The 230,686-nt window shown below is 60.3% G+C and carries 198 protein-coding genes, 1 tRNA gene, 1 other RNA gene and 1 riboswitch (1 of these 201 running past the window's edge); of the genes, 96 read left to right on the top strand and 104 right to left on the bottom strand.

Annotated elements, in window-relative coordinates:
* Window positions 1-121: 121 nt before the first annotated feature.
* Both ectB and ectA read right to left on the bottom strand, forming a co-directional pair.
* Window positions 122-1,459, bottom strand: coding sequence for a diaminobutyrate--2-oxoglutarate transaminase (gene ectB / locus BUC36_RS07400; RefSeq protein ID WP_073273216.1), 1,338 nt, complete (start codon window positions 1,457-1,459; stop codon window positions 122-124).
* Window positions 1,460-1,515: 56 nt separating this feature from the next.
* Window positions 1,516-2,025: a diaminobutyrate acetyltransferase gene (ectA, locus tag BUC36_RS07405; RefSeq protein ID WP_073274687.1), complete on the bottom strand. Its 510-nt coding sequence runs from the start codon at window positions 2,023-2,025 to the stop codon at window positions 1,516-1,518.
* Window positions 2,026-2,526: 501 nt separating this feature from the next.
* Between ectA and BUC36_RS07410 the strand changes: the two genes are divergently transcribed.
* The 4 genes from BUC36_RS07410 to BUC36_RS07425 all read left to right on the top strand — a co-directional run bounded on the left by BUC36_RS07410 (window position 2,527) and on the right by BUC36_RS07425 (window position 10,133).
* Window positions 2,527-3,048, top strand: a complete 522-nt coding sequence (locus tag BUC36_RS07410; protein WP_073273218.1) for a MarR family winged helix-turn-helix transcriptional regulator — start codon at window positions 2,527-2,529, stop codon at window positions 3,046-3,048.
* Between the two features lie 482 nt (window positions 3,049-3,530).
* The gene (locus tag BUC36_RS07415; RefSeq protein WP_234994917.1) at window positions 3,531-4,517 is read left to right on the top strand and encodes an FHA domain-containing protein; all 987 of its coding nucleotides are present in this window, start codon (window positions 3,531-3,533) and stop codon (window positions 4,515-4,517) included.
* 102 nt (window positions 4,518-4,619) lie between these two features.
* Window positions 4,620-7,214: a serine/threonine-protein kinase gene (locus BUC36_RS07420; RefSeq protein ID WP_073273223.1), complete on the top strand. Its 2,595-nt coding sequence runs from the start codon at window positions 4,620-4,622 to the stop codon at window positions 7,212-7,214.
* Between the two features lie 375 nt (window positions 7,215-7,589).
* Window positions 7,590-10,133, top strand: a complete 2,544-nt coding sequence (locus BUC36_RS07425; RefSeq protein WP_073273225.1) for a serine/threonine-protein kinase — start codon at window positions 7,590-7,592, stop codon at window positions 10,131-10,133.
* Here BUC36_RS07425 and BUC36_RS07430 read toward each other — a convergent pair whose 3' ends face one another.
* Window positions 10,134-10,613, bottom strand: coding sequence for a hypothetical protein (locus BUC36_RS07430; protein WP_073273227.1), 480 nt, complete (start codon window positions 10,611-10,613; stop codon window positions 10,134-10,136).
* Window positions 10,614-11,226: 613 nt separating this feature from the next.
* On the opposite strand from BUC36_RS07430, the gene BUC36_RS07435 reads away from it, so the two are divergent.
* From BUC36_RS07435 to BUC36_RS07460, 6 genes are all read left to right on the top strand, one after another.
* Window positions 11,227-13,008: a trans-sulfuration enzyme family protein gene (locus tag BUC36_RS07435; RefSeq protein WP_073273229.1), complete on the top strand. Its 1,782-nt coding sequence runs from the start codon at window positions 11,227-11,229 to the stop codon at window positions 13,006-13,008.
* A 244-nt stretch (window positions 13,009-13,252) separates the two neighbouring features.
* Entirely contained in the window at window positions 13,253-14,572 is a 1,320-nt protein-coding gene (locus BUC36_RS07440) for a S1C family serine protease (RefSeq protein WP_073273231.1), read from the top strand.
* Window positions 14,563-15,618, top strand: a complete 1,056-nt coding sequence (locus tag BUC36_RS07445; protein WP_073273233.1) for an FHA domain-containing protein — start codon at window positions 14,563-14,565, stop codon at window positions 15,616-15,618. Before BUC36_RS07440 ends, BUC36_RS07445 begins: the two co-directional genes overlap by 10 nt.
* Entirely contained in the window at window positions 15,615-16,706 is a 1,092-nt protein-coding gene (gene hisC / locus BUC36_RS07450) for a histidinol-phosphate transaminase (protein WP_073273236.1), read from the top strand. Before BUC36_RS07445 ends, hisC begins: the two co-directional genes overlap by 4 nt.
* A gap of 101 nt (window positions 16,707-16,807) precedes the next feature.
* Window positions 16,808-17,659, top strand: a complete 852-nt coding sequence (mepA, locus tag BUC36_RS07455; RefSeq protein WP_073273238.1) for a penicillin-insensitive murein endopeptidase — start codon at window positions 16,808-16,810, stop codon at window positions 17,657-17,659.
* A gap of 27 nt (window positions 17,660-17,686) precedes the next feature.
* Window positions 17,687-18,688, top strand: coding sequence for a D-alanine--D-alanine ligase (locus BUC36_RS07460; RefSeq protein WP_073273240.1), 1,002 nt, complete (start codon window positions 17,687-17,689; stop codon window positions 18,686-18,688).
* A 70-nt stretch (window positions 18,689-18,758) separates the two neighbouring features.
* On the opposite strand, the gene BUC36_RS07465 is transcribed toward BUC36_RS07460, so the two are convergent.
* Window positions 18,759-19,331, bottom strand: coding sequence for an HNH endonuclease (locus BUC36_RS07465; RefSeq protein WP_073273242.1), 573 nt, complete (start codon window positions 19,329-19,331; stop codon window positions 18,759-18,761).
* Window positions 19,332-20,126: 795 nt separating this feature from the next.
* On the opposite strand from BUC36_RS07465, the gene BUC36_RS07470 reads away from it, so the two are divergent.
* The 5 genes from BUC36_RS07470 to BUC36_RS07490 all read left to right on the top strand — a co-directional run bounded on the left by BUC36_RS07470 (window position 20,127) and on the right by BUC36_RS07490 (window position 26,847).
* Window positions 20,127-21,614 (top strand): DUF7133 domain-containing protein, encoded by a 1,488-nt coding sequence (locus BUC36_RS07470; RefSeq protein ID WP_073273245.1) that lies wholly within the window; start codon window positions 20,127-20,129, stop codon window positions 21,612-21,614.
* 83 nt (window positions 21,615-21,697) lie between these two features.
* Window positions 21,698-21,967: an exodeoxyribonuclease VII small subunit gene (gene xseB, locus BUC36_RS07475; protein WP_073273247.1), complete on the top strand. Its 270-nt coding sequence runs from the start codon at window positions 21,698-21,700 to the stop codon at window positions 21,965-21,967.
* A gap of 18 nt (window positions 21,968-21,985) precedes the next feature.
* Complete coding sequence (locus BUC36_RS07480) at window positions 21,986-22,879, top strand: polyprenyl synthetase family protein (protein ID WP_073273249.1); 894 nt, start codon at window positions 21,986-21,988, stop codon at window positions 22,877-22,879.
* Between the two features lie 133 nt (window positions 22,880-23,012).
* Window positions 23,013-24,926: a 1-deoxy-D-xylulose-5-phosphate synthase gene (gene dxs / locus BUC36_RS07485; protein WP_073273253.1), complete on the top strand. Its 1,914-nt coding sequence runs from the start codon at window positions 23,013-23,015 to the stop codon at window positions 24,924-24,926.
* Window positions 24,927-24,990: 64 nt separating this feature from the next.
* Window positions 24,991-26,847, top strand: coding sequence for a DUF885 domain-containing protein (locus tag BUC36_RS07490; protein WP_073273255.1), 1,857 nt, complete (start codon window positions 24,991-24,993; stop codon window positions 26,845-26,847).
* A gap of 303 nt (window positions 26,848-27,150) precedes the next feature.
* Here the strand turns inward: BUC36_RS07490 and BUC36_RS07495 are convergent, their stop codons facing one another.
* Window positions 27,151-27,621: a redoxin domain-containing protein gene (locus tag BUC36_RS07495; protein WP_073273257.1), complete on the bottom strand. Its 471-nt coding sequence runs from the start codon at window positions 27,619-27,621 to the stop codon at window positions 27,151-27,153.
* Between the two features lie 44 nt (window positions 27,622-27,665).
* Window positions 27,666-28,796, bottom strand: a complete 1,131-nt coding sequence (gene rsgA / locus BUC36_RS07500; protein ID WP_200797203.1) for a ribosome small subunit-dependent GTPase A — start codon at window positions 28,794-28,796, stop codon at window positions 27,666-27,668.
* 648 nt (window positions 28,797-29,444) lie between these two features.
* On the opposite strand from rsgA, the gene pulA reads away from it, so the two are divergent.
* A complete protein-coding gene (pulA, locus tag BUC36_RS07505) occupies window positions 29,445-32,795 on the top strand; it encodes a pullulanase-type alpha-1,6-glucosidase (protein WP_234994918.1) in 3,351 nt (1,116 codons plus the stop codon).
* Between the two features lie 507 nt (window positions 32,796-33,302).
* On the opposite strand, the gene ribA is transcribed toward pulA, so the two are convergent.
* The 13 genes from ribA to BUC36_RS07575 form a co-directional block, all read right to left on the bottom strand.
* Window positions 33,303-33,911, bottom strand: coding sequence for a GTP cyclohydrolase II (ribA, locus tag BUC36_RS07515; protein ID WP_073273264.1), 609 nt, complete (start codon window positions 33,909-33,911; stop codon window positions 33,303-33,305).
* Between the two features lie 16 nt (window positions 33,912-33,927).
* On the bottom strand, window positions 33,928-34,563 hold the full coding sequence (locus BUC36_RS07520) for a retropepsin-like aspartic protease family protein (protein WP_073273266.1): 636 nt from the start codon (window positions 34,561-34,563) through the stop codon (window positions 33,928-33,930).
* Between the two features lie 9 nt (window positions 34,564-34,572).
* On the bottom strand, window positions 34,573-35,052 hold the full coding sequence (locus BUC36_RS07525) for a phosphatidylglycerophosphatase A family protein (protein WP_073273268.1): 480 nt from the start codon (window positions 35,050-35,052) through the stop codon (window positions 34,573-34,575).
* A 13-nt stretch (window positions 35,053-35,065) separates the two neighbouring features.
* Window positions 35,066-36,016 carry a thiamine-phosphate kinase gene (gene thiL / locus BUC36_RS07530; protein WP_073273270.1) on the bottom strand — a complete coding sequence of 317 codons (951 nt, stop codon included), beginning with the start codon at window positions 36,014-36,016 and terminating at the stop codon, window positions 35,066-35,068.
* A 10-nt stretch (window positions 36,017-36,026) separates the two neighbouring features.
* Window positions 36,027-36,470: a transcription antitermination factor NusB gene (gene nusB, locus BUC36_RS07535; protein ID WP_073273272.1), complete on the bottom strand. Its 444-nt coding sequence runs from the start codon at window positions 36,468-36,470 to the stop codon at window positions 36,027-36,029.
* Window positions 36,471-36,539: 69 nt separating this feature from the next.
* Window positions 36,540-37,010 carry a 6,7-dimethyl-8-ribityllumazine synthase gene (ribH, locus tag BUC36_RS07540; RefSeq protein WP_073273274.1) on the bottom strand — a complete coding sequence of 157 codons (471 nt, stop codon included), beginning with the start codon at window positions 37,008-37,010 and terminating at the stop codon, window positions 36,540-36,542.
* A gap of 206 nt (window positions 37,011-37,216) precedes the next feature.
* On the bottom strand, window positions 37,217-38,332 hold the full coding sequence (ribBA, locus tag BUC36_RS07545) for a bifunctional 3,4-dihydroxy-2-butanone-4-phosphate synthase/GTP cyclohydrolase II (protein ID WP_073273276.1): 1,116 nt from the start codon (window positions 38,330-38,332) through the stop codon (window positions 37,217-37,219).
* A gap of 75 nt (window positions 38,333-38,407) precedes the next feature.
* Window positions 38,408-39,070 (bottom strand): riboflavin synthase, encoded by a 663-nt coding sequence (locus BUC36_RS07550; RefSeq protein ID WP_073273278.1) that lies wholly within the window; start codon window positions 39,068-39,070, stop codon window positions 38,408-38,410.
* Between the two features lie 15 nt (window positions 39,071-39,085).
* The gene (ribD, locus tag BUC36_RS07555; protein ID WP_073273281.1) at window positions 39,086-40,249 is read right to left on the bottom strand and encodes a bifunctional diaminohydroxyphosphoribosylaminopyrimidine deaminase/5-amino-6-(5-phosphoribosylamino)uracil reductase RibD; all 1,164 of its coding nucleotides are present in this window, start codon (window positions 40,247-40,249) and stop codon (window positions 39,086-39,088) included.
* Window positions 40,246-40,713 carry a transcriptional regulator NrdR gene (nrdR, locus tag BUC36_RS07560; protein WP_073273283.1) on the bottom strand — a complete coding sequence of 156 codons (468 nt, stop codon included), beginning with the start codon at window positions 40,711-40,713 and terminating at the stop codon, window positions 40,246-40,248. Before nrdR ends, ribD begins: the two co-directional genes overlap by 4 nt.
* Window positions 40,714-40,787: 74 nt before the next feature.
* Window positions 40,788-41,885, bottom strand: a complete 1,098-nt coding sequence (locus BUC36_RS07565; RefSeq protein ID WP_073273287.1) for an extracellular solute-binding protein — start codon at window positions 41,883-41,885, stop codon at window positions 40,788-40,790.
* A gap of 316 nt (window positions 41,886-42,201) precedes the next feature.
* Complete coding sequence (glyA, locus tag BUC36_RS07570; protein WP_073273292.1) at window positions 42,202-43,467, bottom strand: serine hydroxymethyltransferase; 1,266 nt, start codon at window positions 43,465-43,467, stop codon at window positions 42,202-42,204.
* A 304-nt stretch (window positions 43,468-43,771) separates the two neighbouring features.
* The gene (locus BUC36_RS07575; protein WP_073273294.1) at window positions 43,772-44,260 is read right to left on the bottom strand and encodes an outer membrane beta-barrel protein; all 489 of its coding nucleotides are present in this window, start codon (window positions 44,258-44,260) and stop codon (window positions 43,772-43,774) included.
* A gap of 280 nt (window positions 44,261-44,540) precedes the next feature.
* On the opposite strand from BUC36_RS07575, the gene BUC36_RS07580 reads away from it, so the two are divergent.
* The gene (locus BUC36_RS07580) at window positions 44,541-45,113 is read left to right on the top strand and encodes a hemerythrin domain-containing protein (protein ID WP_073273296.1); all 573 of its coding nucleotides are present in this window, start codon (window positions 44,541-44,543) and stop codon (window positions 45,111-45,113) included.
* A gap of 43 nt (window positions 45,114-45,156) precedes the next feature.
* Entirely contained in the window at window positions 45,157-45,603 is a 447-nt protein-coding gene (locus BUC36_RS07585) for a SpoIIAA family protein (protein WP_073273299.1), read from the top strand.
* A gap of 167 nt (window positions 45,604-45,770) precedes the next feature.
* Here the strand turns inward: BUC36_RS07585 and fnr are convergent, their stop codons facing one another.
* From fnr to BUC36_RS07600, 3 genes are all read right to left on the bottom strand, one after another.
* Window positions 45,771-46,502: a fumarate/nitrate reduction transcriptional regulator Fnr gene (gene fnr, locus BUC36_RS07590; RefSeq protein WP_073274693.1), complete on the bottom strand. Its 732-nt coding sequence runs from the start codon at window positions 46,500-46,502 to the stop codon at window positions 45,771-45,773.
* 108 nt (window positions 46,503-46,610) lie between these two features.
* Complete coding sequence (hemN, locus tag BUC36_RS07595) at window positions 46,611-47,993, bottom strand: oxygen-independent coproporphyrinogen III oxidase (RefSeq protein ID WP_073273302.1); 1,383 nt, start codon at window positions 47,991-47,993, stop codon at window positions 46,611-46,613.
* A gap of 118 nt (window positions 47,994-48,111) precedes the next feature.
* Window positions 48,112-48,810 carry an OmpW/AlkL family protein gene (locus tag BUC36_RS07600; RefSeq protein ID WP_073273304.1) on the bottom strand — a complete coding sequence of 233 codons (699 nt, stop codon included), beginning with the start codon at window positions 48,808-48,810 and terminating at the stop codon, window positions 48,112-48,114.
* A 39-nt stretch (window positions 48,811-48,849) separates the two neighbouring features.
* Here BUC36_RS07600 and BUC36_RS07605 point away from each other — a divergent pair, with 39 nt between their 5' ends.
* A complete protein-coding gene (locus BUC36_RS07605; protein ID WP_073273306.1) occupies window positions 48,850-49,203 on the top strand; it encodes a hypothetical protein in 354 nt (117 codons plus the stop codon).
* A 22-nt stretch (window positions 49,204-49,225) separates the two neighbouring features.
* On the opposite strand, the gene mmsB is transcribed toward BUC36_RS07605, so the two are convergent.
* Window positions 49,226-50,176, bottom strand: coding sequence for a 3-hydroxyisobutyrate dehydrogenase (mmsB, locus tag BUC36_RS07610; protein WP_268778218.1), 951 nt, complete (start codon window positions 50,174-50,176; stop codon window positions 49,226-49,228).
* Complete coding sequence (locus BUC36_RS07615) at window positions 50,169-51,284, bottom strand: enoyl-CoA hydratase/isomerase family protein (RefSeq protein ID WP_073273310.1); 1,116 nt, start codon at window positions 51,282-51,284, stop codon at window positions 50,169-50,171. The genes mmsB and BUC36_RS07615 overlap by 8 nt, the downstream gene beginning before the upstream one ends.
* Window positions 51,285-51,611: 327 nt before the next feature.
* On the opposite strand from BUC36_RS07615, the gene ettA reads away from it, so the two are divergent.
* The 3 genes from ettA (at window position 51,612) to BUC36_RS07630 (ending at window position 55,149) form a co-directional block, all read left to right on the top strand.
* Complete coding sequence (ettA, locus tag BUC36_RS07620; protein WP_073273312.1) at window positions 51,612-53,276, top strand: energy-dependent translational throttle protein EttA; 1,665 nt, start codon at window positions 51,612-51,614, stop codon at window positions 53,274-53,276.
* Between the two features lie 65 nt (window positions 53,277-53,341).
* Window positions 53,342-54,151 carry an MOSC domain-containing protein gene (locus BUC36_RS07625; RefSeq protein WP_073273314.1) on the top strand — a complete coding sequence of 270 codons (810 nt, stop codon included), beginning with the start codon at window positions 53,342-53,344 and terminating at the stop codon, window positions 54,149-54,151.
* Window positions 54,152-54,174: 23 nt separating this feature from the next.
* Window positions 54,175-55,149: a questin oxidase family protein gene (locus tag BUC36_RS07630; protein WP_073273317.1), complete on the top strand. Its 975-nt coding sequence runs from the start codon at window positions 54,175-54,177 to the stop codon at window positions 55,147-55,149.
* Window positions 55,150-55,539: 390 nt separating this feature from the next.
* On the opposite strand, the gene BUC36_RS07635 is transcribed toward BUC36_RS07630, so the two are convergent.
* Together BUC36_RS07635 and BUC36_RS07640 are read right to left on the bottom strand one after the other, a co-directional pair.
* Window positions 55,540-58,458: a TonB-dependent receptor gene (locus BUC36_RS07635; RefSeq protein ID WP_073273319.1), complete on the bottom strand. Its 2,919-nt coding sequence runs from the start codon at window positions 58,456-58,458 to the stop codon at window positions 55,540-55,542.
* A gap of 777 nt (window positions 58,459-59,235) precedes the next feature.
* Window positions 59,236-59,937 (bottom strand): glutamine amidotransferase-related protein, encoded by a 702-nt coding sequence (locus BUC36_RS07640; RefSeq protein WP_073273321.1) that lies wholly within the window; start codon window positions 59,935-59,937, stop codon window positions 59,236-59,238.
* Between the two features lie 194 nt (window positions 59,938-60,131).
* Here BUC36_RS07640 and BUC36_RS07645 point away from each other — a divergent pair, with 194 nt between their 5' ends.
* Both BUC36_RS07645 and BUC36_RS07650 read left to right on the top strand, forming a co-directional pair.
* Window positions 60,132-60,866 (top strand): OmpW/AlkL family protein, encoded by a 735-nt coding sequence (locus tag BUC36_RS07645; protein WP_073273323.1) that lies wholly within the window; start codon window positions 60,132-60,134, stop codon window positions 60,864-60,866.
* Between the two features lie 719 nt (window positions 60,867-61,585).
* Entirely contained in the window at window positions 61,586-62,554 is a 969-nt protein-coding gene (locus tag BUC36_RS07650) for an AraC family transcriptional regulator (protein ID WP_159436000.1), read from the top strand.
* A gap of 70 nt (window positions 62,555-62,624) precedes the next feature.
* On the opposite strand, the gene cobO is transcribed toward BUC36_RS07650, so the two are convergent.
* From cobO to BUC36_RS07675, 5 genes are all read right to left on the bottom strand, one after another.
* The gene (gene cobO, locus BUC36_RS07655; protein ID WP_073273327.1) at window positions 62,625-63,245 is read right to left on the bottom strand and encodes a cob(I)yrinic acid a,c-diamide adenosyltransferase; all 621 of its coding nucleotides are present in this window, start codon (window positions 63,243-63,245) and stop codon (window positions 62,625-62,627) included.
* Window positions 63,246-63,364: 119 nt separating this feature from the next.
* Window positions 63,365-65,191: a TonB-dependent receptor plug domain-containing protein gene (locus tag BUC36_RS07660; RefSeq protein ID WP_073273330.1), complete on the bottom strand. Its 1,827-nt coding sequence runs from the start codon at window positions 65,189-65,191 to the stop codon at window positions 63,365-63,367.
* Between the two features lie 295 nt (window positions 65,192-65,486).
* Window positions 65,487-65,647, bottom strand: a riboswitch (cobalamin riboswitch).
* A 199-nt stretch (window positions 65,648-65,846) separates the two neighbouring features.
* Window positions 65,847-66,620, bottom strand: a complete 774-nt coding sequence (locus BUC36_RS07665) for an ABC transporter ATP-binding protein (RefSeq protein ID WP_073273332.1) — start codon at window positions 66,618-66,620, stop codon at window positions 65,847-65,849.
* Window positions 66,617-67,612: a FecCD family ABC transporter permease gene (locus tag BUC36_RS07670; RefSeq protein ID WP_143186906.1), complete on the bottom strand. Its 996-nt coding sequence runs from the start codon at window positions 67,610-67,612 to the stop codon at window positions 66,617-66,619. The genes BUC36_RS07665 and BUC36_RS07670 overlap by 4 nt, the downstream gene beginning before the upstream one ends.
* Window positions 67,596-68,414, bottom strand: a complete 819-nt coding sequence (locus tag BUC36_RS07675; protein WP_073273336.1) for an ABC transporter substrate-binding protein — start codon at window positions 68,412-68,414, stop codon at window positions 67,596-67,598. The genes BUC36_RS07670 and BUC36_RS07675 overlap by 17 nt, the downstream gene beginning before the upstream one ends.
* A 162-nt stretch (window positions 68,415-68,576) precedes the next feature.
* Between BUC36_RS07675 and BUC36_RS07680 the strand changes: the two genes are divergently transcribed.
* Window positions 68,577-68,960, top strand: a complete 384-nt coding sequence (locus BUC36_RS07680) for a DUF6249 domain-containing protein (protein WP_073273338.1) — start codon at window positions 68,577-68,579, stop codon at window positions 68,958-68,960.
* 75 nt (window positions 68,961-69,035) lie between these two features.
* On the opposite strand, the gene radA is transcribed toward BUC36_RS07680, so the two are convergent.
* Window positions 69,036-70,436, bottom strand: coding sequence for a DNA repair protein RadA (gene radA / locus BUC36_RS07685; RefSeq protein WP_073273340.1), 1,401 nt, complete (start codon window positions 70,434-70,436; stop codon window positions 69,036-69,038).
* A gap of 305 nt (window positions 70,437-70,741) precedes the next feature.
* Here radA and BUC36_RS18765 point away from each other — a divergent pair, with 305 nt between their 5' ends.
* The 6 genes from BUC36_RS18765 (at window position 70,742) to BUC36_RS07715 (ending at window position 78,112) form a co-directional block, all read left to right on the top strand.
* Window positions 70,742-71,155, top strand: a complete 414-nt coding sequence (locus BUC36_RS18765) for a hypothetical protein (RefSeq protein ID WP_143186907.1) — start codon at window positions 70,742-70,744, stop codon at window positions 71,153-71,155.
* Window positions 71,156-71,237: 82 nt separating this feature from the next.
* Window positions 71,238-72,554: a TolC family protein gene (locus tag BUC36_RS07695; RefSeq protein WP_073273345.1), complete on the top strand. Its 1,317-nt coding sequence runs from the start codon at window positions 71,238-71,240 to the stop codon at window positions 72,552-72,554.
* On the top strand, window positions 72,551-73,936 hold the full coding sequence (locus BUC36_RS07700) for an efflux RND transporter periplasmic adaptor subunit (protein ID WP_073273347.1): 1,386 nt from the start codon (window positions 72,551-72,553) through the stop codon (window positions 73,934-73,936). Before BUC36_RS07695 ends, BUC36_RS07700 begins: the two co-directional genes overlap by 4 nt.
* Entirely contained in the window at window positions 73,933-77,076 is a 3,144-nt protein-coding gene (locus BUC36_RS07705) for an efflux RND transporter permease subunit (protein ID WP_073273349.1), read from the top strand. Before BUC36_RS07700 ends, BUC36_RS07705 begins: the two co-directional genes overlap by 4 nt.
* Window positions 77,077-77,105: 29 nt before the next feature.
* Window positions 77,106-77,723 (top strand): class I SAM-dependent methyltransferase, encoded by a 618-nt coding sequence (locus tag BUC36_RS07710; protein ID WP_073274695.1) that lies wholly within the window; start codon window positions 77,106-77,108, stop codon window positions 77,721-77,723.
* Between the two features lie 5 nt (window positions 77,724-77,728).
* Window positions 77,729-78,112, top strand: a complete 384-nt coding sequence (locus tag BUC36_RS07715) for a YkvA family protein (protein ID WP_073274697.1) — start codon at window positions 77,729-77,731, stop codon at window positions 78,110-78,112.
* Between the two features lie 14 nt (window positions 78,113-78,126).
* Here BUC36_RS07715 and BUC36_RS07720 read toward each other — a convergent pair whose 3' ends face one another.
* Both BUC36_RS07720 and ppk2 read right to left on the bottom strand, forming a co-directional pair.
* Window positions 78,127-78,690, bottom strand: a complete 564-nt coding sequence (locus tag BUC36_RS07720) for a L,D-transpeptidase (protein WP_073273351.1) — start codon at window positions 78,688-78,690, stop codon at window positions 78,127-78,129.
* 166 nt (window positions 78,691-78,856) lie between these two features.
* Window positions 78,857-79,618: a polyphosphate kinase 2 gene (ppk2, locus tag BUC36_RS07725; protein WP_073273353.1), complete on the bottom strand. Its 762-nt coding sequence runs from the start codon at window positions 79,616-79,618 to the stop codon at window positions 78,857-78,859.
* Window positions 79,619-79,949: 331 nt separating this feature from the next.
* Between ppk2 and BUC36_RS07730 the strand changes: the two genes are divergently transcribed.
* The 8 genes from BUC36_RS07730 to BUC36_RS07765 all read left to right on the top strand — a co-directional run bounded on the left by BUC36_RS07730 (window position 79,950) and on the right by BUC36_RS07765 (window position 89,952).
* A complete protein-coding gene (locus tag BUC36_RS07730; RefSeq protein WP_073273355.1) occupies window positions 79,950-80,318 on the top strand; it encodes a hypothetical protein in 369 nt (122 codons plus the stop codon).
* 202 nt (window positions 80,319-80,520) lie between these two features.
* Entirely contained in the window at window positions 80,521-83,244 is a 2,724-nt protein-coding gene (locus BUC36_RS07735) for a TonB-dependent receptor domain-containing protein (RefSeq protein ID WP_073273357.1), read from the top strand.
* Between the two features lie 101 nt (window positions 83,245-83,345).
* Complete coding sequence (locus BUC36_RS07740; RefSeq protein WP_084535703.1) at window positions 83,346-84,053, top strand: PepSY domain-containing protein; 708 nt, start codon at window positions 83,346-83,348, stop codon at window positions 84,051-84,053.
* Window positions 84,050-85,945 carry an NADH:ubiquinone reductase (Na(+)-transporting) subunit F gene (gene nqrF / locus BUC36_RS07745; protein ID WP_084535705.1) on the top strand — a complete coding sequence of 632 codons (1,896 nt, stop codon included), beginning with the start codon at window positions 84,050-84,052 and terminating at the stop codon, window positions 85,943-85,945. The genes BUC36_RS07740 and nqrF overlap by 4 nt, the downstream gene beginning before the upstream one ends.
* A 101-nt stretch (window positions 85,946-86,046) precedes the next feature.
* Entirely contained in the window at window positions 86,047-86,451 is a 405-nt protein-coding gene (locus BUC36_RS07750) for a hypothetical protein (protein ID WP_073273363.1), read from the top strand.
* A 162-nt stretch (window positions 86,452-86,613) separates the two neighbouring features.
* Window positions 86,614-87,132, top strand: a complete 519-nt coding sequence (locus BUC36_RS07755; protein ID WP_143186909.1) for a DUF411 domain-containing protein — start codon at window positions 86,614-86,616, stop codon at window positions 87,130-87,132.
* A gap of 7 nt (window positions 87,133-87,139) precedes the next feature.
* Window positions 87,140-89,137: a copper resistance system multicopper oxidase gene (locus BUC36_RS07760; protein ID WP_073273365.1), complete on the top strand. Its 1,998-nt coding sequence runs from the start codon at window positions 87,140-87,142 to the stop codon at window positions 89,135-89,137.
* An 11-nt stretch (window positions 89,138-89,148) separates the two neighbouring features.
* Window positions 89,149-89,952, top strand: coding sequence for a copper resistance protein B (locus BUC36_RS07765; protein ID WP_200797204.1), 804 nt, complete (start codon window positions 89,149-89,151; stop codon window positions 89,950-89,952).
* A 109-nt stretch (window positions 89,953-90,061) separates the two neighbouring features.
* On the opposite strand, the gene BUC36_RS07770 is transcribed toward BUC36_RS07765, so the two are convergent.
* Window positions 90,062-90,883: an oxidoreductase gene (locus BUC36_RS07770; RefSeq protein WP_073273367.1), complete on the bottom strand. Its 822-nt coding sequence runs from the start codon at window positions 90,881-90,883 to the stop codon at window positions 90,062-90,064.
* A gap of 48 nt (window positions 90,884-90,931) precedes the next feature.
* Complete coding sequence (locus BUC36_RS07775; protein ID WP_084535707.1) at window positions 90,932-91,969, bottom strand: MBL fold metallo-hydrolase; 1,038 nt, start codon at window positions 91,967-91,969, stop codon at window positions 90,932-90,934.
* A gap of 174 nt (window positions 91,970-92,143) precedes the next feature.
* Here BUC36_RS07775 and BUC36_RS07780 point away from each other — a divergent pair, with 174 nt between their 5' ends.
* Window positions 92,144-92,755, top strand: a complete 612-nt coding sequence (locus tag BUC36_RS07780) for a TetR/AcrR family transcriptional regulator (protein WP_073273371.1) — start codon at window positions 92,144-92,146, stop codon at window positions 92,753-92,755.
* A gap of 250 nt (window positions 92,756-93,005) precedes the next feature.
* Here the strand turns inward: BUC36_RS07780 and BUC36_RS07785 are convergent, their stop codons facing one another.
* The gene (locus BUC36_RS07785) at window positions 93,006-93,377 is read right to left on the bottom strand and encodes a cupredoxin domain-containing protein (protein ID WP_234994920.1); all 372 of its coding nucleotides are present in this window, start codon (window positions 93,375-93,377) and stop codon (window positions 93,006-93,008) included.
* Window positions 93,374-95,617 (bottom strand): heavy metal translocating P-type ATPase, encoded by a 2,244-nt coding sequence (locus BUC36_RS07790; RefSeq protein WP_073273373.1) that lies wholly within the window; start codon window positions 95,615-95,617, stop codon window positions 93,374-93,376. Before BUC36_RS07790 ends, BUC36_RS07785 begins: the two co-directional genes overlap by 4 nt.
* A 169-nt stretch (window positions 95,618-95,786) precedes the next feature.
* Here BUC36_RS07790 and BUC36_RS07795 point away from each other — a divergent pair, with 169 nt between their 5' ends.
* From BUC36_RS07795 to BUC36_RS07805, 3 genes are all read left to right on the top strand, one after another.
* Window positions 95,787-97,124, top strand: coding sequence for a DnaT-like ssDNA-binding domain-containing protein (locus tag BUC36_RS07795; RefSeq protein WP_073273375.1), 1,338 nt, complete (start codon window positions 95,787-95,789; stop codon window positions 97,122-97,124).
* Entirely contained in the window at window positions 97,024-97,701 is a 678-nt protein-coding gene (locus BUC36_RS07800) for a replication protein P (RefSeq protein ID WP_159436001.1), read from the top strand. Before BUC36_RS07795 ends, BUC36_RS07800 begins: the two co-directional genes overlap by 101 nt.
* A gap of 138 nt (window positions 97,702-97,839) precedes the next feature.
* Window positions 97,840-98,550 (top strand): outer membrane beta-barrel protein, encoded by a 711-nt coding sequence (locus BUC36_RS07805; RefSeq protein ID WP_073273377.1) that lies wholly within the window; start codon window positions 97,840-97,842, stop codon window positions 98,548-98,550.
* 42 nt (window positions 98,551-98,592) lie between these two features.
* Here the strand turns inward: BUC36_RS07805 and BUC36_RS07810 are convergent, their stop codons facing one another.
* Window positions 98,593-100,533, bottom strand: coding sequence for a phytase (locus tag BUC36_RS07810; protein ID WP_234994921.1), 1,941 nt, complete (start codon window positions 100,531-100,533; stop codon window positions 98,593-98,595).
* Between the two features lie 114 nt (window positions 100,534-100,647).
* Window positions 100,648-103,272, bottom strand: coding sequence for a TonB-dependent receptor (locus BUC36_RS07815; protein WP_073273381.1), 2,625 nt, complete (start codon window positions 103,270-103,272; stop codon window positions 100,648-100,650).
* Between the two features lie 184 nt (window positions 103,273-103,456).
* Here BUC36_RS07815 and BUC36_RS07820 point away from each other — a divergent pair, with 184 nt between their 5' ends.
* Together BUC36_RS07820 and pstS are read left to right on the top strand one after the other, a co-directional pair.
* The gene (locus BUC36_RS07820) at window positions 103,457-105,385 is read left to right on the top strand and encodes a PhoX family protein (protein ID WP_073273383.1); all 1,929 of its coding nucleotides are present in this window, start codon (window positions 103,457-103,459) and stop codon (window positions 105,383-105,385) included.
* 160 nt (window positions 105,386-105,545) lie between these two features.
* The gene (gene pstS / locus BUC36_RS07825) at window positions 105,546-106,619 is read left to right on the top strand and encodes a phosphate ABC transporter substrate-binding protein PstS (protein WP_073273385.1); all 1,074 of its coding nucleotides are present in this window, start codon (window positions 105,546-105,548) and stop codon (window positions 106,617-106,619) included.
* Here the strand turns inward: pstS and BUC36_RS07830 are convergent.
* On the bottom strand, window positions 106,609-108,426 hold the full coding sequence (locus BUC36_RS07830) for a sensor domain-containing diguanylate cyclase (RefSeq protein WP_073273386.1): 1,818 nt from the start codon (window positions 108,424-108,426) through the stop codon (window positions 106,609-106,611). The two genes, pstS and BUC36_RS07830, sit on opposite strands and share 11 nt — an antisense overlap.
* Window positions 108,427-108,742: 316 nt before the next feature.
* On the opposite strand from BUC36_RS07830, the gene BUC36_RS07835 reads away from it, so the two are divergent.
* The 3 genes from BUC36_RS07835 to BUC36_RS07845 are packed head-to-tail and all read left to right on the top strand — an operon-like array spanning window position 108,743 to window position 112,945.
* The gene (locus BUC36_RS07835) at window positions 108,743-109,531 is read left to right on the top strand and encodes a lipase family protein (RefSeq protein WP_073273388.1); all 789 of its coding nucleotides are present in this window, start codon (window positions 108,743-108,745) and stop codon (window positions 109,529-109,531) included.
* 25 nt (window positions 109,532-109,556) lie between these two features.
* On the top strand, window positions 109,557-111,683 hold the full coding sequence (locus tag BUC36_RS07840; protein WP_200797205.1) for a c-type cytochrome: 2,127 nt from the start codon (window positions 109,557-109,559) through the stop codon (window positions 111,681-111,683).
* Window positions 111,680-112,945, top strand: coding sequence for a catalase family protein (locus BUC36_RS07845; protein WP_143186910.1), 1,266 nt, complete (start codon window positions 111,680-111,682; stop codon window positions 112,943-112,945). The genes BUC36_RS07840 and BUC36_RS07845 overlap by 4 nt, the downstream gene beginning before the upstream one ends.
* A gap of 187 nt (window positions 112,946-113,132) precedes the next feature.
* On the opposite strand, the gene BUC36_RS07850 is transcribed toward BUC36_RS07845, so the two are convergent.
* The gene (locus BUC36_RS07850; RefSeq protein WP_073273389.1) at window positions 113,133-113,741 is read right to left on the bottom strand and encodes a MarC family protein; all 609 of its coding nucleotides are present in this window, start codon (window positions 113,739-113,741) and stop codon (window positions 113,133-113,135) included.
* A gap of 315 nt (window positions 113,742-114,056) precedes the next feature.
* On the opposite strand from BUC36_RS07850, the gene aceK reads away from it, so the two are divergent.
* Both aceK and BUC36_RS07860 read left to right on the top strand, forming a co-directional pair.
* On the top strand, window positions 114,057-115,808 hold the full coding sequence (aceK, locus tag BUC36_RS07855) for a bifunctional isocitrate dehydrogenase kinase/phosphatase (protein WP_073273391.1): 1,752 nt from the start codon (window positions 114,057-114,059) through the stop codon (window positions 115,806-115,808).
* 48 nt (window positions 115,809-115,856) lie between these two features.
* Complete coding sequence (locus tag BUC36_RS07860; protein WP_143186911.1) at window positions 115,857-116,354, top strand: hypothetical protein; 498 nt, start codon at window positions 115,857-115,859, stop codon at window positions 116,352-116,354.
* Window positions 116,355-116,376: 22 nt separating this feature from the next.
* On the opposite strand, the gene ppk1 is transcribed toward BUC36_RS07860, so the two are convergent.
* Window positions 116,377-118,431, bottom strand: coding sequence for a polyphosphate kinase 1 (gene ppk1, locus BUC36_RS07865; protein WP_073273395.1), 2,055 nt, complete (start codon window positions 118,429-118,431; stop codon window positions 116,377-116,379).
* Between the two features lie 120 nt (window positions 118,432-118,551).
* Between ppk1 and BUC36_RS07870 the strand changes: the two genes are divergently transcribed.
* The 3 genes from BUC36_RS07870 to BUC36_RS07880 all read left to right on the top strand — a co-directional run bounded on the left by BUC36_RS07870 (window position 118,552) and on the right by BUC36_RS07880 (window position 122,077).
* A complete protein-coding gene (locus BUC36_RS07870; RefSeq protein WP_234994922.1) occupies window positions 118,552-120,018 on the top strand; it encodes a Ppx/GppA phosphatase family protein in 1,467 nt (488 codons plus the stop codon).
* Between the two features lie 61 nt (window positions 120,019-120,079).
* Window positions 120,080-121,546 (top strand): protein adenylyltransferase SelO, encoded by a 1,467-nt coding sequence (locus tag BUC36_RS07875; RefSeq protein WP_073273399.1) that lies wholly within the window; start codon window positions 120,080-120,082, stop codon window positions 121,544-121,546.
* Between the two features lie 114 nt (window positions 121,547-121,660).
* A complete protein-coding gene (locus BUC36_RS07880) occupies window positions 121,661-122,077 on the top strand; it encodes a DUF2147 domain-containing protein (RefSeq protein WP_200797206.1) in 417 nt (138 codons plus the stop codon).
* A gap of 99 nt (window positions 122,078-122,176) precedes the next feature.
* Here BUC36_RS07880 and BUC36_RS07885 read toward each other — a convergent pair whose 3' ends face one another.
* The 5 genes from BUC36_RS07885 to BUC36_RS07905 form a co-directional block, all read right to left on the bottom strand.
* A complete protein-coding gene (locus BUC36_RS07885) occupies window positions 122,177-123,679 on the bottom strand; it encodes a DHA2 family efflux MFS transporter permease subunit (RefSeq protein WP_073273401.1) in 1,503 nt (500 codons plus the stop codon).
* Between the two features lie 10 nt (window positions 123,680-123,689).
* The gene (locus BUC36_RS07890; RefSeq protein ID WP_200797207.1) at window positions 123,690-124,775 is read right to left on the bottom strand and encodes an HlyD family secretion protein; all 1,086 of its coding nucleotides are present in this window, start codon (window positions 124,773-124,775) and stop codon (window positions 123,690-123,692) included.
* 1 nt (window position 124,776) lies between these two features.
* On the bottom strand, window positions 124,777-125,217 hold the full coding sequence (locus tag BUC36_RS07895) for a MarR family winged helix-turn-helix transcriptional regulator (protein WP_073273403.1): 441 nt from the start codon (window positions 125,215-125,217) through the stop codon (window positions 124,777-124,779).
* A 135-nt stretch (window positions 125,218-125,352) separates the two neighbouring features.
* Window positions 125,353-127,602 carry a DNA topoisomerase IV subunit A gene (gene parC, locus BUC36_RS07900; protein WP_073273405.1) on the bottom strand — a complete coding sequence of 750 codons (2,250 nt, stop codon included), beginning with the start codon at window positions 127,600-127,602 and terminating at the stop codon, window positions 125,353-125,355.
* Between the two features lie 81 nt (window positions 127,603-127,683).
* Entirely contained in the window at window positions 127,684-128,577 is an 894-nt protein-coding gene (locus tag BUC36_RS07905) for a LysR substrate-binding domain-containing protein (RefSeq protein WP_073273407.1), read from the bottom strand.
* 112 nt (window positions 128,578-128,689) lie between these two features.
* On the opposite strand from BUC36_RS07905, the gene BUC36_RS07910 reads away from it, so the two are divergent.
* The 4 genes from BUC36_RS07910 (at window position 128,690) to BUC36_RS07925 (ending at window position 131,344) form a co-directional block, all read left to right on the top strand.
* Complete coding sequence (locus tag BUC36_RS07910) at window positions 128,690-129,370, top strand: FMN-dependent NADH-azoreductase (protein ID WP_073273410.1); 681 nt, start codon at window positions 128,690-128,692, stop codon at window positions 129,368-129,370.
* Between the two features lie 108 nt (window positions 129,371-129,478).
* Complete coding sequence (locus BUC36_RS07915) at window positions 129,479-129,931, top strand: DUF2214 family protein (RefSeq protein ID WP_073273412.1); 453 nt, start codon at window positions 129,479-129,481, stop codon at window positions 129,929-129,931.
* Window positions 129,932-129,950: 19 nt separating this feature from the next.
* Window positions 129,951-130,541, top strand: coding sequence for an ABC transporter ATP-binding protein (locus BUC36_RS07920; RefSeq protein ID WP_268778219.1), 591 nt, complete (start codon window positions 129,951-129,953; stop codon window positions 130,539-130,541).
* Window positions 130,538-131,344, top strand: coding sequence for an ABC transporter permease (locus BUC36_RS07925; RefSeq protein ID WP_073273416.1), 807 nt, complete (start codon window positions 130,538-130,540; stop codon window positions 131,342-131,344). The genes BUC36_RS07920 and BUC36_RS07925 overlap by 4 nt, the downstream gene beginning before the upstream one ends.
* A gap of 84 nt (window positions 131,345-131,428) precedes the next feature.
* Here the strand turns inward: BUC36_RS07925 and BUC36_RS07930 are convergent, their stop codons facing one another.
* From BUC36_RS07930 to BUC36_RS07950, 4 genes are all read right to left on the bottom strand, one after another.
* The gene (locus BUC36_RS07930; RefSeq protein ID WP_073273418.1) at window positions 131,429-131,980 is read right to left on the bottom strand and encodes a YdeI/OmpD-associated family protein; all 552 of its coding nucleotides are present in this window, start codon (window positions 131,978-131,980) and stop codon (window positions 131,429-131,431) included.
* An 81-nt stretch (window positions 131,981-132,061) separates the two neighbouring features.
* Entirely contained in the window at window positions 132,062-132,394 is a 333-nt protein-coding gene (locus BUC36_RS07935) for a hypothetical protein (RefSeq protein ID WP_073273420.1), read from the bottom strand.
* Window positions 132,395-132,784: 390 nt separating this feature from the next.
* On the bottom strand, window positions 132,785-134,731 hold the full coding sequence (locus tag BUC36_RS07945; protein ID WP_073273426.1) for an aconitate hydratase: 1,947 nt from the start codon (window positions 134,729-134,731) through the stop codon (window positions 132,785-132,787).
* An 18-nt stretch (window positions 134,732-134,749) separates the two neighbouring features.
* Complete coding sequence (locus BUC36_RS07950; RefSeq protein WP_084535711.1) at window positions 134,750-139,984, bottom strand: DUF748 domain-containing protein; 5,235 nt, start codon at window positions 139,982-139,984, stop codon at window positions 134,750-134,752.
* Window positions 139,985-140,247: 263 nt separating this feature from the next.
* Here BUC36_RS07950 and selD point away from each other — a divergent pair, with 263 nt between their 5' ends.
* From selD to cobB, 3 genes are all read left to right on the top strand, one after another.
* On the top strand, window positions 140,248-142,536 hold the full coding sequence (gene selD / locus BUC36_RS07955) for a selenide, water dikinase SelD (protein WP_073273430.1): 2,289 nt from the start codon (window positions 140,248-140,250) through the stop codon (window positions 142,534-142,536).
* 132 nt (window positions 142,537-142,668) lie between these two features.
* Window positions 142,669-143,976, top strand: coding sequence for an NAD(P)/FAD-dependent oxidoreductase (locus BUC36_RS07960; RefSeq protein WP_073273432.1), 1,308 nt, complete (start codon window positions 142,669-142,671; stop codon window positions 143,974-143,976).
* 193 nt (window positions 143,977-144,169) lie between these two features.
* On the top strand, window positions 144,170-144,901 hold the full coding sequence (gene cobB, locus BUC36_RS07965; protein ID WP_073273434.1) for a Sir2 family NAD+-dependent deacetylase: 732 nt from the start codon (window positions 144,170-144,172) through the stop codon (window positions 144,899-144,901).
* On the opposite strand, the gene BUC36_RS07970 is transcribed toward cobB, so the two are convergent.
* Together BUC36_RS07970 and BUC36_RS07975 are read right to left on the bottom strand one after the other, a co-directional pair.
* Window positions 144,898-145,443, bottom strand: a complete 546-nt coding sequence (locus BUC36_RS07970; RefSeq protein WP_084535713.1) for a SixA phosphatase family protein — start codon at window positions 145,441-145,443, stop codon at window positions 144,898-144,900. The two genes, cobB and BUC36_RS07970, sit on opposite strands and share 4 nt — an antisense overlap.
* Before the next feature lie 192 nt (window positions 145,444-145,635).
* Window positions 145,636-146,109: a hypothetical protein gene (locus BUC36_RS07975; protein ID WP_073273436.1), complete on the bottom strand. Its 474-nt coding sequence runs from the start codon at window positions 146,107-146,109 to the stop codon at window positions 145,636-145,638.
* A 443-nt stretch (window positions 146,110-146,552) separates the two neighbouring features.
* Here BUC36_RS07975 and BUC36_RS07980 point away from each other — a divergent pair, with 443 nt between their 5' ends.
* A complete protein-coding gene (locus BUC36_RS07980) occupies window positions 146,553-146,999 on the top strand; it encodes a CBS domain-containing protein (protein WP_234994924.1) in 447 nt (148 codons plus the stop codon).
* A 20-nt stretch (window positions 147,000-147,019) separates the two neighbouring features.
* Here BUC36_RS07980 and BUC36_RS07985 read toward each other — a convergent pair whose 3' ends face one another.
* On the bottom strand, window positions 147,020-148,894 hold the full coding sequence (locus BUC36_RS07985) for an SLC13 family permease (RefSeq protein ID WP_073273439.1): 1,875 nt from the start codon (window positions 148,892-148,894) through the stop codon (window positions 147,020-147,022).
* A 91-nt stretch (window positions 148,895-148,985) separates the two neighbouring features.
* Here BUC36_RS07985 and mnmH point away from each other — a divergent pair, with 91 nt between their 5' ends.
* Entirely contained in the window at window positions 148,986-150,074 is a 1,089-nt protein-coding gene (mnmH, locus tag BUC36_RS07990; protein WP_073273441.1) for a tRNA 2-selenouridine(34) synthase MnmH, read from the top strand.
* Window positions 150,075-150,338: 264 nt separating this feature from the next.
* Here mnmH and BUC36_RS07995 read toward each other — a convergent pair whose 3' ends face one another.
* The 9 genes from BUC36_RS07995 to BUC36_RS08035 all read right to left on the bottom strand — a co-directional run bounded on the left by BUC36_RS07995 (window position 150,339) and on the right by BUC36_RS08035 (window position 157,160).
* Complete coding sequence (locus BUC36_RS07995) at window positions 150,339-151,268, bottom strand: SDR family oxidoreductase (protein WP_084535715.1); 930 nt, start codon at window positions 151,266-151,268, stop codon at window positions 150,339-150,341.
* A gap of 14 nt (window positions 151,269-151,282) precedes the next feature.
* Complete coding sequence (locus BUC36_RS08000) at window positions 151,283-151,660, bottom strand: VOC family protein (RefSeq protein ID WP_073273443.1); 378 nt, start codon at window positions 151,658-151,660, stop codon at window positions 151,283-151,285.
* Between the two features lie 57 nt (window positions 151,661-151,717).
* Window positions 151,718-152,086 (bottom strand): DUF2750 domain-containing protein, encoded by a 369-nt coding sequence (locus tag BUC36_RS08005; RefSeq protein WP_084535717.1) that lies wholly within the window; start codon window positions 152,084-152,086, stop codon window positions 151,718-151,720.
* Between the two features lie 120 nt (window positions 152,087-152,206).
* Window positions 152,207-153,598: a 23S rRNA (uracil(1939)-C(5))-methyltransferase RlmD gene (rlmD, locus tag BUC36_RS08010; RefSeq protein WP_073273447.1), complete on the bottom strand. Its 1,392-nt coding sequence runs from the start codon at window positions 153,596-153,598 to the stop codon at window positions 152,207-152,209.
* A gap of 165 nt (window positions 153,599-153,763) precedes the next feature.
* The gene (locus BUC36_RS08015) at window positions 153,764-154,486 is read right to left on the bottom strand and encodes a M48 family metallopeptidase (RefSeq protein WP_234994925.1); all 723 of its coding nucleotides are present in this window, start codon (window positions 154,484-154,486) and stop codon (window positions 153,764-153,766) included.
* Entirely contained in the window at window positions 154,486-154,914 is a 429-nt protein-coding gene (locus BUC36_RS08020; protein WP_073273451.1) for a hotdog fold thioesterase, read from the bottom strand. The genes BUC36_RS08015 and BUC36_RS08020 overlap by 1 nt, the downstream gene beginning before the upstream one ends.
* Before the next feature lie 48 nt (window positions 154,915-154,962).
* The gene (locus BUC36_RS08025; RefSeq protein ID WP_073273453.1) at window positions 154,963-155,532 is read right to left on the bottom strand and encodes a DUF2799 domain-containing protein; all 570 of its coding nucleotides are present in this window, start codon (window positions 155,530-155,532) and stop codon (window positions 154,963-154,965) included.
* Window positions 155,533-155,579: 47 nt separating this feature from the next.
* Entirely contained in the window at window positions 155,580-156,230 is a 651-nt protein-coding gene (locus tag BUC36_RS08030; protein ID WP_073273455.1) for an MBL fold metallo-hydrolase, read from the bottom strand.
* A gap of 36 nt (window positions 156,231-156,266) precedes the next feature.
* Window positions 156,267-157,160 (bottom strand): hypothetical protein, encoded by an 894-nt coding sequence (locus BUC36_RS08035; protein ID WP_073273457.1) that lies wholly within the window; start codon window positions 157,158-157,160, stop codon window positions 156,267-156,269.
* Between the two features lie 417 nt (window positions 157,161-157,577).
* On the opposite strand from BUC36_RS08035, the gene malT reads away from it, so the two are divergent.
* Both malT and BUC36_RS08045 read left to right on the top strand, forming a co-directional pair.
* Window positions 157,578-160,304 carry an HTH-type transcriptional regulator MalT gene (gene malT / locus BUC36_RS08040; RefSeq protein WP_073273459.1) on the top strand — a complete coding sequence of 909 codons (2,727 nt, stop codon included), beginning with the start codon at window positions 157,578-157,580 and terminating at the stop codon, window positions 160,302-160,304.
* 170 nt (window positions 160,305-160,474) lie between these two features.
* Window positions 160,475-162,130, top strand: coding sequence for an alpha-amylase family glycosyl hydrolase (locus BUC36_RS08045; protein ID WP_073273461.1), 1,656 nt, complete (start codon window positions 160,475-160,477; stop codon window positions 162,128-162,130).
* Between the two features lie 307 nt (window positions 162,131-162,437).
* On the opposite strand, the gene BUC36_RS19355 is transcribed toward BUC36_RS08045, so the two are convergent.
* The 12 genes from BUC36_RS19355 to BUC36_RS08095 form a co-directional block, all read right to left on the bottom strand.
* On the bottom strand, window positions 162,438-162,659 hold the full coding sequence (locus BUC36_RS19355) for a GDCCVxC domain-containing (seleno)protein (protein WP_073274730.1): 222 nt from the start codon (window positions 162,657-162,659) through the stop codon (window positions 162,438-162,440).
* Window positions 162,660-162,806: 147 nt separating this feature from the next.
* On the bottom strand, window positions 162,807-163,064 hold the full coding sequence (locus BUC36_RS08055; protein ID WP_234994926.1) for a DUF3185 family protein: 258 nt from the start codon (window positions 163,062-163,064) through the stop codon (window positions 162,807-162,809).
* 101 nt (window positions 163,065-163,165) lie between these two features.
* Window positions 163,166-164,110: a carbon-nitrogen hydrolase family protein gene (locus BUC36_RS08060; protein ID WP_073274732.1), complete on the bottom strand. Its 945-nt coding sequence runs from the start codon at window positions 164,108-164,110 to the stop codon at window positions 163,166-163,168.
* 143 nt (window positions 164,111-164,253) lie between these two features.
* Window positions 164,254-164,646: a hypothetical protein gene (locus tag BUC36_RS08065; RefSeq protein ID WP_073273466.1), complete on the bottom strand. Its 393-nt coding sequence runs from the start codon at window positions 164,644-164,646 to the stop codon at window positions 164,254-164,256.
* Between the two features lie 94 nt (window positions 164,647-164,740).
* Window positions 164,741-165,355 carry a LysE family translocator gene (locus BUC36_RS08070; RefSeq protein WP_073273468.1) on the bottom strand — a complete coding sequence of 205 codons (615 nt, stop codon included), beginning with the start codon at window positions 165,353-165,355 and terminating at the stop codon, window positions 164,741-164,743.
* 24 nt (window positions 165,356-165,379) lie between these two features.
* Window positions 165,380-165,988, bottom strand: coding sequence for a hypothetical protein (locus BUC36_RS18770; protein WP_143186912.1), 609 nt, complete (start codon window positions 165,986-165,988; stop codon window positions 165,380-165,382).
* A 125-nt stretch (window positions 165,989-166,113) separates the two neighbouring features.
* Window positions 166,114-166,446, bottom strand: coding sequence for a hypothetical protein (locus BUC36_RS08075; protein ID WP_073273470.1), 333 nt, complete (start codon window positions 166,444-166,446; stop codon window positions 166,114-166,116).
* A 176-nt stretch (window positions 166,447-166,622) separates the two neighbouring features.
* The gene (locus BUC36_RS19380; RefSeq protein ID WP_407661773.1) at window positions 166,623-167,501 is read right to left on the bottom strand and encodes an IS3 family transposase; all 879 of its coding nucleotides are present in this window, start codon (window positions 167,499-167,501) and stop codon (window positions 166,623-166,625) included.
* Complete coding sequence (locus BUC36_RS19205; RefSeq protein ID WP_073273473.1) at window positions 167,462-167,791, bottom strand: transposase; 330 nt, start codon at window positions 167,789-167,791, stop codon at window positions 167,462-167,464. The genes BUC36_RS19380 and BUC36_RS19205 overlap by 40 nt, the downstream gene beginning before the upstream one ends.
* Before the next feature lie 91 nt (window positions 167,792-167,882).
* Complete coding sequence (locus tag BUC36_RS18775; protein ID WP_143186913.1) at window positions 167,883-168,140, bottom strand: hypothetical protein; 258 nt, start codon at window positions 168,138-168,140, stop codon at window positions 167,883-167,885.
* Window positions 168,141-168,647: 507 nt separating this feature from the next.
* A complete protein-coding gene (locus tag BUC36_RS08090) occupies window positions 168,648-168,908 on the bottom strand; it encodes a hypothetical protein (RefSeq protein WP_073273476.1) in 261 nt (86 codons plus the stop codon).
* 511 nt (window positions 168,909-169,419) lie between these two features.
* Window positions 169,420-171,123: a phytoene desaturase family protein gene (locus tag BUC36_RS08095; RefSeq protein WP_073274736.1), complete on the bottom strand. Its 1,704-nt coding sequence runs from the start codon at window positions 171,121-171,123 to the stop codon at window positions 169,420-169,422.
* A 161-nt stretch (window positions 171,124-171,284) separates the two neighbouring features.
* Between BUC36_RS08095 and BUC36_RS08100 the strand changes: the two genes are divergently transcribed.
* Together BUC36_RS08100 and map are read left to right on the top strand one after the other, a co-directional pair.
* A complete protein-coding gene (locus BUC36_RS08100; protein WP_073273478.1) occupies window positions 171,285-171,491 on the top strand; it encodes a ParD-like family protein in 207 nt (68 codons plus the stop codon).
* Window positions 171,484-172,266, top strand: coding sequence for a type I methionyl aminopeptidase (map, locus tag BUC36_RS08105; RefSeq protein WP_073273480.1), 783 nt, complete (start codon window positions 171,484-171,486; stop codon window positions 172,264-172,266). Before BUC36_RS08100 ends, map begins: the two co-directional genes overlap by 8 nt.
* Before the next feature lie 4 nt (window positions 172,267-172,270).
* Here the strand turns inward: map and BUC36_RS08110 are convergent, their stop codons facing one another.
* The 4 genes from BUC36_RS08110 to BUC36_RS08125 form a co-directional block, all read right to left on the bottom strand.
* Window positions 172,271-172,552, bottom strand: a complete 282-nt coding sequence (locus BUC36_RS08110) for a superinfection immunity protein (RefSeq protein WP_200797208.1) — start codon at window positions 172,550-172,552, stop codon at window positions 172,271-172,273.
* A 60-nt stretch (window positions 172,553-172,612) separates the two neighbouring features.
* Complete coding sequence (locus BUC36_RS08115; protein WP_073273482.1) at window positions 172,613-173,209, bottom strand: hypothetical protein; 597 nt, start codon at window positions 173,207-173,209, stop codon at window positions 172,613-172,615.
* Entirely contained in the window at window positions 173,206-173,712 is a 507-nt protein-coding gene (locus BUC36_RS08120; RefSeq protein WP_084535872.1) for an RNA polymerase sigma factor, read from the bottom strand. Before BUC36_RS08120 ends, BUC36_RS08115 begins: the two co-directional genes overlap by 4 nt.
* Window positions 173,713-173,967: 255 nt before the next feature.
* Window positions 173,968-176,472 carry a TonB-dependent receptor gene (locus tag BUC36_RS08125; RefSeq protein WP_073273484.1) on the bottom strand — a complete coding sequence of 835 codons (2,505 nt, stop codon included), beginning with the start codon at window positions 176,470-176,472 and terminating at the stop codon, window positions 173,968-173,970.
* Between the two features lie 314 nt (window positions 176,473-176,786).
* Here BUC36_RS08125 and BUC36_RS08130 point away from each other — a divergent pair, with 314 nt between their 5' ends.
* The 3 genes from BUC36_RS08130 (at window position 176,787) to BUC36_RS08140 (ending at window position 178,915) form a co-directional block, all read left to right on the top strand.
* On the top strand, window positions 176,787-177,245 hold the full coding sequence (locus BUC36_RS08130; protein ID WP_073273486.1) for a MarR family winged helix-turn-helix transcriptional regulator: 459 nt from the start codon (window positions 176,787-176,789) through the stop codon (window positions 177,243-177,245).
* Window positions 177,246-177,413: 168 nt separating this feature from the next.
* Window positions 177,414-177,842, top strand: a complete 429-nt coding sequence (locus tag BUC36_RS08135) for an organic hydroperoxide resistance protein (protein ID WP_073273488.1) — start codon at window positions 177,414-177,416, stop codon at window positions 177,840-177,842.
* Window positions 177,843-177,895: 53 nt separating this feature from the next.
* Entirely contained in the window at window positions 177,896-178,915 is a 1,020-nt protein-coding gene (locus BUC36_RS08140) for an alpha/beta hydrolase (protein WP_073273490.1), read from the top strand.
* A 312-nt stretch (window positions 178,916-179,227) separates the two neighbouring features.
* Here the strand turns inward: BUC36_RS08140 and BUC36_RS08145 are convergent, their stop codons facing one another.
* The 3 genes from BUC36_RS08145 to hutI are packed head-to-tail and all read right to left on the bottom strand — an operon-like array spanning window position 179,228 to window position 181,662.
* A complete protein-coding gene (locus BUC36_RS08145; protein WP_143186914.1) occupies window positions 179,228-179,437 on the bottom strand; it encodes a hypothetical protein in 210 nt (69 codons plus the stop codon).
* A gap of 37 nt (window positions 179,438-179,474) precedes the next feature.
* Complete coding sequence (gene hutG, locus BUC36_RS08150; protein WP_073273494.1) at window positions 179,475-180,434, bottom strand: formimidoylglutamase; 960 nt, start codon at window positions 180,432-180,434, stop codon at window positions 179,475-179,477.
* Entirely contained in the window at window positions 180,418-181,662 is a 1,245-nt protein-coding gene (gene hutI, locus BUC36_RS08155; protein ID WP_073273496.1) for an imidazolonepropionase, read from the bottom strand. The genes hutG and hutI overlap by 17 nt, the downstream gene beginning before the upstream one ends.
* A 230-nt stretch (window positions 181,663-181,892) precedes the next feature.
* Between hutI and hutC the strand changes: the two genes are divergently transcribed.
* The 10 genes from hutC to BUC36_RS08205 all read left to right on the top strand — a co-directional run bounded on the left by hutC (window position 181,893) and on the right by BUC36_RS08205 (window position 191,842).
* Window positions 181,893-182,639, top strand: a complete 747-nt coding sequence (gene hutC / locus BUC36_RS08160; protein ID WP_073273501.1) for a histidine utilization repressor — start codon at window positions 181,893-181,895, stop codon at window positions 182,637-182,639.
* 72 nt (window positions 182,640-182,711) lie between these two features.
* The gene (gene hutU / locus BUC36_RS08165; RefSeq protein WP_073273505.1) at window positions 182,712-184,385 is read left to right on the top strand and encodes a urocanate hydratase; all 1,674 of its coding nucleotides are present in this window, start codon (window positions 182,712-182,714) and stop codon (window positions 184,383-184,385) included.
* Between the two features lie 64 nt (window positions 184,386-184,449).
* A non-coding RNA gene (locus BUC36_RS08170) (sX9 sRNA) lies at window positions 184,450-184,523 on the top strand.
* 153 nt (window positions 184,524-184,676) lie between these two features.
* A complete protein-coding gene (hutH, locus tag BUC36_RS08175) occupies window positions 184,677-186,227 on the top strand; it encodes a histidine ammonia-lyase (protein ID WP_073273507.1) in 1,551 nt (516 codons plus the stop codon).
* Between the two features lie 151 nt (window positions 186,228-186,378).
* A complete protein-coding gene (locus BUC36_RS08180; protein ID WP_073273509.1) occupies window positions 186,379-188,463 on the top strand; it encodes a S9 family peptidase in 2,085 nt (694 codons plus the stop codon).
* A 157-nt stretch (window positions 188,464-188,620) separates the two neighbouring features.
* The gene (locus BUC36_RS08185; protein WP_073273511.1) at window positions 188,621-188,920 is read left to right on the top strand and encodes a hypothetical protein; all 300 of its coding nucleotides are present in this window, start codon (window positions 188,621-188,623) and stop codon (window positions 188,918-188,920) included.
* A gap of 98 nt (window positions 188,921-189,018) precedes the next feature.
* On the top strand, window positions 189,019-189,405 hold the full coding sequence (locus BUC36_RS18585; protein ID WP_143186915.1) for a hypothetical protein: 387 nt from the start codon (window positions 189,019-189,021) through the stop codon (window positions 189,403-189,405).
* Between the two features lie 117 nt (window positions 189,406-189,522).
* Window positions 189,523-190,248 carry a hypothetical protein gene (locus BUC36_RS18780; RefSeq protein ID WP_143186916.1) on the top strand — a complete coding sequence of 242 codons (726 nt, stop codon included), beginning with the start codon at window positions 189,523-189,525 and terminating at the stop codon, window positions 190,246-190,248.
* A 147-nt stretch (window positions 190,249-190,395) separates the two neighbouring features.
* The gene (locus BUC36_RS08200; RefSeq protein ID WP_073273518.1) at window positions 190,396-191,184 is read left to right on the top strand and encodes a 3-hydroxybutyrate dehydrogenase; all 789 of its coding nucleotides are present in this window, start codon (window positions 190,396-190,398) and stop codon (window positions 191,182-191,184) included.
* 37 nt (window positions 191,185-191,221) lie between these two features.
* Window positions 191,222-191,842: a response regulator gene (locus BUC36_RS08205; protein ID WP_073273520.1), complete on the top strand. Its 621-nt coding sequence runs from the start codon at window positions 191,222-191,224 to the stop codon at window positions 191,840-191,842.
* 7 nt (window positions 191,843-191,849) lie between these two features.
* On the opposite strand, the gene BUC36_RS08210 is transcribed toward BUC36_RS08205, so the two are convergent.
* The 3 genes from BUC36_RS08210 to BUC36_RS08220 are packed head-to-tail and all read right to left on the bottom strand — an operon-like array spanning window position 191,850 to window position 197,380.
* Window positions 191,850-192,785 (bottom strand): alpha/beta hydrolase, encoded by a 936-nt coding sequence (locus BUC36_RS08210; RefSeq protein WP_073274743.1) that lies wholly within the window; start codon window positions 192,783-192,785, stop codon window positions 191,850-191,852.
* Window positions 192,772-193,977 (bottom strand): MFS transporter, encoded by a 1,206-nt coding sequence (locus BUC36_RS08215; protein ID WP_200797209.1) that lies wholly within the window; start codon window positions 193,975-193,977, stop codon window positions 192,772-192,774. The genes BUC36_RS08210 and BUC36_RS08215 overlap by 14 nt, the downstream gene beginning before the upstream one ends.
* Before the next feature lie 58 nt (window positions 193,978-194,035).
* Complete coding sequence (locus BUC36_RS08220; RefSeq protein WP_073273524.1) at window positions 194,036-197,380, bottom strand: hybrid sensor histidine kinase/response regulator; 3,345 nt, start codon at window positions 197,378-197,380, stop codon at window positions 194,036-194,038.
* Window positions 197,381-197,578: 198 nt separating this feature from the next.
* On the opposite strand from BUC36_RS08220, the gene BUC36_RS08225 reads away from it, so the two are divergent.
* Window positions 197,579-199,771, top strand: coding sequence for a TonB-dependent receptor (locus tag BUC36_RS08225; RefSeq protein WP_073273526.1), 2,193 nt, complete (start codon window positions 197,579-197,581; stop codon window positions 199,769-199,771).
* 191 nt (window positions 199,772-199,962) lie between these two features.
* Here the strand turns inward: BUC36_RS08225 and BUC36_RS08230 are convergent, their stop codons facing one another.
* Window positions 199,963-200,175 carry a hypothetical protein gene (locus BUC36_RS08230; RefSeq protein ID WP_073273528.1) on the bottom strand — a complete coding sequence of 71 codons (213 nt, stop codon included), beginning with the start codon at window positions 200,173-200,175 and terminating at the stop codon, window positions 199,963-199,965.
* Window positions 200,176-200,379: 204 nt separating this feature from the next.
* On the opposite strand from BUC36_RS08230, the gene BUC36_RS18980 reads away from it, so the two are divergent.
* A complete protein-coding gene (locus BUC36_RS18980) occupies window positions 200,380-200,556 on the top strand; it encodes a hypothetical protein (protein ID WP_159436003.1) in 177 nt (58 codons plus the stop codon).
* A gap of 34 nt (window positions 200,557-200,590) precedes the next feature.
* Here the strand turns inward: BUC36_RS18980 and pyk are convergent, their stop codons facing one another.
* Window positions 200,591-202,027 carry a pyruvate kinase gene (gene pyk / locus BUC36_RS08235; RefSeq protein WP_073274747.1) on the bottom strand — a complete coding sequence of 479 codons (1,437 nt, stop codon included), beginning with the start codon at window positions 202,025-202,027 and terminating at the stop codon, window positions 200,591-200,593.
* Between the two features lie 190 nt (window positions 202,028-202,217).
* Here pyk and BUC36_RS08240 point away from each other — a divergent pair, with 190 nt between their 5' ends.
* On the top strand, window positions 202,218-202,691 hold the full coding sequence (locus tag BUC36_RS08240; RefSeq protein ID WP_073273530.1) for an META domain-containing protein: 474 nt from the start codon (window positions 202,218-202,220) through the stop codon (window positions 202,689-202,691).
* A gap of 64 nt (window positions 202,692-202,755) precedes the next feature.
* The gene (locus BUC36_RS08245; RefSeq protein ID WP_073273532.1) at window positions 202,756-203,253 is read left to right on the top strand and encodes an META domain-containing protein; all 498 of its coding nucleotides are present in this window, start codon (window positions 202,756-202,758) and stop codon (window positions 203,251-203,253) included.
* 313 nt (window positions 203,254-203,566) lie between these two features.
* Here the strand turns inward: BUC36_RS08245 and smrA are convergent, their stop codons facing one another.
* The 6 genes from smrA to BUC36_RS08275 all read right to left on the bottom strand — a co-directional run bounded on the left by smrA (window position 203,567) and on the right by BUC36_RS08275 (window position 207,264).
* Window positions 203,567-204,166, bottom strand: coding sequence for a DNA endonuclease SmrA (smrA, locus tag BUC36_RS08250; protein ID WP_073273536.1), 600 nt, complete (start codon window positions 204,164-204,166; stop codon window positions 203,567-203,569).
* Between the two features lie 269 nt (window positions 204,167-204,435).
* A complete protein-coding gene (locus tag BUC36_RS08255; RefSeq protein WP_084535725.1) occupies window positions 204,436-205,302 on the bottom strand; it encodes an SDR family oxidoreductase in 867 nt (288 codons plus the stop codon).
* On the bottom strand, window positions 205,274-205,744 hold the full coding sequence (locus BUC36_RS08260; RefSeq protein ID WP_073273538.1) for an acyl-CoA thioesterase: 471 nt from the start codon (window positions 205,742-205,744) through the stop codon (window positions 205,274-205,276). The genes BUC36_RS08255 and BUC36_RS08260 overlap by 29 nt, the downstream gene beginning before the upstream one ends.
* Before the next feature lie 135 nt (window positions 205,745-205,879).
* Window positions 205,880-206,377 (bottom strand): protein-export chaperone SecB, encoded by a 498-nt coding sequence (gene secB, locus BUC36_RS08265; protein ID WP_073273541.1) that lies wholly within the window; start codon window positions 206,375-206,377, stop codon window positions 205,880-205,882.
* A 182-nt stretch (window positions 206,378-206,559) separates the two neighbouring features.
* Window positions 206,560-206,811, bottom strand: coding sequence for a glutaredoxin 3 (gene grxC / locus BUC36_RS08270; RefSeq protein ID WP_073273543.1), 252 nt, complete (start codon window positions 206,809-206,811; stop codon window positions 206,560-206,562).
* A 42-nt stretch (window positions 206,812-206,853) separates the two neighbouring features.
* Window positions 206,854-207,264, bottom strand: a complete 411-nt coding sequence (locus BUC36_RS08275; RefSeq protein WP_234994927.1) for a rhodanese-like domain-containing protein — start codon at window positions 207,262-207,264, stop codon at window positions 206,854-206,856.
* A 356-nt stretch (window positions 207,265-207,620) separates the two neighbouring features.
* On the opposite strand from BUC36_RS08275, the gene gpmI reads away from it, so the two are divergent.
* The 4 genes from gpmI to BUC36_RS08295 all read left to right on the top strand — a co-directional run bounded on the left by gpmI (window position 207,621) and on the right by BUC36_RS08295 (window position 212,149).
* Complete coding sequence (gpmI, locus tag BUC36_RS08280; protein WP_073273544.1) at window positions 207,621-209,171, top strand: 2,3-bisphosphoglycerate-independent phosphoglycerate mutase; 1,551 nt, start codon at window positions 207,621-207,623, stop codon at window positions 209,169-209,171.
* Entirely contained in the window at window positions 209,168-210,301 is a 1,134-nt protein-coding gene (locus BUC36_RS08285) for a murein hydrolase activator EnvC family protein (RefSeq protein WP_073273546.1), read from the top strand. The genes gpmI and BUC36_RS08285 overlap by 4 nt, the downstream gene beginning before the upstream one ends.
* A 142-nt stretch (window positions 210,302-210,443) precedes the next feature.
* Window positions 210,444-211,793: a S41 family peptidase gene (locus BUC36_RS08290; protein WP_073273548.1), complete on the top strand. Its 1,350-nt coding sequence runs from the start codon at window positions 210,444-210,446 to the stop codon at window positions 211,791-211,793.
* Window positions 211,794-211,888: 95 nt separating this feature from the next.
* Window positions 211,889-212,149 (top strand): DUF6316 family protein, encoded by a 261-nt coding sequence (locus tag BUC36_RS08295; protein WP_073273551.1) that lies wholly within the window; start codon window positions 211,889-211,891, stop codon window positions 212,147-212,149.
* Window positions 212,150-212,176: 27 nt separating this feature from the next.
* Here BUC36_RS08295 and hisF read toward each other — a convergent pair whose 3' ends face one another.
* From hisF to hisB, 4 genes are all read right to left on the bottom strand, one after another.
* On the bottom strand, window positions 212,177-212,959 hold the full coding sequence (gene hisF / locus BUC36_RS08300) for an imidazole glycerol phosphate synthase subunit HisF (protein ID WP_073273553.1): 783 nt from the start codon (window positions 212,957-212,959) through the stop codon (window positions 212,177-212,179).
* Between the two features lie 124 nt (window positions 212,960-213,083).
* On the bottom strand, window positions 213,084-213,845 hold the full coding sequence (gene hisA, locus BUC36_RS08305; RefSeq protein WP_073273555.1) for a 1-(5-phosphoribosyl)-5-[(5-phosphoribosylamino)methylideneamino]imidazole-4-carboxamide isomerase: 762 nt from the start codon (window positions 213,843-213,845) through the stop codon (window positions 213,084-213,086).
* 95 nt (window positions 213,846-213,940) lie between these two features.
* Complete coding sequence (gene hisH / locus BUC36_RS08310) at window positions 213,941-214,594, bottom strand: imidazole glycerol phosphate synthase subunit HisH (protein WP_073273557.1); 654 nt, start codon at window positions 214,592-214,594, stop codon at window positions 213,941-213,943.
* Window positions 214,594-215,181 (bottom strand): imidazoleglycerol-phosphate dehydratase HisB, encoded by a 588-nt coding sequence (gene hisB / locus BUC36_RS08315; RefSeq protein ID WP_073273559.1) that lies wholly within the window; start codon window positions 215,179-215,181, stop codon window positions 214,594-214,596. The genes hisH and hisB overlap by 1 nt, the downstream gene beginning before the upstream one ends.
* Window positions 215,182-215,264: 83 nt before the next feature.
* Here hisB and BUC36_RS08320 point away from each other — a divergent pair, with 83 nt between their 5' ends.
* The 6 genes from BUC36_RS08320 to BUC36_RS08345 all read left to right on the top strand — a co-directional run bounded on the left by BUC36_RS08320 (window position 215,265) and on the right by BUC36_RS08345 (window position 221,713).
* The gene (locus tag BUC36_RS08320; protein WP_073273561.1) at window positions 215,265-215,597 is read left to right on the top strand and encodes a hypothetical protein; all 333 of its coding nucleotides are present in this window, start codon (window positions 215,265-215,267) and stop codon (window positions 215,595-215,597) included.
* 81 nt (window positions 215,598-215,678) lie between these two features.
* A complete protein-coding gene (locus BUC36_RS08325; RefSeq protein ID WP_073273563.1) occupies window positions 215,679-217,862 on the top strand; it encodes a TonB-dependent receptor in 2,184 nt (727 codons plus the stop codon).
* A 198-nt stretch (window positions 217,863-218,060) separates the two neighbouring features.
* On the top strand, window positions 218,061-220,106 hold the full coding sequence (locus BUC36_RS08330) for an AsmA family protein (RefSeq protein WP_073273565.1): 2,046 nt from the start codon (window positions 218,061-218,063) through the stop codon (window positions 220,104-220,106).
* Window positions 220,099-221,223 (top strand): A/G-specific adenine glycosylase, encoded by a 1,125-nt coding sequence (gene mutY, locus BUC36_RS08335; RefSeq protein WP_073273567.1) that lies wholly within the window; start codon window positions 220,099-220,101, stop codon window positions 221,221-221,223. Before BUC36_RS08330 ends, mutY begins: the two co-directional genes overlap by 8 nt.
* Window positions 221,224-221,238: 15 nt before the next feature.
* A complete protein-coding gene (locus BUC36_RS08340; RefSeq protein ID WP_073273570.1) occupies window positions 221,239-221,523 on the top strand; it encodes an oxidative damage protection protein in 285 nt (94 codons plus the stop codon).
* Between the two features lie 114 nt (window positions 221,524-221,637).
* Window positions 221,638-221,713: transfer RNA gene (locus tag BUC36_RS08345), tRNA-Phe, on the top strand.
* A gap of 61 nt (window positions 221,714-221,774) precedes the next feature.
* On the opposite strand, the gene BUC36_RS18785 is transcribed toward BUC36_RS08345, so the two are convergent.
* Entirely contained in the window at window positions 221,775-222,212 is a 438-nt protein-coding gene (locus tag BUC36_RS18785; RefSeq protein WP_143186917.1) for a hypothetical protein, read from the bottom strand.
* A gap of 206 nt (window positions 222,213-222,418) precedes the next feature.
* Between BUC36_RS18785 and BUC36_RS08350 the strand changes: the two genes are divergently transcribed.
* Window positions 222,419-222,838 carry a hypothetical protein gene (locus tag BUC36_RS08350; RefSeq protein ID WP_073273572.1) on the top strand — a complete coding sequence of 140 codons (420 nt, stop codon included), beginning with the start codon at window positions 222,419-222,421 and terminating at the stop codon, window positions 222,836-222,838.
* A gap of 129 nt (window positions 222,839-222,967) precedes the next feature.
* Here the strand turns inward: BUC36_RS08350 and BUC36_RS08355 are convergent, their stop codons facing one another.
* Window positions 222,968-224,245, bottom strand: coding sequence for a metal-dependent hydrolase family protein (locus BUC36_RS08355; protein WP_073273574.1), 1,278 nt, complete (start codon window positions 224,243-224,245; stop codon window positions 222,968-222,970).
* 704 nt (window positions 224,246-224,949) lie between these two features.
* Here BUC36_RS08355 and BUC36_RS08360 point away from each other — a divergent pair.
* Complete coding sequence (locus BUC36_RS08360; protein WP_073273576.1) at window positions 224,950-225,726, top strand: LuxR C-terminal-related transcriptional regulator; 777 nt, start codon at window positions 224,950-224,952, stop codon at window positions 225,724-225,726.
* Window positions 225,727-225,946: 220 nt separating this feature from the next.
* Here the strand turns inward: BUC36_RS08360 and BUC36_RS08365 are convergent, their stop codons facing one another.
* Window positions 225,947-226,510: a DJ-1 family glyoxalase III gene (locus BUC36_RS08365; RefSeq protein WP_073273578.1), complete on the bottom strand. Its 564-nt coding sequence runs from the start codon at window positions 226,508-226,510 to the stop codon at window positions 225,947-225,949.
* Between the two features lie 157 nt (window positions 226,511-226,667).
* Between BUC36_RS08365 and BUC36_RS08370 the strand changes: the two genes are divergently transcribed.
* On the top strand, window positions 226,668-227,777 hold the full coding sequence (locus BUC36_RS08370) for an acyltransferase family protein (RefSeq protein ID WP_084535727.1): 1,110 nt from the start codon (window positions 226,668-226,670) through the stop codon (window positions 227,775-227,777).
* A 323-nt stretch (window positions 227,778-228,100) separates the two neighbouring features.
* On the opposite strand, the gene BUC36_RS08375 is transcribed toward BUC36_RS08370, so the two are convergent.
* The 3 genes from BUC36_RS08375 to BUC36_RS08385 all read right to left on the bottom strand — a co-directional run.
* The gene (locus tag BUC36_RS08375; protein ID WP_073273584.1) at window positions 228,101-229,609 is read right to left on the bottom strand and encodes a hypothetical protein; all 1,509 of its coding nucleotides are present in this window, start codon (window positions 229,607-229,609) and stop codon (window positions 228,101-228,103) included.
* A 130-nt stretch (window positions 229,610-229,739) separates the two neighbouring features.
* On the bottom strand, window positions 229,740-230,495 hold the full coding sequence (locus BUC36_RS08380) for a tyrosine-protein phosphatase (protein ID WP_073273586.1): 756 nt from the start codon (window positions 230,493-230,495) through the stop codon (window positions 229,740-229,742).
* Window positions 230,492-230,686: the end of a GumC family protein gene (locus BUC36_RS08385; RefSeq protein ID WP_073273588.1), read on the bottom strand. 2,349 nt of this gene lie beyond the right edge of the window; 195 of the gene's 2,544 nt are visible here — the last part of the coding sequence; its start codon lies beyond the right edge, outside the window — the gene reads right to left on this strand; its stop codon occupies window positions 230,492-230,494. Before BUC36_RS08385 ends, BUC36_RS08380 begins: the two co-directional genes overlap by 4 nt.

The following is a 230,686-nucleotide window of genomic DNA, read 5'->3' on the forward strand; positions in this document are numbered from 1 at the left end:
TTGCCATCCCTGGCGCTACATCTGTGACTTCGATCGGGCCCCGGCCCCGCCATCCATGGCGGGGCGCCTGCTAGCGCGCAACGCTTTGCGTTGCATGCGCGCAAGCAGGCCCCCAAAAATTTCAAGCGGCGCCGGCCAGTTCGGGTTTCGGCTCTGATGAATCGGCAGGCTCTTCGGCAAAGAAGTCGTGCTCTTCCGGCACCTCGGTACCTTTCAGTACTTTTTCCACCGCAGCCTCGACGATATCCAGCGCGCGTGTCAGGTTTTCATCGCTGATGGTCAGCGGACACAGGGTCTTCACCACGTGATCGTCGGCACCACTGGTCTCGATGACCAGACCGTGTTTGAAAGCCTCGCGGGTAATCTGCCCGGCAAGGTCGCCGCTAACGCAGTTCAGGCCGCGGAACATGCCGCGGCCGCGGGTAGTCATATTGCCGTCACCATACTTCTCGACGATTTTTTCCAGGCGCTGTTCGATGTAATCGCCCTTGCGCAGTACGTCTTTCGCGAACTTGTCGTCGCTCCAGTAATGGTCGATGGCCGCCTTGGCAGTGACGAATGCCAGGTTATTACCGCGGAAAGTGCCGTTGTGCTCTCCGGGCTTCCACTGGTCGAGCTCCGGACGCATCAGCACCACCGCAAACGGCAGGCCGTAGCCGCTCAGGGACTTGGACAGGGTAATGATATCGGGCTCGATGCCGGCCTCTTCAAAGCTGAAGTAACTGCCGGTACGGCCGCAACCCGCCTGGATATCGTCGACGATCAGCAATACGTCGTGCTTGCGACACACGGCCTGCAGGTTGCGCAGCCACTCGGCGCTGGCCGCATTGATGCCGCCCTCGCCCTGTACGGTCTCCACCAGCACCGCTGCGGGATGGTCGATACCACTGGAAGAGTCGGACAGCACCTTGTCCAGATAGGCGGTGGTATCTATGTCATCACCCAGATAGCCGTCGTAGGGCATACGGCTAATGCCGCTCATGCTGACGCCGGCCGCACCGCGGTGGTGGGAATTGCCCGTTGCAGCCAGGGCACCCATGCTGCAACCGTGGAAACCATTGGTGAACGAGATGATGTTCTCGCGGCCTTTGTACTTGCGCGCGATTTTCAGTGCCGCTTCCACCGCATTGGTGCCGGTCGGGCCGGTAAACTGCATTACGTAGTTGAGGTTGCGCGGCTTGAGTATCTTCTCATAGAAGGTCTCGAGGAATTCCCGCTTCGCCTTGGTGTGCAGGTCCAGTCCGTGCGTGATGCCATCCTGCTGGATGTACTCGAGCAGTGCCTCTTTGAAGACCGGGTTGTTGTGGCCGTAGTTCAGCGTGCCGGCGCCGGCGAGAAAGTCCAGATACTGGGTGCCGTCCTCGTCGTAGAGATGCTCGCCCTGCGCTTTGTTAAATACGCGGGGAAAAGCCCGCGCATAGCTCTGCACTTCCGATTCGATCTCGTCAAAAACTTTCATGATGTCAACCTATGCTTGATTAGTTGGCGATTCAAAAATGTGGAAAAAGGACGTCACTATCTCGCGAGAGCCGCACTCACTTGGGCGCCAGCTCTGGCGAAGGGGCCGATACGCAACAACATCTCGCTGTCATGGCGACCGCGAAAATGCCGCTCGCGATCGAACATCACCGATTCCGCACAAGCGGTCTCGAGCTTCCGGGCCACGCCGCGGAACAGCGCCCAGGAGGCATCGTTGTCAGGGGTGATAGTGGTTTCCAGGTGACGCACCCGGGTACAGGCGGGGCGGCGCAATATCTCGCAGATCATGCGCCCGGCAAGGCCGAGGCCGCGGGCCTCTTCGGCCACCGCCACCTGCCAGATAAACAGGGTGTCGGGGCGTTCCGGAATGATGTAACCGGAGACAAAGCCGGCGAGTTCACCGTCTACCTCAGCGGCGACGCTGGTGCCGGCAAAGTGGCTGGCCTGCAACAGATTGCAGTAGATGGAGTTTTCATCCAGTGGCGGGCAACGGCCGATAAGTCGGTGCACGCTGGCACCATCTTCACTGACCGGTCGGCGCAGCAGGGTCTCTCTAACCTCCCTCCCCTGCCGCGCTGGAAACTTTTCTTCCGGGGAGTCTTCCGTTTTGTTGTCCGAGCCTCCGCTCGGCCTTTGTCTACCCTCGCTATGGGCACCTGCAACGCTAGTGGCGCTCAAACCTATACCTTTAGTCATCAAATTGTTAAGTGAGATGCAAAAGATCGCAATTCGCGAACAATCTACACCTTAAAGGTCATATTTGACCTTTTAATTACAAAATTATTTACTACTCTAAACAATTTTTTGCATAGTACTCTAAATAACTGCGAAATCGCAAGGCCACCCAAGATGCAATTTGATCAAGAGGTAACCAGATCACACCCTCAGGAGGACGGAGGCGACACGCGCTCCCGCGAGAGGGACACGCGCCTCCGCGAGAGAAAAAGCGCGCAGGAGACGGCACGGCAAACGATTGACAAACGGCGGGCAACCCCTAAAGTCGGCCGCACACAGTTATCCCGCCGCGACCTGCAGAGCCTGCTATTGATGGACAAGATCGAAGAAGTACTGATAACCCTGCGCCGCCTGATCCGCGCCACGGACCTGCACTCCAAGCAGCTGGTAAAGACTGCGGGGCTGACGGCGCCACAGTTACTGCTGCTGCAGGCCATCCGCGAGAAAGGCCAGGTCACAATCGGCGCACTGGCAAAAGAGATCAGCCTCAGCCAGGCAACGGTGACCACAATCCTGGACCGGCTGGAAAAGCGCGGACTGGTATACCGGGAGCGCTCCTCGGAAGACAAACGCAAGGTGCACGCCTACCTGACCGACAAGGGCGTGGAAATCCTCCGCGACGCACCGACTCCCCTGCAGGAACATTTCGTACGCCAGTTTCGCGATCTGCGCGACTGGGAACAGTCGATGATCATTTCCTCACTGCAGCGGGTGGCACTGATGATGGATGCCGAGCATATCGACGCCTCCCCGGTACTGGACGTCGGCGACCTGGACCGCAAGGACAGCCGCCAGCTGCCACCGGGAGAAGCGGAAGAAAAGGAAGAAGACTGAGCGCGCCCCGGCACGCAAAAACAAAAAAAATCCGCACCTGCCTGCGCGCGATTGCCCAATCTATGGGCAAATTTTTTCAAGATGCTTTTGACGCCAGCGCAACTTCCCGGCGAAAATGCGCACATTCGCATTCAATCGTTGCATTCACGCCGAAGATCGGTATAAATGGTGCGGCAACACTATAGCAAGCGCCAACCATGTGGTTAGCGCTTGCTTACTCGAGACAGGGCGCAATAACAATTTCAACAGCGCCGCTATTGATGCTTTGTCGCTGGTCACGGGGCTCCGCCAGCAATGCCGACAGCATTTCTATAGCGGCGACCAAGCGTCGCCTGGCGAAATGAAAGCCTCCAATCGGCCCCACCGGTTTTCCGCTTGCGGGCATTACACTCCGCTTCCGCGCCAGCTGTCCTGATCGAGTTGTTCGCCGCCTTCGCGCAATTACCCCCAACAATACGAAGAACGGGGAAAGGGATAAAAGCATGGCTTGCTTACAGCATCCAGACAGGGATCAGCCCGTATATCTGATGGCGCACCACACCATTGGCCGCCGCCAGGGTGCGGTGGACACACGTATCACCAGCGCGGAAATCTCCGGAATCCACGCCGCCATTCAGTGGACGGGCACACACTGGAACATCCGCGACCTCAGCCGCAATGGAACCTGGGTCAACGGCCAACAGTTGGTACCCGCCAAGAACTATCCACTGCAACAGGGCGATCACATCTCCTTTGGGCGCGCAAACAATCCAGTGTGGATCGTCGAGAACCTGGATGCGCCAGAAAACCTGTTGATCGATCTGCAAACCGGCGAGGCACTCCCCCTGGAGCAGTACCACCTGCTGCCCAACGAACGGGAACCGCTGGCCAGCCTGCACTTCAGCCCGGTCACCGGCCAGTGGCTTTACGAGCTCACCGGTAACTCCAACAACAGCGATCACACCACCGCCATCAAGCACGGCGAGCGCATCGACTGCGGCCTGCACAGCTGGCAACTGTTCCTCGCCGACAATCAGGGCGCGACCAAAGAGCTCTCCCTACAGCAATTGTCGATTACCGATTTCGATTTGCGCTTTTCTGTCAGCCACCACGAAGAACACGTGCAGCTGCAACTGCGCCGCGAAGACCTGAAGCTGGACCTGCCCGCGCGCATTCACAACTATCTGCTGCTTTACCTGGCGCGGGCACGGGTGCGCGATATGCAGCAGGGCGCAGATCCGGATGCGCAGGGATGGGTTTCCATCCAGGTGGCGACCCGCGAACTGGGCATTACCGTCAACCACCTGAACACACAGATTTTCCGTGCGCGCAAACAGATCGCCGAAACCCTGCCGGATGCCATCGACACCTCCGGCCTCGTGGAGCGCCGCTCCTGGGAAATCCGCCTCGGCTGTCGCCGCTTTGAGATTTATAAGGGGTCGCAACTCGAATCCCGCGCAGGCAGGCCGGAAAAGCTGCTGACGGATTGATCGATGAAGCCACCCAAACGGAAAATGGGCGGCGCTACACATTTATTCGACGACGACTTGCCAGGATGGCGTAAGCGATAACAGGGCCACTCAGCAAGACACATGGCGTCAGAGCAACCACCTTTTTATATCGGGCGATACAAGGTAACCGGCAAGCTCGGCTCCGGCGGCATGGGTATCGTCTACCTGGCCACCGACGAGCGACTGCATCGCCGTGTGGCGATCAAGCGGCTGGTGAAAAACCCCAGCAGCAACACTGCACACCTGCGCATCCGCCAGGAGGCGCTGTTACTCGCGCAGCTCAGCCACAGCAATATCGTGCAGATTTACGACGTGGTGGAAGAGCGGGACGATGTCGCCCTGGTGATGGAGTATGTGGACGGCAGCTCCCTCACTCAGTGGCAGCGCGAGCGCACACCCAACCTGCGACAGAAAATCCTACTGCTCCGGCAGATCTGTAACGGCCTCGCCCGCGCGCACAGCATCGGCATCATTCACCGCGACCTCAAAGCGGACAACATCCTCGTTGATGACAACAATACCGCCAAGATCACGGATTTCGGTATCGCCAAGAACTGGCGTGAGGACAGCGATCTAACCCGCGAGCAACACGTCGCCGGCAGCTGGGGGGCCATGTCGCCGGAGCAGGCGCTGGGCAAGCCGCTCGACAATCGCTGCGACCTGTTCGCCCTCGGCGTACTGGCCTACAAACTATTCTGCGACCAGAGCCCGTTCGGCGATCACGACAGTCCGTTCATCATCGTCGATCGCATCGTCAACAGCCAGCATCCACCGGCGGAAAAACTGAACCCGGACCTGCCCCCGGCGCTTTGCCAGCTGCTGGACAAACTGCTGGCGAAAAACCCGGACAAGCGCCCGGTCAACGCCACCGCGGTGGCGGCGGAGCTGAACGCAATCCTGACGGAGTTGGATGACAATTCCGCGCAAACCATCAGCCGCACCGTCACCATCACCGCCGAGGGTTACCACGTAAAGCAAAGGCGCAGGGGCAAGCGCCTCAAAATGCTGGCCGGCGCTACACTCGCCGGCGGTGCGGCCCTGCTGGTCGCGGCGGCCGCAGCACTGCTGCCGGAAACTGAAAGCGAAACGACAGGCAAATACATCGCCATCGTTGCACCGCACGAAAACGCCTTCGCCACGCGCGAAACCAACCTCCTCGGCAACAGTGTCCTGAGCGCGATCAAACAGGGCCTCTCCAGCCGCGAGGGGCTGCTGCTGGTGCCCTTCTCGGAGTCCGAGCAACTGCGCGGCCAGTCACTGCGCGAGCAGGCGCAGGCACTCAACGCGCAGCTGCTGCTGCACCCGTCGATCAACTGCGGCGTCGCGCACTGCGACGCCTCGCTCGAACTGATCGAAACCGCAAATTTCTCCGTGGTCGCCAGCCGCAGCGCGACGCTGGAGCTGGACGAGAACCTCGAGAGCCGCGCGCGCACACTGCAGCAGCTCAACTACCTGCTGCCCAATAACCCGCCGCGCGACCGGGAATCGAACCCCAATATCAGCGCCGACGATTACCAGCGCTACCTGGAACTGTTCGAACGGCGCGACGACGATGCCAACCTGCTCAAGTACCTGTCGGAACTGGATGAGCTGCAGGAACGCAACCCCGCCTTCACACCGCTGTACCAGCTCTACGGCGAACTGGTGATCGATCAGCGATACAACAGCCGCGACCCCGACGGCCTGAAGCGGCTGACGCGATTCCTCGAGCGCGCACCGAAGCGCCTGGCCGATCACCCCGACCTGATCAGCGCGCGCCTGCGGCTCGCGATTTTTCAGCAGGATGCCGAGCAGGGCCGCGAACTGCTCGACCAGTTGAAACTCAGCCTGCCGGACAAGGCCAACTACCACTACATGACGGCGGTTTACCACCAGCAGCTGGGCAACTACCCCCAGGCCTTGAAAGCCGCGGAGCGGGCCCTCGCCCTGCGTACCAGCTTCAATTACATACTGCAGAAGGCCATGGCCCTGAGCGCACTGGGAGATATGGACGTGGCCAAGCCGCTGCTGCAACAGGCGATGTCCCTCAGCGACAACAACATGGATGCCCTCTCCCTGCTGGCAGCCAACGAGCTGGACAGCGGCCGCCCCGAGGAGACAGTGCGCCTGCTGAGCTCGGCCGGCCTCGACCACCTCGGCGCCATGGACACCTACAACCTGTGCCTGGCTTACTACATCGAGCGACTCTTCGACCGCGCCGAGCAGTGCTTCGCCAGCGTCTCCGAACTCGCGCCCGATGATGCGGACGCGCTACTCTACCGCGCCGAGATTGCCGACGCGCAACAGCAGCCACACAAGGCCCGCCAGCTCGCCGAACAGGCGCTGGCGATCTCGGCCGATCGCGACGACTGGGAGGGGTTGCTGATGCAGGCGCGCGCCCATGCGGAACTGGGCCAGGCCGGCCGCGCCGTGGAAACACTGCTGAGGATCCGCCGTACCGCCCCGGACGATCTCTATGTCAATTTCGCGCGCGCGCAGATCTATATCACCACCGGCGACCTGCTCTCCGCCAAGGCCCATATTCGCAAGACCCTGGAACAGGGCGTATCGCCGATCTGGTTCGATACCGCGCGCTTCGCGCCGATGTGCCGCCGCGCCGATTTTGCCGACCTGCGCGCAGACTATCCGGCGCTCTGTGCAGCGGGGCGCAAGAACGCGGTGATCGCGCAAAAATAGAATGCGTCACATTTAAGCAGTAAAATAGGGAGCCTCTGATTAAGTCCGTGATGCCTCTGGCTTGCAGAGCGGTTCACAATCAAGGCGCGGCTTCGCAGGAATGTCTAGACCTTTCAAGAAGTCGCAACGCGGAGTGTGAATCGCTCTGCAAGCCCCGAAGGGCGGGACCTGAAGGCCGCAGCTGCTGCGTTGCAGCTCTTGCAAAGGGCTCGACCATTCGCGGCGAGCTGCGCCTAACATCTGCAGCCTTCAGATCCCGCAGAGACATTACGGACTTAACCAGAGGCTCCCTCAGCGCCATTCCGCCGGCGCTGTTGGGGTTAGGCGGAAGAACGGATGTAACGGACCTTACGACCACCAACAAGAATAAAGACTATGGAAGTCGCCGAACCGGATGTGCAGCAACTGGGTCGCTACCGTATTGAGCGCACGCTCGGCGCCGGCGGCATGGGCATTGTCTACCTCGCGCAGGACAGCAAACTGCAGCGCCCGGTGGCGATCAAGAAACTGCGCAAGGACAGCACCAGCAGCACCGCCGCCCAGCGCATCCAGTCCGAGGCGCAGCTGCTGGCGCAGCTCAACCACCCCAATATCGTGCAGCTGCACGACGTGCTCGAAGAAGGCGACAGCATCGCGCTGGTGATGGAGTACGTCGAGGGCACCACCCTGCAGCAGTGGATGCGCGAGCACACGCCCAGCCTGCAGCAGAAGCTCGACCTGCTGATACAGATCTGCAACGGCCTCACCGAAGCCCACTCCCTCGGCATCATCCACCGCGACCTGAAGCCGGACAATATCCTGATTACCAACAGTGGCGTCGCCAAGATCACCGATTTCGGCATCGCCAAATCCCTGCAGCAGGACGTGGACAGCATTACCCGCGAGGACCAGGTGGCCGGCACCGTCGACGCCATGTCTCCGGAACAGCTGCAGGGCTATCCACTGGATCCACGCAGCGACCTGTTCAGTCTCGGCACCATCACCTATGAGCTGCTGTGCGGCGCCAAGCCGTTCGAGAAGGGTGACGGCGGCACCATGGCGCTGGCACACAAGGTGGTCAGTGATCCCCATATCCCGCCGCAACTGGCCTGGCCCAAGCTGCCGGAACCGCTGGCAGTGCTGCTGGACAAATTGCTGGGCAAACTGCCGGAACAGCGCCCGGACTCCGCCGCCCAAGTGGCCGAGGCCCTGACCCTGCTGCAGCAGCTGGGCGCCGATAGCGAATCACGCGAGTTCTCCGCCACCGTCACCCAGTTGCTGCGCAAGCCGCCGAACAAGCGCAAGCGTTTATTTGCCGCCTTGGCCGGGCTGGCAGTGTTGGCAATTGCCGGCTACTGGGGCTGGAAAGAATTCACCAAACTCGAGCCGCAATATATCGCCGTGCTGCCGGTGGAAATCAACGGCGAGGTACGCGGCGAGGACAATGCCAAGGCGCTAACCGCGACCATCGTGCGGCAGGCGCTGATGAATGCGACTTCGCAGCTGAAGGCCAGTGCGCTGGTTAGCTTTACGCCCAAGGAGGGGCAGGATTTCGATGCCCAACTGCAAGCATTGCGTAACAAGGGCGTGACCGATGCGCTGTTTGCGCGGCTCGAGTGTGCGCAGGTGCGCTGTGAGATCGAACTACAAAGGATTGGGCCAGTGGACAGCCAGATCAAGCAGCAGACAGGTTTTGCGTTTCTGGTGGATAAGCGGCAGGAGGCGGAATATCGGATTGGGAATAGTACGGCGGCCTTGTTCCCGCAGAGCTATGCGAAAGATACAGCAGAGCTAAAGCTGATGCCGGATAGCGACTATAGCGAATACCTTAATATCGTCAGCCGGCTTGAGAGCAAGGGTAATACTGCAGAGGATTTAACCAAGCTTAAAGAATTAACGAATACTTATCCCAACAACCCAAACCTCTACCGTATCTTCACTCAAGTCGCGACCGACCTTTTCGTTCTGACCAATGAACAGCAATACATTCAAGAGGGCTTAGACCTAGTCGGCAAAGCTAAATCTCGCGGAATCGATAAATCCCTCGCTCTTGAGATTGAACTCTGGCTGAGAACCTACAGCGATGACAGTAATCAGTTCGATGAGCTTTGGACACAGCTCAACAAGCAGAAATCTCCTTCTGCTGCGATGTTAGCTAAGTACTCTCGCTTTTTATTTTCCAAGGGAGACTACGAGGCTGGGCAACGATATGCAGAAGAGGCTGAGGCTCTCAACCCATCAGCGGATAGCCTGTACTTGGTCGCCCTCCATCAGACCGCCAGTGGAAATTATGACAGTGCGCGCCTGACCCTTAATAAATTACTCGAGAACTACTCACGCCATTGGTCTTCATATTCTTTGCTCGGGGCCATCGAAGGAGAAGTAGGCAATCTATCCGCCGCCGAAAAGGCCTTTACGAGCATTCCAGAGGCACTGCGAAGTTGGCGTACTCAATCCAACCTCGGCGCGCTTTATTTCCTGCAACAGAAATATGTTGAGGCCCTCAAGACCTATCAGCAGGTATTAAAAAAAGCACCTGAAAACATCCCAGCCATTGGCCAGATCGCAGAGACTTATTTGATGCTTGGAGAATCCGAGAAGGCGAAAAAAGAGTTCTTAAGAGTTGTCGAGCTTACAGAAAACAAAGAAGCTCCTGATATGCTCCGCTATAGAGCGATCGCCTTGGCCAATCTAGGGGAAGTTTCTATGGGCATTGCTTTAGCTCATGCACTCTTAAAGAAATCACCAGATGACACGGATGTAAAATATAGTGCTGCCCAGATCTACGCTATAGCAGGAGAGTGGCGATCGGCCAATTATTTTCTGGAACAGCTACTGCAGCAAGGTATGAGTGCAGACTGGTTCCGGCTGCCGGCCTTTCGCAGGTTATGCGCGAGAGAGTCGACAACGGTGGCTGTCACCACCGCTGTCTGTAAGTAATCACTGCGGATCGAGTTGCATATCTGGGTCGGCTGACAGCACGAGATTGCCACTGGCATCCTCCGCCGCCCACTTAAAAGAAAAGCTACACGCGTCCTTTCCAGGAGCCTCAACTTCAATCTCTAAAAACTGCGGGCTACCGTTCATCTTCTTGGCCTTTTTAATACCCGCGGTACCGCCATCGGTTTCGCCACAGATCTCCATACCGTCGTACTTCTTGTCAGCGGTATCCTGCTTATCGGCAAATACCAGATCGGTTTCCACCAGCTCAATCACCAGGGTTGCCTTGCCGGACACGCCTGTCCCACCGTCCTTCACCCCCAAAAATTGCAGGTGAATGGTTTCGGCATCTTCACCGCTGGAATCCTTGAAGGCCCACTTCTGGTCGGGGCCAGTAGGCTTCAGGGTGTAGTTCACAGTCACTTTGCCATTTTTCGGCACTTCGACAGGTGCAGCGGCCAGTATATTTTCGGTTGTCATATTCCACTCCTGGAGTTTCTTGCTTTTATTGATCCCTGAATACCGCGCAGGGCAGTTGGCTGGAACTTTCCGTCGGCATCGCCAGGACTCCGGCAGAAAAACGCGCTGGATAGCATAATGCCAACCGCCACCGGAACTCCATCACATTTCTAATGGAAAGTGGCAAAAAAAAGCCGGTGGTAACTCAGTTACCACCGGCCCGAATTGATGGTCCCAGCCATCGACGGTTACAACAACACTATCAAGAGCGAAATGAGGCATCCTTGCCCCGGCCAAGCCCTTCCCCAAATCTCGGCTAACTAGGCTCTGTGTTGGCCGAGCCCGGCTTGGCAGTCCAGCTTACGCTGAATGGGTCTCCTTCCCGCACTGCGCCACTGGGGGCGCAGGCATCCGATCCATCGGATTCCATGTTGTGAGGCTCGCCTTTCCGTAGGCGGCGCGCTTGAATCGCTGTTGCTGCACTCGCCCCTCAACCTTGGGCGTAACTGTACGGATTCACCGATTACAGGTCGATCACACCCCATTACGCGCGATTACATGACAGCCATTTTCGCTTCCGCCACGGAGTGGATAGGCCGAGCTATAACAGTAATCACCAAGGGAGGAGAACGAGATGGAAGCAAATCTGGATGACGCCAAAATACTCTCACCCCGCCGCAACACGACTCAGGCGGCCAGTATCGAGGAACTGGCGCGCGAGCAACTGCAGCATTTCGCCATCGATGCGGCATCCGAACACGGCCAACTGCTGCTGGCCACCGCCGAGGAGCTGTACCGGGCGCAGGGCAACCTGAGCCAGCTGTGGGCGCAGACCGCGGCCACACTTAACCAGCTGGACAGGTCGGACAGAGTCGCCTACTTCAACGCCAAGCGCTTTATGAGCTTCCAGCTGGCGAAGCTACTGGACAGCCTGCAGAACCCGCTGCGCGCCAGCTTCCAGAGCCTGCAGGGCAATGACTTCAATATCAGCACGCGCGGCGGCTATCCGCTGTTCGACAATATTCCGGCGATCTTCTCCGCCACGCCGGTGATCGCGCGCACCGCCACCTATATCTATGCGTGCACCGAGTGGATCGACGACGCGTTTCGCGGCCGCGAGCCGAGCCACGATATCTATTCGCGCCTGCTGAACCCCACTTCCATCTCACTGGCCAATGCCATCGTCGATCTGGAGTGCGGGCCGGAGGCCAATCAATATATGGCTTGGAACTTCAACTCGGGCATGGCGGCGATCGATGCACTGCTGTCCAACCAGCTGAGCCACGGCGACCTATTGATCGTGTCGCGGCATGTCTACGGCGGCGTGCACCAGCTGCTGCAGGACTTTTACGCGCGCCAGGACAAGCTGGCCATCCAGCTGATCTGGTTCGACGGCACCAGCGGCGACGAATTCGAGCAGCTACTGAAGAAAGCGCAGGATGAGCATGCGAAAGCCATAAAGGGGGGCGCGCGCATTCATGTATATATCGAATCCCCCTGCAACCCCCACGGCACCATGCTGGACGTGCCGGCCATCTGCCGCGCCGCGCACCGGGAAAATCTCTTGGTGAGCCTGGATGCCACCCTGGCCACCCCCTTCCTGTACAAACCGCTGCGCCGCGAGGATCGTGCCGAACGGCCGGACTTCGTGGTGCACTCCTATACCAAGGATATCGGCGGCACCGGCGCCGCCACCGCTGGCGTGGTGATCGGCGAGAATCACCGCATGTTTATCCCCAAGGGCGACAGCGCCAACGGGCTGAACTGGAACCAGTGCCTGTTTTGGGATGTGTACTATATCAAGGGCGCCTTCCTCGATGCGGACAAGGCCTGGGAGGTGCACTGCGGTATGCGCACACTGGAGATGCGCATGCTGACCAAGTGCATCAATACCCTGTGCCTGAGCCATTTCTTTGCCAGCCACCCGCAGATCCGCGTCAACTGCCACGCGCTGGAGTCGCACCCGAACAGCGAGCTGCGCAAGGCGTTGTTGCGGTACCAGTTTCCGACACCGCTGTTCACCATCGACATGGAAGCGGCGCAGCTGCCCACAGAGGCGTTCAAACGCTTCTTCGATGCCTTGGAGCCGGCTTTCGGGCAGATGGTTAGCCTGGGGCAGACCAACACCATGGTGCTGTGCCCGGCACTCACCTCACATTCGGAGCTGTCACCGGAAGCCATGGAAGCGGCGGATATTTTCCCCACTACCATCCGCATTTCCGTCGGCGACGAAAACATGGCGCAGCTGGCGGCCCATGTCATCAGTTCGGCGCGATTGCACCTGGATCCGGTGTGCCCGGGATTCAGTGACAGCTTTATGTCGGCGGAGGATGCCGACGCCGTGTTCGCACGCTTTTATTTGAAGTCGCACAAAAAAGTGGTGGAAGCCTTCCCGCGCGTGGCGGACTATCTCTGATTCGGAATACACGATGTTTTTGTGGGAGCCTGCCCTGCAGGCGATTTCATTCGTGCCACCGGACATATTCGATTCGCCAGCAGGGCTGGCTCCCACATCAGCTATTGCAAAGTCCGGATACCGGTACCGGATCTAGTCCGGCACAGACCCTGCGCCGGCATGACGACTCTCTCCCGCGCGCTTGTTGCACTACTCTATATCCCGTAATATCAATCCTCTTCTGCCCATAATTTAATCAAACAAGATGCTGAACCTTTCTGCGCGCCTGCTGACCCTGTTGTTGTGTTGTTTTGCCGGAGTCGCTTTTTCCAACCTGGCCGCAGCACAGGGCTACGAACAGCTCTACAGCGATTATCGCGGCAGCCTCTACCAGATTCGCCTGATCGAAAAATCCTCCAATTCCAAAGCCGGCCTCGGCTCCGGATTTCAGATCTCTGAAGATGGCCTGATCGCCACCAACTACCACGTGGTGGCCGAGGCGGTCAGCGACCCGGACAAATATGTGCTCGAATACCTGTCGGTGGACGGCGTCAAGGGAACCCTGGAACTGCTGGATATCGACGTGATCAACGACCTGGCCCTGCTGCGGCAGGACAACCCGGGCAAGGAATATATCCAGCTGGCCGAGGACACCCCCAAGAAGGGCGAGACCATTGTCTCTCTCGGCAACCCACTGGACCTGGGCATGACATTGATCCCCGGCACCTATAACGGTATCGCCGGCGGCAGTTTCTACGATCGCATTCATTTCGCCGGCTCGATCAACCCCGGTATGAGTGGCGGTCCGGCGATCAATACCCGCGGCCAGGTGGTGGGCATCAACGTAGCCACGGCCGGCAACCAGGTCAGCTTTCTGGTGCCGGTGGATAAACTCGCCACCCTGCTGCAACACTTCCGCCAGCACGGGAATGCCGTCGACCTGCACAAGCTGACCCATCAACAATTGCTGGATAACCAGCAGCGCATCATCGATTCGATCCTGAAGGCCGACTGGCAGCGCCGCCCGCTGGGCGAGGCCAAGGTGGTCGGCGAGATAGTGCCGGCGATCCAGTGCTGGGGTAACACCCAGGAGAGCGATGACAACCCGGTCAAGCGCATCGACAAAGGCTGCACCGGTCAGGAGGTGGTTTTCCTGTCGGAGGAATTCAATACCGGCCGGGTGGAATACGAGTTCTTCTGGCTGGAGGCGAAAGACCTGCTGCCGTCGCGCTTCTACGCGGAATATGAGCAACAGATGAGCAGCTTCTATCCCGGCAATACGGCGGGCGAGAAGGATGTCACCAAGTTCCACTGTCGCCAGGCCTTTACCGCGCAGGAGCGCAACGCCGAGGGAGAAGCACCCGAGTCCAAACCTGAGCGCAACCAGGAACCGATCGTTGCCCGTACCAGCTACTGCGTGCGCCGCTACAAGAAATTCCCGGACCTGTACGACATCTTCTTCCTGAGCCTCAGCGTGGACCGCAAAAACCGCGCCCTGGTCAGCCACTTCACCCTGTCCGGATTTACCCAGGAATCAGCCGAAGCGTTTACCGAGAAGTTCACAAGCGAGATCCAATGGCCCTGATAATCGAAGAACTGAACCGCGCCCACCGGGTGCAGGCCCGGTATCGCATGAAGGGGGACAACTTTACCCTGGGCCGCGGCTACGACAATGACGTCATCCTGGAAGACATTCACGCCGACGCCCGCCACGCGGTGATTCGCCGGGCCGAAGACGGCAGCTTTTACCTGCGCGACCTGAACAGCGTCAACGGCACCCAGTTGCTGGGCAATGCCCGCGACAAGTCGGTGAAATTCGGCGAAATTTCCGAGCGCCAGGTCGAGACCGGTGACCTGGTGCAGTGCGGCAAGACCCACCTGCGGCTGATCGACAGCGACGCGGACATGGTGGAGGCCGTGCCCCTGCATTCACTGGAAAACTTTTTCGAGGGATTGTCGCGCCCGGCCGGCGCCATCGGCCTGCTGCTGGCCGTTGCCGTGGCCACCGTGCTGATCAGCTATCTCGGCTATGCGCGCAAATACGAGTGGACCCTTATCGTCAACCTATTGACGGGCAGCCTGATCGGGCTGCTGCTCTACGCCGGCGCCTGGGCCTTTATCGGCCGCGTCGTGCGCCACGAAACCCATTTCTTCACCCATTTATCCATCGCCGCGATCGGCGCACTGGTCTACACGGGCTGGGAGTGGTTCAGCAGCCTGCTGAATTACAACTTCGCCCTCGGCAAGCTGGTGCAGATATTCGACTTCCTGGTACTGGCGGCCATATTGCCGGCCATGCTGTGGTGCGCCTGCTACCTGGCCACGAATATTTCCCGCGGCTGGCGCTGGGCGGTGGCACTGGTGATTCCCTTGGGCTTTCTCGGCATCGGTCTCGCAGAAGAACTCGTCAACATGGATGAATTCACCGATATCCCGGAAATATCCACCGAACTGAAATACGACGACCTGCTACTGCGCAAACCCGTGCCGATGGAGCAGTTTATTGCCAGCGCCCCGGCGCTGTTTGACATCCCCATCGAGAAAACAGAAGACGAACAAGAGTCCGATGAGGGGAACACCACGCCGGCAAAGGGCGATGCTGAGAGCGATACAACGGAGACAGATTCTTGAGCAATCCATTCTGGAGCCCCGCGCTCGCGCAACTGGAGCCCTACGTGCCCGGTGAACAACCGCGCGGCCGCAAGCTGATCAAACTGAACACCAACGAGAACCCCTACCCGCCGTCTCGCCGCGCGCTGGAAGTACTCGGCGGTACGCAGCTGGCCGACGCCCTGCGCCGCTACCCGGATCCGGAATCCAGCGATCTGTGCGCGGCCATCGCCGGGCGCTTTGGCGTGCAACCGGAACAGGTCTTTGTCGGCAACGGCTCCGACGAAGTGCTCGCGCACAGCTTCTACAGCTTCTTTCGACGTGATGAACCGCTGCTGTTCCCGGACATCACCTACAGTTTTTACCCGGTCTACTGCCAGCTCTACGATATCGAGTACCGCACGGTACCGCTGCGAGAAGATTTCTCCCTGGCGGTAGAGGACTACAGCGGCCCGGCGGCCGGCGTGATCCTAGCCAATCCCAACGCCCCCAGTGGCCGCTATCTGCCGCTGCCGGAAATCGAAAAGCTGCTGCAACTGCAGCCGCAGCGGGTTGTGGTGGTCGACGAGGCCTATATCGATTTCGGCGGCGAGAGCGCGGTGCAGCTGATCGACCGCTATCCCAACCTGCTGGTGGTACACACGCTGTCGAAGTCCTACGCACTGGCGGGTCTGCGACTGGGCTTCGCGATGGGACAGGCGCACCTTATCGAGGGTTTGAACCGGGCCAAGAATTCCTTCAACTCCTACCCCATCGATGCCGTCGCCCAGCGCGTGGCCACTGTAGCAATCGACGACAGCGCCTGGCTGGCGGACTGCTGCAACAAGGTCATCGCCACGCGCGAACGCACGGTGAAGGCACTGCAGGCGCTGGATTTTGATGTGGTTCCGTCAAAGGCCAATTTCGTGCTGGCGCGACCTCGCAAGCTCGGCGCGGAGGCCCTGTATCACGCGCTGCGCGAGCGCGAAATCCTGGTGCGCTATTTCAACAAGCCGCGTATTAGTGAGTACTTACGTATTACGATCGGCACGGATGAGGAAATGGAATCACTGCTGCAGAGTTGCAGGGAGATAATCGCTTCACAGACCGAACAATCCGGGTCTCTATAATTAGCGGGACTCATGCGCAGGGACGCCACATAATGTATGCGCAGCCGATGGCATGGCCGAAATGCCGCTGCGCGCCACTGATCTCTTGTAGTCGAGCGGTTATGTACCTACCTGTCGTTGCCACATTCTTGTCAGCTATTTTGCTCGCCTTCAGCGGCAGCGCCGCTGCCAACCCCTGGGAGGAGATAGTGCGACCGTCTTCCCAGGCCTCTGCCAGTATCGGCACCTACACCAATGGCTGCCTGAGCGGCGCGGAGGAAATGCCGCTGCGCGGTGAGGGCTTCCAGCTGGTGCGCACCGGGCGGGGCCGGCGCTACGCCCACCCCGCCACCGTCGACTTTTTGCAGGATTTTTCCCGCAGTGTGGCGCGCCGCGACCTGGGCCGGCTGCAGATCGGGGATATGTCCATGGCCCGCGGCGGCCCCTTCCAGTACGGCCACCGCAGTCACCAGACGGGCCTGGACATCGATATCTGGTACTCCCAGGACTGGCGCGCGGCGCAGCGGTCGCTGACGGCCTGGGAGCGCGACAATATTTCCGCGGTCCCGCTCGCCGATGAAAAAGAACACCGGCTTATCCAGGAAAACTGGGACGACAAAATTCCGCCGATCCTGCGCCTCGCCTCGGAGGACGAGCGGGTCGAGCGGATTTTTGTCCACCCGACCATCAAGCGGAAACTGTGCGAAATTTCCGGCAGCGACAATCAGTGGCTGCGAAAAGTGCGCCCCTGGTGGGGACACAACTATCATTTCCATGTGCGCCTCGCCTGCCCGGATGGCGAGAAATACTGCAAACCCCAGCAGCCAGTTCGCAACGAGCCCTGTGGTGCCGACCTGGACTGGTGGTTCAGTGATGAATTTTACGCAATGCTGAGAGGTACCGCGCCCGCGCCGGAGAGGCCGAAGCCCAAGCGTATGCCCAAGCAGTGCGAACAAGTATTAAGCGCACCCTAAGTGCGTGCGAATACAAGGAATAACAGCATGATCAACACCCTGCTTATCTGCGGTGGTGGCGGCAGCGAACACGAAGTTTCGCTGCGCACAGCAGACTTTATCGAGCGCCAGCTGAACCATGTGGAAGATATCGCCCTGGTGCGCGTGGAAATGGACGGCAACGGCCGCCTGACGGACAGTCACGGGCGGGTACACCAGCTGACCCAGGAGCGGGCACTGCGCACCGAAGACGGCAAGACCTGGGAAGTCCACTATGTGATCCCGTCAATTCACGGCTACCCGGGGGAGACCGGTGACCTGCAGTCCCAGCTGGAGCTGTTCGGCATCCCCTATTACGGCTGCGGCCCCGAAGCGAGCAAGATCTGCTTCAACAAAATCACCACCAAACTGTGGCTCAGTGCACTGGGCATCGACAACACGCCCTACCAGTTCCTGTGCAGCAATGAGGCGGAGGAAGTCGGCAAGGCCAGCATGGCCCTGCAGGAGTGGGGTCAGGTCTTTGTCAAAGCGTCCAATCAGGGCTCATCGGTCGGCTGCTATAAAGTCAGCTCGGCGGAAGAGCTGGAAGCGGCGCTGCAAGAAGCCTTCGCGCTCTCTCCCTACGTACTGATCGAAAAATGCCTGAAGGTGCGTGAACTGGAGGTAGCCACTTACACCTACGAGGGCGAGCTGATCATCACCCCGCCGGGAGAGGTGTGCGCGCCCGCCGGCACCTTCTATACCTACGAGGAAAAATACGCCGAAGGCAGCCACGCCGTCACTCACATAGAGGCCCAGGGGCTCAGCGATGCCCAGCTGGGCTGGATCCGCGAGGCGTCGCGGCGCGCATTTATCGGCCTGCAGCTAAAGGACCTGTCGCGTATCGACTTCTTCCTGACCGACGATGGCGAAATCTATCTCAATGAAGTCAACACCTTTCCCGGTATGACGTCCATTTCGATGTTCCCCAAAATGCTGGAAAATGCCGGCCACGACTTCTCACGTTACCTGACCAGCCTGATTCGTGCGGCAGTAAAAGAGCGGTCCTGAAAATTGCCCGCTGCGGCAGGATTTTGAACCGGGATCCACTTCTCGCTATCAAGGTCTTCCTCCCTATCGGTTACGACACCTGAAGCCAGCCCTCCTGCCTGCGGCGGGAGAACTGGCCACGCAGAAATTCCATCTGGTCACCGCGAATACGCTCACTGTTGATCAGCGCCAGGTATTCGGCGGCATTGGGACAGAATGGCAGCGCCAACAGCTCCATCTCAATATCCTCCAGCAGGCGGCTGCCCTTGTGCTGATTGCAGCGGCGGCAGGCGGTCACCACATTCTCCCAGGCATCGCGGCCGCCCTTGGACACCGGGTGCACATGGTCGCGGGTCAGCTCCGCCGTCCGGAACTCATTGCCACAGTAGAGACAGGTGTGTGCATCGCGAAAAAACAACGCGCGATTGGTCAGCGGCGGGCGCCTGCGCGGTCGCGCCATGCGCTCACCGCCACAGGCGATGATGGCCGCCAGATCCAGGGTTGAGCGCTCCCCATAGCGGTTGATTCCGCCGTGTACCCGCCGAACGACGCCACCCAGCGACCAGGTCACCAGTTCGCGCACATACAGGCACGCCGCCTCCTGCCAACTCAGCCATTCAAGCGGTTGTCCCGCCAGATTCAGACGCAGAATTCTCGGTTGCATCACGTCGCCTCCCCACAGTGGAATGGATCACAGCCGCTGTTTCGAAACTGCTGCCGCGCCCGCGTTCTCCGGCCAAACCGCTCGCCGGAACCCAAAAGAAAACAAAGCCGGGAGCGTCGGACGCGCTGCCGGACTGTAAGTGTTGACCCACACGGCGGAGCACAGGGATATGCCGCACAAAAAAGCCCCGCCAGTTTCCCGGCGGGGCTTTCGCAAGAATTCAGAGATGAGAGAGGGATCGCCCGCCAGCACATTGGAGGCTGTAGGAAAGCGGACATTGCTGGCGTTGAATTACTGAATGCATCACCCTCCGCCGGCCTGTCAATTTATTGGCCGGACTGCACTGATTAAAGCGGAAATTTGTTTCAATTTCCAGACAGCCGGGACCAGTGCACAGGTTTTTGCCACTGTGACAGTATTGCGTCAGGGAGGTTGCTGAATAAAAACAGGCGGGTAAAAATTAAAACACCGCCCAGGCATCCGGCCCGGGCGGTGCGTCTCACAGGATGGTGCCCATGTCCCTAGGGCGAGCGGCGCATTCCGTTTATCCCTTGCCGCTGAAGTCAGTCCCTTAGTGCGTCCTTGCAATTTAATTATGGACACTGGCGAAAAAATTAGTAGAGGCAATCGGCTGAATTTCTTGTGCGAGATATCTCACAAGGCGGTGAAATACCCCTCCGCAGATAGCGGCGAAGACGGGGGGCGGTCCTTGTGGTAAAACAGGCGCCCTAAGAACGAGAAGCGATCACTATAGCCACTTTTATTACGAGATCAATCGCTGACGTGAAAAGCCTGTTGAAATATACGCTATTTTTATTTCTCGCCCTCGCCCTTGGCCTGGCCACCCTGGTGGTTTTCGCGCCAGGCGTCAGCGTGCCGTGGAAGCAGCTGACAGGCGGCGCGGATACAGACCCTGAAACCGTCGACCAGCAACTGCGGGTGCCCCAGGGTTTCCGGGTCGAACTCTTTGCCGACGAGGTACCGAACGCGCGCTGGCTGGCGGTGACGCGCCACGGTGACGTTATCGTCTCGCAACCCAAGCGCGGCCAGGTAACGCTGCTGCAGACAGACGAAAACCGCGATGGGCGCACCGACGGTCAGCGCGTCTTGATCGACGGGCTGCGCCGCCCCCATGGACTATTCCTGCACGAGAACTGGCTGTATGTCGCCGAAAGCGACGGTGTCGGCCGCGTGCCTTTCGATCATTCGGACGGGCGCCTGGCCGGCAGCTATCAAAAGATCGTCGAGGGCCTCGCCGACGAGGGCAATCACTGGACCAAGACGATCGGCATGGGGCCCGACGGCTGGGTGTACCTGAGCAGCGGCTCCACCTGCAACGTCTGCGAAGAAGAAGACCCGCAGCGCGCCACAATCATGCGCTTCAGGCCCGATGGCAGCGGCCTGGAAGTCTACGCCACCGGGCTGCGCAACAGCGTCGGTTTCGACTGGTCGCCAAAGAATGGCGGCCTCTACGCCACCGACAACGGCCGCGACTGGCTGGGCGACGACTTCCCGCCCTGCGAGCTGAACCGGGTTGAGAAAGACGTCTTCTACGGCTGGCCCTATGCCAACGGTAACCGGGTACCCGACCCGGATCTTGGCGTGAATGCCAGCGCCGAAATCAAGCAGAAAATCGCCGCCTCGCGCCCGCCGGTGCACGACTTCCCGGCGCACAATGCACCACTGGGGATCACCTTCCTGCGCAGCCCCGCGCAGCCGGGTCCGTATCGCGATGCGGCGCTAGTGGCACTGCACGGATCCTGGAACCGAACGATCAAGGACGGTTACAAGGTCGTATCGCTGCACTGGGACGAACAGGGCAATATTCACCAGCGGGACTTTCTCTGGGGTTTTCTGAGCGCCGACAGGACCGAGGTGTACGGCCGCCCTGTTGCCATCGCCGAGGATACCAGCGGCAACATCTATATTTCCGACGACTACGCCGGCGCCATCTACCGGGTAAGTACCGGGCAGGGGTCGCCTGGCGGCAACATCGCCGACACCAAGCCCCGTATGCAGGCGCCCAACAAACCCGTCGTCATCGACTCCGGCGCAGCCCAGCGCGGCGAGGAGCTCTACCAGAGACATCAGTGCGCTCAATGCCACACGGCCCAGGTGCCACTGCGCAACCTGATGAAGAAATACAACCTGCAGACATTGGCGCAGTATTTCGACACGCCCACACCGCCGATGCCCAACTACGGCTTCAGCGACACCCAGAAACGCGCCCTGGCCCACTACCTGATGTCACTGGAAGCCGAAGGCGATTCCAGCGTAAATTAGCGGCGGGTGTTCGGCACTTGTGTTCCAATTGACCCTTACCGCGCCAGCGGCTAAGGTTGCGCGGCAACAAGCGAGGCGAAGCAATGGCGGCAAAAAAGAAATCGGCAACGTTTGAAGAGGCTCTGGAAGAACTGGAGCAGCTGGTCGAGCGCCTGGAGGCTGGCGACCTGCCATTGGAGGACGCGCTGGCCGACTTCGAGCGCGGCGTAAAACTCACCCGCGAATGCCAGCAGAAACTCGCCAGTGCCGAGCAGAAAGTCAAGGTGCTGATGGAAGAGAGCGGCAGCATTCGCGAGCTGCCGTTCGATGCCAACGATGGCGATTCCGACAACTACGGTGCGGAAGACGCCTGAGTGAGCGCCCCAGAGCCCATGTCCGCGCAACTGCAGATGTTCCTGCAACAGGTCACCGCACGCACTGAAACCCAGATCGCCCAGTCCCTCGAGCAGCACACCGCTGGCGCGGAAACCCTGTTCGCGGCAATGCGCTATGCGGCGCTCGGTCCGGGCAAACGCCTGCGCCCGGCGCTGGTATACGCCTGCGCGCAGACCCTGCGCGGCGCGGACTTCGAGCCGGCGAGCTGCGACGCCGCGGCGGCGGCCCTCGAATGTATCCACGCCTATTCCCTGGTCCACGACGACCTGCCGGCCATGGACGACGACGACCTGCGCCGCGGCCGCCCCACCTGCCATATCGAATTCGACGAGGCCAGCGCGATACTCGCCGGCGATGCCCTGCAAACCCAGGCATTTGAACTGCTGCTGGCCAGCAGCTGCGCAGCGGAGCTGAAACTGCGCCTGTTGGCGGAGCTCGCCGAAGCCTCCGGCGCCCGCGGCATGGTGGCCGGTCAGGCGATAGACCTGGATTCCGTCGACAAGACCCTGGATCTGGCGCAGCTGGAAAATATGCACCGGCTCAAGACCGGCGCCCTGATTCGCGCGAGTGCGCGCATCGGTGCCCTGCTCGGCGGCGCCGATGAAGGGCAACTGGCGGCCATCAGCCGCTACGCCGAGGCTATCGGCCTGGCCTTCCAGGTGCAGGATGACATTCTCGACGTGACCGCCGAAACGGCCACCCTGGGCAAAACCCAGGGCGCCGACGCCGCGCGCAACAAACCGACCTATGTTTCCCTGCTGGGGCTCGACGGTGCGCGGGAAAAGCTGCTGGACCTGCACCGGCAGGCGCTCGACGCACTGGCGCAGCTGCCGGGCGACAGTAGCCTGCTCCGGCAGTTAGCCGACTATATAGTCGAACGCAGTCACTGAGAGCGACTTTGCAGCCCGCCGAGGTTGGCGCTCGCGCCCCTGTGGGCCGGCGCAACCGGCAAGCGGGATGCAATATCCCCGTCACAGGCATACAATCCCCTCTCTTACACGTCAGTTGCAATTGATACCTTTGATGTTCGACGAAATTCCACGCACACGCCCGCAGACACCGCTGCTCGACGCCATCGATGACCCGGCTCAGCTCCGCGCCCTCGACGAGCGCCAGCTGCCGGAACTCGCGAGCCAGCTGCGCGAATACCTGCTGTACTGCGTCGGCCAGACCGGCGGGCACTTCGGCGCCGGCCTGGGTGTGGTGGAACTGACTATCGCCCTGCACTACATCTACAACACCCCGGAGGACCGGCTGGTGTGGGATGTGGGCCACCAGACCTATCCGCACAAGATTCTTACGGGCCGCCGTGAGCAAATGCTCACCATACGCCAGCAGGGCGGCCTGTCCGGCTTCCCGAAGCGCAGCGAGAGCCCCTACGACACCTTCGGCGTCGGCCATTCCAGTACCTCCATCAGCGCGGCACTGGGTATGGCGCTGGGCTCGCCGGACGAGCGCAAGGCGGTGGCGGTGATCGGCGACGGCGCCATGACCGCGGGCATGGCGTTCGAGGCGCTGAATCACGCCGCGCACACCGGCCGCGACATGCTGGTGGTACTGAACGACAACCGCATGTCGATCTCCAAGAACGTCGGCGGCCTGGCCACCTATTTCGCCAAGATCCTCGCCAGCAAGACCTACCTGTCGATGCGCGAGAGCAGCCGCAAGATCCTGTCCAAGATCCCCAAGGCCTGGCAACTGGCGCGGCGCACGGAAGAACACGTAAAGGGCATGATCACGCCCGGCACCCTGTTCGAGGAGCTGGGCTTCAACTATGTGGGCCCGGTGGACGGCCACAATATGCACGACCTGGTGCACACCCTGCGCAACCTGCGCGCCCAGCGCGGTCCGCAGCTGCTGCATATCGTCACCACCAAGGGCAAGGGCTTCGGCCCTGCCGAAGCGGATCCTGTCGGCTACCACGCGCTCAACAAGCTGGAGCCGGAGCCCAAGGTGCAGGTGGCTGTCCCTAGCGAGAAGAAGAAGCCCAAGTACCAGGACATCTTCGGCCGCTGGCTGTGTGATATGGCCGAGCGCGACGAGCGCCTGATCGGCATCACGCCCGCCATGTGCGAGGGATCCGGCATGGTGGAGTTTGCCGAGCGCTTCCCGGAGCGTTTCCAGGATGTCGCCATCGCCGAACAGCACGCGGTGACGCTGGCGGCCGGCCTCGCCTGCGAGGGCGCCAAACCCGTCGTGGCCATTTACTCCACCTTCCTGCAGCGCGGCTACGACCAGCTGGTCCACGACGTCGCCATCCAGGACCTGGATGTGACCTTCGCAATCGATCGCGCCGGCCTGGTCGGCGAAGACGGCCCCACCCACGCCGGCAGCTTCGACCTGACCTATATGCGCTGTCTGCCGAACATGGCGATAGCCGCGCCCAGCGATGAGAACGAGTGCCGCCAGCTGCTCTACACCGCCTACCAGCACAAGGGCCCCGCGGCAGTGCGCTATCCGCGCGGCACCGGTCCCGGGGTCGAGATCCGCGAAGAGATGACGGAGCTGCCGCTGGGCGTGGGCCGCCTGATGCGCGAAGGTAGCCAGGTGGCCATCCTGAACTTCGGCACGCTGCTGACGCCGACGCTGGCGGCGGCGGAAAAGCTCGGCGCCACCGTCGCCGATATGCGCTGGGTGAAACCCCTGGACGAACAACTGATCGACGAGCTGGCCGCCAATCACCAGCTGCTGGTCACCATCGAGGAAAACACCGTCGCCGGTGGCGCCGGCAGCGCAGTGATGGAGTATCTGAACAGTAACGGTACCCTGATACCGCTGCTGCAACTGGGCCTGCCCGACAAGATCATCGAGCACGGTAAACACAAGGACCTGCTCGCCGCTATCGGCCTCGATGCCGCCGCTATAGAAGAACAGATCCGCCGCCGCCTGCAGCTGTTACACGGCAAGGGCTTCAAGGGGCAGGCGGCCGTCATCTAGGAAATAAAGGGGCCCACAGGGGCCCTTTTTTGTTGAATTACTCTGCTTTCGAAGAGGGGGGACCATGTCCTTAATCAGAAAATCCCTTGTCGCCGCCATCGGCCTGGTGGCGACCACCAGTGTCGCGGCGATGGACAATGAAGCGTTTGAAAAAGCCTTCGATACGCTGCGGAATAAAGGCGCGAGCGAACAGCTGAAGGCGCTGCAGGATCTCCGCTACCGCTGGACCATGGAAAGTTATCCGGGCTGGGCCACCTATGAGGGCTACCCCGGTGTCAACGATCGCTGGACCGACGCCTCCGAGGACGGCATCGAACGCCGCCAGCAGCAGACGCGCCGCATGCTGGCCGCCAGCCGCCATATCGACAAGACCGCGCTGCCGGAAAACCAGCAACTCGATTACCAGTTGCTGTACCAGGATCTGCTGGCCGAGGTGAAGGGCTTCCAGTTTCCCGAGCACCTGTTGCCGGTCAGCCATATGGATGGCATTCAGCGCAATATCCCCAGCGTGCTCAACAGCATGCCGCGGCGTACCCTTGCCGATTACGAGAACATCCTCGCCCGCCTGGAGAAACTGCCGGCACTGGTCTCCCAGACCCGGGCCCTGATGCAAAAAGGCCTGAAAAAGAACATTACCCCGCCGCAGATCACCCTGCGCGACCTGCCGGGACAGATCCGCGCGCTGATTCCCGCCGACCCGAAGCAGAGCCCGCTGCTGAAAGCCTTCGCGGAAATGCCGGCTACTATCTCCAACAACCAGCAGCGCCGCCTGCAGCAGCGCGCCTTTGCCCTGTATCACAAGGAACTGGTACCGGCCTGGCAGGGCATGGCGGAATTCGTCGAGCGCGACTATATCCCCGGCGCCAAGGTGGACACCGCCTTCACCAGCATGCCGGACGGCCTGCGCTGGTATGCGCACGAGGTACGCGACAACACCACCACCACCCTGAGCCCGGAAGAGATTCACCGCATCGGCCTGGCCGAGGTGAAACGTATCCGTACGGAAATGGACCAGATCATCCGCAAGACCGGCTTCCAGGGCGACTTCAAGGCGTTTACCGACTTCCTGCGCAGCGACCCGCAGTTCTACCACACCGACAAAGAAGCGCTGATGAGCGGCTACCGGGATATCGCCAAGCGCATCGACGGCGAGCTGCCGGCACTGTTCGGCACCCTGCCGCGCCTGCCCTACGGTGTGAAACCTATCCCAGGCTATTCGGAGAAGTCCCAGACCACTGCCTATTACCAGCCGGGATCCAATGAAGCGGGCCGCGCCGGGGTTTTCTTCGCCAACACCTACAACCTGCCGAGCCGCCCGAAATGGGAAATGGAAGCGCTGACGGTGCATGAGGCCATGCCCGGCCACCACCTGCAGATCGCCCTGGCGCAGGAACAGAAAGACATTCACCCGCTGCGCCGCATCGGCGGCTACACCGCCTTCGTTGAGGGCTGGGGCCTCTATTCCGAGAGCCTCGGTTACGACCTGGGGCTGTACAAGGACCCTTACAGCGAGTTCGGCGCGCTGACCTACGACATGTGGCGCGCGGTGCGCCTGGTGGTGGATACCGGCATGCACCAGCTGGGCTGGAGCCGCGAGCAGGCCATCGAGTTCTTTATGAACAACAGCGCCAAGCCGCTGCACGACGTGACCGTGGAAATCGACCGCTACCTGGTGTGGCCGGGCCAGGCACTGGCCTACAAGCTGGGGCAGCTGAAGATCAAGGAACTGCGTGCCCGGGCCGAGGAGCAGCTGGGAAGCAACTTCGATATCCGCGCCTTCCACGACCAACTGCTGGGCGCCGGCGCCCTGCCGCTGAATGTGCTGGAAAGCCGCATGGACGACTGGATTCAGTCCCAGAGCACCAGCGCCGCCGGCACCACAGCTAAACCGGCGCAGGCGGGACATATCTCCGCAAGCTGATCTGTAGAGGCGAACCTTGTGTTCGCCCTTTTTCGTTTTGCGCGCAGTCGGCAACTGGGTGGCGGCCCTGCTGCCGTAGGCCTTATGCGGGACACGCCGTGAACCCATCCCTGGGGGCTTGTCTGCGAGGTCCCTCTCGCAGACAGTCCCGCATAAGGCCTACGGCATCAGAGCCTTCGCATCACGTTTATCGCACTTGATGAGCTTGTTCACCCGATCTGCCGTTACGAAGTTCTCTACTTCAAATCGAAGGCAAAGTGCTGGGTGTACCAGAAACAAAAAGGGCGAACACAAGGTTCGCTCCTACTCGGCCAGCAACTGCCCGATCATTCCCCCCAGCTGCATATCGCTCAGTCGACCGAAATGCGAAAACCGCAGCAGCCCCTGCTTATCGATTAGCACCACCGAAGGTGTGCCCCGCAGGGCAAGCTTCTGCATGGTGACCGGCACCGCGCTGTTTTCCGCCGCCTGGTCGACGGCGATAGGAAATGCCAGGCGGAATTCGTGCACGAAGACTCTCAGCGCCTCGACACCCATCACCCGATGATGCTCAAAGACCGAGTGCAGGCCGATTACCTGCAGCGGTTCGTCAACGAAACACTCCGCCACGGCGGAGGCCTGGGGCGTACCCTGCATGACGCAAGCCGGACACAGCATCTGAAAGGCGTGCACCATGACCACCTTGCCGCGCAGTGCGCGCAGCGACAGCGGCTCCTCGGTATTCAGCCAGGCTGACGCGCTGATTTCCGGCGCTTCTCGATAAGATTCGACCATCCGCTTCCTCCACTCTCAAAATTGTAGAAGCGGACGGCCTATTCTCATTCGCCGCGCTGCTTGCGCTCCCGCGCATGGCTTTGCACGTCGCGATAGAATTGGCCCAGGGCCCGCTCACCGGCGCGCTGTTCGGCCAGGGTGCGATTATTGCGCTCGACCTCGCGCTCCAGCTTGCGCCAGTTGCGCAGGCGGCGTTCGTCCAGGTCGCCCGCGTCGATCGCCCCCCGCACCGCGCAGCCGGGTTCGGATTCATGACGGCAATCGCTGAAGCGGCACTGGCTCGCCAGTACACCGATTTCATCGAAGGTGGCAGCGAGACCGGCTTCGACATTGGCCAACCCCAGTTCACGCATGCCGGGGCTGTCCAGCAGCAGGCCACCATCGGCCAACGGATACAGGGCGCGGTGCCGGGTGGTGTGACGGCCTTTGCTGTCGTCCTCGCGGATCGCTGCCGTAGCGGCCAATTGGTTGCCGGACAGGCTGTTCAACAGCGTCGACTTGCCCACTCCGGATGAACCGAGCAGGGCGATGGTCTCCCCCGGCAGGCACCACTGCCGCAATTGCGCCGCGCTGTCCGGATCCAGCCCGTTCACCAGTGCGACCGGCAGATCCCGGTACGGCTCCAGAGGCTCGATGTAGGGGCTGGTATCGGCGCACAGGTCGGCCTTGGTCAGTACCAGGTAGGGACGACAACCGGCTTCGCGCACCAGCGTCAGGTAGCGCTCGATGCGGGACAGGTTGAAGTCCTGGTTACAGGAGGACACGATCAGCACGCTGTCGACATTAGCGGCGATCAGTTGCAATTGCCGCGCACCGGGCGCCATGCGCCGGAACAGGCTGCTGCGCTCGAGGCGCCGCACAAACTTGCCGCCAGCGCGTTCAACTAACAACCAGTCGCCAACGGTGGGGCGCTGTTCGATATCTTCGCTCGCCAGTGCCGGCACGAGCGCTAGTGAGCGCTCACCCTGTTCACCGGCAATCTCGAGCTGGCTGCGGTGTACGGCCATCACCCGCACGGGCTCGCAGTCACTCAGCTCGGCGAGCGACAGCTGCTGCTGAAAAAATGGCTTCCAGCCCAACCGCTGTAGTGCAGAAAGCTGGCGTTCACCGCTGGACGGCACAGCGGAGCTGCCGCGCCCGATACGGGGGCGGCGTGAAATCAATGATTTACTCAAGGTCAAAACCCTCAGGGCGCACAAGGCGCAATGCGACCGCGAGGATGCGGTCTACGGGGCTTCCGGTGTGGGGAAACCCGACGGTTAGGATAGTCGCCGGGCTGGGGCAGCTTGCTGTTGCAGCTCAGTGCCGAGAGGCCCGGCGAAGGATGGATACAATCATCTGTAGTCCTCCGCTGGTGAATATTTAGGCGCGAATCTAACAGCGCGCCAGGCACTACGCAAGTGTCATTTGCGCCTGTCGCCGATGTATGAAGTCGTGAGACCCGGACTGCTAATAACGAGCGTCGGGCTCGGTTAGGCCATGCCAGAAAAGGAAAAGCCGGCTTAAAGCCGGCCTTCTTATCCAATTGCCGCGAGTGCATCACCTTTCTCGACTCGCCACAATCGGATTGTTCGAGTATAGACACAACTTTTAGTTCCGCTGTGTTTTTACTCGAGGGTAAGAATGCACCCGCCAAATTTCCACGATGTGACGCTTTTATAAAAGTTTTGTGACAAGGGGCGCACTTTGGACTGCCGCCCTCCCCCGTCACCAGCTCCGCCTCCCCGGGGTGGGATGTCCCGTTAGCTGCCGTGCGTTTCAATGCTCACGCGGGAGATGTTTGCAGTACCCCAGGGAATAACAAATAAAACGGGGCCCAACCTATGCGATCGATGAAACCCTCTTATTACCTGCGCGCCTGTCACCCGGACAGCTGGGCGCGATTTCTACTCGGCGGCCTGCTCTGCGCCGCACAACTACCAGCGTTCGGCGCCGACACGCCGGCGCCTTCAGCCGTCAACATACCCGGCACCATTCAGAGCCAGCTCGGTTGTCCGGGGGACTGGCAGCCGGAATGCACCGCGACGATGCTCAGTTACGACAGCAGCGACGATAAGTGGCAGGGCAGTTTCACTGTGCCCGCCGGCAACTGGGAATACAAGGCGGCGCTGAGCGGCAGCTGGGACGAAAACTACGGCCAGGGCGCCTGGCGCAACGGTGCCAATATTCCCCTCAATATCGGCGCCATGCGCGAAGTGAAATTTATCTACGATCACGAGTCCCACTGGATCGCAGACAACGTCAACGCCACCATTGCCACCGTGGCGGGGAACTTCCAGTACCAACTGGGCTGCCCCGGCGACTGGCAGCCGGACTGCCTGCAGAGCTGGATGCAGGATACCGATGGTGACGGCATTTACACCTTCGTGACCGACAAGATTGCTGCGGGCAACTATGAGTTCAAGGTGGCACTGAACGAAAACTGGAGCGAAAGCTACGGCAGTTATGGTTCCAACGTGCCGTTTACCGTCGCCGCCGATAACGACGAAATCTATTTCGCCTTCGACCTCGCCAGCAAACAGGTGAGTGTCAGTAGCAACGGTATTCCCCGCGGCGACCTGACACTCGATAAGGCACACTGGGTCGACGCTGAAACTTTCGCCTGGAATATTTCCTTGCGGGACGGCGATACTGTCAAGCTGCACTACAGTGCCGATGCCAGCCTGAAACTCGATGCCGACGGCGTCTCCGGCGATGGCGCCATCACGCTGCAAGCGGATACGGCGCTCACCGCCGCGGTACAAAACAGGTTTCCACACCTGTCCTCCTATACCGCCCTGCGGCTGCCGGCGGGCAGCCTGCCACTGGCGGAGCTGGTCACACAGCAGCTGGCACTGGCGATCTACGACAGCGACGGCAAGGTGCGCGATGCCACCGGCGTGCAGCTGGCCGGCGCCCTCGACGATCGTTTCTCCTACGGCGGCGAACTGGGTGCGCGAGTCGGAGACTCCGCCGTTCACTTCGATCTGTGGGCGCCCACCGCGCGCTCGGTGAAGCTGCATCTGTTCAGCGATGCGACACACGACAGCGCCGATATGGTCGTGCCGATGCAGCGTGACACGACAAGCGGGGTCTGGTCCGCCGACGTCAGCAAGGAATGGGATCGCAAGTTCTACCTGTACGAAGTCGAGGTCTATTCCTATTTCAGCCGCCAGCTAGAAACCAACCTGGTCACCGATCCCTACTCGCTGAGCCTGTCCATCAACAGCGGCAAGAGCCAGGTCGTTAATCTCGATGACGCCGACCTGAAACCCGCCGGCTGGGATCAACTGCACAAACCGCGGCTGAAAAATCCGGAAGACATCAGCGTGTACGAACTGCACGTGCGCGACTTCAGTATCGAGGACGACAGCGTGCCGGCAAATGCGCGCGGCACCTTCGTCGCCTTTGCCGAACGCAGTAGCCGCGGCATGCGCCACTTGGCGAACCTCGCCCGCGCCGGACTGACTCACATTCACCTGCTGCCGGCGTTTGACTTCGCCACGGTGAATGAAAACCGCACGCAACAAGCGCAGACGCCGGACCTATCCGTGTACGCGCCGGACAGCAGCGCACAGCAGGACGAGGTCTACAGCATCCGCGATGCCGACGGCTTCAACTGGGGCTACGACCCGCTGCACTATAAAGTGCCTGAAGGCAGCTACAGCACGGATGCCGACGGCGTCGCGCGCATTCGCGAATTCCGTGAGATGGTGCAGGGACTGTCCCGCGCAGGATTGCGCGTGATAATGGACGTGGTCTACAACCACACCAGTTCCTACGGCCAGTACGACAATTCCGTCCTCGATAAAATCGTGCCCGGCTACTACCACCGTCGCAATCTGGAAGGCGGCGTGGAGATGAGCAGCTGCTGCGCCAATACCGCCAGCGAACACGCGATGATGGAGAAGTTGATGCTGGATTCCATGCTCACCTGGGCCAAGGCCTACAAGGTGGACGGCTTCCGCTTCGACCTGATGGGCCACCACAGCCGCGACAATATCCTCAAAGTGCAAACAGCCCTGCAGTCACTGACTCAGGGAAATGACGGCGTCGACGGCAACGGTATCTACCTCTATGGCGAGGGCTGGAACTTCGGCGAAGTCGCCGACGATGCCCGCTTCGTGCAGGCGCGCCAGTCCAATATGGCCGGCACCGGCGTGGGCAGCTTCAACGACCGATTCAGGGACAGTGTGCGCGGCGGCAACCCGTTTGGCGGCTACGAGGAACAGGGTTTCGGCACTGGCTTGTTTACCGACGGTAACGGCAAGTTCGGCGGTTGGGATGAACGGGCAACGCTGCTGACGCTCGCCGACAAGGTGCGCATCTCGCTCGCCGGCAACCTGGCGGAATACCCGCTGACCGACTCCTACGGCAACCGCATCCTTGGCCGCGAACTGATCTACAACGGCCAGCCCACCGGCTACACCGCCGACCCGCAGGAGTCGATCAACTATATCGCCGCCCATGACAACGAAACCCTGTTCGATGGCATCCAGATCAAGGCGAGTAGCAGCGCCTCTCTCGAAGAGCGCGTGCGCATGCAGGCCTTCAGCAACTCGCTGGTGCTGTTCGCCCAGGGTATCCCCTTCATCCACGCCGGCCAGGAATTCCTGCGCTCCAAATCCATGGACCGGGACAGCTACAACTCCGGCGACTGGTTCAATGCGCTGGACTTCAGCTTTGAGAGCGGCAACTGGGGCGCGGGCCTGCCGATCGCCGACAAGAACCAGGACAAGTGGCCGCTGATGCAGCCGCTGCTGGCGGATCCGACGCTGGCACCGCAACGGCAACACCGGTTGTGGAGCATCGCACTGTTCCGCGAACAGCTGGCGATCCGCAACAGCTCGCCGCTGTTCCGCCTGCCCACGGCCGCGGCGGTGAAGAAGCACCTGAGTTTCCTCAATACCGGACCGGCACAACAGCCGGGCCTGATCGCAATGCAGCTGCACGACCCGGACGGCGACTTCGACCGGCGCTACGAGCGCGTACTGGTGCTGTTCAACGGTGACGACGAGACGGTGCAGTTCGGCAGTGACAGCCTGCGCGGTCTGCGACTCAAGTTGCACCCGTTGCAGCGAAACTCGGCAGACGCGCGGCTGCGCGATGTGGACTTCGATCGCGACACAGGCACCTTCACCCTGCCCGGACGGACTACCGCGGTGTTCGTGGAACGGCGCAGCGGAAGTAGATAAGGGTCTGAAAACTGATTATTGGGGCGAACCTTGTGTTCGCCCTTTTTCTTTTTGCGCGCAGTCGGCAACTAGGTGGCGGCCCTGCTGCCGTAGGCCTTATGCGGGACACGCCGTGAACCCATCCATGGGGGCTTGTCTGCGAGGTCCCTCTCGCAGACAGTCCCGCATAAGGCCGACGGCATCAGGGCCTTCGCATCACGTTTATCGCACTTGATGAGCTTGTTCGCTCGATCTGCCCTTACGAAGCTCTCTACTTCAAATCGAAGGTAAAGTGCTGGGTGTACCATTTCAAAGCCGTCGGCGACAGGGCCGAAGGCGCCGTGAATGCCTGGAGCGGCCGGACCGTCGCCGACGGAGCGTACAGGGATGTATTTAAGGGGGGCGCCTAGCCCGGTTGTGAAATGGTACACCCAGTGCTTTGCCGCCGCGGAGCCAATTCAAAGCACCGAGGAATCAGATAAAAAGGGCGAACACAAGGTTCGCCCCTTCACCATAACTTTTGCAGGATTACTCCTGCTCTTCGCTGTTCTCGTCGAACAGGTGCCCCAGCTTGCCCTTTTTGGTGGACAGGTATTTGACGTTGTGCGGATTGCGTCCGGACTGGTGCGGCAGTCGCTCGGTTACGTTGATGCCGAGTTCCTCCAGCGCCTTCACCTTGCGCGGGTTGTTGGTCATCAGGCGAATGGATTTGATGCCCAGGTGGTCGACCATCGCCTTCAGAATCGAGTAGTCGCGCATGTCGGCACCGAAGCCGAGCTGCTCATTGGCTTCCACGGTATCGGCGCCGCAATCCTGCAGGTGGTAGGCGCGGATCTTGTTCAGCAGGCCGATGCCGCGTCCTTCCTGGCGCAGATAAAAAATCGCCCCGCGACCTTCCATCGCAATGCGGTGCATCGCGTGTTGTAGCTGCGCACCGCAATCACAACGCAGTGAGAAGAGCGCATCGCCGGTCAGGCATTCCGAGTGAATGCGGGCCAGCAGCGGCTCGTCCGTATCGATATCCCCCATGGTGAGCACCACGTGCTCCTTGCCGGCTTCGACGTCTTCAAAGCCGTGCATTTCAAACATGCCCCAGGACGTCGGCAGCTTGGAGGATTCCACATAGCGAATGGTCAACTTAATACCTCTTCAATCAATTGCGCGCGCGCAGTATCAGCACGCCGCCCTGCTGTTCCATATCCACCCGACTGAGAAAGCTATTGCCCAACAGAGTGATCTGGGGGAAATCGTCTGCGTGCACCGTGGCTTCCACATTGTGGAGTTTGATTCCACCGATGGTGACGCTGTCGAGATTGACTTTGTAAGCCCGCGCAATACCGTTAGCCGTCGACACATGGATCGGCTCTGCGCGTTCCAGGTTCAGTCCCAACCGTCGCGCGGTGGGGTAATTGAACGCAATAACGGTCGCTCCGGTATCCACCATCATCGCCACGCTGCGGCCATTGACCCAGGCGTTAGTGCTGTAGTGGCCGCGGCCGTCCGGTGTCAGCCGGATTTCGGCACGGCTGGCTTCCGCATAGCTGGCGGCCACCGGCGCATCCAGGGTCAGCTTCTGCTCGCGACCGTCGATAAGCACCCGCGCGTGTTTGGTCGTGGCCTCGAGCAATTTTACGCCTTCCGGGGATTTCTGCCCCGCTTTCAGCAAACGCTGGCGCCCGTCAATCTCCAGCATGGCACTGCTGCCAAACAACCCTTTCAACTGTACCTGCTGTGCCACGGCGCCGGCCGATAATAAAAGACTCAGCGAGAACAGGAGAAAGTGACGCATTGGTTATCCCTACCCCATAAAATGCGCAGTCAATTGCAGGATCAGTGCCGCGTATACGGCTGCCAGTATATCGTCCAGCATGATTCCGACACCACCGTGCACCCGGCGGTCCGCCCAGCGGATCGGCTGGGGCTTGGCGATATCGAACAGGCGGAACAGCACAAAACCGTACAGGGCCCAGCCCCAACCGGCCGGCGCCATAAACATGGTGAGCCAGTAACCCACCATTTCATCCCAGACGATGCCACCGTGATCGTGCACGCCGAGTTTTTCCGCCGCCGCGCCACACAGATAAAAGCCCACCAGCGCGGCGATGATAACGATCGCCAAATACCAGCTCGGCGACAGTCCCTGCATCAGCCACCAAAACGGAATGGCCGCGAGGGTGCCGAAGGTACCCGGCGCCTTCGGCGACAGGCCCGAGCCGAAGCCGAAGGCCAGCAGCATGGTGGGGTCGCGCAGCAGTTGGCCGAAGGTGGGGTTTTGCATAGTTGCCGTCATATTAAAAATGTTCGTAGCCGGCGGCCTCGGGAAACCAGCGCTCGCCATCGAGCCAGGCGTGCACCTCGCCCCGGCCTTCGACAATGGTACCGATGCACACCGCATCCAGGCCGAGTTTCTCCAGCGTCGCCACCTGCTGCTGCGGCACGGTAAAACAGAGTTGGTAGTCATCGCCACCAGTAGCAGCCAGTTCCAGCGCCCGTTCACCGGCCAGCTGTCGCGCCAGCGGCGCCACCGGCAGCGCGTGCATGTCGACATCCGCACTCACGCCGCTCGCCGCGCAGATATGCCCCAGGTCGGCCAGCAGTCCGTCAGAAATATCCAGCGCACTGCTGGCAAATCCGCCGATAGCCGCTGAAGTCACCAGCTGTGGCTCGGGATAGTAGAAAGCCCGTTCCGCGGCTTCCATCTCGGCCTTACCGGCGAGCTTCTGTCCGAGCACCAGCGGCAGGGCCGCGGCGCTGGCGCCGAGTTCGCCGCTGACATAAATCGCATCACCGACCCGGGCGCCGTCCCGGCGTAGTGGTTTCTGGCTACTGCCGGTCACCTGAATGGTGAGCGACAGGGGGCCGCAGGTCGTATCGCCACCCACCAGCGCGACACCGTAGGTTTTCGCCGTCTGTAGCAGTCCGTCGGCGAACGCCTGCAACCAGTCTGCATCGCTGTGTGGCAGCGTCAGTGCCAGGGTAAACCACAGCGGCTGCGCGTTCATCGCCGCCAGATCGCTGAGATTGACCCGCAGCGCGCGGGCGGCGATGGCCGCCGGATCCGCACTGGCGGGGAAGTGGCGGTCGGCGACCAGGGTATCCACTGACGTGGCGAGCAGGGCGCCCGCCGGCGGCTGCAGCAATGCGCAGTCGTCACCGATGCCCAGTACCACGCCCTCGCCGATCGGCGCCCCGGCAAAGTATTCGCGGATGATTTCAAACTCGCCCGGAGCTGCCCGCTTCACTGGTCGCGCCTCAGGCGTTCTTGTCGGCCGCCACTTCCGCCGCGCGCAGGTCGGCAGCGGTCTTATCGAGAATGCCGTTGATATATTTGTAGGCGTCGGTGGGGCCGAACTTCTTCGCCAGCGCCACCGCTTCGTTGATCACCACTTTGTAGGGCACGTCGATACGGTGTTGCAGCTCGTAGCTGGACATGCGCAACAGCGCGCGGGAAATCGGATCCAGGTCGTCGACCTTGCGATCCAGGTGCGGGGTGAAGGCAGCCTCCACCTCATCGAGATTCTTCGCCACGCCGTGGAACAGGTCGCGGAAATAGGCCACGTCCGTCTTGCTCATGTCGTTGTCGGTGTGGAACTCAGCCTCGATCACGTTCAGGCTGGCGCCGGCCATCTGCCACTGGTAGAGCGCCTGCATGGCATAGTGACGTGCCTTGCGGCGCGCGGATGCGGTTACGGTCATTGTCTAATCCGATGATTACCTTGTAGGAGCGCCCTAAGGCCACCCCCAGCAATTTTTCCGAGAAAAAAATTAAATCTTGCCGAGCAGGGAAACCATCTCCAGCGCAGTTTCCGCCGCTTCACAGCCCTTGTTGCCGGCTTTGGTGCCGGAACGTTCGATCGCCTGTTCGATGGAGTCCACTGTCAGCACGCCGAAGGTCACCGGAATGCCTGCGTTCAGCGATACCTGGGCCAGGCCCTTGGTGCACTCGCCGGCAACGTATTCGAAATGCGGGGTGCCGCCGCGGATCACTGCGCCGAGGGCGATGATCGCGTCGAACTTTTTGCTCTCCGCCAGCTTCTGCGCGGCCAGCGGGAACTCGAAGGCGCCCGGCGCATAATAAATAGTGATGTCCTCATCCTTGATGCCCTTGCGACGCAGGGTGTCCAGGGCGCCGTCTTTCAGGCTCTCGACCACGAAACTGTTCCAGCGGCTGACCAGCAGTGCGTACTTGCCTGTGCTGTTGACAAAATCGCCTTCGATGACTTGGATGTTGCTCATAATTTCTTTTCCATTTTTTCTGATGGGCACGTCGCTTCGCTCCTTTGCCCATCCTACGGCTCGTTTTTGGACTCTGTAGGAGCCTACCTGTGACCGCCATGGATGGCGGAAATGCAGATTTTGCAGGAGCAAAAATCTGCCAGGCGAAGGCTACGGAGCTCCGCGCCATTGCGCCTGCAAGCAGGCTCCTACATCGCTCGAGTTGGCTATTCCTGATCCGCGTTCAGGTATTCTTCCACTTCCAGGTCGAAACCGGAGATGGCGCTGAATTTAAACGGCGCGCTCATCAGGCGCATTTTGCGCACTTTCAGATCGCGCAGTATCTGTGAGCCGGTGCCCACCTGCTTGTAGACGAGGTCCTGGCTGGGGCGCTGCTGCTTGCCGCTGATCAGCCAGTCGATGCTCTCCTCGATTTCCTCGGTGGTCTCGTTGTGACAAATCACCACCACCACGCCCTTGCCCTCTTCGGCGACTTTTTTCATCGCCCGGTGCAGCGTCCAGGGTGCATATTTTTCATCGGCGCGACGCAGCGTGAACAGGTCGCGCGTGGTACTGGCCACGTGCACGCGCACGAGCGTCGGCTCTTCCGGTGTCGGCTGGCCCTTCACAAAGGCGAAGTGGCGCTCGCGGCGCGCCTTGTCCAGGTAGGTGCGAAGCTTGAACTCACCGAACTCGGTGTGCACCTTGCGCTCGTTGGTGCATTCGACGGTTTTCTCGTTCAGGGCGCGATAATTGATCAGGTCGGCGATAGTGCCGATCTTCAGCTTGTGGGTCTTGGCGAATGTCTCCAGGTCCGGGCGGCGGGCCATGGTGCCGTCTTCGTTCATGATCTCGACGATCACCGCCGCCGGCTCGAATCCGGCCAGGCGCGCCAGGTCGCAGCCGGCCTCGGTGTGACCGGCACGGCTCAGGACACCGCCGGGCTGCGCCATGATCGGGAAGATATGGCCCGGCTGCACGATATCGCTCGCCTTGGCATTCCTGGCAACGGCGGCGCGAATGGTACGGGCGCGATCGGCGGCGGAAATGCCGGTCGTGACCCCCTCGGCCGCCTCGATGGATACGGTGAAGTTGGTGCTGAACTGAGCGCCGTTGTCGCGGGACATCAGCGGCAGGTCCAACTGCTCGCAGCGCTCCCGGGACATGGGCATGCAGATCAGGCCGCGGGCGTGGGTGGCCATGAAGTTGATGTCCTCAGCGCGCACCTGCTCCGCGGCCATCACCAGGTCGCCCTCGTTCTCGCGATCCTCGTCATCCATCAGGATCACCATCTTGCCCTGGCGGATATCGTCGATCAGTTCTTCAACCGTATTGAGTTCCATAAATCTCTCTAAATCGTGATTTGTGGTCTTGCTTCAAGCCCGCGTCGGCCCGCTCAAAGCCATTAGTAATGGCGGCTAACCCCGGTAAAAACCGTGTTGCGCCAGAAATTCCACGGTGAGGCCACCGCTGTCCGACTTGGCCGCCGCCTCGCCGAGCAACAGCCGCTCCAGATAGCGCGCGATCAGGTCCACTTCCAGATTGACCCGCGTGCCGGCGCGGTAGCTGTCCATCACCGTTTCCTGCAGCGTGTGCGGCACAATGGTCAGCTCGAACTCGGCGCCATCGATCGCATTGACCGTGAGGCTGGTGCCGTCGACGGTAATCGAGCCCTTGTGGGCGATATATTTGGCCAGGTTGTCCGGCGCGCGCAGGCGAAAGCGCTCGGCGCGCGCTTCGGACTTGCGCCACACCACTTCGCCGATGCCGTCGACGTGGCCGCTGACGATGTGGCCGCCGAGTCGGGTCTGCGGGGTCAGCGCCTTTTCCAGGTTCACCCGGTCACCGAGCTTCCAGCCACCGATCGTCGCCACCGCCAGCGTCTCCGCCGACACGTCGGCCCAGTAGCCGTCGCCGGGCAGATCCACCACCGTCAGGCAGACGCCGTTGGTGGCGATGCTGTCACCCAGTTGCACGTCGGCCAGGTCCAGCTTGCCGGTCTTTACCCGCACCCGCAGGTCACCGCCCTTGGGTTGCAGTGCGGCGATCTCGCCGATAGCTTCAATAATTCCCGTAAACACTCGCGGCCCTCAGCACTATCTCTCGATATCCGTCGTCGCGGTAATACGCCAGTCGTGGCCGACGGCACGCATATCGGTAATGGTAATCGGCAATACAGAACCCATACGCTCGATCGGCAGTTCAAACAGCGGTCGGGCGGTACTGCCCAGCAGTTTCGGCGCCACGTAGACAATCAATTCGTCCACATGGCCGCGATACAGGAACTCGCCGGACAGGGTGGCGCCGCTCTCCACCAGCACCTCGTTGCACTGGCGCCGCGCCAGCTCCTCGAGCAGAGCCTGCAGATCCACGCGCCCCTCTTTGTCCGCCGGCAGCACCAGCACCTCGGCCCCGGCGCTTTCCAGGCGCTCGCGGCGCGATGGCTCGGCCTGTTCCGTAGTGCACACCAATGTTGGGGCGTCCCCCTGCAATATAAAGGCCTTGGCCGGGGTGCGCAGTTTGCTGTCGACGATCACCCGCAGCGGCTGCACCTCCTGTATCGCTACCGCCTGGGCGGCCTGCTCGCTGGTCAGCAGCTCCAGTGCCATCTCGTCGGCGCGCACATTCAGGTTGGGGTTGTCGAAACGCACTGTCTCAACCCCGGTGACAATCGCGCAACTGCGCGCGCGCAGGCGCTGTACATCGGCGCGCGCGGCCGGGCCGGTGACCCACTTGGACTCACCGCTGGCCATGGCGGTGCGCCCGTCCAGGCTCATCGCCGACTTGCAGCGCACCAATGGCAGCCCCAGGCTCATGCGCTTGATAAAACCGGGATTCAGCGCGCGGCACCGCTCTTCCAGCAGTGGGCCCTCCACCTCGATGCCGGCATCGCGCAGTTTCTGCAGGCCCTCGCCGCTCACCGATGGGTTGGGGTCCTGCATGCCGAATACGACCCTGGCCACGCCGGCCTCGATCAATGCATCGGCGCAGGGGCCGGTCCTGCCGGTGTGGCTGCAGGGTTCCAGCGTCACATAGACGGTGGCGCCGCGGGCGCGCTCGCCGGCATTGGCCAGCGCTTCGATCTCCGCGTGCGGCAATCCGGCGCGCTGATGCCAGCCCTCGCCAACTATCTGGCCCGTATCGTCGGTGATGACACAGCCCACGCGGGGATTGGGCATGGTGGTATAGAGGCCGCGCTCGGCCAGCTGGATCGCGCGCGCCATCAGCGCCTGGGCGCTGTTTCCGGCCGCTCCGCTCATGGCGTTTTCGCCCCCTTGCTGGTCAGGCGCTCGATTTCCTCGCGGAACTCGCTGACGTCCTCGAAGCGCCGGTAGACGGACGCGAAGCGCACATAGGCCACCTGGTCCAGCTCGCGCAGCTGGTCCATCACCAGTTCGCCGATGGCGCGGGCCGGCAGTTCGCGCTCGCCGGTGGCCTGCAGGGCGTGCTTGATCTGGGACACCGCGGATTCCACCCGCTCGGTGCTGACCGGGCGCTTTTCCACCGCGCGCTGAATCCCCGCGCGCAGCTTGTCCTCGTTGAACGGCTCGCGCTGGCCGTTCTGCTTGATCACCCGTGGCAACAACAATTCGGCAGTTTCAAAAGTGGTGAAGCGCTCGTGGCAATCGAGACATTCGCGCCGGCGGCGCACCTGATCGCCTTCGGCCACCAGGCGGGAATCGACGACTTTGGTTTCTTCTGCGCTGCAGAAAGGACAGTGCATGACGGGAGGGCCCTATCAGAAAATGGGCCGCAGTTTACCACAGCCGCCCCGGTGGTGCGGCTGTGGTGCAGCGCTCAGAGCTTTTCGCGGTCGATGATGCGGGTCCAGAGCTTCTGGCGCAGCGCCAGGGTGTTGGCGGGTGTGGCGGCGGGTGTCCAGGAATTGCCCAGCGCGTCCGCCTGCGGATACACGATGGGGTTTGCCAGCAGTTGGGTGTCGACCAGATTGCGCGCTTCCAGGTTGGCGTTGGCGAACTGGGTCGCGTTGGTGACCTGCGCGATCACCTCCGGGCGCATCAGGTATTCCATAAACTTGTAGGCGGCGTCACTGTTCGGCGCATTGGCCGGCATGGCGACCACGTCGATCCACAGCGGAAAGCCCTCCTTGGGCATGATGTAGCGGATATCGAAAGCCTCACCCGCCGAACGGGCCAACTGCTGCGCGCGCAGAATATCCCCGCTCCAGCCGTGCACCATACAGTGTTTGCCGCTGGCCAGGTTTTCCACATAGTCGCCGGAATCGAAGTCCGTAACATACAGGCGCACCTTGGCGAGCAGATTACCCACCAGGAACTGGTGCGCGGCGTTCATGCTGTTGGGGTCTCGCCCCAGATACTTGAGCCCCACGTCGAAGATTTCCTCCGGCGAGCGCAGCAGAGTCACGCCGCAGTGATCCAGCTTCGACAGATTTTCCGGGTTGAACAGCAGCTCCCAGCTATCTTCCGGCAGCTCACCGCCGAAAGCGCGGCGTACGGCGTCGACGTTGTAGCCGATACCGACGGTGCCCCACAGGTAGGGAAAGGCGTAGCGATTGCCGGGGTCTGCGCCCTGCAGGCGCTGCAAAAATTGCGGATCGTTGCGGGACCAGCCGGGCAGACGGCTGCGATCGAGCGGACTGAGCAGGCCGGCGGCGATATACGCGGGCAGGTTGTCGGAGCTAGGTACCACCAGGTCGAAGCGGCGCCCCTCGTTAATCCACACTTGCTCCAGCTCTTCGATATCGTCGAACTCGAAGTAGTGCACCTTGATCCCGGTTTCCCGCTCGAAGTCGGCAATGGTGTTTTCGCCGACGTAGTCCGACCAGTTGGCGATATGTAATTCCTGCGCCGTGGCTACCCGCGCGAGGCCGGTTACCAACAGCAGAACGCCCAGAGTATTGATTATGGTGCGCATGCTTCCCCCTAATCGCAGCCGCGCTGCGGGACTGACTGGAACCCGTTCGCCCCGGCATTCCGGCCAATACGACGGGTGGAGAGCCCGGTAACCGCTGGGACCCTCAGATAACTGCTTTTTTTTGTGCAGACGACACAGCACGTCCCAGTGCTGCGCAGGCCGAAAAAACCGAACCTTTATTCGACTTTATCAAAGATGCCAGCAAAACAGAATCGGGATGGCAAATGGCGTGGAGGGGCGAGGGGGAGAAATTGAGGGAGCCAAAAACAAAAAAGCGGCCCGATTGAGCCGCTTTCGTCTACTTCGCTATTGGAGATCAGCCCTTATAGACGGGGTATTGGGCACAAATATCCAGCACCTTCTGCTTCACTTCGGCGATGGTCGCTTCGGCGTCGCCTTTTTCCAGTGCGTCCAGCACGTCGCAGATCCAGTGGGTCAGCTGCTGGGTCTCCTTGACGCCGAAACCGCGGGTGGTGATCGCCGGGGTGCCGACACGCAGGCCGCTGGTGATAAACGGTGAGCGCGGGTCGTTGGGGACCGCGTTCTTGTTCACGGTAATGTTGGCGTTGCCGAGGGCCTCGTCCGCGTCCTTACCGGTGTACTCCTTGCCGATCAGGTCCACCAGCATCAGGTGGTCGTCGGTACCGCCGGAAACGATGTTGATACCACGATCCAGGAAGGTCTCGGCCATGGCGCGGGCGTTTTCCACCACTTTCTTCTGGTAGGCCTTGTACTCGGGGCTCATGGCTTCCTTGAAGGAGACCGCTTTGGCCGCGATCACGTGCATCAGCGGGCCGCCCTGACCGCCGGGGAATACGGCGCTGTTGAGCTTCTTCTCGATCTCTTCGTTGGCCTTGGCCAGGATGATGCCGCCGCGCGGACCGCGCAGGGTCTTGTGGGTGGTGGAGGTCACCACGTCGGCGTGGGGAATCGGCGTTGGGTATTCGCCGGCGGCCACCAGGCCGGCCACGTGGGCCATGTCGACGAACAGGTAGGCACCGACCTTGTCGGCGATCTCGCGGAAGCGCGCCCAGTCCATTACGCGGCTGTAGGCGGAGAAACCGGCCACGATCATCTTCGGCTTGTGCTCCAGCGCCAGGCGCTCTACTTCCTCGTAGTCCACCTCGCCGGTTTCCGGGTTCAGGCCGTATTGCACCGCGTTGTAGATCTTGCCGGAGAAATTGACCCGCGCGCCGTGGGTCAGGTGACCGCCGTGGGCCAGGCTCATGCCCAGCACGGTGTCGCCGGGTGCGCACAGCGCCTGGTAGACGGCGGCGTTGGCCTGGGAGCCGGAGTGCGGCTGCACGTTGGCGTAGTCGGCACCGAACAGCTTCTTGGCCCGCTCGATGGCCAGGGTCTCCACCTTGTCCACATACTCACAGCCACCGTAGTAGCGCTTGCCCGGGTAACCTTCCGCGTACTTGTTGGTCAGGCTGCTGCCCTGGGCCTGCATCACCAGCGGGCTGGTGTAGTTCTCGGAGGCAATCAGCTCGATGTGCTCTTCCTGGCGGCGGTCCTCCTCCTGAATGGCTTCCCAGATATCCGGGTCGTAGGAGGCAAGTGTGACTGATGAATCAAACATGGTGTTCCCTCGGTAATGCGGGCTGAGTAGAGACTCGGTGAAACTATAGAAAGGCGCGCATTGTACACCAAGGAAATATGGCCTGCGCAGATATGACGACGCGGTCATCAGCCCGCATAGCGTACCTTGGACCGCGCTCTCGCTTGATCCCTGCATACCCTGCCGGTTTTTGCGGCTAATACATGCAGTCAGCATGCATATACGCCGCAAAAACCGGCAGGGCGCACAGATCTCGGCGCGATCATCACGGCCCCGGCACGATATCCGGGCTAAACCGCGTCGCGAGGAAGGATATAGGAGATACTTAGAAGTTCAGGGTCACGGTACCGGACCAGAAGCCGATATCTTCCTCGATCATGGTGTATTCGAGCTCGACATTGGTGTTAGGGGTGTAATTGAAACCCACGCCAGCGCCGAGGGAGATACCGGTGTCGTCCTCACTGAAACGGCCTACGGAGACGTCTTCATACAGCAGGCCCAGGCGGCCCTTGAAGTAGAGGTCGCCGTAGGTGCGGTAGGTGCCATAGCCGGCCAGTGTCTGCACGTCCACGTCCACATCGCGGTCAAATACATCCGCGTCGCCGCTGATCAGCGAGTTGGTGTATTCGGCCTCAAAGCCCCAGCCGGACGGCAGGGTATAGCCGCCACGCAGGCCAACGTTGAGCGGGCTGTCGACATTGTTCTGATCGATATCCATCAGGCCGACGGTAGCGCCCCAGTAACCGCCTTCGGCCGTGGCGGCAGAAGAACAAACCAGCGCCAGTGCAGCTACACCTTTTGCAATCTTACGCATAGGAAATCCCCAATATTGTTGTTCCCAAAATGGTTGCGCGGATTCTATCCGCCTTGTTACCCGTCGACCAGTTACCGCGTCACATCGGTTCAGTGGTAATCGCCGCAGGGCATCCTGTGACAACCGTCTCACTCGATTTGTTCCACCCGCCATTTCCGCCGCCCCGCAACGCGGAATTCCACTCGAGCTTTCACAATCCTATCGCGGCTTGATCCAAATCAAGCCGTCCGCCTCACCCCGGGCAAGAATGGATACATTGGTAAATAGAAGGAGGCAAGGAATGGACGCTATCTACCGGCAACTGTGCCGCGATCACAAGCATATGCAGCAGCTGCTCGACGCCTTCGAGAAGTTGCTGCACCAGCTTGGCAGGAGCGACCGCGATCCCGCGACCCTGAGCCTGATACTCGACGCCCTGGACTACCTGTCCGTCTATCCGGACAAGTGGCACCACCCTACGGAAGAGCTCGTATTCGCCCGCCTGTTGACGAAGCCCGCCCACGACCGCGACGCAATATATTCGGCACAAATGCAACACGAGCGGATTGCCGCTGCCACCAAACATATGAGCGGTCTGTTTTACGCCGTTGCCAACGATTCGGCTGTGGAGCGGCACACGCTGGTGGACGCCTGCACCAACTATCTGCAACTGCAGCGCGAGCATATGGAGCTGGAGAATCGAGTCATATTTCCGCAGATAGAGTTATACCTGACCGACACGGACTGGGACGCCATCCGCACCCAGATCGGCACCCAGCAGGACCCGCTGTTCAATGACGACACCAGGAAAACCTATGAGTCCCTGCGCCAGCATCTGACAGAACCACAGAACCCGGTGATCGCGGTCGCGTAGTCAGAAAAGGCTTTTCACTACCGCCTCAATTCAAGGAGGAACCATGGACATCAAGCGTCACGGCATATCAATTGGTATCGAGCGTATCGGCTCTGAATTCTTTCTTTACTTCAAACCCATCGGCCGCCTCACGCACGACGATTACGAGCGGATCACGCCGCTACTCGACGACGCGCTGCAAGGCGTTAAGGATCCGAAAGTACAGATGCTGGTCGATGCCACGGACTTTGAGGGCTGGGAGCTGCGTGCTGCCTGGGATGATTTCACACTGGCGCTGAAACACGGCAACGAGTTTTCCCGTGTCGCCATAGTCGGCGACGAGAAATGGCAGCAGCTGGCAGCGCGTATCGCGTCCTGGTTTGTCAGCGGGGAAGTGCGATTTTTCGATGAGCAGGACGATGCCCTGGAGTGGCTCGCGCAACCGCTCCCGAAAGAACCTGCGGCAGACACCGATCGCGGCGACAAGCGGATCTTTCCCGCGCACTCATAGACAATCGCCCAGTGGAAGAAGCACGGTCAGCAACCGCTGGCCGTGTTTCTTTAGCGTATTGTTATTTGCCTGGCCGCGCGAGAGTCCGACTCCTGGCTATGGAGCCGCACAGAATCAATGGATGGTACGGATCAACCGAAGCAGGATTGCGCGCGCACTGCTGCGCCTCAGCCGTCGCTGTCGTAACTGCAGTGGGTACCCGCCAGCTCGCTGAGCCCGACCAGATCGAGAATCTCCACCACCCGTCCGCGCGCCTGGATCAGCTTTTCCTTCTGGAAGCGCGAAAACAGCCGGCTGACGGTCTCCGCCGTCAGGCCGAGATAATTAGCGATGTCGGTGCGCGGCATGGAAAGCACGAATTGGCTGGCGGAATAGCCGCGACGCGCGTAGCGGCTGGAGATGTTGATCAGCAGCGCCGCCAGACGGGTGTCGGCGGAGCGCTTGCCCAGCAACATCAGGATATCGTTCTCCTGCTTCAATTCCTCGGAGAAGATACTGTAAATCTGCTGCTGCAGCGCCGGCACCTGCTGTGCCAGTGTTTCGAGATGCGCGAACGGCAACACACAGACACTGCTGTCTTCCAGCGCTTCCGCGTAACTGGGATGGCAGCGATCGCTATAGCCGTCCAGGCCGAGCAGCTCTCCCGGCAGCGCAAAATGCGTGACCTGGGTGTCGCCGTCGGCGGCAATCACCGCAGTCTTGAAGCTGCCGGAACGAATCGCATAGAGGTTGGCAAATGGATCACCGGCGCGGTAGAGCGGCTCACCGGCCTTGACGATCTTCTTCCGCCGGGTGACCTGTTCGAGGCGATCAATATCGGCGGCCGACAGCCCCGCGGGCAGGCACAACCGTCTGACCGAGCAGTTTCCGCAACTTACCGCTGTCGGGGAGTCAGTCATGGCGATACCGTCCGGAGAGTTCAAATCGGGGGTTAATTGTACACTCTCACCGGGCAGTCGTCTTCTGCAGAGGGTTATTGCACCGTTGCCGAACTAATAAGCTGCTCCCTACAGTACGCGGGAATAACGCGCCTCGGTCTCGCGGCTGTGCAGGTAGCGATCGAAGGCGGCAGCGGCATTGCGCACGAACCAGCGGCCGCGCTCGGTCACGCCCAGGCTGCCGGCGTCCTGCCACAAGAGGCCGTCCTCGAACATCGGTTGCAGACGCTCGAGTTCCTCGTGGAAGAAGACATCGAAAGGCGCACCGGCACGGCGCGCGGCCTCGCCTTTGTCCAGCCGCAAACGACACATCAGTTCGCTGATCAGCCACTGGCGCAGCCTGTCATCGTCGTTCAACTGCCAGCCGCGACACACCGCATGGCCCCGCTCGCCGATCGCCTGGGCATACTCCTTGAGACGGTGCAGATTTTGCCAGTAGCCATCGCGGCTATAGCTGATCGCCGAAGCACCCAGCCCTACCAGCGCGTCCGCCGGCATCAGTGTGTACCCCTGGAAATTGCGCTGCAACATTCCCGCATGGGCCGCCTTGGCGAGTTCATCGCCGGGCTTGGCAAAATGATCCATTCCCAGAAATTCGTACCCCGCCTGACCGAGTTGCGAAACCGCCGCCAGCTGCATGGCGATTTTTTCCGACGCCGACGGAACCAGGTCGGTATCGATCAATCGCTGGGCCTTAAAGCGGTGCGGCAGATGGGCATAGTGATAAAGCGCTATGCGATCCGGCGACAGCTCCAGCACCTGCTCGAGGGTAGCCTCCAGCGTGGTGAGATTCTGCTTCGGCAGGCCATAAATAAGATCGTAGGAAATGGACTCGAAACCGCGCTCTCGCGCCGCATTTGTAAGTTGCGCCACCTGTTCGGGCGTGCAGACGCGATTGATCGCTCGCTGCACGTCGGCATTGAAGTCCTGAATGCCGAGACTCAGGCGGTTGAAGCCGAGTTCCCGCAGGGTGTCCAGGGTTTCGACTTCCAACGTGCGCGGATCCGCTTCGATGCTGTACTCGACATCGTCGCCGGGGCGCAGCTCGAACACCTCTCCCAAGCCTTCCATTAGCCGGCGCAGATCACCGTCACTGAGAAACGTCGGCGTACCGCCGCCAAGGTGCAGCTGGGTGACCGGCACCCTCGCCACCTTGTCCCGATACCACTGCGCCTCCTGTAACAGTCGTTCGAGGTAGCTGGAAGCCAGTCCGTACTGCTGGGTGATGACTTTGTTGCAGGCGCAGAAATAGCACAGCGACTGGCAAAAAGGGATATGCACATACAGCGACAGGCTGCGGATGTCCTGCAGCGCGCGCCAGGGTTCCGTACCGCCCAGCGGCGCAAACCGGTCCGCCGTCGGATAGGAGGTGTAGCGCGGGCAAGGGCCGCTGTAGCGGGCCAGCAAGTCCGCGGACAACTCCCAACCAGCCGGGTTCGACTCTTGAGTCATTGAGTATCAACCTCGATTCGGGGCTTGCGGAGCGACCCCGCAAACCCACAGATTGTCGCGGCCCACCCTGGCGGGGCAATGGCCACGAACTTTCGGTCTCGAGCGTTCCTGACTGCGGTCAGAAACGGTATCCGAGGCCGGCCATATACACCAGCGGATCCAATTCCACATCCGCCATGATAGTGCCAACACCCGGCACCTTTACTTTTGCCTCGGTATCGATATCCATCCACCAAACGGAAGCGTTAAACAGCCATCGCTGATTTGGACCAAAGGCAAAGTCGACACCGGCTTCCGCAGCCAGTCCGAAAGAATTTTTCAAGGAAAGCTCGGCGCTATCGTTAGCGCCCAGGGCTGAAGAGAAGAAATCGTTGGCGTTGCGGTCAACTTTTTCATCAAAGAAAGCCGTGTAGTTCACCCCCAGGCCCACGTAAGGCTGAACGGCGGAGTTCGGCTGCAGCGGATACCACTGTACCAACAGGGTCGGCGGCAGGTGTTTGGTTTCCCCCAAATCCAGGGGCTCACCCAAGCCCTCGACCTGGATATCGTGGCTGAACGGGCTCGCCGCCACCAGTTCCAGTCCCCAGTGATCCCGCAGCATGTACACGCCGGTCAGACCGAGCGCAGTGCCGTCGTCCACGGCGGCCCCGGTGCCCGTCAGCTCGCTACCAGACAGCGACAAGGCGCTCGAGCTTACATCGGGACTGACCGTAGCGGCGCCACCGCGCACTATGAAGCTGCCGGCTTCGTACGCATAGAGCGGTGCAGACAGGACAGCGGACAGGGTGACAGCGGCGCACGCACAGATTCGTTTCATCAACTTCTCCAGAATACTGTTAGCATTTTTTTTCGACTCATGGTCGGCGCGATCAGCGCCAATCCGCGAATCATGCGCACTTTAACCGGCGATTGGCGCGCGCCTGTTGATCCAAATCAATCATCAGCTGCGTTTGCGGTCTATGATGGAAAAAATTTTGGAGATGCTGAGATGAGTGAGATTAGTGAAGACGTCGCGCCGCCTCGTTTTGAGGCCAGCATTTTCTTTGACAACAATTTATTGGAAAAAAAATGCGGCGACGACCCGGCCGTACTGGAAATCTGGATGCATTCCCAAGCCGGCCTGAGCGGCAGTAACAATGGCAGAATTATTGACCGCAGTGCCGGCGGCAAACAGGTGCGGGCTTTCCGCTATTCGGCGCCGGATTCCTGATCCGGCGCCGCAGCTATCGCATTCAGTCGCCCGCCGGACGCCGAAAGAGATTCTGAATACTGGAGAAATCCAAGCGGCGGATTTCCTCGCGACTACCGTGCAGCTGGTAAAGATTTTTCGCCAGCGCCCCGAGCGGCGTTGACGAAGCGCTGCCGGCCGCCGTATCCATTGCCAGCCCCAGGTCCTTCAGCATCAGCGCCACCGCAAAGCCGCCGGCATAGCCATTGGCAGCTGGCACATTGTCCATGACCCCGGGATAGGGATTGTATTTTTCCAGCGACCAGTTGCCACCGGAACTGGCTTTCATGATGTCCGACAACACCTTCGGATCCAGGCCATTGTCGACGCCCAGCTGCAGCGCCTCCGCGGTGCCGATCATATGAATGGCGAGCAGCATGTTGTTGCAGATCTTTGCCACCTGACCGGACCCGGCCGGCCCGGCATGAAAGATGTTGGCGCCCATCGCCTGTAAATACGGTCGCGCCGCATCCACCGCACCGGCATCGCCACCACACATAAACGACAGGGTTCCCGCCACTGCCGCCGCGGTACCACCGGAGACGGGGGCATCCACCGCGCGTATATCCCGCTCGCCGGCGGCGGCAATCAATTGGCGCGCGTCGGCGGCGGAAATCGTGGAACAGTCGATCACCAATGCTCCCGCATCCAGGGCCTGCAACAGCCCGCGCGCACCCAGGTACAGGCCTTTGACGGCGGCGCCGCTCGGCAACATCGAGATCACCACGTCGGCGCCCCGCGCCGCGCTTTCGGCACTCTCCCCGCGGGTGCATCCGCATGCGACCGCCTGCTCCAGAGCCACCGGGGACAGGTCAAAGGCAGTGACTGCGTACCCCGCCCCAACCAGGTTTGCGGCCATAGGGCCGCCCATATTGCCGAGACCGATAAAAGCTATTTTCTCCATGGTGTTCACCCCTTGTTTTTTATTCTTTGCCCATCCTACAAATCTACAAATCCGACAGCGGATGCTCGCCCCAGGGCGCCTCGAAACACCGCTCTACCTGTTCCGCGGTAATTCCCTCCAGGGCCGCCGGCTGCCATTGCGGCTGCCGATCCTTGTCGATCAGCAGTGCCCGCACCCCTTCCTTGAAATGACCACTGGCACAGAGATTTACCGCCAGCGCCAGCTCCATACGAAACACATCGGCCAACGACAGGTGACGCCCGTGCCTGAGCTGCTCCCAGACGATCCAGGGTGTCAGCGGTGAACCACCGGCGAGGGTTGCCGCTGCTTTCTGCAACCACTTGTCGTCCCCCTGGTAAGCGGTGATGGAGCGGCAGACCTCGGGCAGACTGGCAAAATCGGTGAGCTGCTGGATTTGGTCGAAATGCTCGCGCAACGCGGACACCGGCCGCTCGGCGAGCGGCAGCTCCAGCGGCTTCAGACAGTCACTGATCAAGCGGTGATTGGTCTCGTGATTGGCGGCAAAGTCCAGCCCTGCCAGCGCCGCCTGTGCCGCTTCCCGCTGCCCGTCCGGCAACATGCGGTCGGCCATGCCGGCAAAGAGTGCGTCGCTGCCGTTGAACTGTGCGCCGGTGAGCCCCAGGAACAGGCCGCAGCGGCCCGGCATGCGGTTGAGGAACCAGCTGCCGCCCACATCCGGGAACAGGCCGATAGTCACCTCCGGCATCGCCATGCGCGTGGTTTCGGTCACGATACGGTGGCTGGCGCCGGCCATGATGCCGATACCCCCCCCCATCACGATACCACCCCCCCAAACCACGATCGGCTTCTTATAGGTGTGGATCTTGTGGTCGAGGCGGTATTCACGGGAGAAGAAGTCGGTCGTGTAGGCGTAGTCCGGCGTCTCACCGTACGCCGCCGACTCTCGATACAGGGCGACGACATCGCCACCTGCGCAAAAGGCCTTGTCGCCGCTGCCGTCAATCCAGACGGCGGCCACTCCGTCGTCGTCAGCCCACTGATCCAGCTGCGAGGACAACAGCTCGATCATGTCCAGATTCAGCGCATTGAGCGCCTTGGGCAGATTCAGGGTGGCGATCGCCAGGGCGCCGCGGCGGGAAAACAGTACTGGGCCATCACCCATGTTCAGCTGGTCCATCTCTACTTCTTGTTTTGCTGGAAGTTGCGCCGCAGTTAAACACAGATGGACCGCTACGTCAGCCGCACCGGCGGCGGGAGCCGATCGGCGGGATTTTGAATATTGCCGCGCCCGGTTGCACTTTTCCGGCAAACTGATAAGTTGCGCGCAAATTCTGACCTATGCAGCCTGCGGAAAGCCGGGTTCGGCTCTTTTGTGCGCAAATCCTCGTTAAATAACGGGCTATTCGCCTCGAATTTGCGCAAAATATAGCTCGATCCGGACTTTCCCCCGCGACAAACGCCTAAGTCCGGCGGGCTGCTAGCAACTCCCTGACTGGAACCCTCAATGGCCGAATACGTATATACGATGAACCGGGTGGGCAAGGTAGTCCCGCCCAAACGCGAAATTCTCAAGGATATCTCCCTGTCCTTTTTCCCCGGCGCCAAGATCGGCGTGCTGGGTCTGAACGGCGCAGGTAAGTCCACCCTGTTGCGCATCATGGCCGGCGTGGACCAGGACTACAATGGCGAGGCCCGCGCCATGCCGGGCATCAAGGTCGGCTATCTGCCGCAGGAGCCGCAGCTGGACCTGTCCAAGAATGTGCGCGGCAACGTCGAGGACGGCATGCGCGAGGCCATCGACGCCCTCGCCGGCCTGGAACAGGTCTACGCCGATTACGCCGAGCCGGACGCCGACTTCGACGCGCTAGCGAAGAAGCAGCAACAGTATGAAGACGTCATCCAGGCCTGGGACGCCCATAACCTGGAACACCGCCTGGAAGTGGCTGCCGACGCGTTGCGCCTGCCGCCCTGGGACGCGGACGTGAATCTGCTGTCCGGCGGTGAGAAGCGCCGCGTGGCCCTGTGCCGCCTGCTGCTGTCGCGCCCGGACATGCTTCTGCTGGACGAGCCGACCAACCACCTGGATGCGGAGTCCGTATTCTGGCTGGAGCGCTTCCTGCACGATTTCGACGGCACCGTGGTGGCCATCACCCACGACCGCTACTTCCTCGATAACGTCGCTGGCTGGATTCTGGAACTGGACCGCGGTCACGGCATTCCCTGGGAGGGTAACTACACCACCTGGCTGGAACAGAAAGAGAAACGCCTGGAGCAGGAACAGAAATCCGAGCAGGCGCGCATGAAATCCATGCAGAAGGAACTGGAGTGGGCGCGCCAGAACCCGAAGGGGCGCCAGTCCAAGAGCAAGGCGCGTCTCGCCCGCCTGGAGGAAATGCAGTCGCAGGAATTCCAGGCCCGCAACGAAACCAACGAGATCTACATTCCGCCGGGTGAGCGCCTGGGCGACAACGTGATTGAGTTCGTCAACGTCCGCAAGGGCTTCACCGATCGCCTGCTGATCGACAACCTGTCCTTCCGCGTACCCAAAGGCGCGATCGTGGGTATCGTCGGCGGCAACGGCGCCGGTAAGTCCACCCTGTTCCGCATGATTACTGGCACGGAAAAGCCGGACAGCGGCGAGATCAAGATCGGGGAAACCGTGAAGATCGCCTACGTCGAACAGGGCCGCGAGAATCTCGATGACAACAAGACCGTGTGGGAAGCCATCTCCGACGGTCACGACATGCTGAAGATCAACAACTACGAAGTTGGCTCCCGCAATTACGTCGGCCGCTTCAACTTCAAGGGCAGTGATCAGCAGAAGCGCGTCGGCGAACTGTCCGGCGGTGAACGCGGTCGCCTGCACCTGGCCTATACCCTGAAGCAGGGCGCCAACGTGCTGCTGCTCGACGAACCGTCCAACGACCTGGATATCGAGACCCTGCGCGCGCTGGAAGAAGCCATGCTGAACTTCCCCGGCTGTGCCCTGGTGATCTCGCACGACCGCTGGTTCCTGGACCGCGTCGCCACGCACATCCTCGCCTACGAGGGCGAGAGTGAAGCGGTCTTCTTCGAGGGCAACTACACCGAATATCACGAAGACTTCGTGAAACGCAAAGGTGAGGACGCCACGCCGCACCGCATGCACTACAAGAAGCTCAAGACCTGATAAAAAAGCCCGCAGTTCGCGGGCTTTTTTGTTGTCGACACTCACCACCAACCACGACAAACAGCATGTACGTCTCCGCGCTCTATCACTATCCGGTCAAGTCACTACAGGGGCACAGCTGCGACGCGCTGGCGCTCGACCGCTTCGGCGCCGTCGGTGACCGTCGCTGGATGCTGGTGGATGAAGACAACCAGTTCGTCACCCAGCGACGCCTGCGCGCCATGGCGCGACTGATCGCGAGCAACACGGCCAACGGACTACGCATCGAAAACGACGCCGGAGAGCAGATCGAAGTGCCTCACCCCGGCGACTCCGCCGCACTGCGAGAAGTCGCCATCTGGCACGATACCGTTACTGCGCGGGATGCGGGTGAAGATGCCGCCGCCTGGCTGAGCGAACAGTTACACACACCGGTGCGACTGGTGGCCATGGGGGCGGAATTCCGGCGACCGCTAGCGGCCCCCAGGGAGCGGTTGCAGGTCGGCTTCGCCGACGGCGCTCCGTTACTGCTGATCGGCCAGGCCTCCCTCGACGATCTCAACGGCCGCCTCGAAACGCCGGTGTCGATGTTGCGCTTTCGCCCCAACCTGGTGATCGACGGCGCCGCGCCCTTTGCCGAGGACCACTGGCGACTGATCCGCATCCATACGGCTGCAGGAGCGGTGGAACTGGAATGCACCCATGCCTGCGCGCGCTGCGCTATACCCGGGCTGGACCCCCTGACCGGCGCGGTAACCAAAGAACCGCTGCGCACACTGGCCAGATACCGCCGGGGAGATGACGGCCAAGTCTACTTCGGCCAGAACCTCGCGCCGCGACTTAGCGACCCATGCGACATCACCATAAACTTGGGAGATCGAGTAGAAATAGAGTAAACAACGGCCAGTAGGCACCGACCATGAGTATCACCCGCTACTGCGCGGAATTGCTGGAAGCAGCCAGCCGCTACCATGTCCGCTACGGCGACCGCCTCGCCAACCACTTGCCGATGGTACTGATCGCGCTGGACAAGATGGGAGCCAGCCGAGAGCAGCTACGGCACGCCTTCGACCGCTCCGTTCCACATCTCGAACGGCCCGAGTTCCTGCCCCCGAAGTCCAACGTATCGATCGCCGAGTGCCGCAATCGCGAAGAGCTGTTTCCCAGCGCGCTGCGCTATTACGAAGTCCAGATCAAACAGCACGGTATTGGCGAATGCCTGCGCCGCGAATTGCCGCCATTACTGCCGGCAATTGCCAGCGCCGCCTTCCACCCGTTGATCCGTACTGCCTACGGCGTAGACGCCGATCACCAACAAGAGGTTGCCGCAGGGCTGGCTTACTGGAATCTCGAATATCACACACTGCCCGCCAGTGAAGAGCGGACCAGCGAGCATGCATCGGAAATATTGCCGCGTTTGGCCGAGCGATTTCCGCTGATCTCGCTGGCGCCCGGAAATATTGCCGACCATATGAAGTCAGTGACGCAGCAACGCGGCTGGATGGATACTGCAATTCAGCCGGAGCAGCTGGGGCTGGAGGATATTGCGCGAGTGGCGATCGACGCCTACTGCGGAACGAGGGAATTCACGTTACTGCACGGAGTGACCGGCTGTCATGCACTCAGGTTGGTATTGCCCTATTGCCCAGAGCCTGAAACTGCACTGCGTTATTTCTGGGAGGGGCTGTCAGTAGCCTATCTAAGTACCGGCCCGAAACAAATCACAATTGTGGATAGCAATGAAGAACTTCCCACATGGAAGGGAGTCAGGAAGAAGGCCTGCGATAGTAACGATGACCATGTCATCAAACTCTGTTACAGCTGCTGGCAGGAATGTGAACACTACTCGGCGAGGAATTACCAGATTGCCGCCAGCTCCGCGGCGGACTTTTAACTGAACTAAATTTACCTGATTCGACTAACGTAACCTTAACGCTCAGGTTTCTCTTCCAGGGTAACTCTCTACTGTCACTGTTCTCTAGTTAAAGCAATTTCTTTTGTTCTGCCAGCCCAATAAAAGGGCTCATCGCACTTTAACAGGACAACAACTACTTCGTCCTGAAAATCTAGACGGCGTTTTCCGGCAAAGTACGCTGAACCTAAAAAAAGCGAGCCTCAAATGAGGCTCGCCCTGTGTCTGCTGAACTGTGAGGCAGCAGTGGCCATGTGGCCGGTTTCTTTAGGGAAAGATAAGCCCCCCAATGAATAAAGCTATTCTTACTTCTTATCGTTCAAACCGGAAACCCCAAACGAGCTTGTAGCTTCCGGAAAGCCTTTCAGCAAGTTAGAAGTTATAGCTAGCAGTGAAGCGAACAGTCCTCGGCTTCTGGAAACGAGTGGGCGTTTTCCAGAAGGGATTCGGGTTCATACCACCGTCTTCGCCGAGCTCGTCCACCTCTGTAGCCGTGTCTGAGTCAAACACGTTGAAGATATCCGCTTGCAGAACCACTTCGGAACTGTCGGTGAAACCGCTTACCGGAATTGCGTAGCGTGCCGTCAGGTCGAAGTTGAAGATATCGTTTGTACGGCCGTGACTGCCTCGCGGCTGCAGCTCGCCACCACAGTACATGCCTGCGGCACCGTAGGCTCCGGCGAAGGGATCAATAGAATCGGGCACAACACCGATACAGTTGATGGGACGACCATCCTGAGCGGTGAAGGAACCACCTAGCAGCAGACCATTGTCAAACTGATAACTGGCCCAGGTTTTCATGACCCAGCGGCGGTCGTTCGGCAGGTATCCATCCATACCGTGGGTGAGGCCGGGCTGGTCGAACGAAGTGGTAATGCCGGCGTCATCCTGCGCGTTGTCAGACTTCACGTAACCTTCGTGGTTACCTTCAGACTTGGACAGCACCAAGGAGCCACCCATCATCCAATTGCCATCCCACTCACGATCGAAGGTGAATTCCAGCGCCTTATAGGTACGAGTGGCTTTCGGGTAACCCAACTCTCCTGCAGAGAATTCGAAGGGGCCATCGAGAGTGCCATCGCCATCCACATCCAGGTTGACGTTCATATCAAAGCCAGGATTGGTCAGTACATACCAGTGGAAGCCGCCACAGAAGCTCGGATCACACAGACCGCGATTCAGCACAGCCGCGTCGATAGCGACGTCTTCGATGGTGCTCTTCAAGTCGCGGTATACACCACGCACGCCGAAATTCCAGCTGTCGCCGACATTCCACTCGTAACCCAGGATGAACTCGTCCTGGTACATTGGCTCAATGTTGGTGTCGAGGATTTCCGATGTGTCGGCAACGGTACCGTCGCCGTAGACAACGCTATCCAGCAAGTTGGCTTCGTTGTATATCGGTGTCCAGTCCGAATTGATGCCGTCCAGCTTGTACCAATCCGCAGTGAAATACTCAGCACCGGCCATGCGAATATTGGTATTCGCGGCAATCGGCAGGTAGTAACGTCCATAGTTGGCATAGATGCGCGAGGTTGCATCGCCAGTCGGGTCGTAGGAGACACCCAGTCGCGGAGCCCACTGGTTGTCGATTTTGATAAAAGAATCGCCTTCGGCATTCTTGTTATCGAACGACTCGTTACGGATACCCGCATGCAGGGTCAACTGATCGTTGATCTGCCATTCATCCTGGATATACAGCGCTGACGCGACGGTTTCGAACTCGCCACCCGACTGGTAGACACGCTTGCGCACATACTCATCGCCCTCTTCGAGCAGGCCAGCAGTAACAAATCCGTTGGATGCGGAGGCTTCATAATAACGGTAGTAAGCCCCACCGGAGTATTGCGTCACATCGGTGGCAGTATTGATTTCGTGATCGATACCGAAGCGGATACTGTGATCGCCGAGATACATATCAACATCCAGACGGAAAGCTTCACGCTCGTCGTCTGCCATTGATGTCTGGAAGGACGCCCAGTCGCCTACCGGAATCAGAGTCCCCTGGCGGTCGTCATAAATTGCCGGGAATGCGTCCGCGGAGCTGGTTGTACTACGCGCATATTCATTCATCCCCCATTGAGCGCTGACTGTCACCCAGTCGTTCATGACCCCGGTGTACTTGATCGAGTGGTTTTCACCGCCACGGAAATACTCAGTAGTTCCAGGTTCACTTGTGCTACTCGGATCATTGGCCCGGTTTGTTTCTTCCTCTACGCGGGTATCATCGAACCCGGTATATTCCAGCGTGTGACCATCGGCGATGATGTAATCGAGCTTCACGCCCCAGAAGTCGTTCTGCCAAGAACTGTCGTAATTACGACCAGCAATATCCAGGTCGCCGCCATTGAATTTGTCGGTTGCCTGGGGTGCGTACAGCGCATAGTAGAACAGCTTGTCTTGAATGATGGCGCCACTTGCCCACATAGCGTAGGTAACCTGGTCCAGCTCATCGCTCTTGTTACTAGCACCGCCTGCAGTGTCCGGGGAGGATCCCTGTAGAGAGCCCGGCTCCCAGATGACCTTGACCCCACTTTCAAACTCGTTACCACCGCGCTTGGTAGTGGTATTGATTACACCGCCGATAGAGCGGCCAAATTCGGCGTTATAACCACCGTTCTTGACCTGGACAGTCTCAATGAAGTCAAAAGGAATCTGGCTGCAGCCGAGACCATTTCGGAAGTTGGTAATGTTCAGGCCATTGACGAAACAGGCGTTTTCCGCAGCAGAGGCACCGCTGATCGCCGGCGTAGCCACGTCATGGTTATTTGCAGCAAATGATTGGTCCGCGGCAACGGCGCTTGGAGCCATCAGAGCGACAGAGGTGAGGTCGCGTCCCAGAGGAATCTTTGCTGCCAGGTCGCTGGTATTAACTACGAAGTCTTTGACTGCAGAACTGGTATCCACATCCATCTGCTTACCGACAACTTCCAGCTCCTCAATTGTGCCGGCCCCAGCAGCGACAAGATTAAACGTGGTCTTGCCGCCCAGGCCTACTTCCACGCCTTTTTGCTCGGCAATAACCAGGCCATCCTTCGTGGCTACAATATCGTAGACACCAGCGGCAATCGCCGGGAAACGGTACTCACCGTCACCGGTGGTAACAAAAGTTCGGGATATACCCTGCTTTTGGCCAGTAATAGTAATGGTTACGCCGGAAGCATTTGCCCCATCAGCTATAAGTGCTCCCCGCAGGTGACCCCTAGTATCGTCCGCAGCATAAACGGGAGCTGACAATGCAGCGCCCACAGCTATAGCCAGCAGACTCTTACGGAAGGTGGACTGAATCATAGTATCGTCCTCTTGATCGTTGGATCGTTTTGTTTGTTATTGGTTAGCGGCCACCCCCCAGCGGCCACTTTTTTTCCCAACACATTGAATTCAACGAACCAAACGGATAATCCCCGACCCGAAAAATGTGAACCACATCACATTTTTACGTTTTTTTAGACAGGCCGAAGTTAATTTGAGCCCAACTGCATTGACAATCCGCACTTACCGAAGACAAAAAATCATTGTAACCAACTGTTTTTGTTAATTTTTTTTGATTAAGGCCGCTCTTGCGACTTAAACCGCTTCTGGTTTGAGCCCCTGGCAGCCCACTACCAACATTTTTTCTGCCGGACTCCTCCGGACATTTTTACAGCGGACATGACATCCCCATACAACCGCTACCAGATGCCTTCATGTGTAATCACGGCTCTTATGTAAAACATATGGCCGCGGCTCTAGCAGAGCTTGCACAGAAATATAGAGGAAGGACTGATCATCATTGCTATTAACAGCAACGAGTTTAATAGCGACCCAACGTAGTGCCAGAAAGTAGCGGGGACGCTCGGAACCGCCTGTAGGTCAGTTTTTTTCCTGTACGGTCGTGACCACAAGCTGATATACCGCGGACAGTTTGACAGTAGCCGGCCCGGTAACAACAAAGAGATTAACGAAAGTGACCTGCGCGCGGCGGCGGATACCAGGCTGGGGGAGAAACCCAGCTAGAACCAAGGGCCTTCGCTGGGCTGGAATATCAAGTGGAAGTGAGGCGGGCACTGCCCGCCTGCAAAAGAAAGGTTACTTACGCAAAAACTCCACCATCCACCTGGCCACGGCACTCTCGTGGATGTCGTTCTGCAGTGAGGCATGCCCCTTGTCCGCCAGTTCCTCGCCGAAGGCCTCGCGGCGCAGTTCCATCAGGCTCTTGGAATAGGTTTTGGTGAATTCCGGGTGGGCCTGGAAAGTGAGCATATGGTCGTCCACCTGCACCATCGCCATTGGGCAGAACTCGCTGGAGGCCAGTACCTTGGCGCCCGGCGGCAGCTCCTCGACCTGGTCCTGGTGGCTGACCAGCAGGCTGAAACTCGGCATCGGCTCGGACATCCATGCAGGGGTCTCCTGCATCTCATAGCTGTGTACGCCGATACCCCAGCCCTTGTCAGACTTGCGCGTTTTGCCTCCCAGGGCGTGAGCGATCAGCTGGTGACCGAAACAGATACCGATGGTCGGCTTCTTGGCGTCGTGCAGCTTGCGCACAAACTCCATCAGCGGCGGAATCCACTCCTTGTCCTCGTAGACACCGGTCTTACTACCGGTAATCAGGTAGGCGTCCACCTCGTCGATATTGTCCGGGAAGTGGCCCCGCTGAACTTCGTAGGTCACGAACTCAAGCTCTGGATCCTGGCTACGCAGCAGCTCGGCAAACATCTCCGGGTACTCGCCGAATTCGCCCACCAGCTCCTTGCGCACGTCGTCGGTTTTCAAAACTCCAATTTTCATTATTTCACCGCTGAGTTGACTGCTATCGGTTGTCGATTGGGAGCGCGGATTATGACATATCCGAGCGCTTCAGATCGCCCCGCGCAAATGGCATCTTTCTGTCGCCGCATACAACCAACAGGAGTCGCCCAACTGAACCGGTGTCTAAACTGACTAGTGGAAGCCCCTCCTCGTAGTTCACGGAGCGATCGCAAATGAAATCCACCAGCCTCCTCGCCGCCGCCCTGGCACTGGTCCTCGGGGCCGGCCAGGCCTTCGCCGATTACGAAAAGGGCAGCATTATTCTGCGAATGGGCGCCGGATTAGTGGACCCCGACGATGACTCCAATTGGCTGCGATTAGATGGCACCCAACTTCCCGACACCCGTTTGTATGTCGACGACGGCGAAAGCGCCACCATTACCGGCACCTGGCTATTTGCCGACCACTGGGGACTCGGTCTGCTGGCCGCCTTCCCGTTCAATCACGACCTGAAAGTCTCCGGGCTGCCGGATCCCGCCGGGGGGACGCCGCTCGGACGCATCAATCTGGGCGACACCGATCAACTGCCGCCGACACTCACAGTGCAGTGGTTCCCGGTCTGCGTGGAGTCCTGGGTCCAGCCCTATGTGGGCCTCGGTATCAATTACACCACCTTTATGGACGAGAACATCAGTCGCACCGCAAATGACTACTTCATGATGGTGCTCGGTGCCCAGGCCGGTGCCCACCTGAAGCTGGACGACTCCTGGGGACTGGCTGGCGAGCTCGGCATCGACATCGCCCTCGGCCGCGAGAGCCGCTGGCTGGTGAATGCCGCCGTCTGGTACCTGGATCTCGACACTGAGGCGAGAATTCGCTTCCCAACCAATTTCGGCCGCACCGTCATTAAGACCGACATCGATTTCGATCCCTGGGTCTATTCCGTGGGCATCGGCTATCGCTTCTAAGCCGTGCGAACTGGCGCTGACCTAGCCAACACTGGCGGGGTGGCGCCAATACAGCAGGAACCCCGGATATCATCAGGGACTTCCAAATTTTCTGCGCGATACAACGCAAAAAACGCTCGCTTCACCTGATCGCACAGTTTCTATACACAGCTGCGTATGATGAATTTTTGTTTCAAGTGCATTGCGCCTCCCGGGAAAAATGAAATATGTGCCACCACCAATGAAACAAATATTCCAAACTAATGGTGAAATTTAGACTATTTTTCTGGCGCAACTTATTCCATGCACCACCAAACGTAACTGAATGTCACCACTCGCCAACAAACTGTCCCAAAAAAACGAGTAATATCCTGTGACTCTTATTAGCTTATAACCAAAGTTAATAAAGCATTCGCCGGTGTTCGTGCACGTTTGGCGTTTGTTAGCGAGCTTATTGAAATCCGCCACAAGAAAAATCTATTCATTGCGGGTGATAAGTCTCAGCGATATCGGAACCGGGGTATTTATTCCAGCTCATCACAACAAAAACTTTTAGCAGAATTAACAAAAACACGCTGCCACAACGGACGACCCGATGGATCGCTCCGGCAGAACAAAACTCGCTCCGGCACTTCCGGAGCACACTGGGAACTCACAGGAAAATGACTCAGCTGATAAAAACCGCTTCATTGACGGGGTTTTATGAATTGGTTACTCGGCTCAACGGAAATCCAGATGCCTTGCTGAGCAACTTCAATATAGATCCGGATACGGTAAAAAATCTCGAAGGCGTATTGCCGCTTAACACCACGATAAGACTGATCGAAGAGGCATCACGGCAACTGGACTGCCCGGACTTCGGCCTGCGCATGGCACAGTACCAGGGGTTAATGGTATTTGGCCCGCTGGCCGCTTTGGCGCTGAACACTCCGACGGTCGAGAGTGCGCTGCGCCTGATCATCAACAGCCTGCACTATTTTACCCGGGGACTGCGCATGGGGTTGGATAATGACAGCGCTAGTAACTGCCAGCAGCTTTGGTTCGAGCCGGAAGCGGGTCTGCCAGCGCTGCGCCAGAACCAGGAGTTGGTGCTCGGCGTCGCCCATATGGCCCTGAAAGTGCTTTATGGCGATGGCTTCCGCCCTCAGGCTGTTTTACTGAAAGCTGCCGAGCCCCTGCACGATAGATACCAGGAATTTTTTGGTGCCCCAGTATATTTTTCCCAGGAGCGCGACGCTCTGGCACTGAGCCCGCAGCACCTGGAACAAAAGATCCCACAGAGCGACCCACTGCTGCAGCAATATCTAAGCCAATACATCGGCGAGGCGCTGCAGCATGAGCCGATGGAGCTGCAAAACCAGGTTGAACTGCTGATCCACCGCCTGATGCCAATCCAGCGTTGCAGTCTGCAGGAAGTGGCAAAGCAGCTGGGTATGCACAAGCGCACACTACAGCGCCGACTCAGCGATCGCGGGGTAATTTTCGAAGAGCTGCTCGATAATATTCGCCGTGCCCGTACCGAAAGCTACCTGTCCGAAGCGGAAATGCCGATGACCCAGATCGCGGCGTTACTCGGCTACCGCGAACAGAGTTCTTTCAATCGAGCCTGCCGCCGCTGGTTCAATGCTACGCCGCTGAAAGTTCGACGGCGACTACTGCAATTAGCAGCTCCCGAGCTTGCGCAACCTTGCGAAAGCGAAAGCTGCTGAAATAATTCGTGAAGATTGCTGATTCGGCAAATTATTTTTTCCGGATCGGCACTTCAGTCATTCCGGCGGGCTACCACTCTATTCCCTTGCGGGCCGCGATACCTTCACTGAAGGCGTGCTTGAGCGCGCGCATTTCGCTGACCGTATCGGCGATATCTTTAAGATACTGCTTGGCACCGCGGCCGGTAATCACGACCGTCTGCTGTAGTGGTCGCTGTTGAATCGCCTCGACGACTTCCTGCTTGTCGAGCCAGTGGTAATTCAATGCATAAGTGAGCTCGTCGAGCACGACAAGGTAGGTTTCTTCATCTTGCAGTGCCACCCGGGCTTTACTCCACAAGGCGCGCGCAGCGGCTTTGTCCGCGTCGAAATCCTGGGTTTCCCAGGTGAAGTCGGTTCCCATCTCATGCCAGTGCAGCGAGTATTTTCCCTCGGGAAGCTGTGTGAGCAAGTTCTTTTCCCCGCACTCCCAGACTCCCTTGATAAACTGCGCCACGAAAACACGGTAGCCATATCCCAGTGCGCGCGTGACCGTACCTATAGCCGCAGTGGTTTTCCCTTTGCCGTCGCCGGTATAGAGAATAACAGTGCCGCGTTCTTCCAGTGCGCGGGCCACGCCTGCGTCGACAATTTTCTTGCGCGCCTGCATCCGCTTCTTGTGGCGCTCGGCTTTGTCTTCGGGTTCAGTCATGGGAAAGTTTTTAATCTGCCGCCGAAAGGAATTGCAGTAAGGCCAAGGGCGGGTTGGGTTGGGTTAGGTAAAGGGAGCGGACGGACAAACCCGTACCGCCCCGGTACAGCGACAATAGATTACAAACTCAGCTGCACACCGGCGTAGACAGCCGCTCCGGTAGTGTTGAAGCCAGCCACTTCACGGTAATCCTCGTCGAGCACGTTTTCGCCGCGCAGCGTCAAACGCAGTTTCTGCGTCAGTCGGTAAACGGCGTTCAGGTCCAGTTTGCCGTAGTCGTCCAGCATTTCGCCACTGACATCCAGGCGGTCCTCCACCTGCTGCCAGTTGCCGTTCAGCATCAGCCGGTCTTCGAACAGGTAATAACTGACGCCGAGATTATAGACCCTTTGCGGCACCTGTAACCGCTGCTCGCCGGTGGTGTCCACGGCGTCAAGCCAGGTGCCGTTGAGATACCAGTCAAAACGGTTGCCGACCTTGCCGCCCAGGGACATCTCCACGCCCTGGGACTGACTCTCACCGTCGTCCTGGCCATAGGCACCCCAGGTACCCAGCGAGTAGTCATAGACAATCGCATCAGTGATTTCCTGGTCAAAATATACCAGCTCCAGTTGCATCAATTGAGCCAGTTGATATTCGACTCCCAGTTCGAATCCGCGGCTGGTCTCCGGACCCACCGCCTCGACACCTTCGGCGAGGTTGAGACTGATCTCGTAGGGGCTCGGAGCGCGGTAACCGGTGCCGAAACTCGCGCGATACTTCAGTTGCTGCTGTTCACCCAGCAAAACCGGGTAGGCAACGGATGCACGCCAGCTATTGTGATCTTCGGTTTCCAGGCTGTCGCGGCGGTAACCCAGCGTATAGAAAAGTTTACCGGCCAGATCGCCGCGCCACTCGGCAAACAGGCCCAGGCTGTCGATATCCTGGTCGCTGTAATCGCTGCTGAATTCCTGCTGCTCGTATTCGCCGCCCCACAGCAGCTGCCCGCCGGCCAGGTCACTACTGGCGACATAGTTCAGCTCGGCGATGGCGCCATCCACGGCAAAACTGCTCTGCCCGGAAGCAATGGTGTCGCGCTCAATTTCCTGGCGCGCAACGGCCAACTCATGAGCGATGGAGCTTGGCTTGTAGTTGCCGGCGAGACGATAACTGGTCTGGGCAAACTGATCCTCGCAGGCATTGGTCTGCAAAAAGTTCGCGTCAAAGCAGCCATCGTATTCCGACTCTGCATCTGTGTGCCGCATCTGCCCTTCGACAGAAAATTTTTCGCTGAACTGATAGCCCAGTCGCGCACTGCCAGAGAGATTGTCGTAGCCGTCGCGCTCGCCGCTGATATCGCTCTCGCGGCTGTTGAAACCGTCGCTGGATAAATCGGCGAGACTCAGATCGTAATCCCACTTCTCATGGCTGCCACCCAGCTTGGCACTGGCTTTGCGGGAGCCGTAACGGCCCGCCTCCGCACCCAGCTGCACACGCAGCGGTTCACTGGCTTTCTTGCTGATGATATTGATCACGCCGCCGGCGCCGGCGCCGTACATCATGCCCTGCGGACCGCGCAGCACCTCGATACGTTCGATATCGGCCGACTGCAGGTGCTGGAACTGCGCGCCGACTTGCGGTGCCGCCGGGTCGGCGATATTCACGCCGTCCAGAAGTACCAGGGTGCGGAAGTTACTTTCACCGCGCAGGTAGACAGAGCTGACCTTACCGGCACCGCCATTGTTACTGACAGAGATACCCGGCAGGGTGCGGATCACATCCAGCAGGCTGCTGTAGCCGAGGCGCTCGATATCCGCGGATGTCATTACAGAAACGGAAACGCCGACCTGTGCTTTCGGTATTTCCACACGGCTGGCGGTGACCGTCATCTGTTCCAGCTCATCGGCAACAGACAACAGCGGCTGGCCGGCGGCAATAAGGGCCGCGGCGATAAGAGTTTTTTTCATGGTGAATCCCCAATCTCGAAAGTGTTCGCAGAGCACCTATAAAACCGCAACGAGCGGGTGGCTGGTGGTGGCCGCCGGAGCGCAGGGAGCGGAGTGTACGTGCAGTACATGAGCATTCCGAGCACCGCCGGACGCCGTCAGACGCACGCGCAGTAGGGTTTAGAGGTGCCTTGCGGATTGAGGGAGGGTGTATGCAATCGGTGCGCGGTGATACTGGCGGCACACAGACCAGACAAAGCCCTCCGCTTTATCCTCCGGCCGAGACATGCCTCCGCAACAAGGACTGGGGGGCATGTCAGGGCTATCACCGAGGGCCGGTATCGGGCTTACCGCGATTGCGCGGTTTACCGTTGCGGGGGCAGCGCCGGACTCTGTGTTGAAGCACATCACCGGACTTCCCGTTTACCCCAGCCAAGTGCAAAAGCACTGCTGGGCACCCACGGCGGGCGGCAGTATAGCAGCGGTTAGTGATTGGTGGTTAGTAGTCGGAATTCCATGTAGGAGCCTGCGTGCAGGCGAATGGCTACAGAGCTCCGCCCTTTCGCCTGTAAGCAGGCTCCTACAGGGAGGAGGCAGAGGTCGGGTAGGCGACAGCAACAGCGCTGCGAAACTCGCCCCTACGGATCAGGTACCGGGTGGGAAATGATTTTCACCGCTACAGCAGATCCAGCGGCACGAAGTCGGCGACGCCGTCGCGCCAGCGGAATTCGCAGCTGACGCCGTAGACATCTCCGATCAGCGCCGGGGTCAAGACATCTTCCGGCGTGCCCTGGGCGCGCAGCTTGCCGTCCTGCAGCAGCAGGATGCGATCGCAGTAGCGCGCGGCGAGGGGGAGATCGTGCAGGGCCAGCACCACCGTCTTACCCGCATCCGCCTGGCGGCGGAAATTCTGCATCAGTTGCAGCTGGTGGCGGATATCCAGGGCTGAAGTGGGTTCATCGGCAATCAGCAGCGGCGCCTCGCCGACCAGCAGTCGCGCCAGCTGCACGCGGCGCAGTTCGCCGCCGGACAATTGAGTCACCGGTCGATGCGCAAACTGCTGCGCGTCCACCAGCTGCAGCGCTGCGGCTACGCGCCGCTCGCGGTCTGGGGGTCTGCCCCACGGCAGCAGCCCCAGTGCCACCAGGTCCGCGCTACTCAGGCTCCAGGCCGGCGTCTCCGACTGGGGCAGATAGGCACCGCGGCGCGCGCGCTCCGCCGCGGAGATTTGCTCCGCGGCTTGGCCGTTCAGCTCGATTTGCCCGGCGGTCGGCATCAGCACGCCGGCGAGACACTGCAGCAGGCTGCTCTTGCCGGCGCCGTTCGGCCCCACCACCGCGGTCAGCTCAAAGGGTTTGAAAGTGCAGCTGATGTCACTCAGCACCCGCTGGTGCCGGCGCTCCAGCGCCAGTTTCAGACAGGAAATTTCAAGGTGTTTTTCCCGGCTCACAGCTGTTGCCCCCTGCGCGCACTGACAATCAGCCAGAAGAAGAATGGCGCCCCGATAAAGGCCGTCACCGCCCCTATCCTAAGTTCCTGCGCGCCGACAAAATTGATCACCACAATATCCGCCAGCAGCAACAGCAGCGCTCCGGCAAGGGCACTGCTCCACAGCAGCCGGCCCGGATCCTGCTTCACCAGCGGGCGCGTCAAATGCGGGACGACGAGACCGACAAAGCCGATGGTACCGGCCACCGCCACCGCCGCGCCCACGGCGCTGGCGATGCCGAGCAATACCAGCAACGGATAGCGGCGGCCGCGAAAGCCGAGGGACGCCGCGCTGTCTTCGCCGAGGGACAGAGCGCGCAGATAGTTTCTCGCGCAGTACAGCAGAATGCCACCGAACAGGATAAAGGGTAGCGCCAGCAGCAACTGGTCCCAGCCGCGATTGGCCAGTGAGCCCAGCAGCCAGAACACAATTTCCTGCATCGCGAACATACTCGGTGCGTAATTCAGGGCCAGCGCCATCAGCGCAGAAAGAAACGCATTGATGGCCACGCCTGCCAGCACCAGTCGGCTGGCGCTGGCGCCGCGCCCGGCCAGCATCCACACGCAGGCCACTGCGCAGAAGGCACCGAATATGGCCAGCGCCGGCAGCAGCCAGCCGGATTGCCAGGCGAGGCCGTAATAAAGCAGCAGGATGGCGGCGAGCGCCGCGCCGCTGGACACGCCCAGCAGTGCCGGTTCCGCCAGCGGATTGCGCAGCATGCCCTGCATGGCCGCACCGCCCATGCCCAGCGCCGCGCCGACGAGAATCGCGAGCAGTGCCCGGGGCAGGCGCAACTGCCACAGAATCACCGCATCGCTGCTGTCACTGTGCCAGCCCTGACTCAGCGCCGCGCCCAGATCTACGGACACGGGTCCACTGAGCAGCGCAGCGATCAGCGCCAGCGGCAGTGCGGCAAACAAAATGGCGAGGACAAATTTACTGCGCGTCAACAAATGATTTTCTCTTATCCGTGAGCTGCTCTAATACTTCCGCCGCTACCAGCGCCGGGCAAAATCCCAGCTCTTCCGGCAGCGTGTAGATACGACCGCTGTCGATATAGTTTTTCAGTGCCGGGTGGCGCGTGGCCAGATGTGCAACGGCAAAATCTTTTTCACCGCCGTAAAACACCAGCAAATCCGGCTGCGCGGCGACCACCTCTTCGAGGCTGACCCGGCCCAATTGCTTGACCCCCTGCTGCGCCGCGAGGTTGCTGAAACCCGCGCGCTCCAGTAACTGGTGTTCGAGCATGCCATCGCCGTAGGTGATGTTGTTGGCGGAGAGTATAAGCGCCGAGGCCTGCGCCGGCGGCAGCGGCGCGGCGAGCAGCTTAGCCAGTTGCCGTTTCTGTTTTTGCAGAGGCGGCAGTTGTCCCAGCGTAGTTTCCAGCGCGCTCAGCTGATCGCGCAGCTGTTCCAGGCTGTAGGCATCGGGAATGGCGACGACATTCAGGCCGAGATCGCGCAGCCGCTGCGCCGCGCGCTGGGCGCCAAACTGGCCGACCAGTATCAGGTCCGGCTGCAGCGGCAACAGCTCTTCCGCCTGCGCGCGATTCAGGTACACGTGCTCAGGCAGCGGTGCGCGCCGATAGTGGTCTTCGCCCGAGAGCCAGGTAACGGAAACAATATTCTGCGGATCCACCCAGCGCAGCAGTATCTGGTCGAGGCACAGATTGAGGGAGGCGATCCTCTGCTGGGCGAGCGCGGCAGGGGGAAGTGCCAGTACCACCAGCAGCAGTATCCGGGACGCAAAATGCATTTCTATCTCGACTTCCTATACTGTCCGTTCCCGGGGCCCGCTGCCATGCGGGGGCACTGCGGTCCGCCGATCCTGTCAGTTCCGGGTGAATCCAAATCGCCTTGCGAACGCATCATACCGGCAGCACAAACAAAAAGTTAACGACAATAACTGGAGAACAACATGAACGAAGGCACTCTTGCACTACTGGTTCCCTTCGGCTTCTTCCTGCTGGTCGGGGTTTCAATCTGGCTGGTGTTGCACTTTCGCGCCAAGAAAGACCTGGAAATCCAGCAGACCGTGCGCATGGCCCTGGACAAAGGCGCGGAGCTGACACCGGAATTGATTGAGCAGCTCGGGGCCAGCAACAAGCCACATCCACTGCAGGACGTGCGACGCGGCATTGTGTGGATAACTGTTGCCGTGGGAATCGCGCTGTTTGGCTTTTTCGTTCCGGACCCGAGCAACCACGCCTTCCTGGCCTTACTGGCAATCGCCATGCTGCCCTTTGCTATCGGGCTTGGCTATCTGGCCATGCACCTGTTCTCCCGGCAGCAGCCGGCGTAACCCCGCCGGCCGGCATGATGTGCAGGGGCGCCCCCGGCCAGGCGCCCCCGGCTAGGCGCCCCCAGCCCGAGTCCCTCAGCTCATATCAATCGCGCTCAGCGCTTCCGCCAGGGTCTTGACCGCAATCATTTCCATGCCGTCGATATCGTTTTTCAGGCGATTGGCGGCCGGCACTATCGCCTTGCGGAAACCGTGCTTGGCGGCCTCGCGCAGACGCTCCTGGCCGGAGGGCACCGGGCGGATCTCGCCGGCGAGCCCCACTTCGCCGAACACGACCAGGTCGCGGGGCAGCGGGCGGTTGCGGAAACTGGACACCACCGCCAACAGCAGGGTCAGGTCGGCGCTGGTCTCCATCACCTTGACCCCGCCGACCACGTTGATAAATACGTCCTGGTCGCCGACCAGCACCCCGCCGTGGCGGTGCAGTACCGCCAGCAGCATGTTCAGGCGGTTCTGGTCCAGGCCGACCGCCACCCGGCGCGGATTGCCGAGACTGCTGTCGTCCACCAGGGCCTGCAGCTCCACCAGCAGCGGGCGCGTGCCCTCCCACACCGAGGTCACCACCGAGCCCGCGGCCACTTCCTCGGCGCGCTGTAAAAAGATCGCCGACGGATTAGAGACTTCCTTCAGCCCCTGCTCGGTCATCGCAAACACCCCCAATTCGTTCACCGCGCCGAAGCGGTTCTTGTGCGCGCGCAGGGTGCGGAAGCGGGAATCGTGGGTGCCCTCGAGCAGGATGGAGCAGTCAATAATGTGTTCCAGCACCTTTGGGCCGGCGAGGCTGCCGTCCTTGGTCACGTGGCCTACTAAAATGAGCGCCGTGCCGGTCTGCTTGGCGAAGCGGGTCAGGTAGGCGGCGCTCTCGCGCACCTGGGCCACGGAGCCGGGCGCCGACTGCACCTCGCCCATATGCATCACCTGGATGGAATCCACCACCATCACCCGCGGCTTCACCTCCTTGGCCACCTGGCAGATGCGCTCCACATCGGTTTCGCTGAGCATCTGCAGATCCTCTGCCGGCAAGCCCAGGCGCCTGGCGCGCATGGCGACCTGCTGCAGGGATTCCTCACCGGTGATGTAGAGCGCGGGCATGGCCTTGGACAGATGGCAGAGGGTCTGCAGCAGCACCGTCGATTTGCCGGCGCCCGGGTGGCCGCCGATCAGCACCACGGAGCCCGGTACCAGGCCGCCGCCGAGCACCCGGTCCAGCTCCGACGCCGAAGTAGGGATACGCGGCAGCTCGCTGAGATCTATCTCCGAGAGCTTCTGCACCTTGCCATGGCCGGCACCGGCGGCGCCGGCATAGCCGCTCTGGGCATCGGTAAAGTTGGCCGCGCGGCTGTCGCGGTGCTCGGGGCCGAGGCGCACTTCGCTGAGGCTGTTCCAGGTGCCGCAGGCACTGCACTGGCCGGCCCACTTCGAATAGTCGGCGCCGCACTCATTACACACATAGGCGGTTTTGCGTTTCGTGGCCAAAGCCGGTCCCCTGTCATCAAACTCACTGAAAAAACTGCCGCACAGTTTACCCCGTATCGGGGGCAGCCGGCCAAACCCCCGCTCAGCTGCGCGGCGCGCTTGACCCAGATCAATCGTCGGCCCCTTTCACCGACTAACATCGCCACGACCCGAAGCGGCTGGATGGGTCGCTTACAGGCATTTATCAGTTAGCGATACGCCGCGGCGAGAATTCGTCGATAGCAAAAGTGGTACATCACTAATAGGCCTTTGCGTCTCTGTGTTATGGTTCTAACTCTGTCCATTAGCCTTCGGGGTTATTCCCGGTGAAACGCAAGCTCGCAGCAATACTGATTCTCGCGGTGGCCCTGATCGGCCAGGCCGTCGCATCCGTATTGCCGCCGGCCTGGGCCCCGGCGGAACAGGGTCCTGCGGCACAGATGCCGATGGACTGTATGGAGATGTCCGGCATGGCGATGCCCGGCATGGACATGCCCGACATCGAAATGCCCGGCGCCAACCCTGCCGCGCATAAATCCGGCACAGCGGGCACAGACGGTTGCGACTGTTGCCCAACTCTCGGCAGCGCCTGTACCGCCGGTGGCTGTAGCCTGTCGATGCTGCCGCCCTCGCCGCCGGAATCTCCGACATCCACCTCTCCATTTGCGGGCGCCGCAGCCCTAAGCAACCCCATCCCTCAGGACCCGCTGTCCCAGCTCTTCCGCCCGCCGATTACCTGATTTCCCAGGCGAAGTGCGCCTACAGATCCCGTAACCGGCCATCAGGCCGCCGTTACCCATCGAGCAGTGAAGAGCAAAGTCAATGAGATCCCCTATGTACGCCGCGACGCTGTTGCTCGCGGCCGCGCTGACGTCGCCGCCCGGCGCAGCGGAAGACAAGCTGACATTTGAGCAGGCCATCGCCATCGCCGTGGCGAGCGACCCCTGGCTCGACGGCAGCCGCTACTCCGAAGCCGCGCTGGCGGATGAGGCGGTGGCCGCGGCGCAGCTGCCGGACCCGAAAGTAGAAGTGGTTGCGATGAATTTCCCCACGGACACCTTCAACTTCGGTCAGGAGCCGATGACTCAGTTCGCCGTCGGCATCAACCAGATGTTTCCACGCGGGGCGAGCCGCGCTCTCTCCCGCCAGCAGAAAGAACAGCTGGCCGCCCGCGAACCCCTGCTGCGCGCGGACCGGCGCGCCAGGGTGACCGCCACGGTCGCGCAGTTGTGGCTGGACGCCTACAGCGCGCGCGAGAGTATCCAGCTGATCGAGGGCGACCGCGCCCTGTTCGAGCAGCTGGTGGATGCGGCCGTGGCCGGCTACGCATCGGCCCGCGGCCGCGCGCGCCAGCCGGATGTCATCCGCGCGCAACTGGAACTGACCCGTCTCGACGACCGCCTGACGATGCTGCGGCAACGCCAGGACGGCGCCGAGCGCAGATTGGCGGAATGGGTGCAGGACGCCGGGGCTACCGGCGGCGCCCTGCCGCGCTTGGAGCCGCTAGTGCCGGTGACGGACAAGCGCCCCCCGTCCGACTGGTATCAGCAGTTGCGCCTGCACCCGGCGGTACTGGCGCTGGACGTCAAGATCGATGCGGTGGCCACCGGCATCGATCTCGCGAAACAGCAATACAAACCCGAGTGGGGCCTCAAGGCCGCCTATGGCCTCCGCGGCGAAGACCCTCAGGGAGAGGACAGGACAGACCTATTCACCGTCGGCGTCAGTTTCGATCTGCCGCTGTTCACCGAAAAACGGCAGGACAAAACCCTCAGTGCCGCAGTGGCGCGCACCGCCGCCACGGAAACCGAGAGATCCCTGTTGCTCCGGCAACTGGTGGCGCAACTGGAGAATGCGCGCCTGCAACTTGTCCGCCTCGATCAGCGCCGCGCCCTCTATCGGCAACAGTTACTGCCGCAGATGCGCGAACAGGCCGAGGCCTCCCTGGCCGGCTACTACAACGATGAGAGCGATTTCGCCGAGGCGGTGCGCGCACGCATCGCCGAACTCAACGCCAAAATCGACGCGCTCGATATCGAGGTCGAGCGCCTGAAAATCATCGCGCAGCTGAATTACCTGCTCGCGCAGGTTCCCGCGGAAACAGGCCAGCCAGCAGTAAACAAAGGGACGCAGAAATGAATAACCGTATCAAAACGACACTGCTGATCGCGCTGGGCGTCGCTGTCGGCATCGCCATCGCACTGCTGCTGCGCGGCGACGGGGAAGAGGCGGCCAGCGGCGGCGAGCGCAAGCCGCTGTACTGGGTTGCGCCGATGGACCCCAATTACCGCCGGGACAAACCGGGCAAGTCGCCCATGGGTATGGACCTGATTCCCGTCTACGAAGAGGAACAGGGCACAAAAGATTCGCCGGGCACGGTGCGCATCTCTCCGGAAGTGATCAATAACCTGGGCGTGCGCACCGCCGCCGTCGAGCGCGGCCGCTTCGATGCGGAAATCAGGACCGTCGGCTATGTGCAGTACGATGAAAAGCAGCTGGTGCAGATCAACCCCAGGGTCGAGGGCTGGATAGAAAAACTCTACGTCAATGCCGAGGGGGATCCGGTGAACCGCGGCATGCCCCTGTACACCCTCTATTCGCCGGAACTGGTCAATGCCCAGGAGGAGCTGGTGCTGGCGCTGAAGCACAATAACCGCGTCCTGACAGACGCGGCGCGCGAGCGTTTGCGCGCGTTGCAACTGCCGCAGAGTGCCATCGAGCAGCTGATCAAAACCCGTAAAGTCCAGCGTACCGTCACCGTCTACGCGCCCCAGTCCGGTGTAGTGGACAAGCTCAATGTGCGCGAGGGTAATTTCGTCAAGCCGGGCATGGCGCTGCTGTCCATCGCCGCACTCGACGAGGTGTGGGTCATCGGCGAAGTGTTCGAGCGCCAGGCGGCACTGGTCAACAGGGGCGACCCCGTCACCATGCGGCTGGACTACCTGCCCGGTCAGAGCTGGACCGGCAGCGTCGATTACATCTACCCGACCCTGGATGAAAAGACGCGCACGGCGCGAGTACGCGCGCGCTTCGGCAACTCGGAGCACAAGCTGAAGCCGAATATGTTTGCGCAACTGACCATCCACGCGCGCCGCGGAGAGGAGACACTGTTGATTCCGACGGAGGCACTGATCCGCACCGGCGGCAAGCCGCGCGTGGTACTCGCGCTCGGCGACGGCAGGTTCAAGTCGGTCAACGTGCAGACAGGCCGCATCGGCGAACGGCAGGTGGAAATACTGGCAGGGCTCCGCGAGGGCGAGCGCATCGTTACCTCGGCGCAATTCCTGATCGACTCCGAATCCAGCAAGACCTCGGATTTCATGCGTATGGCTCCCCGGGGCCCGATGAATCACGGCGAGCATGGCGAACATAGCAACCACGGTACGCACAAAGAGAACAGCGAGCATAACGAGCATAACCAGCACAGAGAGGACAACGAGCACGAAGGGCACAACGACAACGGCGAACACAAAGAGCACGGCGACCATAGCGACCACGGCAAGCATGGAGAGCAGCCATGATTGCCGCCGTTATCCGCTGGTCGGTCAACAACCGCCTTTTCGTGCTGCTGGCCACACTGTTCCTGGTGGGCGCCGGTATCTATTCGCTGAAGAAGACACCGGTGGATGCGATTCCGGATCTGTCCGACGTGCAGGTGATTATCAAGACCAGCTACCCGGGCCAGGCGCCGCAGGTGGTCGAGGACCAGGTTTCCTACCCGCTGACCACGGCGATGCTGTCGGTGCCCGGTGCGGTCACCGTGCGTGGCTTTTCGTTCTTCGGCGATTCTTATGTCTATGTCATCTTCGACGACGACACCGATGCCTACTGGGCGCGCTCGCGGGTACTGGAGTATCTCTCCCAGGTGGCGCCGACGCTGCCGGCCAATGCGCGGCCGCAACTGGGGCCGGATGCCACCGGCGTCGGCTGGGTCTATATCTATGCGCTGGTCGACCGCAGCGGTAAACACGATATCAGCGAACTGCGCAGCCTGCAGGACTGGTTCCTAAAGTACGAACTGCAGACCGTGCCCGGCGTCTCCGAAGTGGCGGCACTCGGCGGCATGGTCAAGCAGTACCAGGTCAAGGTGGATCCGGAAAAGCTGCGCGCCTACGGTATTCCGCTGTCCCAAATCCAGGTGGCGATACAGCGTGGCAACCAGGAAGTGGGTGCCTCGGTGGTGGAAATGGCGGAAGCCGAGTACATGGTCAGGGCCAGTGGCTATATCCAGGCAATCGACGACCTGAACGAAATACCGCTGGGCATGGATGTCAACGGCACACCCCTTCTGCTCAAAGATGTTGCCGATATCGCCCTGGGCCCGCAGCTGCGGCGCGGTATCGCCGAACTGAATGGCGAGGGCGAGGCGGTCGGCGGCATCGTGGTGATGCGCTTCGGTGAAAACGCCCAGGAGACCATCGACGGCGTTGTGGCCAAGCTGGAAAAACTCAAGGCGGGCCTGCCCGAGGGCGTGGAGATAGTTACCGTCTACGATCGCTCGGCGTTGATCGAGCGCGCGGTGGACAACCTCTGGCACAAGCTGCTGGAGGAATTCATTGTGGTCGCCTTGGTGTGCTTGGTGTTCCTGTTTCACCTGCGCTCGTCGCTGGTCGCCGTTATCAGCCTGCCGGTAGGCATACTCGCCGCCTTTATCGTCATGCACCTGCAGGGCCTCAACGCCAACATCATGTCGCTGGGCGGCATTGCCATCGCCATCGGGGCGATGATCGACGGCGCGATCGTAATGATCGAGAACATGCACAAGCATATGGAGCGCACACCGCTCGACGATACCAACCGCTGGCAGATCGTCGCCGAATCCGCGGCGGAAGTGGGCCCGGCGCTGTTCTTCAGCCTGCTGATCATTACCGTCAGCTTCCTGCCGGTATTCGCCCTCGAGGCACAGGAAGGACGCATGTTCTCGCCGCTGGCATTCACCAAGACCTATGCGATGGCGGCGAGCGCGGCGCTGGCGGTGACGCTGGTGCCGGTACTGATGGGCTACTTCATTCGCGGACGGGTATTGCCCGAGCACAAGAATCCGCTCAACCGCTGGATGATCGGCGCCTATATGCCGATGCTCAAGCGGGTACTGCAATTTCCGAAAACCACCCTCGCACTGGCACTCGTATTGCTGCTCACCGCGCTGTGGCCACTCGGCAAAATCGGCAGCGAGTTTATTCCGCCACTGGATGAGGGCGACCTGATGTATATGCCCACCACCTACCCCGGTCTCTCGATCGGCAAGGCGCGCGAGCTGCTGCAGCAGACCGACAAACTGATCCGCACCGTGCCGGAAGTGAAAACCGTGTTCGGCAAAATCGGTCGCGCCGAAACCGCCACCGACCCGGCGCCGCTGACCATGATCGAGACCTTTATCCAGCTGCAGCCGCGCGACCAGTGGCGCGACGGCATGACCACGGAAAAATTGCAGAAGGAACTGGATGCACTGGTCAAGCTGCCCGGCGTCACCAACGCCTGGGTAATGCCGATCAAGACCCGCATCGATATGCTCGCCACCGGCATCAAGACACCGGTGGGCATCAAGGTCGCGGGCCCGGATCTCGAACAGATACAGCAGATAGGACAGCAGCTGGAGCAGATTCTGCAACAGGTGCCCGGCACCGCGTCGGTGTATTCCGAGCGGGTTGCCGGCGGCCGCTATATCAGCGTGGATATAGACCGGAAGCGCGCCGCCCGCTACGGGCTCAATATCGCCGACGTACAGCAGGTGGTCGCCACCGCTGTCGGCGGTATGAATGTCACCCAGACTGTCGAGGGACTGGAGCGCTACCCGGTCAACCTGCGCTACCCGCAGGATTACCGCGACTCGCCCGAACAGCTTGCACAGCTGCCGATCGTCACCCCGGCAGGGCAGCGCATCGCCCTCGGCGACGTGGCAAAAATTGCGGTGGAAGATGGCCCACCGGCAATCAAGAGTGAAAACGCGCGGCTGAACGGCTGGAGCTTCGTGGATATCGAGGACGTCGATATAGGCAGCTATGTGAAGCAGGCGCGGATCGCCGTCGACAACAAGCTGCAGCTGCCGGCCGGCTACTCGGTGACCTGGTCGGGGCAGTACGAATATATGCAGCGGGCGATAGAAAAGCTCACCTACGTGGTACCACTGACGCTGCTAATTATCGCGCTGTTGCTGTACATGAATTTCCGCAACGTTCAGGAAGTGGCCATCATTATGGGTACGTTGCCGCTGGCAATGGTCGGCTCCCTGTGGCTTATTTATCTGCTCGATTTCAATTTTTCCGTCGCCGTTGGAGTCGGCTTTATCGCGCTGGCCGGGGTGGCCGTGGAAATCGGCGTGATCATGCTCGTGTATCTCAATCAGAGCTACGCCAAAATGCACATTGACAGCGAGCATGAGGGCGCAGTCCCCGGCGCGGAGTCTCTGCGCGATGCGGTACTGGCCGGCGCCGGGCTGCGGGTGCGGCCGGTGATGATGACCGCCGCCGCCATCGTCGTCGGCCTGCTGCCGATACTGTTCGGTTCCGGTACCGGCTCCGAGGTCATGAGCCGCATTGCCGCGCCGATGGTCGGCGGTATGTTGAGTGCCCTGTTGCTGACACTGCTGGTGCTGCCCGCAGTATTTTATTTGTGGAAACGCCACGCGCTACTTGCGGCGAACACTCCAAATCATCAATAGTCTCTCGCTTAAATGTAATGGCGCGCCTTATGCAAAATAAAAACCACTGGGAAAAGGTCTACAGCTCAAAATCGGAAGACGAAGTCAGCTGGTTCCAGGAGCACGCCGAGGTGTCGGTCCGGCTGATCGAGCAGACGGACGCACCCAAGTCCGCAAATATTATCGACGTGGGCGGCGGCGCCTCCAAGCTGGTGGACGATCTGCTGGACAAGGGCTACGACAACCTCACCGTGCTCGATCTGTCCGGCCAAGCACTGGCCAAGGCACAACGCAGACTGGGCGCAAGAGCGGATAAGGTGCGCTGGCTGGAAGGCAACATCCTGGAGATCGACCTGCCCCGACAGGTTTATGACGTCTGGCACGACCGCGCGGTGTTCCACTTCCTGACCGACGAACGGGAACGCAAGGCGTATGTGGATGCAGTGCTGCGCGCGGTAAAACCCGGTGGCCATGTGATAGTGGCCACCTTCGCCGAAGACGGCCCGGAAAAATGCAGCGGCCTGCCGGTGGTGCGTTACAGCGCCGACCAGCTGCACGGCGAGTTCGGCGCGCCTTTTGATTTGCTCGGGCAGGAACGGGAGGAGCACCACACGCCGGCGGGTGTGGTGCAGCGCTTCGTCTACTGTTTCTGCCGCAAGCTGGATTGATCGCAATGATCGAGCGGCTGAGGCGCTTTGCACGGCGAATGCAACAGCAGCTGCAGGTGCTCTACCTCGCGAGTCGCGACCCGCGCACACCGCTGATCGCCAAGCTGATCGTGATTGTCGTGGTCGCCTATGCACTCAGTCCGATCGACCTGATCCCGGACTTTATTCCCCTGCTCGGCTACCTGGACGACCTGCTACTGCTGCCGCTGGGTATCTGGCTGGCGATTAAGCTGGTGCCGGCCGAGCTGTGGCACGAACTGCAGGCCCGCGCCGAGGCGCAGCCGCTGTCATTGCCGAAAAATTTTCGCGCGAGCGTCGTCATCGCGATCTTGTGGATCTCTGCGCTCGCCGCTGTCGCCTACTGGCTCTGGAAAGGGCTGAACGGTTAGAACCATCGCGTACCTCAATCAGTGACGATGACCGGCGTACCCACCGGAGCATAGCGGAAGAATTTCTGTGCCATATGCCGCGGCATGCGCACGCAGCCGTGCGATGCGGGATAGTTGGGTACGTCTCCGGACGCGTGCAGTCCGATACCACCGTTGAAGCGGATAAAGTAATCCATCTTGGCGCCGCGGTAATAAGTGCCCGGCGGGCGGCGGTGCTTGCGGGTATCTACGTCGGCACGCACCACGCGGTGAGTATTTCGGTCGACATAACTGCCATAGAGCGTGGATCTGTGTCTGAGTTTCTTGCCCCTGACCCGATAGCTGCCTTTCGGTGTACGGTAACCGGCCCGACCGGATGAGACCCGGGAAATCCCCACCAGCTCTCCGCCCATATAAAAATAAGCGCGCTGCTCGCCCAGGGAAATTCGAATAGATGGCGCCCGCGAGATGTCAACCGCAGCCTCCTCGTCAAACCAGCCGACCGTATCGGCGAAGACCTGAGCCGGAGCTGGCAGCAGGACGACAAAGCACATTACCAGCGCGGCGATAAACGGACTGTACTGGCTGTTCGGGCGCATTGAATCACCTCCCGGACTTCTAGCTTAACGTCGCACGGCGAAGTTCCGTAGACGTGACTGCGCCGCCGGCCGCGAAACAGGTAGAGGCAATAATTGCTCGTGTAAAGGCTCACGGAAGTGCGGCGGCGTTTAGCCGTAAACCCGAGCAGCCTTTGCTGGCTGAGGTTTAGGGCGCAATAGTGCCGTTCAACAGATGAGATCCGTCATAGGGAAAGACAATATCCGGATCTGGAGCCTCTGCGCGTTGGTCGCACTCCGGACACTGCACCGCAGTAAGCAGGTGGCGGATCACGTTCAGTCGCGCGATTTTCTTGTTGTTGGCTCGTACCACATACCAGGGCACCAATTCGCTGTGGCTCTTGGCGAACATTTCGTTGCGGGCGACGCTGTACTCTTGCCAGTGCTTTACCGCCACCTCGTCCACCGGGCTGATTTTCCACTGTTTGAGCGGATCCACCCTGCGGTCCTTCATGCGCTTTCGCTGCTCTTCTTTGTCGATGTCCAGGTAGTACTTGATGATCTGAATACCGGAGCGCACCAGCATCGTTTCGAAAGGCACTACCGAATCCATAAAGTCACGGTATTCCTGGTCGGTGCAGAATCCCATGACCCGCTCGACCCCGGCGCGGTTGTACCAGCTGCGGTTGAACAACACCATTTCCTGCCGCGATGGCAAATGGGGAATGAAACGCTGGAAATACCAGCTGGCGCTATCCCGGTCCGAGGGCTTGCCCAGCGCCACCACACGTGTCTCCCGCGGGCTCAGGTGCTGGACAATACGTTTGATAGTGCCGTCCTTGCCGGCCGCATCGCGCCCTTCGAACAATACGAGAATCTGCAGATCGTGTTCGATCAGGTGGCGCTGCAGTGTCACCAGCCTGATCTGCAGTTCGCGCAGTGCCTGCTTGTAACCGATTTTGCCGCTCAATGTTCACCCTTCCCTTTCGCCCCATCGGCATCGCCAACCCCGCGGCTGAAAACTGATTCTCTCTGTCAGGTCATCAAATCTTCGCGAGATGGTGCCGGGGTAGCAATCCCATATCGGCAAACTATAGACTGTGCGGATAGTATTCCGCAGCACGCCCGACTGCCCGCTATCTATCCCCGCTTCCGCATTGATGAATTACTTGCCCAGCGATCCGCGCGATGAACGGCTGTCAGCGCAAATGCAAGCAACGGGGCTTGTTCTTTCCAGTTTTCACACGTAATCTCAACAGGAGATCAGATAATAAAAACTTCGGGCCACCCGAAATTATTCCATGAACGACGCGCTTTCCCGGATACTGCTGATATTTTTGCTACTGGCACTGAACGGCCAGGCCTTTGCAGCACCCTGCGCGTCCACTGGCACTGGCGATGACAGCCACCACCAAAGTTCCGATCTGGCGACCGCTGATCACTGCGCCATGGATGAGTCTGCACATCACTGCGATTCCGGTGGCACAGGTAAAACCCTCGAGGCCTGTGAACAGGCCTGTAGCTGTTGCCCGGGCCACTGCGCCAGTGCCATGCCCGGCAGTGAAATCCATGGTTCTGTGAGCCAGCCCACAACGGCGAAAGCCATCTATGTGGAACTCCACTCCTCTCCTCTGCCCGAAGCAGCTCTGCGCCCTCCCATTGCCGCCTAACGCGGGATAGGTGCGCCTACTGAAAACCCATTCTGCCACTGCGCAGACTGAGCAAGCATTCTGTAGGCTGGGGTATCGCCTGAATTCCCGCTCTAACCAGTCATGTCCAATATCGCACGGCGTACATCGTATACGCCGGTGCGTTAGTCCCTGCACAACCATCGCGCGGGACTCGAAAAAATAGAAGATAAAGGAATTCGAGATGACACATACGAGCAACAAGATCGCGAGAACACCGCTGTTTATTGCACTGGCGGCTGCCGCTGCCGGTTACGGCCAAATGACTTACGCCCAGGCAGAAGATGCCGGCGCCAAGTCGCAGATCGAAGAAGTCAATGTCACCGGTACCCGCATCAAGCGGGCTGATATCGAGGGCGTCGGCCCGGTTACCGTACTCGATGAGGCCTCCATTGAGGCCACGGGTATCAGCTCGCTGGAAAACCTGCTGCAGTCCCTGCCCGCCGCAGCCGGCTTCGGCGGCAACCAGACCAACGCCTACTGGACCTCAAACGGCTGGGGCACTCCGCAGATCAACCTGCGCGGCCTCGGCATCAATCGCACCCTGGTCATGGTCAACGGCCGCCGGGTAGTCAACGGCGGCACCGGCGCCAATAGCAGTGTCGACCTGTCCATGATCCCGATGTCACTGGTTTCCAGTGTCGAAGTACTGAAAGACGGCGCCTCCGCCACTTACGGGGCCGATGCCGTGGCCGGTGTGGTCAACCTGATCACCAAGAAGGAATTCGATGGTCTCGAAATCGAGGGCAAATATGGCCAGACGGCGCTCGGCGACGGCGAGGAGACGGTACTCGACCTGACCTGGGGCGTATCCGGCGATCGCGGCAACCTGATGGTCAATATGAGCTATCAGAGCAACGAGCCGTCACCGCTGGTCGACCGCGTGCCCTGCCCGCTGGACGACGATAGCCAGTGCAGTGGCAGCTCGTCCACCATCGGTGGCCGCACCACCCTGCCTGCCGGCGCCGTACTGGCAGACGGCACAGTGCTGACCGAACCCACCCGCGTCAACTTCAACCAGGACCCTAACGGCAACGGCGATTTCTACGAGCCCTACGACGGGCTGAAGCACGGCTTCAACTACAACCCGTATTTCAATGCGGTGCAGCCGATCGAGCGTTTCAGCTTTACCACCCTCGGCAACTACGAGATTTCGGACAAGGCCACCCTGTTCACGGAACTGATGTTCACCAACCGCCAGTCGATGCAGCCCGCCTCACCGGCGAGCCTGTCCAGTCTCGCCTACAGCGCCGATCACCCCACCAATCCCACCGGCAGCGATTTCGTGCTGGAGCGCCGCCGCCTGCTGGAAAACGGTGCGCGGGATTTCTACCAGGAAGTGGACACCTGGCGCATAGTCACCGGCATCGAAGGTGACATCAACGACAACTGGGGTTACGACGTCGCGTTTAACTGGGGCCGCAACACCGCCACCGACGCCATCGCCAACAACATCAATATGCAGCGCGTGGGCGAGACCATCGACACTAACCTGTGCGGCAGCAACGGTATTCCCTGTGCCGACTACCTGGGTTACGGCGACGTCACCCCGGAAGTACTCGACTACATCGTCTTCAACCAGGAAGGCACCGGTGGCAACGAGCAGAAAAGCGTGAGCGCGAATATCAACGGTTCCCTGTTCGAACTGCCGGCCGGTACCGTCGGCATGGCCGCGGGTGTGGAGTGGCGAGAAGACAGCGGCTGGCGCAAGCCGGACTCGCTGGTACAGGCGGGCTATGCACTCGGCAACCAGGAAGACCCAATTTCCGGCTCCACCGAAGCGCGGGAAATCTACGGCGAGCTGCTGATACCGGTACTGGCCGATCTACCGCTGGTGCAGTCACTGGAGCTCGACCTGGCCCTGCGCTACTCCGACTACGACTTGTTTGACGGCAATGATACCTACAAAGCCGGCCTCAATTGGCAGGTCAACGACATGCTGAAAGTGCGCGGCACCATGACCACCGCCTTCCGCGTGCCCAACGTGCCGGAACTGTTCGGCGGCGTGTCCGAGGGCAACCTGACCACCACCGACCCGTGCTCAAACTATGCATCACTGGACCCGTCCAGCACCGTGTACCAAAACTGCCAGGCCGCGGGCGTACCGCTGAATTACACCCAGCTCGGCACCACCATCCTGACCGACCGCGGCGGCAACCCGAACCTGACGCCGGAGAGCGCAGAGAGCTTTACCCTCGGCATGGTGTTGCAACCGCTGGATGGACTGTCGCTGACCCTCGACTATTTCGATATCGAGATCGACGACGCCATCCGCGAGGTTTCCGGCTCCACCAAGCTCGCCATGTGTTACGAATCTGCGAATCTGGGTCACGCTTTCTGTGCACCGGACCAGCACACCCGCAACCCGGTCAACGGCGACGTGAACTACCTGTCTACGCAGAAGTTCAACACCGGTAACGAAGTGATGCAGGGTATCGATTTCGGTGCACTGTATGACTTCGACATGGCCGGCCTGTCGCACACTTTCGACTTCAAGGCCTCATACGTGAAGAAATATGAGACCACCGCCTTCGAAGGCGACGAGCCGTTTGTACTCGACGGTTTCATCGGCAGTGGCAATGGTGGCTACCCGCACTGGCGCGCCAACGCGTCTCTGACCACGCGCGGCAACCAGTGGAGCGGCACCTACTCGATTCGCATGATCGGCGAAGGTGATGACTTCAACGCGGACAGCGGTATCGGTTCCAGCATGCCCAACGTCTTCTACCACAATGTGCAGTTCTCCTATGCGATGAGCGACGCACTGCGGATGAGTGTTGGCGTGGACAACCTGTTCGATCAGGAGGCACCCCGTGTCGCCAGCTGGACCGATGGCAATACGGACACCATGACCTACGATCTGGCCGGCATGCGCAGCTATGTACGCATGACCTACCGCTTCGACTGAGCTAGCGGAGACATTCACAGCGGCGGGGGTTAGACTCCCGCCTGCTGTTTATTTTCTCAGCAGCGGTAACCAAGAGAAAAAACACAATGCAAACAGCTTCTATGACCAGAAAGGTCCACAAATGGATCTTCCTGTTTGTCGGTGTCCAGGCACTGTTGTGGACCCTGAGCGGCGCCTACATGGTGGTGATGGACCTGGATTTTATCCACGGCGACCACCTGGTGAAAAACCTGGAAGAGCCACTGCCCGCCGCAACGGCAGAATTATTTTCTACCATTGAACTGCTGCGCGATCGCACCGATGTTAAATCTGTGCAGCTGAAGTCCATTCGCGAAAAATTATTTTACGTGGTGCGCGACGCTGACGGCGCCCACCTGATCGACGCCCACAGCGGCGCTGAGGTTTCCCCGCTCGATCAGCAGACCGCCATCGCCCTGGCGGAGTACTACTACAGCGGCAACCAGTTGGCGTCCTCGGCAGAGTTGATAACCGATAATCCGCCGACCGAACTGCAGTCCCGCCCGTTGCCCCTGTGGCGGGTGAACTTCGATGATCGCTACGGCACCAGTTTCTATATCGATCCTAATACCGGCGCCCTGGCCACGCGCCGCCACGACTACTGGCGCGCGTTCGATTTCTTCTGGATGCTGCACATCATGGATTACGAGGCGCGCGAGAATATCCACAACCCGCTGCTGCTGATCGCCACCCTGTTCAGCCTGGTCAGCGTACTGGCGGGGCTGGTGCTGCTGTTTTACAGCTTTGGCAAACGCAGTAGCGCACAGCGACAGCAGGAGGCCACCGCATGAATTTTGTCAGAGTGGCCCACAAGTGGCTCAGCCTCGTTATCGGACTCCAGCTGGCACTGTGGCTGGCCAGCGGACTGGCCTTCAATCTGCTCGATTCCAGTGTCGTCAGCGGCCGGCACTTGGCCGCCGACCCAGCGCCCGCCGAACTCAGTACGGCTGACGTGACGGTCAGCCACGATGCTATCGCACGCCTTTACGCACCCGGGTCCGTGATCGATATCCGCCTGCAGCCTGGCTTTGAGCGCCCGGTCTACCGCGTGCAGACCCAAGACGCAGTAGAGCTGCGCGATGCCCAAAGCGGCACGCCGCTGGTGATCGACAGCGCACGCGCCGCCGCCATCGCCGCGCGGGATTACGCCGGCGACGACCGTCTGATCGGCGAACCGGTGCCTATGGAATCGGCCAATATGGAGGCGCGCCGACACCAGGGAGCCATGTGGCGCGTGGACGTCGCGGACGACTTTGCCACCAGCCTATATATCTCCGCGCAGGACGGCCGGGTGCTGGAACGCCGCAATGACAGCTGGCGGCTGTTCGATATCTTCTGGATGCTGCACATCATGGACTACACCGAGCGGCAGGATTTCAACAACCCGTTCGTGATTGCATTTGGTCTCGGCGCGCTGTTGATGTCCCTGTCCGGCTGCCTGCTGCTGTTCACCAGTTTTTCCCGTCACGACTTCAACCTGGTGGCGAAGCTGCGCCGCAGCCGCGTGGCGGTGCAGCTGTTTGACAGCAATGCCAACCCGCTCAATGAGCTGGCGCTGGCGAGTGGCAGCAACCTGTTCGACGGCCTCGCCGCCAACGGTGTACAGCTGCCGTCCAACTGCGGCGGTGGCGGCAGCTGCGGCCTGTGCCAGGTGCGCATGGACACGGATGCACCGGTCAGTGCCAGTGAAAAGGCGCTGCTGTCCCGAAGTGAGCTGGACGCAGGTTACCGGCTGGCCTGCCAACAGCGCGCCAGCGCCGCAACGCGCCTGACCCTGGATGACAGCCTGCTGCAGGCCAGCCAGTACACTACGGAGGTGGTGCAAACCCGCTTCCTGACACCGTTCATCAAGGAAATTCACCTGCGCCTGCCGGATACAGCCAACTTTGCCTTCCGCGCCGGCAGTTTTGTGCAGATCGAAGTGCCGCCACACCAGCTGCGGCTGGCGGACCTGCCGGTGGATACCGAGTTCCGCGCGGACTGGCACCAGTGGCAGGTTGCGGGCAACGCCGGACACCGCGAACCCGTGCGGCGCTCCTACTCAATGGCTAACGCGCCCGGCGAGCCCATGGCCAACGCGCCCGGCGAAGTCATGCCCGGCAACCAGTCCGCGAGCGGCAACAGCGTCGTACTGAACGTGCGTATTCAGCCACCACCCCAGAGCGACCACACGGTGCCCGGTGGCGTGGGATCGAGTTTCATGTTCAACCTGCAGCCCGGTGACCGCGTGAAAGTATCCGGGCCCTTCGGCAATTTCCATGCTGCGGAGACTGGCCGCGAGATGGTGATTATCGGTGGCGGTGCAGGCATGGCTCCGCTGCGCTCGATCATCGTGGACCAGCTGCGCAATCGGGGCAGCGGCCGCAAAATCAGTTTCTGGTACGGGGCGCGCAGCCTGCGCGAAGTGTTCTACGCAGAGGAGTTCCACCAGCTGGCCGCCGAGCACGGCAATTTCGCCTGGCACCTGGGCCTGTCGGAGCCGCGCGCGGAGGACAACTGGTCCGGAGCCAGCGGCTTCATCAGCGATATCGTCGCGGAACAGTACCTGCGCAGTCACCCGGAAATCGGCAACTGTGAGTTCTATCTCTGCGGCCCGCCGCCGATGCTGAAAGCCTGTATCGCCATGCTCACGGCACTGGGGGTCGCGGAAGACAGGATCGCATTCGACGACTTCGGCTGCTGATTGCGCGGCTGGTGCCGGCCGCCGGAACCCCCGGCGCCGGCGCTTGCCAAGCCGCCGTGCAACCTCTAACCTTCGGGACCAGATTTCACCCAGCGCCGCATATGCAAAAGATCATCGCGAAATCACTGCTGTTGCTGATGTTGATCACCGTTTTCGGACAGGTGATGGCTCAGCCGTGCGCGGATATGCATACGCAGATGATGACCAGCAGCACGGAAATGATGGGCGACCACCGGATGGAAGACGGTGGTGACGAGCACGACGCCCACTGCGGCGACGGTATGGCGATGGCTGCCGAGTTGCAGTCCCACTGTGGCGAAGCCCCCAGCGCTGCGGACGACTGCGGCCAGAGTTGTACCTGCTGCCCCGGTCACTGCGCCTCCGTACTGCCCACCACCGAGCTCGGCAGCAATGCCGTGCCGCCGGCCTTCGCGATCAATACCTATCGCGATATCACCTCCTCTCCAAACCCGGAATCCGCGATCAAGCCGCCGAGAGTTGGCTGATACGGGGTCAATCCGTCCAGAGCTAACGCTCCCCCCTCCCCAATTGGACTGATTCCGCGGTGTCGTTTTTTGCTCCGCGGTAGCGAACCGGTTAGCAATCCGGACAACGACTGCAATTCACTGCACCCGAACAAACTGCAAATACAAATTGAGAGAACTGCCATGACCATCAAGTCCATGACTTCTGCCCTGGTTGCGTGCGCCCTGCTGGCCCTGACCGCCTGTGCGGACGCGGAGTCCGGCAACGCGCAAAACAGTGCGGCACAGACCGCCGACAGCGCCACTATCGAACTGACCACCTTCAAGAGCGCTACTTGCGGCTGCTGCAAGAAGTGGGTGAATCACGCGCGCGATAATGGCTTCAACGTCACCGCCCGCGATGTGGATGACCTGAACGGCGTCAAGAACCGTCACCAAATCGAACCCCGCCATCAGTCCTGCCACACCAGCGTGTCGAGCGAGGGCTATGTTTTCGAAGGACACGTCCCGGCCAAGCTCATCCGCCAGTTCCTGCAGAATCCGCCGGCGGGCGCCCGCGGCCTCGCCGTGCCGGCCATGCCGCTGGGCAGCCCGGGTATGGAAGTGGATGGCCGCTTTACCCCCTATAACGTCATGCTGCTGAACAGCGACGGCAGCGAGAGCGTCTACGCGCGCCTGGACAGCATCGAACAGCAGCACTGAGGCGGCCATGACAAAAACAGTGAAAAGAAAAAACGGACCCCAATTTGAGCTGCCGCAACTGACCCGGCGACGCTTCGTCACCGGTATGGCGGCCGGCGCGGCACTGCTGGGAATGCCGGCCGGGCTCTCCGCCAGCGCACCGCGTGCGGGCGCGGCACCGCAGACGCTGCGCGGCAACCAGTTCGACCTGAACATTGGCTACCTGCCGGTGAATTACACCGGCCGCGAGCGCACTGCAGTGGCAGTGAACGGCAGCGTGCCCGGCCCGATATTGCGCTGGAAGGAAGGGCAGACAGTGACGCTGAACGTCACCAACCACCTGGCCCACGACACCTCGATACACTGGCACGGCATCATCCTGCCGAGCAATATGGACGGCGTGCCCGGACTCAGCTTTAACGGTATCCGCCCGGGCGAAACCTTCACCTACCAGTTCCAGCTGAACCAGAGCGGTACCTACTGGTACCACAGCCACTCGGACTTCCAGGAACAGCAAGGCCTGTACGGCAGCATTGTGATCGATCCGGCCGACGCCGACCCGGTGGCCTACGACCGCGATTACGTCGTGCTGTTGTCCGACTGGAGCGACGAATCTCCCCACGACATCTACGCCAAGCTGAAAAAAGAGGGCCACTATTACAACCGCCGCCGCCGCACCGCCGGCGACCTGTGGCGCGAGGTCAAGGCCAAGGGCGTGGCGGCGACTTGGCGCGACCGCGAGATGTGGAACATGATGCGCATGTCGGATCGCGATATCTCCGACGTAACCGGCTACACCTACACCTTCCTGATGAACGGCCAGACGCCGGATGCCAACTGGACCGCGCTGTTCCGCAAGGGCGAAAAAGTACGGCTGCGCTTTATCAACGGCGCGGCCATGTCCATTTTCGACATCCGCATCCCCGGCCTGAAGATGACCGTGGTGGCAACCGATGGCCAGAACATCGAGCCGGTCACCGTAGACGAATTCCGCATCGGCGTCGCCGAAACCTATGACGTGATTGTCGAGCCCGACGGCGACAGCGCCTACACCCTGTTCGCGCAGACCATCGACCGCAGCGGCTTCGCCCGGGGCACCCTGACTTCTGAACCGGGGCTGCAAGCTGCAGTGCCGCCGATGGACTACGCCCCGGTACTAACCCACCGCGATATGGGCATGGGCCACGGCGCCCACGCCGGCATGGCGGGTATGGGCGGCATGGACCACAGTCAGCACGACATGGGTGGCATGGACCACAGTCAGCACGACATGAGCGGCGTGGATCACAGCCAGCACGACATGAGCACCGTGGATCACAGCCAGCACGATATGGGCACCGTGGATCACAGTCAGCACGATATGGGCACCGTGGACCACAGTCAGCACCAGGCCGGCATGCAGGGCTACAGCCTGCACGGCGGTCGCCCGGAACTGGGTGGCATGCAGGGCGTCTGGTTCACCAGCAACCTGGGCCGCGCCGGCCACGGCAGCAACAGTCCTATTGTGCACCTGCCCAGTGAATACGGTTACGGCGTGGACATGCGCTCGGAAATGCCGATGAGCGGCCTGCACGACCCGGGTATCGGTCTGCGCGATCACGGTTCACGCTACGGCCGCCGCGTGCTTAATTACGGCGACATCCGCAACCTGACCCCGACCATCGACCGCCGCGAGCCGACCCGGGAACTGCAGCTGCACCTGACCGGCAATATGGAGCGCTACATGTGGTCGATGGACGGTATCAAGTTCAATGACGCCGAACCGCTGATGCTGAAATTCGGCGAGCGCATTCGTATCACCCTGGTCAACGACACCATGATGACGCACCCGATTCACCTGCACGGTATGTGGAGTGAACTGGAAACCGGCGATGCCGAATATATTCCGCGCAAGCACACGATCATCGTGCAGCCCGGCTCGCAGATCAGTTACCTGGTCACCGCCGACGCCTACGGCCGCTGGGCCTACCACTGTCACCTGCTGTATCACATGCCGGGCATGTTCCGCGAGGTTAGAGTCGTATGAGAATCGCGAACATGAAAAACACCGTAATGCTATGTGCCGCGCTCACGGCCAACGCCGCCCTGGCCCAGGACGACATGTCCCATCACGGCCACGGCGATCACGCCGCGCAGATGGATTCCTATCCGGCAGGACAAGGCGCGACCAGTAACCTGGAACACGCGCCGGATTCCCCGGATCATGTGATGGATCACGAGGTACTGCTGACCAAGGTCACTTTCGACCAGTTGGAAGTGCGCGAAAACGATGGCGGCGCTGTGAAAGGCGACCTGTGGTTCGGCAGCGACCGCAACAAGTTCTGGCTCAAAACCGAGTGGGAGCGGAGCGAAGGGGAAACCGAAAAAGCGGAGCTGCATGCACTGTACAGCCGCGCCGTATCGCCTTACTGGGACCTGCAGCTGGGCGTGCGCCACGACTTCGAAACCGAGAGCGACAGCCGCAATTGGGGAGTCATCGGCTTCAATGGCCTGGCCCCTTACTTCTTCGAGGTGGACTCGGCGCTGTTTGTCGGTGAAGACGGCGCTACCGCCCTGCGCCTGGAGGCGGAGTACGAACTGCTGTTCACCCAGCAGTGGATTTTGAGCCCGGAAATCGAGGCGGACTTCTTCGGCCAGAACGACCGCGACGCCGGTACCGGCTCAGGGCTTTCGGACATCGAGCTGGGCCTGCGCCTGCGCTACGAATTTACTCCGCAGTTCGCGCCCTACATCGGCGTGCACTACGAGAAGAAATTCGGCAACGCCGCCGACTTCGCCCGCGACGAGGGCGAACACACCAGCGTCACCAGTTGGGTGATCGGTCTGCACGCCTGGTTCTGAACAGGCTCTTCCCGAAAAGACGGTGAGGGTGGCTATTGTTAGCTGCCCTCACCGCCTTGCGGAAATTGCTAAATGCCGACGCCGTCTGTTCGTGACACTAACGTGTAGATTATTTGACGAGCGACATAACCGCGCGATCGAAGAGTCGGTCGCTGAACCATTTGCGGATAAACAACAGTGTGCCGGCATACTTACCACCCGAGTAGCGGGTTTTCGGGCGACGCGAGCGCACAGCCTTCATCACCAGATCGGTAATCACGCTGGGCGACGAGCAATTTCCCTTTTCGAACGTATCCTTGGAGGCCTGTGCAATCTTGTTGGCCAAGTCCCGGTAAGGGCCTTCATCGGAACGCTCGAGCATCGGCCCATTCATGACATCGGAAAACTCCGTCGCTATGATACCGGGCTCAATCAGCACCACGTCGATACCAAACTTCTGCACCTCGATGCGCAGGCAGTCGGACCAGCCCTCCAGCGCGTGCTTGGTGGCGTGATACCAGGCACCGAGCGGCGTATATACCTTGCCGCCGACGGACGAAATATTGATGATCTTGCCGGCACGCTGTTTGCGCATATAAGGCAAAACCAATTGCGTCAGCCGCGCGAGACCAAACAGGTTCACCTCGAACTGGTAGCGCGCGTCGTCGATACTGGTGTCCTCCACCGCGCCATACATACCGAAGCCGGCGTTGTTGATCAGCAGATCGACGCCACCGTGATCCCGCTCGATCTGCGCCACCACCGCTTCGATATCGCCGGACAGGGTAATATCCATCTGCAGCGGAATAATGCCCTCGGCCTCGAGGTCCCGCATATTCTCTAAGCGACGTGCAGCCGCGTATACGACCATGCCCTGCTTTGCCAGCGCTCGGGCGAAATCTTTACCCATACCGGAGGAAGCGCCGGTAACCAGTGCAACTTGCTTGCTCATTTCAATTGCCTCTCTTACTCATTCGACAAATATCTGCGGATACCGGGATCACTGGCTGGTCGCCAGTTGCGCCGGCTCGCGCAGCATTTCCTCACGCCACCACGCCAGTGTTTCGGCCGGTGTGCGCACATTGAGCGGGGCACCAATAATTGGCGTCGCCAACCGGACCCCGAACTTTTCCGCAGCGATGGCTGCGCGCTCGAGCGGTTCGTACCAGTCGTGCAGGGCCAGGTCGAAGGTGCTGTTGTGAATCGGCAGCATCGCTTTGCCGCGCAGATCCAGGTGCGCCTGCACGCTCTGCTCCGGCAGCATATGAATCTGGCTCCATAGATGGTTGTAGGCACCGGTCTCGATCAGGGTCAGGTCGAAGGAGCCGAAGCGCTCACCGATTTCCTTGAAGCCGCTGAAATAGCCGCTGTCACCACTGAAAAAGATGCGCGCCTCGTGGCTCTCGATCGCCCAGCTGGCCCAGAGGGTTTCATCCCGGTCAGTCAGGCCGCGGCCGGAGAAGTGCTGCGCCGGCGTCGCGGTGAATTTCAGGCTTCCCACAGAAACCGACTGCCACCAGTCGAGCTCGACGATCTTGTCGCTGGCGATCCCCCAGCGGCGCAGGTGATTGCCCACTTTCAGCGGCGTGATGAAGCGCTCCACCTTGCTGTCCAGCGCCAGCACACTGGCCTTGTCCAGGTGGTCGTAGTGGTCGTGGCTGATCACCACTGCCTTGATGCGCGGCAGGGCTTCCAGCTCCAGCGGCAGCGGATGGAAGCGCTTGGGCCCCATCCACTGCACCGGTGAAGCCCGCTCACTGAACACCGGGTCAGTCAGCACATACTCACCGTCCAGGCGCATCAGCACTGTGGAGTGGCCAAGCCGGTAAACGGTGGCCTCACCCTGCCCGCGCGCCAGCTCCTCGGCGCTGATAGTGCGCAGCGGCAGGGGCCCGGCGGGCACCGGCGCGGCCCGCTCTGCGCGGACATAGGCCTTGATCATGTCGACTACATTGCCGGGCTGAGCCCGGAAATCGACGGATGTGTTGCGGAATTTCTCCTCCTGCGTCGAGCAGGCGCTGAAAACACCAACGCTCATAAGCAATACCCCTGCGAGTGCGAGCCAGCGAAGTCTCATGGAAGCCTCAAAAGTAAACTATACGGTGCAGTGTAGATTCCGAATCGCAAGAAGTAAACTATCTAGTGTAAAATTTGTGCAGCGAGCGAAAGCGGTACTGACTTGTCAGTCCGGCAAAAGACAGCAGAGAACCCGATGACCAAGAGAAAGCTGACGAGAAGTGAGATCAAGCGCCAGGCCATCCTGGATGCGGCCAAGCAGACCTTCCAGGAACTGGGCGTACAGGGCACCAGCATGGATGAGCTGGCGGCCCGCGCGCAGGTGTCGAAGCGCACCGTCTATAACCACTTCGCCAGCAAGGAAGCGCTGATCATGGAACTGATCGGGGAACTCTGGCAGCAGGCGACGCTGATGCCACAGGGTGCTTACGATCCGACGGCCGATCTGCAGGTCCAGCTGAGCGCGCTGATCGAATCGGAAATCGCAGTAATCTGCAGCCGCGAATATATCGAGCTGAACCGGGTGGCCTTCGATCACTTCTTTCACCAGCCCGAGGCGCTGCAAAAGGAAGTGGAAAAATTTGCGGCGATCGAAACCGGTATCAAGCGCTGGATCAAGGCTGCGCGGGTGGATGGCCGTTTGCGCGAACTGGACACGGAAATCGCCGCCGGCCAGATTCACAATCTGATCAAGGGCAGCTGCTTCTGGCCGCAGCTGGTGCAGGTGGCGCCCATCCTCAACGAGAAAGAGCGCCACGAACTGGCCGAGCGCACTGCGGCCATGTTTCTGAGTCACTATCAGAAATAAAAAGGCGGACTGAAATAAAAATCGGCGCTATCTGCTCAACTTGTGGATAAATCCCGCGTTCCGCTTTCGTCGAGTGAGGTGGCGGCAAAGCACTAGGACGGGCATTTCGAAACGCTGTGAATACATCCCTGTACGCTCCGGCGGCGACATCCTGTCGCCGACGGTTCGAAATACCCGTCCTAGCACTTTGCCTTCGATTCAGACTGCATGACTTTGTCAGAAGTTTGTGTAACGTAACGCCGCTCCTAGCTTACTCCACCACCAGCGTACCGCGATACATCTGCATCTGGCAGGTAAACGGATACTCGCCCGGTTCCGCCGCGGGGATTTTTACCGCGGTATCGCTGTGCACCGCCAGCTGTGCGCTGACCTCCAGATCCGGGAACAGCACCCACTCGGCGCAGGGGCTGACATCCTCGCGGCGGAAGCGCAGTGTGGCTTCGGCGCCCGCCGGCAGGCGGATACGGTCCGGTTCGTAGACGCCGTCCTTCACCAGGATCTGCAGTTTTTCCCCGCCGCCGACGGCCTCCGTCGTGTGCCGCCGGGGCCCCAACCAGAACCACCAGAGAATTGCCGCGATCAGCAGCAGACCGACGCCGTTAATCAGTAAAGCCAACATCATTGCACCTCCGTCGGTTGGAAGAATCGCAGGCGATTCGCGTTGCTCACCACCGTCACCGAGGAAAACGCCATGGCCGCGCCGGCGATCACCGGGCTCAGCAGTGCACCGGTAAACGGAAACAGAACGCCGGCGGCGACCGGGATACCGAGCGTGTTATAGACAAAGGCACCAAACAGGTTCTGCTTGATATTGCGCAGTGTCGCGCGGGACAGCTCAATCGCATTCGCGACACCGTGCAGTGACGAGCGCATCAGGGTGATATCGGCGGTCTCGATCGCGACGTCGGTGCCGGCGCCAATGGCGAAGCCCACATCTGCGCGCGCCAGTGCCGGCGCATCGTTGATGCCATCGCCGACCATGCCAACCCGTTCGCCTTTTTTCAGCAATTCGCCGACGATTTTTTCCTTGTCCTCGGGCAGCAGTTCCGCGTGCACCCGGTCGATGCCCAGCTGCTGTGCCACCGCTTCGGCCGTGGCGCTGCTGTCGCCGGTCAGCATCTCGATGCGCAACCCCAGCCGCAGCAGCCGTGCGATAGCGGCCTTGGCGTCGTCACGGATCGGATCGGCCACCGCGATAATGCCGGCGGCCGCGCCATTCACCGCCGCGTACATGGCGGTGCGGCCCAGGTCTGCCAGTTCCTCCGCGCGCTCGTGCCAGGCGGCGATGTCGATGTTCTCGCGCTGCATCAGCTTGCGGTTGCCGAGCAGAATTTTTTTGTCTTTCACGGTGCCGGAAACGCCGTGGGCGGTAATCGCCTCGAAATCGCTGACTGGCAACAACTCGAGATTCCTTTCCCGCGCCGCGGCGACTACTGCTTCCGCCAAAGGATGTTCTGAGCCCTGCTCCAGACTGGCGAGCAGTGCGAGCAGTTCGTCCGCATCGCCGTCACCACCTCCAACGGTTTCGAGGTCCGTCAGTTTGGGCGCACCCTCGGTGAGGGTGCCGGTCTTGTCCACCACCAGCGTGGTCAGGTTACTGGCCTGCTGCAGTGCCTTGCCGTTGCGCACCAGCACGCCGTACTCGGCCCCCTTGCCGACGCCGACCATTACCGACATCGGCGTCGCCAGGCCAAGGGCACAGGGACAGGCGATAATCAGCACCGAGGTGAGCACCACCAGCATATGCGCCGCGCGCGGATCCGGTCCCCAGTTGAACCAGATCAGGGCCGCGACGATGGCGACGATCATCACCGTGGGCACAAAAATGGCCGAGATCTTGTCGGCCAGCCGCGCGATCGGCACCCGCGAACTCTGCGCGTTTTTGACCATCTCGATAATCTGCGCCAGCCGCGTCTCGGCGCCCACTTTTTCCGCCCCGAACAGCAGCGTTCCATTCTTGTTCAGCGTACCCGCCGAAAGCGCATCGCCCGCGCCTTTTTTCACCGGCACCGGTTCACCGGTGAGCATCGACTCATCGACCAGGCTGCTGCCCTCCAGCACCTGGCCATCCACCGGGATTTTTTCTCCCGGCCGCACCCGCAGCCGGTCACCGACCTGCACCTCCTCCAGCGGAATATCCACTTCGCGCCCGTCGCGCACTACCCGCGCGGTCGGGTCCTGCAGCTGCAGCAGTTTTTCCACCGCCGCGCTGGTGCGGCCGCGGGCGCGCACTTCCAGCGCCTGCCCCAGGTTGATCAGGCCGATAATCATCGCGCTGGCCTCGAAGTAGACGTGGCGCGCCGCCTCCGGCAACAGCTGTGGCAGCAGTACCACCAGCATCGAAAAGGCCCAGGCGGTGCCGGTGCCCAGTGCGATCAATGTATCCATATTGGCGTTGTGATGGCGGAAGGCGCGCCAGGCGCCACTGAAGAAGTGCCCACCGCAGTACACCAGTACTGCCAGGGTCAGCAGGCCCACCGCGCCCCAGGCCAGCTGCTGCCCGGTATTGTTCACCATCATCTCGCCGGTCAGCAGGCCCCAGGCCATCAGCGGAACACCGAGGCCCAGCGCCAGGCCGGAGCGCCACAGTAACTGGCGGTAATGGCGCTGTTCCTCGGCGTGCTGCTGCTCGCGCAGCTCGCGCTCGCTGCGGCGCACCGGTTCGGCGCCGTAACCGGCGCCCTCTATCGCGCTCTGTATCGCGCCGGCGTCCGCGCTGCCGCTCACCTGCAGCGTGCGGTCGGCCAGGTTGACCCGCGCCTCGCCCACCCCCGGAACGGCATTGACGGCCTTCTCGATCTTGCTGACACAGCCGGCGCAGGAAACGCCGCTCAACGTAAAGGTCTGCTGCTTTTCACTCATGTCCATATCCTAGCGGTACCCGACCAACGGGCATTGACTCAAATCATAAAAGCTTTCCCTTGGAGCAAGGCAACAGCCGGCGCAGCGGACGCAGAACGTACTTCGCGGTCACCCTTCGCAGGGAAATTGGCTCCCGACGGCTTTGTCGCCAGTGTTATCATCCCTGCCCATGAAGCATCCCCTGTTACCGGAAAGACCTCTCAGCATTTCCCCCACTCTGGCTGCCACCCTCGGCCTGGAGGAGGCGGTATTGCTGACCGCGCTGGGCGACCTGCTGCCGTTCCTGTCGGTGGAGGCCCACCCGGGGCGCGACTGGTATACGGCGGATGGCGAGCAGCTGCACCAGCTGCTGCCCTTCTGGCAGCCGGCGGACATCCAGCGGGTGGCCACCAGCCTGCGCAATCAGGGCGCTCTGCTGCTGGGCTCGGCGCCCTACGGCAGCAGCGAGATTCTGAAGTTTGCCCTGCCCGGCGAGCACACCCGCCCGGCGCCGGCGGCCCCACAGCAGCCGGCCCCGCAAGTGCCGGCCGCACGTAGCGCCAATACTATCGGCCCCGGCTGGCAGCCGGATGCCGAGACCATGGCGCGTATCGCCCAGCTCGGCGTGCCCGAGCACTTCGTGCGCGAGCAGCTGCCGGAGTTCGTCACCTACTGGCGCGAGCGCGGCGAGCCGCGGCACTCGTTCGGCTCCCTGTTCCTGAAGCAGGTGAAGAGCAAGTGGGAGGCATTCCGCGCCACCGCACAGCGCAAGCAGCCACTGCCGCAGGACTGGCGCCCGGGCGAGGAGACGCTGCGCAAGCTGTCCGACGAGGGCGTGCCCAGCACCTTCGTGCGCCGCGGCCTGCAGCGCTTCGTCGACTACCACGGCTCCAGTGGCAAGCAATCCATCTCCTGGGACCTGGAGTTCAACGACTGGGTGCTGGAAGACTGGGAAAAACAGGATGCGCCCTTTATCGAGAAGCGCAAACCCACCGCCATGACCCGCGACTGGCAGCCCAGCGAGCACACCTGGGAGCAGTTGCGCCGCCTGGCGATCAACCCGAACTTTGCCGCCGAACTGCTGCCGGAATTTATCTACAAATGGCTCGAGCGCGGCGGCCACAGCGCGCGCTGGGGTGAACTGTTTATCGAATACGCGCGCGAGGAGTGGGCCTACTACTGCCAGGGGATCGAGAAGAACCCGGTAGCCAAGCCCATTCCGCGCAACTGGCAACCCGGCGGTGACTGCTTGAGTCACCTGGTCAACCAGTGTGAAATAGATCGCGACTTCGCGCTCTCGCTGGTGCCAGAATTCATCATTTACTGGCGCGGCCAGAACGCCGCGCGCAAGAGCTGGGACGCCGTCTTCGTGCGTCACGCACGCCACCAGTGGGCGGAGCGCAACAAGCTGGCAATAGGACATTCAAATGGCAAGCCGCAATACACCAACACCGACAACCAGCGCAGCGATAACCAGAGAACAAGGGACCGCTCAGTCCTCGACATCGTCACGGACACAGACTGGTAGCGGCGAGAGCCAGGACGCGCTGAACGAAAAGAAGCGCGCGCTGAACGAAGTCTTCGGCCTGCTCAAGCTCAGCTACCACAACCAGTTCAACTCGGCCTTCCCGGATACCGAGACACTGAACCACGCCAAGCGACTGTGGCTGGAGTCTCTGGCGGCTTTCTCGCCGGTGGAAATAGTGGCCGGCGCCAAGCGCGCCATCCGGCAGAGCGAGTACCTGCCCACCGTGCACAAGATGCTGCAGCTGTGCGCTGCCGGCGACAACGGCCTGCCCGATGCCCGCGCCGCCTACCGCGAGGCCTGTAACGCGCCGAGTCCCAAGGCCAACTACAATTGGAGCCACCCGGCGGTCTACCACGCCGGGCGTGACTCCAACTGGTTCTTCCTGGCGAACAACGCCGAATCGGCGGCCTTTCCGGTCTTTGCCGAGCACTACCGCAAGATCTGCGCGCGGGTGCTCGAGGGCGAAAAACTGCCGGCACCGGAACAACTGCGCCTGGAGGAAAACCCCAGCAAGCCGCTGACGAAAGAAGAGAATGCGCAGAAGATGGCAGCATTGCGGGCCGAATTTGATATTTAATACCCAAACTCGGGGAGCCATTACCCGACTCCCCGTTTTATTAACCTGGCAATATGTAATTGCCGGGTTAATAGCTTTTTGATTTCGTTGTTTTTAGGGACGTTAAAAAAACACTCACGCAACCCAGCAGGTATTGCCATGAATCGGCCACTCTTTCTGCTAGCGGTACCCCTCCTCGCCCTCAGCGCCCAGACCCGGGCCGACTTCTACTCGCATAAATACGCCGGCATCGGTTACAGCGATATGAAACTGCGGGGCTTCTGCAGCGACGCCAACGCGTTTGTGCAAGGCCTCAACATATCCGGGCAGACAGCCACTGCCGAAGCATGCAGCGACTCCGGCAATGGCTGGAAGGCTTATGGCGGCTGGCACTGGACGCCCTACCTGGCGGTCGAGGCCAGTTACCAGCAACTGACCAAGGGCGAACTGGACTTCCGTATCGACGGCGACAGCGGTGCGTACCTGGCCTTCGAGGACGAAGTCGAGACCCAGCTGCTCAACGCTTTCGCCATAGGTCACTGGCCGCTCGCGGGCGGTGTCAGCCTGTTCGGCAAACTGGGGGGCGGCCTGTGGAATAGCGAGTTCACCGAGCGCCAGTCGGGCGAGCTGTTTTTCCTCTATCAGGTGGGCCCGGATGCGTTCGAAGAGCGACTGACCGAAGTCAGCGGCCGCGCCGGGCGCAACGACAACGGTTTCCACTGGGGCTACGGGGTTGGTATCAGTTACAGCTATGGGAACGATTGGACATTGCGCGCAGAGTGGGAATCATTCCGCGATATCAGCAATGAAGATATGCGCGGCGGCTTCGATGTCGAGGCCGCCACGCTCGGCTGGAGCATGCATTTCTGATCCGTCGCGATCGCGGCCTGCCGACCGCGATCACGATAGTGTTTATGGCAGCCCCAGTTTTTCGGCGATATCCGCCCAGGACACCAGTTTGAAATTCTGCGCCTGGCTCGGCAGGCGGTTGCGCCCGTCCTGCACAATCAGCAATCCCTGCGGATAGGCAGCGCCCAGACCGGCACTGGTCACTTCGAGCCCGTCGGTTTCCGAACTGCCGTCGATGCCCAGGTCCAGGTTCATATCCACACGGAAGTGGCCGACAAACTCGCTGCCATCGCGAGTGAACAGCGCATAGCTGTTGTTGCCCTGGCTGGAAACCACCAGATAGCTCTGCTCGCCACTGCCCTCTTCATTAAGATAGAGGCCCATCCCCTCAACATCGGCCACCAGTTTTTCACCGTCTACCGCTGCCACCAGCTGCGGCCTCCCTTCGCCGGCAACAAATGCGGCGATGTCCAGGCGCCAGACGCCGGCGTCCTCCTCGCCAAAGAACAGCAGCTCCCGCTCGTCATCGACCACACAGCCTTCGACCTGGCTCTGCACCTGCACATTGGCCCGCTGGCTGAGTTTCCATTCGAGTGGATTTTCCCCCAGCAGAATCTCGGCCAGGTGCAGGCCGCCGTCCTTATCGGAAACCCAGCTGAACGTCTTGCTGCCCTTGTTGAACAGGCACAGCCCGTAGGGATCGGCCAAGTCCATTTCACGCAGGCCGAGACTGTCGACCTCGCCCGCAGGCGTTATGCCAAACAGGCTGACACCAGGCGTGGTGCGATTGGACGCGGCGGCCAGTGCGGTATAGCGCGGGTGCTCGACACTGCGCAGATCCACATTGTTGACGCGGCCAACGGGGAACTGCTGCAGCAGTCTGCCGGACAGATCGTAAACGTTCAGTCCGCTCTTCTTGTCCGTACCGAGAATCAGGCTGTCGGCGACGTTGCGGGGATTGATCCAGATCGCCGGATCGTCGGCCGCATCACCAGCGGAAGCGACGGGCTCTGTCTGTGCGCGCGGGGCCACGCGGGGAATCTCCTTTTCACTGAGCGGTGTCGCGGCCGTTGCCGCCGGCAGCGCGGTTGCGAGGCGCAAGATGGAGTCGCTCTCTTCTTCCAGCGCCAGCAGCGCCTGGCCCTGCCGGGCCACCGATACGAGTTCCGCACTTGCCACAGTACCGGCAAATACCGGTTCGGACATCGGCTGAGTCAGGTCGAAGGCCAGCACCCGGTCAGCGCCGGCGAGCCACAGATTGCCCGCCTGCCGATCGATCCACAGGCCGGCGAAGTTTTCTCCGAGCCGGGAACCCGCCGCAAATACGCGGCGCTCCTCATCTTTTTCCGCGTCGGCATTCAGGCTCCAGATGCCGAGCGGCGGCTGCGCCACCAACAATTGTGCCCGCGTGTCATCCACCGCACAGGCACTCACCTGCTCGCCAAAATACAGTGGCCGCACTTCACTGAAAGACCACAGCTGCTCGCGCGGTTGTACCACGTATTCGTAGCCGAGGCCGGTCTCATCGATACTGAACAGGTGGTTGCGGCCTCCCTGACTAGAGAAGCACAGTGCCACCTGCGGTGCCTCGCTTTTGCGGGCACCGAGAAATCTGAACTGCGGCTGGTTGGCAGTCGCTTCGCGAGCTATCTCGTACAGTTGAATTTCACTGCGGCCTTCTTCGTAGATCGCCACCAGCCAATTTCCAGCGGCCATTGCCTGCAGCGCAAAGCGCTCGACCTTGCCGGTATCGAGGGATGCAACTTCGCTGCCGTCTTCATCGACCAATACGAGTGCGCGCTCTTCGCTGGCGAGCAGAAGGTAGTTTTTTTCGCCGAGGGTAAGCGGAGCCAGCTGGCTGGATACGATCCCCGACAGGGATATGGATTGCTGAGGTTTGAGCTTTTCGGTCTGCGCCTTCGGCTCGGCTGTCTTTCCGCAGCCCACCAGCAGGCCACAGAGCGCTGCGGCGGAAACAAAACCCAGAAAATGCTTGTGCATCATTTCATTCACTTTTTCGCAACTGCCGGCAATCATTTTTATTGCCGCATAAACATAACAGTAAACCCAGCTCCCTAACGGGAGCTGGGTTCTTAAACCGGGATCAGACAACCGGTATTAGAAAGTGCTGTAGGTCAGGCCCAGCACGTAAGTGGGACCGTACTCTTCGTACTGGCCGTTGTAGCCGGAGTTGTGCACGAAGAAAGGTTCGTCGGTCAGGTTCACACCACTGAAGGTCAGCTGCAGTCCATTCTGGAAGCTGTATTTGGCCGACAGGTCTACCTGCATGTGGTCATCCTCGTAGCGATCGGCCGCCGCGTCTTCCAGATCCACCTCCAGCAGGCGCTCGCCCTTGAACGTGGTGGACAGGCGCAGGCTCAGCGCGTCGCGCTCGTAGCCGATGATGAAGTTGCCCACCAGATCCGCCTGGGACGGCAGCGATATTTTGTCGCTGCGCTCGGCGTCAGCACCGAGGCCCAGGCGGGCATCGGAGTCGGTGAAGGTGGCGTTGGCGCGCAGCAGCAGGCCGTTGTCGAAGCCCTGGGTCCAGGCCAGTTCGGCACCGGTCAGTTTGGCGGTGTCGCCGTTGATCGGCTGCAGGACTTCCGCTTCATCCACTGCCAGGTTGCCCACGTACTGGGTAAAATCGGCAGTGCTGGCCACATCGGCGACGACGATAAAGTTGTCGATGCGCTTGTGGAATACGCCCACCGAGAACATGCCCAGGTTGTCGGCGTAGTACTCGGCAGAGAAGTCCAGGTTCTGCGCTTCGTAGGGATCCAGTGACGGGTTGCCGGCTTCGACTTCCAGCTCGCCCTCGTCGTATTCGATCGCCGCCGGTGACGGGTTCAATGCACCGAAAGACGGGCGGGACAGTGACTCGGTGTAAGCCGCTCGCAGTACGATATTGTCGGTATAGTCGTACTTGAAGTTCACACTCGGGAACAGCTTGCTGTAGTCGCGCTCGAAATTGACCGCTGTGACGTACACGTCCTCAGCCACTTCCTCGGCCCCCTCGATGGGCTCACCGGATTCCGCTACGCGATAGCCCTCAGCGGAGAAGTCGGTGTTTTCGTAACGCACACCGTAGACCAGCTGCGCGCGCTCGAAGTCGATGCTGTTCATCACATAGAGCGCGGAGATGTCTTCGTTCATCACATAGTCGCGCGCGGAATCGAGCGCTGTGTTCGTCTCGTCGATTTCGAAGCTGGACAGGTTGGCATTGATAAAGCTGTTCAGCGCATTCCTGTTGATGCCCGGGCCGAAACCGCCGAGGCCGTAGTCGACGCGGTTCATAACGAAATCGGCCAGGGTGTAGTCACCGCCGAAGCCGTCGTAAGTGGTGGCGTTGAGGTCGCCGGATTTTTCGCGGCGGCGCTCGTGCAGGCCGAACTTCAGTTCGGACGGGTTGCCGGCCACCTGGATCTCGCGGCTGATATCAATGCGGAAACTCACTTCCTCGTCTTCGGTGAAGTTGTCCTCGATCACCAGCTCGTCCAGCTCGTAGTTGCCGGCGTCCATGGCGGCGTCCAGGTCATCGGCAGCGACCGCCATGCGCGGCTTGTCACCGGCACTGGTGTAACCCAGCTGCAAGCCCTCCAGCACAAAAGCAGTATCGCGGCGATGCGGTTCCGCTTCCTCGGCTTGGGAGTAGCCCAGCGCATACTCGAGCCCCCACTGGTCGAAGTCGTGTTCGCCACCGAAAATAACGGAGAGAATTTCCTGTTCTTCGAAGCGGTCCTTCAGCGACTTGTCCAGTGCCGCATCTTCCCACACCGCGGAGTTGGCGCTGATGCTGGCCGGATCGTCGTTCTCTTCGTCCAGCTTCCAGGAATTGCGCTGGCGCTCTTCCTCGTCGGAGAAGTCGGAGTAGAGGCTGTGCAGGTACAGCTGGCTGGTCTCGCTCAGGCGCAGGTCGAAATTGGCGGCGACGCCGGTGCGCTCGCGGGCAATGGTGTAGTCGCGCTGCTCAATTTCCGCGGCGCCGAAGGCTTCACTGCCGTCTGCGGCGGTGAACTCTTCCCAGACGCCGTCGGTCTCCACATTCTCGGAGCCGAATTTGCGCTCCTGGTGGCTGGCGGCGATGGCGACGCCCAGCGCGCGGCCGCCGTCCAGTTCAAAAACATTGGTGAAGGTGCCGGCCAGCTTGGGACTGTTTTCTTCCTGCAGCTCGCTGTAGCTGTTCTCGGCGCTGACTTTAAAGTTCTGGCCGTCGTGATCCAGCGCGTTCAGGCTCTTGATCTCGATGGCGCCGCCGATGGAATCGGCGCTCATGTCCGGGGTCAAAGTCTTGAAAACTTCCAGGCTGGCGAGCAGGTCGGACGGAATCACGTCCAGTGCCACCGCGCGGCTGTCGGTCTCCGGCGCCGGCAGGCTCATGCCGTTGATCGTGGATGCGTTCAGGTTCGGATCGATACCGCGCACACCGACGAAGCGCCCCTCGCCCTGGTCCCGAGCGATAAATACGCCCGGCATGCGCTGCAGCGCCTCGGTGACGTTGGCGTCCGGCAGCTCGCCGATGGCGTCGGAGGTCTGCACCGCAACAACCTTGTTGGACTTGCGCTGGCGGTCGATATCGCTGCTGGCGTTGGCGGCCTGGGCGGTCACCGTGATGGTTTCCATGGCCTGACGTTCCATCTTGGCTTCGCCCTGCTGGGCGGCAACGTTTACCGAGATGACGGCGGCAGCCAGTGCCGTGAGCGGCATGGCGAGCCGGCGCAAATTTGTCTTGTTACTGTTCATAGTGTCCCCATTCCGCAAAGTTAGTATTAGTGGCGGTCGTTTTATGGAATGGGGCGGAGACTAATCAGCACTTGTGAATATTGCGTTACGCTTTTTTTAAATTTGTCACAAACGCGCCATAGGATAAGCGGCGAGTTAATACTTATCGGTAAATAACAACCGCAGTCAGTGGCTGGAGACAAACATGTGTGACGAAGTGGAAGATCCCGGGCGCAGAAAACTTTTCAAGGCGCTGGGCGCGGCAACGGCCGCCGGCGCCACAGCCAGCCTGCTGCCCGGCTGTGGCAAAGGTGAAAAGAGCGCCAGCAAAAACCTGACCTTTGCCGAAATTCCCCACACCCTGGATGCCCAGCACCATCTTCCGGAAGAATACAGCGCCGACCTGCTGCTGCGCTGGGGCGATCCGCTAGTGGAAAATGCCAGTTCATTCGATCCCGCAATTCTTACCGCCACCGAGCAGGAAAAGCGCTTCGGTTACAACAACGACTTTATCGCCTATATGCCGCTGGACGAGGAAGCCAGCCCCGGCGAGGGCGAACGCCACTGCAAGAGTCGCAACAGCGAGCGCGGCCTGCTGTGCGTCAATCACGAATACACGCAGCCGCACCTGATGTTTTCCGGCTACAACGATGAGTACAGCGCCACGCGCGGTGTCAGTGCGGAACACGTGGCGGTGGAGCAGGCCGCCTGCGGCCACGCCATCGTTGAAATTGAAAGGACCGCGGATGGCTGGCAGCCGGTGCTGAACAGTTCCTATAACCGCCGCATAACCCTGAATACGCCGATGAATATCGTCGGCCCGGCCGCCGGCGACAGCCGCCTCAAGACCCAAGCCGATCCGAGCGGGACCCGCGTATTCGGCACCGTCGGCAACTGTGCCGGCGGCAAGACACCCTGGGGCACGGTGCTGATCGCCGAGGAGGGATTCGGCGGCGCCTTCCAGGGCGATCCGGACAATATCGCCGATCCGCAGGAATCCGTTAACCACCACACCTTCGGCATAGCGCCCGACAACCGCAACTGGGGCGATCACGATCGCCGCTTCGATATCGCGGTCGAGCCCCACGAACCCAACCGCTTCGGCTGGATGGTCGAATACGATCCCTACGACCCGACGTCGACGCCGCGCAAGCTGACCAGCCTGGGCCGCTTCGAACACGAGGGCTTCACGCTGGTCAGCAAACCCAATCGGCCGATCGTCGCCTATGGCGGCGACGACGACGAACACCAGTTTGTTTACCGCTATGTCTCGACAGGCAGTTACCAACCCAATGACTTTTCCCACAACCGCGAGCTGTTAGTCGACGGCACACTGTACGCGGGGCAGTTCAACGATGACGGCAGCGGCCGCTGGCTGCCGCTGCTATTCGGCCAGGGGCCCCTGACCGCAGAAAACGGCTTCCGCAACCAGGCGGATGTTCTGATCGACGCGCGTCGCGCCGCCGCCCTGCTCGGCGCCACGCCGATGGATCGCCCGGAGGACGTGGAGACCAATCCGCTCAACGACTGCACCTATGTGATGCTGACCAAGAACAAGAAGCGCGACAGCGACGAAATCGACGCCGCCAATCCGCGCTCCCGTAATGCCACCGGCCATGTGCTGGAAATCGTACCGCCGGGCCAATTCGGCCAGCGCGACCACAGCAGCGATACCTTCAAGTGGAACACTTTCTTGCTGGGGGGCAATCCCAACGCGGAAAACCCGAACGAGCGCGGCGCCTACGGCCAGCGCTCCCCGGGCACCATCTCGCCAAGCGGCTGGTTTGCCAACCCGGACAATGTGGCCTTCGATCCGCGCGGCAATATGTGGATCGCCACCGATGGCTGCGAGGATTTCGGTTTCCACGACGGCCTCTGGGCCATGGCCACCGAGGGTGAACTGCGGGCGGCGCCGAAACACTTCTTTGGTTGCCCCCAGGGCGCCGAAGTCTGCGGCCCGGAATTCACGCCGGACGGCAAGACCCTGTTCGTTTCGGTACAGCACCCGGCAGACGGGAGGGGTTCTACCTTTGACGAGCCGATGCACCGCTGGCCAGACCAGGATCCGGCGCTGCCGCCGCGACCGTCGGTGCTGGCCATCTATCGCCGCGATGGCCGGGAAGTTGGCAGCTGATCCATTTGCCCACTTGCCCACTTGCTGCAAAGCGCCGCTCCCATGCCGACAGCCGCTCGGGAGCGGACAGCCTGCTACTATTTTCTACTGAAACAGTGTCATCCAGTCTTTTGTCCCGCACTAAAACCAGCCATGCCGGCCAACCGATCGAGAGGTAGCCATGACGTTCGGGCGCACAATAGTTTCGAGCTGTGTCCTGATCGCGACACTGGCTATCGGCTTCGCAACTTTTGCGTACGGCCCCATCCCGCGGCCGGGGATCACTCTGCGGGGAACCGGCGCCAGCTTCCCCTATCCCATCTACACCAAATGGTTCCGGGACTTTTCCGATCGGGAAAACAATATTTTTGTCGACTACGAGATGACGAGCAGCGGTACCGGTATCCGCGACTTTATCGGCGGCACCGTCGATTTCGCGGCGTCCGACGCAGCCATGGACTTCAGGGAAATCGTCCAGGTCAAACGGGGGGCCGTATTGCTGCCGATGACCGCCGGTGAAATTGCCCTGGTCTTCAACATCCCCGGAGTAACCGCACTGAATTTGCCGCGCGATGCCTACATCGATATCTTCCGCGGCGAAATCGACAACTGGAATGACCCGCGTATTGCCGGTGCGAACCCGCATACAGAATTGCCCGATCTGAAAATTACGGTCGTCACCCGCTCCGAGGACTCGGGTACGACATTCATATTTACCGGTCACCTGGCCCATATCAGCAAGGATTTCAGCGAGGCCATCGGCCACGGGCGAAAAACCTCCTGGCCCGCCACCGCCAATTTCAGAAAGGCGCCCGGCAATCAGGGCGTGGCGGCACTGGTGAAGCGTACTCCCGGCGCTATTGGCTATGTCGAATACGGCTTCGCCAGGCTGGTGGAATTGCCGGTGGCAAAGTTGCAGAATCGCGCTGGCAATTTTGTCTCTCCCGGGACTGAAGCCGGCACCATAGCCCTGGCTGACGTCAAATTCGCCGACAGAGCATTGCCCGGCAGCGATGTGCCCGACCTGGTAGCCTGGCCCTGGGACCCCGAAGCGGAGAATGCCTACCCGATCACCAGCTTTACCTGGCTGCTGCTTTACGCCGACCAGGAAGACAAAAAAGCAGAAGCATTGCGGCAACTGCTGACCTATATGGTCAGCGACGAAGCACAGAGGCAGGCCACTGAACTGGGCTATGTGCCATTACCGGAGGGGGTCAGGGCCAGGGTTCGCAGGGCTATCACCTTTATTCAATAGCCCCGGCACTGGCCGCTTGTCCCATGCCGCAGTACTCAACCACCTGGTTGCGGCCCTGTCTCTTGGCGAGGTACAGGGCGCTGTCGGCCTTCTGTAACAACGCCTCGATGCCCGTCTCATCACTCAAGTGCGCAACGCCGATGCTGGCGGTAATCTGCAGCGAAACTCCGTTACTCTCTATCGCGATCCGCGCAATCTCCCCCTGCAGGCGCTGAGCGGTCTGCAGGGCCCCCGCGCGCTCTTCACTCAATATCAGCGCAAATTCCTCGCCGCCAATCCGGCCAAACACATCGATATCGCGAATATGGGTGACGATAGCCTCGCTGAAGACACGCAGGGCGAGATCCCCGGTCGCATGGCCGTGGATGTCATTGATGGATTTGAAGTGATCGATATCGAGCATCAGCAGGCTGAGCGGCAGACGCTTTCTTTGCGCCAGCTTGAACAGGTGCCCGCCCTCGGCAAAGAAACTGCGGCGGTTGAAGACGCCGGTCAGGGGGTCGGTGCGCGCTTCCTGCTCCGCCCGCGTCTTGGCGGCCTCCAGCTCGCGGGTACGGATCTGAACCTGCCTCTCCAGATCCGCCTTGGAAACTTCCAGTTGCTGCGTATATTTTTTCTCGGCCTGCTCTTTCAGCATACGCAGCCTCTGCACCAGGATGCCGATTGCGGCCATGATGGTCAGCATTTCAAAGAATGACGCCACCGGCGGCCAGTAGTAATTGATGAAGTTGTGCTCCACGTAGCCGAGGTCGCGCATCGCCTGCACCACCAGCCCGAGCACCAACAGGCTCCAGGCGAGAGCAAACACAATCGCCTCTTTGTAACCCTGGCGCCAGCGGATGAAAGCGACTACCGCAATCAGTGGGTACATCAACAGTGCCACAGTAATCGAGATAACCGACAGTGCCGTCAGCTTCAGCAGGGCACAGACCAGCAGGAAACCGGCGTTGACCAGCATGAATCGCAGCAGGTAGTCGAGCCGCGGCGTATGTTTGCGGGTCTGCAGAAACATGCGCGAGAACAGCAATCCACAGAGGATGGTGACGGCCCCGGCGAGCGACATGTAACTCCAGTGGAAATGGTCGGTGACCACATACTGATGCGTATAGCCGAGGATAGTGCTCCAGACAGCGACTTTGGAGGCCGAGTAAATCGAATAGATGTAAAAGATTTTACCCCTGCTGGTAATACCCCCGATCAGTGCAAATATCGACATCAGGAAGTAGCCGCCGAACAGAAAGGCCATCACGCCGGTTTCCAGCTTACTGCTGGACTGCAGGGCTTTCGGATCCCAGATGCGCATGCTCGGAAATACCACCCCCAGCTCGTCGGAGCCGAACCTGACCATCAGCTCGGCAGTCTCGCCGGCGGGCAGGGTCAGCTCGAAGACAAAACGGTTGTGGGGTATTTCCCTGGCGCTGAAGGGATCCGCCAGCGACAGCCGCCCGACACGCTCAAAGTCAGCACCGCTGGCGAGCTCCCGCGCAAAGGCGTCCAGCGCAATCAGTTGGTGGTCCACATATTCGATGTGCAGGGTAAGCGCGCTGCCGCTGCTATTCCTGAGGGCAAACCGCGACCAGAAAGCACCGGGCTGCAATCCCGTCGAGCCGGCACTTTCCAGGGGGCGATAGTCGCCGCGCAGATATGCCTCTCGCGCCTGCTCAAGATCGCTGGTGCCATCGACATCGTGCCATATCTCAGCGAGCCCGGTTAATTTTTGCCCATCTTCGTGAATTCCCACATCGATGGGTACCTGTGCCAGTCCTATCAAAGGCAACAAGAAAATGACGGTCGCCAGGTATTTCATTACTATCTGACTCCCACACAGCGCGTGAATAATGTCACTGGCGCTCGAATGAAATGGCCAGCAAAAGGGTTTTTTGTTCATTTTATTTGTGGAAAGGCGGCTAATCGCCGTCTTTATAATGTCTCGATATATCGGTGTAAATATGAGTGAGACGGCGAGACCGGCATAAACCTCAGGCCGGGATGGTGTGGACCGGGTAATTCCCGCGGCAACGAATCGCGTTGCGAGCGATCATATACGGCCGCACCGACAGGGATTGCATTGATAACAGTCGCTTCGCCGGGCTTGCGGCGGGCACCAATTTAGGGAGGAAGAGGTGCAAACAGTCGATTTCCATCAGGTCAGTTGGTACGCGCTGCGCGCAGCGGCCGCTTACCAGGCAGAGGCGGATATTCGCCAGGCCTTTCCCGCTACCACGCTGGTGAAGACCACCAGCAACGACGTCCAGTTTTTTCTCGAGAACGACACCGCCAACCGGCGCCAGATCGTCAGCATCCGCGGCACTGCCAACCTCAGCAACGCGCGCGAAGATGCCGAATACATGCAGTCGAAGAACGCCAAACTCGGCATCTACCTGCACAGCGGCTTCGACGAGGATGCCATGCAGGTGTTCGACGCACTGTTTCCCAGCCTGGACAAATCGCAGCAGATCATCCTGACCGGCCACTCCCTGGGAGCCGCCATCTCCACCATCCTGATGATGTACCTGCACGAAGAGGGCTTCGAGCTGGGGCCATCGATCAACTTCGGTCAGCCCAAGGTCACCAATGACAAAGGGGTCAGGAAATACAGCACACTGCCGCTGCTGCGGGTGGTCGATGAAAATGACCTGGTGCCGCTGGTACCACCCAACGACCTGATCGATGCGATTCACGGCGGCTACCAGCACCTGGGGCCGGAACTGATGCTGCTGGAGGGCCAGTACTACGTCTACGAGAACGCCCATACGGCGCGCCACTCAGGCATCAGTGACTTCTGGAAAAACCTGGGCGACATGAGTATCGGCGCCCACTACATGAAGCACTACCAACACAATATCAATTCAAAGCTCGAGCACGCGATTCAGATCGCCTACGGCGAGCGCGCTGCATATATCGATTGTTAACTTTGATCCTTGGGGGGGCTCTGCTATGCGTCTCGCATACAGAATGCTGGCTGCACTGAAAAGCGCGACCGGCAAAATAATAACTGCTACATCAAAACTCCTGCTGAAAGTCTGGCACTGGCTAAAGGGATTGCTCCGCGCTATCGCCAATCTGTGGAAGGCGATTGGTCCGCGCTGGTTTAGAAGAAGCGTCGCACTGGTCGCCGTCGTGCTGCTCGGCTACACAGCAGCGGCCGCCTATCTCGCGCCTAACTTCACCCGTGAAACCATCTACCGCGTCCATTACCTGAACGAGGGCTGGAGCGAGCAGCAGCGCCAGAGCTACTACTACACACCCCAGGGTACCGAACTGCTGGGCATGGACTACGACTGGTTCGTGAACCTGGAGCTGCCGCTCTCTCACGAATTGCTGGCCAGCGAGAGCAATATGCGCGGCTGGGGCTTTGTCGTCGACCCGAACCAGCGCCCCAGCGCGATGAATCCCGGCAACCTGCCGGTAGGGCTGACCCGCCATATAGATCCGCAGAGCGGCCGTGAGCGCCTGGATATCGGTTGCGCGACCTGCCACACCGGTGAGTTGCATTACCAAGGCACCGCGCTGCGGGTCGACGGCGGCCAGGCACTGCAGAGTATTCCCACCTCCAAGCGCGGCGAGTTCATCACCACCCTCGGTGCCTCGGTATTCGAGACGCTGCTTAACCCGGCGAAATGGGACCGCTTTGCGACGCGCCTGGTCGGGGACGACACGGACAAACGCGGCGAGCTGCGCGCACAGTTCTGGCAGTTTGCCGGCAAGCTGAAAGAATTCAGCAGCACCGCAGGCGCCGCCAAATACTACCCCGTGGAAGAGGGGCGCGGCCGCACCGATGCCGTCGGCCGTATCGGCAATGTGGTCTTCGGCTTCGACCTGCAGGAACCGGCCAACTACAAGGTCGCCGACGCCCCCGCCAGCTACCCGTTCCTGTGGGATATCTGGCGCTTCGACTGGGTGCAGTACACCGGCTTCACCAACCAGGCGATGACCCGCAACGTCGGCGAGAGCCTCGGTGTACTGGCACCGATCAAACTGGTGGACGCGGACGGCAAACTGCTGACCGGCAGTGACTTTGGCGAGACCGCGGTCGATATCGACGGCATGCACTGTGTGGAAGGGCTGCTGCGCGAGCTGGAGCCGCCGAAGTGGCCGCAACAGATTCTGGGTGAAATCGATATCGCCCGGGCGCGCGCCGGCAAGGCGCTGTTCGCGGAGCAGTGCGCCTTCTGCCACGGCCCGCATATTTCCAAGCCCTTCGAGTGGCAGGTGGCCGACGGCCCCGATGCCAAGCTGCCGGGCCAGATCGCGGTGAACTGGCAGTGGGACATGGCCGGGGAAATCACCCGCAGGGATGGCCTCGCCTACCGCGCCGACTGGCGCGAGACGATGTGGGCCCTGCCGTGGATCGCCACCGATGTCATCGGCACCGACCCCAAGCTGGCGGATAACTTTGTCGACAATCGCTACGATATCAGCAAACTGATTCCGGACGGCGAACCGGTCAATGCCGGCTACGGCCTGCAACTGCTGCTGAACACGCTGGTGCCGAAACTCTATCAGCAGTGGGATATCGACGATGCCCAGCGCGTGGCCGACTTCGATGGACTGAATGTACCCTTTCGGATAGAGAACCAGCGCGCCTACAAGGCGCGGCCGCTGCACGGCGTCTGGGCCACCCCGCCCTTCCTGCACAACGGCTCGGTACCGACCATTTACGACCTGCTGTCGCCACTGCGCGCACGGCCGCAAACCTTCTATGTGGGCAACCGCGAATACGACCCGCACAAGCTCGGCTACGTCACCGAGTATTCCCCCGGCAGCTTCAAGATGGATACCACCATCGCCGGCAACCGCAACAGCGGCCACCTGTTCACCGACGTCGATATGCCGGGGCGCATCGGCAAGCTACTCAGCGAACGCGAGCGTTTCGCCATCATCGAGTACCTGAAAGTCATGGGTAACCCGGACTTCGACACGGCCCTGGGCGGTGACCCGCTGAACTGGGACAGCTACAGCCAGGCACCGGCCAGCGACTCGACGCAGCAGGCCTGCGCCAACTCCCACCGCAGTATTGGTATCGGCGGTACCCACCTGCTCGCACAGGAGACCGCACAATGATCCGGCAAATACTGAGCACCTCACTGCGCCCCCTCGTCGTTGGCCTGTGCCTGTACGCGGCACCGACCCTCGCCAACAGTCCCGCCGAGCTGAGCGAATTCGAACAGATTGCTCTGGATATGGAACTGTCGGCGCAGGAAATGGAGGCCATTCAGCGCGCCATGGAATTCGGCCGCGAAATTTCCCGCAGGGCGGAGAAAATCAACGGCCTGCCCTACAGACGCGACGCCCACGCCAAGGCCACCGGCTGCCTGCGCGCAACCTTTTCGGTGAACGGCGATATCCCGGCGCATTTCCAGCACAGTGTCTTTGCCGAGCCGGGGCGGGAATACCAGTCCTGGATCCGCTTTTCCAACGGCGACATGACCGTACAGCCGGACAAGAAGGGCGACGCGCGGGGCATGGCCATCAAGCTGGTCGGCATCGACGGCCAGAAGATTGCGCCGGAGTTCGAGGGCCCCAAGACCCAGGACTTCATCATGACCAATACCCCGGCCTTCTTTAATCGGAATATTTTCGATTACGTCGACAACATGAGTCACCTGGCGAAACTGGAGCGCACCAGCTGGTTCGTCAGCCTGTGGCCGCCGCGCTTTCACCCCAAGCTGTTCTATCGCGCCGTACAGACGGTGTCGTCCGAAATCGACACGCCGCTGCAGCCACAGTATTTCTCGATGCTGCCCTACCAGCTCGGCGATTCCCCATTGAAGTTCTCCGCCCGCCCCTGCCCGGGCATGACCCATGAAATCGATGTCGACAGAAACGATGCGGACTACCTGACCGAAGCCATGACCCAGCAGCTCGCGACGGGCGGGGCCTGCTTTGACTTTATGCTGCAGGAAAAGGCGGCCGGGGCCGATATGCCGATCGACGACGCCTCGGTGATCTGGTCGGAGGAGGATTCGCCGTTTGTGCCGGTGGCGCGCATCAATATCCCGCCGCAGTCCTTTGCCAGTGAGGCACAGCAGCAGTTCTGCGAGAACCTGTCGATGAATCCGTGGCACGGCGTCGACGACTGGCGCCCGCTGGGCAGCCTGAACAAGGCGCGCCGACTGGTTTATCACGCGGTGTCGGAGTTCCGCCACCAGGAGAACGAGGCCCAGGTTTTCGAGCCGGACAGCTGGTGCCTCGAGGGCGGCGAGGAGTGCGACCTGTCTGCGGTATTCCACAGCACCAAACCGACCTGGCCACTGCCGCGCTGCTTCGACCCCCAGTATCAACCGGTCGACGGCTCCGCACCGCCGCCGCGCTGCTGGTATTAGGCGACTCTGAGCGTAGGAACAGGCGGTGGCCGCGATCACGGCTCGCCGGCTGGCACTGTCAGGTCCTGCTGCCGGTGGCCGTCCGGCAAATAGTTACCGATAAGGTTTTTTGCCGGATGGCCACCGGCAGCAGGGCCGATCGGAGCCACTGATTCGATGGAAGTCTGATCGCGTCCGCCGATTGCTGCTACACGGAAAAGAACTGCTGTATCCCCAGCAGCACGTTGGTGGTCGCCACCGAGGCCAGGATCAGCCCCATCACCCGGCTGACGATGCTGGCACCGGCATTGCCGATCCAGCGGTATATCCAGTTGGCCGTGAGCAGGATCAGCAGCACTATACCCAGCACCGCCAGCATGGCCGTGGCGGTGCGCGCCTGGTGGATCGGGTCGAAACGGTAGTTGTCGGTCAGCACCACCGCCGCCAGCATCGCGCCCGGCGAGGCAATCGACGGCACCGCCAGCGGGAATATCGCCGTCTCGTGGCCCTCCTTGACGATCTCCACTTCCTGCTCCGGCTTGCCCTCACCGAAGATCATCGTCAACGCAAACAGAAACAGCACCACGCCGCCGGCCACCTGGAAGGCCGACAGCGGCACGCCGATGGTCTCCAGCAGGTACTGGCCGGCCAACAGGAAGAACATCAGGATGCCGGTGGCGACTATGACCGCCAGTATGGCGATCTTGCGTTTCTGCCACTCGGCGTGGCGGGCGGTGACGGCGATAAATACCGGCAGGGTGCCGACCGGGTCGATGACGGCAAAGAAAAAGACAAAGCTGCTGATCCAATCGTTCAAGGGATGCTCCGGCGCGCCGTGCTACTATCCGGTTACTCTCACTGTAGGAGCGGCGAGGCGGCCATCCGCCAGTGGCCGCGATCGAAGGCTGCCGGCTAGCACTGAGTCAGGCCCTGCTGCCGGTAGCCGCCCGGGAAAAGCGCCGGCGGCTCGAAAACAGAACCGATCAGGTTTTTTCCCGGGCGGCTACCGGCAGCAGGGCCGATCGAAGCCACCGGCTCCATGGAAGCCCGCTTGTGGCCAACGGCGGATGGCCGCCCCGCCGCTCCTACAGTCGTTCGGCTGAACTTGTTTTCCAGAACCAAAGTCTAGTGCATGACCAATCACTCACCGACAGCGCGCCGTATCGCCAAGACCATCCTCAATGGCTTCGATGCCTATTTCGCCGACTACCAGAACATCACCCTCGGTGCCAAGGCGCGCTTCGAGACCGCGTCCTGGCAGGCGGTACACCTGGCCAACAAGGAACGCATCGACATCTACAAGACCAAGGTCAACCAGGTGCTGAAGCTGGTGCACTCGGTCACCAGCAAGGACACCAGCATGCTGGACTTGTGGCGCGAGGCGCGCGCCACTTACGCACAGCTGGTCGCCAACCACAGCAACTACGAGATTGCCGAGACCTTCTTCAACTCGGTGTTCTGCAGCCAGTTCCAGCACGCCAACATTCACGACAGCAACCTGTTCGTGAAACCCTCGCGCACGCCGGACGACAAACCGCTGCGGGACTACAGCATCTACATCAGCTACAGCGCCCGCGACGGCCTCGAGTACATGATCGAGGACATACTCAACGACTACGGCTTTTCGGTGCCCTGGGAAAACCAGCAGCGGGATATCGAAAACATCTGCGCGGCCCTGCGCGCCGCCCCGCTGGCCGGGCTGGAAAACGAAAAGAACCTGCGCGTGGACATGCTGGAATCGGTGTTCTACCGCAACAAGGCCGCCTACCTGGTCGGGCGCATGATGTTCGGCGGCGAAGTGATCCCGCTGATCCTGCCGTGCCTGAACAACGGCCGCGGCGGCATCTTCGTCGACACGGTGCTCTACAGTAACGACTCCGCCAGTATCATTTTCAGTTTCACCCGCTCCTACTTCATGGTGGACGCGCCGATCCCGTCGCGCTTCGTGCGTTTCCTGTCCACCATCATGCCGCTGAAAGAACGATCGGAACTGTACAATTCCATCGGCTTCCACAAGCACGGCAAGACCGAGTTCTACCGGCACGTCCTCGCCCATATGAAGGTGAGCAACGACAAGTTCATTATCGCGCCCGGCATCAAGGGCATGGTCATGAGTGTATTTACGCTGCCGTCCTACCCGGTAGTGTTCAAGGTCATCAAGGACAGGTTCGACCGCCCCAAGACGGTCACCGAGGAAATCGTCCGCGAGAAGTACAAGTTCGTTTCGCGTTCCGACCGGGTCGGGCGTATGGCGGATACGCAGGAGTACACCAACTTCATTTTTTACCGCAACCGTTTCAGCGACGAGCTGCTGCAGGAGCTGCAGGAGCTGGCGCCGTCCAAGCTGCATATTGATGACAAGTGGGTGATCATCAAGCACCTGTATGTCGAACGCCGCATGGAGCCGCTGAATCTCTACCTGCAGAACGCCAGCGAAGAGGAAGTGCGCGAGGCGATGGAGGAATACGGCAATGCCATCAAGCAGCTGGCCGCGGCCAATATCTTCCCCGGCGACATGCTGCTGAAGAACTTTGGCGTGACCCGCCATGGCCGCGTGGTTTTCTATGACTACGATGAATTGTGCCCGCTGACCGACTGCAACTTCCGCGCAATCCCTACTGCGCAGACCGAAGAGCAGGAACTGTCGGACAAACCCTGGTACACGGTGGATGAAGCGGACGTGTTCCCGGAGGAGTTCCGCCTGTTTTTCTCCGGCAATCCGACTGCGCGCCAGGCCTTCGAGGACCAGCACAGCGATCTCTACGACTACCGCTACTGGCAACACCTGCAGGAGCGCATTCGCGCCGGCCACGTGGAGAGTGCCTTCCCCTACCGGCGCAAGTGGCGCTTCAAGCGTCGCCCCTCTGGCGCGTCAAAGCACTGATTAGCGGCTATAGTGGATAGAGGGGTCCGTTAGCGCGAGGTGTGGATAGTGCGTTTTATTGGCTTGGCGGCGAGCATCGGCGCGCTGGCGCTGGCCGTCACCAGTGGCTGCGGCTACCTGCCGAGTGAGATGTCCGGTGCGAGAAAGGACAAGTCCGGAGCCCATGCGCGGATCAAGGCCAAGCAGCACACTGTCAGCTGTAAGACGCCGGCGCGGGGGTTCCGCCGGATAAAGTTTGACGACCTCTACACATTCACCGACAACTCCGCAGAGCCGTTTCGCGAGGCGGACAATACGCCCGCGCAATACGATGTCGACGCCTATGTCTGGGGCTTCGACAACTGCATGAAAAGGGGTACCTGTACCGGCGGTGATCACTACTGGCTGATCGGTCGCGGGCCCGGCAATGACTTCAGCACCTGGGTTGTCACACCACAGTTCCCCCGCATTACCATCCAGTCGACATGCCAGCAGCAACTCAGGGTCGGCAACCGCTATCGCTTTTCCTTCAGCCGCGGCAAACTGGTCGGCATGAGCCGCCGCTAGCCAGTCGACGACGCAGGTTTTCCTACACCTTGCCGGTGCCCTGCCGTTTCAGATAGCGATAGATCGCGTCCTGGGAACGACAGCCCTTCTCGGTATTTTGCGCGATGCGAGTATTGCTCTGCTCGGCATCCAGCAGCCACGCCTTCTCGTTGTCACTCCACTGCAGTTCCATGATTTCCTTCACCATCCGCTGGTGTCCAGCGTCGGTGATCGGGAAAGTGACTTCGACCCGGTGGTCCAGATTGCGTGTCATCAGGTCTGCCGAGGACATCCATACCCGCTCGTCGCCGCCGTTGTGGAAGATATAGACACGGGCGTGCTCGAGGTATTTGTCCACCAGGCTGATCACGCGAATATTGTCCGACAGCCCGGCAGTCTCGCAGACCAGTGAACACATGCTGCGGACGATGATGCGTATTTTTACTCCCGCGGCACTGGCCCGGTACAGCCGCTCCACGACCTCACTGTCCACCAGGTTGTTGCATTTGAAAAACAGCTCGGCTTCTGCGCCCGCTTCAGCGGCTGCGATCTCGCGATCGATGGCGTGCAGCAGCGCCGGGCGATTGGTGTAGGGAGAAACGGCAATATGCTGGTAGTCAGGCCGCAGGTGCGTGAACTGGATGAACTCGAACACGTTGTACACATCCTGGCCCAGCGCCTGATCACTGGTCAGCAGGCTGAAATCGCAATAGACACGCGCGGTGCTCTCATTAAAGTTTCCGGTACCCAGATGGCTGTAGAAGCGGTCTTCGCCGTCCTCCTTGCGCACGATCGAAATCAGTTTGCAGTGCACTTTCAGCCCGGGAACGCCATAGATAACGTTGACCCCCGCATCGCGCAGCTCGTTGGACCAGTGGATATTGGCCAGCTCGTCGAAGCGCGCCTGCAGTTCCACGACCGCAATCACCTTCTTGTTGTTGCGCACTGCATTCACCAGCGCGGCGACGACTCGGGAATTTTTCGCCACGCGGTAGAGATTGATGCGGATCTCCTTCACCTGCGGATCCAGCGCCGCCGATATCAAGAAATTCGTGATCGCGCGGAAGTCGTGATAAGGGTAGTAATACAGCTGATCGCGGCTGCTGAGCAGATTGAAGACACTCTCGTTGTCCGGCAGCGTCGGCAGCGGACTCAGGGGCTTGTAACGATGCCGCGCCGAATCGGCGGGAAAGCCCATAAAGTCCTTGGAGTTATGGTAGCGGCCACCCGGGGTAAAGCTGTCATAGCGCCCCATCTTCAGTTTTTTCTTCACCAGACTCAGCAGTACCTCCGGCATCTGCGCATCGTAAGCCATGCGCACCGGCTCTGCCTGCTTGCGTTTCTTCAGCGACTTGGCGACGCGATCGACAATATTCTGCGTGATCTGTTCGCCCAGCTCCAGTTCCGCATCGCGACTGATCTTGAACATAAAAGCCTCGGCTTTCGCGATCGGCAACACATAGCGGAACACCTCTACCAGACAGGCACGGATAATATTGTCGAGGACGATATACACTTTTTCGTGCTTACCCTGCCGCGGCGGGATCACCACAAAACGCGGCAAAGTATCGGTGGGAATTTCCATCGCGGCAAAACGCTCGGAGCCGTCCTCCAGCTGCAGGTAAATCGCGAAGTAAATACTCGCCTCATTCAGCAGCGGCATGGTATCGCGATCATCGATAAAAAACGGCTCCAGCTCCGGCAGCACCTCGCGGTGAAAGTAATCCACGACAAAGGCTCGCTGGCGCTCACACAGCTGGGTTTCGTTAACCAGGTGGATATGTTGCTTGTCCAGATCCGCCAGCACCTTGGTATAGGCGGAAAATGAGCGCCTCTGCAATCGCAACACCTTCTCGTTGATACTGGCCAGCAACTCGGCGAACTCCTCCTTGCTCTTTGCACCTTTGGCAAAAGTGGCCAGGCGCCGCACATCCGCCACGCGCACCCGGTAAAACTCATCCAGGTTGTTGGAGAAAATCCCGAGGAAGCGCACCCGTTCGATAATGGGCACACTTTCATCCTCCACTTCCTGAAGCACACGTTCGTTAAATGACAGCCAACTTAGCTCTTTCGGATAGACGGGCGTATTATTAGACATGGACAGACTGCTTTTAGTCCCAGGGGTTTGCACGGATCGCCGGGGCGATCGATATAACCGAATTAAATAGTAGAGCAGTTTGCTACATTAAAATGACAGTTTTTTGACAGGGAACAAATAGTGCCAGACAGTGAACGCTACGCCGCTCTCGACCTGGGCTCCAACAGCTTCCATCTGCTGCTGGCAGAGTTCCGCGACCAGCGCATGGTGCGACTGCACACCGATCGCGCCATGGTGCGCCTGGCGGAGGGGCTGGACGCGGAGCGCAACCTCGATCCGGCAATTGCCGAGCGGGCGCTGACGTCACTGCACCGCTTTCGGCCGGCCCTTACAGAACTGCCCGCCGACCATATCCGCGTAGTGGGCACCAATACACTGCGCGCGGCTGCCAATGCGGACGGCTTCCTCGAGGCCGCCGAAGGCATTCTCGGCGCGCCCATCGAGATCATCAGCGGAATCGAAGAGGCGCGCCTTATCTACAGCGGTGTCATGGCGGCTGCCGACGGGCCGCCGCGATTGCGCTGTGTGGTCGATATCGGCGGCGGTTCCACCGAACTGGTGCGCGGGCGCGAAATTCCCCACCAGCTGCAGAGCCTGTATATGGGCTGCGTCTCTTTCAGCAAGCGCTTCTTTGCCGATGGCCTGATTACCGAAAATACCGTCAACCACTTCAATCGCGCCCGCCGCGCCGCCCGTGCAGAACTGCAGGAGCTGCAGCACCTGGCGCAGCACGCCGAAGTGGTCGGCTGTTCCGGCACCGTCAAGTCGGTCGCACGGGTGCTGAACGACGGCGAACTGACGGAGATCAGGCGCAAGGATCTGGACCGGCTGGCGGAACAGGTCGCCGGCGCCAAACATGTCGCGGACCTGAATTTACCCAACCTCGACGAGGAACGGCGCCCGGTATTCGCCGCCGGCCTGGCGATACTGCACGCGATTTTTTGCGAACTGGATATCCAGAGCATGCAGGTTTCGCCCTATGCCATTCGCGAGGGCATAGTCCACGATCTGGCGGGACGCCTGCACGGTGGCGACCGACGCGCGGACACCGTCGCCTCGCTGATGCACGACGGTCGCGTGGACGCGGCGCAGGCGCGGCGCGTGGGCGATTCGGCGTTGGATTTGCTACTGCAATTGCAGCCACTGGCCGGCGTCAAAGATCAACAGCGCCTGCGCTGGGCGGCGCAACTGCATGAGATCGGCCTTGCGCTCTCCCACAATAATTCCCGCAAGCTCGGCGCCTACATGATCGAGCAGGCGGATCTGGCGGGTTTTGCGAAAACGGAACAGGAAAATATTGCCCACCTGGTGCGCAATCAGCGTGGCCGCATCAAGCCGCCGCGGGAGCACTACGGCTTCCACCCAAATCCCGACCGGCTGCTGTGCCTGCGCCTGGCCTGTATTGTGCACCGCGACCGCACCGACCGGGCGCTGAGCGCCCTGCAGTTAACCGCCGAAGAAGACGGCTACCAGCTGCGCATTGAGCGGGAGTGGCTGGAGAAAAACCCCGCTATCGAAGAACTGCTGCAGCAGGAGGTGGAGCACTGGCGATCCCATGAGCGCAAACTGCGCTTTGAGGCGGTTTAAACTCCGCGGTGACACGACCAGCGCCAATATTCGTCCCCCATCGGCCCTACAATAGCTATTTATGAAACTCAGCGAAGTCACCCTCAGCCACCACTACGCAGATCTGGGCGACGCCTTCGGCACCCGCATCGAGCCCACACCTTTCCAGCACCCGAAACTGATTCACGTCAATCCGGCGGTGCTGCAGTTGCTGGGCATCAACAAGAGTGAGGCGCAGAATCCAGACTGGGCGCAGCTCGGTTGCGGCCAGAAGCTATTCCCCGGCAGCCGCCCCTTCGCCATGAAATACACCGGCCACCAGTTCGGCGTTTACAACCCCGACCTGGGCGATGGTCGCGCACTGCTGCTCGGTGAACTGGAAAATGGCGGCAGGCGCTGGGAACTGCATCTCAAGGGCGCCGGCAAGACCCCCTACTCCCGCTTCGGCGACGGCCGCGCGGTACTGCGCTCCACCATTCGGGAATACCTCGCCGGCGAGGCGCTGACCGGGCTCGGCATCAGAAGCACACGCGCCCTCAGCATCGTCGGCAGCGACGAGCCGGTGGTGCGGGAACAGATCGAGAGCGGCGCCATGCTGATCCGCGTCGCCGAGACCCATGTGCGCTTCGGCCACTTCGAGTATTTCTTTTACACCAAGCAGTTACAGGCACTGCAGCAACTGATCGACTTTATCTGCCGGCGCTTTGTCACGGATGCTACAGAGTTGCCCGTCGGCGATCAGGCGGAGGCGCTGCTGCGCTTCACCACACGCCGCAGCGCCGAACTGGTGGCGGGCTGGCAGGCCGTGGGCTTCGCCCACGGGGTACTGAACACCGACAATATGTCGATCATCGGTGACACCTTTGACTACGGCCCCTACGGCTTCCTCGACGACTACGAGCCGACCTTTATCTGCAACCACTCGGATCACACCGGCCGCTACGCCTTCGAACAACAGCCGGGAGTCGTATTGTGGAACCTGAATGCCCTGGCCCACGCCTTTTCCGCCTTTGTCAGTGTCGAGGCGCTGCGCGACTGCCTGGAGGAATTCCAGCCGCAACTGATCGACGCCTATGCCGCACAGATGCGCCGCAAGCTGGGCCTGCAGACCGCAGAGGACGGCGACCAGGCGCTGTGTGCCGATCTGCTGCAACTGCTCACGGACGCGAGCGCCGACTACACACTGTTCTTCCGCGCCCTGGCGCACTACCGCGGTGAGCGCCCGCCGGCGGCGCTGCGCGAACTGATGCCGCCGGCACAGCATGACGCCCTCGAGCGCTGGCTGGATCACTACGATCAGCGCCTCGCCCGCGAGCACAGCGATTCCCGCGAGCGCAATCGCGCCATGCTCGCCGCCAACCCCAAGTTCGTGCTGCGCAATTACCTGGCACAGAAAGTCATCGATGCCGCCGCCGAGGGCGACTACCGGCCGCTGCAGACGATGATCGAACTGCTGCAGAAGCCGTACGACGAACACCCGCAGCACGAGACCTGGGCGGTGGCGCCACCGGAGTCCGGCAAGCATATGCCGGTCAGCTGTTCGTCGTAGAAGGCAACGCTAAAACAAAATTCTCACGCCAGGACTACACTGGAAATAGATTCCTGCTGTTATCCGTGACTTCGTGTAATATCCCGGTCACATATTTATCGAGGGGTAACCGACATGATGAGAAACCTGCTGCTGGCGGCCTGCTGCCTGCTGTTTGCCCTGCAGGCCAGCGCGGCGGATGTACTGGGCAAGTGGCGCACGGTTGACGACGAGACCGGCCAGCCGAAGTCCATCATCGAGATCTACCAGAGGGGCGGAAAATACTACGGGCGCGTCGTGGATCTGCTGATGAAGCCCGACGACACTGTCTGCGACAAGTGCCCCGGCGCGCTCAAGGGACAGAGGATCGTCGGCATGGACGTGATCACCGGCATGGTGAAGAACGGCGATATCTATGAGGGCGGCCAGATTCTCGACCCGGCCAAGGGCAAGGTTTACGACTGCAAGTTCTGGCTGGAAGGCAACCAGCTGAAGGTGCGCGGCTATCTCGGCTTCTTCTATCGCACCCAGACCTGGCAGCGAGTGCAGTGAGGGCCGCTACCTGCCGTTTGCCAACTAACTCATAGTTGACCCGTCATACCGGCGCAGGCCGGTATGGCGAAAGAGCACGCGACGCCCGCGCGGCCGCAATCAGGCCGCGGCCGCGACTTCCCGCTGCGGATTCGACAGCAGAAACACCAGCGGAATCGCCGCCAGGTTGATCCACATCAGTAGCTGAAAATCATTCACGTAGGCAATCTCGGCCGCCTGCCGCGAAAGCTCCTGCATCACATTCGCCGGCAGCGCTCCCAGCTCGCCGGCGCTCGGCAGGCCGCCGAGCAGCTCCGGCGACAACTGCAGCCGTTCGCCGAGCTGCTGCTGGTTGATCCACAGGTTGCGCGTCAGCACCGCCATTACGATAGATACGCCGATACTGCTGCCCAGGTTGCGCGACAGGCTGAACAGCGCCGTGGCCTCACCGCGCAGCTGCGCCGGCAGGGTCGCGTAGGCCAGGGTCGAAATGGGCACGAATACCAGCCCGAGCCCCATGCCCTGCAGAATGCCGGTCCACACCAGCACGCTGCGGCTGACCTGCAGGTTAAAGCCGGCCATAAAATGCAGGGACAGGCTCACCAGCAGCATGCCGACAAAAATCAGCGCGCGACCGTCGATGGTGCGCAGCAGCCGGCCCACCAGCATCATCGCCAGCATCACGCCCAGGCCCCGCGGCATCAGCACCAGGCCGGTGGTCACCACCGGGTAACCCTTCCACTGCTGCAGGTAGGACGGCAGCAGCGCCATGGTGGCCAGCAGGATGATGCCCACCACGAAGATGAACACCAGCCCGGATACATAGTTGCGGTCGCGGAACAGTCCCGGCGACAGAAAGGGGTTCTTCGTCGTCAGCGAGTGTACGACAAACAGGTAGAGTCCCAGTACCGAGGCGATGGCGTACAGCTGAATCTCCAGGGACTCGAACCAGTGCACCTGCTCGCCGCGGTCCAGCAGCATCTGCAGCGCGCCGACCGCCAGCGCCAGCAGGCCAAAACCGAGGGCATCGAAGCGGGTTTTGCGCGTCTCGCCTTCCGGCACATACAGGTAGATACCGATCAGCGACAGGATGCCGAACGGCAGGTTGATGTAGAACACCCAGCGCCAGGAGTAGTATTCGGTGAGCCAGCCGCCGAGGGTCGGCCCGAGAATCGGCCCGATCATCACCCCCACGCCCCAGATACTCATCGCCGAAGCGTGCTTCTCCCGCGGGTAAGTATCCAGCAGTGTGGCCTGGGACAGCGGCACCAGCGCGGCGCCAAATACGCCCTGCATCAGGCGCCAGAAAATCATCTCGTTCAGGCTGCCGGCCTGGCCGCACAGCATAGACGTAATGGTGAAGCCGGCCACCGACCACAGGAACAGCCGGCGACGGCCATAGCGCTGCGACAGGTAGCCCACCGGCAGGGTCATGATCGCCGCGGCGACGATATAGGACGTCAGCACCCAGGTGATCTGGTCGTTGCCGGCGCCGAGACTGCCCTGCATATGAGGCAGGGCCACGTTGGCAATGGTGGTGTCGAGCACCTGGATGATCGTGGCCAGCATGATGCTGACCGTGATCATCCGGCGGCGCCCGTCGGTCATGGGGACTGCCGTCATGCCACCGGACTCACGGCGCCAGGACGACGCGGCCGCTCTCACCACCGCTGGTGCGCGCGGCTACCAGCTTATCGTCTTCGCTGGTATCGATACGCACCCTGGCGCTCATACCCGCACGCAGCGCGGGCGCGTCCTTGGCCGGTAAGAGGCGCAGACGCACCGGTACCCGCTGAACCACCTTGACCCAGTTGCCGCTGGCATTCTGTGGCGGGATCAGCGCAAATTCACTGCCACTGGCGGGGCTCAGGCTGTCCACCTGCGCCTGCCAGCGGAAATTCGGATAGGCGTCGAGGGTAACCTCGGCCTGCTGGCCGGTGCGCACCCGCTCCAGCTCGGTCTCCTTCAGGTTGGCCTCCACCCAGATACCGTCGGCACCCAGCATGCTGATCAGGCCGATACCCGCCGGCGCCATCTCCCCGGCCTGCGGTACCGTGTTGGCGATCACGCCATTGACCGGCGCCATGATCCGCGTGCGGGACAGCTGATAGCGCGCCTTGTCCAGCTGCGCCTGGGCCACCTTCAGGTCGGCCTGCTCCTCCAGCGGAAATTCCGGGTTGCCACCCAGTTCGGCGCGCAGGCTGGAGAGTTTTTCGGTATTGATCGCTATCTGTGCCCGCGCCCGCTCCAGCTGCTGGCGCGATTCGTCCAGCTGCGCTTCCGACACCGCCACCTTGCCGAGTTTCTCGTTGCGCGCCAGCTGGCGGCGATAGAAGTCTGCATCCTGGCGCGCCTGTTGCAGGGCGGCCTCCGCCTCGGCGTAATCCGCGCGTCGCGCCAGCAGCTCGTTGCGCACCTGCCCCAGGTGCCCCTCCGCCTCGGCCACCGCCAGTTCAAACGGCGTCGTATCCAGCTGCACCAGCAGTTGGCCTTTTTCCACCGGCTGGTTGGCACGCACCAGTACCTGTATCACCACACCGCTGACTTCCGGCGCCAGGGATATTTTGTCCGCCTTGATATAGGCATTTTCGGTTTCCACGATGCTGCGGCCACCAAACAGGCACCAGCCTGTGACTGACACGGCGACGAGAATACCGGCGAGGAACCCCAGGCGGCGCACCGTGATTTTCCCCGCGACTTTCCCCAATTTCCCCTTCACTTCAAACCTCCTCACGTGTCAGGTTCTCCCGCAGCCGCTCCAACAGCCCTTGCAGCTGGTGCACCTCCGCCGCCGAAAAGCCGGCCAGTGCCTGAGTGCGGGTCTGTTGTGCCAGACCGCGCAGCGCCACCAGCGCCGGCTCCGCCGCGGGGGTGAGATAGATACGAAAACAGCGCCGGTCGCCAGGATCTGCGCGACGCTCCACCAGGCCCTCTTCCTGCAGCTTGTCTACCTGGCGCGCCAGGCTGATGGGGGCCACATCCATGCGCTCAGCCAGCTCCGCCTGCTTCTGCCCCTCTTCCTTGGCCAGGTGCCACAGCACCTGCCAGCGCGAACGGCTGAGGCCGTGCGCCTTGGCGCGACGATCGAAGTTGCGCCGCAACAGGCGCGCGGCACTGTGCAGCTCGAAACTCATCTGAGCGGCGGTATCTTTTAAGGACATGGCTCCCCCTTTGAAGGGCGCTTATTATAAGGATGCTTACAATTATCGCAATGCGATGTGCGGGCCAAAATATTTCCGCCCAAACCGAAAAAGGCGAACCATTTGGTTCGCCTTTTTTGCCGAAAGCGGAGCAATTTACTTTTCGACGACTTCCACCCGATCCACCTTCTGGAAGCCCCGCGGCAGTTTGTTACCCCGCCGGCCGCGCTCGCCGTGGTAGTGATCCAGTTCGGAGACCTTGATCTTGGTGTGGCGCTTGCCGGCGTGAATCACCAGGTGGGCGTTGCCCTCCAGCACCGCCACACCGACCACTATCTCCTCGCGGCTGGCGGCGCGGGCCGATGGAATATTGATGATCTTGTTGCCCTTGCCCTTAGCCAGCTCCGGCAGCTCGGACACCGGGAACACCAGCATGCGCCCCTCACTGGTCACCGCAGCCAGCAGCGCCTCGTCCGGATTCTTCACCTCGCACGGCGGCAGCACCCGCGCACTCTTAGGCAAGCTCAGCATCGCCTTGCCAGCCTTGTTGCGCGACTGCAGGTCCGCCAGCCTGGCGATAAAACCGTAACCGGCGTCGGAGGCCAGCAGCACGCGCTGGTCGTCGGCGCCCATCAGCAGGCCTTCAAAGGTGGCACCGGAGGGCGGGTTGATACGGCCGCTCAGCGGATCGCCCTGGCCGCGTGCCGACGGCAGCGTATGGGTGGCGATCGCGTAGCTGCGGCCGGTGCTGTCCAGCAGCAGTGCCGGCTGATTGCTCTTGCCGCGGGCGGCAAACTTGAAGCCGTCGCCGGCCTTGTAGCTGAGCGCGGTTGGATCGATGTCGTGGCCCTTGGCGGCGCGGATCCAGCCCTTGTCGGACAGCACCACGGTGATCGGATCGCTGGAAAGTAGTTCCGCCTCGCTGAAGGCCTTGGCCTCTTCGCGGGCGACGATCGGCGAGCGGCGCTCATCGCCGAACTCATCCGCCGCTTGCAGCAATTCCTTTTTGATCAGGCTCTTCAGGCGGCGCGCGCTGTCCAGGGTCTTGGTCAGCATATCGCGCTCTTTTTCCAGCTCCGCCTGTTCGCCGCGGATCTTCATCTCCTCGAGGCGCGCCAACTGGCGCAGTTTGGTGTCGAGGATGTATTCCGCCTGCACATCGGTCAGCTCGAAGCGCTCCATCAGGGCCCGCTTCGGCTCGTCTTGGGTGCGGATGATCTCGATCACCTCATCGATATTGAGGAAGGCGACCAGCAAGCCGGCCAGCAGGTGCAGGCGCTTCTCGACCTTGTCGAGGCGGAACTGCAGGCGGCGTCTCGTCGTAACCGTGCGGAAGCTGAGCCATTCACCCAAGATCTTGTCCAGCGACTTCACCTGCGGGCGGCCGTCGATACCGATCATGTTCATATTGATGCGGTAGCTGCGCTCGAGGTCGGTGGTGGCGAACAGGTGGTTCATGACCTGGTCCATGTCCACGCGGTTGGATTTCGGCACTATGACGAGGCGGGTCGGGTTTTCGTGATCCGACTCGTCGCGCAGGTCCGCCACCATCGGCAGCTTCTTGGCCTGCATCTGCGCGGCAATCTGCTCCAGCACCTTGGCGCCGCTGACCTGATAGGGCAGCGCGGTGATGACGATATCGCCATCCTCCTTACTCCAGATCGCGCGCATCTTGACCGAGCCGCGGCCGGTCTCGTAAACCTTATGGATCTCCGCGCGCGGCGTGATGATCTCCGCCTCGGTGGGCATGTCCGGCCCCTGGATGTACTCGCACAGCTCCGCCACGGTCGCCTTGGGATTTTCCAGCAGCGCCACGGTCGCATCGACCACTTCGCGCAAATTGTGCGGCGGGATATCCGTGGCCATGCCCACGGCGATACCGGTGGTGCCGTTCAGCAGGATGTTCGGCACCCGCGCCGGCAGCACCGCCGGCTCGTCCATGGTGCCGTCGAAGTTCGGCTGCCAGTCCACGGTGCCCTGCCCCAGTTCCGACAGCAGCACTTCGGAATACCTGCCCATGCGCGATTCGGTGTACCGCATGGCGGCGAAGGACTTGGGATCGTCCGGCGAGCCCCAGTTGCCCTGGCCGTCGATCAGCGGATAGCGGTAGCTGAACGGCTGCGCCATCAGCACCATCGCCTCGTAGACGGCGCTGTCGCCGTGCGGGTGGTATTTACCGATCACGTCGCCGACGGTGCGCGCGGACTTCTTGTACTTGGCGGTGTTCTTGAGCCCCAGCTCGCTCATCGCGTAGACGATACGCCGCTGCACCGGCTTCAGGCCGTCGCCGATATTCGGCAGGGCGCGGTCCAGAATCACGTACATGGAGTAGTCCAGGTACGCCTTTTCGGTGTACTCCTTCAGCGGCAGGCGCTCGGTGGCCTCAAAGACGGAGGTATCGGTCATACAACGCTCGTTATTCTGTTCGGGAGGAGCGGATTATGGCGGCGAATTGCGGCCGGTTCAAAGAGGAGCTCGCAGGCGACCTCACTTGCCGCCCAGCCCTGGGGCTGCGGGCAGATCATTTTTCAACCAGGAACGAAATGCCTCGACTTTCTGCTGCTGGCCGCGGTCACCACACAAAAGGTAGTAGCCAAAACCCGGCAGGCGGCAGCTCCCCCGGTAACGCCGCAGCCAACCCTGCTGCACGGCGGAGTCTGCCAGCAGGTTGCTGACAAAAGCCAACCCCTGCCCCGCCAGCGCCGCCTGTATCACGTACATCTCCTGGTCGAAGCGGTATTGCGCCGGCATTTTTCGACGCGGCATAAAGCGCCGCCACCACTGCTCCGCGGTAACCGCCGGCAGGCTGCGGCTCTTCCACTGGGTTTCAAACAAAGTGATCGGCCTGCCTTTTTCCAGCTTCGCGAGACTATCGGCAGTGCCGTAGATACCGAAGTCCTCACGCAGCAACAGCTCGGCCCCGCCCTCCGCCGGCGGCAGGCCGTAGCGGATGGCGATATCCACACGCCGGTCGCGCTGCAGGTCCACCAGTTGCTCATCCGTCTGCACCACCACCCGCAACTGCGGATGCCCGCGGTAAAAATCCTGTAGCCGCGGCGCCAGCCACAGGGCGGCAAAGGCACTGGTGGTGTTGACCGTGAGCACCTTGGGCTGACCGGAGATTTCCTCTATCGCATCCGCCAGGGTCTGCAGCGACAGGCGCGCGGCATCGGCCAATTGCCGGCCGGCCGCCGTCAGGTAGACGGCGCGGGTACGCCGTTCGAACAGCGCCGTGTCCAGCTGTGCCTCCAGGTTGCGGATCTGGTGGGAGACAGCGGTGGGCGTGATATGCAGTTCTCCCGCCGCATCCTTGAAACTGCCCAGGCGCGCGGCCGCCTCGAATACACGGATGCTGTTCAGGTTGCTCAATCGGTCGTACATGGCATCTCTATAAATGAATTTAATTCACCTATAGATGAAAAAGCATCCTTTGTCAACGACAGGTCGGGACAGCATATTTGCACTACAAACCCAGCCGATATCGGAGACAGACATGAAAAAAGTGCTGAAAATAGATGCCAGTGCACGCAGCGTCGACAACGAAGTGCCGACCTACCGCTCCCTTTCCCGACTGCTGTCGCGGTATTTCCTGGAGCGCTGGCTGGAGCGCAACAGCGAAGATCTGTTCATCCACAGGGATGTGGGCGCGACGCCGCCCGCATTCGTCAGCCAGGACTGGATAGCCGCTGTATTTACCCCCGAGGCCCAGCGCAGCGCGGAGCAGCGGGCACTGCTCGCGCTTTCCGACCAGCTGATCGACGAGGTGACGCAGGCGGACTTGATCCTGATTTCCACGCCCATGTACAACTACGGCATGCCGGCCAGCCTCAAGGCCTGGTTTGATCAGGTGGTCCGGGTCAACAAGACTTTCTCTTTTGACCTGGCCCGCGGCGACTTCCCGCTGCAGCCGATACTCTCGGGCAAAACCCTGGTGCTGCTGTCCTCCAGCGGCGAGTTCGGCTTCGAGCCCGGCGGAGTCCGCGAGAGCATGAATCACCTGGGGCCCCATGTGCGCACACTGGGCCACTATCTGGGTGTGGAGGACTTTTATGAGATCCGCATAGAATACCAGGAGTTCGGCGACGAGCGTCACCGCCAGTCCATCGAAAATGCCTACCGGGAGGTGGACAAGCTTGTGGAGACATTAACCGGAAAAGTGCACTCAATGGCTTGAGACGGCGTGCAGCCTGCATATTGCCGCCCGTAAATATTTACACCATTTGTGATACCTTCTCCCGCATTCTGGAAATAACAATTCCCAGCGGAATACGGGAGACCACTGATGCCCACTCTGTTCGCCTTTCTACACCACCTCACCGCCTTCGCGCTGGTCGCCGCCATCGCCATAGAACTGGTGCTGCTGGGGCAGAAGTTCACCGTGGAGAGCGCGCGCAAACTGCAACGGGTCGACCGACTGCTGGGTATTTCCGCCGGCCTGCTGCTGGTGGTCGGTCTGCTACGGGTTTTCCATTTTGAGAAGGGCGCTGCCTACTATTTCCACAACGGCGCCTTCCACGCAAAACTGACCCTGTTTTTCCTGGCCGCATTGCTGTCCATCTATCCGACGATACGCTTTATTTCCTGGAGTAAGGACCTGAAAAAAGGACAGCTGCCGGACGTCAGCGACGGCCAGTGGCGATTGATGCGCAGGATCGTACATATCGAGCTCGCCGCGATCGTCGGCATTCTGCTGTGTGCGGCGATGATGGCGAGGGGGATCGGTTATTTCGGCTAAATCCAAGCGCGCGCTGCGACTGCAGCAGGTCGCGGTAGGCCCGCTCGACAATGTCGACCTGGAAGTGGCGCCGGGGGAGATCGTCTGCCTGTCCGGCCCGTCCGGCTCCGGCAAGAGCCGCCTGCTGCGCGCAGTCGCGGACCTGGAACCCCACGGCGGCACCGTGCAGCTGGGCGACCGGGAGCAGGATTCGGTGGCCGGCCACCACTGGCGCCAGTCGGTGATGATGGTCCCGGCGGAGACCGCCTGGTGGTTCGACAGTTTCGGCGAACACCTGAGCAAACCCATGCCGGACGCCCTCGGCGCGCTGGGCTTCCCGGAGGACACCGGCAACTGGGCGGTGTCACGCCTGTCGTCGGGAGAGAAACAGCGCCTCGCCCTGATCCGCGCCCTGTCCCGTGAACCCCAGGCACTGCTGCTGGACGAGCCCACCGCCAACCTCGACGACGACACCAGCCTGAAGGTCGAGCGCTGGCTGCAGGCCTACATTCGCCAACACCAGTGCCCGGTACTGTGGGTGGCCCACCGCGAGGATCAGATTCGGCGCGTGGCCAGCCGGCACTTTCGCATCGACGGCGCGGGGCTGCGGGAACAGGAGCTGCGGCAATGAATGTGATCGAGCTGTCCTGGTGGCAATTGGGGCTGGCCGCCACGCTGGTACTGGCGCTGGCCGCCTGTACGCAGCTCGCGCGCCTGGGCCTGGGCAAATCCCTGCTGGTGGCCGCGGCGCGCACCGCGATCCAGCTGACGCTGGTGGGGCTGGTACTGGAGACACTGTTCTCGGTCGGCAGCCTGCCGTGGGTGGCGCTGATGGGAGTGGCGATGCTGCTGCTCGCCGGACGCGAAGTCATGGCGCGGCAGCAACACCGGCTGCGCGGCGGTTGGAGTTTCACCATCGGCACCGCCGCCATGTTCGTGTCCGCGTTCAGTGTCACCGTGCTGACCCTGACGACGATTATCGGGCCGACGCCCTGGTACACGCCTCAGTATGCCATTCCGCTGCTGGGTATGCTGCTCGGCAACACCATGACCGGCGTGGCGCTGGCCCTGGACCGCCTCACCGAAGGCGTGTGGCGCCAGCGCCAACTGGTGGAAAACCGCCTGATGCTGGGGCAGACCTGGGTCGAGGCCTGCGGTGATATTCGCCGCGACGCCATGCGCTCGGGGCTGATGCCGATTATCAACGCCATGGCCGCCGCCGGCATCGTCTCCCTGCCCGGCATGATGACCGGCCAGATTCTCTCCGGCACCGCGCCCGCACTGGCGGTGAAATACCAGATACTGATCATGTTCACGATCGCCGCGGGTACCGGCTTCGGCACCTTTGTCGCGGTCAGTGTCGCCTCGCGGCGGCTGTTCGACCGGCGCGAGCGGCTGCGGCTGGATCGGTTGACTGGCAGCGCCGGTGATTGAGGCTAGTTACTCTGGATAAAAGCGTAGGGAAGTAAAATTTTCACCGTCACTTGCAGGGCGGTTTCATCACCATGGCAGGCTCGATCAATCCGCCGCCTCGGGCGCGCGGAAGGCCTTGCTGTAGTAGCCGGACTGATCGAAACAGCAAACACGCTTCTTTCCGCTGGCAAGCATGTCGCAGGCATCGCCAATCCGTTTTGCCCGCGTCCTGGATTGCTTGGCCGATGTTATCCAATGTATCCAGTCGAGGCGCGCGATGGTCGTCGTAGCGTCCCAAACGGCTCTCGCCTCGGGAGCGGCCGCCAATGCCCGCTCCAAATCAGGAGGTATCTCCGGCTCGGGCTCTTTCTCCACGGGTCTGATTTCCAGTGCAACGACGTCACCAGAGCCCGCGCCCGCGGCTTCCTGAAGCGCTCCGCTCACCGGCAGCCAGTGGCTTAACTGGCCATCCGGCTCGAGCGTAGCCTGGAAATAAAAGCCATTGATGGTACCTTCCACCGTCGTTCTTCCGCGCCTCGGTAGCTTTTCACTCACCTGCTTTGGCAGTACTACGAAAGTCCACGAAGCATCACCGCCGGGTTTCGCCGGGCGAAGTAGTTTTGCTTCGAAGCGGGAAGATCGTTCGACGTGATTCATCTCGAGCTCGCCAAAATTGCACCTGTTGTTGTGATAACTGGCAGAGAAGGTTGCATAGCTCGCGCCAGGCTCATTAGTTTGTCAAGGCTTGCGCAGGTACTGCCAGAGGTAAAATCCACCGACAAGGGTACCAACAGGGACATTCAGTATACTAACAATTGAAAATGGCAGCGCCAGTCTCGAAGCAGAATCTTCACCCCTGACGACCAGTATGCCTGCGATCAAGCCCAATAGATTGATCAGAATGAAGAACAGCAAAGCCGTACCATAAATGCTAAACAGACTGGCTGGGGCGCTAACAACTACCTCGCCGAAATTTGCAAAAAAAATCAAAAAAGCAGCGCTCAACACCAGCAGCATAAACGATGCGTAGACGATGATCAGCCACCCGGAGATCCTCTCTTCCCTGCTCACAGCCTATTCCTCCCTATCACGTTTTAAGCGCGGCCAAACCTGCGCAAGCCTTGCACGAAAGCAGGAGCACCGCTGGCCGCCCTCCCGGTTAAGTTAAAGCCGCCGAGCCTGGCCGTCTGCACCTGTCGACCGACAATCTTATTTCCTGAAAATCCGCTGCCTGCAGATTTGCTTTGCCTCGGTCTTTGATTTTTCCTTTTCATAAAATTGCATACAGTATTCAAACTTTGCGTCGACATCCGTCCTGCTCGGAGCGACCAGGGTAAACAGGATTCCGAGAATGATGCCAAGCACCAGTGACAGTGGATCCACCTTCATCTTCTGACTCCAGATAAAATTTTCCTTTCCGGTTCGCCGGTTCACCAGCACCGCGGTGGCGCAGCCGACACTTTATTTGCCATCCGCCAGGTGCTTCTCCCGCGCCTCGTTGATCAGCCCGCCGGCCCTGATGGTTTCAATTTCCGCCTCCGACAGATCGTGCCGCAACTTGATGGTATCCCCGGCCGAATTGATCTTCAGCTCGACCAGCTTGCCCGGTGCCAGCTGTCCGATCGGGTCGTCCAGCTCCAGCACAGAATCCTGTTCCAACCTGTCGTAATCCTCCGCATCGTCGAACAACAGTGGCAGCACGCCGAAGTTGACGAGATTGCGCCGGTGAATGCGCGCCATGCTCCTGGCGATCACGCAGCGCACGCCCAGGTAACGGGGTGAGATGGCGGCGTGCTCGCGGCTGGAGCCCTGGCCGTAGTTTTCGCCGCCGACGACGAAGCAGTCGCCACTGAGGTCCATGGCGCGCTGATAGAAGTCTTCATCGACACGGGAAAAGGCATAGCGACTGATCGCGGGGATATTGGAGCGCAGCGGCAGTATCTCGGCACCGGCCGGCAGTATTTCGTCGGTGGAGACATTGTCGCCGGCCTTCAGTAGCAGCGGTCCTCGCAACACCTGCGGCAGTTTTTCGAATTCCGGCAGCGGCTGAATATTCGGCCCTTTTACTAGCTCCACCGCCACCGGTATTTCCTGCGGCGGCTGCAGCAGCGGGCGCATGTCCGGCAGCTGCCCGGGTTCCTCGAAGGTCGGATAGTCCATATCCAGGTCGCGCGGGTCGGTGATTTCGCCCCTCAGTGCGCTGGCGGTAGCGACTTCGGGGCTGCACAGGTAGACCTGGTCCTCCTTGGTGCCGGAGCGGCCGGGGAAGTTGCGCGGCACCGTGCGCAGGCTGATGCGGCCGCTGGCCGGCGCCTGGCCCATACCGATACAGCCGCCGCAACCGGTCTGGTGCAGGCGCGCGCCGGCTTCGAGCAGTCTGGCCAGATCGCCACTGCGGCTGATTTCTTCCAGCAGCTGGCGCGAGGTGGGATTGATATCGAAGGACACATTGTCGTTGACGTGGCGGCCGGCGACGATGCGCGCCGGTATCGCGAAGTCGCGCAGCCCGGGGTTGGCGGAGGAGCCGATATAACTCTGGTAAATCGCTCGTCCCGCCACTTCGCGCACCGGCACCACTTTGTCGGGACTGGACGGGCAGGCGATCAGCGGTTCCAGCGCCGACAGGTCGATACTGTCCTCTTCATCGTAGCCGGCGCCTTCATCCGCCCTCAGCTCGACAAAATCCCCCTCTCGCTGTTGCTGCGTAAGAAAAGCGCGCACCGCCTCGTCGGCCGGGAAGACACTGGTCGTCGCCCCCATTTCCTGGCCCATATTGGCGATCACATGACGATCCATGGCCGTCAGCGTGGCGAGACCGGGCCCGTAATACTCGACGATCTTGTTCACGCCACCCTTGACCGTCTGGCGGCGCAGCATTTCCAGAATAATATCTTTCGCACTGACCCAGGGCGGCAGTTTCCCCTCGAGTTTGACGCCAAGAATTTTTGGCATTTTCAGCGCAAAAGGCACACCCGCCATGGCCATGGCCACCTGCAGGCCACCGGCGCCGATCGCCAACATGCCCATGGATCCGGCGGCACAGGTGTGGCTGTCGGAGCCCAGCAGCGTCTTGCCGGGGATGCCGAAGCAGGACATGTGCACCGGGTGGCTGACGCCGTTGCCCGGCCGTGAAAACCATACGCCGAATTTGCGGCAGGCGCTCTGCAGAAACAGGTGGTCGTCGGCGTTCTTAAAATCCGTCTGCAGCAGGTTGTGATCGACATATTGGGCGGACAGTTCGGTTTTCACCCGCGGTAAACCCAGCGCCTCGAACTCCAGCATCACCATGGTGCCGGTCGCATCCTGTGTCAGCGTCTGATCGATCTTCAGTTCGATCGGGCTGCCGGGCTCAAGCGAACCGCTGACCAGATGACTGTCGATAAGTTTCTGTGCGAGATTCTTTGCCATGGCATTCTGTCCTTCGCATTAATTGGAAAATTCCACCCGCGGCTCGTCGAAATCACGACCATTGTAGTCCGGCGCACAGGGGATCAGCTCCGCGGCGGTTATCCCGGCATCAATCAGGAAACGCTCGATCTGGCGACTGCGCTCCAGCGCCAGGTGCTCAAGTTCCTCCAACAGCTCTATCGGCGGATGGCGATAGAATTGCTCCAGCGCGGCGTTGCTGCCACGCAGATCGGGGGTCGAATTCGGGTGGAGCGCATGCCAGTCGCGCGGGTTGGCAATACCGCAGACGCCCGGCCTCGCCTCGGGGTGTTCACGCAGTACCTGCAGCATTTCCTGCAATTGTTGATGCGCGACAGTGCTGAGCTCCGCGCTCCCGGGCTGGAAAATAATGGAGTCAAAGTCGATCGCGCGGAACCGTCGCCAGGCAAACTTGGCCAGGGTGTAAAAGCCGAGTGGCGTGAAATAACTGAACAGGGCCTCCATGATCGCACTCTGCAGCAGGTCGCTGAAAATAAAGCTGAACGAAAACTCCGGGTCGTAGAGGTCGCCGGCTATCGGCATGCTGAAACGGACATTACTGTTACCATCTTCCATTAGCAGCAGGGCAATATTCAGCGGAATCAGCGTGGATTTAACCGGCAGCTGGTCTTCTTCCCGCACGCGGCGCACCCGGATTTTTTCCAGCTTCATTTCCGCAATGGCATCCACCTTGTTTTCGCGCACCCGAATATCGAAGATCGCGTCCAGCTGCCCCTGCAAGATTTTATAGCCGAGCAGCTCAGCCATATATGGCGTGGCCGGAATCAGATTGGCATTGTTGATGTAGCCGGTCAGGTCGGCATTCCACTTGCGCGTATCCAGGTAGTCGATGGTGCCCGCCAACTGTATTTCGCCGAAACCGCCGGGGCGCCCGTTTAGCAGCACCACCATGGGGGGAACGTCCGGCTCGTTGCTGATATTGTGCGCGGTCAGGTAGATGGCCCTGATCGGCAGGTTTGCTCGGTACTGACCCTGGCGGTCCACCCAGGTGAAAGTACCGTGGCGCACATTAAGGTCGTGGACGTGATAGTGAAACTGTCGCTCTGCTGCGATTGCCCTCTCGGCCACCGGCTCGACCCGACCCGGCGGCGCGCCGGTCAGCGCGGCGATCTCTTCCAGGACGGGGTATTCCCCCGCGCGATTGCGCATCAGTATGAGGCGGGGCCGCAGCGCGTCGACGTTGGCGATCTCCAGCCGGCGACCAACCTTGTCGTACCCAAGTTGCTCCACCCGCAGCCCCGCCAGTCGGCCGATCACGGAATGACGATGGTATTCCGGCGCGCCCTCGCGCCGGCCAAAGAATTCGAAGCCCGCCGCCTCCAACCAGTCGAAGCGCAGGTAACTGAGATCACTTAACAGCGCCGCAATTGCGACACTCTCACCCCGCACCAGCTGCTTGCCGTCGCCGGACAGCAATTGAATGTCCTGCAGCTGTAACTGCGTCAATGCCAGATTTTTTTCGCCGGTAATATATTGACCGCTCGTCAGTAGCCTGCCCGTGGAGATACAGTGATTGATGCCGTCGATATAGCCGCGGGGGATGCAGCTGGAAACGCCCTGCAATTCCAACTGCTGCGCCTCAATTTCACCGCCACCGATACGAAGGTGCCGCGCGGCAATAGCTTCCATCTGCAATAACTGGGCGGGCAATGTTCCCGGATAATCGTGCTGACTGAATTCCACGCCGGCGATTTGCAGGCCGTGAAGTAGCGTCGCGCGCCCGACAGGCGTATCGATGCGATCCACGCTTTGCACTTCTACCCGCCCGAGCCGGTAGCAGGGGGCCAAACGCGAGTCGCCCAGCATGCCGGCCGCCAGGCAACCGCTCGCGCCCGACAGGCGGCCGATGGGCACACCGCCATAGGCAAACTGGTCCAGCTGGATACGTTCGAATACCAGCGGCTTGTCCGCCCCTCTGCCCACGCTGAGGTCCACCAGCTCGATCGAACCATTGCTGGAAAAAGGGCTGGTAAGCGCAATTTTCTGCGTGCCGGACAACCGCACTTCGCGCACGCCGTAACAGGAACCGACTTCCCGATCGCTAATATCCTCCAGTAACTCGACCGTCACCCGCGGCGCCGCTCCCGGCGCGCAGCCGCGCAGTTCGCTCATCGACAGATCGGTGACCCACAAGACCGGATCACCATCCCAGATCAGCTTTTTCCAGCTCAGGTGCCGAAAGCCCGCCTGCACGTATTCACCGGCCTCCTGCCAGGTGGCCACGGGCCGGGCCTCCAGCGCACCGAGTTCGACCATTGGCACAGACGGCGTCAGGCCTATGCGGCTGACACCGACAAAATCCAGCTGCCGCGCCGTAATACAGTCGGCGAAGCCGATATCGCGCGCGCTGGCTGGCAACAGGTCGTGCAGGCCACAAAACAGGACTTGCTGAATGTCCAGCCCGTGCAGATCGAGTGTGCTCGGCGACAGAAAAAAACTGTCGATCTGGACACTCTCGATGCTCCACAGCGACGGCGCTGCCGGCGACGCCTTGAAAATCGTTTCGCCCAGGCGCAGGCCGTTTTCACCCACCGTACGCAACTCCTTGGAAAAAACGCAGCGGGGGAGCCCAGCGCGCAGTTCCGCACCTTTGGGCAGACAGGCCTGTACGGAGGCAACGGATAGATTTTCAACCTTTATTCGCGAGGGTTTGCTCTCCCGGCGCGACCAGAGGATTTCCAATTGCGGCGCCAGCAATTCGTGCACATCGGCGACAAGCTGCCCCTCTTCCTCCTGCAACCGGATTCGATCGGCCAGCGTGCCACCCAGATCCGCCGCCAATTGTCGGCTGTCGAAGTTGAGCTGAAATTTCCGCCCCAACCGCAGGTCGTCCAGGTCGGCGCAACGGGTGTCCGACTGCGGCGAAACCCCACCCGGCAGACAACCGTACAGCGATTGCAGGGAGAGGTGCGGCAGCGATAAAAAGACGCCATGCTGCGGCAAATAGCGGATGCGCCCGCTGGGCAGTCGCAGGGCGGACAAATCCAATAGAGTTTGCCCCGGCGGGGTCCTGGCCAGGGCGCGATCGAGCGTCAGCTCCCCGACGGCCATATCCAGCCCGCCCTGCCAGGCGATGACCAGCGGGCTGTGCTGGCGCAGGTTGCGCATGTCAAAGCAGCCTGGCATCTGTTGCGGCTGATCGTAAAACAAACGCGCCCAGGGTGCGGGCAGGCAGCCCTGCAGGCGGCTGAGCGATGCGCTGTGCAGATTCAGGTTGGGGCTGGCGATATTCGCGATAGGCGCTTCTTCCGTGTTCGCCGCACTGCCCGGCTCCTGCTGTCTGCGGCGCTCCGCAGGTAGCAAGCCCTTTTCATCGACGACCTCTTGCGGCGGAGCCGGGCTCGCGACAAGCGGAGGCGCAGTCGACGCCACTGACGCCGTATCTATCCATGGATTTTCGCCGTCAGCGTCGCGGCGCATGTAACCTTCGCCGGTATGCAGCTGTTGCAATAACAGTCCCTTGTCGCTGTCCAGGCGATCTGCCAGCAGCAGTCGTTCGAGTCTCAACTCGCCGAGGATCGCGTAGCCGTCGGCACCGCCGCGCCAGGCAAAGTTACCGCTGCCAACGAGGGTGTTCAGCTCTGCGCAGAGCGATTGCCACTCGCGCGGCAACATGGAATCCGGCAGGCAACCGGACAGGGCCTGCAAACCGAAATCCTGCACCACCAGCGGTGCATCAGAGCTACCCGCGCCCCCCATCAGGTTGATGCGTTGCCAGTGCAGTTTCTGGAGCTGCAACTGGGGCTGATCCTCGCGCCGCAAACGCAACTGGCCCAGCTTCAGCGGGCCACTGGCAAAACCCCAGGGCTGCTTCTGCTCCCGCGAAGGAAAACGCAACTGAAAAGGGTCGCTGGAGTGCAATCCCGCCAGCTGTACACAGTATTCCGGCTGCTGCCACAACTGTCCGGGTGTACAGCCGGTCGCGCTTTCCAACTCCACGCCGTCAACTGCCAGCGTGCGACTCTCACCTGCGTATTTGAGCGGGCCGAGCAGCGCCAGGTGCGCGGTAAGCGGATTGCGATTGGCCCCGTCCAAGTCCAATAACTGCGTTTGCTGCAGGCGGCTCGGGCCGGCGCTCACACTCAGTTTGCCAGTCCAGTCGAACGTCACCGGCTGCGGCAGCTGCAAGGTGCCGGCGCGCACACAGTAGTGGTGCTCGTCGTTGCGCAGCCCGCCCGGACACCAGTCGAAGGCGCTGGCACCGCCACTCGTCCAGCTCAACTGATCCTGTTTGTCGACATAGGCGAAGTCGTTCAGCGCTATGGTTTCAGCGCGCCAGTTCTGCCAGCGGCGATCGCGGTGGCGCAACTTGACACCCTGACCCGTGCCGCGACGCCAGTGCACCTCGGCATCGCTGCCGAATACGAACTGCAGATCCCCCTCCAGTTGCAGGCGGCGCGCGGTACCGCAGTGGCCGACCAGGTGCCGCAGTGGCCGCAGCGCCTCCGCCCAGCGGCGCGGCGGACAGCTGCCAAACTGTTTCACCGCCACCCGCTCGGCAGTGATGCTCGCCGCCGGATGAACGAAGCGCGCCGCTGACAGCTCCAGCTCCACCAGCGCCGAGTTATAGGCGGGTGCATTTTTCTCCCCCACCAACAGGTCGCGCAGGTTGATATCCTCCGCAGCGATATTCAACTGCAGGGGCTCGTCGCCGCTGCGCTGCAGCGTCAGCAAAAAGTCTTGCGCCTGCAGGTCGTCGAAGCGCAGGCAACTGGGCGTCGGCCAGGCGGGCCCATGCCGGTAACACAGCTGGCTGTCATGAATACGCGCCCAGTCGAATATCAGCTGAAAGTCGCGATCCTTGCGCTTGCCTTTGGTGAGATCCCAGCCGAAGACTTCCCATAACCGCCCCTCCTGGCTGTCAATGGACTCCAGGTCCATATAGGCGCCTTCCAGGTAGGCCCGCTGCAGCTGGAAACGGCCGCGTATCAACTGCCACCAGCTGTAGTCGAGCATCAGCTCGCGGGCGTAAAACCCGCGCCCTTCGCTGTTCTGGCCGCGAAAGCCACGGACCACCATACGCAGACGCGGAACGGAAACCTGCAGGTAATCTATTTCCGTCTCGACACCGCGCCGCTCCAGCCACAGTTCGACCCTTGTCGCCACCAGCGCCGAAATGGCGGCAGAGCCAGCGCCGAGCAACAGCATGCCTAGCAACAGCCACCAGAGCAGGCGGCGCAGGGCATCAGTTGGCGTCGAGGGTTTTGGTGGCATGCGTAAAATAGGTGCCGGAAAATGAATTTAGCGAAAGCTGCAATTACAGCTGTGCCAATTAAGTAAAGACCAGGGCATCGTCATTGATTACGCTGCCACCGGGATTCGCGATAAAGCGCCGCCGGGCCGCGCCATTCGTCTTGCGGCCCGGCAAGCTGGCTAGTATTTACTCAAGGGTTAAAATGTACGGCATTACCCGTCATGCAATTTGACGGCCGCGATGATTACACCGCCCAATCGAAATTTTTTGCCAGCGAGTGACCATGCAGGAGTACCCAAATTACCAGGACATCGTTCTGGTCGGCGGCGGCCACGCTCACGCGATAGTGCTGCAGATGTGGGCCATGAATCCGCTGCCGGGCGCGCGCCTGACCCTGGTTTCCCCACAGGTGCAGACCCCCTATTCCGGCATGCTGCCGGGCCTGGTCGCCGGACACTACCGCCTCGATGAAACCCATATCGACCTGGTGCGCCTCTGTCGCGCCGCCGGCGCCCGCTTCGTACAGGCATGCGCCCACCGCATAGATCCAGCGGCGCGCAAGGTTTCTCTGCTCGGACGCCCCGACCTCGAGTACGACGTCGTATCACTCGATGTGGGCGCGACACCGGCACGGGAGCTGCCGGGTTCGGAATTGGCGATACCGATCAAGCCGATCGGCCACTTCTACCGCTATTGGCAGCAACTGCAGAGACGCGTACAGAAAACCCGCGCGCCGGTGAAGCTCGGCGTGGTCGGCGGCGGCGCCGGCGGCTGCGAACTGGCGATGGCCATGGCGCATGCACTGGAAGAGCAGGTCTATTCGGGGCGTGTGCAAATACACTTGGTTCACGCCGGCGCGCAGGTACCGGAAGGCTATCCCTACCTGGCGCGCAGACTGGTGCAGCGGGAACTGCACAAACTCGGTGTCCAGCTGCATGCCAACTGGCCGGTGGCGGCGATCGCCGAACAGGGTCTACGCGGCGAAAATGGCGACACCCTGGAGCTGGACCAGGTGCTGCTGTGCACCAATGCCTGTGCGCCGCCCTGGCTGGCCGGTTCCGGGCTGCCATTGGATGAACAGGGCTTCGTATCCGTGGATGAGCAGCTGCGCGCACAGGGGCACGATAATATTTTCGCCACCGGCGATGTCGCCAGTTTTGCCCATAGCCCCCTGCCAAAAGCCGGGGTCTACGCGGTGCGCCAGGGACCGGTGCTGTATCACAACCTGCGCGCGACGCTGCTCGGCCGCACATTGAAACCCTATCGCCCGCAAAGGGATTTCCTCAGCCTGCTTTCCTGTGGCGACAAACGCGCCGTCGCCGTGCGCAATGGTGCCGCCGCGGTCGGCGGAATGCTGTGGCGCTGGAAGAATCGTATCGATCGCAACTTTATGGATCGCTTCAGTGATCTGCCGGTGGTGATGGACAATGCGCCGCCGCGGCGACCGCGGGAGATCGTCGGCGAACGCGGCGGCGTTTCCCTTTCCGCGATGCGCTGTAATGGCTGCGGCGCCAAGGTCGGCGCGGAAATCCTGCACCGGGCGCTGCAAAAATTGCCGGCACAACAGTCCGGTTTTTTGCTGCGCGGCGCCGGTGACGATGCGGCAGTGATGGAGCTGCCCCAGGGCAAGCTGCTGGTGCAGAGTTCCGACCAGCTGCGCGCGCCCGTCGCCGACCCCTGGCTGTTCGGCCGCCTGGCCGCACTGCACGCCCTCTCCGATCTCTTCGCGATGCATGCGCGCCCGGTCACCGCCCAGGCGCTGGTGACCCTGCCGCTGGCCGCGGCAGACATCACCAGGCGCGACCTGCAGCAGTTGCTCGAGGGTGCGGTCTACGAACTCAACCGCCACCAGTGTGCGCTCTCCGGCGGCCACACCGCCGAAGGTGCGGAGATGCAGCTCGGCCTGACGGTAAACGGCCTCGCCGAGCCGGATCAGCTACTGGAAAAAACCGGTGCCCGCACCGGCGACTGCCTGATCCTGAGCAAGCCCCTCGGCACCGGCACCATTTTCGCCGCCGAAGGTTTGGGCAAGGCGCAGGGGCGCTGGGTGCAGAAGGCACTGGAAACCATGCTGCAGAGCAATGCCGCGGCGGCGGACATATTTGCGCAGCACGGCGCCCGCGCCCTGACCGACATCACCGGCTTTGGCCTGCTCGGCCACCTGCTGGAAATGCTCGAAGGCAGCGGCGCACTCGGCGCAGCGCTGATCGCCGAGCGCCTGCCATTGATTAGCGGCGCGGCCCCGTGTGCGGAACAGGGCTGGCTCTCCAGCCTGCAGCCACAGAACAGCGCCGCTTATGCCTACGTCGAAAATCCGCAGGAGTGGCAGCAGTTGCCGCACTGGCACCTGCTCGCCGACCCGCAGACCTGCGGCGGCCTGCTGGCAGCAGTGCCGGCCGAACAGGCGGAGCAATGCCTGCTGGCACTGCGCCAGGCCGGCTGCAACCACGCGTCCATTATCGGCGCAGTCACCCGCACCGATCGCCCGCAGGCCCCGGTACGATTGCTGCGCAAAGCGGATTGGCGCCAGCTGATCGCACACGAGACAGAGACGGTGCAGGGACAAATTTGAATTGCCAAATCCAACTCATCGGGGGATACTGCCGCCATACAAAAAAACACCGGAATAACAAGTTACCGGTGTAACAAAACATGGTCTTCACAGATTGGGGAATCGGCTTTTTAAGCTAAGGAAGACCGTAGTATGAAGAAAATCGTAATCGTTGGCGGCGGTGCCGGCGGCCTGCAACTGGCCACCAGGCTCGGACACTATTTCAGTTTCACACCACTGCTGAAACGCCGTCGCAACTCCCCCGCCGCACAGATCACCCTGATCGACAAAAACCGCACCCATATCTGGAAGCCCCTGTTGCACCAGGTCGCCACTGGCGCGCTGGATTCCGGCCTGGACGCACTCAATTACCAGGTGCATGCGCGCGCCAACGGATTCAATTTCCAGCTGGGCAGCCTGCAGAAACTCGATCGCGGTCGCCGCGTCATCGAGCTGGCACCGGTGGCCGATAGCGAAGGCCGACAACTGGTGCCAGCCCGGGAGATTGAATACGACTTATTGGTGCTGTGTATCGGCAGCCAGAGCAATGACTTTCGCACCCCCGGTGTGCGCGAACACTGCGCATTCCTCGACAGTACCGAGCAGGCACAGAGATTCCACCGCCTGCTGCTGGACCGCTTCCTGCAGCTGGAAACCGATATCGCGGAAAAGGTTCAGGTCGCCATCGTCGGCGGCGGCGCCACCGGTGTGGAGCTGTCGGCGGAACTGGTGGATGCCAGCCGGCAGATGGGCAACTACGGCCGCATCAGGCGCGACTCTCTGGAGATCACGTTGATCGAGGCCGGTCCGCACCTGCTGCCGGCACTGCCGCCGCGCCTGGGCAACAATGCGGAGCGCGAACTAACCAGGCTGGGCGTGCGCGTGTTGACCGGTTGCGCCGTTGCCGAGGCGACCGCCGATGGCCTGGTCACCAACGACGGCGAGGAAATCCCCGCGGCGATCCGCGTCTGGGCCGCGGGCGTGAAGGCGCCGGACTTCCTGCAACAGCTCGACGGCCTCGCCACCAACAGACAAAACCAGGTTGAAGTAAAAACAGATCTGCAATCCACCACCGACCCCCATGTCTTTGCCATCGGGGACTGCGCGGGCTGCATCGACCTGGCCGAACAGCGAGTGCCGCCGCGCGCCCAGGCGGCGCAGCAGATGGCGACAGTGGCCGAACACAACCTGATTGCCCTGGTCGAGGGCAGGCCGCTGCGGGAATTCCGCTATCGCGATCGCGGTTCCCTGGTGTCGCTCAGTAAGCACACCGCGGTCGGCAACCTGATGGGCGCACTGGTCAAGGGCAGCCTCACGATTGAGGGCCGCATCGCCGGGCTGGCCTATCGTTCCCTGTACCGGATGCACCTGGCCGCGGTACACGGCTGGGCCAGGGCGATGCTGATTTATCTCGTCGGCCAGGCCAACCGCTTCGTTAAGCCACGCCTTAAAATGCATTGATCGGACAAGCGGGCGCCCGTGGGCGCCCGACTTACTAAGAAGGTGGAAGGGAAGAATACCCCTACCCGGGACCGTATGAGGCATGGATGCCGATTACGAGCGTACAGGGATGTATTTAAGGGGGGCGCCCAGCCCGTGTCTCGGGAGAGGGGTATTCTTTCCTTCCGACCCGGTAATAAGCTGCGCAGAAAAAATGAAATACCAGAGTATCGTTGTGCTCACCGGCGCCGGCATCTCCGCCGAGTCCGGTATCCGCACCTTTCGCGGCGCCGACGGCCTGTGGGAAAACCATCGGCTGGAAGATGTCGCCACTCCGGAAGCCTTTATCCGCGACCCGCAACTGGTGCAGCGCTTCTACAACGAACGCCGCCGACAACTGCTTTCGCCGGATATAGCGCCGAACGCGGCACACCGGGCGCTGGCACAGCTGGAGCAAAATTTTCCCGGTGACTTCCTGTTGGTTACGCAGAATATCGACGACCTGCACGAGCGCGCCGGCAGCCGCAATCTGATTCATATGCACGGGGAATTACTGAAAGCCCGCTGCGTTATCAGCGGCGAACTGTTTCCCATCCGCTCCGACCTCGGCACGGAAGCAGTATGCGACTGCTGCCAACGCGGCGGCACACTGCGCCCGCACGTGGTCTGGTTCGGGGAGATGCCACTGGAGATGGATCGTATCTACCACACACTCGGCGAGTGCGACCTGTTTATCAGTGTCGGCACCTCGGGCAATGTGTACCCCGCCGCGGGGTTCGTCGAGTGCGCCAATATGGCCGGCGCGCATAGCGTGGAACTGAACCTGGAGCGCAGCAGTGTCGGCGATGCGTTTGCTGAACACCACCACGGTCCGGCGTCCGAGGTGGTGACGGCATTCGTGCGCGCGTTACTGCAAGATACTGGCAGCGTGACTCGGGACGATTAGTCCTGCGGGCGACGCCCGCTCGAACCGAAACGCTGCAGTAATGTCGTTACCCTGTCGCCATCGCGAATCAGGATATACAGCCGGTCGTACTCCGACGCCTCATCGATTGGCGCGCCACCGTCACCGCCGAGTAATTCGACCAGTTGCGGCGTGGTATTGCTGTGGCCGACCACCAGAATGCGGCCACCCAGTTGCTGCAGCTGCTGCGCAAACGCCGGCAACGCCCGCGGGTCGTAGGGCTGCATGTTGAGTCCCAATTTTTTCGCCAGCGGCTCACCGGTCTGGCGCGTGCGCCGATAGTCAGAGGTGTAAATGTGGTCTATGCCTATATCACCCAGCACGTAGGCGAGGTGCTGCGCGCGCGCATCGCCAGTATCCGTCAGCGGCGGATCCTTGTCTTCGACACCAGCATCCACGCGTTTTTCCGCGTGACGCACCAGATAGATGACCTGCTGCTGTGATCCTGCGCGCCCCTCCTGCGTTGCCGCCCAGGCAGAACCGGCGATCAATAAAAATAAGATACCGAATATGCGCAATCTCATCGCTCGAAACTCCCCCGCCGCGAAAAATATTATTGTTACCGCTAAATAAGCGACAGAATACCGCGATCTGACGATGACTGCAGGGAATAGCTGCGCAAACAGGGAAACTATAAAAAGACGGGGAGATAGTGTGGGCGGGATTCCCGGCACCGCCAGAGGCGATGCCGGACAGAAGCTACAACCGGGCAGGGATCAGATCTTCCACTCTTTCACTATTTCCAGGCCGTGCTCTTCCACCCACTGGTTCAGCTGCTTCGGATTGCGCTTCTTCTTTTCCACGGTGCCACCGGTGTAGGGATTGCGGTAGTGACCGACCTCCAGTTTCGGTTCACTGGAACCGTTCGCACTGACGCGGCGGGCGCGGCGCGGTGCCTCACTGCCTTTCTTCAGTGTGCGAGCGACACGGGCTTTCAGGGTCTGGACATAGTCCGGCGCGTCTTCATCATTCAGCTGGCTCACCAGCCACTCGACGATCTGTTCTCCGCGGGCGACATAAAGTTCGCGCTCATCCATCTGATATTCGGCGGCCAGGTTCACGAGGGCTTTATCAAAGGCGATTACACCTTCTTTTTTGCGCTCGGCACGGGCCATCTGCTCCTGCAGCTCTTCGATCCGGGCCTGGTGCTCGGCGATCTGCTGTTCGATTTGTTCGTATTCCTGAAACATTCAATAAACCTCAACGGCGGTTATTTATAAACACAGAAATATCACTGTGACGATATAGACACAGAATTAATTTCCGGACTGCGCAATATCAGTATTTGTTAAATAACACTATCAACCAAAGGGACTCGGTTTAATAATGCTACCTTCGATATATTGGCGGTTTGGCCGATATTTCACCGTAAACATCCGCATAACGCCGGATTAAACACGGCATATATACGGCAGTCGCTGAAAATAAGATTAGCCGAAAATGGCAACCCGCCAGCGGTATGCGGGGCGCTCTATATATCCATCGGCTGAGGCGGCGAATAATAAGCCTTCACCGACAAATATCAACTGCTAATTGGCTATAGTGTACCGGGGCCCGGTGCTAACCGATCCGATAACAGTTGGCCTGGCACCGAATGACTATTCTGAGATGCTAAAGACCAGGGTTAAGTTCCATGTCCAAACCCCGCGATTTCCACCATATGCCGACTCTGGCGGCGGTGATGACACCGTTCCCCTACCATATCGATATCGATGCCACCGTGGAGGCAGCCCTGGCACTGATGGAAGAACACAAGGTGCACCACCTGCCGGTTACCCGCGATGGCGACCTGGAAACCGTGATTTCCCGCAACGATATCGAGCGGGCCAATGCGCCGGGACACCGCCTGGAGGAACAGCAGCTCTATGTGCACGACCTCTGTGCCCGCCGCCCCTATATCGCCGATATCCACGACCCGCTGGACCGCATACTGCAGGCCATGGCGGATACCGGTATCGGCTCCGTGCTGGTAATGCGCGAGGGGGAGCTGGCTGGCATAGTCACGGTCACCGATGCACTGCGCTTTTGCGGTAAATATCTGGCAGCACTGGCCCAGCCGGTCGACGACTCCGTCGCGTAAGACCAGTCAGCCACTTTCAGTCACAGCGGCCATACCCATAACAAGGTTGGTATGCCGACCAACACCACCAGTATTTCCAGCGGCAGCCCCATACGCCAGTAGTCACCGAATTCGAAACCACCGGGACCCAGGATCAGGGTGTTGTTCTGGTGGCCGACCGGCGTCAAAAAGGCGCAGGAGGCGCCGATGGCCACGGCCATCAGAAAGCTGTCCGGGTTGACCTCCAGCTGTCCGGCGACGCTCACCGCGATTGAGCACATCACCGCCGCCGTAGCGGCGTTGTTCATAAAATCCGACAGCGTCATGGTGATAATCAGTATCAGCGCCAGTGCCACCACTGCGCTGCCCTGGGCCAGGTTGTCGAGCATCCCCTGCGCGATCAGGTCTGCGGCGCCGGTATTTTCCATGACTTCGGCCACGGAAATCAGCGTGCCCAGCAACACGATTACCGAGCCGTCGATCGACTCGTACATACCTCGCAGAGGCACCACTTTCAGCACCATAAAGGCCAGGGCACAGGCGGCAAAGGAAATGGCCGCGGGCAGCAGGCCGAATGCCGCACCACTGACCGCCAGCGCCATCGCCACCAGCGCGATCGCCGCCTTCTCCTTATTCGGAATACTGATGTCGCGCTGGGCCAGTGGCACACAGCCCTGCTCGCGGGCAAAGTTATTCAGGTTGTCATCGCTCCCCATCATCAACAGTGCATCGCCGGCGAGCAGCGGTGTGGAGCGCAGGCGGCGCACCGAGCGGCGCCCCTGCCGGGACAGTGCCAGCAGGTTGATCTGGTAACGCGCCGGCAGACGCAGGAACTGCGCGGTGCGACCGACCAGAGCCGAATCCGGCATTACCACCAGTTCACGCAGCTGTATGTCGGATCTGTCGCCGGCAGCTTTGTCTTTCTCTTTTTCCTTGCCTGCACGGGCTTCCTTTTCTTTTTTTTCACCACCGGCTTTGCCTTTCGCCTCAGCCTTAGCCTTGCTCTCGCCCTCTTTTTCCTCCTTGCTCGGCTCGCCGGCCAGCCGCAGCCCCAGATTGGAGATGGCGGAGGAAAGGGCTTCCGGTTCGGCCTCGATCACGAGAATGTCGCCGGCGTTGACCCGGTGCCAGGGCGTGGCCGGGGATACGCGGGCATCGTTGTGCACTACGCCGACCACCTGCGCGTCCTCGCTCTCGAGCATCTGCGCAATTTCGCGCAGGCTCTTACCGGCGGCGGCACTCTTTTCCTGGATCAGGGCCTCCGTCAGATAGGAGCCGGTATCGAAGCTGGCCGCACCCGCCTGGGTGCGCGCGGGGACCAAGCGCCAACCGAGCAGCGCCACGAACAGCACGCCCAGCAGTGCCACCACCACGCCCACCGGGGTGAAATCAAACATGCCGAAGGTGCCGGCGCCGGTGCTGGCGCGGAAACCGGACACGATCAGGTTCGGCGGCGTGCCGATCAGGGTGGTCATGCCGCCGAGAATCGTGCCGAAAGATAATGGCATCAGTACCTTTCCCGGCGGCAGCTGGTGCTTGTCCGCCACATCCGCGGCCACCGGCATCAGCAACGCAAGGGCGCCGACATTGTTCATAAAGCCGGACATCAGCGCGCCCAGGCCGGTCAGTGAGAATATGGCCAGCGCCGTGTTGCCGCTCCTGGGGACCACCCGCTGCGCCAGCGCATCCATGGCGCCGGTATTCTGCAGCCCGCGACTCAGGATCAGTACACAGGCCACCGTCACCACTGCCGGATGGCCGAAACCGTTAAAGGCATTCGCCGGATCGATCAACCCGGTAAAGACGCAGGCGAGCAGCGCTGCCAACGCCACCATGTCGTGCCGCCAGGGCCCCCAGATAAACAGCACCACGGTGACGGCGAGAATAATCAGGATGGTCAGCTGGTCGACAGTCATAAATAGGTGATTCCCCGGGAGACGCGGCGCTACGGAATCATCCAATGCCGCCTATTCAGGTTACACTGCGCAAAATTTGGGGAGACAGGATTTGCGCCAGAACACCGCAGACTACCGCTATCTATTTCTGAACGATGTTCCGCTAATGGACGCGCGCGCGCCGGTCGAGTTTGCCCGTGGCGCCTTCCCGCAGGCGGAAAACCTGCCGCTGCTGGACGACCGCCAGCGCGAGCTGGTGGGCACCGAGTACAAGCGCTCCGGCCAGCAGGCCGCCATCGACCTGGGCTGGCGTCTCGCCACCCCCGAAGTGCGGGCCGAGCGGCTGGCGGGCTGGAGCGACTTCGTGCGCCGGCACCCGGACGGCTACCTCTACTGTTTCCGCGGTGGCCTGCGCTCGCGCACCACACAGCAGCTGTTGCGCGCCGAGGGTATCGACTTTCCGCTGGTAGAGGGCGGTTACAAGGCGATGCGCAATTTCCTGCTCGACGAGCTGGATAAGCAGTGCGCCCGGCTGCCACTGATCGTTATTGCCGGCCACACCGGTTGCGGCAAAACCGAACTGGTCCAGCAAGCCGCGCGCGCGGTGGATCTCGAGGCCATCGCCCGCCATCGCGGCTCCAGTTTCGGTCGCACCGGCCGGGAACAGCCGGCGCAGATCGATTTCGAAAATCGCGTCAGTATCGACCTGCTCAAGCTGGCGCAGGCCGCCGGCACGGTATTCATAGAGGACGAGAGCCGCCTGATCGGCCGCTGTGCGGTACCGCCGGTCCTGCAGCAGGCTATGCAGGGTGCCCCGCGGGTACTGGTGGAAGAGTCAGTAGAGGCGCGGGCGGAGCGCATAGTGCGTGACTATGTCAACGCGGCGTTGCCGCGCTTTGCCGGCAGTGAGCGCGGTCCGGCGGAAGCCCTCGGCGAGGAGCTGCGCAATAACCTGGGTAAGATCCAGAAGCGTCTCGGCGGGCTGCGCTACCGGCAGCTGGATGAGCAATTGCAGCACGCCAACCGCGAGCTGGCAGCAAGCGGCAGTGCCGACGCCTATATCCCGCTGGTGATGGCACTGCTGGGGGAATACTACGACGGTACTTACGATTACCTGATGGAAAAACGCGAGGGAGAGATAGTGTTTCGCGGCAGTTTCGCCGAGGTGGCGGACTGGCTGGCGAGTAAAAACCCGCGCTAGGGCCTGTTGACACTAAATTCGATGGCCGCGACGGAGGCCGTTTTTTCGCAAGGCAAGGCGCAGTGAGCGCTGTGTGGTCATTCCACATAAGCGAACTGCAACGCAGTATTGCGGAAAAACGGGCCCGTCCCTTCGGGTTCCGTCCCAAAACGGGCCATGCCGCGTTGCTCGTCACTCATTTAGCCCGCTAAACCACGCTCCTCGCGCCTTGCCTGGCTCGTTTTGGGACGGCAACGCGGCTATCGAATTTAGTGTCAACAGGCCCTACCCTTTGTGCGGTATGCGCCGCAACTGAAAGCGCCGCGAAATGATCCAGTCGCGCATCCGGCGCGGCAGCCAGCGCGCCATCCACGGCAGCAGGCGGCTCTTGTTACCGATGCGCACGATCGCCGGCGGCCGCTTGCGCAACAGCTCTTTCACCAACCTGCGCGCCATGGTGCTGGACAGTGTCGCATTCTGCTGCGACTCCTGCGCGCGTGCGCGCACGGCATCCTCCTGGCGCTTGTACCAGGAGTCCGGGGCCAGCAGGCCGCGCAGTGACACCTGGGCGTGGCGACCGAACTCCGACGCAATGGCCCCGGGTTGTACCGTCATCACGCGAATACCGAAGGGTTTCAGCTCCAGGCGCAATACTTCAGACAGGGTGTGCAGTGCCGCCTTGGACGCACAATAGGCTCCGGAGAAAGGCGTCGGCATAACTCCGGAGACCGAACCGATATTACACACGATACCGCGGCGCTCGGATCGCATCAGCGGCGCGCAGGCACGGATCAGCGCCAGTGGCGCGAACACATTGGTGCGAAACTGTTCCTCCAGGGCGCGGGTATCCAGCTCCATCAACGGCCCCATCTGGCCGTAGCCGGCGTTGTTGATCAGGATATCCAGGCGGCCGTAGGCCGTCTTCAGGGCGTGCACCACGCGGTTGATATCCGCCTGTGAATTGACGTCCAGCGCCTCGGTGGCGATACCCAGGTCCGCCAGTTCCTGCAGGCTTTCCGGACGCCGCGCGGTGGCGATGACGATGGTGCCGCGGCGGTGCAGCGCCAGCGCCAGCTCGCGGCCAATGCCGCTGGAGCAGCCGGTAATCAGCGCCACCCGGTCCGGCACCACATAGCCGCGACCGATCTGCGCCAGGCTCTCGGCGGCGAATGTCTGGTCGGAGGGGCGGAACTTCGACGCCGGCGGTTTGCTCACGGGAACTGCTCCGGTTACTGATCCTGCGACTGAAAACCCGGGTTTTCGATCAGGCCAAAAATATTGCCGTAAGGGTCGAGGAAGCTGGCCATCAGTATGCCCTCCCCCACGTCCACGATTTCACTGTGCTGGCGCGCGCCCATGGCGCTGAGGCGCTCCACCTGGGCGGCCAGGTCGTCCACACCCCAGTAAGCGATAACGCCGTCGGCGCGGCTGGTGACACTGCGCGCATCCGGGTTCAGGCCCAGCTCGTAGCCGCCGACGTTGAAGCCCACGTAACATTCGGAATCGAAATAGGGCTCCTGCTCCAGCAGTTGCGTATACCAGGCCTTGGCTTCGGCAATATTGGTGACACCGTAGATGACCGTCCGCACACCGCGAAGCTGTCCCATCCTGAGACTCCCGTCGTTAGTGTTTTTATCCCGTCGACAACAGCCGCTGGCGCCTGCTTACTGCAGTTCCTGCTCCAATTGCTCGAGCAGGTCCAGCGGCTCCAGTTCGATACCCTCGAGCTCGGCGTTCCAGTTGATTCCCACCAACAGTACATCGTCGTGCATGCCGGTGAGCCAATCGTCCATAAATTCTTCCAGGTCGATGGCCACGACCTTGTAATCGCCCCAGTCACCGTCGGCGTGGATTTCGGCAAATTCGCGCTGGGACCAGAAAGGCATGACCTCGGTCTGCGGATACTTTTCGGATTCGCACAGGGCGAATCCCTCCTCCCCCTCCAGCGCCCAGACGCAACCCTGCTCGGTGGCTTCCGGCAGAAAGCGCCCGCAGTTGTCCTCGAAATCGTCACTCAGGGGTTCGACTTGCATATCTTCCACGCCTCACAGGTTTAAGGCAGTTTACGCCAGATTGTCTGGCGCACCAACGACGGGGCGCCAACCTTGGATACCGCGGTGCTTCGCCGAAAAAATTCCAACTGCCGGGCGCCATCATTTGACTCGTTCAAACAGCGCCATGGATTCAACGTGCGCAGTGTGCGGGAACATATCCATCACTCCGACTTTGCTCAGCCGATAGCCGAGCGTCGCCAGTTCGCCTGCGTCGCGCGCCAGGGTGGCGGGATTGCAGGAGACATAGACGATACGTTGCGCACCGAACCGCGCCAGCTCGCGCACCACTTCCAGTGCGCCACTGCGGGGCGGGTCGAGCAGAATCTTGTCAAAACCGCCCGCGGCCCAACTGTGCGCGCCGACATCCCGGGTCAGGTCGGCAGCGTGAAACTGGACGTTGTGCAGCCCATTCAACGCCGCGTTGTCGGCACCGCGACTGGTGAGGGCGCCCTCGCCTTCCACCCCCACCACCTCGCCAGCACGGCGAGCCAGTGGCAGCGTGAAGTTGCCGAGCCCGCAGAAAAGGTCCAGCACCCGCTCGTGCGGCTGCGGATCGAGCAGTGCCACCGCACGGCTGACCATCTGCCGGTTGATCTCGAAGTTGACCTGCACGAAATCCAGCGGGTGGAAGCGCAGCGTCAGCTCGAATTCCGGCAGTTCGTAACTCAGTAATTCCTCGCCATCGCCGGGCCAGATTCTGTGCGCAGTGGCCGCGTCGCCGGGCTGCAGGTACAGGTGAATACCGGTGTCGGCGGCAAACGCCAGCCAGCGCGACCGGTCTGTATCAGTTATCGGTTTCAGGTGACGCAGTACGATTGCCGCGGCGTCGTCGCCGACCGCCACTTCCAGCTGAGCGAAGTGCGCGCGGCCGTCGCTGTCGGCGACCAGCTGTTTAAGACGCGGGATCTGCACGGCAATGGCCGGATGGAGCACATGGCACTCGTCAATATCGGTCAGATCGTTGGAGCGCTTCTCGCGGAACCCGAAGACCAGCTTCTTTCCCGCGCCTTTGCTGTGGCGGCGGGCACTGACCAGGCGGATACCGATACGCCCCTTGCGCCGGTAGCCGAAGGGATCGCCGACCAGCGGCGAGAGTATCTCCGGCCCCTGCTCCGATAATTCGATATCGCCGAAGCGGGCCAGCTGATCCAGCAGGATTTGCTGTTTTTCCTGAATCTGCGCACTCGGCTCCAGGTGCTGCACCGCGCAGCCACCGCACAGCTTCACATGGGGGCAACGCGGCTGGCAGCGCTGTGGTGACGGCTGTAGCACCTCCAGCACTTCACCTTCGTCAAACCGCGAGCGCCGCGCGCTGTAGCGGAATTTCACCGTCTCACCGGGCAGGGCGTTGTCGATAAATACCGTCTTGCGAGCGACGCGCGCGATACCGCGCATATCGTGGCTGAACTTTTCCACCCGCGCCTCGCCCGCTGCGGGTAGCGGCTTCTGCGATGGTTTTTTCGGAGTAAAGAAACGGGGCTTCTTGGCCATAAATTTTTACAAATAAGAAAACGGAATAGTCGTAGGGTGCGCCATGTGTAGTTGGTAGGATGGGCAAAGCGCAGCGTGCCCATCAGCGCTCCGAGTGATGGGCACGTCGCTACGCGCCTTTACCCATCCTACATACTGGGCCCATCCTACATACTGGCTCCCACATCAGAGCGTGAGGCGGTGACCGTTGTCCCGCAGCCAGCGGCGCAGTTCCCGATAGCGCGGACATACGCTCTCCACCAGCTGCCAGAATGCGCGACTGTGGTTGTGGTGCTGCAAGTGCGAAACTTCGTGCGCGACCAGGTAATCCACCACCGGCTCCGGCGCCAGGCACACGAGCCAGTTGTACTGCAGCTCGCCGCGAATACTGCAGTGCCCCCATTTGCTCTTGGTGCGGCGCACCCGCACCGAGGAAAACTTCAGTCCCAGCTGCTGTGCCAACCGTGCGGATTTGCCGCTCAGCAGATCCAGCGCCTCGCGCTGGTACAGGCGCTGCAGCGCAGTCTGCAGCTGCTCTTCATCCGGATCGCGGTAACGGGTATAGAGTGAGATGACTTCGCCGATTCCCGCGTCCGCCGGCCGCGCCGCGCGCACCAGCGGCAGCGGGCGCCCCAGCCACGGAAAACTCTCGCCGAATGCATAGCGGTATTCCGGCACCTGTGCCGCGCGCTGGTCGACCCGCAACAGTTGCGCGCGCACCCACTGGATATTCTCCTGCAGGAACTGGTGCCCGTGCCGCGCCGCGCAGCGCGCGGGAATCCGCACCTCGACACCGGACTCCGCCAGCACCAGGCCGAGCCGCTTGCGCCGGTGCGAGCGCACCAGCCGGTAGGGAATATCCTCGTAGACGAACGCCTGCGGCTCCATTGAGGTCTGCGCTTCGCTCATCAGCGGCCGTGCGCTACCACCGCCATGGTGATGCGGGAGATGCAGTTGAGCTTGCCGTGGGAATCGGTAATGCGGATTTCCCACACCTGGCTGCTGCGGCCGACATGCACCGGCCTGGCGGTGCCCGTCACTTTACCCTCTCCCACCGGGCGCAGGTGGTTGGCATTGATCTCCTGGCCGACGCAGTAGAATTTTTCCGTATCGACCACCAGGTTGGCGCCGACGGAACCGAGCGTTTCCGCCAGCACCACGCTGGCGCCGCCGTGCAGTATGCCGAACGGCTGGCGCGTGCGGTGATCCACCGGCAGCGTACCCACCAGGTAGTCGTCACCGATCTCGGTAATTTCCAGACCGATGTAGCCGGGCATACAGTCGGCCGTACCTTGATTCAGGTCTTCGAGTGTGGGATTGCCGTGCCAAATTGCCATTGCGTTACTTCCTGGTTGGGTAATATGCGTGATTTGGAGCTGCGCGGATCAGTAGAAGAAATCGAAACCGAACACGCCGTAGCGATGCAGCTGCATGTCCAGCAACTGCAGTTCACGCGCGAGCGAATTGCGATGGAATCGCAGTGTGCGGATGGTTTCCTCGTCGTTGGCGCCGGCCAGCGCGGCGCGCACCGTGTAGAGTTCGCGCTCGAGGTAATCGCGGCGGTCCACCAGGCGGCGGTACTCCTGCTCCACCCGATAGTCCGCCAGGCCGCGCCGGTACTCGGTCATAAACAGGTCGGCGGTGGGGCCACTGCAGACACCCTCGTAACTGTTGCCGCGGCGCCCCTGGTAATAGCCGTTCTTCGGTGTGCAGAACTGCTCCACGCCCTCCTCGTGGCCGCGCAGCCATTCCTCGCTGTCTACCCGCGCACCGTACTCCTGGCACTTCTGCGCAATCTCGTAGATGAGTGACTGGCCGCGCCCGCGGGCGCCGTCCTGTATACCGCGCTCGTACCAGAGCCCCGCCTGGCACTCCTCCTCGGAAACCACCGCGCAACCCGCCAGCAGTAGCGGCAGGGCGAGCAGTAATGTGCGCAGTCTGTTGACGGTTCCCATGGCGAAATTCTCGCAGTAGCCGTTGCTAATTCCGCACCTCGGCTGAATCAGCCAAAGCGCTTGTCAGCGACGAAGGGGTTGGTCTGCCGCTCCTGGCCGAAGGTGGACATGGGGCCGTGACCGGGAATAAAACGCACATCGTCGCCGAGCGGCCACAGTCTTTCGGTAATGGAGCGGATCAAGGTGTCGTGATCCCCCTTGGGGAAATCGGTGCGGCCGATGGAGCCGGCGAAGAGTACATCACCCACCAGCGCCAGCTTGCCCGGGCGGTGGAAGAAGATCACATGGCCCGGCGTGTGCCCCGGGCAGTGGTGCACCTCCAGCTCCTCGTCGCCGACGGTCACGGTATCCCCCTGCTGCAGCCAGCGGTCCGGCGTAAAGGCCTCCACCGGTGGGAATCCGAACATCTGCGTCTGCATCGGCAGCTGCTCGATCCAGAAGTTGTCGTCTTCGTGGGGCCCCTCCACCGGCAGTTGCAGCTGTTTCGACAGCGCCGCGGTACCGCCGACATGGTCCAGGTGGCCGTGGGTCAGCAGGATCTTTTCCAGCTGCAGGCCGCGCTCCTCGACGGCGGCCAGGATCTTGTCCAGGTCGCCACCGGGATCCACGACCGCGGCGCGCTTGCTGGCTTCATCCCAGAGCAGGGTGCAGTTCTGCTGGAAGGGCGTGACCGGGACCGTGTGAAATTGCAGCGACATAGGAAAAACCCACTACTTCGGAAAATGAACGCGGGATTATACCGTGGCCGCGGCGGGAGTTCGCGCACCGACAACCGGCCGGCGGGCCACGCCCTTCTTCAGTAGTTCGCGCAGGTCCTCGAGCAATTGCTCGTGCACCATCTCATTGCGCCAGTAGCCATCGTGGGCCACCAGCTGCGGCCCCCAGTTGGACGCGCTCCAGTCCGACAGCGGGCGTGTCTCGTAGTCGCGGTAAACCGCCTGGTTGTAGGAGGCGCTGAGCGGCTTCAGCGGCCAGCCGAACAGGTCGTCCGGGTGGTAGAAGTTTTTCCAGCTGAACTTGTAGCCGCGGGTATCGGAGGTCACCGCCTGAATCTGATCCCGCGGCATGCCCGCGCACCAGAGCGGATTGGTGGCGCCGAGGGTATACCAGTGGCTGAGGGTCTTGAAACGCAGGAACAGGTCGCGCCCGGAGCCCTTGTGGACACCGCGGGGACCGCCATCGCGCCACACGCCGTGATTGGTCGTGGGGCGCTGCGCATCCCAGATAAAGTTGGACAGGTTTACACACCCCACCGAGTGGGAAATAAGAACGACCGGTGCGTTGACGGATGTGGCCGCGGCGGCCTTTTCCAGGGTGGCGTAGATCGCCTGCTGGGTCTTTTCGTAGTTGCCGCCGCGCTGCTGGATGTCGCCCATCTGTGCGGCGCTCTCGGCCATCCCGTACAGCATGAATTTGCGCGCGCGCAGGAAATCCATATCGCGCTTCTGCATCCCCTCGAACACCCGCTCGATATTGGTCTGCATGTGTCCCTGGCACTGGATGGTGTCGCAGTGCAGTCGCGACCAGTCGCTGCCCAGGCCTGCACGCAGCGCCGCAAACAGCGGTTCTGCAAAACTTTCGTCCGCCGCCCCCATGCCCGGTGCCGCAAGGATCACTATATCTGCCATGTTCGCCCCTGTTTTTTGTTCTAGCTACGGCGCTCAAGAGAATTTTCGCGCCATCATTATTATGAAATGGGCACCGCTGATCAGAGGGAAATTACCATTTGGTACCGCCTCTGGCAAAGAAGAGTACCCATCTCCCCCCTATCGCCGGGGGATGTCACAACCCTGTCGCGATGCCACCCTCATAGTGCATAATCACGTCTGTACAAATATCAACCAGAACCCGCAGTGCTCATAAACGTCCGTAGCGAGGCGGATTCAGAGTGCGTCATGGCTGGTTTCCGCGACAGAAGGAGTGCGCAGGCGTACTAGCCGTACGTCGAGCGCTCCGACCGAGCGAAAACCAGCCAGGGCGTGCTATGGAGCCGCCGCAGTAGGAGGTTTGCGAGCAGTGCGGGTAAAAGACGACCGCATTCAGCGATGCTACTGACTTCCAAATACAGCCTGCCGGACTGCCCCGAACACACGCTGGCGCGCCCACGCCTGCTGTCGCTCCTGAACGACAGCCACAGCGACCAGTTGCTGTTGGTCACGGCACCGGCCGGCTACGGCAAGACCACGCTGGTCTCCTCCTGGGCCGCGGCCCAGGACAACCCGGTGGCCTGGTACTCGCTGGATGCCAGCGACAACGAACCCACCCAGTTCTGCCGCTACCTGGTCGAGAGCGTGCACCGCGCCACCGGCAACGGCGTGCCCGAGACCCACAGAGAGACGCACAAGCTGCTCGCCGCCCAGCAGCGCCCCGATCCGGCCCAGGTCATCAGCCAGCTGCTGGCCGAGCTGCGCGGCCTGCCCAGCGAACTGCGCATCGTGCTGGACGACTACCACCAGATCGACAACGAAGCGGTGCACGATGCCACCCGCTTCCTGCTGCGCCACGCCCCGGCCGGTATCGGTGTAGTCCTCACCAGCCGCAGCCAGCCGCCGCTGGGCCTGGCGTCGCTGCGCGTGCAGGGGCGCCTGCTGGAGTTGGGCAGCGACGAACTGGCACTGAACACTGAAGAAATAGCCCAGCTTCTGCAGCAGCGCCTGCCTTTTTCTCTCGACAGCGACCGCGCGGAACAGTTGCACCAGCTCAGTGAGGGCTGGCCGCCGGCGGTACAGCTGTTCGCCCTGTCGGTGCGCGACCGCGAGGAAGTGGACCGCTACCTGGGAGAACTGGAACAGGGCCACAGCCACATCCTAGATTATCTGGCGGAGGAAGTGCTGGAGCGACTGGAGCCGCAGCTGCGCGAGCTGCTGGCCTGCACCTCCATCCTGACCCGCGTCAACGCCCAGCTGGCGGAGCGGCTGAGCGGCCTCGATGGCGGCCAACAACTGCTGGAACAGGCCGCACGGCGCGGGCTCTTCCTGCAGGCGCAGGATTCCAGCCGCCAGTGGTTCCGCTACCACCCGGTTTTCGCCCGCTTCCTGCAGCGCCAGCTCACCGACCACTCGCGCCTGCTGGAGCTACACCGCCTCGCCTGCGACACCTGGCAGCAACTGGACCAGCCGCTGGAGGCACTGCGCCACGCGCTGGCGGCGGAGGACCGCGAACGCTTGCGCCAGTTGCTGAGCGAGCAGGGCGAACAGCTACTGCGCGAGGGCCAGACGCGGGTGCTCAACGACTGTCTCGACTGGCTCGGCGCCAACGAGCTGCAACGCAACGCCCGCTTCACCCTGCTCGCCGCCAAGATGGCGCGGGACAACTTCGAATACGACCGCTGCGAGAAAAACCTGGTTGCCGCCGAGAGCTGGCTGCAACGCGAAGACCCGCAGCAGTGGCGTAAGTACGAGGGCGCCTTCGCCACCATGCGCGCCCAGGCCGCCGTGGCCCGCGGCCAGACGCTGCAGGCCAAGGAGTACGCCGAGGAGGCGCTGGGCCTGCTGCGCGACGACCAGCCGGGCGAGCGCACCACCGCACTACTGGTCACCGGTGAGACCAGTTTCTGCCTGGGCGAACTGGAACAGGCCATCACCTATATGCAGGAGGTCGAGGCCCTAGCGGTGGCCGAGCACGATTACCCCAGCGCCGCCTGGGCCATCTGCCAGCAGACTGAAATTGCCATCGCCCAGGGGCTGCTGAAGAAGGCGGCGACACTGCAGGAGCGCGCCAAGCAGCTAGTGCAGAAGCACCAGCTGACCGGCCTGCCGATCTATGAGTTCATCTGCCGTCTCGGCGGCCAGCTGCAGTGGGAACAGGGCCATTTGGATGAGGCGGCCCAATCGGCCCGCCGCGGCATGCAGATCAACCGCAAGGTGGGTGAGCGCTGGTTGCTGCCGGAATACACGCTGCTGCTGAAAGTGGCCCAGGCCCGCGGTGAGAAAGAGGAATCCCTGGAATGGCTGGCACGCATCGACCGTCTGCTGGCCGGCGAACGCTACCACCGCGACTGGGTCGCCAACGCCGACGCGGCGCGCATGCGCGCCTGGCGCGCGCTGGACAACCAGCAGGCCATCGCCACCTGGCTGGAACAGGCGGCGCCGGTGGCGGATCGACCCAGCAATCACTTCGAGCAGTGCCACGGGCGCAACCACGTGCGCGCGCTGATCGAGCTGCACCGCTGGTCCGACGCCAACCGCCTGCTCAGCCGCCTGCAGCAGGTGGCGCGGGACTGCGGCCTGGTGACCGACTGCCTGCGCAACCTGGTCCTGGAGGCCCACCTGCTGTGGCTGCGCGAGCAGCGCGACGGTGCCATCAACGCCATCCGCGAGGCCCTGAGCATCGCCATAGAGCGTGACTTCAGCGCCAGCTTCCTGCAGATCGGCAAGCCGCTGATCGTGATCCTGAAAGCGGCCCTGGAGGATGGCCTCAGTGACGCGGAGGCCGATAAGGCCCAGGAGCTGATCCGCCTGACCCAGCAGCAGCCTGAGCTGGACGGCGGCATCCGCATCGAACTGGACGAGACCATCATCCGCGAGATTCTCGACAGCGACGCGGTGCCGGATTTCCTGCGCCACTCACCGCTGACGCCGCGGGAGTGGCAGGTGCTGAACGCGATCCACTCGGGGCTCTCCAATGAGCGCATCGCCCGCCATTTCAAGGTGGCACCGAGTACCATCAAGACCCATATCCGCAGCCTGTACCAGAAGCTGGACGTGAAGGACCGCCAGGAGGCCATCGCGCTGGCGGAGCAGATGCTGCGCTCGGTGCAGGACCAGCCCTAGCCGCTCCGCCGCCGAGGTTTCGGGCGACCCAACTGCCGAACCCGCCATACCATCCCCCTCCCCCCTCGGCGGGGAGGAGGAAGCCCACCATTGGCTACTTCATACTCACCCTATCCTTAACAGGAGTGGGCCCCGCCCGCGATCTCGAATAATGAAATAGGCAGTAACCTATGAGTGGCAAGACCATCAGCGACAACAACGGGGAATGGTGGCGCAACAGCGTTATCTACCAGATCTACCCGCGCAGCTTCTGCGACGCCAATGGCGATGGCGTGGGTGACCTGCGGGGCATCACCCAGAAGCTCGACTATGTGCAGTCCCTCGGTGTGGACGCCATCTGGATCTCGCCGTTCTTCAAGTCGCCGATGGCGGACTTCGGCTACGACGTGGCCGATTACCGCGATGTGGATCCGATCTTCGGCAATCTGCAGGATTTCGACCAGCTGATCGAGGCGGCCCATACGCGCGACCTCAAGGTCATCATCGACCAGATCCTCAGCCACTCCTCCGACCAGCACCCCTGGTTCGAGGAGAGCCGCTCCAGCCGCGACAACCCCAAGGCCGACTGGTATGTGTGGGCCGATCCCAAGCCGGATGGCAGCGCGCCCAACAACTGGATGTCCAACTTTGGCGGCAGCGCCTGGCGCTGGTGCACCCGCCGCCGCCAGTACTACCTGACCAACTTCCTGAAAGAGCAGCCGGACCTGAACCTGCACAATCCGGAAGTCCAGGAGCAGCTGCTGGCCGACCTGAAGTTCTGGCTCGACCGCGGCGTCGACGGCTTCCGCCTGGACGCGATCAATCACGCCTTCCACAACCGTTCTCTGCAGGACAACCCGGCGCGACCGCTGGAACTGGACGAGAAGGGCCTGCCACCGGTCAACACCTATCACTACCAGTGGCATATCCACGACAAGTCGCAGCCGGAAAACCTGGTATTCCTGCAGCGCGTACGCGAACTGCTGGACCAATACCCCGGCACCATGACCGTGGGCGAAGTGGGCGACGACAACACCCACAAGATCATGGCCGAGTACACCACCGGCGAACGCCTCAACATGGCCTACTCCTTCGATCTGCTGACTGAAGAGAGCAGCGCCGATTTCCTGCGCAACACGCTGGAGAAGAACCGCGAAGTGATCGATCAGGGCTGGCCCTGCTGGTCTATCAGCAACCACGACGTGCCCCGCTCCATCACCCGCTGGAACAAGGGCTTCGATACCGAACAGGCCTTGGCCCGCGCGCCGCTGTTCCTGCTGATGCAGCTGACGCTGCGCGGCAGCGTCTGCCTGTACCAGGGCGAAGAGCTGGGCCTGCCGGAGGCGGACATCGCCTTCGAAGACCTGCAGGACCCCTATGGCATCAACCTGTGGCCGGAATTCAAGGGCCGCGACGGTTGCCGCACGCCGATGCCCTGGGTGAACCACGGCGAGATCAACGCCGGCTTCTCCAAGGTCAAGCCCTGGCTGCCGGTACCGGAAGAGCACCATCACAAGGCGGTCAGCGTGCAGGAGGGCGACAGCCACTCGATGCTGAACCAGTTCCGCACGGTCATCGGCTGGCACAAGCAGCTGTCGCCGGCGCTCGCCACCGCGGCACAGGAAGTAGTGGATACCGGTAACGATCTGCTGGTGTTCTTCCGCCGCACGGAAGAAGAAGTCTATTTCGTCGCCCTGAACCTGGGTAAAAACGCGGCGAGCTTTACGCTGCCGGCGGAGTTTACCGGTGCCGAAGACATCACCCCGCAACTGTTCGGCGGCGCGCGCGACGGCGACAAACTGGAATTGCCGGTGGCCGGTGCACGGGTACTGCACCTGAAGAAATAATCCATTTGCAGGATGGGCAAAGCGCAGCGTGCCCATCCTGCCAGATAACAACTACCGGAAAGAAAGTCAGAAGTTTTAGAAACATCCCGGTGCCAGAACCGCCATTCGTCCACCGGGGTGTTTCGCCCTATCAACCCCCAAGTAGCTTGCGTACGTCTACCTCTCCTTTCGACGTCTGCTTCTCTCGCCGGCCACTGGCCGGCTTTTTTTATTCTGCTGGCGGCGCCGCAATGAACTAGGGCACAAAGCTGGCGTTACGAAGCCCCACGATGCGAATGGTGCCTATACCCCCTACTCGATAGGTTCGCTATTGACCCGAGTCACAACACCCCTCCCCTTCCTGAATTGGAGGGCAGGGCACTGTGCCGAACGAACAGAACACACAGCAATCACCCATCTTCGGCTTCAGCAGGGCATGGCAGGCCTCGCACTCATAAAAATACTGGCAGGCATCCGTCGGCATAATTTCTGTTTTTCGATGACCACATTCCGGACAGGTAATCGTCGACTCCAAAATGACTGCCACCATCTTCGCCTCCCCCTCGCATGATTGAACGGCCCGCCTGAAACTCTCAAGCCACTGAAAGACCAAGCCACAGGCCAGCGACACGTGTCGCCTCGCGCGTTGCTCTACCTGATACCTGAACTCACTGCTCGGACTGCCCCCAGCAGCCCCTTACTTCAATTTGAGGATACCGATTATCAGTGAGATAGCCCCGCCCACCATACCGACCCAAGCCTCAATGGGTGTATCACCACTGATCGCCCTGCTGATCTGCGAGCCGGCTGAATCATAAACACTGTAACCCCACGCCATCAGAGCGGCGCCCGCGATGATAAGCACAATACCCAGATATTTTTTCTTCATAGTTAACTCGACACTTCTTGTTTGAATTGAAAAAAAGACTTTCTTTTTAGCCTTGATCAGACTCAAATTTTACGATGGTGAGACATCCACTATTTGCGGGCAAGCCTTATGTATAACGCCCGTAACAGCGGTGAGCAACTTATCGCGAGCTCTGCTGTGGGCGTCTGTTAACTCTCATTTGTAATGTGAATTGTTGATTGCCTTTCTTTATTGATCGACAGTTTAAAAACATCTGGGCGAGCATAATGACCCGCAACATCTAATGCTCGTTTAGATTTAACAGCTTTATCGACATCAATATCTAAAAAAAGATGACCTTTTTCTTTTGTTAACGGACCAGCAACAATCTCGCCGCCAGGCGCTACAATAAGTGAGTCTCCAGGGTTGATCCAGTTTTCATTCTCTGGGTATAACTTATCAATATTCGGAAAATTTTCAGGCAAGTCTGAACGCTCAAGCGCCACACCGCAACATAAAACCCAGCATCGGCCTTCACGTGCTATATGCTGCATAGTGCCTACCGAAGCTTCGCCACTGTCATAGGTCGGCGCAATATAAATCTCTACCCCTTGAGCGTATAAAGCATAACGCGCTAATGGCATAAAATTCTCCCAACAAATTAGCGCACCTAACTTTCCTACTGACGTATCAACAACATTAAGGCCATTGCCATCACCAGCCCCCCAAACCATTCTTTCTGGATTCGTTGGCATGAGCTTACGATGATGATTAATAACTACACCATCCGAACCAATAGTTACGACAGAATTATATAGAGTCGAACAACTATTTTGGGAATCACGCTCATTAATTCCGCAGACAACTACCGTTTTCGTTGTAGCTGCAATATCTTGAAGTGGCTTGAGATCGTCTGCGCTTAAATCTATGGAGTTATCGAGAAGTCGCGAGTGTAAATCTTCATTAATCCCCCAATCCCCACCAGGCCTCAGCCGCCAAATCCACGCTGGATATCCAGATATAAAAGCCTCAGGAAAAACAACGAGTTCCGCCCCATCAGCTGATACTTTTTGGATAATTTCAACTGCTTTCTTGATCGTTCCTTTTTTATCAAGAATACAGGGAGCCTCTTGAATAATTGCAACTTTAGTCATAAGCCTAATTTCCTTGATGTGGATGAACAGAAAGTTAACGCCGAGCTCAGGGACAGCTTTCTTTAGGCGGATCCTTTTGCGAATTGCGAGCACAGCGATCTGCAAAAAATGTGCATAAAGTCAGTTACCCCCGGAACGACCAGTTATACACCCCCTCGATCGCGCCTTCTACGCTGATAATATACGCCAAGATATGCTCCAAGCAATGAAGACATGACCAGGCTGATACCATACAAAATCTTCAGATAGAATGGGACATCCGAAAAATTTAGCAATCCGAATAGAATGAATGAGGGAAGAACTTGAAAGAAAGAAAATAAAAACCCACTCTTTGAGAAGAATAGGCCTGTTAAAAATCCAAGAATAAAAAATACAATGTGGAACGGACGGAAGAAAAACTGAGCTAAATCACCGAAGGTGTTTGAGATATAGATAGAAACCTGCTGCGCCCTATAGATAAGTTCTGGCCATGAAATCCATAAGATAACTATAGAAACACCTATCGCTAAGTGGATGAGTGCTAGAAATCCTTTCATTTTTCTACTCTACAATTATTTTAGAGCTTTTTGTGCATAACGCCCCGCGGAGGTCCAAAGCGGGTTAGGTTCCCGGTCAGATGCAGCAATTTGGTTAACCCCTTGCCGCTACGTAGAGGCCGCTGCCTACGAGCAATGCTCCAGAGCCTGCTTTAAGTGTGCGTGAGCTTTTGGAACTAGAGTAAACAGAATTTGCTTTATGAGCTAGGTAGGCATACCCGAACATAACGCTGCCTACAGAAACCGTGGCGATTAGATACAGTAAAGCTGCGTCTAGGACTGCGATGCTAGATAGATCTAGAAGGGCAGGAAAGAAGCTGAGGTAAAACAGAATGGCCTTAGGGTTGCTAAGAGTTGTAACTAGACCTGCAAAGAAACTGGCGCTGTGTTTAGGATCTTGAATATCTCTGGCATGGCCAGAGATTGAACTTGACGTGATGAGTGAGATTCCAAGCCAGATTAAATACGCAGCGCCTAGGTATTTGAGTACAACGAACAATTCTCCGAGTGCACTTGAGAGTGTGGCTAGACCAAGAAGGGCAAGACTAATAAATGCAAAGTCGCCGGCTACGATTCCTGCGGCTGTAGAAAGTCCATGACGCAGGCCTGCCGTAGCTGATCTTGCAGTTACAGTTAGAACGCCTGGCCCAGGTATTAGGGCTAAAACAACCATTGATATGAATAGTGCTAAGGAAGTGGTAAGTGTCACGATCTTTCTCTAAGGGTTAACGCCTCAAGAAGGTGCGCCGGTTACAGCGTCCCGCTTACTTGATTTGCTGGCCTTGTCTTTAAGCAGGACGAAGCTTGTTTTTAGTGGTATCACAATACCGGCCACATTGTCTTTTAAAGTAACTTCTACCACCCATTCTCCGGAAGGATCTGCAGGCTCGCCTACATACTCAATGACGGCCTGTGATAGATATACATGCAGGCGCTCACCTAATAATTCGCCAGTAGCACAGGGTATATTCTTTTGATTTACTGAATCAGCACCATCAGGGCGAGCTACTCGGATATTACAACTTATATTTATCACGCCTTTTTCATCAGGTAATGGATTACCGTAGAAGGTGAGAATGGTTAACTTTTGCCCCAAGGATACTTCCTTTGCCTCTGAAAAGTACGGAACATGATCGCTTGGAGTATTCCACTTATCCCACCAATCTAAATCTGGAGTTACAACGAGCCAGCCGCCGAAGCCAGAAATACTTTTCATTGAATCTGTATTCTTGGCAGAAGATCCGTCGCGATTAATCCATGTGAACTCATCACCAACCACATATTCCTCAGCTTTGAGAAATTGTGACATCACGATGGTGAAAATTAAGATGACGTACCTCATGTACTCTCCTAGGGGCTAACCCGAGCTCTGGGGCAGCCTGCTTTATACAGATTTTATGCGAAAATGCGAGTGCAGCGAGCCGCATAAAATGTGCATAAAGTAGGCTGTTCCTCAGCAGCGAATTGTTAGATTTTTACGTCAATATTTTGGATGTGCAAGCAAGGCATAATACTTACACTACCGTCATCGTGAACAACAGGATCTGGGGTGTAGGCGGCGGTAAACTTACTACCATTTAGAAACCCTGATGTCGCTGCCACCTGAAATAGCGCCTTCCCAGGAAACTCTTTCTCCGATACATATTTCATGATGGGAATACTATTTTTTCCTTTGGAAAACTGAACTCCTTGAATACTCCAGCCTTCATATCGTAGCGGCGCCAAAATCATGAGATAGCCCACTTCTGTTTCAGATGGCTTCTTGCCGAATTCAAAGCTGACTTCAATTGGTATTTCCATCCCGCATGCATATACACAATTGGACAAAAATAGGAAGATAGTTAGTAAGAATCTCAAGCCTCTCTCCAAAATCTAACGCCCACAGGCGGGGCGGCCGAAGCGTAGCATAGGCCGTCCCGCAGAGGCCCCGCCAAGAGCCGGCGGGGACTTAACCCGCTTTTGCACACACCATGTTGTTAGCAATTGATTTTATACTCGAATTCATGCGGTGATACATACCCAATAGACGAGTGCGACCTCTGGGTATTGTAGTAGCGCATATATTCAGTCACTGTCGATCTGAGCTGTTTTGCGGTATCGATCGCCTGTCGCTTAATTCTCTCAGTCTTGAACTGGTGAAAGAATGACTCCATGAACGCATTGTCATTCATGTTCTTTACTCGATTCATACTTTGAGTAATTCCGTAGCGCCGCAGCCGCTCACGGTACTGACCCGACAAGTACTCGCTGCCGCGATCAGAGTGAAATATGAGCTCTCGGTGGTGCCCACGGTTTCGTACAGCCCTGTCGATACTGGACAACGTCAGCGAGACATCCCTACGATCACTCAGTGACCAAGAGACAACCTTCCTGCTGTAACGATCCATGACTACCGATAGATACTGCCAGCTACCGTCCCCGAGTTTTATATATGTAACGTCACCCACCCAGAGCTGATTAGGGCGTGTCAACTTGATGCCCTCTATCTTGCATTTAATCCCATAGACATGTCTGTACGTGCCGGGCCGAGCCGTGTAAATCCTCGATTTTACTGCCCTGAGGCCGTGATTTCGCATGATTCTGGCAACTCGCTTCTGACCGACGTTAATCCCCTTCTTTTTCAGTTCTTGGGTAATTTTAGGGCTGCCATAGCAGCCATCGTGCCGGTTAAAAATCGATCTTATGTGTACAAACAGCTCACTATCTTCATGCCGACGCTCACATACACCTCGGCGACGCCAGGAATTGTAACCATCTCGGGTGACACCATAGATCCGGCACATCATAGCAATGCTGTGCCTCTCCCTGTTTTGATCTATGAACTCGAAGATTTCCCTTTTTGTTGTAAAGAGAATTGGATGGCTTTTTTTAAAAGGGCATGCTCTTCCTGGAGCAGGTTGTGTTCCCGCTCCAGCTTCCTGAGACGTTTCAGCTCGGATTTAATCTCAGGATCTATCTGTATGTCTTTCTTCTTGGCCATGATCTGCCCCCGCCGCATCTCCATGCGCCAACGATAAAGCATCACTTCATGGATATCGAGAGCTTCAGCCACATGCTTGGCTAGAACACCAGGAATCTCAGTTAGCGAGACTGCTGTTGCCTTGAAATCGTCGTCGTAACGGTTGTAACGCGTTCTTCGTCCCATAGGACACCTCCAGATCAGTTAGATGGAGGTGTGTGCAAAAGCGGGTTAGGTTCCGGCCTCCGTGCTGCTGTTTGTTATGTGTGTTGTACACTTAAAATTGCCCTGCGCCAAACAAGCCACCCACAACTAAAGCAGCAAGACCAACGGCACTGCACAAAAAACCTTGGTTATTGCCACTATAGTCTTCTAGGTAGACAGCTTGCTTTGAGGAAGGATATTTTCCGAGAGTGACCAGCTTACAGATAGGCCAGCCAACCCAGTAGCAGATAGTTCCGAAGAATATTTCTGCCAGGAAATACCCTATACCCCGAAAAAATCCCTTCCCAATTTCTCCGATTAAATCATCCATAACTTCATTCTTCGATTACACATAACGCTCGGCTTTGAGGCGGGCTTGGAGCCGCGACGCGGCGGAAAGGCCGTCCCAGCCCCGAAAGCGCGATAACAGCCGCTTGTTAAGGATTTAGCTCCCACCAAATAGCCCGCTTATCGCAGACGACACAAGAACAAGTACAACAATCGGAGTAACCCCCATAACCAACCCAGACTGGACCAGAATACTACTAGCTGGCTTTTTGGCGATTTTACCGTAGGCGCACAGCACTATTCCGGAAACAAGAAAGAACAGCAATGCTGGCCATGCACTAACCGAATGTAGAGCTACAACCAAAAAAATAAGAGCAAGAAGAAAAATCCGTTTGTACATTCTTAGATCCTTAACGCCCACAGCAGGGGCGGCTTACTTTGCGCACTTTATGCGCGAAAATGGGAGCGCAGCGACCCGCGCATAAAGTGCGCAAAGTAAGACGTCCCGCGGAGGCCCCGCCAGGGGCCGGAGCCTCGCTGCCTGTGTTTGTTATGCTTTTGCACCTGCATCGAAGTCCTTAATTAACTTCGCGGCAGCTTTGCAACCAATATCTTCAAAGTTCAAAGATACGGTTTCTGTGGGATTTTCTAGCTCAATTGGCTCAATTTCCTTCTCGCAGAAACTATTCACCAATTTTGCTGCATCAGCAAGAGAACCATCCTTGATTTTCATATTGAAGGTAGACTCGGCGAAAGAGTTACCGGATGCAGCCAGCAGCAAAGCAAAAGCACTAGAAGCTATAGATTTCATATTATTTTCCTTTCTTAGTTGGATTTTGAACGCTCTAGGAGCATAACATTTGTATCGTAGTCCTGAGGACCGATATCCCAACGACTATGATTTCAAAATCAAATTCTCGCCAGATTGGCTTCTAGACCAAAAATGGTCAAGCCTTCAGGGAAATTGGCTCGATGGTACCAGCCAGACAAAACGGTCCTAACGACACATATCCCATATTTTGCTGGATCCTCTAACCCTCTGATTTCTATTGGTTTTCACCTGCTTTCTGTAGGGGCCCAGAAATATGCGTCGTCGGGACTGGAATCTCAACTGGATTCTAGTCACCTTTCACTATGGCGGGCTGGTGGCTACTGATTACTTTTGGCGTGCGGCTTCGATAAGTGTGAGCCAGACGCCGCTTCCTTTCGTAATACGATTTATTGGAGGACGGGGATCGCGTGGTCTGAACTCTATCGCTCGGCACAAACGCAGTGCATCCACACGGAGTGCCGTGGATGAACAGAGGGGAAGGCGCGGGTTCTTAGAGAGAACCCGGCACCTGCTCAGGCCTTTTTGCGACTTTCGCAGAGTGCTTGGCATTAGCAAAAATTCTACGGATCAGTGGCAGCCCTTTTCGCAGGCCGAGAATGCTCTGGGCGGATATCAGGCCGGCAAACATGGCTCCGGCGACACCACAACTCATGATGTCCTGGCCGGTCAAGTAGAGACCCTTGATGCGGGTCTTGGGGCGCAGCCAGCGCTGCTCGAAGCGGTTCGGGTCGTGGTCCAGCCCGTAAATCTCGCCGCGGGGATAGAAGCAGAAATAATCGGTCGACAGCGGCGTGGACAGTTCGCAGTAGTCGACCTGCCCGCGCAGTTGGGGAAAGTGTTTGTACAGGTGTTCGAGTAGGCGCTGGCTGAATTTTTCCTTGAGCGCCTCGTAGTCTTCGCCGCGCTTGCCCCACGCCTTGTCGTGCCACTCGGCGAACCACTCGTACTTGCCCGGCGCGACGATTTCGATGGTGGCGCGGCCGGGGTAGCGCTGGTTGAAACTCGGATCCTTCGCGGACGGGAAGGAAATATAGACCAGGGGAATTTCCGCTTCGCTGTCGGCGAGGAATTTCTCCACCTCGCCTTCGTAATCCTCACTCGGGTACAGCCAATAGTTGGTTTTCGGCAGGCCCAGCTCTTCCGCCGTTTTCTGCAGGCCGATATACAGGCAGACGTGCGCCATCGACGGCTGCACCGTTTGCAGGTCGCGGTCGTAGCCGGCGCGCTCGCTGGCGCTCTGTGGCAGGAGTTTTTCGAAGGTGTTGAAGACACCAGCTCCCGATACCACTAACGGCGCTTCGATCTCGGTGCCGTCCGCCATGCGCACGCCGCGCACCCGGTTGCCATCGAGCAGGATGGTCTCCACCTGCGCATAGGTGAACACCTCGCCGCCGCCGGACTGTACCTGCGGGATGATCGTTTCGGCCATCTTGCTGGCGCCGCCAACCGGGTAGTAACCGCCGTACAGGTAGTGTTTCACGATCAGCGCGTGAATGATGAAGCTGCCGGTTTTGGGCGTCATGCCGTTGTCGCCCCACTGGCCGGTCAGTACCGCGATCAGCTTTTCGTTGTCGGTGAGTTCGCGCAGCACTTCGTAGGTCGTCTTGTTCAGCCATGCCGGCTCGCGCAGTTTGCGCCACAGTCTGATCCCCGGCCCGCACCAGCGCGGCAGCAGCTTCTCCATCGTCAGCAGCGGCATCGCCTTGGCCACCGCATTCACTCGATGCAGGTACTCCTCGATGGTGCGTTCTTCGCCGGGGAAGCGCCGCACCAGTTCCGCGACAAATTCGTCGCGCCCGGCACGCAGGTCGTATTGCTCGTCACCGATACAGATGCGGTCGTAGGTCTGGTCCATCGGCGCCCAGTGCAGCTTGCCGGCGGAGAGGAAATCGAACAGCTGGCGGGTCATGGTCGGGTGCTCGCCGACATCGCCGATGTAGTGGACGCCCACATCCCACTCGTAGCCGTTGCGGTCGTAGGCATGGGTGAAGCCACCTGCGGTGTAGTGCTGCTCCAGCACCAGCACCTTTTTGCCGCAGGCACTCAACATCGCCGCAGTGGTCAGGCCGCCGATACCGGAACCGATTACGACGACATCGTAGGGTCCCTCGACGCGACTGGGGCGGTAGCGCCGACCGATGCGCAGGCGACTGGGTTTGGGCGCACTGCGCGGGGATTCTGTTGACTCCACCATGAGAAGCTCACCGTTGTTGCTGTTGTTATCGCTCAACCATAGCGCCGCGCAACGCCATATGCAACAAATTGCATATTAAGGTTTCGAGATGCCGGTCGCAGTCTTTGCGCCGTATGTACACTTTATATATGATTCATATATTCATATTGAGGCGCTCACCGATGGGCATAGTGAAAATTTCCGAAGACCTGCACGACGAAATTCGCCAGGCGAGTTCCGCCATGGCGCGCTCGATCAACGCCCAGGCAGAATTCTGGATCAAGATCGGCATGCTGGCGGAGCTCAACCCGGAACTCAGTTACAACCAGCTGTGCAAAAAGCTGCTGCGCGCGCAGACACCGATGCTGAAAGAGCTGATCCGTGAGTGACATCAAAATAAAGACGGCCCGCGAGCAGGCGCTGATGCGCAAATCCGGCCAGCTGCTGGGCAGGGTCTTTGCGATGCTGGACGACTTTATCGCCCCCGGTATTTCCACCATGCAGATCAACGACAGGGTAGAAGATTTTATCGTCCGCGAACTGCGTGCCAGGCCAGCCAGCAAGGGCCAGTATGGCTATCCCTATGCGTTGAATACCTCTGTCAATGAGGTGATCTGCCACGGTATGCCACGGGAGTCTCAATGGCTGGCACACGGGGATATCGTCAACGTGGACATCACACTGGAAAAATCCGGCTATATCGCCGACTCCAGCAAAATGTATCTGATCGGCAGCGTTTCGCCGGCGGCAAAGCGGTTGGTACAGACGACTTACGAGGCTATGTGGGCCGGCATCGACGCGGTCAGGCCCGGCGCGACGCTCGGCGATATCGGCCACGCGATACAGGCCCACGCGGAGGGCCGCGGCTACAGCGTCGTGCGGGAATACTGCGGCCACGGCATAGGCCGGGAGATGCACGAGGCGCCGCAGGTACTGCACTACGGCCGCCGCGACAGCGGCACGGTATTGGAGGAAGGTATGACCTTCACCATAGAGCCGATGATTAACCAGGGCAGCCGCCGCACCAAAACGAAAAAAGACGGCTGGACCGTAGTCACCCGCGACGGCAAGCTGTCGGCACAGTGGGAGCACACGGTCCTGGTTACCGCTGCGGGCTGCGAAGTGCTAACCATGAGGAACGAAGAAGCACCCCGCAGTTCGTAGCTATTCAGTTCCGCGGCTGGGCCGCGGGTTCCGCTTCTTTCCGGGCCCGCATTTTTCCGGTCACCGCCCAGGCCAGCAGTGCGAACCACACCACCCAGGAAGCGATGGCGGGAATATTGGCGAGGAAAATCTTGCCCAGGTGGCGGCGATTGAAGAAGAGCGCGGCAATTGCGGGCAGGAACCACACGGCTAAAAAGAAGAGCGCGAACAGCACACCCTTGGCCAGCCCCATATTGCTGAAGGCATCGATAAAACTAGTCAGCATCTGCTCGAAATCGGTAAACATTTTTAATTCCCTCGAAATTTTCCTGATTCGAGTCCTACAGTCCCGACCGAGTGCATTTCCTTACAGAAAGTTTTCGCTATTCTGCTGCAGCTCGCTGAACACTCTCCGCTCGCGCTTGCAGCGCAGCCAGACAAACAGGCTCCAGCCACCGAGTACCGCTGTGACTCCCAGAATCGTGGCGAGCGCACGCACTGAAACGAAGCTGAACGACGCCTCGATGACATCGAATCTTGCCAGCAGCTCCCAGCCGGCAAAAATTGCCAGTTCGACGGCGTATAGCAACCAGGCAAAGCGAATCGCCTGGCGATGTCTCTCGATGCGCAGCAGCGCCAGTTCGATGTAAGCCTGTGCCGATTCTTCCGGCGGACACCAGAGTCCGCGGCGATTGGCTGTGGAAAAGCCCACGGCCCAGGCTACCAGGGCGAAAACCACCAGCAGCCATAAAACGCCGTTCGTATTCCGGTTTTCGACCGCAAACCAGATTGCATAGGTGCAGAGCGCTATGGCGACCAGCCATTCCAGCACCGCACCGATCCGCATACGCCGCTCCTGGCGGCGCACCCTGCGGCGCATTTCATCGGGTATCGGCGCCTCGGCGGGCTGCCTGCGCCACAAATTCTCCAGCGTTTGCCACTGCTCTTCTTTTGCGGATTTCACTTTCCTCTCCCTCCACCCAGGCGAGTACTGAGACGCTCGCGTGCGCGATTCAGGCGCACGGCAACATTGGACTCGCTGACCCCCAGAACTTCGGCGATCTCCGCATAGCTGAGCCCTTCGAGGCGCAGCGTCAGCGTCTGCCGCAGCCCCAGCGGCAACTGCTGCACGGCCCGCACCAGCCGCTCGGCATCGCGCAGGTCCTGCAACTGCTGCTCCGGTCCGGGGGCGTTATCTTCAATGGTCTCCAGTTCGCCCGCACCGCCGTGCGCGGTGCGCCGCCGCGCAAGCTCGGTGACGCTGCGGTTGTGGGCGATGCGGAAGATAAAGGTCTTAAGGCTGGCCTCGCCGCGGAAAGACGGCAGCGCGCGCCATACCGCCAGCCAGATTTCCTGCACCAGGTCATCGCGCTCGGCGGTACTGCGCACATAGCTGCCGGCGACCCGGGTAACCCCCGCGCCGCAATCGGCCATGGCTTGTTGGAACAGGCGATCGCGCGCGTCCACCGGACTCTCCACTGATGATTGAGAGTACTGTATCGGCAGGGCAAAAAAACTTACACAAATTTTGAGACTGGAATGGACAGCTAACAGTGCCGGTATTGAGCCTCGAGCAGCCATCCCTGGCGCCCCTAATTCGCGTTCGCTCAAGCCCCGGCCCCGCCATCCATGGCGGGTCGCCAAGGCGCGCACAAAGCTGCGCTTTGTTTCCGCGCGCCTTGGCCCTGCAAGCAGGCTCCTACATTCTGTGCTCTAGCAGGGCTAGAAGTTGTAACGCACCTCGGCACCGTAAGAGCGCGGCTCGGAAATGGACGTATAGGGAGTGCCGAACACATCCAGGGTGCGACCGCTGGGGATAGCCGCGCGCTCGTTGTCGAGCAGGTTGCGACCCCACAGCGCCAGCTCATAGTTGCCGCCGCCGCTTTGCCAGGCAATGCGGCCGTTCAGGCGCTTGTCATCCTCACCCACGCCGTCTATCGCGCTGAAACTGGCCAGATATCCCGGCTCCAGTTCATCGGTATTCTCGGCGTAGATGTAGTCCATGTGGACGTTGATGGACCCCAGCGGAATCGCCGGCGCCCAGTCCATGGCCAGGGTGTAGGCGGTATTGACCGAGGATTTCTCGCGCTCATTCTGCAGCTCGCCCTCGGCGTCGTAGAAGGGATTCCACTTGGACTCCTCATCCCGCACTGTTGTCACCAGCCCGAGACGCAGGGTATCCAGCGGCAGCCAGTCGACGGTCACCTCGATACCGTTGAACTGCTGATCGCCGTTGATAACCCGGGGCAGTGCGTTGGCGGAACCCGGTGGTTTGCTCTCCACGCTGCGCTGGCGGTTGTCGACGGTCATGTCGAAGTAGCTTACCTGCAGCCGCAGGTTGTCGAGCAGATCGCCCTTCACGCCCAGTTCGATATTGTCGACTTCCTCCGGCTCGATCGGTGTATCTGCGGTGAGCAGGTTCAGTGAATCGAAGCCACCGGACTTGTAACCAGTGGAATAGGACAGGAAGGCCATCGCGCTTTCGCTAAAGTGATACTGGCCGACGAGCCGGCCGGTGGTAGCGCTCCACTCCTCACGCGCCTCGCGCACGCCCTGCCCCACGTTGTAGTCGTCGGCAGTTGAGAAAATCACCTCTTCGACACCGGGGCGGATCCTGTGGAAATTGGTACCCGGTGTCAGCCAGCTGAAGGACTTTTCGTCGGTGCTGTAACGCAGGCCGGCGAGCACATTGATCTTGTCGGTCAGGGCGTAATCCATGTCGAAATACAGGCCCCAGTTGGTGAAGTCACCCTCGTTCTCGACCCGCTCGTTCCAGTGCTGGCCGGCGAATGAGGGGCCGAACAACATGCCGGTGCCGAGCACGTTGTAGGCGATCGCATCGTAGTAGTCGTCCACTTGTGGCAGCGGGCCGGCGAGCCCCATGGCCGGTGCGATCAGCGAGGTAAAGGTGGCCCAGTCGTCCGGCTCCCACAGGTGGTCGACGCTGTCCAGCGCCGCCAGTGCCTGACCCGCGGCCATATCGCCGATGCCCCCGTCACCGGGGAAACCGCCGACCGACAGCGCCGCGCCGCCGGCAATCTGCGCGCGCAGTTCCGGGTTGTTGACGATATCGCCGGTGACCAGCCGCGTCACCGCACTGGCCGTGGAGGTGACATCGGTGCTCTGGTAGATGTTCTCGCGGGAGTAGTTGGCCCCCATCACCGCGGTCACTTTGTCGCCGGTGAAATTGATCTGCAGTTCGTGGTAGCTGATATCCGAGTCGAAGATATTATTGGTATCCAGGTAGCGGCTGATATCGGCCGTGCCGTCCTCCTCTTCGCGGTTGCTGGTTTCCCACTGGCGGTAGCTGGATACCCACTTCAGGCTCCAGGCATCACTGAAGCTGTGCATCAGCTTGGCATTGACGGCCGACATGGAGCGCGTTTCCTCACCGCCCATCACATCATTTTCCACCTTGCCGGCGAAGGGATCGAGGCTGTAACTGTAGGGACTGACGCCGATGGCCTGACGCGGCGCATTGTCGACCTCATCCCAGTCGTAGGAGAGCTGCGCCGAGGTCTTGTCGCTGATATCCCACCACGCGGACACGCGTCCGGTCAGGATATCTTCCGAGCCCGAGTCCACCCCGCCGGGAAAAATGTTGTCCACATAGCCATCGCGCCGGTAACTCATCAGGTTGCCGCGCAGGAAGACGTTGTCGGTCACCGGCGCGTTGACCATGCCCTCGAACTGCTGCAGGCCATAATTGCCGAGACGCGCGGACACAAAGGCATCGAACTCGGCCTCGGGCCGGTTCGGCACCATATTGACCGTGCCGGCGGCGGCATTGCGCCCGAACAGCGTCCCCTGCGGGCCCTTGAGTATTTCCACCCGCTGCATATCCGCAAACGACATCGAGGTCGCGGGGCTGGGTACATAGGCGTCGTCATAAAATACCGCTACCGAGGGATCGCCGCCGGCGCTGATGCTGGGACTCTCGATACCGCGAATTCTCAGACCGGATTGGGTGACGCTGGAGCCGGCTTCGAAGCCGGGGACATAGTCGGCCATGTCGCTCAGCTTGAGCGCGTTGGTGTTTTCCATATCGGCGCTGGAGAAGGTGTCTACGGTCACCGGCACCTCGAGCGCGTTCTGCTCGCGCTTCTGCGCGGTTACCGTGACTTCTTCCAGCGCGAGTTCTTCGGCAAATGTCGGGGTACTTAAACTGCCGACAATAGCCACAGCCAGCGCGAGGGGATGCCGCACAACCAGTTTGGTTTTGCTCATCGTTCTCTCCGTTCAGTTATTGTTTTTTTCTGCGCGGCATATGCGCGCAGCTGGAGAACGACAAATAAATAACGAAGCTGATACGCCCGAGGCGGCGTAGCGGGTACTGCTGCGAAATTCGTTATTATTTTCTCCGTCAGTTATTTCGAAACAGCATTCTGAAATTAGCACAGGGTTTTTGCCCTGACTAGACGTTCGTACCAACCAAGCAAATTGCTTGTTCCAATTAGCGGATCGCATACCCGCTACAGCCCCGCTTCCGCAGTTGCGCTAAACTGGCGCAAGATTGCCGCCAGTCCTTTACTGAGTGCCCTATGGCCAAATCCGACTTTGAAGACCTGAAACTCGACAACCAGCTCTGCTTCAGCCTCTATTCCACCTCACTGGCGATGAGCAAGATGTACAAGCCGCTGCTGGAAAAGTTGGGGCTCACTTACCCGCAGTACCTGATGATGCTGGTGCTGTGGGAAGAGGATGGCATTACCGCCACGGAACTGGGCCAGCGCCTTGGGCAGGACAAGGGGGCGCTGAGCCCGGTGATCAAGCGCCTGGAGGCCCAGGGCCTGATCGATCGCCGCCGCGATCCCACGGACGAACGCCGCATCCACCTGCAGCTCACCGCCGCCGGTAAAGCCATGCAGCACGAGTCGCAGGCCATTCCCCCGCAGGTACTGCGCGCCACCGGCCTGGACCGCAAGTCCGTGCGCCAGCTGAAGGCGCAGATCGAAGCGGTACGCCGGGCGTTGAACAGTCTCGACGACGCCACTGACTGATACGTCACCCTCTCTTAACCCACCGCAAAGCCCACCGCCAACTACTGTGAACTGAAGCTATCGACGCAATAGCGAAAATTGATTATCGCAACAACTGTTATCGCGATAACTTTCTCTCCGTGCCCAGCACAACCCCTGATTCCAACATCGCACCTTGAGGACACAGACATGCAAGTACTCTACAAAGCCGTAGCCACTGCCACCGGAGGCCGCGACGGCCAGGCCAAATCTTCCGACGGCATCCTGGATGTAAAACTCTCCACGCCGAAAGAGCTGGGCGGCGCCGGCGGCGACGCCACCAACCCGGAACAGCTGTTTGCCGCCGGTTACTCCGCCTGCTTTATCGGCGCGATCAAATTCGTCGCCGGCCAGGAAAAGGTCAAGGTGCCGGAAGACACCAGTGTACGCGGTGAAGTGGGCATAGGCCCGATCAACGGCGGCAAGGGGTTCGGCCTGGATATCGACCTGTTTGTCAGCCTGCCGGGCCTGGACCAGGCGACCGCGGAGAAGATCGTGAACCGCGCCCACGAAGAGGTCTGCCCCTACTCCAATGCCACTCGCGGCAACGTAGACGTACGCGTGCACGTCGCCACATAAACGGAACCCCAAATCACTCGCAGCAGACCCCGAAAATTCCGGAGGTAAGAGTCATGAAAAAGTCACCCGTATCGAAGCTGGTTTTCTCACTGTTCTTCGCCCTGGACGCCGCCGTCGCCTTCGCGGCCGGCTCTGCCGGCGTCGAGCAGAACACACAGAAATTTCTCGAAGCACTCGAGCAGGGCGGCGGCAAGCCGCTCGAACAACTGTCACCCCGGGATGCGCGCGCGGTACTGACCGGCGCCCAGCAGGGCGCCAAGCTGCCACCGGCGGATGTAGCGGAAAAGACCATCGAGGTGGACGGCAAGCCGCTGCGGCTGACCATCGTCAAGCCGCAGGGCAGCAAGGGAACGCTGCCGGTATTTATGTACTTCCACGGCGGCGGCTGGGTGCTGGGCGACTACCCGACTCACGAGCGCCTGATCCGCGACCTGGTCAACCGCTCGGGCGCAGCGGCCGTGTACGTGGACTACACGCCCTCCCCGGAAGCCAAATACCCGACCGCTATCAACCAGGCCTACGCGGCCACCAAATGGGTCGCGGAACACGGTAAGGAAATCGGTGTGGACGGATCCCGTCTCGCAGTAGCCGGCAACAGCGTCGGCGGCAATATGGCTGCAGTGGTGGCGCTGATGGCCAAGGACAAAGGCACGCCGAAAATCCGCTTCCAGTTGCTGCTGTGGCCGGTGACCGACGCCAACTTCGACACGGCATCCTACAAGGAGTTTGCCGATGGCCACTTCCTGACCCGCAACATGATGCGGTGGTTCTGGGACAACTACACCACCAACCCGAAGGAGCGCGCCGAGATCTACGCATCGCCGCTGCGCGCGACCACCGCGCAACTCAAGGGACTGCCACCGGCGCTGGTGCAGACCGCGGAAATGGACGTGCTGCGCGACGAGGGTGAAGCCTATGCGCGCAAGCTGAACGACGCCGGTGTGACCGTCACCGCAGTGCGCTACAACGGCATGATCCACGACTACGGCCTGCTCAATCCCCTGAGCAATGTGCCGGCGGTGCAGGATGCCCTGGATCAGGCTGGTGCCGAACTGAAGGACCACCTGCAGTAAACGGGCGATCCAGCCAAGAAGGCCCCTTTTCAGGGGCCTTCCAGGTTGCTGACAAAGTTACGCAGTCAAAATTTAAGGTAAAGTGCTAGGACGAGTATTTCGAACCGTCGGCGACAGGGCCGAAGGCGCCGCGAATGCGTGCAGCGGCCGGACCGTCGCCGCCGGAGCTTACAGGGATGTATTCACAGCGTTTCGAAATGCTCGTCCTAGTGCTTGACCGCCACCGCACCAGCTCAGAACGGAATGTGGGGTTTATTAACAGTCTGGAAGGCCCCTTTTCAGGGGCCTTCTTTGCTGCGGCAGGGAAAACTTCTACTCTTCTGTGCCCAGCAATTCACGCCGCTCGCGCTGATAGTCGGAATAGGACTGGTCGTACTGCTGGATGCAGTCGCGGTACTGGGGCCCGGAAAATTTTTCGCAGTCTTGCAGGCGGTTCTGATGGACCGCGTCATAAACCTGCTGATGGCTGCAAGCCGCCAGTAGCGAAACCGACAACGCGCTCAAGATAATCCTTCTCAGCATTTTTCCTCCCTGAAATCCGCCGGTCAAACTCCACGCGCTAGCGGTTTGCCGTCGCCCCATTGGCGATCTGAAAGCCGATGCGCGCCGCGGTGCGCGCCGCGTGGTCCTCAATGTCGAAATACGGATTGAACTCCGCCATGTCAGCGAGACATACCTTGTTGGAATCCAGGACCGTGTCCAGCAGTGGCTCGAACAGCTCCAGCGACAGGCCGCGGCCGGCCGGCGCACTGACGGCGGGCATCACCGCCGCGGGGAATACGTCCAGGTCGACAGTCAGGTAGACGAAGTCCACCCCGTCGATAAATTCGCGAATCTGCTCCTTCACTGATTCCAGCTGCCAGCTGGTGATGTCGCGGTCGCGGATCACCTTCACCCCCAGCTCGTCAGCGCGGTTGTAAAGCGCCGGGGTGTTGGCATTGTCGGCGGCGCCGACGCAGAGGTAATTGAACGGGCGGCCGTTGATCTCGCACTGCTCGGCGATCTGGTAGAAGGGTGTACCGGATGAGCCCTTGGGCGCGGGGATGCGCAGGTCCAGGTGGGCATCGAAGTTGATGACGCCGAGGGTCTTTTCCCGGTGCAGTTCGCGCATCCAGCGCGCTATGCCCTGGAAGCTACCGTAGGCAATTTCGTGACCGCCGCCGAGCACCAGCGGGAAATGACCGCCGTTCAGCAGTTCGCTAACTCGTGCACCGAGCAGCGACTGGCCGGATTCAAGGTCCTCTTTCTCGACTTTCACGTTGCCGGCGTCATACAGCGGCGCATCGAAGGTGGCGGGCAGGTTGGCCATGGCCAGGCGCAGGATGCGCGGCCCCTTGGCCGCACCGATACGGCCTTTGTTGCGGCGCACTCCCTCGTCGGAGACAAAGCCGAGAATGGCCAGGCCCGGCTCGCTGTCCAGTTGCAGCGGCGTGATGCGCTGGTGCCAGCGCTCACCGGCCTTACCGTCTTCGGTATCGGTGCGGCCGCTCCACAGATTCATATCAGCCAGCTGTAACATCTCTGCCTCCTACTGTTTTACCAGCGAAGAAAATCTGCGCGGGTTTCAGCGCGCCCACTTCATAGGCCAGCTGGTCGGGAGTTTCCATCGGCCACAGCACCATGTCGGCGCGCAGGCCCGGGCGCAGCACGCCGCGGGAACAGCACAGTCCCAGCGCGCGCGCCGCCGAGCGGGTGACGCCGGCGAGCGCCTCGGCCGGCGTCAGGCCGAACAGGTTGCAGCCCATGTTCATCATCAGGCGCAGCGAGGCAATCGGGCAGCTGCCCGGATTCAGGTCGGTGGACAGCGCCATGCACACGCCCGACGCGCGCAACTTGTCCACCGGCGGCATCTGTGTCTCTCGCAGCGTGTAGAAGGCGCCGGGCAGCAGTACGGCGACGGTGCCACTCTCGGCCATGGCCGCCACATCGGCGTCGGTGATGTACTCGATATGATCCACTGATAGCGCGCTGGAACGTGCCGCCATGGCGGTGGCACCGGTGCGCGCCAGCTGCTCCGCGTGCACTTTCACCGGCAGGTCGAGCTGCTTCGCGCAGTCGATCACCCGCTGGCACTGCTCGACCGAGAAGGCGATGGACTCACAGAACATATCCACCGCATCCGCCAGTTGCTCCCTGGCCACTGCCGGCAGGATTTCCTCGCACACCAGATCGATATATTCATCCGGGCGCCCGTCGAATTCCGGTGGCAGTGCGTGGGCCGCCAGGCAGGTGGTGGTGATCTCCACCGGGTGGTGCTGGGCCAGGCGGCGCGCCGTGCGCAACTGTTTCAATTCGGTGTCCAGGTCCAGTCCGTAACCGGATTTCACTTCCACCGTGGTCACGCCTTCGGACATCAGCGCGTGCAGGCGCGGTTCGGCGGCGCGGTACAGCTCCTCGGCACTGGCCGCGCGGGTGGCGCGCACGGTGGACAGGATGCCACCGCCGGAGCGGGCGACTTCCTCGTAGCTTTCACCGCCGAGGCGGCGGGCGAACTCCGACGCGCGGTGGCCGCCGTAAACGAGGTGGGTGTGGCAGTCGATCAGGCCCGGCGTCAGCCACTGCCCCTCGCCGTCCAGCGTCTTGTCCGGCGCACAATCCGGCAGCTCCTTGCGCGGCCCCAGCCACACAATCTTGCCCCCGGTCACCGCCACAGCGGCATCCTCGACGGCACCGTAACCGCCGACGATGGAAGGGTCCATGGTGGCAGCGTGTACATTGGTAATCAGCAGATCGCAGCGTTCTGTCATAGGCACTCTTAGTTCCCGGCGCTTGCGCGCAGGCCGCCTTCCGGCGTCTGGGCGGCGCGGATTTCCTTTTTCTAACCATAGACGTTCGGTCAGCTGACCGAGTGGGTTTATCGGCGGACAACTTCGTCCATTGCTCGCCCGGCTTGACAGTCACCCCCGGGGCGACCATAGTAAGCACACTCTTGTATATACAACCATATACAAGCAAGAACAGCACTGTACCTGAGTTTATGTCGAACCCCAAGAGCAACACGGCAAGAGAGCCCGCGGCCCAAGGCAGTGAACCGCGCTATGCGGCGATCAAGCGCCATATCCGCCAGCAGATCGAATCCGGCCAGTGGCCGGTGCACTTCCAGGTGCCGTCGGAGAATCAGCTGGCACAGGAGTTCGGCGTCAGTCGCATGACCGCGCGCCGCGCCCTCAGCGAACTGACCGACGAGGGCGTGCTGATGCGCTCCCAGGGGCTCGGCACTTTCGTCGCCGAACCGGTGCCGGCGGGCTCGCTGCTGGAGGTGCGCAATATTGCCGACGAGATCTCCGCCCGTGGTCACAGTTATAGCAATCGCATTCTATTGTTGCAGGAGTGCCCGGCCACGGCTGACGTGGCTCGCGCCCTGGGCATGCACGAGGGCGCGCGTGTCTTCCACTCGATCATAGTGCACTGCGACAACGAGCTGCCGATCCAGTGGGAAGAGCGCTTTACCAATCCGGCGCTGGCACCGGACTACCTGCAGCAGGATTTCAGCGCCACGACACCCAATGCCTATCTGTCCCGGGTGGCACCGCTGACCGAAGCCGACACCACGGTGGAGGCGGTTGCGGCGAATCCGGACATCAGTGCGGCGCTGGCGATAGACGCGCACAGCGCCTGTCTGCAGATATGGCGGCGCACCAAGAGCAGTGCCGGCACCGTGAGTTTTGCGCGCCTGGTGCACCCGGGCAATCGCTACCGCCTCGGTGCCCAGTTGAGATTTTGAATCCCCAAATTCGTCATCCCGGCTCAGGCCGGAATGACGCATAAATTTTCTGAAAATATTTGCGAGGTAATCATGACCGACAAACGCCACGATCCGAGCCGCAAAATTACCGCACCGCGCGGCACCGAACTGAATGCCAAGAGCTGGCTGACCGAGGCGCCGCTGCGCATGCTGATGAACAACCTGGATCCGGATGTGGCCGAGCGCCCGGAAGACCTGGTCGTCTACGGCGGCATCGGCCGCGCCGCGCGCGACTGGGAATGCTTCGACAAGATCGTCGAAGTGCTGAAGCGCCTCGAGGACGACGAGACCCTGCTGGTGCAGTCCGGCAAGCCGGTGGGCGTATTCAAGACCCACGCCGACGCCCCGCGCGTACTGCTGGCCAACTCCAACCTGGTACCGCACTGGGCCACCTGGGAACACTTCAACGAACTGGATAAGAAAGGCCTGGCCATGTACGGCCAGATGACCGCCGGCTCCTGGATCTACATCGGCTCCCAGGGCATCGTGCAGGGCACCTACGAGACCTTTGCCGCGGTAGCCCGCCAGCACTTCGACGGCGTTGCCACCGGCAAGTGGATTCTGACCGGCGGCCTCGGCGGTATGGGCGGCGCCCAGCCCCTCGCCGCGACCATGGCCGGCTTCTCCATGATCGCCGTCGAGTGCGACGAGACCCGTATCGATTTCCGCCTGCGCACCGGCTATGTGGACAAGAAAGCCACGAGCCTCGACGAAGCCCTGCAGATGATCGAAGACGCCAAGGCGCAAGGCGAAGCGATTTCCGTGGGTCTGCTCGGCAACTGCGCGGATATCTTCCCGGAAATCGTCGCGCGCAATATCCTGCCGGATTCGGTTACCGACCAGACTTCCGCCCACGACCCGCTGAACGGCTACCTGCCGAAAGGCTGGACCCTGGATCAGGCCGCCGAGATGCGCAAGAAAGACCCGGCGCTGGTGGTCAAGGAAGCGAAAAAATCCATGGCCATCCAGGTCGAGGCAATGCTGGAGCTGCAGAAGCGCGGCGCCGCCACCCTGGACTACGGCAACAACATCCGCCAGATGGCCTTCGAGGAAGGCGTGCAGAACGCCTTCGATTTCCCCGGCTTCGTGCCCGCCTATATCCGCCCGCTGTTCTGCGAGGGCATCGGTCCCTTCCGCTGGGCGGCCCTGTCCGGCAACCCGGAGGATATCTACAAGACCGATGCCAAGGTGAAGGAGCTGATCCCGGACAACCCGCAGCTGCACAACTGGCTCGACATGGCGCGCGAGCGCATTCAGTTCCAGGGCCTGCCCGCGCGTATCTGCTGGGTCGGCCTGAAAGACCGCGCGCGCCTGGCGCTGGCATTCAACGAGATGGTCGCCAACGGCGAGCTGGAAGCGCCGGTAGTGATCGGCCGCGACCACCTCGACTCCGGCTCCGTGGCCAGCCCCAACCGCGAAACCGAAGCGATGATGGACGGCAGTGACGCCGTGTCCGACTGGCCGCTGCTGAACGCGCTGCTGAATACCGCCTCCGGTGCCACCTGGGTGTCCCTGCACCACGGCGGCGGCGTCGGCATGGGCTTCAGCCAGCACTCCGGCGTGGTGATCGTCTGTGACGGCACCGAGGCGGCGCGCAAGCGCATCGAACGCGTGCTGTGGAACGACCCGGCCACCGGCGTAATGCGCCACGCCGATGCCGGCTATGACATCGCGAAAAACTGCGCGAAAGAGCAGGGGCTAGACCTGCCGATGCTGAAAGACTGATTAGAGGCTGGTTCACAACTACTGCGCGGGCGCCTGGCGGCGTTCGGCGGTGCTCGGCATCCTCATGTACGCTCTGTACATTCCGGTGCCTCCGCTCCGGCGACCACCACCAGCCACCCGCTCGCTACGCTGTGAACCAGCCTCTAGCGACAGAGAATTTGAAATTCGTCATCCCGGACTCGATCCGGGATCCAGCAACCGCACCGTCTGCAAGCACGGTACCGCACAACTGGACACCGGCCTGCGCCGGTGTGACGACAAGGTAGATAATTATTTTCGGTGAATAAATCTATGTACAAACTGGAAATCGATCCCGGTCAACTGAGCCTGGCGCAGCTGCGCCGCGTGGCGCGTGAACCGGTACAGCTGTCACTGGCGAAAAGCGCCTACCCGGCCATCGAGGCGTCGGCCAAAACCGTTGCCCAGGTGCTGTCGGAAGGGCGCACCGTCTACGGCATCAACACCGGTTTCGGACTGCTGGCCAACACCCGTATCGAGAAGAAGGATCTGGAAGCACTGCAGCGCGCCATCGTGCTGTCCCACGCGGCCGGTACCGGCAACTTTATGAGCGAGGCCACCGTGCGCCTGCTGATGGTGCTGAAGATCAACTCCCTCGCCCGCGGTTTTTCCGGCGTGCGCGCCGAGCTGATCGAGGCGCTGATCAAACTGGTCAATGCCGAGGTCTTCCCGGCGATTCCCGAGAAGGGTTCTGTGGGCGCCTCCGGCGACCTGGCACCGCTGGCGCATATGAGCGTGGTACTGCTCGGCGAGGGTGAAGTATTTATCGGCGGCAAACGCCAATCCGCCGCCGCAGGCCTGAAAAAAGCCGGCCTGGAGCCGCTGACGCTGGCGCCGAAGGAAGGTCTGGCACTGCTGAACGGCACCCAGGCCTCCACCGCCTTCGCGCTGCTGGGCATGTTCGCCGCGGAAGACCTGTTTGCCGGCGGCCTGGTGACCGGCGCCCTGACGCTGGAGGCGGCCAAGGGTTCGCGCCGCCCGTTCGACGATCGCATCCACGCGGCGCGCGGCCAGAATGCACAGCGCCAGGTAGCGGCGATGTACCGCGACCTGCTCGGCGACCGCAGTGATATCGGCGAATCGCACCAGTTCTGCGAAAAGGTACAGGACCCCTATTCCCTGCGCTGTCAGCCGCAGGTGATGGGCGCCTGCCTGCAGCAGATTCGCTTCGCCGCCGAAGTGCTGCTCGCCGAAGCCAACGGCGTGTCCGACAACCCGCTGGTGTTTACCGACGAGAAAAACCCGGAGAATTCCGACATCATCTCCGGTGGCAACTTCCACGCGGAGCCGGTGGCGATGGTCGCCGACAACCTGGCGCTGGCGCTGGCGGAAATCGGCGCGCTGTCCGAGCGCCGCATGGCGCTGCTGATCGACACCAACCTGTCCGGCCTGCCGCCGTTCCTGGTGGAGAACGGCGGGGTCAACTCCGGCTTTATGATCGCCCAGGTCACCTCGGCGGCACTCGCCAGCGAAAACAAGACGTTCGCCCACCCGGCCTGTGTCGACTCGCTGCCGACCTCCGCCAACCAGGAGGACCACGTGTCCATGGCGACCTTCGCCGGTCGCCGCCTGCGCGATATGGCCGACAACACCTGCGGCATTCTCGCGGTGGAACTGCTGGCCGCCTGCCAGGGACTGGATTTCCGCGCGCCGCTGAAGAGCACGGAAAAACTGGAGGCCGCCAAGGGCAGGCTGCGCGAGCGCGTTTCTTTCTACGACAAGGACCGCTATTTCGCCCCGGATATCGAGCAGGCCAAGCAGCTACTGGCCAGTGCGGATTACCTGCAGTTTGTCGACCCGCAGCTGCTGCCCAGCACGCACTGACTGACTGCCCCCTCCTCAAAGGCGCCGCGTTAAACCGGCGCCTTTTCTTTTGGCGACGCGCCACCCTGCCGCCGCTTTCCAAGCACCGGGCATTGTGCAATGCTGCCCGCGGAGTAACGGATGTACACCAAAAATAATGCAGGAATTAGCCATGAAAAAACCAAGCGGATTTTTAGGGGTAATCTCTCTCTTTGTACTAGTTACCGCCTGCGGGCCAAAAAACGAATCGACAGCTGACATAGCAACCGGCGCCGAGAACAATGCGCAGCAGGTTGCGTTGATTGACCGGGAGCTGCTGTTCGGCAACCCCGACCGCTTCCAGGGACGCCTGAGCCCCGATGGACAAATGATGAGTTTCCTGGCGCCGCTGGACGGCGTGATGAATGTCTGGGTCGCGCCGGCCGGGAAAATAGAGGCAGCGGAGCCCTTGACCAATGACACCGGGCGCGGAATACAACAGCATTTTTGGGCCCAGGACAGCAAGCACCTGCTGTATCGGCAGGACAAAAACGGCGATGAAAACTGGCACCTGTACAGCATTGATTTGCTAAGCAGGAAAATCGTTGACCTGTCTCCCTATGAGGGCGTGCAGGCACAGATGATTGCGCAGAGTGAAACGCAGCCGGGCGTTGTCGTCATCGGCATGAACGATCGGGACGCACGCTGGCACGATCTGTACAAGGTGAACCTGAAAACTGCCAGCCGGGAACTGATCCTCGAAAACGACGGTTTCGCCACTTTCTATCTCGACAACGAACTGCAGTTACGCCTCGCCACCGAATCAACACCGAGCGGCGGCTTTAATGTGTTCGAGTGGCGCGACGAGGAGTGGCTGCAGCTGTTCGAGATTCCCGTCGCAGACACCTTCACGACCCAGATTCTCGGCTTCGATGCCGCAAACAGTGGCATCTATCTGCTCGATAGCCGCGATCGCGACAAGGCGGCCCTGGTTTATATGGACCTGACTTCCGGCGATACAGATACGCTGGCGGAGTCACAACAGGCCGATATTTCCAAGGTGTTTTTCCATCCGCGCAATCACGAGCCCATCGCCTATTCGGTGAATGTGCACACCAACCAGTGGACTGCACTGGAGGAGGAATACACGGATGCTTTCTCCGCTTTGAACTCCAAGGTAATGGGGGATTTCGACATACTCGCGTCCACACTGGACGCCTCCAAGTGGGTGCTCTATACGGATAGCGGCAACGCGTCACCGGTCTACCAGGTTTTCCAGCGGGAAAACAACGCGCTGGAAAAGCTTTTTGTCACCAATCCGAAGCTTGCCGACCTGGCGCTGGCGAAAACATACTCGCATACCATCCGCTCGCGGGACGGCATGGACCTGGTGTCCTACCTGACCCTGCCGCGAGATGCGGATGAAAATGGAGGCGTGGCCCAGCCGGTACCGATGGTGCTACTGGTACACGGCGGCCCCTGGGGACGCGATAATTTCGGTTACTCGGGCATTGTGCAGTGGCTCGCCAATCGCGGCTACGCGGTGCTGCAGGTGAACTTCCGCTCATCCACCGGCTTTGGTAAATCCTTCCTGAATGCAGGAAACGGCGAGTGGGCCGGGGCCATGCACAACGATCTTATCGACGCGGTGGATTGGGCAATCAAACAGGGCGTCACCTCCACAGACAAAGTTGCCATCATGGGTGGCAGCTACGGCGGCTATGCGACACTGGTAGGACTGACATTTACCCCCGAAAAGTTTGCCTGCGGTGTGGATATCGTCGGCCCCTCTAACCTGAATACGTTACTGGATTCTATTCCTCCCTACTGGGAGAGCTTCCGCAATACCCTACACGCGGCGGTGGGTAATCCAAATACCGAAGAAGGCAAAAAGCTGCTGCAGGAACGCTCACCGCTCAACCATGTCGACAGGATTGTGCGGCCGCTGCTGATCGGCCAGGGCGCCAACGACCCGCGCGTGAAACAAGCCGAATCAGACCAGATAGTCGCGGCGATGAAGGCAAAGGGTATCCCGATGACGTATATCCTTTACCCGGATGAGGGGCACGGCTTCCGCAAGCCGGAAAACAACCTGTCGTTCTTCGCCGCCTCCGAGGCCTTCCTCGCCGACTGTATTGGCGGGCGCTACCAGCCGCTTGGTGATGACCTCGCCGACTCCAGTATTCAGGTCGTACACGGCGCTGAATTTGTGCCCGGTCTGGGGCCAGCGCTGGAGCAGGCAAAGGTCATTGCGACCAAAATGGAAACTGCCGAGTAACCCGTCCAAAAGCCCGATGGCGCCGGGGTTTCCGCGCCGTCGGGACACTCCTGTCCAGCCCTTCCGCCGAAAAAAATTCCCAATTTAATGAAATCTGCGCCAGCAGTGCTAGGCTGAATAGTAGACGTTTTACCCGCCATCAGGCGCGGAGGCCGAAATGAAACTGCAGCCCAGAAAGCTGCTGCTTTCCTGTGCCGGCTGTGCTTTTGCTGCGGCGGCGATGCTGACGCTGCCAGCCTGTACAGATACCGGCTATTACGACAATTCCGCCACCAGTTACGGCAGCGCCCACTATCGCGTCGGCAGCGGTAATTACCACTGCCACCCCGGCGGAATCTGTCACGATGTCCAGCACGAGAATTACGACTGGCGCGGCGGCTTTCGCCGGCCCATTCGCTATCACCAGCGGTCGACCTACCGACCGGCACCACCACCGCCACGCCCGAGACCTCTGTAAGCCAGCACTGTTGATTTTTCCCCAGACAGGCGAGCGACATGCATGTGCCGCAGGGAATGCCTCAAACCAAGGAGCTTCCCACTATCGGAGACTGCATTATGAAGAGAGCACTTAGAACCGGACTCATCGCCGTCACGGTTTGCACCGCCCTGACTTTGGGTGCCTGTGCGACGGACGGCTACTACGGCGGTAGCTACTATGGAAGTGGCTACTATGGAGGCTATCCATACGTTTATCCATCCAGTGGCGTTTCCTTCTACTACTCATCGCCACGCTATTACGGTTACCGCTATCACCCCCGCTATCGCTACTACGGTCGCCCCTATTATCGCCACCATGGCCGTTACTATGGCCACGGCCGTTACCATGGCCGCGGCCGCTACCATCGGGGCTCCGGCTATCACCGCCCGGCACCGCGCTATAGAGGCGGCGGTGGCGCCCGCTACCGCGGTGGTGCTCATCGACCGGCTCGCGGCCGGCGCTAGAAGCTGATCAAAGTCGCACTTGAGCGAACTGTGCCTCGCCCCTGCAGCTGCCGCCATCGCCTCCAGATGCAGCGCTGCAGGGGCCTTCATTTATTAATTTAAGACGGTGTCGGCGCGATGAAAAATTCCTTCTCGCGAGGGTGCACACTCCTATTACTTTGTCTTGCCTATGCGCTGAGTGCCTGCACATCCGGTAGCTACTATTCGAGTGCCGCGCCCAGCTACGCCCGGCCCTATACCTATCCATCCAGCGGGACGTCTTATTACAGCGAATCCGCCGGTCGCTACTCGCGCTCATATTCTGAGACGATCGGCACAGCGACTCTGCCATATTCGTCCTACTACACCCGTTATCCCGATTATCCGCGCGAAATTTATTACAGCGCCTCGGACTACTATCAACCCTACGAGTATTATCGACCCTACCGGTTCTATTCCCCGTACCAGTATTACCGCCACCGCCCCTATAAGTACTATCGCTATCCGCCGCACAAGAAAAAAGACCGGGATTATCGTGCGGGCAAGCGCCAGCGAATTTACCGCGGCGCCACCATAAAGCAGCGCTATCGCACAGATGGCGACCTCGGCTTGCGCGGCACTTATCGCATCCAGCGCAGAGGCAGCATTCGCGGTGAATATCGTGGCGGCGGTGCGGTGCGGATACACCAGGGCTATCGCACTCGAGGCGATCGTCGCCTGCAGCGGAGCCACCGCAGTCATCGCGGCTCTCCAGCCCGCTATGATCGACGGGCGGGTGGAATAAATCGTCCATCCACTGGCCGCTACCGGCATCGAGCAACGAGCAGAGGACACAGACCCGCGACCAGCGGCCTGCGGCGCTAGCGCGGCCCCCCGTCTCATACCTTGGTCATACAGACCACCACTCCCGCCGCTGTTAGCATTTAGAAAAATGCATAAGGCAGCTCTGCCCGGTGTCTGGAAACCGGACAATGTGACTGCAGAGCCGATAACAGCCGCGGGAGTCTTTCAGTGCAGCGGGAACAGAAACAACCTGTCTTAATCACCGGTTCCACCAGTGGCATAGGGCTCGCGATCGCCCACACCATGGCGCGTGCCGGTCACGCAATCATGCTGCACGGCTTGACCAGCCCCGAAGAGGGGGAAGATCTGCAGCGGCAATTCCGCAGTGAATACGATATTGCCTGCGGATTCAGCAACGCCGACATCGCCACAGAAACCGGCTGCGCACAGCTGGCAGCGGATACCCGCGAGGCGCTCGGCAACCCGGGAATCCTGGTAAACAATGCCGGCGTGCAGCACACCGCGGAAACCCACGAGTTCCCCGCCGAGCAGTGGCAGAACATCCTGGCGATCAACCTGAGCGCCGCATTCTTTCTCACCCGTGATCTCCTGCCCGATATGCGCGCAAACGACTGGGGGCGCATCGTCAATATTTCCTCCGTGCACGGCCTGGTGGCCTCGCAGCAGAAAGCCGCCTACTGCGCCGCCAAGCACGGGCTGATCGGCCTCACCAAGGTGGTCGCGCTGGAGAATGCCGACCGCGGCATCACCGCCAACGCCATCTGTCCCGGCTGGGTCGAGACACCGCTGATTCAACCGCAGATAGAAGCCATTGCGCGCGAAGAGAATATTGATATCGAAGCGGCGCGCACGCAGCTGATCGGCGCCAAGCAGCCGCTGCCTCACGCGACCAACCCCGAGGCCATTGGCGAACTGGTGCTCTACCTCTGTGGCGAGTTTGCCCGCACCATTACCGGGACGTCACTGCCGGTGGACGGAGGCTGGACCGCGCAGTAACATTTCCACACCCGACAATAATTTATAAGGGTGTGACGTGAATTACCGACTGCTGATTGCCGACGATCATCCCCTCTACCGCGACGCCCTGGCGACCACGCTTGCGCGGCATCTCCCCGACTGTGAGCTTCGGCAAAGTGAAGACCTGCAGTCGACCCTGCAGCAGCTAGAAAATTCCACGATCGACTTGTTGTTGCTGGATCTCAATATGCCCGGCAGCGAAGGGTTCAACGGCCTGGCACAGATCCGCAGCGAATTCCCGGCCGTGCCGGTGGTCGTGGTGTCCGGCAGCGACAAGAATTCAGTAGTGCAACAGGCCGCCGGCTTTGGCGCCAGCGGCTTTCTGTCCAAGACCGCAGTACCTGAAGAGATTCTGCAGTGCATCGACAGCGTGCTCGCCGGGGGACAGTGGTTCAATGCCGAAGCGCTGGAGTGCGCCGAGGAATCCGAGCTGGCCGCACGACTCTCCCGCCTGACGCAGCAACAATTGCGCATATTTCAGATGATTGCCCAGGGCCTGCTGAACAAGCAGATTGCCTACGAGCTGGACATTACCGAGCCCACGGTGAAGAGCCATGTCACGGCAATATTGCGCAAACTGGAACTGCGCGACCGCAAACAACTTATCCGCGAAGCGCAGTCGCTCGTCCAGCTTTAGCGTCACACTATTCAATACCGCGCACAAACTCGCTTACATGGCGATAAAATTTTTCGCAGGCCTTCGGCGCAAGAGCTTCCAGGTTCAGGAACGCGTGGACCATGTCGTCGAAATGCAGTAGCTCTGCCGCGATATTGGCTTGCCGCAGTTTTTCCAGGTAGGCAAACCCTTCATCCCGCAAGGCACAGAACTCAGCCGTCACCAGCATCGTCTGCGGCAGTTTGCCGGTAAACTCGCCGTACAGTGGCGACGCGTCGCGGCGATTCTCGGTCCGCTGGAAATAGTTCTCGAAATACCAGCCGATCTTTTCCTTCTCCAGCAGGTAACCACTGCCGTTTTCGTCGATCGACGGCAACTGCATCGTGTAGTCCAGACTCGGGTACACCAACACCTGGGCGGCAATGCTGTGGCGTTCGTGCTGCAACAGCCGGCTCGCACTGGCGCAGAGCGCACCACCGCCGGAATCCCCCATCAGCAACCAGCGACCGTCGTGGGCAATCTTTTTTCTGTCCAGCGCGGCGCCGAGACCCCGGACGACACTGAGCAAATCTTCCAGGCCCGATGGGTAGGGGTTTTCCGGGGCGAGTCGATAGTCGACAGACACCACCCTGCGTCGGCACTGGTCGGCAATACGGCGGCAGATCGGATCGTAAACCGTCACGCTGCCGGCCATATGGCCACCGCCATGGCAGTAGATAATCGTCGGACCCGATTCAATTTCTGTCGGGCAATAGAGGCGAACCGGTACGTTGTAACGCCTGCCGGGAACGACGGTTTCACTAACCACCATTTGCGGGCCCGGCGCGACAAAAGCGCTGGTCAGGTTTGCCAGGCTCTCACGCGCACTGATCGGCGTCGGCTCAAAGCCCGCCGCCTTCAGTTGCGCCACCTGTGCGTTGACACCCTCGAGCCACTCGGCAAGTTTCGGATCAAGCTGTCGCATTTTCGGCTCCACCTTCTGTTTCAACAGTCACAGACTTTTTGCCGCTCTCCGGCAGCAGGAAGGAAAACACAAACAGCGATGCCGAGCAGGCCACGGCAAAGTAGGCCGCGTATGCCGGCTCGCCGCTGATATCCGCGAGCAGGCCGGAGACGGGTATCAATACCGAGGCGATGGCGTAGGAAATGGACCAGAACATCGCAAAAGTGATCGTAATCCGCGCCGGCGTCATGCCCGGCAGTTCCTGTGGCAGCGTCACCAGTGCCGTCATCGGCAGGAACATGAAGAAACCTGCCAGCGCTGCAGCAGCGTAAGCAATATAGGGGTTTTCGCTGGCCAGCATCATCGCCGCGAAGAACACCAGCGCCAGTCCCGCGTAGCGCAGCACCGGTACGCGCAGCGGAAAGCGCTTGGTGATCAAGATGCCCACTGCGGTGCCCACCATACCGGCAGCAATCATGACCGCCGACAAGTGGCTGCTGTCCACGGCAAAGCCGTCGATCAGGGGGAAGAGCGAGAAGACGGCGATGTAACAGAAGAGCACGCCGCAGTAGGCCAGCGGCAACCACCAGTTGAAACCCTCGCGAATGCCATGTCGCCAACCGTAATCTTCGCCATTGTTGCCTGCGCCGCCGGCGAGCGGGAAGTTTTCTGCACACAACCACCAGAGCACTGCCAGTGCGGCCACCATTACGCCGTAGAGCACCACCACCGACTGCCAGCTGCCGAGCCAGACCGACAAGACGCCGGTGGATAGCAGGGCGAGCAGGTTTCCGGTATTGAACGCGGCGGCGTTGATACCATTGATCACCGGCCGTTCGCGCGCGTCAAAGTAATGCAGCACGATCGGGCTGAAATAGACAATTGCCAGCGCCCCGCCGAATCCCATCGCCAGTCGCGATAGCAGCCAGCCATTGTAATCGCCGGCCAGGGCGCCGAAGCCGCCAGCGGCGATCAACAGCATGGCCAGCGCAAACGCATGTTTTGCGCCGATGCGCATCAGGATTACCGCTGCGGCCAGATTACCGATAATCTTGGCTACAGTGATCATCAGGCTGCCCCAGGTCGCGTTGGTAAATCCACCCTCGCCGAAGGATGCCTGAATATCCGGTGTCAGCATGGCTCCGGACACCCAGGAAGCGGCAAACAGCGCATAAGCGCTGAACATCAGTATCTCGAGCAAATATTTTTTCATTATTTTCACATCTTCATCATCGCGATATCGAAAGAGTGCGCCGGGCTTGGGCATCCGGCTATACGACCTTGGTCGCAAACGCAAACTGCAGTTGTTTTTGCCGCGCCTGCAGCAGAGCGCGCAGCGCCGCGGGGCGTAGGGGTTTTTGCAGGAACTGCCAGCCTTCGCGCTGGGCGCGGTTCTTCACCAAATCGGTATTTTCTGCCGAAATAATGACGCAGGGAACCGCCTCACCCCAGTGACCCATCAACTGTCGCGCCAGGCCAATACCGTCGATGTTGTCGCCCAGGTGGAAGTCCATCAGCAGCAGGTCGGGCTTCGCCAGCTGCAGCGCTTCACTTCTTCCCCGCGCACATTCGATGTTGCAGCCCCAGCCACTGAGCAGCGCCTGCATCGCCTCGAGAATGGCGGGCTCGTTATCCACACAGACCACCCGTAGCTGCAGCAGGGACTGGGGCGATGCCAGCCGTGCCGGCGCCGTGGCCGGGCGCACCTGCTCCTGCGCTCGTGACAGCTGCACGCGGAAAACGCTGCCGCATTCCGGCTTGGAATTCAGCGCGATCGGGGACTCCAGCAGGCGACACAGGCGCTCTACCGTGGCGAGGCCAAGGCCGTAACCGTGCTGTCGATCAAACCCCCGTTCCGGGGTTTCGAGCCGGCAGAACTCGCGGAAGATATTCCGCTGTTGTGACACATCGATACCGCAGCCGGTATCCCAGATTTCCAGAGAAACGCCGCCGCCCCGTTTACGCGCACCGATCAGCACACCGCCGCGACGCGTGTATTTGATCGCGTTATCCAGCAGGTTCTGTACCACGCGGCGCAGCATCTTCTCATCGCTCAAAACCCACAGACCACTGCGGCGATAGCGCAGCTGGATATTGCGCGCGCCGGCCGCCGGGCGCGCCTGGTCGACGACTTCCGCCAACACCCGGTCCAGCTCGGTAGGACGCATTTGCGGGTGGATATCACCGGCGTCCATACGCGCAATCTGCAGCATATCGGTGATCAGCTGTTCCGCCGCGGCCAGCGCACTGTCGGCGCGCCCCAGCAGGCTGCGACTGTCGTCATCGAGCTGCCGCCCGTCCAGCGCGTCGAGGAACAAACGGCTGGCGTTCAGTGGTTGCACCAGATCGTGACTGGCGGCGGCGAGGAATCGGGTCTTGCCGACGCTGGCCGCGTGCAGCTCGCTGTTCAATTGCTGTAGCTCCGCGGTGCGGGCCACCACCTTCTGCTCGAGAGAGTCCTTAACCTCAGTCAGTTCGGCCAGTGCCCGCTGATAGTCCGACACGTCGGTATAGGTTGTGACGAAACCACCCCCCGGCAGCGGATTGCCGCGGATCTCCAGCACAGTGCCATCGGTGCGGTGGCGCTGCACGCGGTAGGCAGTGCCCGCTTTCAGGTGTTCCACCCGCTTTTGCACATGCATTTCCACCGCACCGGGGCCACATTCGCCGCGGCTCGCGTTATAGCGCACCAGTTCCGCCACCGGCTGGCCGACATAGATCATCGCCGACGGGTAGCGAAACAGCTCCACATAACGGCGGTTCCAGGCGACCAGGTTGAGATTCGCATCCACCACCGAAATACCCTGGTCGATATTGTCGATGCTGCTTTGCAACAGGCCGCGCCCGAACTGGTAGATGGCCGAAGCCTGCTCCAGGTTCTGCGCACTGGACTCCGCGCTATTGTGTTGCCGCACCAGTCGGCGGGCACTGGTGGAACCCACAATACCGGCGAGAATTTTCTCTACCGCGCCGCGGTAATCCCGGCCGGATTTTTCCTCGAGGCCGGCAAAGGCGCGCGCAGCGGCGTCACTACCGATGAAACGGGCCAGCAGTTCGCGCAGCTGCGCCCGGTTTACCGGTCCGTCGTCCGCTCCGCGCTGATGGGGACGGCGAATATCCAGCCACTTGGAAACCAGCAGCAGTGCAGTGCCGTTCAGCCCCAGGCCGAGTACACAGCTGATCGACAGTGAACTCCACTGCAGCCCCAGCCACCGGGCAATCAGGTCCACTTCCCCCACCGCAGCCGGCAGAGCCGACAGCGCCCAGACGAGCGCGCCGGCGGCGAGACCGGCAATAACGCCGGCGGAACGCAGGCGCATCCAGTCCCGCGGCCAGCAGACCGCGGCAATCATCGCCGGCGCCAGCTGCGCCACCAGGGCCAGCGACAGCAGGCCGAAGCTACCCAGGCGCACACCGGCACCGATGGCTTCGTTAACCGCGAAGGCCGCCAGCATGATCAACCCGATAATGACGCGGCGCACGCGGCGCAGGTCCGAGCCGAGCTCGCCGCTGGCCGGGCGCAACTGCATACGCCGCAGCCACCAGGGCACCACCATCGTATTGGCGATCATGGTCGACAGCGCGATGGTGGCGATGATGACCATACTGGAACCGGCGGACAGTCCGCCGATAAACGCCAGCAGCGACAGCCACTCGGAGCCGCTCTGCAGCGGAATGCCGAGCACGAAGCGCTCGGGATTGTCATAGGACTCCGGCAACCACAGCAGACCGCCGTAACCCACCACCAGAATCGCCACCGACAGAATGCCCAGGTACAGCGGAATCAGTTTTCGCACCGGGCCTATGTCCCGTTCGCTGTCGCTCTCGATCATCAGGATATGGAACTGGCGCGGCAGGCAGAACATGGCGGCCATTCCCAGCACCACCACGGCAAAAAAACCGGTGTCTGCGGGGCGCGCCTGTTGCAACTGCGCCACCCGCTCGCTGGCGAGCGCCGAGCGCGCCAGGTCGGCGACACCGTCGAAGGCACTGTTAGCAACAAACCAGGCCACGGCCACGAAGGCGCCGATCTTGATCAACGCCTCGAAGGCGACGGCCAGCAGCATGCCGTTGCGGTGCACGCTGCTGTCGATATGGCGGGTACCGAACAGCAGCGCGAACAACCCGAGGGTCACGCTGACGATCGCAGTGACCACAGAAGCACTGATTTCTCCACTGTCCGCCAAAAGTAGAAAACTGTCCGCAACTGCGCGCAATTGCAGCGCCAGATAGGGCAGAACTGCGACCAGCGCGAGCACGGCCACGGCGGCCGCCAGCCACTGGGAGCCGCCGAACTGGGCACTGATAAAGTCGGCGATGGAAGTGGAGCCCTGCTGTTTGCACAGGCGCACGAAACGGGTCAGCAGCGGCGCCCCGACGATCAGCATCAGGCAGGCACCGACAAAGGTGGGCGGTATCAGCCAGCCTTCCTCAACCGCCTGCGCGGATGTACCGAAGAACATCCAGGCGCTGGTGTAGGTCCCGGCCAGTGCCAGCAGCAGGGGCTTAAACGGTCGGATTCGCACCGCCGGCAGGCGATCGCCCCAGAAAGCGATGGCAAACAACAGCAACAGATAGGCCAGCGCGACGGCCGCCAGCGTGGTCAGGCTAAACAAGCGACAATACCTATTTTATTTTGGCTTCGTTATTCTTGGTCCGGTGACACAAACAATACCCCAGTGGCTGTTTTTTGTCCTCCAATCCGCGAGCCGCTCGCGTCATACCTTGGTCTAACAGGCAAATGGACCCGGTACCGCTAGAGTTGCAATCCCGGATATTTATAAAAACCATAAATTTGGTGATTGGAGAGAGCCATGAAAAGAGCAATCAATTTCCACCCTTTGGCCGTTGGCGTCATGTTGGCCTGCGGTGCCAGCTTTACCTACGCCGAACCGGCCCTTGAGGAAGTAACGGTAACCGCGCAGAAGCGCGAGCAGTCGCTGCAGGAGGTACCGGTGGCGGTGACCGCGATCGGTGAGGATGCGCTGTTACAAAACGGCATCAGCGACCTGACTGATATCCAGAAGTTGTCCCCCAATACCACTCTGCAAGCGAGTCGTGGTACCAACTCCACCTTGACTGCATTTATTCGCGGCATTGGCCAGCAAGATCCGCTCTGGGGATTCGAGCCCGGCGTGGGCATTTATGTCGACGACGTGTACATCGCCCGCCCCCAGGGTGCAGTACTGGACATCCTGGATGTTGAACGTGTGGAAGTGCTGCGCGGCCCACAGGGTACCCTGTACGGCAAGAACACCATCGGCGGCGCGGTCAAATACGTGACCAAAAAGATGTCCGGGGATTCCCGCGTTTCTGTCAGCGGCGCACTGGGCAGCTACAACCAGCGCGATCTCAAGGTGGCGGGCTCTGCTGAAATTGCCGATGGTGTTTACCTCGGCGGTGCGGTAGCGAGCTTCCAGCGCGACGGTTTCGGTGAGAATGTGCTAACCGGTGACGAGCAGTACAACAAGGATATTTTCAGTGCGCGGGTTGCGCTCGAATTCAATCCCAGTGACACGCTGTGGGTGCGACTGGCTGCAGATCAGACCAGCGACAAGTCGGCGCCGAAGCATGGCTATCGCCTTGCGCCGGGCCTGGGTGGAGAGCCTGTACTCGACAGCGTCTACGATACTGAATCGAACATGCTGTACGACAATCTCGTAGAGACCAGTGGAGCCTCGCTCACCGCCGAATACCAGCTGAACGACAGTATTACCCTGAAATCAATTACCGCCTATCGCCAGGGTGAAACCGAAACCGCTATCGATTTTGACAGCGTGAATCGCCCGGATTTCGATGTGCCGGCCTTCTACGAGGACGACCAGACCACGCAAGAATTCCAGCTGATCTGGGAGGGTGACAATGCCGACCTCGTCAGCGGCGTTTACTACTATACGGGTACTGCCGCCGGCGCCTTCGATGCGGTGCTGGGATATTTGGCCAACGTGCCCACCGTTGGCTTCCCACTGACCCAGCAGGTAGCGGGCTCCGTGGATACCACCAGCCTGTCGGCCTACGCGCACTATAACTGGAGTTTTGCCCCCGACTGGAACCTGAGCCTCGGCGGCCGCTACACCCGCGACGAGAAAGATGCGTCGGTGTTCAAGGGTAACTTTATCGGTGTTTACAGCCCGCTGTTTGCCGGCAAGTACAATCCCGGACAGCCGGCGGCAGTTTTTGCCGGTGCCCTCACCGACTATGAAAATAGCGACTCTTGGGGAGAATTCACCCCGCACTTTGGTATCGATCACCAGATCAGCGAAGAGACGATGGTATACGCAACATACAGCGCCGGCTTCAAGAGCGGCGGCTTTGATATGCGCGGTGATGCCAGCCAGTTGCCCTCCACTGTGGATGGTTTCGATCCAGAGACCGTGAACACCTATGAGTTCGGCGTTAAATCCGATCTGTTTAACAACCGCCTGCGCCTGAACGCTGCCGCCTTCCGTGCAGATTACAAGGACATGCAGGTCACCGTGCAGCAGTTCAACGCAGGCGGCGGCTTCTCCAGCGCGGTACTGAATGCGGGTGAAGCGCGTATTCAGGGCATTGAGCTGGAAGCCACTCTGGCGATGACTGACAACCTGCTGGCCAATCTGGCACTGGGCTATGCAGAAACCGAGTTCCTGGAGTTCATCAGTGGCGGAGTCGATGTGGCCGACCAGCGCGATATGCAAAACACGCCGGACACCACAGCAATGTTTCAGCTGAACTACTCAATGCCGATGCAGAGCGGTGCGGAAATCGTGTTTAACCCGACGATCTCCTACCGTGCAGATACCCAGATATTCGAGACTCCAAGCATTCTCGACCAGGACGCCTACACGCTGGTGGATATGACCGCGATGTATTACAGCGCAGATGGTACCTGGCAGGCAGGCCTGGTGGGCAAGAACCTGGCTGACGAGGAATACCGTATCGCCGGTTACGCATTCGGCGGAGCCTTCGATACCGGTTTTTACGGCGCACCGCGCACTATTGCCCTGACCGGCAGCTACAGCTTCTAACCGGTTACCCAGTCCACAAAGATTGTTGCGTCTTTTCTCCAGTGGGGCGGTCTTCGCCCCACAGCTCAGTGAGCAACGACTTGCCGCCGTTAGTCTTTAACGGCGGCTTTTTTATGGTCGAGAGACTGGAATTCTTGAAAGAAGGCGCAGCTAGCACGCCTTGGAGATGGGAATCGCCTGTAAATGGGCATTTAAGGTTCGGCTCGTTTTTCCACAGACTCCTGCAGCTGATCCTCGACCTTCCTGGCTTTTTCCAGTGCATCCAGTTGGTATTGCGGAATCACGCCGCCCGCTTTATCCGCCGATTCTTCAGCTTCGACCTGCTGCAGGGATTGTGGCTGCTCATCGGCTCCACAACCCACCATCAGTACCAGCGCCGGATAGAGGAAATACCCCGCTCGCATAAATCACCCCTTGTTGTCGTTATCTTTGTCGCTCCATTCTATGGGGGAAAGGCGCGGCAGCCCAGCACCAAGATCACAGAAGCACTGTCGTCAGTTTGAACAAATTGGCGGGAAAAACCTCACTTTGACGGCTGCTTCCTCTAGGCTGAAACAGAGCGCGGAGCAAATTCGCGTCTGCCATAAACGAGTCTCGAGGTACCTGCGGTGCAGAAATTAAGTTGTATTCTGCTGGCCGTGGCCTTGGCGACAGGAGTTGCCGGTTGTTCGACAACCGCGCCCGAGGGAGCCCCCAAAGCATTGACAATGAACGGTCAGAAGTTCTACTGCGTGGAACAGGAGCTGGAAACCAAGACCCTGGTGCGCTGCGTGCGCGCCTCTTAGCAAAGCTGGCGCAGACACGCTGGCCACCAGGGGCTTAGTCGACCTGCAGGATACGCAGTGTATCTGTGCTGCCGCCCACGTCCTGGTGGTAGCCGCGGGATACCAGTACGAAGTCCCCCTTCTGTAACAGCTTGCGCTCTTTGAGGTAGTTGATGGCCTGCAGGTCCCGCGACGGCCCATCCATGCCCTCTACGTCCATCAGGACCGGATCGACGCCGCGATAGAGTGCCACGCGGCTACAGCTGCTGCGGTGGCGACAGAAGGCGAATATCGGTATGTCCGAGCGTACCCGCGACATCAGCAATGCGGTATTGCCGGTTTCGGTCTGGCAGATAATGGCCTTGATATCCCGACAGTGGTTGGCGATGGTCATCGCGGCCATTGCGATACACGCGTCCCCGGCCGGGTAGTTGTCCTGCATGATCCGCGGCGGTCGCCGGGTAGCGCGGTGCTTTTCCGCCCCGGCGATTACGTCGGCCATATGTTCGACGGTTTCCACCGGGTAGTCACCGGCTGCGGTCTCCGCCGACAGCATGACCGCGTCGGTGCCATCCAGCACCGCGTTGGCCACATCACAGACCTCGGCGCGGGTGGGCACCGGACTCGAGATCATCGACTCCATCATTTGCGTCGCCGTAATTGCCACCCGGTTGAGGTGCCGCGCGCGGCGGATCAGGTATTTCTGCACCCCCATCAGTTCGGCATCGCCAATTTCCACCGCCAAGTCACCGCGCGCCACCATAATGGCGTCGCTGGCGAGTATCAGCTCGTCCAGGTTTGTCTCGTCGGCCACCGCTTCCGCGCGCTCGATCTTGGCGACGATATGGGCACTGCCACCGGCGGCGCGCAACAGCTGGCGCGCCTTTTCGATATCGGCGGCGTCGCGGGGAAATGACACCGCCAGATAATCGAGTTCCAGCTCAGCCGCTACCTTGATGTCCCTGCGGTCTTTCTGCGTCAGCGCCGGCGCAGTCAGCCCGCCACCCAGCTTGTTGATGCCCTTGTTGTTGGACAGCCAGCCGCCGACTTCCACACGGGTTGCAAGGGCGGAGCCGTCGATTTGCAGTACCTGCAGCCGCAGGCGGCCGTCATCCAGCAGCAGTGTGTCACCGATGGCGCAGTCGTCGGCGAGTTCCGCGTAGTCCACCGACACCCCTTTGACATTGCCGCCGCCGTCGGGCCAGGCCGGGTCCAGTACGAAATCTGCCCCCTTCTCCAGGCGCGCGCGCCCCTCGCTGAACTTGCCGACGCGGATCTTGGGGCCCTGCAGATCCCCCAGCACCGCCACATGGCGCCCCTGGCGCGCCGCCTCCTCCCGCACCTGCTCGGCGCGGCGACGGTGATCCTCGGCAATACCGTGGGAGAAGTTGAGGCGCACCGTGTCCACCCCGGAGGCGATCAATTGTTGAAGGATGCCGGCCTTGTCGGTTGCGGGGCCGAGGGTGGCGACGACCTTGGTACGTCTGATCATGCGGAACAACTTCCCTGCCGTTGATCACCGGCTGCTTTTTCCGGCAATAGAGCAAGCATAGCTTGTCGCCTAAATCGACTCCGCGCCGCGTACAGCAACTAAGCTTTCCTTAGCAGTTTTTTGGAGACCGGCGTCCGCTACTGGTTGAAATCGGCGCCATTGTCAGGGAAAGAAAGGGAGTTGCACGCCAATGAGCAGACTCATACTGTTATGGCTGCTGGGAGCGGTACTGGTGGTGGGGGGGTGTCTCGGCGTAGGCACCGAAGAGGCGCCGGTGGTCCAGTCCGCCGGCAACATGAATGCCGTTTGCGGCAACAAGTGGCAGCTCACACGCCTGCGGGTCAACGGGGAGGCCGTTTCCGTAGCGGAGGCCGATCGCTTTACCTTCCTGTGCAATCTCGACGGCAATGTGATGGGCAAAAGCGGCATCAATACCTATCGCGGCTCAATGCAGATTACCGACAACGGCCAGCTGCTGTGGGATACCTCCAGTTTCGCCTCCACCAAGATGGCCGGACCCGATGCGCTGATGCAGCAGGAAAATGCCTACTTGCGTGCCCTCTCCGGGACCCGGCAGGCGTTCACCAAATCTGGTGGTGCGCGACTGATACTGCGCGATGCCGCTGGGGATATCTATATAGAATATGTCAAGGTCGGACCTTGAACGAGGCCACAGACGGCCCGGCCTTTTTCAGGTTAAATATCATAAAAATAACGAGACGGGTCTTATGCTGCGATCCCACAAGCGCTTTCCATCACTGGTTCCGGTTGCACTGATGCTGGCCCTGTCGGGCTGCGGCACGGTTGAAGAAACCAGACTGGCGGAAAGCGAGGGGGAGCGGTCAGTCTGTGATCATCAATGGCTGCTGGAAAGCCTGTCGGTCGACGGGCGCGAACATCGCTCGCGCCTGCTGTGGAAAAAATTCTGGCGCGACCGCCCTTATCTCACCTGCGATGACCTCGGCTACGTGCGTGGCAGTGCCGGCAGTAACCCATACCTGGGCCGTTTCTCACTCTCCGATAGCGGCGCAATTTCTTGGCCTCAGGTGCCAGCAGTTTCGCGCATGAGCGATGTCCGGGACAGCAGTGAACTGGAAAAGGATTATCTCAAGGCACTGCCGCAAACCGAGAGCCTCAAAGTAGAGGGCGATTCGCTGATTATGCGCAGTGAAAGCGGTAAAACCCGGCTCGAATTCAGGCGCGTCGCGGAAATGCCGCGCAAGTAATCGCGGGCCTCACTTATCGACGCCGATGCAGCTTGTCTGCTACCCCCCCAAAAAAATGGCGACCAATTAGGTCGCCAAACATTAACAATCAAGAAGGGTCAAAATCCGCAATTCGCGAATCTAATGAGAGAAGATCAACGCTGCTTCTGACTGCCGCTCGAACCCTAACGAGGCGGACAAGCAATTCGTTGTGATTGCATCTTAGCTGTCGGTAGTGACAAACAGATGACAGAAATGGCTACTTCGTGGCCGAGTTATTGATCCGACTCTTCCTCCCCGAGCGGGGTCCTGATTCCACCCTGAATATGCAGCCTTAGCGGTTGCGGCGCTGGTGCTGCTCCAGGTTCTCCTGTCTCTTGCGCTCGCTTTTACGCAGCAGTACATAAGTAGCTCCCAGGCCACCGTGCTGCTTCTGCGCACTGTGAAAAGCCAGAACTTCACGGAGTTGCGGCAACCAGTGGTTGACGCAACTTTTCAACAGCGCCGGCTGCTTGCGACCCTCGCCCTTGCCATGGGTTATCAGCGCGCAGCGCACATCGGCCTCCACGCAATCGCGCACGAATTCCACGACGGCGCGGCGTGCCAGTTCCACCGAGTGGCGGTGCAGGTCGAGCCGCGCATCCACCGCGTATTTACCCAGCCGCAGGTTGCGGTAGACACCGTTCTGCACACCGTCGCGCTTGAATTCCAGCGGATCCCAGGGGTCGACAAGCTCGACATACTCACCGGAGAGAGGGTTCAGCTCACGGGCAGTTTCTGCCGTGGCGGCTTCGCGTCGCGCGCGTCGGTTCAGTTCCGCATCCTTGCTCTCTTTGTTCAATGCCACGCGGCGCTCCTGCGCCAATGGCTTGACGTCGCCCAACTCGCCGAGCGCGTCCTGAAAAAGATCGCTGTCGCTTGTGTACTGCCCCATACCAAATGCCCTAATCAGAGCCCTCCAAATTGTTCACAGTAAGGCGCCGCTCGAAGGGAATGGCCCACCCTTTCCAAGAGCGGCAACGCCGCTGTGGGCAACTTGGGGGGCTCCCTTCGGGCGAGCCGCTAGGCAACCATCTGCTGCGTTGCATTAACTTGACGTAGCCGGCTACGCCGGCGCAAATGCGCCTTGCACCTGGCCGCCTAGCGGCTCGCTGATTAGGGCATTTGGTATGGGGCAGTACACATTTACTCCCCCCAGCTTAATTACGGTTCAAGAAACAGATCGACCGCCAACTGGTCGGCCATGGCGGGGTTGTGGGCATAGTCGGTTAAGTCGGTAACGCCGCGCTCGCCCAACAGCTCCTCGTCGATCAGCTGGCTGCCAGTCAGTGCGCCATTTTCCGTGATCAGGATTTCATAGGCCGCATCGGCCATGACCGCCGGCTTGCGGCTCTGCTCAAACATCTCGCGATTACCGACGGCAAACTCGATCGCCGCGGTGGCCACCAGGGTGCGCGGCCACAGCGTAGTGACACTGATACCCGCCTCGCGCAGTTCCTCGGCCAATCCCATGCTCAAGATGGTCATGCCAAACTTTGACAGCGCGTAGGGAGCGAAGGGTCCCAACCACTTCGGCTGCAGGTTCAGCGGCGGCGACAGGCTGAGGATATGGCCGTTCGCCGACTGCTTCAGGTAGGGCATCGCCAGATGTGCCGTCAAATAGACGGCGCGGCTGTTGATGCTCTGCATCAGGTCGTAGCGTTTCGGCGGCGTGGACTCGACGTTGGTCAGGTTGATGGCACCGGCATTGTTCACCACCGCATCGATACCACCGAACTGCTCGGCGGCCTGCGCCATGGCCTCCGCGACCCGCTGCTCATCGCGCACATCCACCTGCAATGCCAGCGCCCTGCCACCGGCGGCCTCGACCTCCGACGCCACCGAATAGATGGTGCCGGGCAGCTTTGGGTGGGGCTCGGCGGATTTGGCCGCAATGACGATATTGGCCCCGTCGGCCGCACACTTGAGCGCAATGGCGCGACCTATGCCGCGGCTGGCACCGGTAATAAAGATCGTCTTGCCCTTGAGGGCACCGGTGTTGTCAGTCAGGGTGAGATATTCTTCCGTCACTATCGGCCTCCGGGGCAATGACTGCCGGGCAGTAAATTTCCTTAAAGATTTGGGGCATACGCTTCGGCTTGCCGCTGGACAGCTCGATACACACCATCTGCCACTGGGCCCGCAGAATCAGCGCCTCGTCGGAGGCGCGGAACACCTGGAAGCGACGGGTCATATTGAGGCGCCCGTCCACCTTGGTGAGCCAGGTGCCAAACAACAGCTCGTCGCCTTCCCTGGCGGCCAGTATATAGTCGTACTCACCGTGACGAATGGCCATTCCGCGGTCGAGGCCCTGGTAATTTGTGACATCCAGCCCCAGCGCTGCGCTGTGTGCCCAGCCGGCCCGCTCGCACCAGCGCACGTATTCGGCGTTGTTGGCATGATGCAGGCCGTCCACATGTCCCGGCGCTACAGTGACTTTCCAGATAAAGGGCCGCGGTAAGTCCCACTGCATTGGCGGATATCTCATTTTGCTGTGATACCGGGGAGCCTATGTGATCTCCCTGCTAGCGACAAGGCGCCGTTGCGCCAGCGGCAGATGCAAAAAAGGCCCCGGTTGGGGCCTTTTCTTGCGATTCTCGGGGAAGACTTAGACTTCCGCGTCTGCCTTCGCGCCTTCGCCCTGCTGCTGTGCCTGGGCCAGTGCCGCGGCGAAGAGGGCATCGAAGTTGATCGGCGGCAGCATCAGGGCAGGGAAGGAGCCCTTGGTTACCACGTTGTCCACCACTTCGCGGGCGTAGGGGAACAGGATCTGCGGGCAGGCAGTGTTCAGGGCCTGCGCCAGCTGCTGACCTTCCAGACCCTTGATACCGAACAGGCCGGCCTGCTTCACTTCCACCAGGAAAGCGGTCTCTTCTTCCAGCTTGACGGTAATGGTCAGAGTCAGAGCCACTTCGTACAGATCTTCGTCGATCTTCGCAGTCTGGGTGTTAAGCTCCTGGTTGACCTGGGGCTTCCACTGCTTTTTAAAGACCTCAGCGCCCATCGGTGTTTCGAAGGAGAGATCTTTCAGATAAATGCGTTGCATCGCAAATTGCACTTGCGGGGCCTCTGCGTTTGCCGCTGCGCCGTTTTGTTCTTCAGCCATGTTACTGCCTGTTCTTTATATAAATGGTTTATTCATGCCTTCCGTGAGAAAGACTCCCTGTATGAGTCTTTCAAATGGGGCCTTCGAATACCGTTTCAAGGCCGGAAATCGATAAATAGCAACTTTCTGCGTCGGGCGTTGCGGCCCTGACTGTGACCGGCTGTCCCGTCGGTGCCTGCTCTTCAGCCGAGCAATCCGTCCAGCTGGCGACTGCGCTCCAGCGCCATCAGCTCATCGCAACCGCCCACGTGGCGGTCGCCGATCCAGATCTGCGGCACGGAGCGTCGACCGGCCCTGGCGGCCATCTGCGCGCGCAGGTTGGGGTCGCTGTCCACTGCTATCTCGCGATATTTCACGCCCTTGCTGTCGAGCAGTTGCTTGGCGCGAATGCAGTAGGGGCAGAAACGGGTGGTATAGATAACAACGTCTTGCATAAATGGATTCCGCTAAACCTCAGCGCAGCAGTTACTGCAGTATCAACCCTTGACCAGCGGCAAATTCTGGTTCGCCCACTCGCTCATACCGCCCTGCAGGCGCCGCACCTGGAAACCCTGCTGCTTCAGCAGGCGACCCACGGCGCCGGCGTGCTGACCGAGCTTATCGGCGACAATCAGCGGCTTGTCCTTGTATGAGGTCAGTTCGCTAACCCGCTCGGCCACCTCGCCGTGGGGGATATGCACCGCGTCGACGATATGGCCCGCGCTGAACTCACTGCGGTCGCGCACGTCGAGTACCCGCGCGCCGTCGATATTGATCAGACGCGTGACTTCGTGCACCGAAGCCGGGGTGCCGGCCTTGTAGCGCTCGCTCAGCGCAAATGCGTAGAGTAAAACCACCAACAGGCTGACCAGCAGCCACTGCTCGCTCATAAAGACGAAAAAGTCCACTTCGCTTCCTTTTATTTCCAGCAATCCAACAGGTCGTCCTGACCTGTTGGATTGTCGCCCGCAACAGGCTGGCGCAGCTGCGCGGAGCCGCTTGCCAGTTGCGGGCTCGCGCCGGCCATGGCCGGCGTCGGCGCATCCCCGCGCCGCATCGTTCGTTTTATTGTCAATGGCGCCAGCGGCGCCCAATGCGGCGGGAGTATACACGATTGTGGCGAATTCTTAACCAGCCCACCCCCTTTTAATAGCAGGGTGTACCGGATCCACCGGGCGGCCTCGCTGGACGTGGTTAAAGGGTGCACAAACAGGTTAAAATCCGCGTCCCCGATTGAATCCACCGGCAGAGGAACACTTTCGCTATGGCCGCTGAGCAACAACCGCATAAACGTCCCCTGGTCCTGCTGATCCTGGACGGCTTCGGCCACAGCGACAATCCCGAGCACAACGCCATTCAGGCCGCCAACTCGCCGGTCTGGGACCGGATCTGGGCGACCAGGCCCAAGACCCTGATCCAGACCTCCGGTATGGCGGTGGGTCTGCCGGAAGGGCAGATGGGCAACTCCGAGGTCGGCCACATGACCCTCGGCGCCGGCCGGGTCGTCTACCAGAACTACACCCGCATCAACAAGGCGATCGAGGATGGCGATTTCTTCCGCAATCCCGCCTATACGGCGGCGGTGGACAAGGCCATCGCCAACAGCGGCGCCGTCCATATCATGGGCCTGCTGTCCGAGGGCGGCGTGCACAGCCACGAGGACCACATAGTCGCGATGGTGACCCTGGCGGCCCAGCGCGGCGCCACGGAAATCTATGTCCACGCCTTCCTCGACGGTCGCGATACACCGCCGCGCAGCGCCGAGCCGTCCCTGGCGCGCGTGATGCAGGTGTGCGATGCCGTCGGCACCGCGCGCATCGCCACACTGGCCGGGCGCTACTTCGCCATGGATCGCGACCAGCGCTGGGAGCGCGTTCAGCCGGTCTACGATCTGCTGACCCAGGGCAAAGCCGAGTACCAGGCTGAAGACGCGCTCGCCGGTCTCGCCGCCGCCTACGAACGCGGCGAAAACGACGAATTCGTCGCCCCGACCCAGATCGGCGCCGCGGCACCGATCAAGGACGGCGACGCCCTCATTTTCATGAACTTCCGCCCGGACCGCGCGCGCCAACTGACCCGCGCCTTCACCGAAGCGGACTTCGACGGCTTTGCCCGCGAAGTTGCGCCGAAACTGGCAGATTTCGTCATGACCACCCAGTACGCTGCCAGCATCCACGCCAGTTGCGCCTTCCCGCCGGAAAACCTGGTGAACTCCCTCGGTGAGTACCTGGCCGCCCAGGGCAAGACCCAGCTGCGCATTGCCGAGACCGAGAAGTACGCCCATGTGACCTTTTTCTTCAGCGGCGGCCGCGAGGAGCCCTTCGCCGGCGAGACCCGCGAGCTGATCAAGTCGCCGAATGTGGCCACTTACGACCTGCAGCCGGAGATGAGCGCACCGGAAGTGACCGACAAGCTGGTCGCGGCCATCGAGAGCGGTGCCTACGACGCCATTATCTGCAACTATGCCAATGGCGACATGGTGGGCCACACCGGAATTTTCGAGGCCGCAGTCAAGGCCGTGGAGGCACTCGACGCCTGTGTCGACCGCGTAGTGAGCGCGGCCCTGGCCGGCGGCGGCGAAGTACTGATCACTGCTGATCACGGCAACGTCGAGGAGATGTTTGACGCCGGTTCCGGCCAGGTCAGCACCCAGCACTCCACCCTGCCGGTGCCCTTCGTCTATATTGGTGAGCGCAAAGTGAACCTGCGCGAGGGCGGCAGCCTGGCCGACGTGGCGCCGACCATGTTAGCGTTAATGGACCTGCCGCAACCCGCCGAGATGACCGGTCAGAGTCTGGTGCAATTCGACCAATGAAATATTTCGCCGTAATTATTTTCGCGCTTTTGTCCCTGCCGGTCTGGTCGCAAGCCGCGGCCGACGAGGACCAGCAGGCGCGCCTCGCTGAAATCAAGCAGCGCATCGAAACGCTGCAGCAAGAACTCAACGAGGTGCGCAGCCAGCGCGACCAGCTGCTCAAGGACCTGGAGAACAACGAGAAGAGCATTTCCGATCTGCACCAGCGCATCGACCAGATCAAGCGGGACATGCGCAGCCGCACGGACAAGCTGCAGGAGCTGAAGCAGGAACAGCAGCAGCTGGAGGAGTCGCGGCGAAGTATGCAGCGGCGGGTCGAGCAGGAAGTCGCCGCCGCTTACCGACTCGGCAGACAGGAGCAGATCAAGCTGCTCCTGAATCAGCAAGATCCACAACACATCGCCCGCCAGCTCCGCTATCACGAATACTTCCTCCAAGAACGCAGCCGCGTCATCGACGATTACCTCGACACCCTCACCTCCCTGCAGACCGTCAGCACCTCGATCCAGCGCGAGCGCGACACGCTCGACACGGAACGACGCCAGCTGCAGGAGCGGGAAACCCAGCTGCGCGGCGCGCAGCAAGAGAGGAGCAAAACGCTGGACAAACTGGCGGCGCGCCTGGCGGACAAGAGCGGCGAGATGCAGCAGTTAAAGAGCGACCGCTCGCGCCTGCAGAAACTGGTGGACGAGGTGGGCCGCGCCATCGCCTCCCTGGTCAACCCCCAGGACCAGCAGCCGTTCACGAAACAGCGGGGGCGCATGCAGTGGCCAGTGCAGGGCCGCCGCGCCAACGCCTATGGCCAGCGGCGCGCCAACGGCATCACCTGGAAGGGCATCACCATTCGCGCCAATGAGGGCGAACCGGTGCGCGCCATTCACCGCGGCCGCGTGGTCTTTTCGGATTATCTGCGCGGCCAGGGCATGCTGATGATCCTGGACCACGGCGACGGCTTCATGAGTCTCTACGCGCACAACCAGTCACTGACCCGCAGCCTCGGCGAGTGGGTCGAAAGCGGCGATACCATTGCCCGTGTCGGCAACAGTGGCGGACTCGCGCACAGCGGTGTCTATTTCGAAATCCGCCACCGCGGCCAGCCACAGGACCCCACCCTCTGGTGCCGCACGTGATTTAGCGCTGCCGGGCGGCCGCGCAGATCGCCCCGCAGAAAAATCGCACAGTTGATACAGCCGCCAACTTAGAAACCCTGCCAGCCGCCTCGGTCTACACTTTCGCAAAGAAGCGAAGAAATAAGGCAGAGGTTTCAACGACATGTTCACGCCCAAAGCGCTGACTACTTTTATCGGCGCAGCCGCCCTCACCGCTCTGCCCCTGATGGGCCTCAGTGAAGGCGGCTCTTCCCCCAAACTGATTCCCGAAACCACAAGCCGGCTGCCGCTGGAAGACCTGCGCAGCTTCGCCAAAGTGTTCGAACAGATCCGCCAGGGCTATATCGAAGAAGTGGACGACAGTACCCTGCTGGAATACGCCATCAAGGGCATGTTGCAGGGCCTGGATCCACACTCCTCCTACCTGGACCGCGAATCCTTCGACGACCTGCAGGCCAATACCACTGGCGAGTTTGCCGGCCTCGGCATTGAGGTGGGCATAGAGAACGACCATATCACTGTCGTCACACCGATGGACGACACCCCGGCCGCCCGCGCCGGCCTGAAATCCGGCGACATCATCCTGCGCCTGTCCGGCAAATCCATGAAAGGGGTCAGCCTGGATGAGGCGGTGGAACGTATGCGCGGCCCCAAGGGCAGCAGTGTCACACTGACGATCGCGCGCAAGGGCTACAAGGCCCCCTTCGAGGTTACGCTCAAACGCGACACCGTTCGGGTGCGCAGCGTGCGCGGCGAGATACTCGATGAGGGCTACGCCTATCTGCGTATCAGCCAGTTCCAGCTCGATACCGGCAGCGATGTGGCGCGGGAAATTCGCAAACTGCAGCAGAAGGGCAAACTGAAGGGCCTGATCGTCGACCTGCGCAACAATCCCGGCGGCGTGCTGCAATCATCGGTGGAAGTTGCCGACGCATTTCTCGAGGAAGGACTGGTTGTCTATACCGAGGGCCGCACAGAATCCTCCAACCTGAGCTACTCCGCCGAACCCGGTGACCTGACCGAGGGCGCTCCGCTGGTGGTACTGATCAATGAGGGCTCCGCCTCCGCCGCCGAGATTGTCGCCGGCGCCCTGCAGGACCATCGCCGCGCCGTGGTAATGGGCACCGACAGTTTCGGCAAGGGCTCGGTGCAGACGGTCATCCCGATCAACAATGAGCGCGCCATCAAACTCACCACTGCGCTCTACTTCACCCCCAATGGCCGCTCGATCCAGGCTCAGGGCATCACACCCGATATCGTGGTGGAACGGGTCAAGGTGACCCGCTTGCAGGAGCGTGCGCGCGCTACCGAGGCCGACCTGGCCGGCCACCTGGGCAACGGCAACGGCGGCCAGGAGCGCAATGCCGCCGATCGCGCCAAGGAAAAAGAGGGCCGCGATGACTGGCACGATCGCGACAACCAGATTTTCGAGGCGCTCAATGTGCTCAAGGGGCTGAATCTGTACGCCCAACGGGACAGGGAATTGCGGGAGCGCGTCGCCAGCGCTAATTGATCCCGCCACGGAGGTAGGGCGAATCCTGCATTCGCCTTTTCGGCAGTCAGCGAAACCGCGCGAGTTACCTTCGTGCACGGTTTTGGTAAGTTGTTATGCAGCAGTATCGCGCCGGCGAAGAGGGACGCCCCATCCCCCTGCGCTCCGACCGTTTCTATAAATTGGGAGACGACTGGTACTTTCAGGTGCGCGGTGGCAAATCCTTCGGCCCGTTCGCCTGCCGCAGCGAGGCCGAACGCGCAGTGCACTTGTTCTTTGATCCTCCGACGAAGGGCGGCGGCAATCAGAAAGGCGCGGTAATCCATCCATTCGGCCGCCAGCGCGCCAAATTGTGGCGCGATAACCACAAACACTGAGCAGCGCCGCCAGCCAATACTGCGCCCCTAGAGACGCATCTCTATTCCAGCCTCCGCCATGAAGGCTTTCGCTTCGGCGATGCTGTATTCGCCGAAGTGGAAGATACTCGCCGCCAGCACTGCATCCGCACCACCCTGCAATACGCCATCGGCCAGGTGTTGCAGATTGCCGACGCCGCCGGACGCGATTACCGGTACCGGCACGGCGTCGGCCACGGCGCGGGTCAAGGCCAGGTCGAAGCCATTCTTGGTGCCGTCCCTGTCCATACTGGTCAGCAGAATTTCACCGGCGCCCAGTTCCGCCATCCGTTTCGCCCACTCCACCGCATCGATGCCGGTGGGTTTGCGCCCGCCGTGGGTGAAGATTTCCCAGCGCTCTTCACCTTTCTCTCCACCCGCCTGCCCCACCTGCTTGGCATCGATGGCGACGACGATGCACTGGCTGCCAAAGCGCTCGGCAGCCTCGCGCACGAAGTCGGGATTTTTTACCGCAGCGGAATTGATCGCGGTCTTGTCTGCGCCGGCGTTCAACAGATTGCGGATATCCTGCAGGGTGCGCACGCCGCCGCCGACCGTCAGCGGAATAAAGACTTGCGACGCCATCTTTTCCACGGTGTGCAGCGTAGTGTCACGCTCTTCATGGGTGGCGGTGATATCGAGGAAGGTAATTTCGTCCGCGCCGGCCTCGTTGTAGCGGCGCGCGATTTCCACCGGGTCGCCGGCATCGCGGATATCGACAAAGTTCACGCCCTTCACCACGCGACCGGCGTCGACGTCCAGGCAGGGGATAATGCGTTTCGCAAGTCCCATTCTCGGGCACCTCGTAAAATTATCTTTTTGCACGATAGCGGCGTCGGCTCCGTGCTCGAATCCTCATGTATATCTATACATTGCGGTTCTGCGCGCGGGGCCTCCTTGCTCTCGCGCAAAAATCTTAATTTTCAGCGGCACCCGATTTCCGGAAGCTGTCGCAGAGCTGCTGCGCCTCGCGCAGGTCGAGCTTGTCTTCGTAGATCGCCCGGCCGGTGATTGCGCCGGCTATTTTGTGGGAAGAGTCACCGGCTTCGAGCAGTTGGCGGATATCCTCGATACTGCTGACGCCGCCGGAGGCGATGATCGGCAGCTGCACGGCGCGCGCCATTTCCAGCGTGGCCGGAATGTTCACACCCTGCATCATGCCGTCGCGGGCAATATCGGTGTAGACAATCGAGCTGACACCGCAGTCGGCAAACTGCTTCGCCAGTTCGGTGGCCTGCAGTTCGGATACCTCCGCCCAGCCCTCGGTGGCGACCAGCCCATCCTTCGCGTCCAGGCCGACGATGATGTGACCTTCGAATTCGCGACAGGCCTCTTTCACCAGCTGCGGATTCTTCACTGCGGCGGTGCCGATAATGACCCAGCTGACGCCCGCATCCAGGTATTTTTCGATGGTGTGCAGATCGCGGATACCACCGCCGATCTGCACCGGCAGATCCGGAAACTGTTTCGCGATCGCAGTCACCGCCTCGCCATTGACCGGGTTGCCGGCGAAGGCACCGTTCAGGTCCACCAGATGCAGCCGTCTTGCACCTTCGTTTACCCAGTGCTGGGCGGTGGCCAGCGGGTCGTCAGAAAATACTGTGGCGTCGTCCATCTCGCCCTGGCGCAGGCGTACACACTGGCCGTCTTTCAAGTCAATTGCGGGGATAACTATCATATTCGATAAAAACGTAGGGTGGGCCGAGCGCAGTCTGCCCTTCTTGCGAATTTTCTGGGCAATCTGCGCTTTGCCCGTCTCACAGGTCGAAAAGATCAGCAGCGACCGTTCCAGCCGACAAAATTTTTCAGCAACTGGAGGCCGGCATCGGCACTCTTCTCCGGATGGAACTGGGTGGCGAAAATATTGTTGCGGGCCACCGCGGCGGCGAGCGATACACCGTACTCGCTCTGACCGGCAACATCCGCACTGTCGTCGGCGGGCACATAGTAGCTGTGCACGAAATAAAAGCGGCTGCCGTCCTCGATACCCTTCCACAGCGGATGCAGACGCGTCTGCACCACCTGGTTCCAGCCCATATGGGGAACTTTCAACCTCGCGCCGCTGGCGCCTGCGTCGCGCAACTCATTGCCAAAAAACTTCACCGGGTGGGGGAAGATATCCAGGCAATCGACGCCGTTGTTCTCCTCACTGCGGCGCATCATGATCTGCATGCCGACGCAGATGCCGAGCACCGGCAGTCCGGATTCGATCGCGTCGTGCACCAGCGGCACAAAACCCGCCTCGACGAAGCCCGCCATGCAGTCGCGAATAGCGCCGACACCGGGCACCAGCAGGCGATCGGCGCCCTGCACCTGTTCCGGCGTGGTCGCCAGCACGACTTCGTCGGCGGGCGCGACCTTTGCCAGGGCACTGGCCACCGAGTGCAGGTTACCCATGCCGTAGTCGAGCACGGCGATCCTCTGCATCACAGCACACCCTTGGTCGACGGCATGGTGCCGGCCATGCGCGGATCCGGTGTCAGCGCCATGCGCAGCGCGCGGCCGAAGGCCTTGAACACCGTCTCCACCTGGTGGTGGGCGTTGTGGCCCTTGAGGCAGTCGATGTGCAGGGTCACCAGGGCGTGGTTCACAAAGCCCTGGAAAAACTCATAGAACAGCTCGGTATCGAAGTTGCCGATGCGCTTCTGGGTGAAGGGCACGCTCATCTCCAGGCCCGGGCGACCGGAGAAGTCCACCACTACGCGTGAGAGCGCCTCGTCCAGCGGCACGTAGCTGTGGCCGTAGCGGGTCATGCCCTTCTTGTCGCCCACCGCCTCGTTGATCGCCTTGCCGAGGGTGATGCCGATGTCCTCCACCGTGTGGTGGTCGTCGATGTGCACGTCGCCCTTGCAGGCGATATCCAGGTCGATCATGCCGTGGCGGGCGATCTGGTCGAGCATATGCTCGAGAAAGGGCACGCCGGTGTCGAACTGGCCGCGGCCGTCACCGTCCAGGTTGACGCTGACGGTGATCTTGGTTTCCAGGGTATCGCGGTTGACGCTGGCCTTGCGCATCGGATAGCGGTCCTTTTTCGGCGGTAAGACAGAAGGCGCGAATTATAGGACGAATGGGGCTCCCTGTGACCGGATAGTGTCAGATGAAACTTGATTCCGTGTCGCGGACGAATATCATACACCGCATGGTCATTCACTCCCGCCAAAGATCCCGTTTCTGGGCCAGCCTGTTGCTGCTGATCGCACTGATCGCGGCGCAGCCGGTATTGGCGGAGCATATTCACTTCAAGGACCCGACGCACGAGCTGTGCGATCTGTGCTTCAACCAGATGCCCGCCGCACCGGGCAGCGAGTACCGGACCTACCTGCCGGCCCGGACTTTCCACTACCTCACGCAGAGCGCCCCTGTCCCCGGCGACAGCCAGCCGGAGCGCCAGAGCGCCCGCGCACCCCCAGTACGCCTGTCATTCGCATAAATCACAACACCGATAATTTTGCTTAGTGGCGACGACCGCAGTTTCCGCGGTGTTCGTCCACTGTGACAGGAATAAAAACTGATGAACAAGACCAGCAAACTGGCCCTGGCGATTGCCGGCGCCCTGACTGCGCCCGCAAGTTACGCGGCGACCAATACCGGCCAGCCCCTCGAAGAGGTCAATGTCACCGTATCCCCACTGGACAAGCCCGCCGACGCGGTAGCTGCGCCGGTATCCGTGCTGTCCGGCGATGCGCTGCGCGACGCGGCCTCCGCCACCCTCGGCCAGACGCTGCAGAGCCAGCCAGGCGTGACCAACGCCTCCTTCGGCGGCGGCGTCGGCCTGCCGGTGATCCGCGGCCAGAGCGCCAACCGGGTCAAGGTACTGAACGACAACCTGGATGTGGCCGACGCCTCCAACACCAGCTCCGACCACGCCGCCAGCATTGAGCCCCTGCTGGCCGAGCGCATCGAGATTCTGCGCGGCCCGGCCGCGCTGCGCTACGGCAGCGGCGCCATCGGCGGTGTGGTGAACGTGATCGACGGCCGCATACCGACCGCGGTGCCGGAAGAGCTAGGGGGCGCGCTGGAGCTGCGCCACAACAACGGCAACAGCCAGGACGCCGGGGTTTTCCGCCTGTCTGGCGGCGCAGGGCAGCTGGCCTGGTACCTGGACGGTGTCTACCGCGACAGTGGCAACACAAAGATTCCCGGCCTCGCCATCATTCACCATGAGGACGAGCATCGCGAAGAGGAGCACGCCGGCGGGGCGCACGAGGAGGAGGAGTTCAATACCGACGGCTATGTCGGCAACACCAATTCCCGCGCGCACGGCTACAGCGGCGGCGCCTCCTGGATCACCGACAGTGGCTTCGTCGGCCTGTCGGTTAACCGCCTGGAGAACAACTACGGTATTCCGCTGGGCGCCCATGAGCACGACCACGTAGAGCACGATGAAGAGCACGCAGGCGAAACCGAAGAGGAGCACGCGGAGCACGAAGAGCTGGCCGCGGGCGAGGACGCCGTGCGCATCGCCATGCAACAGACCCGTTACGACCTGAAGGGCGAGCACCACTTCAGCAGCGAGTACTGGGAAAAACTGAGCGTGCGCCTCGGCTACAACGACTATGAACACGTGGAAATCGACGCGGGCGAACCCGGCACCCGCTTCACCAACGAAGCGTGGGAGAGCCGTATCGAGCTGACCCACGATAACGGCGGCGCCTGGCGCGGTGCCTACGGCCTGCAGCTGACCGACAAGGACTTTGCCGCGGTGGGCGACGAGGCCTTTATCCAGCCCAGCAATACCCGCAGCGCGGGCCTGTTCACCATGAAGGAACGCACCTGGGGCGACTGGCACCTGGACCTGGGCGGCCGTGTCGAGCACGTAACCGTGGACCCGGAGCAGGACGAATCCGCGACCTATAACCTGCTCGGGCTGAGCAGCACCCTGCAGTATTTCCTGGCCGAGCACCAGCACCTCAGCTTTGGCGCCACCCGCGCCGAGCGCGCACCGGTAGCCGAAGAACTGTTTGCCGATGGAGCCCACCTGGCAGAGGCCCGCTATATCGAGGGCGAAGAGGACCTCAATAAAGAGAGATCCTTCAACCTGGAGCTGGGCTACCACCACCACAACGAGGAAGCCTCCGGCTGGCACGCGGCGCGCGTCGAAGCCAACCTGTTCTACAACCGCGTGACCGATTACATCTACGCAGCCAATACCGGCGAGGAAAACCTTGCAGAAGAGCTGCCCGTCTACGCCTACACCAATCGCGATGCGGTGTTCTACGGCGCCGAGGCCTCAGTGCGCTTCCCCCTGGCCGGCGGTCACTACGTGGAGCTGTTCGGTGACAGCGTGCGCGCCAGCTTTACCAGCGATCTCGATCTCCATCACGGGGAAGGGGAAGCTGACCACGCTCACGAGGAAAGCGAGGGCCGCGCATACAGCCGCGACGTGCCGCGCATGCCACCGCTGCGGGCCGGCCTGGCACTGGGCGGCGATTACGGCCAGTGGAACTGGGAGTGGCGCACGACTCAAGCCGCGGCCCAGGATCGCGCCGGTGCCTTCGAGGAAGCCACCGACGGCTACACGCGCATGGACCTGACGGGACGCTACAATCTCAAGCTGGGCAATACCGACGCAGTGCTCTTCGCCAGCGCGCGCAACCTGCTGGACGAGGAAATCCGCAACTCCACTTCGCTGCTGCGCGACTTTGCACCGGAAATGGGCCGCAGCGTCGAAGCGGGTGTGCGGTTTATTTTCTGACCCGCAACTGCTTCAATTGACCCACCCGGCAATTAACTAACGGCCCCCGCCTGTTCGCGCGGGGGCCGCATCTCCTACAATACGCGGATAAATGCCGTTCAACACGGCTGTAACCGGGAACGCCGGGCCGCGATCCGGCGTCTCACGATAGAGCATTCCCGACAAGCCTCTCGATAACAAACAGGGATCATTCACTCCATGGCCTGGATTAAGCGCACTCTCGTCGCCCTTCTTGTCGTCTTCCTGCTGCTCGCCGGCGCCGTCGCCTGGCTGCTGTCCGGCCTGGACGTCAACAAGTACAAGCCGCAGCTGGAACAGCTGGCCGCCAAGCAGGGCATTGCCCTGAAACTGGATGGCGATATCGGCTGGCAACTGTGGCCGAATGTCGCACTGGAGCTACAGGGTGTGCAGCTGGCGCCACTGCCGCAGCCGGACCAACCGCTGGTGCGCGCCGACACCATTTCCATCGGCGTGGCCTTGATGCCGCTGCTCAAGAAGCGCATCGAGGCCCAGGAAATTGTCCTGATGGCGCCGCAGATCGACCTGAGTGTCGACGAGCAGGGGCGCGGCAACTGGGAACTGCTCAGCGAGGCCATGGAGGCGCAGAAAAAGCAGGCCGAAAAGCAGCCGCCGAAACTGGAAATTCCCGAGGAAAAGCCCCGGCAGGACCTGCACCTGGCGCTGGAAAAACTGCGGATTGAAGACGGCCGCCTGAATTACCGCGATGCCAGCAACAAAACCGAATATGCCGTGGAGCAGCTGCGCGTGGCCGCGGACAACCTTGTGCCCGGCGGCGAGCCGGGCCTGGTGGAAGTCAGCGCGCAGGTTAGTGGCAGCGCCCTCAAACAGCCGGTGCAGATTTCCCTCGACAGCACCCTGGCGCTCGATGAGGGCCTGAACGGCCTGCGCCTGCAGCCAATGGAACTGTCACTGTCGAGCGGCGAAGCCGCCGCGACTGTGTACCTGCGTGGTCACGTGCGTCGCAGCGCTGCCGATCAGCCGTGGCAGATTCAGATGAACGTCAATGCCAATGCCGAACCCCTGCGTCCCTGGCTGGACGTCACCGGCACGGAACTGGTCACCCAGAGCGGTGCCGTGCTGAAGAAGCTGAGCCTGGAAACCAGCGTCGAGGGATCAGAACGGAAGCTCGATCTGACACCTCTGCAACTGCAGCTGGACGACACCGTCTTCGCTGGCAGCGCACAGCTGCGCAATGCCGAAATGCCGGGGCTGGATCTGACCCTGCGCGGCGGCACCCTGGTGCTGGATGACTACCTGCCGCCGCCGGCGCCGGAAGCCGAACAGCCACAGCAGGAAGCCGCCGAGGCTCCCGCGGCCGAGCCGGTACCGCTGCCATTGACCGCAATGCGCGGCTTCAACGCCAACCTGGACCTCTCCCTCGAGCGGCTGCAGGCGGTCGAGCTGCAGGTAGACCGGCCGCAACTACAGCTGACCGTCGACAACGGTCTCTACCGATTGCAGAAACTGACCGCTGACCTGTACGGCGGTGAGCTCAGCAGCAACGGCCAGTTCAACGCCCGCGGCCAGTCCGCCGAGGCCGAACTGAGCGGCGGTCTCGCCCACGTGGAAATTTCCAAAGTGCAGCAGGCGCTGTTCCCGAGCGACCGGGTGCAGCTGGCCGGCAAAGCCTCGGTGAACTGGGCCGTACAGACCAGTGGCAGCGATACGTTGCAGCTGCAGGAAAAACTGCGCGGTGCCGTGCAACTGTCCAGCGACCAGCTGTCCCTGGCACCGTTCAACCTGGAAAAGGGCATGTGCCAGCTGGTCAGCTATGCCGAGAAGACGCCGCTGCCGGAGCGCGACTGGCCCGCCCGCACCCGCCTGCAGGACCTGCGCGCCAATATCGCCATCAAGGGTGACAAGGTAACGGTTCAGGAAGTACTCGCCGGCATCGAGAATATCGCCATGACCGGCGACGGCGCGATCGATCTGGACAAACAGGAATTCGACTTCGCCCTCGGCATGGCCCTGGTCGGCGAGCGCACCTCCGCCGACGGCTGCACCGTGAAAAACGACCGCTGGCGCAACCGCCCGCTGCCGCTTCGTTGTAAAGACAGCTTCGCCGATGCCGGCGCCACCAGCTGCAAACCGGACAGCCGCCGTCTCGACGATCTGGTGCGCGACGAACTGAAATACAAGGCCGAGAAAAAATACGGCGACAAGGTGCAGGAAAAGGTCGAGGACCTGAAAGACAAGTTCAAGGGGCTGTTCAAGCGTGACTGAACACTCGCCACTCCGCCCGCAACAGTTTCAGCGGGCGGTCCTGGGTTGGTTTGACCGACACGGGCGCAAGGACCTGCCCTGGCAGCAGGACATCAACCCCTACCGGGTGTGGGTGTCGGAAATCATGCTGCAGCAGACCCAGGTCACTGCCGTGATCCCCTACTTCGAGCGCTTTATGGCCAGCTTCCCGACCCTGGGGCGCCTGGCCCGGGCACCGCTGGATGACGTACTGGCCCACTGGAGCGGCCTCGGCTACTACGCCCGCGCGCGCAACCTGCACAAGTGCGCGCAGACGGTGCTGAACGAGCACGGCGGCGAATTCCCGCGCGACGTCGAAGCGCTGGCAGAGCTGCCCGGTATCGGCCGCTCCACCGGCGGCGCTATTGCCAGTATCAGCATGGGTCTCAGGGCGCCGATCCTCGACGGCAACGTCAAGCGAGTCCTGGCCCGCCTCCACGCCGTGGACGGCTGGCCCGGCCAGAGCGCCGTGGCCAAGCGCCTGTGGGAAATAGCGGAGCGCTATACACCGGAACGGCGCACCGGCGACTATACCCAGGCAATGATGGATCTCGGCGCGACTCTCTGCACCCGCTCCAAGCCCCGCTGCGGGGAGTGCCCAATGGCCGATACCTGCGTCGCGCGCGCCCAGGGCAACCCGCAAGACTACCCCGGTAAGAAACCCAAGAAAGAAAAGCCGGTGCGCTGCTGCACCATGCTGCTACTCGAGTGCGAAGGGGAAATCTTTCTGCAACAGCGCCCGCCCACGGGTATCTGGGGTGGCCTCTGGTGCCCGCCGCAACTGGATGAGGACGACGGCGGCGAGGACAGCCTGCAGGAGTGGCTGGCCGTGCGCGACCTGTATGCAACGCAGATACAGGCGCTGCCGCAATTGCGCCACACCTTCACCCACTTCCACCTGGATATCACCCCGGTGTGGGCGCAGCTGCACAAAGTCTCCGTGCAGGTGGCGGAGACCGGCGGCGGCTGGTATAAACTGCGCCGACTCAACCGCCCCCGCGCGGCACAGGAACTGGGGCTGCCGGCACCGATCGTCAAGCTGGCCAAACAGCTGCTGGCACTGCAGGCGCCACTGCTGACCCCTTGTACCGCCGATTGAACCGAGGAGATGTCCATGTCCAGAACCGTATTCTGCCGCAAGTACCAACAGGAAATGGAAGGCCTGGATGCGCCGCCCTTCCCCGGCCCCAAAGGCCTGGATATCTACGACAATATCTCCAAGAAAGCCTGGCAGGAGTGGATGGCCCACCAGACGATGCTGATCAATGAAAAACGGCTCAACATGATGGAGCCATCCAGCCGCGCCTACCTGGGCGAGCAGATGCAGAAGTTTCTCAGCGGCGAGGCCTACGATGAGGCGGAGGGTTATGTGCCCCCGGAAGAGGACAAAAACGACTAAATAGTGAGCGCCCACTAACAGGGAAAACTATTTAGCAATCAAAGGCTTGACTCGGCTCCGGGGAGCAGGTTTAATACGCGCCTCGCCGCCGGGGACAGCCTGGCAAACAGCGAAGCCCAGATAGCTCAGTCGGTAGAGCAGGGGATTGAAAATCCCCGTGTCGGTGGTTCGATTCCGCCTCTGGGCACCATACAAAAAGCCTCACCCGCAAGGGTGGGGCTTTTTTTATGGTGCCGAGTGGCCGGATGAGATCACCGATGTGGTTCGACCAATTGCGCAAGCAATTGGATACGAGCGCGCAAGCGCGAAGCCCGCAGGGTCGTAACAGCCCCTAGGCTGTTACGATTATTCCGCCTCGACACCGGCCGGTACGCCACCCATTGTTTTTTAAAAACGCCCAGCGGCCGGATAAGAATCACCGCCGGTTCGACAAATTGCGACAGCAATTTGAAACGAGCGCGCAAGCGCGAAGCCCGCAGGGTCGTAACAGCCCCTAGGCTGTTACGATTATTCCGCCTCGACACCGGCCGGTACGCCACCCATTGTTTTTTAAAAACGCCCAGCGGCCGGATAAGAATCACCGCCGTCCAACCAATTGCGCAAGCAATTGGAAACGAGCGCGCAAGCGCGAACCCCGCAGGGGCATAACAGCCCCCCGCCTTTTCCGCCTCGATAAGATCCCACACCAATGTATGCCATCCACTTCATTCATCTCCTTTACCGACAGCTGTAGCGGCCAGCCCAGCCTCGCCATGACGATCCAAGGCTAGTTAAACAAATTCATCGCCGCTGAACTCATAGCAAGGCTTAAGTAGTCGTTGCAATTCCCCGCTCGAGTCGCAAAATGCTAAGGGAGCGCCAATACGCTACTCACGTCCACTGACAGGAGCCACCGATGAATAAATTTATTCTTACCGCCCTAGCGGCAGCCCTGACCGCTTCCCCGGCCTTGGCCGACAAGCCCGCCGACAAAGGCAAGCCCTCCCAAGAACAAATGGAAGCACATCACGAGATGATGGAAGCCAAAGCCGGTGAAAATCAGGCCAAGGCAGAAGGATACCGCCAGATGGCCGCCGAGAAGCGCTCTGAAGCAGAAGCGAATCGCGAAGAAACTGAATTGACCGAAGACGAAGCCAAAGACAAAGCCATGAAGGCCGAGAAAGTACGCAAGAAGGAAGTGGAAAAGCGCAGCGGCTTCGAAAAACAGAAAGAGAAAAAGGCCGAGCAGGCCCAGAAGGAACTGGATAAAGGTTCAGAAAAGGGGCAGGCGGCCCGCGAGGAACACAGCAAGAAGTGGTGGCAGTTCTGGAAATAATCTGCGGATTCTGACACTACTCGCCGGGCAGAGAGCCAATCTGGTTCTCCACCCGGCCAAGTTTCCCACCTCAATGGTGAGGTTTGGAAGCCAATTGACCAAATCCAAAAGTTGGGCGATAGCAGCCCGCTACTGCACGAATACCTTACCGCCCTTCATCACAAAGTCGACGTCCAGCAACTCTTCGATATTCGCAAGCGGTGAACCGTTGGTGGCGATAATATCTGCCTGCTTGCCGATTTCCACAGTGCCGATGGCATCGCTCATGCCGACCAGGTCCGCCGCATTCACCGTGGCTGACTGAATGATCGACATATTGTCCATGCCGGCTTCGTGCATCAGGACAGCTTCGCGGGCATTGTCGCCGTGCCGGGAAACACCGCTGTCGGTCCCGAAAGCGACCTTTACACCCGCCTTGACGGCATTGCCAAAGTTGCCCTTCATATCGCTGCCGACGCGGATGGCCTTGGCTTTTTGCGCCTCCGTCAGTACTTCGGTGTTTTTCGCCATGTTGACCACCGTTTCACCGGCGAGCAGGGTCGGCACCAGGTAGGCCCCGGTGCGCCTGAACAGACGATAGGAGTCCGGCCCGGCATAGGATCCGTGTTCGATACTATCGACACCCGCTTCCAGCGCCGCAATGATGCCCGCCTCCTGATGTGCATGGCTGGCGACCTTGCGCCCCATGCGCTTGGCCGCGCTGACCACTTCCTTCAGCTCGTCCATTTCCATCTGCTGGCCGGTGCCTGTAGCACGGTCCGTCAGTACGCCGCCGGTGGAAGTGATCTTGATCAGGTCGGCGCCGTACTTAATCGCGTGGCGGGTAGCGCGGCGGCACTCGTAGGGGCCGTCACAGATGGTCTTGTTCTTGTCATCGTGGAACGCCATGTACTCAGGACTGACACCACTGATATCCGCGTGGCCACCGGTGATCCCGACACCTCCCGCAGCAACGATCCGCGGCCCATCGATCCAGCCGTTGTTGATCGCGTCGCGCATCGCGTACATTTCCTGAGGGCTGGAGCCCACATCGCGCACGGTAGTGAAGCCCGACTGCAGGGTGCGGAGTGCGTACATATAGGAGCGCATCTGCACCAGCGGCAGGGACATCTTCAATGCCTCGGTGTCGTTATCCGGCCCCAGTTCACCCTGCAGATGCACATGCATATCCATCAGGCCGGGCATCACAAAACTGTCCTGCAGATCGATCACGTCGGCGGAACCTTCCCGCACAAAGCCCGCGCGGACATCGGTGATCACTCCGTCCTCGATAAAAATACTCTGCTGCTTCAGTGGTGCCTCACCTGGCACAGCCAGTAACTCTCCTGCATGGATAATCGTGGTTTTGGCGGAAACGCCCGTGGAAATGAGTGTGGCTGCCATCGCAGCAATGAAAGACTTCTTCATAATCGGTTGGCTCTTGTTATTGTAAGAGGCTCGCTACTGAATAATCCGCATTGGAACAAATCACTTAGCGCTCGCCCGCCAAATGAGCGAGTAGAATCCCCTCGATAATATCACTCAACCAATCTACTGCCGCTGGCACCCGCCGCATTGTCACCTTTTGGCAAAACGATAGATTTAAACACCACGGCGGCTACATTTACGGCTGTCACCTAACAGGTGGCGCAAACATGCATCATGCATTGCCTTATCCAGTCGGTTGTCGACCACTTTTATCGAGAATCAAGCGGAAGGGAAACACAAGTTCTCAAAGAAACCATATCAGTGGAAGAAGTATTCTTCCTGTATTTTCGTATCAGCACATCAAACAAGCTGTCTAACCATTCCCTCGTGACGAGACGCCACAGCAACAACCAACTTACCTGATTGTGCCATTGAGAAGCGGGCTCAGGATTTAGTTGCACGCGCTAGGGTAGCTGTAGTAAAAATTGTGACATCGATCACCTTTTGGGCGTGATTTGCATCTACCTGTTGGTGTCACCATACAGCAAAAAATGTGACTACAGAGCTTTTTCGGATCCACCTGAGCAGGTATCCAGGCTGTAGGCTGGCCGTGAGTGACTCTCACAACGGGCAACTGTCGGCAATCAGGCTCCAGACTATCCAACGCGGTCACCAGACGGGCAGCGAGAATAATAACGATATTCATGAAGCCAGATACCCAGTTATTAAAATCCGTCTGGGCCGAATCCCAGAAACACATCAGTAGCAGAAACGTTGATCTGCAAAAAATCGAACTGGATAAGCTGGTTACGACAATTTTCAGCAACGGCCCCTTCTATTTCTATATCGTCGACTTCGCCGATATGGCACTAGAGTATGTCAGCCCATCGATTGAAGAGATTCACGGGCTTTCCCCGCAACAGGTAACCTTTCAGGACATTCTCGATCAGATTCATCCCGACGACATGGAATTCGTTTCTAGGGCAGAAGCAGTAGCATTTGAGCTGATCTACGGCCAGATTGCCCCGGAAAAGCGCACGCGTTACAAGGTTTCCTATTGTTTTCGATTTAAAACAGCCGATGGCTCCTACCAACTCTTCAACCACCAGGCAATCATCCTCAACACTGATGAGCAAGGCCGACTTTCCAAGGCACTTAACATTCACACCAATATCAGCCACCTGACGACAGAAAATAATTACCGAATTTCCGCTATTGGCATGCTGGGTGAACCTTCCTTCCTCAATATCAGTGCACAGATGAGAAAAACATGCCTTCAGCATATGAGCGCGCTATTCAGCGAGCGGGAAATGGAGGTTATCAGACTGATGTCCAATGGAATGACCAGTGCGGAAATTGCGGTGAAACTGTGTATTTCACCGAACACCGTAAAGAATCATCGAAAAAATATCCTACAAAAATCGGAGTGTAAGAACACCGGGCAGCTCATCACAAAATGTATTACCGAGGGCCTGCTGTAATAAGAATGACTTTCCCGCAATATTATTTTCAGAAATTTAGCCCTTTGGGGCTATTGCGATAGGAAGCAGATATTGGCATTTTTAACTCGAGCCTTCGAATCCCCGAAACTATTCGAAGCTCAGCGGAACAGGGAAGTACCGCTCACTAACCAGCTTGAGAGATTAGGCTTTTGGCGACGGATACGCCGAATTGAAGTGAGCGGGCGAAACAATCTTCAAATCAATTAAGCGTGGCGCGCATAGGTTCTGCAACAGACTGCGCGGTATCCTCTCCGAAGAGACAGCACACTAGCGCCAGCGCAAAATTCATCGCGGTACCCGGTGCCTGACTGGTGATTAAGTTGCGATCCCTCACCACTAATTCGTCACTCAATTCCCTGACCGCAGCGCCTAACTCGTCGACAAATGCGCTGTGACAGGTTGCACGATAGTCTGAAATCAAACCCTGCCTGCCGAGCACCACAGCAGGTGAAGCACAAATCGCGCCCAGCCAGAATCCCGACGACAGCTGATTGGCGAGTAAATCCTTTAATACTGCACAAGTATGCAGATGCTCTGCACCAGGCATGCCTCCAGGTAGAGCAATCAGATCCCAGTGGATACCGACGCAGCTGTCAATATGACAATCGGCCTCGATAATCACGCCACGAGAAGCCGTAATACGCAACGTTTTCATCACGGACGCCAGAGCCACTTCCGCATCCGCGCGACGTAGAACATCTACAATAGTAACGACTTCTATTTCTTCAGACCCATCGGCAACGGGAACTAGTACTCTGGTCATAGGACATTTCCACAGGAATGCTATAGAAGCACAATAACGACGAGGAACGACATCCACGAAAGAACCAATATCTTTTGCACACAGCGGGCTCTAGTACACAGCGCGGAGAGAGAGGCACGGCGAGCCGATTAGATTCTGCGAATCAAGGTGACCCCCAATGGAAAATAGACTACATCACTTAGACCTATTACGAGGATCAATGATGTTTCTGGGTGTGCTGGTGCACTCTAGCTACGCCGACTATGGCACAGAGTCACTTGACATAATTCGATTCATCTCTGATTCGTTTCGCATGGCATGCTTTTTCGTTATCTCTGGATATTTTTCAGCAATGATCTATGAAAAGCAAGGTACCGTTAATTTCTACGCAAATAGAATGCCGCTGCTGCTGATACCTGCGCTATTTTGCACAACGCTACTTGTTCCGATAACGAATCACTGGATGCACCTCTATTTTTCAAATTACGATTCATCCGCGCTTTTTATCAGCGGATGGATGGGCCATACATGGTTTCTATATGTCCTCCTTCTATATACGTTAGTAACACCTATAATCGTTATCGGTTTGAGAATGGTATCGGATACACAGGGGCAAGGCCCAAGCGGAAATATTTTATTAGCCACTCTCTTTATATTAATAGTTTTTGGTTCTATCGCTTCACTAAAAATACTTCATAAATTTGGGCACCTACTGCCACTTTATGAGACCTTTGACCTACTGCTTAGCGCAACATTTATTTACCTACCGTATTTCGTGCTCGGAATATACATGCGCCTCAATTATCATCTCTTCAATTTCGCGCATAAATACCGGAACTTTTGGCTGCCGCTTGCTATCGGTCTCATCATCTATCGATACTCACTGGCAGACCTTCAATTAACCAACACAGTTCAGCATATATTTGCAATGTCAGTCGACTACGTTACTGCCATAGCGATCTCATTTGCGCTATTCTCCCTGACGAGTCACTACTTGAAAAAACCCAACAGTACAATCAGGTTATTATCCGACTCCTCGTACACCGTTTACATATTACACTTTATTGTTATTGCGGCAGTTCTTCTCTTTACCCAAAAAATCCATTTGCCAATAAGTATCCGATTTTCTGCTGCGGCTGTAATCGCCACTTTCGCAGGAGTCCTTATCCACATCCTCCTCGTGCGCCGCTATTGGATCATCAAACTTATTCTCAATGGACGCAAGCCATTACAATGGCCGTTTGTGAACACACCTGAATCGAAGAGTGATTTGAGAAGCCCGCACTAGGCGACGAACTACTTGCAAATAATGTAATTGTTATTGCAGCACCTCAACCGGAGCCGAGACTACCATCTTTTATGGAATGCCAACATTTTGAAGGGATAACCACCCAGGTTAATCAATATTATTTCGTGCCCTCATGTAGAACTGGCAACATCTTCTCAAAATGCAATTTGATTATTCCACGTTAAATAAGTTACGGAGTTTTACCGGCCCTTAAAAAAATATCGTATTGTTAGCCTTTCTCTGATTTGGATGTAAAGGACAGCGGACCACTGTTACCCTGGGAAAGCGTGACGCCAATATCCATGCATTTTCTATTTATTAAACTACCGGTTACATGTACGTTTTAGAATCGCGTTGTATTTTGGTGAGCCTGCATCAGACCTGTCATCGACATCTACAATACCCCAGGATCCCCACTTTCCATAGTTACTGGTCAGTGAAAACCAGTTGATTAGACCTCCACCCTCTTCTATCCATAGGTCTATCATTTTATGGTAAAGAACGGCTATCCGAGGATCCCTATTCATCCCAACTAATTTCTCTGTGAGCTCTTCATTGTCGGGTAAATAACCACCCAATTTCCGACTGGACCCGTGACCGACTATATGCTGTCCAGCCTCATAGGCGTCAAGCTCCATTCCATACTTGTCTGCCAGACTCTTCTGCCGTCTCAGATTCTGTTTAAGTATTGGCAGCTCGACACTATCCAAATATTCAAACAATCTATTATTGTCCATCTTGAGCGTCTTCGCCGCCATTTCCGGGGATCCAAGAGAATTTCCGAGATAGTAGTTCACTGCCAACACATCAAATAAATCCTCGGGATTTTCAAAAGCTTCAAGCATTTGCTCCGTTCGCGAACTATTGTGTAACTGCGTACCGAGCACTCTAGTGATTCGCCGTGCATCACCCGAAAACACAGAGCGCCATATCGAATGAACATGGCGCGCCCTGCTCGCGTAGTACTGCGCCGGGCTAACGCCTGCCTTCTTCGCCTGATCTTCCGCCCACTTGGCCTGATCGAAAGAACCGTTCCAGACTTCGTTAGAATATTCAACATATACGGTCAAATCCCGATCCAGGTTGGCGAGTGTATACTCGGCCATCCTACGAACATAGTTATCGTCAGCGAGATGCGGGATGTTTAGCCACGGAATTGCCTTAACTTCGTTTGCCAGCGCTACTATATCTTCAATAGGAATAGGACCTTGACCATATTGCATTGGATGGCGCCTATCCTGCCAGCGAGACTGCGTACTATCATTCGTACTTAGGAAATCCATAAATCTTATGACAGAAAATGGGCGCACGAGCTCCTTGAACTGATCGTTATAGACGCTGTCGGATGGACTAGATAATTCAGAGGTGGGTATCAGACGAATATTTCTAATGGGATCTTTTTCGTTTATCGAATCAATCATCAAGGCGACGGTGTCTGCCTGCGGACCGAATTCAACATCAATTTTATGCTCATCTCTGGAGACGATTTTTGGACGATCAAACTTAAACTCAATATCGCCCTCCCCGTCGAACAGTAAAGTGTAATTCTTCTCCCCGAATGAATGGCTGTCGAACCGCACGGTTACAATGGAGTAAACCGGCTCATCACTATCGTCGAGCCTTTTTACATATAGATCTGGCGTAAGGTGTAAGGGCACCTCTCTATTACTGCTATCCCAAGGCCGACGCCATTCGTCACTGATCCTAATTAGATTGACAAAGGGGTTAATGTTTGACCAATACGTCACACGTTCAATATTGATCCCGGAATTGATACACTGCTGTGAATCCGCAGCCGCCAAGCCGAGCAGGTAAATCGCCAGCAAGTTCATTTTAATACCCCATCAAGTACTATCCGGTAAGCCCAGGGCTTGTGTTGCGTTTTCTCAAACCCCAAACAGAAACGAAAAATTGGATTTCCATCCAGAGAACAATCCCCACCAACGTCCAGCGATCCTGTACTCAGGTCAAGTACTCGCCCGAAGAAGCATCGGAAATAAAATGACAGGATGCGATGATTTGTGGATTACCCCACACCAGCTCCCAGGAATTTGACTCACCGACCAGTTGCTCTGCCGCCCGGCGCCCCGCATTTAAATTGGGGGGGCGACGCGTGATATGATGTGAGTCCGTAGCCAACACGGTAATAAATCCCCGTCTCACCATTTTTTCACTACACAATTTTGCAGCCTCTCCAAAATGGCCGGTCAACGATGTAGCCGTCACCTGGAAAAGACATTCATTCCGCACTAACGGTTCGATTTTACGAAAATCTCTCATTATGTCTTTATTACGCTCTGGATGCGCTATCATCGCTCGGATATTTCTGTCGGCGAGCCATTTCAGAAAATTTTCAATGCCAGGTGGTATATGGCTGTGTGGTAGTTCTAACAGAAGAACCTTGCTGCCATCCCATTCACCAAGAAATGGAACTTGATCTTGTATCAGCAATAGAGGAAGCTCGGCGCAGAGACGCACCTCGGCCGCAAAACCTAGATGTAGCGGTATACTCTCCCGCTCCAGTACTTGGCAGAATTCCTTGTGAACATTCGCGATGGAAGCGGCGCTATTCTGATAGCGCCCGGCATGAATATGCGGTGTCGCCACCGCGTGCGTAATGCCGTCATCTACTGCGGCGCGAGCGAGCGCAATACCCTGCTCGATATTTTCCGCGCCGTCGTCAATCCCGTGGAGGAGGTGGCAATGAAGATCGATCATACGACATCAAGTTTCTGCTTATCCGACTCCGAAGCCTCCGATTGCTCGATATCCTCCGGGTGACCTTCACCCTTATCAGAAACTTCTACCACTTCGCTCTGTTCCAGGTCATTCACAGCTTCAACATCTTCCGTTACGGCTGTATATCCGTATCCATACTGATCACTGTAGTAATCGAAACTTTCATCACT

Source organism: Microbulbifer donghaiensis (assembly GCF_900129095.1).
In the GTDB taxonomy this organism is placed as follows: domain Bacteria; phylum Pseudomonadota; class Gammaproteobacteria; order Pseudomonadales; family Cellvibrionaceae; genus Microbulbifer; species Microbulbifer donghaiensis.

Excerpts from the sequence above, each read along its gene's own strand:
- ectB (WP_073273216.1), bottom strand. The coding sequence starts at position 1,459 with ATGAAAGTTTTTGACGAGATCGAATCGGAAGTGCAGAGCTATGCGCGG.
- BUC36_RS07410 (WP_073273218.1), top strand. The coding sequence starts at position 2,527 with ATGGACAAGATCGAAGAAGTACTGATAACCCTGCGCCGCCTGATCCGC.
- BUC36_RS07415 (WP_234994917.1), top strand. The coding sequence starts at position 3,531 with ATGGCTTGCTTACAGCATCCAGACAGGGATCAGCCCGTATATCTGATG.
- BUC36_RS07420 (WP_073273223.1), top strand. The coding sequence starts at position 4,620 with ATGGCGTCAGAGCAACCACCTTTTTATATCGGGCGATACAAGGTAACC.
- BUC36_RS07425 (WP_073273225.1), top strand. The coding sequence starts at position 7,590 with ATGGAAGTCGCCGAACCGGATGTGCAGCAACTGGGTCGCTACCGTATT.
- BUC36_RS07430 (WP_073273227.1), bottom strand. The coding sequence starts at position 10,613 with ATGACAACCGAAAATATACTGGCCGCTGCACCTGTCGAAGTGCCGAAA.
- BUC36_RS07435 (WP_073273229.1), top strand. The coding sequence starts at position 11,227 with ATGGAAGCAAATCTGGATGACGCCAAAATACTCTCACCCCGCCGCAAC.
- BUC36_RS07440 (WP_073273231.1), top strand. The coding sequence starts at position 13,253 with ATGCTGAACCTTTCTGCGCGCCTGCTGACCCTGTTGTTGTGTTGTTTT.
- BUC36_RS07445 (WP_073273233.1), top strand. The coding sequence starts at position 14,563 with ATGGCCCTGATAATCGAAGAACTGAACCGCGCCCACCGGGTGCAGGCC.
- mepA (WP_073273238.1), top strand. The coding sequence starts at position 16,808 with ATGTACCTACCTGTCGTTGCCACATTCTTGTCAGCTATTTTGCTCGCC.
- BUC36_RS07460 (WP_073273240.1), top strand. The coding sequence starts at position 17,687 with ATGATCAACACCCTGCTTATCTGCGGTGGTGGCGGCAGCGAACACGAA.
- BUC36_RS07465 (WP_073273242.1), bottom strand. The coding sequence starts at position 19,331 with ATGCAACCGAGAATTCTGCGTCTGAATCTGGCGGGACAACCGCTTGAA.
- xseB (WP_073273247.1), top strand. The coding sequence starts at position 21,698 with ATGGCGGCAAAAAAGAAATCGGCAACGTTTGAAGAGGCTCTGGAAGAA.
- BUC36_RS07480 (WP_073273249.1), top strand. The coding sequence starts at position 21,986 with ATGTCCGCGCAACTGCAGATGTTCCTGCAACAGGTCACCGCACGCACT.
- dxs (WP_073273253.1), top strand. The coding sequence starts at position 23,013 with ATGTTCGACGAAATTCCACGCACACGCCCGCAGACACCGCTGCTCGAC.
- BUC36_RS07490 (WP_073273255.1), top strand. The coding sequence starts at position 24,991 with ATGTCCTTAATCAGAAAATCCCTTGTCGCCGCCATCGGCCTGGTGGCG.
- BUC36_RS07495 (WP_073273257.1), bottom strand. The coding sequence starts at position 27,621 with ATGGTCGAATCTTATCGAGAAGCGCCGGAAATCAGCGCGTCAGCCTGG.
- pulA (WP_234994918.1), top strand. The coding sequence starts at position 29,445 with ATGCGATCGATGAAACCCTCTTATTACCTGCGCGCCTGTCACCCGGAC.
- BUC36_RS07520 (WP_073273266.1), bottom strand. The coding sequence starts at position 34,563 with ATGCGTCACTTTCTCCTGTTCTCGCTGAGTCTTTTATTATCGGCCGGC.
- BUC36_RS07525 (WP_073273268.1), bottom strand. The coding sequence starts at position 35,052 with ATGCAAAACCCCACCTTCGGCCAACTGCTGCGCGACCCCACCATGCTG.
- nusB (WP_073273272.1), bottom strand. The coding sequence starts at position 36,470 with ATGACCGTAACCGCATCCGCGCGCCGCAAGGCACGTCACTATGCCATG.
- ribH (WP_073273274.1), bottom strand. The coding sequence starts at position 37,010 with ATGAGCAACATCCAAGTCATCGAAGGCGATTTTGTCAACAGCACAGGC.
- ribBA (WP_073273276.1), bottom strand. The coding sequence starts at position 38,332 with ATGGAACTCAATACGGTTGAAGAACTGATCGACGATATCCGCCAGGGC.
- ribD (WP_073273281.1), bottom strand. The coding sequence starts at position 40,249 with ATGAGCGGAGCGGCCGGAAACAGCGCCCAGGCGCTGATGGCGCGCGCG.
- nrdR (WP_073273283.1), bottom strand. The coding sequence starts at position 40,713 with ATGCACTGTCCTTTCTGCAGCGCAGAAGAAACCAAAGTCGTCGATTCC.
- BUC36_RS07565 (WP_073273287.1), bottom strand. The coding sequence starts at position 41,885 with ATGCGCACCATAATCAATACTCTGGGCGTTCTGCTGTTGGTAACCGGC.
- glyA (WP_073273292.1), bottom strand. The coding sequence starts at position 43,467 with ATGTTTGATTCATCAGTCACACTTGCCTCCTACGACCCGGATATCTGG.
- BUC36_RS07575 (WP_073273294.1), bottom strand. The coding sequence starts at position 44,260 with ATGCGTAAGATTGCAAAAGGTGTAGCTGCACTGGCGCTGGTTTGTTCT.
- BUC36_RS07580 (WP_073273296.1), top strand. The coding sequence starts at position 44,541 with ATGGACGCTATCTACCGGCAACTGTGCCGCGATCACAAGCATATGCAG.
- BUC36_RS07585 (WP_073273299.1), top strand. The coding sequence starts at position 45,157 with ATGGACATCAAGCGTCACGGCATATCAATTGGTATCGAGCGTATCGGC.
- fnr (WP_073274693.1), bottom strand. The coding sequence starts at position 46,502 with ATGACTGACTCCCCGACAGCGGTAAGTTGCGGAAACTGCTCGGTCAGA.
- hemN (WP_073273302.1), bottom strand. The coding sequence starts at position 47,993 with ATGACTCAAGAGTCGAACCCGGCTGGTTGGGAGTTGTCCGCGGACTTG.
- BUC36_RS07600 (WP_073273304.1), bottom strand. The coding sequence starts at position 48,810 with ATGAAACGAATCTGTGCGTGCGCCGCTGTCACCCTGTCCGCTGTCCTG.
- BUC36_RS07605 (WP_073273306.1), top strand. The coding sequence starts at position 48,850 with ATGGTCGGCGCGATCAGCGCCAATCCGCGAATCATGCGCACTTTAACC.
- BUC36_RS07615 (WP_073273310.1), bottom strand. The coding sequence starts at position 51,284 with ATGGACCAGCTGAACATGGGTGATGGCCCAGTACTGTTTTCCCGCCGC.
- ettA (WP_073273312.1), top strand. The coding sequence starts at position 51,612 with ATGGCCGAATACGTATATACGATGAACCGGGTGGGCAAGGTAGTCCCG.
- BUC36_RS07625 (WP_073273314.1), top strand. The coding sequence starts at position 53,342 with ATGTACGTCTCCGCGCTCTATCACTATCCGGTCAAGTCACTACAGGGG.
- BUC36_RS07630 (WP_073273317.1), top strand. The coding sequence starts at position 54,175 with ATGAGTATCACCCGCTACTGCGCGGAATTGCTGGAAGCAGCCAGCCGC.
- BUC36_RS07635 (WP_073273319.1), bottom strand. The coding sequence starts at position 58,458 with ATGATTCAGTCCACCTTCCGTAAGAGTCTGCTGGCTATAGCTGTGGGC.
- BUC36_RS07640 (WP_073273321.1), bottom strand. The coding sequence starts at position 59,937 with ATGAAAATTGGAGTTTTGAAAACCGACGACGTGCGCAAGGAGCTGGTG.
- BUC36_RS07645 (WP_073273323.1), top strand. The coding sequence starts at position 60,132 with ATGAAATCCACCAGCCTCCTCGCCGCCGCCCTGGCACTGGTCCTCGGG.
- cobO (WP_073273327.1), bottom strand. The coding sequence starts at position 63,245 with ATGACTGAACCCGAAGACAAAGCCGAGCGCCACAAGAAGCGGATGCAG.
- BUC36_RS07660 (WP_073273330.1), bottom strand. The coding sequence starts at position 65,191 with ATGAAAAAAACTCTTATCGCCGCGGCCCTTATTGCCGCCGGCCAGCCG.
- BUC36_RS07675 (WP_073273336.1), bottom strand. The coding sequence starts at position 68,414 with ATGCATTTTGCGTCCCGGATACTGCTGCTGGTGGTACTGGCACTTCCC.
- BUC36_RS07680 (WP_073273338.1), top strand. The coding sequence starts at position 68,577 with ATGAACGAAGGCACTCTTGCACTACTGGTTCCCTTCGGCTTCTTCCTG.
- BUC36_RS07695 (WP_073273345.1), top strand. The coding sequence starts at position 71,238 with ATGAGATCCCCTATGTACGCCGCGACGCTGTTGCTCGCGGCCGCGCTG.
- BUC36_RS07700 (WP_073273347.1), top strand. The coding sequence starts at position 72,551 with ATGAATAACCGTATCAAAACGACACTGCTGATCGCGCTGGGCGTCGCT.
- BUC36_RS07705 (WP_073273349.1), top strand. The coding sequence starts at position 73,933 with ATGATTGCCGCCGTTATCCGCTGGTCGGTCAACAACCGCCTTTTCGTG.
- BUC36_RS07710 (WP_073274695.1), top strand. The coding sequence starts at position 77,106 with ATGCAAAATAAAAACCACTGGGAAAAGGTCTACAGCTCAAAATCGGAA.
- BUC36_RS07715 (WP_073274697.1), top strand. The coding sequence starts at position 77,729 with ATGATCGAGCGGCTGAGGCGCTTTGCACGGCGAATGCAACAGCAGCTG.
- BUC36_RS07720 (WP_073273351.1), bottom strand. The coding sequence starts at position 78,690 with ATGCGCCCGAACAGCCAGTACAGTCCGTTTATCGCCGCGCTGGTAATG.
- BUC36_RS07730 (WP_073273355.1), top strand. The coding sequence starts at position 79,950 with ATGAACGACGCGCTTTCCCGGATACTGCTGATATTTTTGCTACTGGCA.
- BUC36_RS07735 (WP_073273357.1), top strand. The coding sequence starts at position 80,521 with ATGACACATACGAGCAACAAGATCGCGAGAACACCGCTGTTTATTGCA.
- BUC36_RS07740 (WP_084535703.1), top strand. The coding sequence starts at position 83,346 with ATGACCAGAAAGGTCCACAAATGGATCTTCCTGTTTGTCGGTGTCCAG.
- nqrF (WP_084535705.1), top strand. The coding sequence starts at position 84,050 with ATGAATTTTGTCAGAGTGGCCCACAAGTGGCTCAGCCTCGTTATCGGA.
- BUC36_RS07750 (WP_073273363.1), top strand. The coding sequence starts at position 86,047 with ATGCAAAAGATCATCGCGAAATCACTGCTGTTGCTGATGTTGATCACC.
- BUC36_RS07755 (WP_143186909.1), top strand. The coding sequence starts at position 86,614 with ATGACCATCAAGTCCATGACTTCTGCCCTGGTTGCGTGCGCCCTGCTG.
- BUC36_RS07760 (WP_073273365.1), top strand. The coding sequence starts at position 87,140 with ATGACAAAAACAGTGAAAAGAAAAAACGGACCCCAATTTGAGCTGCCG.
- BUC36_RS07765 (WP_200797204.1), top strand. The coding sequence starts at position 89,149 with ATGAAAAACACCGTAATGCTATGTGCCGCGCTCACGGCCAACGCCGCC.
- BUC36_RS07770 (WP_073273367.1), bottom strand. The coding sequence starts at position 90,883 with ATGAGCAAGCAAGTTGCACTGGTTACCGGCGCTTCCTCCGGTATGGGT.
- BUC36_RS07775 (WP_084535707.1), bottom strand. The coding sequence starts at position 91,969 with ATGAGCGTTGGTGTTTTCAGCGCCTGCTCGACGCAGGAGGAGAAATTC.
- BUC36_RS07780 (WP_073273371.1), top strand. The coding sequence starts at position 92,144 with ATGACCAAGAGAAAGCTGACGAGAAGTGAGATCAAGCGCCAGGCCATC.
- BUC36_RS07785 (WP_234994920.1), bottom strand. The coding sequence starts at position 93,377 with ATGATGTTGGCTTTACTGATTAACGGCGTCGGTCTGCTGCTGATCGCG.
- BUC36_RS07790 (WP_073273373.1), bottom strand. The coding sequence starts at position 95,617 with ATGAGTGAAAAGCAGCAGACCTTTACGTTGAGCGGCGTTTCCTGCGCC.
- BUC36_RS07795 (WP_073273375.1), top strand. The coding sequence starts at position 95,787 with ATGAAGCATCCCCTGTTACCGGAAAGACCTCTCAGCATTTCCCCCACT.
- BUC36_RS07800 (WP_159436001.1), top strand. The coding sequence starts at position 97,024 with ATGGCAAGCCGCAATACACCAACACCGACAACCAGCGCAGCGATAACC.
- BUC36_RS07805 (WP_073273377.1), top strand. The coding sequence starts at position 97,840 with ATGAATCGGCCACTCTTTCTGCTAGCGGTACCCCTCCTCGCCCTCAGC.
- BUC36_RS07810 (WP_234994921.1), bottom strand. The coding sequence starts at position 100,533 with ATGATGCACAAGCATTTTCTGGGTTTTGTTTCCGCCGCAGCGCTCTGT.
- BUC36_RS07815 (WP_073273381.1), bottom strand. The coding sequence starts at position 103,272 with ATGAACAGTAACAAGACAAATTTGCGCCGGCTCGCCATGCCGCTCACG.
- BUC36_RS07820 (WP_073273383.1), top strand. The coding sequence starts at position 103,457 with ATGTGTGACGAAGTGGAAGATCCCGGGCGCAGAAAACTTTTCAAGGCG.
- pstS (WP_073273385.1), top strand. The coding sequence starts at position 105,546 with ATGACGTTCGGGCGCACAATAGTTTCGAGCTGTGTCCTGATCGCGACA.
- BUC36_RS07830 (WP_073273386.1), bottom strand. The coding sequence starts at position 108,426 with ATGAAATACCTGGCGACCGTCATTTTCTTGTTGCCTTTGATAGGACTG.
- BUC36_RS07840 (WP_200797205.1), top strand. The coding sequence starts at position 109,557 with ATGCGTCTCGCATACAGAATGCTGGCTGCACTGAAAAGCGCGACCGGC.
- BUC36_RS07845 (WP_143186910.1), top strand. The coding sequence starts at position 111,680 with ATGATCCGGCAAATACTGAGCACCTCACTGCGCCCCCTCGTCGTTGGC.
- aceK (WP_073273391.1), top strand. The coding sequence starts at position 114,057 with ATGACCAATCACTCACCGACAGCGCGCCGTATCGCCAAGACCATCCTC.
- ppk1 (WP_073273395.1), bottom strand. The coding sequence starts at position 118,431 with ATGTCTAATAATACGCCCGTCTATCCGAAAGAGCTAAGTTGGCTGTCA.
- BUC36_RS07875 (WP_073273399.1), top strand. The coding sequence starts at position 120,080 with ATGAAACTCAGCGAAGTCACCCTCAGCCACCACTACGCAGATCTGGGC.
- BUC36_RS07880 (WP_200797206.1), top strand. The coding sequence starts at position 121,661 with ATGATGAGAAACCTGCTGCTGGCGGCCTGCTGCCTGCTGTTTGCCCTG.
- BUC36_RS07885 (WP_073273401.1), bottom strand. The coding sequence starts at position 123,679 with ATGACGGCAGTCCCCATGACCGACGGGCGCCGCCGGATGATCACGGTC.
- BUC36_RS07895 (WP_073273403.1), bottom strand. The coding sequence starts at position 125,217 with ATGTCCTTAAAAGATACCGCCGCTCAGATGAGTTTCGAGCTGCACAGT.
- parC (WP_073273405.1), bottom strand. The coding sequence starts at position 127,602 with ATGACCGATACCTCCGTCTTTGAGGCCACCGAGCGCCTGCCGCTGAAG.
- BUC36_RS07905 (WP_073273407.1), bottom strand. The coding sequence starts at position 128,577 with ATGTACGACCGATTGAGCAACCTGAACAGCATCCGTGTATTCGAGGCG.
- BUC36_RS07910 (WP_073273410.1), top strand. The coding sequence starts at position 128,690 with ATGAAAAAAGTGCTGAAAATAGATGCCAGTGCACGCAGCGTCGACAAC.
- BUC36_RS07915 (WP_073273412.1), top strand. The coding sequence starts at position 129,479 with ATGCCCACTCTGTTCGCCTTTCTACACCACCTCACCGCCTTCGCGCTG.
- BUC36_RS07925 (WP_073273416.1), top strand. The coding sequence starts at position 130,538 with ATGAATGTGATCGAGCTGTCCTGGTGGCAATTGGGGCTGGCCGCCACG.
- BUC36_RS07930 (WP_073273418.1), bottom strand. The coding sequence starts at position 131,980 with ATGAATCACGTCGAACGATCTTCCCGCTTCGAAGCAAAACTACTTCGC.
- BUC36_RS07945 (WP_073273426.1), bottom strand. The coding sequence starts at position 134,731 with ATGGCAAAGAATCTCGCACAGAAACTTATCGACAGTCATCTGGTCAGC.
- BUC36_RS07950 (WP_084535711.1), bottom strand. The coding sequence starts at position 139,984 with ATGCCACCAAAACCCTCGACGCCAACTGATGCCCTGCGCCGCCTGCTC.
- selD (WP_073273430.1), top strand. The coding sequence starts at position 140,248 with ATGCAGGAGTACCCAAATTACCAGGACATCGTTCTGGTCGGCGGCGGC.
- BUC36_RS07960 (WP_073273432.1), top strand. The coding sequence starts at position 142,669 with ATGAAGAAAATCGTAATCGTTGGCGGCGGTGCCGGCGGCCTGCAACTG.
- cobB (WP_073273434.1), top strand. The coding sequence starts at position 144,170 with ATGAAATACCAGAGTATCGTTGTGCTCACCGGCGCCGGCATCTCCGCC.
- BUC36_RS07970 (WP_084535713.1), bottom strand. The coding sequence starts at position 145,443 with ATGAGATTGCGCATATTCGGTATCTTATTTTTATTGATCGCCGGTTCT.
- BUC36_RS07975 (WP_073273436.1), bottom strand. The coding sequence starts at position 146,109 with ATGTTTCAGGAATACGAACAAATCGAACAGCAGATCGCCGAGCACCAG.
- BUC36_RS07980 (WP_234994924.1), top strand. The coding sequence starts at position 146,553 with ATGTCCAAACCCCGCGATTTCCACCATATGCCGACTCTGGCGGCGGTG.
- BUC36_RS07985 (WP_073273439.1), bottom strand. The coding sequence starts at position 148,894 with ATGACTGTCGACCAGCTGACCATCCTGATTATTCTCGCCGTCACCGTG.
- BUC36_RS08000 (WP_073273443.1), bottom strand. The coding sequence starts at position 151,660 with ATGGGACAGCTTCGCGGTGTGCGGACGGTCATCTACGGTGTCACCAAT.
- BUC36_RS08005 (WP_084535717.1), bottom strand. The coding sequence starts at position 152,086 with ATGCAAGTCGAACCCCTGAGTGACGATTTCGAGGACAACTGCGGGCGC.
- rlmD (WP_073273447.1), bottom strand. The coding sequence starts at position 153,598 with ATGGCCAAGAAGCCCCGTTTCTTTACTCCGAAAAAACCATCGCAGAAG.
- BUC36_RS08015 (WP_234994925.1), bottom strand. The coding sequence starts at position 154,486 with ATGAGCGAAGCGCAGACCTCAATGGAGCCGCAGGCGTTCGTCTACGAG.
- BUC36_RS08020 (WP_073273451.1), bottom strand. The coding sequence starts at position 154,914 with ATGGCAATTTGGCACGGCAATCCCACACTCGAAGACCTGAATCAAGGT.
- BUC36_RS08025 (WP_073273453.1), bottom strand. The coding sequence starts at position 155,532 with ATGGGAACCGTCAACAGACTGCGCACATTACTGCTCGCCCTGCCGCTA.
- BUC36_RS08030 (WP_073273455.1), bottom strand. The coding sequence starts at position 156,230 with ATGTCGCTGCAATTTCACACGGTCCCGGTCACGCCCTTCCAGCAGAAC.
- BUC36_RS08035 (WP_073273457.1), bottom strand. The coding sequence starts at position 157,160 with ATGGCAGATATAGTGATCCTTGCGGCACCGGGCATGGGGGCGGCGGAC.
- malT (WP_073273459.1), top strand. The coding sequence starts at position 157,578 with ATGCTACTGACTTCCAAATACAGCCTGCCGGACTGCCCCGAACACACG.
- BUC36_RS08045 (WP_073273461.1), top strand. The coding sequence starts at position 160,475 with ATGAGTGGCAAGACCATCAGCGACAACAACGGGGAATGGTGGCGCAAC.
- BUC36_RS19355 (WP_073274730.1), bottom strand. The coding sequence starts at position 162,659 with ATGGTGGCAGTCATTTTGGAGTCGACGATTACCTGTCCGGAATGTGGT.
- BUC36_RS08060 (WP_073274732.1), bottom strand. The coding sequence starts at position 164,110 with ATGACTAAAGTTGCAATTATTCAAGAGGCTCCCTGTATTCTTGATAAA.
- BUC36_RS08065 (WP_073273466.1), bottom strand. The coding sequence starts at position 164,646 with ATGAAAGGATTTCTAGCACTCATCCACTTAGCGATAGGTGTTTCTATA.
- BUC36_RS18770 (WP_143186912.1), bottom strand. The coding sequence starts at position 165,988 with ATGAGGTACGTCATCTTAATTTTCACCATCGTGATGTCACAATTTCTC.
- BUC36_RS08075 (WP_073273470.1), bottom strand. The coding sequence starts at position 166,446 with ATGGAAATACCAATTGAAGTCAGCTTTGAATTCGGCAAGAAGCCATCT.
- BUC36_RS19205 (WP_073273473.1), bottom strand. The coding sequence starts at position 167,791 with ATGGGACGAAGAACGCGTTACAACCGTTACGACGACGATTTCAAGGCA.
- BUC36_RS18775 (WP_143186913.1), bottom strand. The coding sequence starts at position 168,140 with ATGGATGATTTAATCGGAGAAATTGGGAAGGGATTTTTTCGGGGTATA.
- BUC36_RS08090 (WP_073273476.1), bottom strand. The coding sequence starts at position 168,908 with ATGAAATCTATAGCTTCTAGTGCTTTTGCTTTGCTGCTGGCTGCATCC.
- BUC36_RS08095 (WP_073274736.1), bottom strand. The coding sequence starts at position 171,123 with ATGGTGGAGTCAACAGAATCCCCGCGCAGTGCGCCCAAACCCAGTCGC.
- BUC36_RS08100 (WP_073273478.1), top strand. The coding sequence starts at position 171,285 with ATGGGCATAGTGAAAATTTCCGAAGACCTGCACGACGAAATTCGCCAG.
- BUC36_RS08110 (WP_200797208.1), bottom strand. The coding sequence starts at position 172,552 with ATGTTTACCGATTTCGAGCAGATGCTGACTAGTTTTATCGATGCCTTC.
- BUC36_RS08125 (WP_073273484.1), bottom strand. The coding sequence starts at position 176,472 with ATGAGCAAAACCAAACTGGTTGTGCGGCATCCCCTCGCGCTGGCTGTG.
- BUC36_RS08130 (WP_073273486.1), top strand. The coding sequence starts at position 176,787 with ATGGCCAAATCCGACTTTGAAGACCTGAAACTCGACAACCAGCTCTGC.
- BUC36_RS08135 (WP_073273488.1), top strand. The coding sequence starts at position 177,414 with ATGCAAGTACTCTACAAAGCCGTAGCCACTGCCACCGGAGGCCGCGAC.
- BUC36_RS08140 (WP_073273490.1), top strand. The coding sequence starts at position 177,896 with ATGAAAAAGTCACCCGTATCGAAGCTGGTTTTCTCACTGTTCTTCGCC.
- BUC36_RS08145 (WP_143186914.1), bottom strand. The coding sequence starts at position 179,437 with ATGCTGAGAAGGATTATCTTGAGCGCGTTGTCGGTTTCGCTACTGGCG.
- hutG (WP_073273494.1), bottom strand. The coding sequence starts at position 180,434 with ATGTTACAGCTGGCTGATATGAATCTGTGGAGCGGCCGCACCGATACC.
- hutI (WP_073273496.1), bottom strand. The coding sequence starts at position 181,662 with ATGACAGAACGCTGCGATCTGCTGATTACCAATGTACACGCTGCCACC.
- hutC (WP_073273501.1), top strand. The coding sequence starts at position 181,893 with ATGTCGAACCCCAAGAGCAACACGGCAAGAGAGCCCGCGGCCCAAGGC.
- hutU (WP_073273505.1), top strand. The coding sequence starts at position 182,712 with ATGACCGACAAACGCCACGATCCGAGCCGCAAAATTACCGCACCGCGC.
- hutH (WP_073273507.1), top strand. The coding sequence starts at position 184,677 with ATGTACAAACTGGAAATCGATCCCGGTCAACTGAGCCTGGCGCAGCTG.
- BUC36_RS08180 (WP_073273509.1), top strand. The coding sequence starts at position 186,379 with ATGAAAAAACCAAGCGGATTTTTAGGGGTAATCTCTCTCTTTGTACTA.
- BUC36_RS08185 (WP_073273511.1), top strand. The coding sequence starts at position 188,621 with ATGAAACTGCAGCCCAGAAAGCTGCTGCTTTCCTGTGCCGGCTGTGCT.
- BUC36_RS18585 (WP_143186915.1), top strand. The coding sequence starts at position 189,019 with ATGAAGAGAGCACTTAGAACCGGACTCATCGCCGTCACGGTTTGCACC.
- BUC36_RS18780 (WP_143186916.1), top strand. The coding sequence starts at position 189,523 with ATGAAAAATTCCTTCTCGCGAGGGTGCACACTCCTATTACTTTGTCTT.
- BUC36_RS08210 (WP_073274743.1), bottom strand. The coding sequence starts at position 192,785 with ATGCGACAGCTTGATCCGAAACTTGCCGAGTGGCTCGAGGGTGTCAAC.
- BUC36_RS08215 (WP_200797209.1), bottom strand. The coding sequence starts at position 193,977 with ATGAAAAAATATTTGCTCGAGATACTGATGTTCAGCGCTTATGCGCTG.
- BUC36_RS08225 (WP_073273526.1), top strand. The coding sequence starts at position 197,579 with ATGAAAAGAGCAATCAATTTCCACCCTTTGGCCGTTGGCGTCATGTTG.
- BUC36_RS08230 (WP_073273528.1), bottom strand. The coding sequence starts at position 200,175 with ATGCGAGCGGGGTATTTCCTCTATCCGGCGCTGGTACTGATGGTGGGT.
- pyk (WP_073274747.1), bottom strand. The coding sequence starts at position 202,027 with ATGATCAGACGTACCAAGGTCGTCGCCACCCTCGGCCCCGCAACCGAC.
- BUC36_RS08240 (WP_073273530.1), top strand. The coding sequence starts at position 202,218 with ATGAGCAGACTCATACTGTTATGGCTGCTGGGAGCGGTACTGGTGGTG.
- BUC36_RS08245 (WP_073273532.1), top strand. The coding sequence starts at position 202,756 with ATGCTGCGATCCCACAAGCGCTTTCCATCACTGGTTCCGGTTGCACTG.
- smrA (WP_073273536.1), bottom strand. The coding sequence starts at position 204,166 with ATGGGGCAGTACACAAGCGACAGCGATCTTTTTCAGGACGCGCTCGGC.
- BUC36_RS08260 (WP_073273538.1), bottom strand. The coding sequence starts at position 205,744 with ATGCAGTGGGACTTACCGCGGCCCTTTATCTGGAAAGTCACTGTAGCG.
- secB (WP_073273541.1), bottom strand. The coding sequence starts at position 206,377 with ATGGCTGAAGAACAAAACGGCGCAGCGGCAAACGCAGAGGCCCCGCAA.
- grxC (WP_073273543.1), bottom strand. The coding sequence starts at position 206,811 with ATGCAAGACGTTGTTATCTATACCACCCGTTTCTGCCCCTACTGCATT.
- gpmI (WP_073273544.1), top strand. The coding sequence starts at position 207,621 with ATGGCCGCTGAGCAACAACCGCATAAACGTCCCCTGGTCCTGCTGATC.
- BUC36_RS08285 (WP_073273546.1), top strand. The coding sequence starts at position 209,168 with ATGAAATATTTCGCCGTAATTATTTTCGCGCTTTTGTCCCTGCCGGTC.
- BUC36_RS08290 (WP_073273548.1), top strand. The coding sequence starts at position 210,444 with ATGTTCACGCCCAAAGCGCTGACTACTTTTATCGGCGCAGCCGCCCTC.
- BUC36_RS08295 (WP_073273551.1), top strand. The coding sequence starts at position 211,889 with ATGCAGCAGTATCGCGCCGGCGAAGAGGGACGCCCCATCCCCCTGCGC.
- hisF (WP_073273553.1), bottom strand. The coding sequence starts at position 212,959 with ATGGGACTTGCGAAACGCATTATCCCCTGCCTGGACGTCGACGCCGGT.
- hisA (WP_073273555.1), bottom strand. The coding sequence starts at position 213,845 with ATGATAGTTATCCCCGCAATTGACTTGAAAGACGGCCAGTGTGTACGC.
- hisH (WP_073273557.1), bottom strand. The coding sequence starts at position 214,594 with ATGCAGAGGATCGCCGTGCTCGACTACGGCATGGGTAACCTGCACTCG.
- hisB (WP_073273559.1), bottom strand. The coding sequence starts at position 215,181 with ATGCGCAAGGCCAGCGTCAACCGCGATACCCTGGAAACCAAGATCACC.
- BUC36_RS08320 (WP_073273561.1), top strand. The coding sequence starts at position 215,265 with ATGAAACTTGATTCCGTGTCGCGGACGAATATCATACACCGCATGGTC.
- BUC36_RS08325 (WP_073273563.1), top strand. The coding sequence starts at position 215,679 with ATGAACAAGACCAGCAAACTGGCCCTGGCGATTGCCGGCGCCCTGACT.
- BUC36_RS08330 (WP_073273565.1), top strand. The coding sequence starts at position 218,061 with ATGGCCTGGATTAAGCGCACTCTCGTCGCCCTTCTTGTCGTCTTCCTG.
- BUC36_RS08340 (WP_073273570.1), top strand. The coding sequence starts at position 221,239 with ATGTCCAGAACCGTATTCTGCCGCAAGTACCAACAGGAAATGGAAGGC.
- BUC36_RS08350 (WP_073273572.1), top strand. The coding sequence starts at position 222,419 with ATGAATAAATTTATTCTTACCGCCCTAGCGGCAGCCCTGACCGCTTCC.
- BUC36_RS08355 (WP_073273574.1), bottom strand. The coding sequence starts at position 224,245 with ATGAAGAAGTCTTTCATTGCTGCGATGGCAGCCACACTCATTTCCACG.
- BUC36_RS08360 (WP_073273576.1), top strand. The coding sequence starts at position 224,950 with ATGAAGCCAGATACCCAGTTATTAAAATCCGTCTGGGCCGAATCCCAG.
- BUC36_RS08365 (WP_073273578.1), bottom strand. The coding sequence starts at position 226,510 with ATGACCAGAGTACTAGTTCCCGTTGCCGATGGGTCTGAAGAAATAGAA.
- BUC36_RS08370 (WP_084535727.1), top strand. The coding sequence starts at position 226,668 with ATGGAAAATAGACTACATCACTTAGACCTATTACGAGGATCAATGATG.
- BUC36_RS08375 (WP_073273584.1), bottom strand. The coding sequence starts at position 229,609 with ATGAACTTGCTGGCGATTTACCTGCTCGGCTTGGCGGCTGCGGATTCA.
- BUC36_RS08380 (WP_073273586.1), bottom strand. The coding sequence starts at position 230,495 with ATGATCGATCTTCATTGCCACCTCCTCCACGGGATTGACGACGGCGCG.